Here is a 230,686-nt window from a genome sequence, read left to right on the forward strand (position 1 = left end):
CCCGAAAAATGGCTTGAAAGTGTCATAAACTCAGACAGTTTCACATTTGCAGCCCCTGAGTTTTCGGGTTGACAGTTTTGCCACGTAACCCCGTAACCCCGGGCTGTGGTGCTGCCGCGGTTGGGGTCTGACTAGTCGCTATCTTGAGAGTCAGACACGCTCTTTGGCTATCAACCCTGAACGGCGGCGAAAAGTAGGCCCAGAAGCCAATGACAAAACCCTCCCTCACTTGGATAACTCCAGGTGAGAGAGGGTTTCTACTTGGTCGGGGTAGCGGGATTTGAACCCACGGCCTCTTCGTCCCGAACGAAGCGCGCTACCAAGCTGCGCCATACCCCGAGGCCGCAGACACGAACTGGGAACATACGTCTCAGTGCTGTGCTTGCGAGGACTTACTTTAGCCCGACGCTGAGTCAGAATGCAAAACGCCTGCTTAACGGGCTGTGGGAACAAGCCGCGGTCTCCGCCGCGCCCTTACAAACTACGAACTGCACCCCGACGGACTACGAACTACGAATCCCGCTCCACAACCTCAATCAAGGTCGCGGATGGGCGGCAGAACAAGCGCACCGGAGCGTAAGGGGAAGTGCCAAGGCCATTGGAGACATGCAGCCATGTCTTCTCGGTCCAGCGCGACAACCCCGAGGCCCGCGAGCGGTCGATACCGCAGTTGGTCACAATGGCCTTCCCGCCGGGCAGGCACACCTGGCCACCGTGGGTATGGCCGGAAAGCACCAGGTCGTAGCCGTCTTCCGCAAAAGCATCCAACACGTGGGGCTCTGGCGAGTGCGACAGGCCGATAGCGATGTCGGCATCCGCATTCGGAGCACCGGCGATCTGCGAATAATCCTCCAACTCGTGATGAGGGTCATCCACACCGGACAGCGCCACCTTCACGCCACCCGCCACAAACTCCAGCCGGGCATGGGTGGCATCCTGCCAGCCGTGCTCGATAAACGCAGCACGCATGCCGCGCCACGGCAGTTCGACGCGCGAGGGCTTGCGCTTCTTGCCCGTCAGGTACTTCAGCGGATTGACAGGCCGCGGCGCGAAGTAGTCATTCGTACCGAACACGAAGGCACCCGGACGGTTCAGTAGGGGGCCGAGCGCTGCGAGGACACTGGGAACGGCCTTGTCGCTGCCCAGGTTGTCGCCGGTATTAATCACCAGGTCAGGGTTCAGAGCATCGAGGCTGGCAACCCACTTCTGCTTCAGCTTCTGGTCGGGGAGCATGTGGAAGTCGGAGACATGCAGAATCCGGAAAGGCTCACCCTCGCGCTTTCCCGCCCGGGCGAGCGTGCCGGGTGCCAGCACGGGAACTTGCACACGGTGGAGTTTAAATGCGCGCAATTCGATTTGGTTCGCGTAGATGAACGTCGTCAAGCCAAGCGTGGCGAGAGCTGCGGCAGACCGCAGAATTCGGTTGGGAAAAGCGCGCGATGTCATGACAGAGACACTATCAACTACAGCGGTAGTCTAGGGCATATGAGTGAACTGAAGAACACAATTGTCTCCGATATGACCGCCGCAATGAAGGCCCGCGACAAGGAAACCGTTGCGGCGCTGCGCATGCTGAAGGCCGCTATCCAGACTGAGGAGGTTTCCGGCTCCAAGCACGAGCTCACCGATGAAGAGGTGCTGCGTGTGATTGAGCGGGAGGTCAAGAAGCGTCGCGAGTCCGCTGAGATGTACGCCGAGAACGGCCGCCAGGAACTTGCCAACGCCGAGCTCGCCGAGGCAGAGGTTTTCGCCCGCTACCAGCCGGAACAGCTTGACGACGACGCTGTGAAGAACCTCGTCGCAGAATCTGTGACCGAGGTTGCTGGCGATGACGCGCCGAGCATGAAGATTATGGGCCAGGTTATGAAGGTGGCTAAGGAAAAGGCCGCTGGCCAGGTCGATGGCAAGCGGCTTTCCGAGGCCGTTAAGGCTGCCCTGCAGGGCTAATCACGACCCTTCGGGGTTCTTTCAGTGCCGCGGTGACTTTTAGCAAGTTGCCGCGGCCATTTTTTAAACCGGCAGCTTTTAGAACCGTAGCTTCGAGAACGGCAGCTTCTAGAACGGCAGCAGCGGAATCAGATCCCGCAAGCTCGGCGCCGGCGGAGTGTTTGGCCGAGGGAACTGCGGTAGCGGATCCGGCCGGGGCGTCGTCGACTCCGGTCGCGGCGACGGCGCTGGTGGCGGGGTCGGACGACGGGTGCCATCGGCCACGCGGATTGTGACGGTGCCACCCTTGAGAAGCAGCGGTGGCTGATCCAGTCCGACCACGATTCCGCGCGACTCACCCGTGTGGGACACTGTACGTTCCTCTACCTTGTAGCCAGCCTTCTTAAGGGTCTCCCGAGCCTCGGCCTTCTGCATGCCCACCACATTCGGCATTTGGGTGATAGAGGTGCCCAGGCCGTAGTCCGAATCCAATGGGGGGAGGTTCTTTCCGCCATAGTCCTCGATAACCGGGCCGACTGCGCCGAACCATGTCCGCGCGGGCTCACGACCACCAAAGAGGTTGCCGCTCGGGCACTGCCGCAGCGGTGACGTGCACAGCTCCGTGACAGTCGGGGTGTCATTGTAAGCGTACACCGATCCGGCCAGACCACCGGTGAAGCCCAGGAATGCCGCGGACTGGTTCGACTCGGTGGTACCGGTCTTAGCCGCGACTGGGCCGCCCCAATTCAGCTCTTTCGCGGCATCCTTCGCAGTGCCATCGGTGGCATCATTGCTGAGCGCATTAGCGATTGCGTGCGCGACACCCGGCTCCACTGCCTGCTCGCACGGTGGCACATTCAGCTTGACCTCATTGCCCTTGGAGTCCGTGATGGACTCAATCGGGGAGGGCTCGCACCAACGACCGTTGCTGGCCAAAGTGGCCGCGACATTGGACAGCTCGAGGTTATTCACCGACGTCGGCCCCAGCACGAACGAGCCGAGCTTATGCTCCGAGACATAGTCCGCCACCGAGGACTCGCCATCGAAACTGCCCGGCTCCGTGTATGAGCGCATGCCCAGGCGTACTGCCATGTCCATCACGCCATCAACGCCGACCAGCTCCGAAATCTGAATAAAAGGAGTATTTGGCGATCGCGCGAGCGTCTCACGCAGTGACATCGACGGCGGGAAACTGCCCACGTTCTCCACGCAGTACAGACCCGGCGGGCAGCCCTCTGCGCCACCGGTGCCCAGCCCGGAGGCCTCATAACGACGCGGCACCGGGAAGTGGGTATCAATACCCAGCCCCTTTTCCACCGCCGACGTTGCCGCGAAAATCTTAAAAATCGAGCCCGCGCCATTGCCTACCGGCGTAAATGGCTGCGGCTGCACGGTCTGCATTTGCTCCGCATCGAGGCCGTATACGCGTGACGACGCCATCGCGAGCAACCTCCTGGAGTCATCCCCAGGCTCAAGCAAACTCATAACCTCAGCTGCGCCATCCGCAGTCGGTGACGCCTGCTGACGCAGAGACTCCTGCACGCTGTCCTGTACACGCGGGTCCAGTGTGGTCTTCACATGGAAGCCACCGCGCTTCAGCTTTTCGGCATCAATACCGTGGTTCTCCAGGTAAGAGACCACATAGTCACAGAAGAAACCGCGATCGCCCGCCGCGATGCAACCCTGCGGCAGGCGCTGAGGCTCCGGAAGAATACCGAGATCAGCTGCCTTGGCGTCCTGAGCCTCCTGCGGGCCAATTGCCCCCGTGGATTCCATGGCCGCAAGCACGTCGTTACGCCGTGCATGCGCACCTTCCGGATTTGTATACGGATCGAGCCCGGAGGACTGCTGAACCATGCCCGCGAGCAGAGCGGCCTGCGGGACATTCAGATCGGACGCGGGAATGCCAAAGTATGTCTGAGCTGCAGCTTCCACGCCGAACGCGCCATTGCCGAAGGGGACCAAGTTCAGGTACTTAGTCAGAATCTCGTCTTTCGTCAGCTCATCTTCCAGATCCAACGCGATGCGAATCTCGCGGATCTTGCGACCATAATCCGTGGCAGTAGCAGCGCGGCGCTCCGACTCCGACTCTGCGTCCACCAGCAGCGTGTGGTTCTTAATCAACTGCTGCTCAATTGTGGAGGCGCCTTCCTGCACCGACTGGGACATGAAGTTCTTTACCGCCGCACGAGCAGTACCCTTCCAGTCCACACCAGAGTGCTCATAAAAGCGCCTATCTTCCACGCTGACCAGCGCATCCTTCATAGCTGGCGAGATACGTTCCGACGGCACATTAAACCGCCGCTGATCATAGAGCCACGCAATTGGCTGATCATTACGATCCGTAATAGTGGTGACCCCCGGTGCGTCCTTAGAAATCACCGACCGCGACGCCGACGCGAATTCATCAGCCGTGCGCGCGACGAGGTAGGCCGAGCCGCCCACAAGAGGAAAGAGGGCGCTGGCCACAATCAACGCAGCCAACACAGTGGCAACGGAGAGCTTGAACAGCGTCGAACCTTTATTCACAGCAATCACACTACAAGGTAGGGCGGATTGAGCCGAAGTGAGTTTTCGAAAATCCGCCTAGAGACATGCCCGGCGAGCCCAGAAAAACGCCTGGCGAGCGGGGGAGGAGTGCTACGAGCGCCCTTACAATACCGGGCAACTCATCGTGTGGTGGTTTCTGGAAAAAGATTTTCATAGTGACGTAAATCACCCCCGTGCTTTTGTTGGAAAAAGTTGCCCCACCTGCATCGTTGTATTTAGAGCTGCGCCACGCCCACCCTCCCAGTGTGACCCAATCGACATTATTTGGTTGGTGTGAATAGACTTACAACAAAATTTCAGCACTATTTAGTTGAAACTATTTCGAAATAACGAAAATCGCAGGCACGAGGAGGCTACAATGACCGCCACGATTCCCGATCGCAACCGCACTGCTACTACGCCAGACTACGAGCTCGGTGTAGAGAGCTTCCGCGATCGTCAGGAGTGGGTCCCGCGCGCTAAGTGCCGCGATATTGACCCGGATAAGTTGTTCGTTCGCGGCGCCGCACAGCGCGAAGCCGCAGTTATCTGCCGCCACTGTCCAGTGGTTCTGCAGTGCCGTGCCGACGCTCTGGATAACCGCGTCGAGTTCGGCGTCTGGGGTGGCCTGACCGAGCGTCAGCGCCGCGCAATGCTGCGCGAGCACCCGGAAATTACTTCGTGGGCCGACTTCTACGCTGAGCAGTACGCAGCTCAGCGCAAGGCAAAGCTGGCTAAGTAAAAACCGAACTTAGACCGAAGTAAAACTAAACCCCCAGCGCGCGAGGCTGGGGGACAGATAAAGTAGCTTCCATGACTACTAAATGGGAATACTTCACCGCACCGCTGCTCATTCACAACACCAAGGCCATCCTGGACAACTTTGGTGAGGACGGCTGGGAACTCGTCACTGTTCTCCCCGGCCCGACCGGCGAAAACCACGTCGGTTACTTCAAGCGCCCGAAGGCTGACTAATTACCTCGGTGTCTAGCACCTAACTAACAACGGCGGTTGTGCTTTCGATTGGCAGCTGACTCACGGTTGGCTGCCATCTTTCTTTGGCCGGCTTTATTCGCCCGGCCCCCAGTCGCCGTGGAAAGGCTTAACTTAAATGAGCAACTCTGAATCTCGCACTCCTTCCCAGGCCCTCGAGGGCCTGGGGCTTACCCTGCCTGCAGTTGCCGCGCCAGTTGCGGCCTACGTACCCGCAACGCGCACGGGCAACCTTGTTTTCACCTCCGGTCAGCTCCCATTCGTTAACGGCGAGCTCACCCACGTCGGCCACGTCGGCGCAGAAGTCACTGCTGAGGAGGCCAAGGAGGCCGCCCGCACCTGCGCTCTTAACGCTTTGGCCGCAGTCGATGCTGAGGTTGGCCTAGACAATGTCACCCGCATCGTGAAGGTCGTCGGCTTCGTCAATTCCGCCGCCGGATTCACTGGTCAGCCGGGCGTTATCAATGGAGCCTCGGAACTCTTCGGCGACGTCTTCGGCGAACGCGGCCAGCACGCTCGCTCGGCAGTGGGTGTGAATCAGCTTCCGCTGGACGCTCCCGTGGAAGTTGAAATCATCGTTGAAGTAACCCAGTAGCTGCTGTATTTGTTGCCGTGACCAGTGGGGATGTTGCGTTCTCCGGGGCGTCGTAAAGCGTGCTTACACCCAAATGAGCCGAATTGGAGGGCGTAGCGCGCTCCCCGGATTGCGCAACCACGTAGGATAGAGGACATGGAGCATCCTGCGTATAGCCAACTGCGTCAGATTTCTCAGTCTGTGGGCGTCGTTCTGTGCCCGAACCCCAGCTACTCTTCGCTGGAGGGTACGAACTCCTACGTTATTAAGGCTGAGGGGGATAGCCGCAGCATTGTCATCGATCCGGGTCCGGAGGACGAGGGACACCTGAACGTCCTCCAGCGCTATGCCGGCGACGTTGCGTTGATTCTGCTGACGCACCGTCATGGCGACCATGCTGATGGCGCCGCACGTTTCCGTCAGCTCACCGGCGCGCCGATTCGTGAGCTGGAGTCTCAGTACTGCGCGGGAGGTCAGGATCCGCTTGTCGACGGCGAACGTATCGTCCTCGACGGAGTGACTCCGCAGATTGAGGTCGTGGCAACCCCTGGTCACACCGCTGATTCTGTCTGCTACTTCATCCACACTGGTGATGGCGAGGATGATGTTGAAGGCATCGTTACCGGTGACACAATCGCTGGTCGCCACACCACTATGATTTCGGAGACCGACGGCGACCTGGGTAAGTACATGGAAACCCTGAAAATGCTGGATTCGCGCGGCAAGGGTGTTCGTCTGCTGCCTGGTCATGGTGCTGACCTGCCGGACATTACTGTAATGACGCAGAAGTACATTGAGCGTCGTAAGCTGCGCCTGCAGCAGGTGAAGGATGCCGTTGCCAAGCTGGGTGACGAAGCTACGGTGGACCAGATTGTGGATGAGATTTACACCGATGTCGATCCGGTGCTGCGTCATGCTGCTGAGCAGTCGACGCGTGTGACCCTGCGCTACCTGCGCGATCACGGGGAGTAGTTGCTGGGCTTCGGCTTGGGTTTTGGCTTTGGCTTTGGCCGGTTGCTGGGCTGGTCTGGGCTGGGCTTAATTGAGGCTTGGCTGGAGCTGAGTTTGAGTCGCCGCATGAAAAGAGCGTGTGACCTGCAATTTTGCGGGTTGCGCGCTTTTTGTTTGGGGTAGTGCTGGTTGGGGTGGGCTAGTGCCGGTTGGGTGGGTTGGCCTCGTCGGGGCCAGCTCAATCACTTATCGATGAGGTATCCACTTGTCGATGAGCTATAGCGCGCGCATAAGTGAACAGCGCATCGATAAGTGATTGATGCAAGGAGAAATCGGTGAATGGTGCATCGATAGGTGCCGGGAAAGCATCGATAAGTGGCAGAAAAGCGTCGATAAGTGCGCCAAACTTGGCCGGCATGGCAGGCCGGCATACCAGGTCAGCATGCCAGGCCAGCGGGGGAAGACAACAAAAATCCCGCGAGCCTCATGCGTTTCATGTGCTCCTACGGGAACCGAGGATCCAAAAGCAGAGGCTGCGGGATGTGAGTCGTTTGGGCAGCGCCACGTGCGCCACAAGCTAACGTGCGCAACAAGCTAACGTGCGCGTCGAGCCAAACGCTCCGTATCGGAGATGAGCACGGACTTGCCCTCAAGGCGAATCCAGCCGCGGTGGGCGAACTCTGCCAGAGCCTTGTTCACGGTTTCCCGGGAGGCGCCGACGAGCTGTGCGATTTCCTCCTGAGTCAGGTCGTGGTTCACGCGGAGAGCAGAACCTTCCTGAACACCGAAGCGATTGGCCAGCTGAAGCAGGGACTTAGCAACGCGACCTGGGACGTCGGTGAAAATGAGGTCAGCCAGTGAATTGTTGGTGCGGCGCAGACGGCGGGCCAGCATGCGCAGCAGCTGAGCTGGAACATCCGGGTGTGAACCAACCCATTCCTGCAGCTGATCGGCACTCATGGATGCGGCGGAAACCTCGGTGACGCAGACCGCCGAAGAGGTGCGCGGGCCCGGGTCGAAGATGGAGAGCTCGCCGAACATGTCGGACGGGCCCATGATGGTCAACAGGTTTTCACGACCGTCGGCTGAGCGACGAGCCAGCTTCACCTTGCCATCAATAATGATGTAGAGCCGATCGCCCGGCTCACCCTCATTGAAGATGGTGGTTCCACGCGGGAAGCGAACCGTCTCGAGCTCGCCGAGCAAGGCCTGCACAGCCTCCTGGTCGACTCCCTGAAATACACCGGCCCGGGAGAGAATCTCCTTGACGTCATCCACGGTAAAATTCTCCTGTCTTTGGCCACTAACCACCGTAAATACAGGCCAGCAGCCGCCAAATTAGCACTCGACTACAGATTGCAGTGGCCAAACAGGAAGAGAAACTACCCCGTCCCACTAGTCCCACTACTTTCGGTCTTTCCCGGTAACGCCGCTGCCAGCTTTCAAGGCAGGTTCATCCCTGGGCGAATTTCACGACAAATCGCCTCTACAGATGCATCCCAAAACTACGCCGTCACCAAGATGTGATAAGCACCACTGTAGCAAAAGAGCCACTGCGCCTGTGGGGAATTCTGGTGAAAAGCCGCTGAACTGTGTATTTATAACTAATAATTCGCTAACGGTGTTCCAAGATGTGGTGGGGCATGACTTTTTGGTTTTTGACCGAATATGCCCGAGCTGCTACCGGTCTTATCCGCATCCCGGATGAAACTAAGGATTCGGCCCGCGAAAGGTGCGCACGCGAATTGCAATCCGGGGTAGCCGATACACTACGACCATGGATACGACTGGCAAGGCATCGTCGTTAAGCACGCACCAGATAAACAAACCCCAGCCCACGCACCCGCAGGGATCCCTGACGTCGAAGAGGCGTCGGGCGGTGGGGGCGCATCCGGCGGCGCGGGGGAAGGAGACGCGCCTGGGTATGGTGCGGCGCGCGCGGCGGATTAACCGCACGCTGGCGGTGGCATACCCGAATGCTCACTGTGAGCTGGACTTTCGTAATCCGTATGAGCTCGCGGTGGCGACGATTCTGTCGGCGCAGTGTACGGACGTGCGGGTGAATATGACCACGCCGGCGCTGTTCGCTAGGTACCCCAGCCCTGCCGATTTGGCGGTTGCGAATCAGGAGGAGGTCGAGGAGCTCGTTCGGCCGACGGGTTTCTACAGGAATAAGGCTGCGAACATCATCGGTTTTGCGCAGGGGGTGATGGAGCAGCACGGCGGCGAGGTGCCGGGCACGTTGGAGGAGCTGGTGAAGCTGCCGGGCGTGGGGCGAAAGACGGCAAATGTGGTGCTGGGGAATGCTTTTGGGGTGCCGGGTTTGACGGTCGATACGCATTTTGGGCGTCTGGTGCGGCGCATGGGTCTCACAGAGCAGGAAGATCCGGTGCGCGTGGAGCACGAGATGATGGAGGTGCTACCGCGCGCGGAGTGGACGTGGTTTTCGCACCGGCTGATTTTCCACGGTCGCCGGGTGTGTCATTCGCGTCGGGCGGCGTGCGGGGCGTGCTTCTTGGCGGCAGATTGCCCGTCGTATGGCGTCGCGGGGCCGGCGGAGCCGGAGACTGCGGAGAAGTTGATTAAGTCAGACGACAGGGAATGGCTTCTCTACCTGGCCGGTCTTAATGACGGCTACAGTGGGGAGGAACTTTCCGCGCTTGACGACGGGGATAGCGCGCGCATCACCACAGCGACACAGGACTAGTCGAGGAGCACTTTTCGTGAATGAGCAGGGCGGTCATAGTCACAATGGTGGCCACTATGAGGATCGGCAGGCGGACGTTAACCGTTCGGCATCGCTGATTACGCTGCTCATCGCGGGAATTAGCATTGTGGGTCTGGTGATTTTCGCGATTGTGAATACCACTGGTGGCAATGACGAGGCCGACGGTGGTGGGACCGGATCTGGTGTGAGTGTCGGTGCGGATGGCGCTGGCAGTGATGGTGAAGTGGATGGTGCACCGGCAGCGCCAGCGATGTCAAAGGATGAGATCGCGGCGGTAGCGGGTAGTGGCTCACTGACCGGTGTGCGCTTGCCGCTGTTGGCGGAGTCGGGAGACTCAGCAGGCCAGGACAACGAGGCTGGGCAAGTGGAACTGGTGGACATGGGGCAGGTCGTCGCGGGCAAGCCGACGGTGCTTAATGTCTGGGCGTGGAACTGTGCGCCGTGTCGCCAAGAGCTACCGCTTATCGAGCAATGGGCCAAGGACAACCCAGATGTGCAGGTGGCGACGGTGCATGCGGCTCGCGAGGCGGGGCGTGGCCAAGCCTTCCTGCAGGAAATCGGAGTGAAGCTACCGACCTACTCGGACACGGTCGACGTGGTCGGACCAGCGTTGAATCTACCGCGAGTTGTGCCCATCACCGTGGTGTTTAAGGCAGATGGCACGGTGGCGGCCATTCATCCTGGTGAATTCACCGATGCGCAGCAGATTACTGATCTCGTGCGAGGTGCATTGAAGTGACTCAGGGACAGTCGTGGAATCGTGACGCAAGCTCGGGGCTGTATCTGCCGAAGTGGTTGACCAATAGTTTGCCGCCGCACCTGGTCAGTGCTGATCACGACGCGGCAGGTCACGCCAGCAGCGCCAGCCACGCCACAACAGGCCACTCGGAGCAGCAGGTGGCCGGTCGCTCCGCTTCGTCGTCAAGCGTGAAGCGTGCGTTTGCGAAGTTGCGGCGAGACTCCTCGACGCAGGAGAAACCGTTGCGGAATCCGGCGCGGTCGGCGGTGTTGGTGCTGATCAGCGGTGATGCGGAGGCGCACCAACGGCCGGAGGATGCCAGCGTGGTACTTACGCACAGGGCGACAACCCTGCGTAAGCATGCAGGCCAGATGGCTTTTCCGGGCGGTCGTGTCGATCCCGAGGACGTGGATGAAATCGATACCGCGCTGCGTGAAGCCGAGGAAGAAACCGGCCTGAACCGAGAGACGGTGACACCGGTGCGGGTGCTGGACTCGATTGACATTTCGCGGACTGGCTTCGCGGTGAATCCGGTGTTGGCGTATTGGCATGCACCGCATCCGCTGCGTGTGGTCGACCCTGCAGAGACGGAATCGGTGCTCAATGTGCCAATTAGCCATCTGACGAATCCGGACAACCGCATGATGCTGGGCTATCACGGCTGGACAGGACCGGCATTTAAGGTTGGTGACTTCGTCGTTTGGGGCTTTACCGGCGGCGTGCTGTCCTACTTGCTAGACGTGGCCGGCTGGTCGGAACCGTGGGACGACACCAACGTGCAGAAACTTTTGCCGGTGCTCGCGCGTTCCGCTAATGGTGAAAAACTGTCCGTACTGAAGGGAGGCCGACGATGATGCCTGCAATCGCTGTGTTTGACGTTGCGCTGCTGGCGGTCTTCATTTTCGCGCTTATCGTCGGCTGGCAGCAGGGCGCCGTCTCGTCGATTATGGCCATTTTGGGCGTTGTCCTGGGCTTGGTCATTGGTGTGCCCTTGGCGCCGCTAGCTATGGCGCAGGTCGAGAACCAGTCGGGAAAGGTTCTTCTGGGCCTCGGCACGGTGATTCTGTTGGCGTTGATTGGTCATGCGGTGGGAACAGTGGCAGGGCAGTCGCTGCGGAATACCATTCGCTCGCCGTTGGCTGTCGGCCTGGATTCTAGCCTCGGTGCCATCGTGCAGTCCGTGACGGCGCTGGTAGTGACATGGATGATCGCCGTACCCCTGGCCACCGCCGTGCCTGGGCAGTTTGCCGACTGGGTGCGTGAGTCCAAGGGCATGAACCTCATTGACCAGGTCGCGCCCGACGAATGGAGCGACGGCTTCAGTGGCATCCTCCGTCAGCTTCGCGATGATGGAATGCCCGCCATCGCTCCGCCATTCGGCTACAAGCAGAACGTCCCCGATGAACCCGCCGACCCCAACGTGATTTCGCAGGGTGTCGTCGACAGTATTCGACCGTCCATCGTCCGCGTCTTGGGCGAGGCCCCGCAGTGCGAACGCTTGCTGCAGGGCACGGGCTTTGTCATCGCGCCGGATCTGATTCTGACCAACGCGCACGTGGTTGCCGGTGCCACCACTGTTCGACTGGAAACCGTGGTCGGCATGGCTGACGCGAACGTCGTGCACTACGATCCGCTTGACGACGTCGCCCTGCTCCGAACCACCGACCTACCCCTGGAGCCCATGCAGTGGGCAGATCAGGAAGCTCGTCCGGGCGATGACGCGGTAGTGCTGGGCTTTCCCGAGTCCGGGCCCTTTAAGGCCACACCTGCGCGCGTGACGGAGAACATCATTATTCGAGGCCCGGATATTTATTCGTCGACTCGGCACGAGCGTCAGTCCTATGTTCTGAAGGCAGATGTGCGCCACGGCAACTCGGGCGGCCCATTGATTACGCCGCAGGGGCAAATCCTGGGCTTGGTCTTCGGTGCCGGTGTGAACAATGACCAGACTGGTTACGCGCTGACGCACGCCGAGGTCCAGCCACACATCGATGAGGCGATGAATAACTACGGGGCCATCGGCACGCAGCAGTGCGTGGCGGGGTAAGCGGAAAGTTGTGTGTCTGTGGGCAGGTCAGCCCCAGCCGCAACCGCAGGAGAGTTCCGGCTAGCTTCAGCCGAGCCGGAGTCTAAGACCCCTCCGGCAACCAGTCCAAGTGATCCCTGATTGCCTGCACCACAGCCTGAGGTTTCTCTGCCGGCAGGAAGTGCCCACAATCCGGCACAACGCGCACGTGACTCGAGCTGAGCTCCACTAGCGCACGTGGGGTACGAGTGTCCTGCTCGCCGACGAGCAGCACCGTGTGCTCATCGCTTTTCGACGGGCCCTCCATCGCACTCAACCACTTGCGGAAAGCGGCCGGAGCCGGCCGCGTCCACCAATTCATGTGAGCCAGTGCAGGACGGAGTGCACCACTGGCCAGGCTATCGGTCATGAGTTCCGCGGTCTGTTTCCCCGCGGGGGTCTCGGCGAACCCCTCCCCGGCGGTGGACATGGACTCGCGCACGATGCGCTCAATGAGCCGCTGCTGGCGAGCCTCAGCCGCCTGCGTGCTGAACTTATTGCGACGCAACTGCGGTACCCGTGGCCGCGAGTCCCACCACGAACGGCGCAGCAGAGGAGCCAGGCTACTGCGGAAGTCCTCCGACCACGGGCTCTTCAACTGGTTCAGCCACACTTTCGGATGTGCAGCACCACAACCAATAATTCCGGAGACAAGATTGGGCTGCCGCGAAGCCAACGTCCACGCCACCCAGGTGCCGAACCCCTGACAGACCAGCAGCGCGGTCGAATGCCCCAACGAGCGAATCGATGAGGCGATGTCCTGGGCCGCCTCAAACGGATCGTAGCCTTGCGGTGTTCGGTCGGACTGACCGTAGCCACGCATAGAAATAGCCACAGCGTGCACGGGGAGGGGATCGCCCGAGTCGTCGTTAAGCAGCGGCAAAACCTCGCGCCATTCAAACCAACCGCCAGTCGAGCCGTGAATAAACAACACGAGCGGATCGGAGGGGCGGCCGCACTCGGCGATGTGTAGGCGCTGGCCGCGGACGTGAATGAGACGATGACGCCAGGGGCCGGTAAGAGAATCGCTGAGGGAGGTCATGAGGGGAAAATACCTTATCCGAAGGGCTTGAACCGGGACTGAATAAAACAAAAGGGCGAGACCAACAAAGTCCCGCCCATTTTCTTTCAAGCCTTTAGGTGTACAGGCCGTTCGACTGCGAAGACTTCTTCGCGGACCCCGACGGCACGACCCCCTTCAGCTCCTGCATCGACTCGATGGTTTTCTCTGGCTTGCGGATCGACTTGACCTTCTTCAGACCCAGCAGTGCCGCCACGCCGGCGATGACCAGCATCAGAACGAAAACGATGAGGAATGCAGCCCAGGTTGGCAGCCAAAGATCCAGCAGCCAGCCGAGGAAGAAGAAAAAGAAGAACGAGGAGTACAGCGCGACGACGCCGGCAACCGCGAAGAAGCCACCGCCAACTGCACCCTTCTTAGCCTCGCCAGCAATTTCAGCCTTGGCCAGCTCAATCTCAGAGCGAACCAGAGCGGAAATCTGCGTAGAAGCATTAGACACGAGCTGGCCGATGCTGGCATCGCCCGAAGCGTTGCTATCCACATCGCTCAGCGGGATAGCGGTAACACGCGGTTCGGTGCCGTCGGTAAAGAGACCCTTCGTATCGTCGTTGCTCACGTGTACTTCCTCCTACGCAGATGGTTGGAAAAGATGGTTTGAAACTTTAAAACTGCAGTTACAAACTGCCATACTACCTCTCATTGTGGGGAGAGCGCGCCACAAGGGCGAAAAAGCCAAGAACTCGTTGAAGTTTTTCTCATCTTTGACCATTTCTATATAAGTTTGTCACTTACTTAGCGGTGAAGAATTAGGGTGTGGGATATGAACAATCAGCCTGAGAACGTGCGTGGAGCCGATGGAATTGGTGCCGGTGCTGGCAATGGTGTGGGCAATGGTGTTGGCGCCGGAAAAGGTGGCCTAGCTGGGATGAGCCTGGGTGTGTCCTCCGTGTCGGCGAAGAAGCGTGCAGAGCGTGAGGCAGCGCAGGCGAAGGCATCTGAATCGGGTGCCGATGGTGCTGACGGTGCTTCCGGCGCTGCTATCCCGCAGCTTGACCCCAAGGACCCCCTCGCGCCCCTGTGGCAGCTCGACGGCGTTGCACATGCCGCTGATGTCGCGGCCAAGGCCATCCAGGCCGTCCACAGGCACAAGGCCAACCTGCGCAAGCACAACGTCACCGGCTCCGAGTCGGTCCTTCGTGGCGCTCGGGCATCGGCGTGGCTAGAAGGCGGCGAGCCATCGCTTCCCGACGACGGCAACATCACCGATCCCGTACTCGCAGCAGCCCTTCGGGTTGCCGACACCATTTCCCCGGAGTCAATTGGTGAGACCACTCGCGTGTGGCAGCGCGCTCCGCAGCAGGTGCTGGCCAAGTTTGCGTTGAACGCATCGCCCGCAGGTGAAACTGAAGACGGTTCCGAGGCGCGGATGAAGGCCGGCCGTCCGGTCGGTGACGACAAGCTCTCATCCGCGATGAAGGAGCAGCGTCTGCACGTGCTCGGTGACTTCATCACTGGCCGCAGCCAGATCCATGCTGGCGTGCTCTCGGCGATTGTGCACGGTGAGCTGCTGACTCTGCGTCCCTTCGAGTACCACAACGGCATCATCGCCCGCGCCGCCTCGCGACTGACAACTGTCGCAACCGGCCTGGATCCGCGTGGCTTGGCCGTGCCCGAGGTCTACTGGACTCGCCACCGCCAGGAGTATGTCGAGGCCGCAGAGGGGTTTGCGTCGGGAAGCGCCGATGGCCTGCGTGCGTGGATTCTCCTGCACCTGGAGGGGCTGAAGGCCGGTGCCGTGGAAGCGCGCGGTATCGCCGAAGCGGTGTAGGCGGGCCGGCTGCCGGATGGTGGGTTAGTCGGCCTTTGACTCGTCGTCGTTGTTGCGCAGTGCCAACAGCGTCGCACCCGCGCCAAGCGCCAGTGTGACGCCGGCAAGAATTGCAGCATTGCGTTTCGACGGCGCGCGAAACAGCGGGACGGGATTCCGGAATTGGCGCACAGGCCACTCACGTTCCGTCGCAATCTTGCGCAGAGCGCGATCGGGATTGACCACAACGGGATGGCCGACTGCAGCCAGCATGGGCTCATCAGTGATGGAATCCGAGTACGCAAAGCATTCGGCCAGGTCGAACTGGCGCTTTTCCGCTATTCGACGCATCTGCACGGCCTTGTTTTCGCCGCGGCAGAAGAACTCCGTTTCACCCGTGAAGAGCCCATCGCGGACCTCCAGCTCGGTGGCCACCACGTTGTAGACACCGAGCGCCTGCGCAATGGGCTCAACAATCTGCCGAGCCGATGCCGAGATAATGAACACCTGATGCCCCTGTGCGCGGTGTTCACGAATGAGCTCCAATGCCTCGGCGTAGATGTACGGCGTGATGTTCTGCTCTAGGGTTTCGATGGCGACCTGGCGCAGCTCCCTGGCGCTGTGACCAGCGATAAGAGCGGAAAACTGCTCGCGGGTGGCCTCCATTTGCGCCTCATCGTGCCCCTGCGACATGTACAGGGCATGGCTGAGCGCCATTTGCAGCATGTCCGTCGGCGAAATGATGCCGCGCTCGAGGAATTGCTTGTTGAACGCATATGCCGAGCTCTTGGCAATAATGGTTTTATCCAGGTCAAAGAACGCAGCGACGCGAGAGTCAGCGGTGGCGTGGAGGCCTGCAGCGATTTGGGCATCTTTAGAGCTGCTCCAGTCCGTAGAAGCTTGAGGCTGCGGCGTTGTTGACGCCTTGTTCTCGCCGGTGTTCATAGGCTCCGAGCTTACCCATGGATGTCGGGCTCGGGGAGAGCATTATGAGTGTTTAACTGCTGGGTGGGGGACTGGGGCGATTGGGGCGGTGGCGGTCGTGGGGGCTTGGCGGCGATTGGGGCGCGGCATTTCCTGGGCGCGATTAATCGAGGAAACGTGACATCGAACATATTGGGCATTAAATCCTTTGTAAGGTATTTGCAGATTCCTCGGGATATGTAATACTTGGACGTGGCTGGCCCCTTCTTGTTCTTTTTAGAAACAGACTGCGAGGCCGCCCCGGCTCAATCCCCCCCGAGCCGGTTAAAGACGCCTCGCGCCAATCCCCCCCCCCGGCGCGGGGCGTCGCCCCCTTTTTGGCCCAATGTTGAGGGGTACGTAGTAAAAATTGCGGGCTGCAAATGTGAAACTGTATGAGTTTATGACACTTTCAAGTCATTTTTCGTGCCATTTTTGTCATAAACACAGTCACTAACTCGCATCGACCCAACGCCACCTGACATAAACGCAGTCACTAACTTGCATTGGCCAGGCCGCGCAGTAGTCATGCCGCGCAGTAGCCATAAGGCAAAGGCGACATGGCGTTCTGCAGTTATCCACAGTCTGAAAATTATCCACAGACAGCGAGGTTTTGGCCCCTTGCGAGCATCATTGAATCCGCCTTCTAGTGCACGCTATGGCCATGGCAATCAAGAAACTGTCCATGGCTCAGCGAACCGAGGCTCCAGCAAATCCAGTAGTCAACGCTGTCGATGATGAAGCGCTGCGTGAAGAGGTTGCACTCATAGTCGCTGCTACCGGTCGTGACTGTGTGCAAGAGACCGTGCCACCTGTGGCTGCAGCGCCAGTGGCCGCACAAGCATTGACATCGTCGCCAGCATCACCACCAGTATCAGCCACAGCGTCAGTGCCCGCATCGACCGGAGCGGGAGTTTCATCGGCCCTGTGGCGTCGGGCACCAGCGGTGTTCGTTGATGCGTCGGCAGCCCGAAGATTAGCCGGGCGGCCTCATTGTGAGGGAGCAATCTTTCTGGTCCGCAGTGATACTGAGGCGGAAGATGCGCAGGTAGCGAAGGTTTTAGCTCCTGTTTACAGTGCTAGTTTGCCCGCGGATAACGTCGATATTGTCGAGCTGCTCGGCCGTGGCGACGTACGCCCGGATGCTCCGAATCCCACCAATCACCAAAACGGCTCGAGCCTCCTGAACCACCATCAGAACCCAGCGTCACCTGCAAGCACCGACGTGATTACGGCACCGGGTACAGAGCCCGTATCGAACACGCCGGCGACTACAACCGACTCCACGGCAACGTGCCTGATGTTGGTTCCTGCGGTCGGCGGTGCCGGGGCTTCCATTGTTGCGGCGGCGAGTGCATTGGTTCTTTCCCGTGAAAAGCCCATCTGCTTGGTGGACGCAGATGCGCTGGCGGGAGGTATTGATCTGGTGCTCGGGATGGAAACGGAACCGGGACTGAGGTGGCAAGACTTCTCGGCTGCTGATGGCCGTCTCGACGGGGCGGCACTCTACGAAGCACTGCCATCCTGCCCGCGATCACCCGCGCTGAAAGTGTTGACGTGGACTCGCAGTCGCACGCCCGAGACGGCTTACAACCACGCCTCGGCGGCCACCAAATTCGACAGTGCCGACAGACCCGGCAGAACCGACAGACCCCACGATGTTCGACACATTGCCAGCACCATTAGTTGCCTTATTCATGCCGGAATTACGGTTATCGTGGATTGCCCGAAGCAGGTGGAGTACGTCACCACTCTCGGCGCGCTTGCCGATGACACCGTCATCATCCTGCCCACCTCGGTCCGAGCTATCGCAGCCGGTGGACACCTGGCCAGCGTCTGTGCACAGGCAGGATTCACGCCAAGTCTTGCGGTTCGGCACCAGCAGCACCGCGATATCAGTGTCGAAGAGGTTGAGTACGCGCTCGATCTGCCCATTGCTGGTGAGATTGAGTACTGCAAGAAAGTAGCTCACGAGATAGATGTGGGCGGGCTCGCTGGGGCCGTCGGCAAGCTGACGCGGGGATTGGGAGCGATGTTTGCCCTTGTCGGCGGTGGTGGCGATGGATGATGTCAGGCTGTTGGCGGCGGTGCGGACGGCGCTTGCGGAGCGGCCTGGGGTGGCATCGCATAGCGAGGTCGCCGACATCATTCGCGCAGAGACCTCGGGGGTTGTCTCCGATGTGAAGGTGCTGGAGATTCTGCGCACGATTCGTGAGGAAACAGTGGGCGCGGGTGTGTTGGATGCGCTGTTGCGACGCCCTGGTGTCAGCGATGTGCTGGTCACCGCGCCGGGCGAGGTCTGGGTCGACGCTGGCAACGGACTGGAGCGGGCCGAGATTTCCTTCGCGGACGAGGGCGAGGTGCGCGCGTATGCGGTGCGGCTCGCGTCGCGGTGTGGACGAAGGCTTGACGACGCGCAACCCTGGGCCGACGGCCATATTCCTGGTGGTGTCGGCGGCTGTGGTGTGCGAGTTCATGCGGTGCTTTCCCCACCGTCGGCGACCGGCACTCAGATTAGCCTGCGGGTGCTGCGTCCGGCTCGTCGCGGACTTGCGGAGCTATGCGATGTCGGGCTATTTCCACCGGAAATTCTGCCGGTGTTGCGGGGAATCGTGGCGAGACAGCTGTCGTTTATTGTCGCCGGTGGCACGGGTGCGGGAAAGACCACGCTATTGGCGGCGATGCTCTCAGAAGTTAATCCTGACCAGCGCATTGTGTGTATCGAGGACACTCCGGAGTTGCAACCGCAGCACCCGCATGTGGTGAAGCTGGTGACCAGGGCCGCCAACCTGGAGGGTGCCGGTGCGATTGGGCAGCAGGAGTTGCTGAAGCAGGCGCTGCGCATGCGTCCCGACCGCATTGTCGTCGGTGAGATTCGAGGCGCCGAAGTGGTGGATCTGCTGGCAGCGTTGAATACGGGGCATCGCGGTGGGGCGGGGACAATTCACGCCAACCGGATTGGGGATGTCGTCGCGCGCTTTGAGGCCCTGGGGTTGATCGGTGGCCTTGGTCGCGCCGGGCTACATGCGCAGTTGGTCTCGGCGGTGCAGGTGGTGTTGGTGGTCGAACGCGCTGATGTTCGCCGGCTGGCACAGATCGGGCTGCTACGCGGTAACCCACCGGAGGTGGTGGAGGTCTGGACTGCTCGGGACGGGCCGGGGGCGGGGTGGGAAACGTTGCAGAAGTTGCTGGTCGGCAGGGAACAGTCGGTGGAATAACCGGTGGAATAACCCGGGGGCAAAGTCAGGGGATTAGACGGGGAGATTAACAGCTATGGGGGAGGGATTTAGCATGACCGTACTCATTGGGGGTGTAGCTGCGGCAGTCGCTATCTGGCCGGACAGCTCGGCGGCGGTGCGCTCGCGAGCGCTGGCAGGCCGTGCCCGTGAGGTGTCCCGTGGACTGAAGTGGTTGCAGCGCATGGTTGGACTTGGTGCTGGTTCCACGGGGTCGAGCGCCGCAAGCACTAGCAGTGCGAATAGAGCTGCAGGGCTATCGATTCTCATCGTTGCAGGCCCGGCACTTGTGTTGCTGTGGCTCGCCGGGATTCCAGGTGGCATAGCCGGGCTATTGCTGGGCCGCACCGCAGGAGCCGTAGTGCGCGCTGTGGGGGAGAGGCGCTGTGAACGTCGGGAAGCGGACAGCGCTGCGGTAGCGCTGGAAACCTTGACCGCGCAGTTGCGCGCAGGTGCGGCGGCCTCAAGAGCGCTCAACGCGGCAGCAGCGGAATTGCGCAGGGCAGAGGACATGACTGTGTTGGCCGATCATCTTGCGCACGCGGCGCACCGCGCGAACTTCGCCGACCCGTGGGAGACCAAAGAATCTTCGGAGCAACTGCGTCGGATTGGGCGTATGTGGACGGTGGCGCAGCAACATGGTCTAAGTTTGGCCGGGTTACTGGACTGTGCGCGGGGTGATCTGCAGGCTCGTCAGGCACATCGCTCACAGACATCGGCCGCGCTGGCGGGACCACGTATGACGATTGCCATTTTGGCTTCGCTCCCAGTCTTCGGGCTGATTATGGGGCAAGCGTTCGGAGCGTCCCCCTTCGAGTTCCTCAGTCGCGGTATCGGAGGAATTGTGCTGGTCATCGGTGTCGGGCTGGTGTGCGCGGGCATCGAATGGGCCGTCGCCATCATCGATCGTGCGGAGGCCGGACAATGATTGCCGCCGCACTTCTCATCGCCGCCTACCTCTGCTTGCCGACATTCAATCCCGTCCGCAGCCGACTGCCCGAATTGGTAGCCGAGTCTGATGCTCGTACGCGAGGAAGCGTGCGCCGGCAGGTGACCAGTCGGGTGTCGCAAATTGTCGCACAGGTGCGGGAACGTGTGCGAACTGCCATTGGCGGTGAGCGCATCAGCCCGGTTGTGCTGCTCGATGCCGCAGCAGCCCTCGACATCATTGGCGCTTGTTTGAGCTCCGGTATGCCGTTGTCGCAGGCCATGGCAGCAGCTGCCGATGGTGCAAACCCTGAGCTGGCCGAGCCCCTTCGACAGTGTTCCGCCAGGTTGTCCGTGGGCGCGCACTCAGCTTGGGACAGCCTTGCTGCCACACCCGCGCTCGAGCCTCTGGCGACGGCTGGGCGCCGCGCAAGCGAATCCGGCACCGTTCTGGCGCAGGCATTGGAGGACACCGCTGCCACGTACCGCAGTCAAGCGCACGATGCGGCGCAAGCCGTCGCTGAAAAGGCTGGTGTCCTCATTGCCGGGCCGCTGGCGTTGTGCTTTCTACCCGCGTTTGTGGTGCTGGGATTGGTGCCCACAATCGCCGGGCTTGCCGACGAAATGTTTGCAGGACTGATGCCGTCATGAAGCTCGGACAGTTCTGCGCCCAGCCTCGCGCGCTGGCACGCGCCGGATGCAGTGTTGGTTGCGCTTTCGGTTGCGTTCTCGCTTGTGCACGCGGGCCACCTGCCACGCTGCAATCCACCATGCGTCAACGCGGGTCAACGCGCGTCAATGCACATCACACCTCACAACTGACCTGTCACTCGACATCCACATAGGGGGAAACATTCATGACCACTCAAAACTCCAACCGTCCAACCAATGTTCCAACCAATCTTCCAACCAATCCGCTGACCGCTGCACAGTCCCAGCTGCGCTCGTATTTGCACAAGCGTCTGCACGCTCTGGCAACTGAGGAAAACGGCATGTCAACCGTGGAATATGCTTTGGGAACGATCGCGGCCGCCGCTTTCGGGGCCCTGCTCTACACTGTCGTGACCGGCGGGGATATCACCCAGGCGCTCACCGACATCATCGAAAGGGCGCTCAACACCGATGTCTAGCCGCATCCGCTCTACGCTTCATCGCCTGTGCGTCGGCGACGAAGGCCAAACCACGGTAGAAACCGCTTTCGGTCTCGCGGCGCTGGTCACGGTCATGGTCACGGCTCTGTCCGGGCTGGTCACCATCGCAATGTACCTAGGGCTTACCGACGCAGCCGGAGCCATCGCACGGGCTGAGGCGCGGGGCGATGCGGAGACAGTAGCCGAGCTCCGTGCCGACGCGGATGGCCAGGTCGCAATATCGGAAACCTCCGGTACCGTGCGCGTGACCATTCGGCGCTCAGCGGGGCCATTTTCGCTGGAAGCACGTGCGGTCGCACTGCGGGAAAGAGTGGCATCGTCATGAGAAACGTGACAGCCCGCCTTCTTCGCGAAGAAGAAGGTTCCACCACAGTCGCAGCCGCACTGTTCATCGCCGCTTTCGTCGTTCTGACTTTGGTTGGAGTTACAACCGGGGTGCGGGTGGTGCAGGCTCGGCAGGCAGCGGTAGCAGCGGATCTGGCCGCGGTGGCCGGCGCCGTGGCTGCGCAAGAGAGCGACGACGCCTGCAAAGCTGCGGGGTCAATCGCAAAAGCTAACCACGCACGCCTTGTGGCTTGCGAGATTGATGGGGAGGACGTGCAGGTCAGCGTCCAACGAAAGGAGAGAAAAGCAACGTCCAGAGCAGGGCCGGAAGCGGTGGAGGATGCTGCTACTGGCCGTCGTTAAGCGTGCGAGAGACCCCACTGAGCACCTTGATTGCGCCGGCCTTGTCCAACGGATCGTTGCCATTGCCGCACTTGGGCGACTGGATGCACGATGGGCAGCCGGATTCGCACTCGCAGGCGGCGACGGCATCGCGGGTCGCGCGAACCCACTGAGCGAAGGCCTCGTAGCCGCGGTCGGCAAACCCCGCACCACCAGGGTGCCCGTCGTAAACAAAAACGGTGGGCTGCTGGGTATCGGCGTGCATGACCGTGGAAACACCGCCGATATCCCAGCGGTCGCAGGTGGCAATCAGCGGCAGCATGCCGATAGCCGCGTGCTCGGCTGCGTGGAGAGCCCCCGGCGCGATGTCGGAGCCCACACCCCACGAGCGCAGGGTGGACTCGGGCATTGTGTAAGCCACGGCGCGCGTGACCAAACGCTGCGGAGGGTAGTCAAGTTCAACACTGTCGAGAATCTCGCCGGTATCCAGACGACGAAGATAGGAGGTGACCTGGTGAAAGACCTCGACCTGGCAGGAAGCGACCTGTAAGCCCTGGTAGTGGCGCATATCGTCAACGTCCAGAATGCGGATGGTGGTGTCCATGCGCGAGCTGGTGGAATAGCGCGGCTGCTCGGGGTGGACCAGGGCGACGAGGCTGTCGAAGTCCAGCTGGTCGACAAGATAGGACTCACCGCGGTGCAAGTAGACGGCACCGTCGTGGACCTGCTGCATCGCACGGCCTAGATCGATGGTGCCAAGCAGTCGACCATCGGTCTGGTCGACGATGGCTACTTCCTGGCCATCACCACCGCGGACGTTCACGGCATCGTGCGCAGTGGCAATGCGTGGTCCCTCATCGCGATCGGTCGGGTAGTAGACGGGTTCTTGTCCTTCCCAGGTGCGCTTGCGCAACCAGCCCGCTGACACCATATCTTCGGCTACGGGCAGGGTTCCCCACGCCTGAAGCTGGCTGGTGGTGACGGGTTTCTCCACAGCCGCGCAGTAGAGGTGTGACCACACCACATGCGGGTTACGGGGATCGAAGACGGTCTTCTCCACTGGCCGGCCCAACAGCGCGGAAGGGTTGTGGACTAAGTAAGTGTCCATGGGATCATCGCGAGCCACCAACACCACCAGCGCGCCCTGACCACGACGGCCCGCGCGGCCGGCCTGCTGCCAGAATGAAGCGACCGTGCCTGGGAAACCGGCCTGCACCACCGCGTCGAGGCCACCGACGTCAATGCCCAGCTCCAGTGCATTGGTGGTGGCCACACCTAGCAGGGTGCCGTCATCGAGCATGCGCTCGATGTCGCGGCGTTCTTCGGCCAGGTAGCCGGCGCGGTAAGACTCGATGCGCTCGGCGATATCGCTGCGGCGGCGCTTCTCCAGGCGCTCGCGCACGCCGAGCGCTACCTTCTCGGCACTGCTCCGCGAACGGGTGAAGGTCAGGGTGCGGGCGCCCTCGACAAGCAGGTCGGCCATGATATCTGCGGCCTCTGTTGGGGCGGGGCGGCGCACGGGTGCGCCGTTCTCGCCTTGGAGATCAGGGAGCAGGCCGGGTTCCCACAGGGCGATAGTCCGCTCACCGACTGGGGCGCCGTCTTCGGTGACGGCCTCGACAGGCTCGCCGATGAGGCGACGAGCCTGGTCAGCAGGGTCGTTGGTAGTCGCAGAGGCGAAAATCACGGTCGGCGAGGCACCATATTCCCGGGACAGCCGCAGGAGGCGACGTAGAATTTGGGAGACGTTGGCGCCGAATACGCCTCGATAGGCATGGCATTCGTCGACGACGATATAGCGCAGGTTGCGCAGCATCCGCGTCCACCGAACATGATTGCCGAGGACCGAAACATGCAGCATATCGGGGTTGGTAAACACCCAACGGGTGTGGTCGCGGATGGCGCGCCGGGCGTCTTGCGGGGTGTCGCCGTCGTAAAGCGAAATCAGCGAGCTCAGCGACGCCGGTGCCATCGCACGAGCCGTGTCCAACTGATCGGCGCCCAGCGCCTTGGTCGGGGAGAGGTACAGCGCGGTGGCCGCGGGGGTGGCCGATAGTTCTGTGAGCACGGGCAGCAGGTAACCGAGCGATTTGCCCGACGCCGTGCCCGTCGCGACGACACAGTGCACGCCCTCGCGGGCGAGGTTCGCGGTTGCTGCCTGATGAGTCCACAGGTTCTCAATTCCGCGATCTACCAGCACTTCTTTCAGCCAATCCGGCACCCACTCAGGCCAAGGTGCGGTCACGCCAGCGCGCGCAGGAAGATCCGCAATGTGCGTCACCGTCGCCCGCGGATGTGCACGAATAACCGGCCCCAGCAGCTCCCGTCCAAACGACTCCACCGACACCATCCTTTCCTGCAAACGCGCACTTCACATGCTTGACGACGCTTCCTACCAGCCACTTTTCCGCTGCTCAACACCCCAGTTTCTCCGGATCCCGAGCACGGGGTTTACGGGGGTGGCAAGAAGCTGTTGCTAATCGGCGCTCGCGCCCCAAACGTGGCAGACTTTTTGAGTGTATCGCCCGCCAAAGGGCACCCGGCAAAAGCCCGCTCGAGGCGGAAAGGGTGTTCTGGCCGTGTTTACCCCATCGTGTGTGGCCGGATGTGCGTGGCGAATACTTGTTTTATCGAATCCTGAAGTTGGGAAGTTTTGTAATGGCACAGGGTACTGTGAAGTGGTTCAACTCGGAGAAGGGCTTCGGGTTTATCGCCCCAGCTGACGGTGGCAACGACGTGTTCGTTCACTACTCCGAGATCCAGGGCACTGGTTTCAAGACGCTGGAAGAGAACCAGGCAGTCGAGTTCGAGATTGGTGAGGGCCAGAAGGGTCCGCAGGCTCTGGACGTGAAGCCTCTGTAAGTCAACCGTTTCCGGGTTGAACTGGGCTTTTGTCTGGTTTGGCGCGCGGAATTTTTTGGCTTTTCAAGGCCCATGTTGTGTTCATGGGGTGAGCCTTGATTCTCCCACGCGGAAAGTAATTTCTGCGTGGGATTTTTGCATTTCTGGTGGCAGTGGGTCAATCCGAGTTACTGACTACGTTTATGACAAAAATGGCCCGAAAAATGGCTTGAAAGTGTCATAAACTCATACAGTTTCACATTTGCAGCCCGCGATCACGCGGCCGCTGCGGCGGCTGCGCCCGCTGCGGCCTGTCGTGGCCAGCCACTGACAGCCACGGGGATGATCATGGCCAGCCGCACAGCAGCCGTCGGGTCGGCAACTGCCGGCCACCGGGATCCCCCACAGCAGCCCCTTCAGTCACACCCAAAATCCGCCCGATACTTGAGGAATCCACGCGACAAACTAGATTGTGTGTACGGTATTCCTTATATTCTTCATATTCTTTCCAGATAATCTTCCGGGGAGAACGCGGCCGGGAACTGATTTGCACTGATCGGAACCGGTTGGAACCGATTGCGGGCTTCTCACAGCTGAAGCCCAGCCAGAGTCCGGCCAAGAACCCCAAGATTTAAACGAAAACAAGAATCTAAACAGTCAAAAACATTCAACGTTGCAGGATAGAAAAACTTCTATGGCGAATTCAGACGGCCTCAAGCGCCTTGTAATTGTCGAGTCGGCGACGAAAGCTCGCAAGATTCAGCCGTATCTCGGCGATGATTACATCGTGGAGGCGTCGGTGGGCCACATTCGCGACTTGCCCCGTGGCGCAGCCGATGTTCCGGCTCGTTACAAGAAGGAGCCCTGGGCTCGTCTGGGCGTGAATGTCGACAACGGATTCGCTCCGTTGTATGTCGTCAGCGCTGATAAGAAGAAGAAAGTCGCCGACCTGAAGGCCAAGCTCAAGGAAGTCGACGAACTCTATCTCGCAACGGACCCCGACCGTGAGGGCGAGGCTATTGCCTGGCACTTGCTGGAGGTTCTGAAGCCCAAGGTGCCGGTGCGCCGCATGGTGTTCCATGAGATCACCAAGCAAGCCATCTTGGAGGCCGCCGCCAACACCCGTGAGCTGGACCAGAACCTGGTTGATGCCCAGGAAGGTCGCCGTATCCTCGACCGCCTCTACGGCTACGAGGTCTCCCCGGTGCTGTGGAAGAAGGTCATGCCGCGACTGTCTGCAGGCCGTGTGCAGTCGGTGGCAACGCGCGTCATCGTCGAGCGTGAGCGCGAGCGCATGGCGTTTATCTCCGCTGAGTACTGGGACGTCGCCGCAACTCTGGACACCGGTTCGGCTTCTGCTGATGCCAACCAGCCGAAGGAGTTCGTCGCAACCCTGACCAGCGTTGATGGTCAGCGCGTAGCGCAGGGCCGAGACTTCGATGACCGTGGCCAGCTGAAGAAGTCCGATGGCATCCGGGTCGTCGATAAGCAGCTCGCCGAAACCCTGGCGGCGGACCTCGTGGGCTCTGAGCTCAAGGTCGCGTCGGTGGAGGAGAAGCCGTACACGCGCCGCCCGTACCCGCCGTTCATGACGTCTACGCTGCAGCAGGAGGCGGGCCGCAAGCTGCATTACACCTCTGAGCGCACGATGCGTGTGGCGCAGCGTCTGTACGAAAACGGTCACATTACCTACATGCGTACCGACTCCACGACGCTGTCCAAGGCCGGCATCGACGCCGCGCGTAAGCAGGCGTTGGAGCTTTACGGCTCGGAATACGTCGCCGATGCGCCGCGCCAGTACTCGCGCAAGGTGAAGAACTCGCAGGAAGCGCACGAGGCAATTCGCCCGGCTGGTGAGACGTTCGCAACGCCAGGTCAGCTGGCTGGCTCGCTGGATGCCGAGGAGTTCAAACTCTACGAACTAATCTGGCAGCGCACCGTCGCCTCGCAGATGGCCGACGCACGCGGCACGTCCATGAAGGTCACCATCGCCGGTGCTACCGACACGCACGCCGTCGAGTTCGCCTCCACCGGACGCACGATTCGTTTCCCGGGCTTCCTCAAGGCATACGTCGAGGTCTCCGCGCTTTCCGACGGTCGCAAGGTCGCCGACAACGCCGAGAAGCGTCTGCCACAGTTGACAGAAGGCCAGGGCCTGACGGCCACGGACTTCAGTGCCGACAGTCACTCCACCAACCCGCCTGCGCGCTTCACTGAAGCCAGCTTGGTGAAGAAGATGGAGGACCTGGGAATTGGGCGTCCGTCGACCTACGCGTCGATTATCAAGACCATTCAGGATCGCGGCTACGTCTACTCCCGCGGCAACGCTCTGGTGCCCTCGTGGGTGGCCTTTGCCGTGGTGGGGCTGATGGAGGAAGCGTTCTCCGATCTGGTCAACTACGACTTCACCTCCGAGCTGGAGGATGAGCTCGACGGCATTGCTGCGGGCAATAAGGATCGCACGACCTGGCTGACCGGTTTCTACTTCGGCGATGACAAGGATCACCGCCACAAGGGAGCCGACGCTATTGCGACCCACGGTGGTCTGAAGAGCATCATCGATGTGAACTTGGAATCGATTGATGCTCGGAAGGTCAATTCGCTCCACCTTTTCGACGATGCCGAGGGCAACCCGATCATCGTTCGCGTTGGCCGCTATGGGCCGTACCTGGAGCGTACGCGCCCGGGGGCCGGTGAAAACGGTGCCGACGAGGTGCAGCGCGCCAACATCCCGGAGGCCATGACTCCGGACGAGCTGGATCTGGCCGCTGCCGAGAAGCTGCTGGCGATGCCGCAGGGCGGACGTGAGCTGGGCATTAACCCGGCCAATGGTCGCATGATTGTCGCTCGTGATGGCCGCTACGGCCCCTACGTCACCGAGCTGGTCACAGACGAAGAGCGCGAAGGTGTCGTAGCCAAGGCTGAGGAGATTATCGCAGCTGAGCGCGCCGAAGAGGACGCTCAGCGCGCTGCCGAGGGCAAGCGGAAGAAGAACTGGGAAACCAAGACCGCCGCCAAGCAGAAGGAAAAGCGCACCGCGGAAATCATCGAGGAAACTCTGAAGCCGAAGACGGCCTCGCTGTTTTCCTCCATGGAGCCGTCGACTGTCACGCTGGAAGAGGCTCTGAAGCTGATGAGCCTGCCGCGCGAGGTCGGTGTCGATCCGGTCGATAACGAGGTTATTACCGCTCAGAATGGCCGTTACGGTCCGTACCTGAAGAAGGGCACCGACTCGCGTTCACTGGCCAACGAAGAGCAGATCTTTACCGTGACTTTGGATGAGGCTCGTCGCATCTATGCTGAGCCGAAGCGCCGCGGTCGTGCTGCTGCGAAGCCGCCGCTGAAGCAGCTGGGCGACAACGATGTCTCCGGTCGCCCGATGTCGGTGAAGGATGGACGCTTCGGTCCGTACGTCACCGATGGCGTCACCAATGCTTCGCTGCGCAAGGGGGATACGCCTGAGACTCTGACCGATGCCCGCGCCTGCGAGCTGCTGTCTGAGCGCCGCGCGAAGGAAGCCGCCGATGGTGGCACTAAGAAGGCTGCGAAGAAGTCGACTCGCAAGACCACGAAGAAGGCTGCGAAGAAGACCACCAGGAAGGCAGTCAAGCGCACCACCAAGCGAGTGGTGAAGGCGACCCGCCGGGGCAAGTAGGGCTTAAGGGGCCGCCGCGCCCGCCGCGCTCGGCGTACCCGGCGCACCCGGCGCATCCTGCGGAGCAGGCTTGGGGCCGCCGACCCCGGCCAACTCTGCCCGCATCGTCGGCCCGTACGACAGCCGGCGATGCACCTTCTCAAACGGACCCTGCATGCCGCGACGCTCCATCGCCCACGCGGCCAACAACGTCACCAGCCAGACACCAATAGCGATGAGTGTTTGCACAAATGCACCCATGTCGCGCGGGATGTTCAGAGTAAACGGGTACACCAGCACAAAGAAGATCACCGACTGCATCAGGTAGCCCGTCATCGAACGCTTACCGAGTGCCACAATCGGCACCAGCCAACCAGGTACAGCGGCGCCCTCGTTCAGGCGTCGTTGGAGCGGCTGCAGTGCTAACGCCAGCCCGGCTAGGATGCCAGGACCGGCGAACACTCCGGCAAAGTTATTAATTACCAAGAAGGCCATGTGCTGTCCGGCTGGAAGAACTCCAATCGCTGCCAACCCCATAGGGATGCCGACACCGAAAGCCACGACCACAGCCACCACGAGCCACCGAATAAGCAGGGGGCGGTGCGCGTCAACGTCGTCAAGCACGCCCTTGCGAGCCCACACGAAGCCAATCATCATCACCGGCAGGTAGAGGAACAGCTGCAGCGGCAGGGTAGTGATGCTCATTGTCAGGACCTCGAGATTCGCGCCGAGCATATCCAGGTAACTCGTTTCAATCGCGCCGCCGTTGACGAACTCGCTCATGTCGGAGCCGGAGAGCCCGGTGTCGGGCATCGCAATTGTGAATACCAAAAACAGCAGGCTCACTGCAGCGTTGATCGTCAGCGCAATCCACGCGAGAATCGTCAGCACCTTGTTGCTGAGGCCCATAAGCAGCCCCAGGATGATGCCGCAGATGCCGTAGAGAAACATGATGTCGCCAAAGAACAGAAACAGCATGTGCGCGATGCCGAACAGCCCCAGGAACGCATAACGCTTTACGACGACCACCCGCGCCCGCGAGATTGGAAAGTTCCTCCTGGCCAAACTGCGGACGATGAGTCCCACACCGAAGCCGAGCAGCGTTGCGAACATCGGCAGCCCGCGGTTATGCGCGGTCACTGCGGTAAACAGCACGGTGGCCTTGTCGGCGATGCTGTCGCTTATGACGCCGCCGAAGAATGCTGCGGGCAGTTCGGGATCTGCAACCAGCCAGGCGGTGGCAATGTTCGCGATCGCGATGCCGAGGAGGGCGAATCCGCGCGCAGCATCGGGGACGAGCATGCGGGGTCTGGGGTCGGTGTTAGAACTGGGTCGGTTGTCAGTCATTCCTCCAACGTAAAGGAACTGCGGGTGGGTGCGCAGGTTGGCGGCGGACGGCGATTGTTGCAGGAGCCTTGCGGCATATCGAAAAGCGATATAGTATCGAAAATCGATACATCGAATAACGATGTGTTGGGGTTTGGCTGCAGCTCCAAGCGCCCCGCAGAATAATCTCACTAACCGCGCCAATTACGGTGCAGTAAGGAAGTTAGCTATGGTATCTCCACAGACCAAGAAGCCAAATGACCCGTATGTCAATCAAACTAAGGAGCGCCGGGATGTAATCGTGAGCCTTTTTGCCGGAGTGTTTGCACTGGTTTACATTTTGCTCCAGCTCCGCCATCCGGTTCTTCATCAGCAGTTCCCCAGTGATCTGACCCTGCTTTTGCCCGAAGTGCTGGGAAGTGGCAAAGGGGTTCCTATCGAGGTTATGAGTGGTGGAGTCCTCTCCTTGTTTATTGCTGCGACTGTTGTTCGATGCGCTATCGTCGCCGCGATTGCCGTGCTCTGCGTGTTGTTCTCACTCTCGTACCTGAAGGGCGAGTTTTTTACAGTTAAGACTGCGCGACGAGTTATGGCTATCTCCTGGCTGGTAGCGATGTATCCGGCAAGTAGTTTCCTACAGCATATGGGTGAAAACTGGGTCGCAAGTGGCCTGAATCTGAGCGCGTGGTACCAGCGTGATCATGCCGATTTCAATGAGCACCTGGGAATATGGTTTGTGCTTATGATAGTCATCTCCACTCTCGGAGTTATGTTGTTCCGAGCTGCGCGAATGCAGGAAGATCAGGAAGGACTCATTTAAATGGCGAAGGTTGTGTGCCACTTAGATGAGCTGCTTGAAAGCCGCGGAATGACGTTGGCAGCCCTTTCCGAACAGGTCGGGGTCACTCCGGTCAACCTCTCAGTGCTGAAAAACAACAGGGCGAAGGCCGTGCGATTCACGACGCTCACTATGTTGTGCGAAGCTTTGGACTGCCAGCCAGGAGATTTATTCTCGGTGGAGTAAGTGTGTTCGCCGTCTGAGAAGTCTAGGGGTACTGGGCGCCCAACGAGCCCTAAGCTTCGTCGGCAAGCGTCGGGCGCACCGGGCGCGCAAGCTGCGTCATGTGCGTACGGCCGCGCAGCTCCACGGACTTCAGGGTGGTCCAGCGAGCCTGCTCGTCCTCGTTGGCCAGGCGAATGGTGGAAGCTGTGGCGAGCACGCGGCCCGGGGTGTCCTTGGCCAGCTCGGTCAGACGGGCAGCCTGGTTAACCGCGTCACCAATAACCGTGTATTCAAAACGGTCGCGGGCACCGATGTGGCCGGCAACGACGTGCCCGGCGGAGACGCCAATGCCAGCGCTGAGTTGGAGGTCGAGCAGTTCCTCGCGCAGTTCACGGGCGGCGGTGAGGGCGTGACCAGCCGTGTCGTCGAGGGGCAGGGGAGCGCCGAAGACAGCAAGAGCCGCGTCACCCTGGAACTTGTTGATAATGCCCTTATTGCGGTGCACACAGTCGACAACGTGGTCGAAGAACGCATTGAGTTCGCGGACAACGACCTCTGGCGAGTTCTTCTCCGCGAAGCTGGTTGAACCAATTACATCCACAAACAGCACCGCGACCAGGCGATTCTCGCCGCCCAAAGTTGGCTTTTCTTCCAAAGCCTTGCGGGCGACCTCAGATCCGACGTAACGGCCAAAGAGGTCACGGACCCGCTGACGCTCCTGCAAGCCACGCATCATTTCATTGAAGCCCGCTTGGAGGACACCCATCTCGGAGCCGTCGTAAATAGGCACGCGTGTTTCCACCTGGCCCTGGCGGACCTTGTTAATTGCGCCCGTGAGATCCCGAATCGGGTCAACGATGGACATGCTGGCCAGCATCGTGCCGAAATAGCCGGTAATCAGAGCCAGAATTGCCAGCGCGGTGATGGTGGGCAGCAAATCTGCCGCATCATCTGTGAATAGGCCACGGCGCTGACCAATCAGCACAAGCAGGATTGCCACCACTGGAACACCACTGGTCAACACCCATGTCTGGCGAAGGCGGTGACCAATCGGTGGCTCCAGCGAGGAATCCGGAGCCCGACGCGCCAGCGCCTCCACGGCGACCGGACGCACCATGCGCTCCGCAATCAGATAGGTCAACAGCGCCACCATGGCGCCACCGAGTACCGAGGTGAGCAGCACCATCAGGCCAATCTTGCTGTCATAGGCGAACGCGACTCCACTGAAGACAATCACGCCCAGAGACCAGATGACGGTACCCAAGAGTGCCTGATAGACAGGCACGCGCATGACCAGATATCGTACCCGCCGCGGATCGTGCATATCCGGATGACGCTGCCATTTCAACAACGGCTTGAACAGGATCCAAGTAGTGCCGATTCCCGCAATAATTGCCAGAACCAGGTAACCAGCCAGGGCATAGATGACCCCATTAGCCAACCGCGGCAGGTGAGTTTCTTGGTTCAGTGGCAACAGCATGCCGAGGAACAAGCCGACAATCATGGCTCCGACAAGGTTGCAGACGAAGATAAATGAGGCATAAGCAGGCCACATTGTCCCGCTTAGCCATTTCAGATTTCGCCAGAGCCGTTGCATGATTACTACCTTAGTGGCAACCCCGGATTGCAGGGAGTAGTTACCTCACAAGAGTCTCGTGGGGCGCGCTAGAGTTGTGGCCATGACAGAGCCGATGACAGAGCGCAGCGTGTTTTCTCGTATGCCCGAAACCGGTGGGGTTCGCCAGCGGCTGCAGGCTGCTGTGCGCGCTGCGCATTATCGCTTTGCCAACGGTCAACCGCTGGCAGGCGATGGGGTGGAGGTTTCGCCGGAAGGTGGGGACGCGGGGTCGTCGTTAAGCGATGTGCCACGCGACTCGGACATGACGCACGCCTGGCTGTTCACGGGACCTGCGGGGTCGGGGCGGTCGGTGACGGCGACGGCGTTTGCGGCGGCGCTGCTGTGCACGCGGCATGACAACCCCGGATGTGGCGAGTGCGAGGGCTGCCGGACGGCGCTGGCGGGAACGCATGGCGATATCAAGATTGTGCGCCCGGAGGGCACCATCATTTCCGTGGCGACGGTGAGGGACGAGCTGCGGCCCTGGGCCTACAAGATGCCCACAACGGCGGATTGTCGCGTGCTGATCATCGAAGATGCCGACCGTCTCAACGAATCCGCCTCAAATGCGCTGCTCAAGGTGGTGGAAGAACCGCCGCTGCGCACCGTCATCATCATGTGCGCACCAACGACGAACGCGGAGGATTTCTCCGTTACGCTCCGTTCGCGCTGCCGCCACGTCTATGTGCCGACGCCGCATATCGACGACGTTACAAACCTCCTGCGCGCAGAGCGGCCAGAGCTTACCGACGAGCAAGCGGTCTGGGCCGCGACGGTGTCCAACGGTCACATTGGGCGTGCGCGTGGCTTTGTCTCCGATGAGGGCTCGCGTGCCTGGCGGGGCAAGGCCCTGGATTTCGTAGAGGCCGTGTTCGACCCGGCGAAGTCGTATTTGGCGGCGCGAGAGTTAGCCAACGAAGTGGCTGGCGAGGTGAAGCGGCGGATGGAGCCGCTAGAGGCTGAGGAGCTGGAGAATCTCGAGCGCTCGTTGGGTGTAGGTGCGTCTGGCAAGGGTGCGCAGGCGGCGCTGCGCGGCTCTAAGGGCGTGATCAAGGAGCTGGAGGATAATCAGAAGCGGCGGCGCAGGCGCGCGGAGTCAGATCTGATTGACCTGTCGTTGACCGACATTATGGGGCTTTACCGTGACGCCCTGGTGCTGGCGTTTGGGGCGGAACGTGCTGGGTCTGCTTTTGACGCTTCTGTTTCAGATTCCGGCGCTGATTCCGAGTTTGGGGATGGCTCCGTCTATCTCATTAATCCGGACCGTCGTCGGACAGCCGCAGAGCTAGCCCGACGTCTTCCGCCGGAGGCGATATTGGCCTCCATCGATGCTGTCACCGAGGTGCGCGGCATGCTGGTGACCGCGGTGAAGTTGACGGTCCTGATGGATGAATTGATGGCTAAATTGCAGATCGCAGGGCAGGTTGGTCGCAGGTAAGCCGCGAAAAGCACCTAATTCAGCGGACTGCAGGCCCCATTTTGGTAGCGATGGGGGCAGTGCAGTAGTATTACCGCTTGTACATTTTGTGCAGGGTTATTTCTGCTTGCTTGAAAGCTCGGCGCAATGTGCGTGCCGCCTTAGCTCAGTCGGTAGAGCGTCTCACTCGTAATGAGAAGGTCGCGAGTTCGATTCTCGCAGGCGGCTCGGTTTTAAAACGGGATCCTTGGAAAAGGGTCCCGTTTTTTATTTTTTGGATCGGTCAAACATGAGGAGAGCGAATCCGGCGGCAAGCCGACGTGCGGTGATTCCCCGAAACGAATGGGGGCGGAAATCTCGGAGCCGGGGACTCTCAATCGAGTGTTTGCTACTGTTACTCAGCACATGGCAGGTACGCAGATACTAGGAGAACGCACGATGCGACAGCCCGGACACCAGCGATTAGTAGTGCGACCATCAGCGGGACGACTAGCTGCGGTTTTGGCGGCCGCGGCAATCATGCCTGCCGGTCTTGTGGCCTGCACCATCGACACGGAGGCTTCCAGAGCAGGAAGCGCTCAGCAAGCTGCCTCGGCGGAAACTCAAACGTCCTTGGCAGCTGAAGAAGAGGCCATGCAGATGCCGAACCCCACTCCGCCGAATGAGGAGTTTGCAATGCCTGATTCTGCTAACCCCGACGCAGTCGCTCCGGGCGACGCGCCACAACAGCAAGCTAATCGCGCTACTTCGCGTGCCGACGGCTCCAGCGCTGTAGCCGGCAAGGTCATCTACCTCGACCCTGGGCACGCCGGCACCCCACCACCTGCTGACCTGATGGTCACTGACGGTCGTGGTGGCCAAAAGCCGTGTAATACCTCCGGCACCGCTTCCAACGACGGCTTCCCGGAGCACGAGTTCAATTGGCTGATGGCGCAGGAAATCAAGCAGCTGCTCGAACAGCGCGGTGCTCAGGTGCTACTCAGCCGCGAGGATGACGCAGGTCGTGCAGATTGCATCGATGCCCGTGCAGAGAAGGAAAATGCCTCCAACGCCGATGCCGTGGTGAGTCTCCACGCTGACGGCGCTGGAGAGGGCAACCGCGGATTCCATGTGTCGGCGATTTCTCAGCCACTCGCCAATAATGACGAGCAGGGCTCTACCGCGCTGGCAACCGCCCTGCGCGATGCTTTCGTGTCAGCCGGTTTTGCTCCATCCAACTATCTCGGCAGCGAGGGGCTGAATCCACGCGCGGATCTCACTGGACTCAACCTATCGACGAAGCCAAAGGCACTGGTCGAATACGGCAACATGCGCGATAGCAGCGACATTGCCCTCTTGACTTCCAGCGAAGGCCGTCAGCGCTTGGCAGAGGCCACTGTGGCTGGGTTGGAAGGTTTCTTGGCGCAGTAGCCAACCGGCCAACACGCTAACTAGCCGGGTTTGCCTTAGCTTTCGGTGTCATCGCGTCGTAAGGCTCCATCATGGGGATATCCAGCATGGTGCTGGGGACACCGAAGGCGTCGACAAGCACCTCAGACCAGGGGCCAAGGGAATCAACAAGATCGGCCAAGCCCGCCCGCGCGCCCTTGGTGCGAGTACCGGTGAGCAGTGACTGCTCCAAGAACCAGCCGGCGTTATCGCAGACCACCGACAGGAAGAACACATCGCGAACCTGCTCGAGCACCTCTTGAGAGCGCTCATCTGTGAGTGTGGATTCAGCTTCAAAGAACGCTTCCAAAATCATGCGATCGATATGCGCCCACGCGCAGGAAATCATGTGGTCCTGGACCTTGTCCACCAGCTTCGCGGCCTTTTCCACAGGCAGTTTCCGCGCCGGGCGCAGCCTGCGAGCAAGGGACTTGAGAAGTCGATTCTCGCGCTCGATGAGCAATTGCATCTGGCTGGCGGGGTCAAAGAGCGAGGACTCATCAGCGTCAGTCAGCGCATCCAAGAGGTTCTGAACGACGGCGTCCGCACCGGTGCGACGGCGCAAAATGCCACTGAAATTGTCGAGGCCGAAGCGCACCATTTCCAGGTTGGAAAAACTCTGTACCTCCCGGGCAAAACCACCCAAAAGTTCCTTGGTGACCAGCTGCAACATCACCACGTTGTCGCCCTCAAAGGTAGTGAATACGTCAGAGTCCTCTTTGAGAATGGTCAACAGGTTCTCCGCCATGTAGCCAGCTCCACCGGTGGCCTCACGCATCTCCTGGATGGCATCGGTGGCATGCGCGGTGTTGGCGACCTTCAATGCGGCGGCATGTGCCTCCGCTTCACGTAGATCGCGAGCCTGCTCCGGGGTTAGATTCGCACGGTCCAGCCCTTCCGCTTCGAGGTCGTGAATCCGCTTGATCAGCAGGTTGGTGGCAAATTGCAGACCGTACGAACGCGCAATGCGGGGGAGTAGTCGGATTCGGTGCTGGCGGTGCTCAATGAGTTTCTTTTCCGGCAGCGAATCGTCGGGAGCAAATTGGCGCCGCAAGTGTGCGTACTTGGTGCCGATGGTCAGTGCGGTGCGGGTTGCCGCACCAGCGGCCGCACCGACTGTCACGCGGCCGCGCACGAGGGCACCGAGCATCGTGAAAAACCGTGCATTGGGGCTGCCAATATCGCTGCTGTACTCGCCAGCGGCCGAGACATCTGCGAAACGGTTAAGCAGGTTCTCCCGCGGCACGCGGTAATGGTCGAACATGAGAGTGCCGTTGTCCACGCCCAAGAGGCCACCTTTGGTGCCGTGGTCGCCAATCGCAACCCCGTCGACAGGCGAACCGTCATCATTGCGGATCCGGGCAACAATGCAGTGCACACCATGGGATTCTTCTTGTCCTGGTGTGTAGAGCTGGCAAAAAACCGCAGCCCAGCGCCCATCGCGCGCGGCGTTGCCCAAAAACCATTTCTCAGAGGAAGCTGTCGGCGAATTGAGGATGAATTCTTCCGTCTCGGGGTCGTAATGTGCCGTGGTTTCGAGTGATTGCACGTCCGAGCCGTGGCCGCGTTCGGTCATCGCAAAGCAGCCGAGAGCCCGCAGCTCAATGAGGTCACGCACCAACTCGCTGTGACGCTCAGTCCCCAGATTGCTGACAGCGCCGCCGAAAAGGCCCCACTGCACTCCGGACTTCACCATCAACGACAAGTCGGTGTGGCCGAGCATTTCAATCCCGGAGAGTGTCCCGCCGGTATCTCCTGTGCCTCCCTGGTCAGTGCGGAAAGCACCATAGGGCATGCCGGTCTTAAGCACCTTGGACAACGCCTCGGTGGTGTGCTGCCTGGCCTCCTCCACGGTCAGCCCAGAGGTGGGCCGCAGGGTGGGGTCTTCTAAAAGGGCGCGGACATCAGCGCGCGCCTCGGGGAAATAGCCGTCCAGGACCTTTTGCAGTGCGCGTGCCACTTCCGGTTCCGGACGGGAGGGGAGTGTCTTCGGAGCGTCGGTCGAGCGCCGGCGGGGGATTCGCGTGGAGCTGGAAGAATTCTGTGCCATAACCCAACGTTAATGGGATATCTGGGGCTTGTCAGTCGCTTTCGACTGAGAAACTCATGAGGAAATCGGGGCCACGGGTCGGAAACAAGCTACCGGGATAGAACGAAGGCGGAAACGCAAAAGCCGTCGTCAAGCAAATACCGCGTTGTGCAGTGCTTGACGACGGCTCGCGTAATCAGACCCTCGGTGGGGCAGACCCCCTAGCTGTGGGAACTAGACGCGCGACTTAACTTCGTCGAGGTTAGTTTCCGGGTGCTCGATGAGGTCTCGGTCTTCAAGACCCTTCGGCAGCAGGAACAGGGCAATCAGTGCCGGGATAGCCATGGCCATCAGGTAGATGGAGATGTAGAACGGGTTACCGGTGGCGTCCATGATCATCTGGGCAATCATCGGTGCGAATGCACCACCCAGGACAGCGCCGATGGCGTAAGCGATGGAAGCGCCGGAGTAGCGAACCTCAGCCGGGAACATCTCGGAGTACATGGCCGGCTGCGGGCCGAAGGTCAGTGCCAGCGGCAGAGTGAGGACTGCGACGGTCATGACGTAGAGGAACGGGCCCTTATCCAGGAGGCTCCACATGACGGCTTCCCAAATCATGATTAGGACGTAGCCGATGATGAAGGTCTTTGCGCGGCCGATACGGTCGGACCAAGCGCCGGCCATGAACATGAAGATGGTCCAGCAGATACCGGCGACGAGAGTGCCTGTCCAAGCGACGGTTGCGGGGTAGCCCAGTGTCTTCTGTGCGTAAGCGCCGAAGAATGCGATCACGAGGTAACCGGTGGCCTGCTGAGCAGCGAAGATCAGGGCGCCCTGGATAACCTTGCCCCAGTGGTTGCGGAAGAGCTCCGGCAGCGGAGCGGAGCGCTCAGCAGACTCAGCCTGCATAGCCTGGAAGACCGGGGACTCATCGACGGTGCGACGAATCATGTAACCAATCAGAACCAGGATGAAGGACAGCAAGAATGGCACACGCCAACCCCAGTCCATGTAGGCTTCCTCGCCGATGATAGCCATAACAATCAGCATGGTGCCGGTAGCCAGGGTCAGACCCAGGGGAACACCGGCCTGCGGGAATGCGCCGTAGATACCGCGCTTTTCCTTCGGTGCGTACTCCACGGACATCAGGGCCGCACCGCCCCATTCGCCACCCGCGGAAAGGCCCTGGAAGATACGGAGCAGGACCAGCAGGATAGGTGCAGCGATGCCGATTGACTCATAAGTCGGCAGCAGACCGATACAGAAAGTAGCTGCACCCATGCCGATGAGGGTGAAGACCAGAATCATCTTGCGGCCGTAGCGGTCACCGATATGGCCGGCGACGATAGCGCCAAGCGGGCGGAAGAGGAAGGAAATACCCAGGGTTGCCCAGGCGAGCACCTGAGCGACCTGTGGGTTCGACTTCGCAGCCGGCTCGATGAAGTGCGGAGCGAGCACGATAGCTGCGGCCTGAGCGTAAATCAGGAAGTCATAAAACTCGATGGTCGTACCCACGAGAGTTCCCGTGAGCACCTTGCGGCGCTGCTTGGGATCATTCGCGATGATCGAAGTAGTCATAAATAACAAGACTTTCTTTACATACCCGTCCGCACGGCCATCGAGGACCTTGGCGATCTCAGCGGTCGTGCAGAAATCGCCCCAGGTTTTTCTCAGCCAGCGTTTGGGGAATGGACAGATTGTTTGACGGTGTCGAATTCTTACACAGCCAGACCGGTAGCGACCAGCGTTTGAACTTCAGCGAGCGATGACAAAAAGTGGGCAACGGGGGTAATGGGGGTTGGTGAATGGCGGTAGATTTCCTTTGTTTGTGACCGAATTCATTTTCTAGATGTCTGAAAAAGGTGGAATCGGGGGTATGTAAAGGGTGTGGAATGGATGCTACTTAACGACGGGCCGTTTCCGGCCTGATGTGCGCGAGCTGAGGGCCGTTCGTGTGTGAGACAGTCTTAAATAGGTGAAATCTGCGTTTTATGGCTGTTCGGCTACCCCCACATTGAACTAATTTGTAATTATATAATCAGAAATTGTGTGAATAGTGTGGCGAAAGTGACGCAAGATACGAAAGAAGTAACGGAACAATAACGATGTAGTGTCGAAAAGGTCATTGCCCCCGGATGGGGCGGGGATGCAAGGTCGGCAACATGCCACCCCGAGACGGGGGTGTGAGCCCCAGGTTTCAGGGGCATTTGTGCCGAGACCAACCCGAGGTGACCAAACTGGGCACGCCACCGCATTAGCCACCACTCCACTAGCCGCCACAGCACTAACCGACTCAGTTGCCCCGCCCCGCCTGCTCAACTATCTCGGCACACCTCTTGTGGTTAGCTCCGGTGGCTTAAATCTGCACCATTGTGCGTAAGGCGCTGGGGACCGTCGTAAAGTAAACGACATGTCTTCTCACGCAGGAACTAACGGCAATGAAAATGAGGTACCTCACGGCAGGGCCAAATCCAATAAGGGCACGCCGTTGTGGTTGCTTGCCGCAATTGCAGTTTTCGCCGTCGCGTGGGGTGGCAACGAATTCACGCCGCTGATGGTGATGTACCGCGAAAATGCCGACCTGGCGCCGGTGTTTATTGACCTTCTATTGCTGGTCTACGCCCTCGGTATCGCGCCGGCACTGCTGATTTCCGGCCCAATCTCGGACCGTATCGGCCGTAAGCCGGTGATGCTCGCCGCGCCGGTTCTCTCGATTTTGGGGTCGACTCTTATTGCGTTGGGCGAGACTACCGCCCCGCTTATCCTTACCGGTCGCTTTATCTCTGGCTTGGCAGTCGGCATTGTCATGGCCGTGGGCGGCTCGTGGGTAAAGGAGCTCTCTGATTCGCGCTTTGACCCCAAGGCCAAGTCAACCTCAGGCGCGAAGCGTCAGTCCATGGCGCTGACCTTGGGCTTTGGTCTGGGTGCGGGAATTGCCGGCACGCTAGCGCAGTTCGCACCGCTGCCGGGGCAGTTGGCTTATATCATCCACATCCTGATTTCTATCCCGACAATCTTCGGTCTGGTGGCTGTGCCGGAGACCCGCCAGTCTCCGCACCTGGGCGGCAGCAACGCCCCGCACGAAAGCGTCTGGGAGTCCCTGCGTACCCCTTCGGTAACTAACCGTCGCTTCCTGCTCGTCGCCGCGATGGGAGCGCCGTGGGTCTTCGGTGCAGCCGGTGTTGCCTACGCAATCATTCCGTCGTTGCTGCAGGACCACGTCTCCCAGCCAGTGTTCTACTCCGCGATGGTCACACTGTTCGCGCTACTCTGCGGTTTTGGTATTCAGCAGATTGGTCCCCGCTTTGTGACCGAGCACAACGCCCGCGGTTCGCTAATCGCAATTGGCATTGTGGTTATCGGTATGGGCTTGGCGGCCTGGATGTCCACCAACCCCACCGCAGTGACGGCGTTCATTGCAGCGCTGGTGTTGGGTGCCGGCTACGGTCTGTCCATGTTTACCGGCCTCAACGAGGTACAGCGCATCGCTGGCCCGCGCGATATGGCTGGTCTGACCGGTATCTTCTACTGTCTGACCTACATCGGCTTCGCATTCCCGGCAATTCTGACCAAGCTCTCCGAGTCCATCTCCTGGATGACCTACCCGGTCATGCTCGGTGGCGGTATGGTCATCGCCATCTTGATGGGCTTGGTTATTTTCTTCAATTCCACTGTCAACCTGCCACAGCGCGCTGAGTAATCTCGCATTCCTCGGAAGACTAATCAACCCCGTCAATGTGAGGTTGGCACACGTATAAGCGGTTTTCCTTACTAAGCGCCTATAGTTCTTCCTATGGAGAAGCACAAGAACGAATCACCGGCCACCGCGATGACAGAATCGTCGGCAAGCGCGAAACCGCGCGCGCTGGTGACGGGTGGTGCGGGATTTATCGGTTCGACGCTGGTTGACCGGCTACTGGCTGAAGGGTACGCGGTCACGGCGCTGGACGATCTCTCCCACGGAAAGCTGGAAAACCTCCAGCAGGCATCGCTTAACGACGACTTTGAGTTCATAACCGCCGATGTGCTGGAGGTGGACTGGGACGAGCTGCTCGAGCAAAGCCGCCCGGAGGTTATTTTCCACCTCGCAGCGCAGATTGATGTTCGGATTTCCGTGGCCGACCCGGTGCGAGATGCGACGCTGAACATCATTGGCACAATCAAACTTGCCGATGCGGCCCGAAAGCACGGTGTCCGCAAGGTTGTGTTTACATCTTCGGGCGGTTCCATCTACGGCACGCCGGAGGAGCTTCCGGTGACGGAAAACGTGCCGGTCAATCCGATGAGCCCCTATGCCGCCTCAAAGGCAACGGGCGAACTGTACTTGAATATGTTCCGCAATCTTTACGGGCTCGAATGCTCGCACATCGCGCCGGCGAATGTGTACGGCCCGCGGCAGGATCCGCACGGCGAGGCCGGTGCGGTTGCTATTTTCGCCCAGCGACTGCTGGCGGGAGAGCCAACCAAGGTATTCGGTGACGGAGGAAATACCCGCGACTATGTCTATGTCGACGATGTGGTGGATGCTTTCTACCGCGCATCCGGCGAGGTCGGTGGTGGAATGCGCTTTAATATTGGCACCGGCGTAGAAACCTCGGATCGGCAGCTGCACTCGTTGGTGGCGCAGGCTGCGGATGCCGAGGATAATCCAGAGTTTGCACCGCCGCGCACTGGTGATGTGGCGCGGTCGGCGTTGGATCCCACGCGGGCGCGTGAGGTACTCGGCTGGGAGCCAGCTATGAGTATTCAGGAAGGTGTTGCTCGTACTGTGGAGTACTTCCGGAATCGGGGCTAGCGCAGCTTACGCGGGCGGCTTCGCGCAGTCGTCCGCGTAGGTTAGCCGTGAGTCAGCCAGGTTACTTGCCAGCTTCCTCCGCGCGCTTGGCGTGGATGAGAGCCAGCTCGATATTGTCCTCGAACACGTCGAGAGGCTGTGCGCCCGAGACGAACTGAGTACCAACGAGGAAGCCCGGAGTACCGGAAATGCCCAGCATGGAACCGAACTGGGTGGCATTCTCGACCGCCTCGGTCCACTTGCCGTCCTTAAGCTCCTTTTCAAAGCGCTTCATGTCCGGCACACCGGCCTCACGAGCGACGGCAATCAGTTCCTTTTCAGTGAACTCCGGGTGGCCCTGGCCCTTTTCGCCGGCCTTCTTAAACAGCGCACGGGAGAACTCCCAGAACTTGCCCTGAGCTGCCGCGGCACGGCCGGCCTCAGCGTCCTTGATGGCCTTCTCACCATTGATGGCCATATCGTTCCACTCCAGGCGGACCAGTCCCTCATTGACGTACTTTTCCACGAGGGCAGACTCGGTTTCGTTTGCGAACTTCGCGCAGAACGGGCATTCGAAGTCCGAGTAGATTGAGATTACGACCGGCGCATCCACTGCACCGAGAGCAAAAGGATCATTTTCATTGCGGCGGTGGACATTGTCCATATCCTCCGGGGACTTCAGCTGCGCTCCCGCCTTTGGGCCGTAGATGCTGGCGTCGAAAGAGCCATTCGGGCCAGGTACAGGCGCAATTTCCCCCTTGCCTGGTGCAACGCCCGCCATGTTGACGGTGCTCACGCCGTTGAAGCTAGCCGAACGCGAGCCAGCGAAGAAGCCCGCTGCGCCGACAACGATCAATGCGACGACAGCTAGCGCCCATGCGGCGTTCGGAATCGAGTACCACGACTTGGTTTTTCCATCACTGTCGGCAGACCAGGACTCCAAGTCCTGTTCAGTGGGTACCGGCTGAGAAGCCTGCTGGGGTTCCTGCTGTGTCCCCTGCGGCGCTGCGTCTGCCGAGGGCTGCTGCGAATCGCTGCTGTTGTCAGCGGCGATGTTGTCCTTATTTTCTTCGCTCATGGCTTCTATGGAACCACAGCCTCAGATTCACATGCGCTTAGCGTGCCGATTAGTCGGACGGAGCGTTGTTCTCGGCGTTCGTCGCGCTGTCTTTTTGGCTGCTGTTCTGGCTGCCCGAAATCACAATTTCTTCTTCCGGACGCACAGCGGTCTTCAAGGCCACTGCACGAGCCAGTCGCGCGTAGCGTAGCTCCTGTTCGCGGAAGCGAATGTAGGACGACACCGTGGTAAACACGAACGCCAACACCAGTACGTAGAGCAGCAAATCGGTGCCCCGGGTCACACCAATCCAGTTGGCCACCACGGTCAGATCGTCGGGACGCACGATTGCCCACAGGCACGCGATGACGAAAACGACGAATCCCAGTTTCACGCCCGCCTTGGCGCGCGCTTTACGACGGTTAGCGACGAAGTAAGCCACCAGGCCCACCATCGCCAGCAGCAAAATAATTTGAACGATGGATGCGGTCATGGCAGCCTCTTCGAAATCAGGGAGTCGGCAAGGATATTGACACCGTTGAACAAGGATTGCCCTTTGGACATGGAGTATTCCGTGTAGAGGATATCCACCGGCTGCTCAGCGGTACGCCAACCTCTGCTGTCCATGACCTCGACAAATTCGGAGGCATGGCTCATGCCGTTCATGCGCAGGTTCAGTTGCTCTGCCACCGTGCGGTTGAAGGCGCGTAGGCCGTTGTGGGCGTCGGTAAGCCCGAGCCGGCGCGTGCGTGGTGACAACATGACCACCGTCTTGAGGACAATTCGCTTAATCAGCGGCACCTGGTCATCCTCGGCGCGAGGGCGGCCGAAACGGGTTCCCACAATGATGTCGATTGGTTCGGTGCGCAGTCGCTGCACCATAGCGACGACGTCCTTGACCTGGTGCTGGCCATCGGCGTCGAAGGTGACAAAGTACTTCGATCCAGCCTGCGCGCGAGCGTATTCCACGCCGGTCTGGATAGCGGCACCTTGACCCAAATTGACAGGGTGGTTGACCAGGTGAGCGCCGGCCCTGTGGATCTCCAGGCTGGAGTTATCCGAAGAGCCGTCGTTGACCGCGACAATGTTGGGGAAGGTCTCGCGAGCGTGCTCGAGAACCTCACGAATAACCTGGCCCTCGTTGTAGCACGGCACAATCAGCCAGGTGTCCGAGAAATCCATGTTGTCAGTCATCGCTCCGAAGCCTACCGCACAAACAATCGTCGATATGCGCGTGACATGAGCTGAGTTGGCAAAAGTCGGAAAAGTGTCCGCACCGCCAAGTTAAATACCGCCCGCGGCCGGGAAATCAGTCCCTCAGCTACCAGCGTGCGCTGGAGCTGGCGTTCACCGCGGATGATGCCGCGCGAGGTTCGTCGCTCGAACATGCCGTCGGCGCGGAAGTACACCAGCGGCTCGGGCAGATTCTTAAACTTCGCGCCGGCGGCCATGAGGCGCACCCAGAGGTCATAGTCCTCCATCAGACGGATGTCGCGATATCCGCCGACCTCACGCACCTTCGCCGTGCGCAGCATCGAGGAGGGGTTATTTACAGGCGAATTGATCTTGATATAACGCGCAATCTCGGCGTGCGTCTGCGGCAGAGTCCGCACGCGCACCACATTGTTCGGCGTGCCCTCGAACTCCGCCATTGCACTGCCCAATACATCCAACTCCGGGTCAGCGGTCAGCGCGTCCCACTGCTTTTCAAATCGGTCCGCACGCGCAATATCGTCCGCATCCAGCCGCGCCACCCATGGTGTTTCCACCAGCCGAAGACCCGCCTGCGAAGCCACTCCCGAGCCACCATTTTCCGCACACCGCAGCACTGTCATCTCCGAATGCGCCTGTTCATGCTTGACGACGACCCGGTCGAGTTCCTGCCCAATCGGGCCATCGATGACCACAATGACGTGCGCGGCCGGACGCGTCTGGTTCCACAGCGACTGCAGCGCAGTATCGAGCTGGTCGGGGACGACGCGGTGGTAGACGGTCATGAGAACCGTGAGGTCAGTGATGGTGGACATGTGAGTCTCGAACCTTGGGAGTTGCAGGGGGATATGGACGGTGCTTTTTGGGACGGCATCGGATGCGGGTGGTGTTATTCCACCGCAAAAGCCTCCGATACGGCTGACCTGGCAGCACGTGGGGAAAGTGTGCGCAGCGCAAGCAGGTGAATGGCAACACCTACTGCAGAGCCTACGGCGATAGCCGCGACCGTGCGTACCGACAGGTGCCCAGGGAGGAAAAGAATGGCAACGGCGATCGTGGTCGCAGCCAACCAACCGATCAGATACATATGGTGCTTCTCCACTGCCAAGGTGACCGAGCCGGTAATCATCAACATGGCGGTCAACGTCGCACCGAGCGTCAGCGCCGCGAGCACCGGCCCGGACACGTGATAGCTATCGTCCAGGATGAGAGTCATGATCCACGGGCCGATGAGCCATGCCAGGCCCGCCCCGAAGGTGCCGAAAGCAGCCAGCGCCCCCAACGGCTTGGCCAGCGCTGCCAGCACGCCCTCGGAGCGATGCCGGACAAAGCTCACAATGATGGCGTTTTGGAACTTCTCCAAGGGCATGAGCAGCGGAGCGCGGGTCAGCGTTACGGCGTAGGCGATTCCCGCAATGGTCACTGCTGCGGTGAAGTTGTTGGCATGCGGCGGGGTAAGTGACTCGGCTATCCCGGCGCCAGTGGTGACCGCTTCGCCGGCAATCTTGACGATTGTCGGAAAACCTGTGACCAGCACAGCAGATGCGCCAGATGCGCCCATGGCCGTGACCATGAGAGTGATGAAGCGGCGCACCGGGACGTCGGCACGCGCGAACATGACCGAGCGGGTTGCCGAGGAAAACAGCGCGAGAATAAGCCAACTGACTGTCCCGAACACCGTAATAATCAGCCAGGCCAGCAGACCCCAGCTGAAGTACCAGGCGACGAGTGCCAGTGCTACGCGCACGAGAATGTCGATCATGATTAGGGCGGCGTAGGGGCCCCACAGCTGGCGGCCGCTGAGCAGACCCGAGGTGGTGGCCTGCATCGAGTACAGAGCAAGGCCAGAGGCCATGAGCAGAATTGCAGTGCCGGCATCATCCTGCACGACCAGTGGGGCCCACAGCGGACCCGTCACTGCCATGGTGATGAAAGTAACTGCGGCGACGCCCAGCGAAACTGTGATGGGACGAGCGCCGAGAGTTTGACCCGTTTCGGTAGCTGTCTGCTCCTGTTCCTGCTCCGGCTTCTGCTCTGGGGTCTGTTCACGGGGCCGCTCCCGCTTCCGGTTCCGCGCTTCCGCAGCACCAATCGCGCGCGTGGTCTCCTGCATCAACCCGCCGAGAACACCCGTGAGCGCGAAGAACAGTCCCCAAAACGCCACGAACTGCAGGTTTATAGCATTGGGAAGTGCGCGGGCCGAGATAATCAGCACCGCGAAGCTGCCTATCGCGGCGACAATCGTGGCCAGCGACAACCATTTGAAACCGGACATTGACAGGCCTCTAGCTCTCTAATCCTTGGCCTTCGAGTAGCCGAGCTTTGCAAACTGAGCAGCCAGCTTCTCGACCACGATTGGAGCACCATTATCGCCGATGCCCTGGTCAGCAGGGGAGCGCGTTGGGTCAGTGGGGAAGTCCGGCAAGGAGCTGCGTGACAGCCAGGAGTCAAAGATGACATCCAGGTGCGAGGTGGTGATGCCACGCTCACGGCACACGCGGTTGGCCAGTGCGCGGAAGTCCACTGCATCGACCACACTGTGGCGGTTAGTGGTGGTCCACTTGCGCACCAGGTCGAAGAACACCTCGTCGCCCAGCAGCAGACGCAGAGCGTGCACAGTCAGCGCGCCGCGCTTGTACAGACGGTCGTCGAACATCAGCTTTGGCCCTGGGTTGGCAATCACGATGTCCTGCTCTTCCTCAAGCAGATCCAGGTAGTGCTTGCGGGCGTGCACATCTGCGCTGGCACCACCGCTGACCTCGGACCACACCCACTCGGAGTAGCAGGCAAACCCTTCGTTGAGCCAGATATCGCGCCACTGCGAAATGCCGACACTGTTGCCGAACCACTGGTGCGACAACTCGTGGGCGATCAGTCGATTCCACGTGTCCTTGCCGTCGGCGTGGTTGGCACCGAAGATGGAAAGCCCCTGAGCTTCAATGGGGATCTCCAGATCATCCTCACAAATGACCACCTGGTAGGCGCGGAAGGGGTAAGGGCCAAAGAGCTTGGCGAATTCATCGAGCATGCGCCCCTGATCGCGGAAGTCATGGCGAGCATTGGCCACCAGCTCAGAAGGCACCCACGCCACCACAGTCGAGGTTTCACACGGCAGCTCGACCTTCTTAAACTGACCGACATTGATGGTGGCCAGGTAGGAGGCCATGGGCTCCTCGGTGACAAACCGCCAGCGGCGGCGCGATCCGCCCACGTTCACCGGAGCGTCGGCAAGCCCTGGTGCGACGACCTCGTAGGGAGCGTCGGTGACCATCGTGAACTCGTAGAACGCCTTGACCTCGGGATCGTCATCGCAGGGGTACCACGATGCCGCGCCCACCGGCTGCGATGCCACGAGTGCACCGTTTTCGAGTTCCTCCCAGCCAATTTCGCCCCACTTCGAGCGCACCGGACGTGGCGTGCCCGAGTAAGTCACAATCAGCCGCAGCGTCTCGTCGGGAGCCAACTCGCGGTCAAAGGTGACGCGCAGCTTGCGTCCCGAATGGCGCCAGCGCTTTACATCGATTGAGTGTGCCTGCGAATCGGAAATCGCATCCACCGAATCGACCCCCAGCGCATCCGCAAAGTCGAGCGTGATGTGTGAGGTCCAAGCATTGATTTCGATATGCAGAGTCGCCGTCGCCTTCAGACGATTCGGCCCGACCCGATAATCGAGGTCCAGCTCGTATTTGTTCACCCGGAAACCCAGGTTGAACGCAATACCGGTATAAGGATTAGTGAAATCAGCGCTACTCACGGCTGTTACCTTACTTGAGCTTGTTCCACAGCCACGTAGATATGAGTGCCTCGACGAACGCGACCTGCGAATTATCCGCCGCACCGGCGTGGCCTCCTTCGGTATTTTCGTGATAATCCACCGGCTGTCCCGCTTCCTCCAGCAGCCACGCCAGGCTCCTCGCATGTGCCGGGTGGACACGGTCATCCCTGGTAGACGTCGTAATCAACGCTGGTGGGTAGGCGCGCTGCTCTCGCTTGACGACGCGCTGGACCGGCGAATACTGCGCAATCGCAGCCCGCTCGGTGGGGTCGTCCGGGTTTCCATATTCGGCCATCCAGGAGGCTCCTGCGGACAGCTTGTGGTAGCGCATCATGTCCGCCAGTGGCACCTGGGACACCACCGCTCCCACTAACTCCGGGTAGGAGGTGAGGCAGACTGCGGTCAGCAGCCCGCCGTTGGAACCACCGCGCACGCCCAGCTGTTCGCGCGTGCAGTAGCCACGTGCAACCAAATCGCGCAGTACGGCCTGATGATCCTCATAGACCCTCATCCGCTCAGTCTTGACCACCGAGGAGTGCCAGGTCGGGCCAAATTCGCCACCGCCACGCAGGTTGGCCTCCACGAAGTAGCCGCCCCGATCGAGCCAGGTCAGTCCACGAATCGCCGAGTACTGTGGGACCAGCGAGACCTCGAAACCGCCGTAGGCGTGCACGAGGGTAGGGGCTGGGTTCGGAGTGGGTGTGGCTGTGGTTGTCTCTGCACTAGCGCCTGCGTCGAAGCGGCCGGTGATGCGATACGGAATCCGCGTGCCATCGGCCGAGGTCGCCCAGTGCTGCCGCGTCTCCATCCCCTCACTGTCGAAGAGCGCCGGAGCACGCCGCACTTCCGTGAGCGGGTTGCCGACTTGCCCGTACCAGAGAGTTGCCGGCTGCGTTGCCGAGGTCGACACCAACCAGATTTCATCGTCGCGTTCAGAGGCCGTATCAATCACGCTCACAGTGGCCTGTGCCGGTAACTCGCCGAAAGCCTCCACCGGCTCCCACGAGCCCTCCCGCAACACGACCAACTTCGTCGCCACATCCTCCAACAGCGTCAACACCAGGAAGTTCTTCGTCCACGCCAGCTGCTGGAACGAGGTGTGCGCATCAGGGGTGAAAATCACCTCCACCTCACGCGAGCCCGCCAGCCACTTTTCGAGCTCCACAACGGCCACGCCACCAGCCGGAATGCCATTGAACTCTGTGCGGGGCATCAGCACCAACCACTGCCGATGGACACTCGTGCGACAGTCCTGCGGCACCTCCAGAATCTGCAGGGAAAAGTCCCCATTCTGCTGCGCCGCCAACTTGCCCGGACGCTCCGCTGCCACGAACCGCTGCGAATTATAAAAATCATGCGCACGCTCGACAAACAGCCGCTCAAAACCCTCCGTCGCGTCGAACCAGCCGCCCACGGCCACATCATCACTGTGGCCCGAGAAAACCACATCCGCGCTTGACGACGGCGTGCCGCGCCGCCACCTACGCACCTGCCGCGGGTAGCCCGAATCCGTCAGTGACCCCGGACCAAAGTCACTGCCAACGAGAATTTCGTCACGACCCAACCAACAGACATCGGACTTCGCCTCCGGGAGGTAGAACGACTCATCCTCGACAAAAATGCAGTTGACGAGGTCAAACTCCCGCACCACAGTGGCATCGGCGCCGCCGCGAGAGAGCAGAATCAACGCGCGGTCATACTCCGGATAGCGGCACACCGTGCCCTTCCAGACCCAGTTTTCTCCCTCGGCTTTCGCCAGCGCATCGAGGTCGATGAGAGTTTCCCACTCGGTCGCCTGCGGATCGTCCTGGCCAGCCAGATAGCTCTGCAACGACGTCCGCCGCCACAGGCCCCGCGGATGCTCGGCATCCCGCCAGAAGTTATAGAGGTACTCGCCGCGCCGCACCGGGTATGCGATCCGGGCATCGGTGTTGAGCGCAGCCAGGATGCGTTGTTCCAGGTTGGTGCGGTCGCTGGTGTCGTCGGCAAGCGAATCGACGCCTGCGACGGTGGCCTCCGACTGCGTGCGGGCCCACGCCAGCGCCTGGGAGCCGTCGATATCGTCCAGCCAATCGGGGACAAGGTCAGTGGAGAGGAAGGAGAGATTGTTGCCCAAGTCGGTGTCCGTGTCGGTGCCCATGCCCACCACCGTAGCCGACCGCAGTAGGTAAAACCGGGACTCGCGCGTGAAGTAAAGACAAGTCGTGCGTAGACTTGTGCACGTGGCTGAACATTTTGATCTTGTAGTACTCGGCGGCGGTCCTGGCGGATACGTCGCAGCAATCCGTGCATCCCAGCTGGGCCTGAAGACTGCCGTGGTGGAGAAGCAATACTGGGGCGGTGTCTGCCTCAACGTTGGCTGTATTCCATCCAAGTCTCTGTTGAAGAACGCCGAGGTGGCGCACATTTTCAACCATGAGGCTAAGACCTTCGGTATCTCCGGCGATGTCTCCTTTGACTTCGGTGCCGCACACGCGCGTTCGCGCAAGGTGTCCGCGGGCATCGTCAAGGGCGTTCATTTCCTGATGAAGAAGAACAAGATCACCGAAATCAACGGTTTCGGTGAATTCACTGGCCCGACCTCCATGGCCATCACTGATGGCGATGACGAAGGCAAGGAAATTACCTTCGATAAGGCGATTATTGCGACCGGCTCTGTCGTCCGTTCCCTGCCGGGCGTTGAGGTCGGCGGCAACATCGTTTCCTACGAAGAGCAGATTCTCTCCGACGAGCTGCCGGACTCCATGGTTATCGTCGGCGCTGGCGCCATCGGTATGGAGTTCGCATACGTCTTGGCTAACTACGGCGTGGATGTCACCATCGTCGAGTTCATGGACAACGTTCTACCGAACGAGGACGCAGACGTCTCCAAGGTTATTGCCAAGGAATACAAGAAGCTGGGCGTCAAGCTCATGACCGGACACAAGACCACCTCCATCGTGGACAATGGTGACTCGGTTGAGGTCAAGGTCGAGGCCAAGGATGGCGGCGACGAGCAGACTCTGACCGTCGACCGCGTTATGGTCTCCATCGGCTTCGCACCGCGCACCGAGGGCATCGGCCTGGACAAGGCCGGTGTTGAGCTGGGCGAGCGCGGCGAGATTGTCATCGACGAGTACATGCGCACCAACGTCGACAACATCTACGCCATCGGTGACGTCACCATGAAGCTGCAGCTGGCACATGTCGCTGAGGCACAGGGCGTTATTGCAGCTGAGCACATGGCGGGTCACGAGACCGAGACAATCCCGGACTACAACATGATGCCGCGCGCAACCTTCTGTAACCCACAGGTTGGTTCCTTCGGTAAGACCGAGGCACAGGCCAAGAAGTGGGCAGAGGAGAACGGTCGCGAGATTAAGGTCTCCACCTTCCCGTTCTCTGCCAACGGTAAGGCGCAGGGTCTGGCGGAGCCGGTTGGTTTCGTGAAGCTCATTGCAGATGCCGAATACGGCGAGCTGCTGGGTGGCCACATGGTGGGCGCCAACGTTTCCGAGCTCATGCCGCAGCTGGTTCTGGCGGAGAAGTACGAGCTGACCACTGAGGAAATCGGCCGCGCCGTTCACATTCACCCGACCATGTCCGAGGCCATGAAGGAAGCAGCCGAGGGCGTTATGGGCAAGATGATTAACCTGTAAGAGGTTGTGGCTTTGGCCTAGGGCCAGTTTTCGCTGGTCCCGGCTCAGGTAGATACGAGTTAGTTCTTAAGTTTATGACAGTTTGACCGTGAAAATCGGTGCGAAAGTGTCATAAACTTAAGCACTTTCTTTTTGGGGTCTTCTTCTTTGAGGCATCCTGCGCAAACCAAGCCCCCGCAAACAGGCCGACCCTGCGCCCGTCGTAAAGCGAATTAGTACGGTGAGACGGTGGAGCGGTGCATGTTGATGTCGATATCCCGATGAATCGGCGGGAACGCGCGCTGCGGACATGCCTCGCGGGAGCAGACCCTGCAGCCGGCACCGATCGGAGTGGCGGCGTCGAGGTCCGCGAGATCGAGACCATCGGCGTACACGGTGCGCTCAGCGTGACGGGCCTCGCAGCCCAAACCGATGGCAAAAACCTTACCTGGCTTGCCGAAACGTGCCGCGTGATGCTCCACGGTCCGCGAGATCCACATGTACGGCCGACCATCCGGCATGAGCGCGACCTGCCGCATGACCTTGCCGGGGTAGGAGAAAGTCTCGTAGACGTTCCACAGCGGGCAGGTACCGCCCGAATGCGTGAAGTGGAAGCCCGTGGCGGATTGACGTTTGGACATGTTGCCCGCGCGGTCGACGCGCACGAATGTCCACGGGATACCGCGCAGGCTGGGACGTTGCATCGTGGACAATCGGTGGCAGATGGTCTCGTAGCCCACGCCGTAAGTGCGCGACAACAGCTCGATGTCGTAGCGCTTCGACTCAGCCATCGCATGGAACGACTCATACGGCAGAATCAGCGCCGCCGCGTAATACGTCGCGACTCCGCGCTGCGCCAGCTTCCGCGACTCCTCCGACATGAAATGCCCGGACGCGACAGCCTCGGAAATGGTCTCGCCCTGCTCCAAAAACCCCAGCTCCGTGGCCATGCGGAAGGCCCGCTGCCCCGGCGAGAGGTGCCGCGCGAGGTAGAGCGTCTTCGTCCGCCGATCAAGGCTGTGCTGCACATCGCCTAACGACGATTCCAGCGCAATCCGAATCCCATGGTCGTTGGACAGCCTGTCGGCCAGCACAGAGACCACATCGGTGGTCTCGTCGGTGATGCGCAGCTCGCGAGCCAGCTCCTCGGCGGCGGTGTCGACCGAAGCGATGTAGTTCTGGCGGGCATAGAAGTAGTCGCGGACCTCCTCATGTGGCATGGTCAGCGCCTGTGAGCCGGAGGCGGTGTCGGTGCTGTTGCCGAAGTTGCGCTCCTCGGTGGCCAGAGAGAGTTTGTCTGTGACGTTGCGGTAGCGGCGGTGGATATCCACCATGATGCGGGCGATGTCGGGATGGTCGCGAACCATTTCCGAGATCTCCTGCAGGTCCATGGGGGACTTAGCGATCTCCTTGTCCATCACCACGTCCTGAACCTCAGCGAGGAGGCGAGAATCGTCATCGCGGGAGAAGAAAGTCGCGTCAACGCCGAATGTGTCCGTGATGCGGAGCAGCACGGGCACAGTCAGCGGGCGGACGTCGTGCTCAATCTGGTTGACGTAACTAGCCGAGAGGCCCAACGCCTGCGCGAGCGCAGCCTGGCTGAGGTCGCGCTCGCGGCGTAGCTGGCGGAGGCGGGATCCGACATAGGTTTTCGACATACTGCCCAGCATATCGCGGGCTTTGCTGAACTTGTGTAGAGAACCGTTGCAACCTTTGCTTGCGTGTGTAGGTGCTGAGGTTCTCAGGCACGCTTCACGACGGCCCGGAGTCGACATGTCGATAAACACACAAAAACACCCAGCGAGGGCTGCAAGTGCAACCCTCGCTGGGTGTTGAAGTTAGGTCCTTGACCTAAGTCCTAAGCCGAGTGACTTAGAACTGACCCTCCTCGGTGGAGCCCTTCAGGGCGGTGGTGGAGGAGTTCGGGTCGACGGTGGTGGCGATGCGGTCGAAGTAGCCAGCGCCAACCTCGCGCTGGTGCTTGACAGCGGTGAAGCCGCGCTTCTCGGCAGCCTCGAACTCGCGGTTCTGCAGGTCGACGAATGCGGACATCTGCTCGCGAGCGTAGCCGTAAGCCAGGTCGAACATGCCGTAGTTCAGGGCGTGGAAGCCAGCCAGGGTGATGAACTGGAACTTGAAGCCCATCTTGCCCAGCTCGTTCTGGAACTTGGCGATCTCGTCCTTCTCGAGGTGAGCGGACCAGTTGAAGGACGGGGAGCAGTTGTAAGCCAGGAGCTGGTCCGGGTACTCAGCCTTGACGCCCTCAGCGAACTTCTTAGCCAGCTCGAGGTCCGGAGTACCGGTCTCCATCCAGATCATGTCAGCGTACGGAGCGTAGGACTTTGCACGCTCGATGCACGGCTCCAGGCCGTTCTGGACGTGGTAGAAGCCCTCGGAGGTGCGGTCACCGGTGATGAACTTCTGGTCGCGCTCATCAACATCGGAGGTGATGAGGGTAGCGGCCTCAGCGTCGGTGCGGGCGATGATGACGGTCGGGGTGTTGGAGACGTCAGCAGCCAGGCGAGCAGAGGTCAGGGTGCGGATGTGCTGCTGGGTCGGGATCAGGACCTTGCCGCCCAGGTGGCCACACTTCTTCTCAGAAGCGAGCTGGTCCTCCCAGTGGGTACCAGCGGCACCAGCGTTGATCATAGCCTTCTGCAGCTCGTAGACGTTCAGAGCGCCACCGAAGCCAGCCTCACCGTCAGCGACGATCGGCAGCAGCCAGTTGTCGACGGAGTCGTCGCCCTCGATGCGAGCGATCTCGTCTGCGCGGAGCAGAGCGTTGTTGATGCGACGAACGACGTTCGGCACGGAGTTAGCCGGGTACAGGGACTGGTCCGGGTAGGTGTGGCCGGAGAGGTTAGCGTCACCAGCAACCTGCCAACCGGAGAGGTAGACAGCCTTCAGGCCAGCGCGAGCCTGCTGAACGGCCATGTTACCGGTCAGTGCGCCCAGAGCGTTGATGTAGGAGTCGTCCTTAACGTTGACGCCTTCCCACAGGATCTCAGCGCCGCGGCGAGCGAGAGTGTTCTCCTCGACGACGGAGCCCTGGAGCTCAGCAACCTGCTCAGCGGTGTAGTCGCGGGTGATACCTTCCCAGCGCGGGTTCTCGTCCCAATCCTTCTGGATTTCGGCGGCGGTACGTGCCTTACCAACGTTAGACATAAACGGAGTCACTTCCTTTTGCTTGCTTTTTGAACTCCGGGTGCTGACTTAAGAACAATTCCGACAGAACCGATCTACAGGCTGACCCGATAGTGACCGCGGTGTCACGTGAATGCAGGGGCGCTAGCAAAATGCTGTACCCCTGCACGCAAACACGCGAACAAAAACAATGTCCGCTTCCGCGTGCCATGTCTCACATTTTGGGGCATAGCGCTACGTTCGTCAAGCAGCTTCCGATGTGAATTCAAGTATGTAATACGGATAACACTTGTGAAGAGTGCAAACATTGTGATGTGTAGCTTGGCTTTAACAATTTTCGCCTGTGACCGGCCGGTACATTTGTACTGTTATTTCCCTATGGCTGGCTCGCTAATAATGTTCCCCCCGCTTTGGGGTGATTTATATTTTGGTAATTATCAAAGCTGGCCGTTAACAGTGTTTGGGGTTTAGGGGGTGTTTCGCTACCCCCGAAATTACGGCCGCAAAGGTAGAAACGGGCTTCTAAATACACTGCCGTTACACCGTCAGTACCCCGCCGGAGCATCCCTGGGTAGTGGCCAGGGTCTCGGTTGTCATCTCGCTTTTATGGTCTGGTTTGAAGGCGGAGACTGTAGCGACGTGATTGGTCGCTGGCCGTTGATACGCAGGTCGCAATAGTAAATGTCTGTGAGGCGCGACACTTTCCCATTGTGTGTGGTGTTCTGTGGCTGGAGGAAAGAGTGCCGGGGATGCTGCAGTCAATGCGGGTGGGGGAGGGCTGGTTGTGGCGTCAGGATTGAATGCCCGAATGGTCATTGGGGAGGGGTGGGGTCTGTTCGCAGGGTGCTCGTCGTAAAGCGAATGAAATGGCAAATGTGAGCGGCGCTATACCGGGCTGGCGGTTGGCGGTTATGGAAAAAGACGGTTCATAAGTGCGCCGAATCACATACAGTAGGGGAACAACGCATCCAGTGTGAGCCGCTGACGTGGCCATGGCTGGATGGGCAAATTGCAATCAATAGTTTTGAGGAGAGCAATGGCACAGCGTATTTCGGCAGGTGGAATGCAGGTCGCGAAGGTTCTTTACGACTTCGTTAATGACACCGCACTCCCCGCCGCCGGCATTGAGGACAAGGACGCGTTCTGGAACGGCTTCGGTGACATTGTCGCTAAGTACACTCCGCGCAACCGCGAGCTGCTGGCCAAGCGCGATGAGCTGCAGGAAAAGCTCGACGCTTGGTACAAGGAACACCCGGGCGAGCAGAATCAGGATGAGTACGTCGCATTCCTGAAGGAAATTGGCTACCTCGTTGACAACCCGGGTGACTTCCAGGTCACTACCGCTAACGTCGACACCGAGATCACTTCCACCGCTGGCCCGCAGCTGGTTGTGCCGGTTCTCAACGCCCGTTTCGCCATCAACGCTGCGAACGCACGCTGGGGCTCGCTTTACGACGCGCTGTACGGCACCAACGCTATTCCTGAAGATGGCGGTGCGGAGAAGGACACCCCGGGCTACAACAAGGTCCGCGGTGACCGCGTTATCGCATGGGGTCGTAACTTCCTGGACAAGGCTCTGCCGCTGGTTGACGGTTCCCACGCGGACGTCACCTCTTACGACATCGTCGACGGTCACCTGCAGGCAACCCTGGAAGGTGGCGCTACCTCCGGTCTGCGCGAGCCGGAGACCCTGGTCGGCTACACCGGTGATAAGGACGCGCCGGAGTCCATTTACTTCAAGCACAACGGTCTGCACATCCAGCTGCTGATTGACCCGGAGTCCCCGGTTGGCAAGACCGACAAGGCTGGCGTCAAGGACATCATCCTGGAAGCCGCTGTCACCAACATCATGGACCTCGAGGACTCTGTCGCCGCAGTTGACGCTGCAGACAAGACCCTGGGTTACACCAACTGGCTGGGCCTGAACGTCGGTGACCTCGCAGTCGAGTTCACCCGTGGCGGCAAGAAGCTGTCCCGTACCATCAACGACGACCGCACCTACACCGCTCTTGACGGTTCCGAGGTCACCCTGCACGGTCGTTCCCTGAACCTGGTCCGTAACGTCGGCCACCTGATGCAGAACCCGGCCATCCTCGACCGCGACGGCGAGGAGATTTTCGAGGGCATCATGGATGCCGTCGTCACCGCTGTGTGTGCAATCCCGGGCCTGGACCAGGACAACGCACGTAAGAACTCCCGTACCGGTTCGATCTACATCGTGAAGCCGAAGCAGCACGGCCCGGATGAGGCTGCATTCACCAACGAGCTGTTCGCAGACGTTGAGAAGCTGCTGGGTCTTCCGCACAACACCCTGAAGGTCGGCCTGATGGACGAGGAGCGTCGTACCTCCGTCAACCTGGACGCCGCCATCAAGGCTGTTTCCGAGCGTGTCGTCTTCATTAACACCGGCTTCATGGACCGCACTGGTGATGAGATCCACACCTCCATCCAGGCTGGTCCGATGTTCCGCAAGGCTGTCCAGAAGACCGCTCCATGGATGCTGGCTTACGAGGACAACAACGTCGACTCCGGTCTGGCACACGGCCTGCAGGGCAAGGCTCAGATTGGTAAGGGCATGTGGGCCATGACCGAGCAGATGGCCGAGCTGCTGGAGCAGAAGATCGGTCAGCCGAAGCAGGGTGCTTCCACCGCGTGGGTTCCGTCCCCGACCGGTGGTGTCCTGCACGCTACCCACTACCACGAGGTTGACGTCTTCGGCGTTCAGGACAAGCTGCTTACCGACGGTCGCCGCGACACCTTCGGTGATCTGCTCACCATCCCGGTAGCGGCAGCTAAGGCTGGCGAGCCGGGCGCTGACTGGTCCGATGAGGACAAGGCCAACGAGCTGGATAACAACTGCCAGTCCATCCTGGGCTACGTTATCCGCTGGGTTGAGCAGGGTGTTGGCTGCTCCAAGGTGCCGGACATCAACGATGTTGACCTGATGGAGGACCGCGCTACCCTGCGTATTTCCTCCCAGACTCTGGCTAACTGGCTGCTGCACGGTGTTGTCACCGAGGAGCAGATCATCGATTCGCTGGAGCGCATGGCCGAGGTCGTTGACCGCCAGAACGAGGGCGATGAGGCATACCTGCCGATGGCTCCGGACTTCGACAAGTCCATTGGTTTCCAGGCCGCCAAGGAGCTCATCCTCGATGGTGTGAACCAGCCGTCCGGTTACACCGAGCCGATCCTGCACCGCCGTCGCCTGGAGTTCAAGAAGCGCGAGGGCATCGACCAGGATTAATTCTTGGTCGGGCTGCGGCTGCCGAGCCTGAAATAACAAAATAGATATCCAAACTGCCGGCGCGCATGCGCGCCGGCAGTTTTGTTTTTGGGGGAAGCGCACCATGATTCTCGGATTCGAGATACCCGGGTTCGCAAGCGGGGTAGGGGCAACGTTGCTAGCGTTGATTGGGAAGTTAATTGAGAATATGCAGTCTGCAACGTCCAAGGAGCTGCGACCCCCCCATGACTAATTCCACGACCGACAGTGCTACCAACCTCGCCAAGGCCAAAGAATTCCTCCATAGCGCGGGCGCAATCCTCTTTGACCTCGACGGGGTAATTACCCCTACTGCCGATGTTCACGAGCAGGCGTGGGCGGACATGTTTAGCGACTACTTCGAGCACAAGGGTGTCTCGGCCTACACAGAGGAGGACTACTTCACCTACCTCGATGGCCGCCGCCGCGATGAGGGCATCGCAGCAATCCTGGAATCTCGCGGCATTTCGCTGCCACACGGTAGCGATGAGGACACAGCGAAAGACGAGACGATTGTCGGGCTCGGGAAGCGCAAAAATGATGACTTCTTGGCGCGAGTCGAGAGGGGAATTGAGGCCTACCCGGGGTCGGTTGCGCTGCTCGACGAGTTACAGGGCGCGAGGGACTCGTCGGCAAGCGAAAAACCGCAGTTGGCGGTGGTTAGCTCGTCGAAGAACGCGGTGCCGGTGCTGACGGCCGCTGGGCTGCGTGAGCGGTTCGTGGAGATTGTTGACGGCGTGGTGGCGCATGAGAACAACCTGCCGGGTAAGCCAGCCGCCGATACTTTCGTGTACGCGGCGAAGAATCTGGGGGTGGCGCCGCGCGATGCTGTGGTGGTCGAGGATGCCATCAGTGGTGTGCAAGCGGGTGCAGCCGGCGCATTTGGTCTGGTCATTGGTGTTGACCGCGGTGCTGGTGCGGAAGCGCTGCGCCGAGCGGGCGCCGACGTTGTGGTCAGTGACTTGGCGGCACTCGTCTAGGCTGGCTCGTGACAAATGGCTGAGACAAAACCGGAAGGCATCATGGCCAACGATTCGACCACGGCAGCAGTCGACGAGACTGAGCGTGTGATTCCGCAGGGGCAGGGTCACGACGCGGAGACCGCAGAGGCTGAAAAACAGGAGGAGACGGTGTCCCCAGTTCGTCGTAAGCAGCGTCGTAACTTCCCGGCGGATCGTGCGGATAAGCACCACCACCTTGTAAATGCCGAGGGACTCATGGACCGAGACATCACTCCGGTCGATGAGTGGCGTCTGATTGAGACGAAGCCGAACGGCCTCCCGCTCGGTTTGGGCGAGACGCTGTTTGCGCTGTCGAACGGGTACATCGGCATGCGTGGCAACCCGCCGGAGGGCCGTGACTCCAGTGAGCACGGCACTTATATCAACGGTCTGCATGAGACCTGGCCGATTAGGCACGCCGAGGACGCCTACGGCCTAGCCCGCCAGGGGCAGACGATTGTCAATGCTCCGGACGCTAAGGCAATGCGTCTCTACATTGACGATGAGCCCCTGCGTCTCGGCAATGCTGAGGTCAGCGACTACGAACGTAGCCTGGATTTCCGCGAGGGCGTGCTGCGTCGTCGGTTCATTTGGCGCACCCCGGGTGGCAAGCGCGTTCGCGTCACCTCTGAGCGCATGGTGTCTTTCCAGGAAAAGCATGTCGCCGCGATGAGTCTGGAAGTCGAGCTGCTGGATGCGGATGCTGCGGTGATGATTAACTCGCAGATCCTCAACCGCCAGGACGGCGAGGACGAATACCACGATGCCGCTAAGGCGCAGGGCACCGAACTGGATCCCCGTCGCGCCGAGGCGCTGGAAGACCGCGTTCTCATTCCGGCATTTCAGTCGGAATCGGCGCACGGGCAGCGCTCGACGCTGGGCTACCGCTGCGCGAACTCCGGTATGACCGTGGCTACCTCCATGGACCACACCTTTACTGTCCGCACTCCCGACGGCACGGAGCCGTTCGTAGAGATTTCGCAGTCGACCGAGCCGGATGTGGCCAGCTCCCTGTTCAACCTGGATGCGCCGGTCGGCACTGTCATACGCCTGGAGAAGCTGGTCGCGTACCACTCCTCCCGTAAGGTGCGTGCCGAAGAGCTGGCATTCCGCTGTGAGCGCACCCTGAACCGCGTCGGCCGCATCGGCATGCTGGGGCTGATGGAGAACCAGGAGGAGTGGCTCGAACGCTTCTGGGAGCGCTCTGACGTGGTCATTTACAATCAGCCGGAGATTCAGCAGGCAGTGCGCTGGAACATTTGGCAGATTATCCAGGCCGCCGCCCGCGCCGAATTCCAAGGCGTCCCGGCCAAGGGAATGACCGGCACCGGCTACGGCGGCCACTACTTCTGGGACACGGAAATCTACGTGACCCCATTCCTTACCTATACGTCGCCGCAATTCTCGCGCAATGCCATGCGTTTCCGCTGGGACATGCTCGAAGCCGCGTGGGCGCGTGCCGACGAACTGGCGCACGACGGTGCCCTCTTCCCGTGGCGCACTATCAATGGTCAGGAGTCCTCGGCCTACTTTGAGGCCGGCACGGCGCAGTACCACATCGATGCGGACATCGTGTACGCGATGATGAAGTACGTCTATGCCTCCGGCGATGAGGAGTTCCTGCTCAAGGAGGGCACGGATCTGTTGCTCGGCACGGCCAGGTTTTGGATGTCGTTGGGATTCTTTGATGCCGAGCAGCGAGAGTTCCAAATTCACAGCGTCACCGGTCCAGATGAGTACAACACGGTGGTGAACAACAACCTGTACACCAACGTGATGGCGCAGTATAACCTGCGGGTTGCTGCGGACGTCGTCAAGCAGATGAAGCGTGATCGCCCTGCTGCCTATCGCGAACTGACCAACCGCTTCGACCTCACTGAGCGCGAGGTTGAAGAGTGGGAGCAGGCCGCTGAGGCGATGTACATCCCGTTCGATGAGAAGCTCGGCATTCACCCTCAGGATGACCAGTTCCTGCTGCGTAAGCGCTGGAATCTCGACGATCCCGAAGTTGGCCCGCTGCGCCCGCTGCTGCTGCATTACCACCCGCTGACGATTTACCGTCACCAGGTCATTAAGCAGGCGGACGTCGTCCTCGCACTGTTCCTCATGGGCAATCGCTTTACGACGGAACAAAAGCGCGCAGACTACATGTATTACGATCCGCTCACCACCGGTGATTCCTCGCTGTCCGCCGTTGTGCAGTCCATTGTTGCGGCCGAGTTGGGCTTGCAGGAGCAGGCAATGGACTTCTTCCTACGCGGACTCTATGTGGACCTGGCGAACTTGCATGGCAACGCTGCCGATGGTGTCCACGTCGCATCTGCCGGTGGTGTGTGGCAGTCCCTGGTCTATGGTTTCGGTGGTTTCCGCGATCATGACGGCCGCTACAGTATTGACCCGCGTCTGCCGGAGGACTGGAGTGGTCTGACGTACCGAGTCACTATTCGTGGTTGTCGTATCCGAGTGACGGTGCGCGGCCGCACGGTGGAAGTCGTCCTGGAGGAGGGAGACCACCAGGTTGGGCCGATTATGGTCGCAGGACATGAGGTGATCATTGGTCCGGAGCCGTTGACCGTGGTGATGGCGAACTCGGATCAGAGCGAGGATTAGTCGGACGGCTTCGGCCGTACACGGTGCCAATAGGGGGGGGGATTGCCTGTTGGGGGTGGCTGTTTGGGCCTTTGGGGAATTCGGCAGGGGTAAAAATAAAGAATTTCGCAACATAATTATTGAGTATTAAATCCGTCCACCTGAGAAAAGTGGGCGGTTTTTTATTTTCGTGCTATTTATGTTGCGTTATTAGCTAGTTTGGGCGGGGGAAAAATCGGCAAAAGTCGGGGTAGGGGCGTTTTTATGGTGGGGGAGAGGGTTTATGCAGCGACGACGTCAGAAGTGGCTAAAATGCGATAACCTGAGAAAAGGCGGAGAAAAGACCTAGGTAACCTGTGAAAATCCCCACCCAAAAGGGGGAAAAATGTTTACCAGGCGCTGTGTGACTTTAGAGTGAATATGACACTGGAGGTGCCATGACTGTTAAAAGTTCAAACCGTGACGCAATCGCGCACGGCAAAATTAATGTAGAACCGCTGCGCGAGCAGCCTAAATACCCTTCATGGGCTCTGAAGCTGACCATGGCCGTCACTGGCGTGCTGTTTGGCCTCTTCGTTATTGTCCACATGCTGGGTAACCTGAAGATTTTCGCTGGCGAGGAAGACTTCAACGCATACGCGACCTTCCTGCGCACTGTCGGTGCTCCGGCAGTTCCGAACGAGGGCATTCTGTGGATTTTCCGCATTGTCCTGCTGGTAGCTATTGTCCTGCACATTTTCGGTGGCCTCACCCTGGCTGCACGTGCTAAGCAGTCCCGCGGCAAGTTCCGCCGTCAGGGCATGGTGTCCAGCTGGAACACCTTTACCGCACGTTCGATGGTGATCACCGGCATCGTGCTGCTGGCCTTCATCATCTTCCACCTGCTGGACCTGACCATCGGCGCTGGCGTTGCTCCGTCTTCTTTCGAGCACGGTGAGGCATACCAGAACGTGGTTGCGTCCTTCTCGCGTCCGGGTGTTGTTGTTTGGTACATCATTGCGCAGCTTGCTCTGCTGCTGCACCTGTCCCACGGTCTGTGGACCGCTACTTCCGACCTCGGTATCACCGGTAAGCGCTGGCGCAAGGTTCTGCTGTTCCTGTCCGGCCTGCTGCCGCTGCTGGTTGTTGTCGGCAACATCTTCATCCCAGTCGCCGTCCTGACCGGTCTGGTCTCGTAGGTCGAGGAGGAAATTTACTATGACTAACACTGAAGCAACCGTCGCTGCGGACTTCCGCGCGCCGGAAAGCGCTGTCGACGGGGTCAAGATCGGCAAGGTTCTGTCCGATAACTCCCCGGGTGACAAGGTCTCCATGAAGGACCACTGGCAGTACCAGAAGGATCATGCCAACCTGGTCTCGCCGCTGAACCGTCGTAAGTTCCGCGTCATGGTCGTCGGTACCGGCCTGGCTGGCGGCGCTGCCGCTGCTGCGCTCGGCGAGCTCGGCTACGACGTGCAGGTTTTCACCTACCACGACGCTCCGCGCCGTGCGCACTCCATTGCTGCACAGGGTGGTGTCAACTCCGCTCGCGGTAAGAAGGTCGACAACGACGGCGCTTACCGCCACGTCAAGGACACCGTTAAGGGCGGCGACTACCGCTGCCGCGAGAACGACTGCTGGCGTCTGGCTGTCGAGTCCGTCCGCGTCATCGACCACCTGAATGCAATCGGTGCTCCGTTCGCTCGCGAGTACGGCGGTACCCTGGCAACCCGTTCCTTCGGTGGTGTGCAGGTCTCCCGTACGTACTACACCCGTGGTCAGACGGGTCAGCAGCTGCAGCTGTCGACTACCTCGGCTCTGCAGCGTCAGATCGGTCTCGGCAACGTCGAGATCTTCACCCACAACGAGCTGGTTGACATCATCGTCGCCGACGGCCGTTGCCAGGGTGCCATCATGCGTAACCTCATCAATGGTGAGCTGACCGTTCACACTGCTCACGCAGTTATTCTGGCTACCGGCGGTTACGGCAACGTCTACCACATGTCCACGCTGGCCAAGAACTCCAACGCTTCGGCCATCATGCGTGCATACGATCAGGGTGCTTACTTCGCATCCCCGTCCTTCATCCAGTTCCACCCGACCGGTCTTCCGGTCAACGCGCACTGGCAGTCGAAGACCATTCTGATGTCCGAGTCCCTGCGTAACGACGCACGTATTTGGACCCCGAAGAAGAAGGGCGACGAGCGCCCGGCCAACGACATCCCGGAAGACGAGCGCGACTACTTCCTGGAGCGTCGCTACCCGGCATTCGGTAACCTCGTCCCGCGTGACGTCGCTTCCCGTGCCAACTCTCAGCAGATTAACGCCGGCTACGGTGTTGGCCCGCTGAAGAACTCCGTCTACCTGGATCTGCGTGACGCAATTGAGCGCCTGGGCCAGCCGGTCATCAAGGAACGCTACTCGAACCTGATTCAGATGTACGAAGAGGCAATCGGTGAGGACCCGTACAAGGTTCCAATGCGTATTGCTCCGACCTGCCACTTCACCATGGGCGGCCTGTGGTCTGACTTCAACCAGATGACCTCCATCCCGGGTCTGTTCACCGGTGGCGAGGCATCCTGGACCTACCACGGTGCAAACCGTCTTGGTGCAAACTCCCTGCTGTCCGGTTCGGTCGACGGTTGGTTCACCCTGCCGTTCACCATTCCGAACTACCTCGGCCCGCTGCTCGGTACCGACCGCCTGGCTGAGGATGCTCCGGAGGCCAAGGAAGCACTGGACCGCGCTCAGGCTCGCCTGGACAAGCTGATGAGCATCCAGGGCAAGCACGGCGCTGAGTACTTCCACCGTCAGCTCGGTGAGATTCTCTACCGCGACTGTGGTGTGGCCCGTAACAAGGAAGACCTGGCTCGCGGTATCGAGGAGATCCGCGAACTGCGTAAGGCATTCTGGTCTGACTTGTTCATCCCGGGTGAGCCGAACGAGATGAACCAGCAGCTCGAGTACGCTAACCGCGTTGCTGACTACATCGACCTCGGTGAGCTCATGTGTGTCGACGCCCTCGACCGCGATGAGTCCTGTGGTGCTCACTACCGCGATGACCACATCTCCGAAGATGGCGAGGCAGAGCGCGATGACGCTAACTGGTGCTTCGTTTCCGCATGGGAGCGAGGCAACAATGGTCCTGCATGGGATCAGTCCGGTCACGAATTCATTCGCCACGCCGAGCCGCTCACCTTCGAAGCCGTCCCGCTCATGACAAGGAACTACAAGTAATGAAACTGCACCTTGAAATCTGGCGCCAAGCAGGTCCGAACGTCGAGGGACACTTTGAATCCGTTGACGTTGACGACGCCGTCGCAGAGATGTCGATCCTGGAGCTGCTTGACCACGTCAACTCCAAGTACGTCGAGTCCGGCAAGGAGCCGTTCGCGTTCGCATCTGACTGCCGTGAGGGTATCTGTGGTACCTGTGGTCTGAACGTCAACGGTCGTCCGCACGGCCCGGGCCAGAACACCCCGACCTGTCAGCAGCGTCTGCACCAGTTCAACGATGGTGACACCCTGAAGATCGAGCCGATGCGCTCCGCCGCATACCCGGTCATCAAGGACATGGTCGTTGACCGCTCCGCTCTGGACCGTGTCCTCGAGCAGGGTGGCTACGTCTCCATCAACGCTGGTACCGCTCCGGATGCAGATACTCTGCACCTGAACCACGAGACCGCTGAGTTCGCACTTGACCACGCAGCCTGCATCGGCTGTGGTGCTTGTGTCGCAGCTTGCCCGAACGGTGCTGCACACCTGTTCACCGGCGCAAAGCTGGTTCACCTCTCCCTGGTCCCGCTGGGTAAGGAAGAGCGTGGCAAGCGTGCTCGCAAGATGGTTGACGAGGTCGAAGGCACCTTCGGTCCGTGCTCTCTCTATGGTGAATGTGCTGACGTCTGCCCGGCAGGTATCCCGCTGACTGCGGTTGCCGCCGTTACCAAGGAACGAGCTCGTTCGTTCTTCCGCGGTAAGGACGACTAAACTCTTTCTCGATTAGAGTTTTCCAGAAGGGACATAGATTATGGCGAATGCAGTCAAGCGTTACCAGGGCGAAGAGCACTTCGTCGACGGTTACGTGCCTCAGAGCATGAATGCCGAATACTCCTCGCTTCACAAGAGCATTACCTGGATTGGCATGGGACTCATGCTCGCCTCTCTGGCGGCTTGGGGCACCTTCATTTTCGGTCTCGCAACGACCGTTTTTGCCGACCAGACTACTGCCTCTCACAGCAACGGTTTCCTGGCTAAGGATGCCGCCAACTACACCGACTACACCGGTGGTTGGAACTTCGACGGCAGCGTGTTCATGTGGGCTGGCCTGGTTGTCGCACTGGTTATGGTTATTGCAGGTCTGGCCTGCATCTCCATCGGTCGTCGTGACTACAAGGCTTACCGAAAGGAATTCGGCACTCACCACTAAAGGCTTGCCCCAGTTTAAAGGGGCTCGCCTTTAGGCGGATGCAACGCTAGCCTTTTGAACTAGCACCTCCACAGTTGATGCCACTGTGCACAGTGCGCTGGGGTAGGGAAGTACTGAGAAGTACCTCTCTCACCAACAGCGGACTGCGGCGCGGTGGCATTTTCGCGTTTTCGGCGCCTAATCTATACACATGGATAACAACCCCGCTAAGCTCCCGGCAGCTGTAGATACGGTCTCGGGCCGTCTCGAAGTTCCCGGGCCATCACCAGAGGTTGAGGCGGAAAAACGTGCGCAACTGCGTAAGGCCAAGGCCTTCGCTACGATGCTGCTGGTCATCGCAACCGCTGTGTATTTCACATGCCGCGGTATTGAGTCTTCACACTTATCCGCAGGCGAAGTTGTGCCCGCGTGGGTGGGCTACGTTCGCGCTGCTTCTGAGGCCGGCATGGTCGGTGCCCTCGCCGACTGGTTCGCAGTCGTAGCTCTGTTCCGCCACCCGCTCGGCATTCCTATCCCACACACCGCTATCGTCCGCCGCAAGAAGGATCAGGTCGGTGAGTCTCTGGCGCAGTTCGTCGGAGACAACTTCCTGAACCCCGCTTTGATTGTGGACAAGGTGCGTAAGGCAGAGATTCCTGAGCGTATCGGCGAATGGCTGGTAGCGCCGGGAAACGCCGACAAAGTGTCAGCAGAGGTCGGTAAGTTCACCGGAAATGTGCTGGAGGCGATTAATCCTGACGATGCCGCCGCAGTGCTGAAGTCAGCAGTCATCGACGAAGTTGCGGCCCCGGAGTGGGGACCACCAGCGGGTAAGGTTCTCGAGCAGCTCATCGAAGAGGGGCGCACCGAGCCTATTGTCCAGCAGATGGCTGAGTGGCTGCACCGGAAGTCGCTGGGCTCGCAGAATCTTATCGACCGCCTCGTCGGAGAGCGTGCCCCATCCTGGGCGCCGAGCTTTGTCAACGATCTCATCGGCGACAAGGTCTATCGCGAGCTGGTTGATTGGACCTGGCAGGTGCAGCATGACCCTAAGCACGACGCGCGCTTGGCGCTCCACCGCTTCCTCACGCAGCTCGCCGTTGATTTGCAGAACGACGAGAAGACCATCGCCAAGGTCGAAGAGATTAAGACTGACATTCTTTCGTCCGCCGCCGTCACACAGGCACCGGCGAAGATTTGGGCATCGACATCCGCAAAGCTTGTCGACGCTGCCCGCGACCCGGACTCCCTGCTCCGTCGGAAGGTCTCGGAAACGGCCGCCCGCTACGGCGAGCGGATCCAGTCCGATCCTGAGTTGCGCAAACGAATGGACCGCCGTCTGGAAGCGGCTGTCGTCTTCATCGCTGAGAACTACGCGGGCGAGATTACCTCGATCATTTCCGAGACCGTCGAGCGTTGGGACGCCGATGAGGCTTCCGACAAGATTGAACTGATGGTCGGTCGCGATCTGCAGTTCATTCGCGTTAACGGCACTGTTGTCGGATCACTGGCCGGTTTGGCTATTTACACCCTGTCGACCTTGGTGTTTGGGGCTATTTAGCAGCACAACCCAGCACATCAGACCGTGTGCGTTAGCATGTAAAAAGCAATGCATCCCTGTTAAAGGAGTTGTTCCCCCGGTGCGCCTGTTACCATCTTTGCCCAGTCTTGCGGATTCGCCGCTGATGGCAATTTCCGTCTATGTGGACGTCCTGTTTCAGTTCGCCATTCCGTTTGTCATCGGCATCTTGGCGCTAATCGGTGCGGTGCTTGTCATCACCACCCGCGCGGATGCCTTTGACGCTGCAGACCGCAAGAGCCGCAACGTCTGGGCCGGCATGCTGGTCGGTTCGGCTATCTTCCTGCTCCTGCCGTGGCTGGGCTGGGCAATGCTGGGCATCCCGCTGATTGCCGGACTAGTCATCACGGGTATTTACTGGCTGGATGTTCGCCCACAGATCAAGGACATTTTGTCGAACGCACAGGGCGGTTATTAGTCCCGGGCGGGTGTTAGCCCGCACAACTGAGAAAGTGTCTGGGTTTATGACAGTTTCTGGGTGAAAAACCCGGTGATTTTGTCATAAACCCAGACACTTTCTTTCTGGGGGAGGGGATAGGGATAGGTCTGGCTCCCCGAAAACCTACTGGAACACCACGGTGCGGTTGCCGTAGACCTGCACACGGTCCTCCAGGTGCCAGCGCAAACCGCGGGCGAGGACCTGCTTCTCCGCATCGCGACCCTCACGCTGCATGTCCGCAGCGGTGTACTTGTGGGAGACACGCATGACGTCCTGCTCAATAATCGGGCCGTCGTCGAGGTCCTCAGTGGCGTAGTGGCAGGTGGCACCGATAAGCTTCACACCACGTCGATAAGCCTGCAGGTACGGGCGCGCGCCCATGAACGACGGCAGGAAGCTGTGGTGGATATTGATCGCGCGGCCTTCCCACTTTTCGCACAGATCCGGCGGCAGAATCTGCATGAAACGTGCGAGCACGATGGCATCCGGGTTTTCGGCATCGACAATCTCGGCGACCTCATCGAATGCCTTACGCTTGCCGACGGCATCCTTGGGGAAGGGCACGTGGTGGAAGGGAATGTCATACGCTGCGACCAGTGGCTCCAGATCGCGGTGGTTACCAATTACTGCAGCGATTTCCATCGGATAGTCGGACTGTGCGACGCGGCCGAGCAGATCCTGCAGGCAGTGGCCTTCCTTGGTCACCAGGATGACAGCGCGCTTCGGGACAGCGTTGTCGGTGACCTTCCAGCGGACCTCAGGGCCCCAATCACCGACGAGCTCAGCGAACTTCTCGCGCAGCTCTTCTACCGTCAGGTCGAGAGCGTCGGCGCGGACCGCCTGGCGAGTGAAAAACCATCCGGTCTCCGGGTCGGAGAAGAAGTCCGCCTCGGTAATCCACGCACCTATGTCGGACAGGAAGGTCGACAGGGTGGAAACGATACCGGTACGGTCTGGACAGCCGAGCGAGAAGATGTACTGGCGCTCGGTGGGAGTACCGCTATTTGCGGTGATGAGAGAGCGAGTCATTCTCGGTATCTTACCTGCTAGCTAAAGGTAAGTTCGCTCACGGTCGACAAAGGCAGATTTGCGCCCGTCAGCGTCAACGCCAGGCCCTCCCCGGTGACGTGCGCTTCCTCCACCTGCATACCGTGGCCGATGTCGTAGCTCAACAGCGTACCGCTCGCTTCTCCCAGCCAGCCGGCCAGGCCATCGAGGTTTAAGCCGAGGATTGAGCCGCCCTCCAAGTTGATTTCGATATGACCGCCGTTGGCAATCGGGCGGAACTTGGAGGTCGCAAATCCGGAGGCGAATTCAATGTTGAACAGGCCTTCGTCCGGCAACGGCGTGATTGTGGAAGCGCGTACACCGCTTTCCCGGTTAATTAGCGCCTGCAGCAGTTGAGGTGGGATTGTGACGTCTACTCGCAGCGACTCTGCCGTCGGATCCGCACGATTGCTCAGATCCACGTTTTCCAGGTGCACTTCCGCTGCCGGGTCACCGTTGATCTCCGGTGCGCCACCCAGCGCCTCCGGGTTCTTGACCTCCAGTGTGTTCGGAGTGGACAGATCCATCGAGGGCACTGACTTGGTGGCCAAGGCGAGCAGCATCGGGCGGGTGCCGAAAGAAACCTTGGGGTCTTCAGTGACCGTCGCACCACGCTCTTCGGCGGAGGTGCGGTAGCCGTCGGAAATCTCCTTGCTCACGAACATCCGGACGCCGATTTCGCCGGCGATCGCAATGAGCGCCACCACGATGATGACACCGAGGACGGTGGGCAGGACTTTGACGCTCGACGAGCGTTTAGCAGAACTCATGGTTCCCAGTCTTGCTTAACGACGGCTCCGTCGCTACCACTTATCTTCGCCCGGTATCCGTCCCCTCGGTGTCGCCCCGGAGTGCCCCCCCCCAGTGCGCAACCTACTTAGCGACGTAGTCCGCCAGCACAGCGGTCTCAGCGTTGAGGACGCGTTCCAGGTACGGAGCTGCCTTCTCCTCGAGCTTGCCACCGAGCAGCGGCACGTTGATGGAGAACTCGGAGTTGGTGGTCAGCACTGAACCTTCACCCTGGGCGGTGAGCTTCTGGGACGCACTGAAGGACGCCGGTACGCCCGAAGCTTCTGTGGTCACGGTGGAGGTCGCGCCGTCGTCGTTAAGCGGGCTGATGACGAACGTGCGCGTCATGCCGACCCCGGACTTGACGAACTTCTGTGCCTGCGCCGGAATCTTGTCAGCAGAGACGGTCTGGCGAATCACGACGGTGGTGCCAGCGTCGGTGGTCTCGAACTTTTCCACCTTGCCGTCAGCCGCCGAGAAACGGTTTGCGACCTTCTCCCAGAAACCGGCGTCGGTGAGGGCCTCGTAAACCTTCTCAATCGGCTGGTCGAAGTTGACGGTGTGCGTGTTAGTCGTAGTCATGCGCTTGATGATACGTAATTTGCACTACGCTAGGGGCGTGGAAAATCTCGACCAATCGCCGAACCCAATTCACCTGACCTCCGACATGGAAGAAGCCATCGATGGGCTTGCGGGGCTAGAGGGGGTGGAGCTCAGCACGCATACCGCTTTCGCGGATTTGACGACGCTCCGCCTCGGCGGGGTGCCGCGTGCCGTCGTCCGGTGTAGCACGACGGACGCTGTGGTCGATGTTGTACGCGCGCTTGACGACGCTAACGTGCCCCTCCTCATCGTGGGAGGCGGATCCAACCTGGTGGTAGCCGATGAACTCGAGCCGCTGGTGGCCGTGGTGATCGAGGCCGACAACGTGACCATGAGCACTCGCGGACACGGGCTGGAGTCCGTGTCGGCAATCGTGGAGGCCGAGGCCGGTGCGGTCTGGGACGAGGTCGTGGAGATGAGTGTCGACGCAGGTTTTGGCGGCCTTGAATGCCTGTCGGGTATTCCGGGATCGGCCGGAGCCACTCCGGTGCAGAACGTTGGCGCCTACGGTGCTGAGGTGTCGCAGGTCCTGGACTCGGTGCAGCTTTACGATCGCGCAACCGGCTCGGTCGAGTGGGTGGAACCGGAGTCTCTCGACCTTTCCTACCGCTACTCGAACCTGAAGTTCACCGCACGGGCAGTGGTGCTGGCCGTGCGGTTCGAGCTCAGTGTGGATGGCATGTCCGCGCCACTTCGCTATGGCGAACTGGCGCGGCGCCTGGGCGTCGACGAGGCCGAGGCTGCGGCTGGCGAGATTCGCAGGCCGGCTGCGCTGGTGCGCGAAAAGGTGCTTGAGCTGCGCCGGGGCAAGGGCATGGTGCTCGAAGATGCTGACCGCGATACCTGGTCGGCGGGTTCTTTCTTTACCAACCCGATCATTCCGGAGAACTCGGTGGAGGCCGTGCGTGCAAAGGTTGCCGCGCTGCGTGGGGCCGATGAGGCCGCGAATATGCCCGCATTCCCCGCTGGCCCCGGCCACGAGGGAGCCGTGAAGCTCTCGGCGGCGTGGCTTATCGAGCGCGCCGGGTTCCCGAAGGGCTACCCCGGTGACGGTGCGCCCGCACGACTGTCGACTAAGCACACTCTTGCCCTGACCAACCGCGGGGAGTCCGGCGACGGTACGCCTACGACCGCCGCCGACTTGGTGGCTTTGGCGCGCGATGTGCGCGCTGGCGTGGAAAAGGCCTTCGGCGTGACCCTGGTGCCCGAGCCGGTGTGGGTCGGCGTGAGCATCGATTAGGCCCGCGGCGGGTGGCTGATGGCCAGTGGGGGCGGACTGGAGAGGCTGGCGTGCCTGATGGGGCTGGCGGGCTTGATGGGGGCGCTGGAGTCGCTGGAGCCGCTGAGTAGTCCTCAGCTTGCGCTCCCGGGCCTTCTCTCAGGGTCGGGGATAGAGAAAGTGACTAGGTTTATGACATGTGAATATTATTCACCCTCAGTTTTTTGTCATAAACCTAGTCACTAAGTCTGGGGGGGGGAGCCGGGGTCCGCCTTAAAGGGATAGGAGCCCGCTCTACTCAGGCCCCTATCCCAACTACAAAACCACCGTGAACTAATGGTGCTTGCGGTGGGAAAGCGAATCGACGCTCTGGCCCTTCTGCTCCAGCTGCGTGAGCAGCACGTCGCGGACATCGCGGCGGCGGACCTTGCCCATCTGGTCGCGAGGAAGTTCCTCCAGGTGGAAGAATGCGCGCGGCACCTTGTACCGGGTCAGGTTGTCGTAGCAGTGGTCGCGGTAGGCGTCGGAATCCAGTCGGGCGTAGTCAGCAAGGGTGATGGCGGCCACGACCATCTCGGAGCCGTCACTCTTCGGGAGGCCGACGACCGTGGCATCGGTGATGTCTGGGTGGGAGAGCAGTACTTCCTCGACCTCGGCCGGGTAGACATTGAAGCCACCGGTGATGATGACCTCCTTGATGCGGGCAACCAGCTTGATGAAGCCGTCCGACTCCATGACTCCGACATCGCCGGTGCGGTACCAACGATCGCCAGCGGGAAGCTCAGCAGGCCCATCGGTGAAGGACTTCTCCGTTGCCTCCGGGAGGTTGAGATAACCGGCGAAAACCTGTGGGCCTCGGACGATGACCTCGCCCTCCTCGCCGTCAGCGCGGAGCTTGGTGGGATCTTCGGGGTCAACGATGGCGACCTCGGTGTCAGGGAATGGCAGGCCAACGTAGCCCGGGCGGCGGTTGCCGTCCATCGGGTTGCCGACGATAATCGGTGACGTTTCGGTGAGGCCGTAGCCTTCGACAAGACGCCCGCCAGTGAGTTTCTCCCACTTCTGCACAAGGGAAACCGGCAGGGTAGCAGCACCGCAGAAGGCGAACTTCACGCCGGAGAGGTCGACATTATCGCGCTCGGCGGCTTCGACAATCTTCTCGTAGAGAGTCGGCACACCAGGCACCCATGTCGGGCGATTGTTCTTCATCACCTTCATAATCAGCGGAATCTCCGGTGCCGGCACCAGCACCAGTTCAGCGCCAATCAGCATGGACAAGTTGGTGACAATGGTCAGGCCGTAGGCATGGAACATCGGCAGAACGCCGAGGGAGATTTCCCGCTCCTTGCCAAGGCCCGGCACCCAGGCCTTGCCCTGCAGAATGTTCGCTACCAACCCCTGGTGACTCAACTGTGCGCCCTTTGGCGATCCCGTGGTGCCAGAGGTGTACATCATCACTGCAGTGTCATCGGCAGTGATGGATTCATCGGCCTGGAGGTCGTGGCCGTCTCCGCCGACGGCGTCGTGAAGCAAAGCGTCAAAACCCATGACCTGCGGTGCGGAGGAGTGCAGCTTAGCGCGGGCGGCGCGGAGCTTCGGCAGCGGGATTGACAGGGCGGTGCGCATGACAAACGGCAGGTCCTGCAGCATATTGACCGCGATGATGGTCTCGAGCGGGGTGTTGTTGCGAAGGTCTTCAAGTACGGGGACGATCTTGTCCCAGCAGATGGCAAAGCGGGCGCCGTGGTCGTTGAACGGGTGGCGCAGTTCGTGGGCGGTGTAGAGGGGGTTGTGCTCTACGGCAACAGCGCCGAGGTGCAGAACTGCCCAGTAGGCGATGACGTGCTGCGGGCAGTTCGGCATGAGCAGTGCCACGCGATCGCCTTTGCGTACGCCAAGTGCGCGCAGGCCGGCGGCAACGCTGCGAACCTTGGCATCCAGCTCGGCGTAGGAGGTGGAGCGACCGAAGAAGGTCAATGCCTTGCGGCGCGGGTGGTTGCTCAGAGTGTGGCGGTAGACGTCTAGGAGGGTGTCGAAGTTGTAGTCGATGTGGGGTGGGGTCCACTCCGGATACAGGTTCAGCCAGGCCTTGGAGGCCGCAGCGTTGGGTGTGGAACCGTGAGCTGGGGCGGAGTCATTTGCAGCGTGTGAGCTGGATGTATCGGCCATGGGGTCCTCCTAGGTTTTTGTTTAGCACCTGACTATGTCGTGAGGTGATAATAACCTACGACGTAGTAGGTATCGACCTCTATTGTGCCGTACGTCGCACTGCGATGCCGGAATTCCAATACACGTATTTGAGGTACTCATTTGCGGGGTTGCCCCTGGCATAGGCACTCTGGGCAGTATGAGCGAAACATTTCCGGCGGCAACGGCGGGCGCAGACGCGGCCACCTCTAACACCCCGGCGTGGCCGAACCGCATCGCGATGATCTCCATGCATACCTCTCCGCTGGAGCAACCGGGCATCGGTGACGCTGGTGGCATGAATGTCTACGTGCTGCGCACCTGCGAGGAGCTGGCGCGACGCGGTGTGAAGGTGGATGTTTTCACCCGCGCCACGCGTTCCAGCGATGGACCGGTGATTCAGGTCAGTGAGAACTTCCGCGTCATCAACATTGTGGCTGGTCCCTATGAGGGGTTAGAGAAGTCAGACCTGGCTACGCAGATGCCGGCCTTTGCCGGTGGGGTCATTGAATTCGCCCGCAAACAGGGGATTGAATACGACCTGATCCATTCGCACTACTGGCTCTCTGGCCAGGTGGGGTGGCTGCTGTCGGATTTGCTTGACATTCCGTTTGTGCACACGGCGCACACGCTGGCGGCAGTGAAGAATCTCCATCTGGCGGAGGGAGATACGCCGGAGCCGGAGTCTCGGCGTATCTGTGAGCAGCAGATTGTGGACAATGCGTGCCGGCTCATCGTCAACACAGATGCCGAGGCTAAGCAGCTTGCGGATCTCCACGATGCCGACCCGTGGCGCATCAATGTCGTGCCGCCCGGGGTGGACGTGGAGCTCTTTTCGCCGGGCAGTGATCGTGCCACCGAGCGGTCCCGTCGTGAGCTGGGCATCCCGTTGCACACTAAGGTCATTTTGTTCGTCGGTAGGCTGCAGCGGCTGAAAGGCCCGCAGGTATTGCTGCGGGGTGTCGGTGAGCTCATGCGTCGCCATCCCGCCACTAATGTCCGAGTGATTATCTGCGGTGGACTTTCCGGTTCTGGGCTGCATGCGCCCGACGAATTCACCAATCTCGCCGCGGAAGAGGGGATCGACCACCTGGTCCGTTTCATGCCCCCGCGCCCGCCGCAGGACCTGGCGAAGCTCTACCAGGCCGCAGATATTGTCGCCGTGCCCAGTTACAACGAAACTTTCGGGTTGGTGGCGATGGAGGCTCAGGCCACTGGCACTCCCGTTGTCGCGGCGAATGTCGGCGGGCTCTCCATCGCTGTCGACGATGGGGTCAGCGGTTTGCTTGTCGACGGTCACGAGCCCGCAGCCTGGGCCGATGCCCTCGGTCGCCTGGTGGAGGACGACGAGCTGCGCATTAAGTTGGCCACCCAGGCGCGTGAGCACTCCTTGGAGTTTTCCTGGCAAAAGACCGTGGATCGGTTGGCCGATGTCTATCATCGAACCGAACTCCAAAAGGAAAATTGTCCCGGCTCTATCCGGGATGCGGGCGGCTCCCGGTAAGTTTCGTTAGCTTCAGTATCGCCAGGGCCGTAACCACAAAAACAGGGAGATGATTCACGATGAGCACGGACATCCAAGTACAGCTGAAATCCCTCGGTGAGCAGCTGGAACGCCTCGGTGTCGAGCATGGTATTGCAGACAATGCCGCCGTGGTGGTCCTGCCTGGTAAGAAGAAGCTCAAGACTATCGTCGGCCTCATCCCGGCGCCGGACTCCCTGCGTGTTGAAGCCTTCGTCTGTCGCGCGGTCGAAGAAAACCACGAGGCCGTTTACAAGTGGTTGCTACAGCGCAACCGTCGTCTGTTCGGCATCGGTTACACCATCGATGCCGCCGGCGACATCTACCTGGTCGGTCAACTGCCCGCTGAGCTTTCCGACGATGACCTCGACCGTCTCCTCGGTCAGCTGCTGGAGACGGCCGATGGGGACTTCAACCAGATCCTCGAACGCGGCTTTGCATCGGCAATTAAGCGTGAGTGGGAGTGGCGGGTTGACCGTGGGGAAAACCTGGCCAATCTGGAGCAGTTCCGCCACATGGTTGAGTAGCCGGGGGTAGCAACCCACATAGCGGGGCAACGAACGGCGGGCTTTCCCGTTTTGGGGCACAATTAGGGGTATGAGCAATGGAAAACTGATTCTTGTCCGTCATGGCCAGAGTGAGTGGAACGCATCCAACCAGTTCACGGGCTGGGTCGACGTTGCACTGACCGACAAGGGCCGCGCTGAGGCAGTACGTGCCGGTGAGATGCTCGTAGAGGCAGGCCTGAAGCCGCAGGTTCTCTACACGTCGCTGCTGCGTCGCGCAATTAACACCGCACACATTGCCCTGGATACCGCTGACCTGTTGTGGATTCCGGTTATCCGTGACTGGCGTCTGAACGAGCGCCACTATGGTGCTCTGCAGGGTCTGAACAAGGCAGAGACCAAGGAGAAGTACGGCGAGGACCAGTTCATGTCCTGGCGTCGCTCCTACGACACTCCGCCGCCGGAGCTGTCGGATGACAGCGAGTTCTCGCAGGCTAATGACCCGCGTTACGCCAACCTGGATGAGGTTCCGCGCACGGAGTGCCTCCTGGACGTCGTGAAGCGTTTCATTCCTTACTTTGAAGAGGAAATCCTGCCGCGTCTGAAGGCCGGTGAGACTGTCATGGTGGCAGCTCACGGTAACTCCCTGCGTGCACTGGTCAAGCACCTGGACAACATCTCGGACGAGGACATTGCCGCTCTGAACATCCCGACCGGTATCCCGCTGGTTTACGACTTTGATGCTGAGGGCAAGGTTTTGAACCCGGGTGGCACCTACCTGGATCCGGAAGCTGCAGCTGCAGGTGCTGCTGCTGTTGCTGCTCAGGGCAACAAGTAAAAATGTAGGTGTTTGATAGGCCGATAAGGGGCGCAGCCAAGTGGGGCTGTGCTCCTTGGTCTATTTAGAGCTAGCTAGCGCACTGATTTTCAGCGCGCGCGGATTGTGAAAAGAGCTTAGGGTAAGACCCGTGTCAAAAATCATTATCGCCGCTCTATTAGGTGCTGCGGTTATGGCAGCTGTGCTGATTCTTGGTGGAGTTGTCTCGGGTGCCTATAACGCCGCTCGGCGTCAGAAGAGCGACGAGGAAAGTTCAATAACCACCATGGCGCAGGTCATGCACCTGGCCATTCAGAAGTCTCCGACGGGTGTGGTGGTCGTTGACATCTCACGTGATTTGATTTTGTCGAACTCCATGGCGCACAAGTTAGGGCTGGTCTATGAGCGCCGCCTCAATGACGTGGGCTGGGAAGCTGCGCTCAAGGTCTTTGACTCGCAGGAGGACCAGGAGCTAACGCTGGTGCTGCCGTCGCGCCGGGCGGGGGCGCCGGACACAATTGTCCGCTGTCAGCTAACTCCGTTGTCGCTGGTGGACGACCGTTTTGTGGTGATTTATGCGGCGGATGTCTCCGAACAGGCCCGTATGGAGGCCGCGCGACGTGACTTTGTGGCTAACGTTTCCCACGAGCTCAAGACTCCGGTGGGGGCCATCAGCCTCTTGGTCGAGGCGCTGAATGAAGCTACCGACGACCCGGTTGCCGTGCGTCACTTCAGTGAGAGCCTGACGCAGGAGTCCAAGCGGATGTCGACCATGATTACGGAACTCATCTCGCTGTCGAAGCTGCAGGGGGCAGAGCCGCTGCCGGACATGTCTCCCGTGAAGGTTGAAGAGATTGTCCAAGGAGCTGTGCGTCGTAACCAGATGCTCTCGGAGCAGGCGGGTATTGAAATCACCGTTGACTATGAGCCGGATTTGGTGGTTGAAGGTGAACGCAGCCTGCTGATCACCGCGGTGTCCAACCTGATTTCAAATGCGATCAACTACTCGCCAGAGGCCACGCCTGTATCTGTGACTGCGGTCAAGGAGGATAACGACACCGTCGCTATTCGCGTCACTGACCGCGGGATTGGCATTTCCCAGGCGAACCAGAAGCGCATCTTCGAGCGCTTCTTCCGTGCGGATAAGGCACGCTCGCGGGCGACAGGCGGTACCGGTCTGGGCTTGGCAATTGTTAAGCACGTTGCAGCGAATCACAAGGGAACCGTCAAGCTGTGGAGTCGGCTGGGCACAGGATCGACCTTCACCATTGAGCTCCCGCTGATGGAAAAGAACGGTTCCGCGTCGAATGATGGCGATGTATCTGCACGTTTGCCAATCGGCCACACCCAGCCTGCGGGTAAAATTGCGGCTAAGAAAAACGCGCAGCGCGGTACGGGCAAAACCCGTGGCAAGGATAAGGATTCCCAGAACAAGGATTCCAAGGAAGGAATGAAGTAATCCGTGACTGAGGTACTTATTGTCGAAGACGAGACGGCTTTGGCGGAGCCGCTTGCGTTTCTGCTGCAGCGCGAAGGATTCGAGGTGCGGATGGCCGCTGACGGCCAGGAAGCACTTGCAGAATTCTCCAAGGCAGAACCGGACATTGTGCTGCTGGACCTCATGCTGCCAGGTATGAGTGGCACCGAGGTCTGCAAAAACATCCGCTTAAAGTCCTCTGTCCCAGTGATTATGGTGACCGCCCGTGACACTGAGATTGACAAGGTCGTCGGCCTCGAAATTGGTGCGGATGACTATGTGACCAAGCCGTATTCCTCTCGGGAACTTATTGCCCGTATCCGGGCTGTGCTGCGCCGCGGTCGCCACGACGACTCCGACGATGTCGAGGATATCTACGAGGAGGTCTTGCGCGGCGGCCCGGTCGTGCTGGACGTCGAGCGCCATGTAGTCACCGTTGACGGCGATGATGTCGCAATGCCGCTCAAGGAATTCGACCTGCTGGAGTACTTGCTGCGCAACCGTGGTCGTGTGCTAACCCGTGGCCAGCTCATCGACCGCGTCTGGGGCTCCGACTACGTCGGCGACACCAAGACGCTGGACGTACACATCAAGCGCCTGCGCTCCAAGATCGAGCGCAATCCTTCCTCGCCGGAGTTCCTGGTCACCGTTCGCGGCTTGGGTTACAAGTTCGAGGACTAGCTCAGCAGACTGCTGCCGACAATCTCCGCCGTCGGTCTGAGAAACCCCGACTTAAACCTCGTCCGGCGCCAGCCCCTCGGCCGCTGCGCGTGTGGCCGGGTGAATCGCCAGCAGTGGGTAGCCACTCGGCCCGAAAGCCTTGGCCGCGCCCGCTATTTCTCGGGCACGGCAGTGCTCCGCCAGAATTTCGTAGCACTCTTCGCCGATGAGCTCTATTAGCTCGGACTTGTGCGTGCGCCACACCGGCTCGCCACCGGTATGTGTGGCCGGCGCGCCCGTGCAGAACCATTCAAAGTCCTCGCCGCCATCGCCCCAGGCACGACGATCGTATTCGGTAATGGTCGTGCGCAGAATCTCCTGGCCGTCCGGGCGTTCCTCCCAGTCCTCCAGTCGGCGCAGCGGCACCTGCCAACACACATCCGGCTTGACCTTTACGGGGTCAATGTCGTTGGCCATCGCCCATTGGTGGATGGCACAGCCCGCACCATTGCGCCATCCGTCACGGTTGGCAAAAATGCAGGCATTCTTCACGACCTTCGTTTTCAGAGCAGGCTCAGGCTCTCCGTTTTCGTCGTCAAGCTCGTCCCACACTAACCACGGTTCCAACGGTTCGGAGGGGTCGGTTTCGTAGGTTTCAAGCCACTTCAGAGTTTGTTCGGGGCGGTTCTGCCACCACTGGGGCTCTGCGGAGTCGCCTTCCATTCGCTTTACGACGTCAATAACCCTCTCGCGGTCTTCTTCGTCGGTGATAAAGGCGCCATGGCCACAGCATCCGACATCCGCGTTCGCGGAGTCGATGCCCTGGCAAGCGGAGGTGCCGAAAGCGCATTGATAGGAGCTCATCAACCAGGTTAGGTCGCAGGTGATGATATGTTCTGGGTCCTCCGGGTGGGCGAACTCGAACCACTCGCGGGGAAAGTCATAGGCGACTTCAGCGGGAGACGGTTGCGGTCCACGACCGGGGCGGGGGTGGGGTTGATTCACACCAATACACCGTAGACCGTCTAACCTACTAAGAGTGAGATTAGGTGTATTAGATGTAGGTAGTAATACCGTCCACTTGGTGATGGTGGACGCCCGCCGGGGCGGACATCCGACTCCGATGAGCGATTCCAAGTCGACGATGAAGCTGGTCGAGTACCTGGATAAGGACAACAACCTGTCCAAGAAGGGCATTGACAAGCTGACGGGCTACGTCGCTGAATCCAAGGAATTGGTTGAGCAGATGAAGTGCGAAGAGATGATTAGCTTCGCCACTTCAGCTGTTCGCGATGCCACGAATGCGGACGAGGTTCTCGCCCACGTTGAGAAAGAAACTGGCATTAAGCTGCAGATTCTCTCCGGTGAGGATGAGGCTCGTCTGACCTTTTTGGCAGTACGGCGCTGGTACGGCTGGTCTGCTGGTCGTCTAATCAACCTGGATATCGGTGGCGGTTCTCTTGAGCTGACGTCGGGTACTGATGAAGATCCGGAGGCCGCGTACTCGCTGCTGCTCGGTGCGGGACGGTTGACCCACGAGTGGTTCGAGACCGATCCGCCGGAGCGCAAGAAGATTGACCTGCTGCGCGATTACATTGATGCTGAGCTCGCTGAGCCAGCGCGTCATCTGCGTACGCTTGGTGAGCCGGACTTGGCTGTCGCCACCTCGAAGACTTTCCGCACTCTCGCCCGCCTGACCGGTGCGGCGCCTTCCGCCGCTGGTCCCAGGGTTAAGCGCACTCTGACTGCCGCTGGTTTGCGCCAGTTGATTGCGTTTATTTCCCGCATGACGGCGGCTGACCGTGCTGAACTTGAGGGTGTTAGTGCGAATCGTTCTCACCAAATTGTCGCAGGTGCTCTCGTTGCAGAGGCTAGTATGCGAGCATTGGGATTAGAGAAGGTCGAGATTTGTCCTTGGGCGCTGCGCGAGGGCATCATCTTCCGACGACTGGACAGTGACCTATACGGAAAGGGTTGAGATGAGCGAGGAAAAGCTCACCGTTGCCGAACTGCTGGCGCGGCGGCAGAAGGAGGGAGCCCCCTCTGAACCACCGCGGCGCCGCCGTCGACGCAGCCTTGAAGAAGGCGGTGTGTCCGTTCAGGAGCTCACCGGCTCAATCCCTCGTGTAAAGGCCGACGAACCGCGACGTGGTGCTCACGCTCTTTCCAACGCAGACGACGACCAGACGACTACGAGCGATCTGCTTGCCGACGAAGCTGCGGCCAACGCCGCCGAAGAAGCGCAGGCAACCGAACCGGAGGTAGAAGCTCCGGAGCTCTCGGAGGCTGTCGCTGAGCCAGTGGTAGTTGCTGAAGGGGCGGATTCGTCGGAGCATGAGGTTCAAGCTGAGGCCGAGGCTGAAGCTGCTGCTCAGGAAGAAGAGGAGTCGGAATTAGCTGAGGCTGACGCCGAGGTCGCTGAGGCCGAAGCTGACGACGTTGAAGCTGACGAGGTTGCCGAAGTTGCTGAAGAACCGGCTGCACCGGCAGCTCCGCAGCAGGAGCAAGCCGCGCAGAGCACACCAACTGCGCAGCCAGCAGCCCCTGCGGTGCCATTGGCAATTCCGATGGAACCCCGTCCGGTCATGGTCAACTCCGAACGTTCGGAGATTACCTATACCTTCACCGAGCTGCGTGACATGGCAGACGAGTCGCAGCAGCTTGGGGAGCCGGGGCCAGTCGCTCGTGCAGTACTCACCGGTTCCAACGCTTACGACGACCGTCCGACTGCCTCCATTCCGGTTGTCCAGGACAAGGTCGACGAAGCGTCTGAGGCATCCGTTGAAACGGATGGCGTCGACGGTGAACAATTTGCTGAGGCTGAAGCTGCTCAGGAAACCGCTACCTTCGAGGCTGCCGACGCTGACGCCGATACCGGTGCAGCTTCCAAGGCGGCAGTGGCAGCCGCTGTCGCTCCTGAAGTTGCACAGGCAGAAGACACACAGGCCGATATCGAGCAGGCCGAGGACGCCCCCGCTGAGGCTGCACAGGTCGAGACCACACCGACCCAGGCCGCAGCTGACGAGAAGCAGGCGGAGCCCCGGGACGTCGTTAAGCGTGAAGAATCCAAGAGCTCCAAGGGCAAGGCCGTCGCGCGCGATGGCTACGCCGAGGACAATTCCCTCTCGGTGCCGTTGCTGCTAATCCAGGTCTTCGTGGGTCTGATTGCTGGTGCATTGGTGTTCCTGGGCTTCACCATGGCCTGGTCGTCGCTGCCAAAGATTGTGGTTGTCATCATGGCTCTCGTGGTCGCTGGTGGCTTCGCGGGAATGGCGAACTACCTGCGCCGTGAGAAGGACAAACTGACACCGATTCTCGCAGGACTTGTCGGTTTGGCGCTGACATTTGGCCCCTGGATTCTCTTCCAGTTGTAGTGGGGTCAACAGAATAATCATCACCTGATGCAGGGGTCGGAAGCGTAGTTTTCCGGTCCCTGCATTCGCATGTGTGGGCCAGTTTTGGCACACTTAGCGTCCATGACAAGAATTGCTGTAATTGGTGGCGGAAAGATTGGTAGCGCACTCGTCGGTGGTCTCATCGACGGTGGTGTCTCGCCTTCCTCGATTTATGTGGTGGGGCGCACCAAGGAGAGCCTGGCCGGTCTGAAGGAGACCTACGGCATTGTCGATGCCGACGACCCAGTAGGGGCCGTCGACGGTGCCGACGTGGTGTTCTTGTGCGTAAAACCGTACTTGATTATCGACATGCTCGAGCAGATTGCCGACGTGCTCGATGACTCTGAGGTCGACACCATTGTGGTGTCGATGGCGGCTGGCATCACGCTGGACAAGATGGAAAGCGTCTGTGCTGTCGGTACTCCGGTGATCCGCGTCATGCCGAATACCCCGATGCTGGTGGGCAAGGGGGTCTGTGCAGTCGCGCCGGGCCGCTTTGTCACGGAGAGCCAGACCGACGAGGTTGTCGAACTGTTGAAGAAGGTCGGCAGCGTTGAGGTTGTCGATGAGTCGCTGATGTCTGCAGTCACTGCAGTCTCGGGCTCCGGTCCGGCTTACTTCTTCCAGTTCGTCGAGGCGATGACCGACGCGGGTGTGAACCTGGGGCTCAAGCGTGATCAGGCTAAGCGTCTGGCGTCGGCTACGGCTGCTGGTGCAGCCGAGATGATGATGCAGGAAGGTGCGGACCCGACTGCGCTGCGTGCCGATGTCACTTCGCCGGGCGGTACAACAGCTGCGGCCACCCGAGTTTTCGAGGAAGAGGGCATTCGTCGCGCGGTGCATCGTGCGCTGCAGGCTTGCTATGACAAGGCCAACGAGATGGGTAAATAAGCATTTCGCCGAGTAGAGGCGGGTGTACAAGTAACCCCAATATTTGGGGCATTGGAAATGGTCAGGGGCAGTAGCTAATCCGATACGCAGGGACGATGGGTTAGTCACAACTGTCACACCATTCGCCAATGCCCCTATTTTTTATCAAAAATCGCACCGGCACCTTGCCTACCGGTAGGATATGAAAAGCACGTGCGTGTCACGATTTTCTGCAGGAGGGGAAGCCTGCAGCGCGTCGCGTGCGCTGAAGGGAATATTTACTAATGCAGAATGCAGATAAAGGCACCTTTCTGACCGTTGCAGAAGTTGCTGACATCATGCGCGTATCCAAGATGACCGTCTACCGCCTGGTTCACGCTGGCGAGCTGCCGGCAGTGCGCGTTGGCCGTTCTTTCCGCGTCCATGAGTCCGCAGTCAAGGAATACCTGGACTCCTCCTTCTACAACGCGGGTTAATTTTTTCTGCCTTTAAGCGGGGCTGTTTGACCTGAACGCATATGTCCCCGCTATGATTAATCCGATTAGTACATGGTGCTGTGCTGCGCCCCTGTTTCCTATCGTCTTCAAGTCATGAAGTATCTAGCTGTGAAGGCGGAAGGAAAAAGGGCGTGACATCTCGGCGGTTGTAAGGCCGCATTGAGTACGCCGCCATTGTGCAAGAAAAGAAATTTCCGTCAACGAATAGCGAGGTCGAGCCGATGGGTTCCGTCATTAAGAAGCGTCGCAAGCGCATGTCGAAGAAGAAGCACCGCAAGATGCTTCGCCGTACCCGCGTGCAGCGTCGTAAGCTCGGCAAGTAAGCCAGCATTCCTGCCGTTATCGCAGGAGCGCGCGTGCAGCGTCGCGTACACGTTTTAAAAGCAGAACCCGCCCGGTCTCGTTGAGATAGGGCGGGTTTTGTCGTTGGGGGGGGGCTAATCACGGGCTGCCGATTACGGGCTGCAAATGTGAAACTGTAGGAGTTTATGACACTTTCAGGCCATTTTTCGAGCCATTTTTGTCATAAACGCAGTCACTAACTCTCGAGTGCGCCTAGCAGCGCTTAACTTTCCTTGTTCGCGTCCCACAGTCGCTTGCCGACGAGTCCCGCGCCCCCGACAGCTCCTGCCAGCAGTGCTCCGATCGAGAGCCACCGCATCGTGGCGAAGGTTGCGGAGCGGAAGTGGCGATAGTCGTAGATAGTCCACCCCATCTTCTGGGCGTAATTCCGCAACTTGCGGTCCGGGTTGATGGCCACGGCGGTGCCCACCATGGACAGCATGGGAATGTCGTTGGCGGAATCTGAGTATGCCGTGCAGCGAGACATATCCAACCCGGAAGAGGCCGCCAGAGCTGCCACCGCGTGCTTTTTGCCCGGGCCGTGGAGAATATCGCCTACCAGGCGGCCAGTGAACTTGCCATCTTTGACCTCGGCGACCGTACCAAGGGCGCCGGTCAGTCCGATGTGCTTAGCGATAACCTGGGCCAGCTGCACCGGGGTGGCGGTGACCAGCCAGACCTCTTGGCCAGCCTGGATATGTAGTTCCGCCAGATCGCGGGTGCCCTGGTAAACGCGGTCGCTGATCTTTTCTTCAAAGATTTCTTCGCCGAGTTTGACCATTTCATTCACATCGTGGCCGGCGAAAAACTCCAATGCCTGTTCACGGGCCTTAGCTACGTCGGCAGCGTTTTCCGCGCCTGAGATTCGGAATTTCAGCTGCTTCCAAATCATGCCGGCCAAATCACGCTTCTTGATGAAGCCGCGCTCGACCAAACCCATGGCAAAGAGGAAGATTGATGCGCCTTGGACAAGCGTGTTGTCCACATCGAAGAAAGCGGCTGCGCCCTGATCGCGTTCGACACCTGGAATGGGCTGCGAGAGCACACGTGCACCGCCAGCGGCATCTTCGGCACCAGCTACACTGCGAAATCCCGTAGCCAGTTCTTCGCCGCCGACGTCGTAGACCTCGCCGAGAGCTTCCAGTGCATTGGCAGCCGCTGCAGCACCAGCTTCCTCCTGTGCTTCATCATTGAGCGGAGCGAGAACTACCTGCTCGAGGAAGTTGCGGACGTTACCCTGCGAGGACGCAAGGTCACCCAGCATGTCGATGGGGAAGGGGGAGCGGTTGTCGGCACTGAACTCACTCACGGCACGAAAATCTCTTTCCACGGTGTATGCAACCGACATCCGTTATCGGAAGCTCTTGTTGAATAGTATCCGCTCTTTAGGCAAAGCTGCGCGCTGAGATTCAAGGAGCGGATGGGGCAAGGATAAGAAGAGTCACTTTTGCAGGGGAAGTGTGGGGAGGGGGACGTCGTAAAGCGAAACAGTCGACCTTTAGACTGGCCGTTATGGTGACTGTGACGGTGATGAGTAGGAAGACGTGCGGTTCGTGCGCCCGAGTGATTGCGCAGATTGAGCCGCTAGTTCGGGACCAAAATGCGCAGTTCCAGGTGGAAGATGTCGATACCGATCCGAACTTGGCCATGGAATTTGGCGATCGCGTGCCGGTGATTTTGGTCAATGATGAGGAGATCGCTTGCTGGGAAATCGATGATGATGAACTCCTGGAAGCGATAGCGGAGGCCGAATAAGTTCGGGAGACAACTCTGCCGAACTGCTAGGAGCTGCGGAGACATGGCAGAATGTGGAGTAGCGGCAAAGAAGTAGGGGAGTGCTGCGAACATCGAGGTAGAGACTAAGTAAAGTATGCCTTTGTTGTGACGAGATGGCAGAGTTGTCTAGCGTTAACAGTCATAGCTGTGTGAAAAAGCCCGTAGCGGGGCCTGTGAAGGAGCAATAGAGCGGTGATTGAGCGGTGAGTGTGCTTCTCGTCGGAATGTCGTACCGGTCTGCACCGGTGACCCTTCTTGAAAAGGTCTCCGTCGGTGAAACTGAGCGAGAGGCCATTTTGGCTCGGCTGGTCGCGGATGAAGCGATCAGCGAAGCGATGCTGTTGTCGACCTGTAACCGCGTTGAGTACTACGTGGTGGCCAACGGCTTCCACTCTGGGCTATCGGCCGTGGTCCGTGAAATTGTCGGTCGTACTGGGCTCGAACTCGATGAACTGACACCGCACCTCTATGTGCGGTACGCACAGGCCGCAGCGGAGCATGCCTTCTCGGTGTGTGCTGGTCTTGACTCGATGGTGCTGGGGGAACAGCAGATTATCGGTCAGCTTCGCAATGCTTACCAGGAAGCGGACGAAGCCGGCACCGTCGGTCGCATGCTGCATGACTTGGCGCAGAAGGCGCTGCACACAGGCAAGCGAGTCCACAGCGAAACACTGATCGATAATGCGGGCGCATCGATGGTCTCCGTGGCCATCGACGAGGCGATTGCTGCGCTGCATCCTGGGTTCAACTCTGGTGTTGACGTCGCTGAGGGTACCGATATTCTGGCCGGACGTTCGGCCCTTATCCTCGGCGCCGGTGCGATGAGTTCGCTGGCCGCCAGTTACCTGGGGCGCTGCGGCATTGATCGTCTGATTATTGCCAACCGCACCGTTGACCGGGCGCAGAACCTGGCTAACCACTCGATCGAAGCGGGCATCCCCGCTACTGCTATTGCGTTGCATGATTTCGCTGATGTCCTCGATGATGTGGACATTCTCGTCAGTGCCACCGGAGCCATGACGCCAGTGGTCTCAGCTGCAGATGTTGTCGACCACGGCCCGCTCGCCATCGTCGATTTGTCTATGCCTCGCGACGTCGCGGAGGTTGTCTCCGGGCTTGAGGGGATCGCACTCTTCAACATCGAATTGCTGCAGATGACTCGCACGGAGGTTCCGGGTCGTGATGATGAGGCTGCAGCGCGCGACATTGTGGCCGAAGAGTTGGAGTCCTACCTCACGGCGCAGCGCGCAAGCGAGGTAGCACCGACTGTTCGTGCTCTGCGTGAGCGTGCGGCAGATGTGGCGGCGGCTGAGCTCGCTCGCTTGGAGGCGAAGACACCGGGTCTTACTCAAAAGGAACGTCGCGAGGTCGAATCCACGGTTCGCCGCGTCGTCGATAAGCTCTTGCACGCGCCAACGGTGCAGGTCAAGAAGCTTTCTAGCCAGCAGGGTGGTGGCAACTACGCGCTTGCCCTGCAGAAGCTCTTCGACCTGCCCCTATCCACCCCCTCTGGCCTGTATGCTGACACCGATATCCCCGCAGATCTCATGGTAGAGGGCCGAATTGGGCGGATGCAGGGATTTGAGCAGTATGGTCTTGACAGTAGTGCCATCATTGAAGGCGTTGCTGAAACCACCAAAAATTAACACCCGGAGGGAAACATGCCTGACCCAGCGACTATTCGTATCGGTACCAGGGGCTCGGAACTGGCCACGACACAGGCCGGTCACGTCCGTGATGCACTGATTGAGCTGGGACAGCCTGCAGAGCTGGTGATTGTAAAGACCGCCGGTGACCATAACCGCCACGACCCGGTGGAAAAGATTGGCATCGGTGTCTTCACCCAGGCGCTGCGTCATGCACTCCGCGAGGGGGTGTGCGACATTATCGTGCACTCGTTTAAGGACCTGCCGACCCTGCCGGAAGACGACATGATGGTCGCAGCCGTGCCGGAGCGCGTCGATCCGCGAGAAGCGCTGATTTCCCGCGATGCCACGCCGCTGATGGACCTGCCTGAGGGGGCTCGTGTGGGTACCTCCGCGCCGCGTCGTGTCTCTCAGTTGCGTGCGCTGCGCTCCGACCTGGAACTTGTACCACTGCGTGGAAACATCGAAACCCGCATGGGGCGCGTCTCTGAGGACTTGGACGCTGTCATTCTGGCTCGCGCTGGGCTGGAGCGCACGGGTCGCCTCGGAGAGATTGCGGAATCCCTGGACGTGGACGTCCTCATACCGGCCCCGGCTCAGGGCGCCCTGGCGCTGGAGTGCCGCACTGCTGACCGCGAAATTGTGGATATTCTGCGCAAGATTGACCACCCGGTGTCCCATGCCCGCGCTGTCGCTGAGCGCGCGGTACTCAATGAGCTGGAAGCGGGCTGTACCGCTCCGGTCGCGGCCTACTCAACCGTGAGCGACAGTGGTGAACTCACCCTGCAGGCGGGGGTGTTCGCACTCGACGGTTCGCGTCAGTTGCTCGAGACCGCTACCGCAAACGTGGATAAGGCCGATGAGCTTGGCCGGAAGGTTGCGGCGGCCCTGCTCGAACGGGGTGCTCATGAGGTAATGGGCGATACCCTGCGGGAATCTCAAAAGTAGCCGGTTAGTTAATTTGGCTCAAACCCTTTATGCTAATAGGCCTGTATGCATGCCGTTGGGATAAGGGTTTCCTTCGTGTGCTCGCATGTGAGATTCAGGTGTCCACCTGCCCCTCACATGCGTTGGCGCATGTCCGCTTTCTTCCTTAGAGACTCATCGGCACGAAAAGTGAACAACCAATAGAAAAGAAATCACTCCGCAACGATGAACACCTCCCTCCCCTCAGCAACGGGACGCATCCTGTTCGTCGGCGCTGGTCCTGGAAATCCCGACCTGCTGACGCTTCGCGCCCGTGAGATTCTCGCAGACACCGCTATCGCCTACGTCGACGCCGATGTCATGCCGGGGGTTCGAGAGCTCGTCGCAACCGATGTGCCTGTTCCTCCCGAGCTGCTGAAGGAAGCCGAGGAAGAGTACGAGCGCATGTGCGCCGCAGCCAAGGCCAAGGGATCTCGTCGTAAGCCGCCGCGTCCGGCACCACCGACCGCCGCAGATCTGCGCACGCCTATCGACGATCCCAAGAAGATGGCAGAATTGCTCGTCGAGGAAGCCGCTAAAGGCAATGACGTGGTGCGTTTGGTGGCAGGCAATCCGCTGACCAACGATTCGCTGCTGGCCGAAATCAACGAGGTCTCGCACGCCGATGTTGAGTTCCAGATCGTCCCTGGCATGTCCGTGCCCTCCACCGTCCCGGCATTTGCCGGTATCGCGTTGGGCTCGACGTACACGGAGACCGATCTCGATCGCGCCGATGTGGACTGGGACGAGCTGGCCCAGGCACCGCAGCCGCTGGTACTGCAGGCCGTGCAGGACGACCTGTCCGCCATTGCAACTGAGCTCGGCGAACGCGGCCTGCCGTCGTCGTTGCCGGTGTCGGTGACTGTCAACGGTACGACTCGTCTGCAGCGCACCTACGACGTCACGCTGGGCACCTTGGCGCAGCTCTCGGGTGACCTGACCGGTCCGCTGGTGGTCACGCTTGGCAAGGGTGTGGACAATCGTTCGAAGTACTCATGGTGGGAAAACCGCGCTCTCTACGGATGGAAGGTGCTGGTCCCACGTGCCAAGGCGCAGGCAGGCCCGATGAGTGCCCGTCTCGTTGCGCACGGCGCCATCCCGATTGAGGTCCCGACCATCTCAATCGAGCCACCGCGCAGCCCGGCGCAGATGGAACGCGCCATCAAGGGGCTTGTCGACGGCCGTTACCAGTGGGTTGTCTTCACTTCCGTCAACGCCGTCACCGCAGTGTGGGAGAAGTTCCAGGAATTCGGCTTGGACGCGCGCTCCTTCGCTGGGGTCCGCATCGCAGCCGTCGGCCATCGCACCGCCGCTGCCATCCGCGATCTCGGCATCACTCCGGAGCTGCTTCCGGATGACACTCGTCAAAATGCCGCGGGCATTGTCGACGTGTTCCCGGAGTACATCGAGGATCTCGATCCGGTCAACCGCGTGCTGCTGCCGCGCGCCGATATCGGCACCGATGTGCTTGTCGACGGTCTGATTGACCTGGGCTGGGAAGTTGATGATGTGGTCGCTTACCGTACCGTGCGGGCAGCGCCACCGAGTGCGGATATCCGCGACATGATTAAGTCCGGTGGCTTCGACGCAGTGTGCTTCACCTCGGGGTCGACGGTGAAGAACCTGGTCGGCATCGCGGGTAAGCCGCATGCTCGCACCATCATTGCCTGCATCGGGCCGATGGCCGCAGCCACGGCTCGCGAGTACGGCCTGCGGGTAGATGTCGTGCCGGAGCGCGCAAGCATCCCGGAGCTGGTGGATGCGCTGGCAGAGCATGTTGCGCAACTGCGGGCGGCAGGGCAGCTGCCACCACCGCGCAAGAAGCGTCGTCGTTCGCGTAAAACCAAGGACTGAGCAGGGGCGTACCGGAGCGAGTTCGCGTTTTGATTAAGGTTGTCTTTATGACTACATCTGGAGCTTCTGAATCATCCCGCGAAATCGATCTCGAACAGTTTGGATTTCCTCTCCCGATTCGTCGCCCACGCAGGCTGCGCACCAACCCGGTGATGCGTGCGATGACGGCGGAGACGACACTGACTCCGAAAAATCTCATCCTGCCCATGTTTGTTGCAGATGGGATTGATGAGCCGAAGCCAATCAGCTCCCTGCCCGGGGTAGTGCAGCATACCGAGGACTCCCTGGTAGAAGCTGTGCGCGAGGCTGTTGAGGCAGGTATCTCGGCAGTTGACCTCTTCGGTGTCCCGCTGGATGCGGACAAGGACGGCGAGGGCTCTGAGTCCTGGAATCCGGAGGGCGTACTCAACCGTGCCCTGCGTCGTCTCCGCGACGAGTTCGGGAATGACATTTTGATTATGGCCGACACCTGCCTGGATGAGTTCACTGACCACGGCCACTGTGGTGTGCTGGGCAAGGACCGCTTCGGCAACACGGTCGTTGAGAATGACCGCACGCTGATTAACTACATCAAGATGGCCGTTGCGCAGGCCGACGCCGGTGCCCATATCGTGTCCCCTTCGGGCATGATGGACGGCCAGATTGCCGCAATTCGCGAGGGCTTGGATGCCGCTGGCCATGAGGATGTCTCCATCATGGCGTACTCGGCAAAGTACGCCTCCGCCTTCTACGGTCCATTCCGTGAAGCTGTGGGCAGCTCGCTGCAGGGTGATCGCCGTACCTACCAGCAGGATCCTGCAAACCGTCGTGAGTCCCTGCTTGAAGTGCAGCTCGACGTTGACGAAGGTGCGGACATGGTGATGGTCAAGCCGGCCATGAGCTACCTGGACATTCTGCGCGAGGTCGCGGATATGTCGCCGGTGCCGGTTGCCGCCTACCAGGTCTCTGGTGAGTACGCGATGATTCACGCCGCTGCCGCCAACGGGTGGATTGACCTGGATGCTGCGATGATGGAGGCAGTACTGAGCATTCGCCGTGCCGGTGCGGAGCAGATTTTGACCTACGCAGCGGTGGACTTGGCGAAGAAGCTGCGCGCCCAGTTCTAATTCGCTCGGGTGAACGTGCAGTAGCAAATATCGAGAAGTGGACGGATGACTAAAGAAGAGAAGAAGCCCGCAATTCCCGAGCAGGTCGAGGGAGCTAGGCAGGCGTGGCGGGTTACGGCCGTGTTGCAGCTGCTCGTCGCTGCGGTAGCTACGGTGACCTACTGGCTGCATCCGGAAATGCTGATGAGCCCCTCAACCGCTAAGGAGAATTTCCCGGGTTTCAGCGAGGGCCAGATTGATGCTGCCATGAAGGCGACTATCGTTATCGCGTTCTTTTTCGCAGTGGGGCTTTGCATCGCGTTCTTCGCCATTATCGAGCGAATGCGCAAGGGGAGCGAAGGTGCTCGCACCGTGCTGGTTATCGGCTCGCTTTACCTGGCACTGTCGGCGCTGATGTCCTTCTTCTCTTCTACGGCTTCAGAATCGGGAGTGCCGGCATCCCTCGTTCTTATCAGCGGAATTGTGCGAATCGCCTCGGCCACTGCCGCGGTAGCGGGTCTAGTGCTCGCCGCTTCGAAGGAATCCAAGGACTACTTCGATCATCAGCGCCCGTCGAAACCGTGGACCCCGTCCGCTCCGGAATCGCATCTGCCGAGAGCGTCGAAGCATGGCGCTGATCCAAAGCGGCAACAGCAGCTGGGCCAGTCACAGCCCAAGCAATCCAAGCAGCCTGAGGAGTCCAAGCGATGATGTCCCTGCCGAGTCGGCCCTGGCAGTGGGTGCTCTTCGTCGCGCTCATCGCCCAGATTGTCCTGAGCTTGATACTGGTCACCGGCGACTATTCGCAGGCTCCCGCCGCCGTTGGCCGCGATATCTACATCGTCGCCGGTGTGACGCTGGTCTGCTCGCTTATTGGTAGCGGCTGCTTGCCGACGGCCACTGAGTTCAAACTCTCCCGGAACTGCCTGCTCATCATGGTGATTATCACGGCTCTCGCCATGTTCTTTGCCATTATGGCTGGAGCGCTGACTGTATGGGTTATCGCGCCCAGCCTGGCGATGGCGTGTGGACTACTGTTGCTCTATCGTGAATTAGCGCTCACGCGCGCCAACCAGCCACAGGATTAGACGGAAAGTTTCAAAGGCCATGAGTGACACCGGTGAGTTTGATTTCTCTCTGGACAATCGCGTTGAACAAGCGATTGTGGATGCCAAGGTCGCTGCTCGTAAGGCATTGCCACGAAGCCGTCAGGACATCGACGAAGAAAGTGCCCATCAGCGGCTTGCACACCGCAGAGGCCAGTCCAACACAGCTTTCGCACTCATCCTGGAAAACTTGGAAAACGCCGAGAGCGCTGAGCGTGCTGAGCATGTTTTGGAATCCTTTCCAGATGTGACCGCCTCTGTGGTCTACAAGCCCGGACGCGCGTGGATTACCGCGCCCGATACCATCGATCCGAATCAGTTCATCGAAGCTCTCCGCGAAATTGGGGTCGAGTCGTACCTCACGCGCAGCACGCTTCGGCGTCGTGCAACTCGGCTGGATGTGTCACAACATCGCCGTCCCGCTGTTCCGGCTGCCGCTCAACAGAATGAGGAGGAGCGCATTCGCCGTCGTGAAGCGGCCTTGCGCCGAAGCGGCGGTGGCGCGGAAGTACTGTTCACGGCGCGTGAACTGGTGACCAAGCAACGCTTTTGGGGAAGCCTGTTCCTATCGATTCCGGTGCTGGTGACGTCGTTGAACGTCAACTGGCAGTTCCCGGGTTGGCAGTGGATGTGTCTTGTGCTGACCACGATTGTGGTGTGGTGGGGTGGTTGGCCGTTCCACCGGGCAATGGCGGCGTCCCTGCGTCGGCGGATGTCGGCGCTGGATGGGGCGAGCTCCATTGCCATCCTGCTGGCGTGGCTGTGGTCGCTAGCGCAGCTTATCTTTGGTCCCGCGGGACAGATTGGATATACCACTGCGCCCACTTGGTTTGCTTTCAACTACCGGGAAAGCGCCTCGGCAGAGGTGTTTTTCGACGTTGCGTGCGGCCTGACTGTGCTGTTGCTAACAGGTCGCATGTTTACGCGCTACAACAAGGTGCGTACTGGACAAATCTTGCGCAACCTGCGCATTCCAGCTGAGCGAAACGTGACAGTCGTGCGCAAGAGCGCTAAATCCGCGGAGCCGAAACGGGTGGAGGTGACGGTCGCGGAGCTCAATATCGGTGATGACATCGTGGTTCCACCGCACTCGGTGATTCCGGTTGATGGCTCAGTCATCGGTGGTGCGTCCACGATGGATGCGCAGCTACTCGGTATCGGCGTTGAACCGCAGAAGGTCAAGGTCAATTCCAAGGTTTGGGCCGGTGCAATCAACCTGGATTCGGAGCTCAAGGTGCGCGTGGAACGCACCGGTTTCAAGACCCGGGCGTCATCGATAGCGCGCTGGCTTCGTCAAGCGGTTCGAGAAGAAACGGTGATGCACCAGACCGCAGTGCACTCGGCATCAGAGCTGGTGCCATGGACGCTGTCGTTGGCGGGCGTGGCTTTTTGCGGCTGGTGGCTGGCGACTGGCACGATGAGCGGTGCCCTCGCGGTGGCGCTGGCTATGCTCTCGGGCATCGCGCCGGTGGCATTGGCAATGTCTACGTCGACCGTGCAGCGCATCGGGATTCTGGCCGGTGCTAGTAACGGAATCTTGATTCGTGGCAATGAGACTTTCCGAAAGCTGGCCGCTGCCGATGTGGTGATTTTTAACCGAGTTGGAACGCTGACCGAGGGTGACACCCACGTGCTCGGTGTCGCCGCTGAGCGCAATGAAAATCCGGATCTGGTTCTGCGTGTGGCGGGCGCTCTCATGATGGAGAGCAACCACCCGGCATCAGCGGCAATCGTGCGCGCGTGCCGTGTATCCCGCGACGCCGGTTCCGGCGGTGGCGAGGTGCCGCACTGGATTGAGACTGTACACGTCGCAATTGCGGAAGACGGTGCGTTCGTTGGCCAGGTAGAGATCCCGGTGAAGGACTCGGACGACAAGTTGGAGATGCGCTTTGTTGAGGGGCGTGTTTGGCGTCCGCGTGATCTCACTGCACTCAGCGAGAAAATGGCCGTGGCTGCGCTCAGTGGCGGTACTCCGATGGTGGTGTCGTGGCGTGGCAAGGTCCGTGGTGTCATCACCATTGGTGAGGACATTAAGCCCGATGCGGTCGAGAGCATTGACCAGCTTGAGGATATGGGCGTGGACACCATGATGATCACGCGAGATCCGTATCCAGTAGCCCGTCGTTTTGCTGACCGGCTGAATATCTCACGAGTATTCGCGGGCATCATTGCCTCCCGCAAGGCCATTGCGGTGCGTTCGGTCCACAGTGACGGCGAGACTGTCGTGATGGTTGGCGACAAGGACATCCGGGACTCTCTGCGTGCCGCTGACGTGGGTGTTTTGATGGACAACACCGAAGGCAATCAGAATCTTGATGTTGATTACGCCGATGTCGTGGCACTGCGTAACAACGTGTTGTCGATTCCGGAGGCCATTGAAATCGCACGTGCTGTGGTGCGGATGATGGACTCCAACATCTACTTTGCGTGGTTCTACAACGTTGCGGTCATCCTGCTGGGTATGACCGGTATGATTCACCCGCTGCTGGCATCGCTTTTGATGATTTTCTCCAGCTTGTGGATCGACTGGCGATCCCGTCGAGTGTCCTCTCGCCGCAAGCATCTATTCAGGGTGAAGCTGGGACGTTGGTAGGGCAGGGTAGCCCTTCATCCGAGTGGCCGTCTACGATGGTCACCGTGACTCAAGACATTAATGCTCCTCATGTCCCAGAAAACGTTGAGCTCACCGATCGTTCGGCAGAGTTCTTTACGCAGGCTCAGGCAGTGACGCCGGGTGGCGTGAACTCGCCGGTCCGCGCCTTCGGTTCCGTCGGTGGCACCCCACGTTTCATTGACCACGCCGCGGGCTCTCGTCTCGTGGATGTTGATGGCAACGAATATGTGGACTTGGTCTGCTCGTGGGGTCCAATGATTCTGGGCCACGCGCACCCGGCAGTGGTGGAGGCCGTTCAGAGCGCCGCCACTCGCGGTTTGTCTTTCGGCGCTCCGACGACGGCTGAGACCGACCTGGCTCGTCACATCGTTGAGCGCACGTCGGTAGATGAGGTGCGTCTGGTCAACTCCGGCACTGAGGCCACTATGTCCGCAGTACGCCTGGCTCGCGGTTTCACTGGCCGTTCCAAGATCATCAAGTTCGCCGGCTGCTACCACGGTCACGTGGACGCGCTGCTGGCATCGGCCGGTTCCGGTGTCGCTACTTTTGGTCTGCCGGATTCGCCGGGTGTCACCGGTGCATCGGCTGCCGACACCATTGTTGTTCCTTATAACGACATTGAGGCCGTCAAGGCCGCATTCGCTGAGAACCCGGGCGAGATTGCCTGTGTCATCACTGAGGCGGCAGCGGGCAACATGGGTACCGTCGCACCGCAGGACAACTTCAACGCGAAGTTGAAGGAAGTCTGCCACGCAGACGGCGCACTGCTGATTCTCGATGAGGTCATGACTGGCTTCCGCGCTTCCTACAACGGCTGGTACGGCATTGATGGTGTGGCCGGTGACCTGACCACCTTCGGCAAGGTCGTCTCCGGTGGTCTGCCGGCAGCTGCCTTCGGTGGTCGCCGCGACGTCATGGAGTACTTGGCTCCGAACGGTCCGGTGTACCAGGCAGGCACACTCTCCGGTAACCCGGTCGCTATGGCAGCTGGACTGGCCAACCTGGAAAATGCCACGAAGGATGTCTATGACACCGTCGCAGCCAACGCAGATCGCCTGGCCACGATTCTGTCCGACGCCCTGACCAAGCAGGGCGTGGCCCACCACATTCAGCGTGCGGGCACGATGCTCTCGCCACGCTTCGCTGAGGGCGAGGGCCATAACTTTGAGCAGATGCAGGCAGCGGATACTTTCCGCTACCCGGCTTTCTTCCACGCCCTACTGGCCAATGGTGTCTACCCGCCGGCTTCTTGCTACGAGACCTGGTTCGTCTCCGCTGCGCTGACCGACGCCGACTTCGAAATCATCGAGCGTGCAGCAGCCCGCGCGGCCGAGGCGGCGGCAGCCGCCAAGCCGGAGTAGGTGACACGTGTCGAACAAGACCAATTCGCAGGCCGAGCAGCAGGCAGCACAGCAGGAATCGCAGCCGACACCGCCGGAAAACCAGGCGTCTAAGCGTGCAACAAAGCACGCCAAGACCACGGTCGTACATCTCGTCCGCCACGGCGAGGTTTATAACCCGGATAAGATTCTCTACGGTCGCCTGCCCGGCTGGCACCTGTCTGAGCGCGGTCAGCGTCAGGCAGCGGCCACGGCCGCGTCCTTCGAAGGCCACGACATCCGCTACTTCGCCTGCTCTCCGCTGCAGCGCACGCAGGAAACCTCACGGCCCTTCACCGAGGTAATCGGCATGAAGCCGACCCTGGATGAAGATTTGCTGGAGGCTGGCAACTCCTTTGAGGGTTTGCACATCAAGGGCATTGACTCCGCACTGTGGAATCCGAAGTACTGGCCACGACTGCGTCGTCCGAGCGTGCCCAGCTGGGGCGAGCCCTACGAGGAGATCGCGGACCGTATGTTCCACGCCATCGAGCGAGCCCGCGAGGCCGCCGAGGGAGCGGAAGCGGTGCTGGTGACACACCAGCTGTGCATCATTGCAGCTCAGCGTCGTGCGCGGTACTTGAAGCTCGCCCACAACCCGGCAACTAGGCAGTGCGATCTGGCCAGCGTGACCTCCTTGGTCTTCGTCGGCGACACCATTGTCGACGTGCGCTACAGTGAACCGGCCGGTCACCTGTAAGGTGAATAAATAGTTTTGTTGAAGTTTCACTGACCCCCGGAAGGTGGCACCCCAAGTGGCCAAGGTCTCATCGTCCCGAATTGCAGCAACGCTAGCGGCAGCAACTCTGTCTCTGTCGCTCGCAGCATGTAACCCCGGAGATTCAGTGGGACACGATGCCGTTGCCGTCGGCGGTCAGTTCGAGTTTGTTTCTCCAGGGGGTCAGCAGATCATTGACTACGCACCCGAGGAGCGCAAACCGGTCGGCAAGGTGTTCGGTCCTTCTCTAGAGGACGACGACAAGAAAATCTCCCTCGATGACTTCAAGGACCAGATTGTGGTCCTAAACGCCTGGGGGCAGTGGTGCGCACCGTGCCGATCCGAATCGGATGACCTGCAGTATGTCCAGGAACAGATGGAAGAGCAAGGTATCGGCACCGTTCTCGGCATCAACGTCCGCGACAATGTCCGCCAGGCTCCCATCGACTTTGTGAAGGACAACGGCATCACCTACCCGTCCATCTATGACCCGGCCTTCGTCAACGCCAGCGCACTCGGCGGCATCCCGGCTTCGGTGATTCCGACAACCATCATTCTGGACAAGCAGCACCGCCCGGCCAAGGTCTTCCTCCGCGAGGTCGATCACACCATGCTGATGAAGGCTGTTAATGAAGTGAAGGCGGAGGGCTAGGCCCCAGCATGGGAACTCTTGCCATGGACACGATTTATCTTGCCGATGGCATCGGCCAGCAGTTCGCCGACGCCGCCACCGGCGGTCCCATCCTATTAGGCCTGCTCGCTGCTGCGCTGGCTGGTCTCGTCTCGTTTGCCAGCCCGTGCGTCATTCCGCTCGTGCCCGGTTACGTCTCGTATCTCACCGGTATTTCCGGAGCATCGGGGGCGCAGGGCCAGGGCTTGACGACGGGCACTGCGGACGCAACCGCCGTCGATAAGCGTGACGGCGATGGAGGGCGTGGCAAGCGTTCCGCAACTGCCCGCGTCGGCCTGGCTGCGTTGCTGTTCGTGCTGGGCTTCACTGTCATTTTCGTGCTGGGGTCGGCCTCAATTTTCGGGCTCGTGTCCACGCTGCGTCTGCAGGCGCGCACGCTGACGATTGTCGGTGGCGTGGTGACCATCGTGATGGGACTCGCCTTCATGGGCATGGTGCCGGCGCTGCAGAAGGACACCCGCATGGCGCCGAAGCGCTGGACCACGTGGCTGGGAGCGCCACTGCTTGGCGCGGTGTTCGCGCTGGGGTGGACGCCGTGTCTGGGCCCGACGCTGACTGCAATTATTTCGGTGTCCGCGGGCACGCAGGGTATGACCGCGGCCAGGGGAGTGGCGCTGATTATCGCTTACTGCCTGGGGCTGGGGCTGCCGTTCATTTTGGTGGCGCTGGGGTCGGCACGCGCGATGCGTGGAGTGGACTTCCTGCGTAAGCACTCGCGAACTATTCAGCTCATCGGTGGTGTGGCGCTGGTGCTGGTCGGAATTGCCCTGGTCACGGGACTGTGGGATGTTTTTGTTGCCTGGGTTCAGGCCGCTTTTATTACTGATACGGTAACGCCAATTTAGTGAAAGATTTTTCGATGTCGGTGAATTGGAATAAGGTACGACAGCCCTTCCAGCAGGTCTGGAACTGGTTGACCAGCATGCGCACAGCGCTGATTCTGCTGTTCATCCTCGCTTTCGCAGCGGTTCCGGGCGCCCTGTTGCCACAGCGCTCGCTGAATAAGGACAAGGTCGACCAGTATCTAGCCGCCAACGGCAAGACCGCCGAGATCATGGATAAGCTGCAGCTTTTCGATGTCTTCTCGTCCGTCTGGTTCGTCGCCATCGTGGCATTGCTGCTGATTTCCCTGGTTGGCTGCATTATTCCGCGCACCATCGACCACTACAAGGCCATGAAGACGCCACCGGCCAAGGCGCCGAAACGGTTGGCGCGTCTTCCGCTTCACGACGAAGCCGTGGTCGATGCCTCTGCGGATGAAGTTTCTAAGCGGGTGCGTGAGCGCCTGAACAAGTGGGCGTTGACCGAGACTCCAGCAGATGAAGATCGCGCTGGGGCACGATCCTTTTCCGCGGAGAAGGGATACCTGCGTGAGTTTGGCAACCTGGTGTTCCACCTGGGCATTGCGCTGCTGATTATCATCGTCGGCTTGGGCCGCATGATCTATTACGAGGGTCAGGTCATTTTGCTGACCAACACCGGCACCGAGATTTCTGACGACAACGTCAATAGCGCGGTGGGCGTTCCGTTCTGTAACACCGCTGCTGCGAACTATGACTCGCTGCGTGCTGGCAACACCTTCGACGGTACAACTCTGAACCCGTTCTGTATTCAGGTCGATGACTTCTTCGCCGATTACCTGCCGAACGGTCAGGCCAAGATGTTTACCTCTCATATCCGATTCGCAGAAGAAGAGGATATGCGCAAGCCGGTCGATGAGTGGGAAAAGACCACGCTGCAGGTCAACCATCCGCTGCGCGTCGCCGGTGACCGTGTGTACCTGCAGGGGCACGGCTTTGCCCCGGCCTTTAAGGTGACCTGGCCGAATGGCGAGTCGCGTACGTCGATTGTCCAGTTCCGTCCGGATGATCCGACCTTCTTCCTGTCCTCTGGTGCGCTGCGCTTCGACCCACCAGCAGGCATGTACCCGGACTTGTTCGAGCGCCGCCAGAACCAGATTGCAATCGAGGGACTGTTCGCTCCGACCGCGGAGTTTACTGGTGAAAAGGGTGCTCTGCTGCAGTCCTCTTACCCGGCGATGCAAGACCCGGCCGTGGCTGTCGACATCTACCGCGGCGACGCGGGCTTGGACACCGGTCGTTCGCAGGGGCTGTTTTCCCTCGACCGCGATCTGATGCACTCGGGTCAGCTGGCTAAGGAAGCCCGCGTCAACCTCAAGCAGGGCGAATCCACCGAGCTTGCCGACGGCACCAAGATTGAATTCCTCGGTGCGAAGGAATTCGTCAACTTGCAGGTTTCGCACGATCCCACGCAGTTCTGGGTGCTGGTGGCAACTGTGGCCGCACTGGCGGGCATGGTTCTTTCGTTGGGCATTAAGCGCCGACGTGTTTGGGTGCGCATGTTCCCGCTGGAAGATGGCCGCACTCGCGTTGAGTTCGGTGGCCTTGCCCGCACCGACAAGGCAGGTTGGGGCGAGGAGTTCCAGTACATCGTAGATGACATCCTGGAACGTGACAGTGATGACGAGGATGCTGCTGACAACAATGCTGCGACCGACGAGAGCGCGGACGACAAGGACAAAAGCTAACTGACCACTAAGTCTGGTCCATCATTACTGCAGGGTGAATGCGCGGGGGCGAGAATTGCGCCTCCGCGCATTTTTGCGTCCCCCGTGTCCCCGGTCCCCTTTTGCTTAGTCCTGCTTTAGTACTAGGGTTTGAAGAAGTATTCCGCTAATTCCACACTTTGGAGCCAAGTACATGCTCGTCAATAAGACACTGGCGCAGTTTTCGGACTGGTCGTACTTCACGGCCTTCGCCTTTTATCTTGTGGCCTTTGTTATTTCCATTGCCTACTACAGTCGTCGTATCGCGGCCGCTGAAGCGAAAAGCCAGGTTGCGGAACGCGAGCTGGTAGCCGCCGGTGCGGGTGAGGGAGCTACCACCGCTAGTGTTGCTGACTCGGGGGAGTCGGCGACGAAGTCGTCGGCAAGCGAGCCTAAGAACCAGGTGCTGACGAACCGACTCGGCGTTGTGACGGAAATGCTGATTTACGTCGGGGTGGCCGTGCACTTTGCATCGGTGCTGCTGCGTGGCCTGGCCGTGCAGCGTTTCCCGTGGGGCAACCTCTACGAGTACGTATCAGTTTCAATCCTCTTTGCTATGGCAATTGCAGCTGGCGTACTGCATCGTGAAACCATGCGTGTGTTCTGGCCGTGGCTGTTGGCTCCGATTCTGGCGCTGATGTTTTACGGTGGTAAGAACCTATATGTTGAGGCTGCTCCGGTGGTGCCGGCACTGCAGTCGATTTGGATTCCGGTTCACGTCTCGATTATTTCTATCGGGTGCAGTATCGCACTGATTTCCGGTGTTGCCTCGATTCTCTACATGCTGCGGATGTACAACCGCGAGGGCAAGGAAAAGGGCTTCCTGGGCAAACTGGTCGCGCCGCTGCCGGATGCTCAAAAGCTGGATGCGATTGCTTACCGCACCGCTATTTGGTCCTTCCCACTGTTCGGTCTGGGCATTGTGCTGGGCGCTATCTGGGCCGAGTCCGCATGGGGTCGTTACTGGGGCTGGGACCCGAAGGAGACCACGGCGCTGATTACCTGGATTATCTACGCCCTGTACCTGCACGCTCGCGCGACTTCGGGTTGGCGTAATACCAAGGCCGCGTGGATCAACATCTTCGGTTTTGCCACCATGGTGTTCAACCTCTTCTTCATCAACCAGGTGGTTTCGGGCCTGCACTCCTACGCTGGTCTGAACTAAGTCTTCACACTTGTACAAAGCCGGCATCGCCGGGTGAACTAGAATCGCTTCCATGCGCGTTCTCGTCACCGGTGGTGCCGGCTTTATTGGTTCCAACTTCGTTCTCCGCACTCTGGCTACACGGCCCGATGTGAATGTCACGGTGCTGGACGCTTTCACCTATGCCGCGAACCCTGCGAGCTTGGATGGCGCGGACTGTGAAATCATCCGCGGCGATGTTCGTGACGCGGAGCTGATCGATCGCCTCGTGCCCCGCTTCGACGTGGTCGTCCACTTCGCCGCAGAGAGCCATAACGACAATTCGCTGGTGGATGCCGATCCCTTCGTCACCACTAATGTCATGGGCACCGTGAATCTGGCCAAGGCTTGCGCCACCCACGACGTCCGCCTTCACCACATCTCCACCGACGAGGTCTTCGGCGATCTCGCTCTCGACGATCCAGCACGCTTTACGACGGCCACCGCGTACAAACCCTCCAGCCCCTACTCGGCCTCCAAGGCTTCAGCGGATCACTTTGTCCGGGCGTGGGTGCGCAGCTTCGGGTTGGTTGCGACGATTAGTAACTGCTCGAACAACTACGGGCCGAGGCAGCATCCGGAGAAGCTGATTCCCCGCCAGATCTGTGGTCTGTTGCGCGGTCGTAGCCCTCGCGTGTACGGCACTGGCGAGAATGTTCGGGACTGGATTCACGTCGATGACCACAACGACGCGGTCTGGGCAATCTTGGATTCTGGCGAGGTGGGGGAGACCTACCTGATTGGTGCCGATGGCGAGCGTTCCAACCTCGACGTGGTCGGAGACATCCTGGAGGGCTTCGGTCGTGAGCGGTCCGACTGTGTCCATGTCACTGACCGCCCGGGGCATGACCGTCGTTATGCGATTGACCCCGCATCCATCCGCAGCCTTGGCTGGCAGCCGCGCTACCAAGACTTTTCCGCGGGGCTCGCCGAGACCATCGACTGGTATCGCGCCAACGAGTCCTGGTGGGCGGCGGCCTACGATGCCGCTGAGGCTGGCTACGCGGAGCGCGAGCAGGAGTTGTAGTTCGCTGCTGGGGCATGCCTAGCGAACCCTCAACGCACACTCAGTGCACACTCAACGCGTGCCACAGCCTCAGCCCGGGCGCCCCGTCTACACTTGTTACCCATGAGCCCTAAGAGCACATTCCAGCCCACTTCTATCGACGGCGTTTTCACCTTCGAACCGGTCATCCACGGCGACAGCCGCGGTAGTTTCCACGAGTGGTATCGCCTCGACGCATTCGCCGAGGCCACGGGCTACCCGTTCTTCCCGGAGCAGGCCAACATGAGTGTCTCCGCCGCAGGCGTTGTCCGTGGCCTGCACTTCGCTGACGTCAGCACCGCGCCAGATGGCCACCCCGGCCAGGCGAAGCTGGTTACTTGTCCCGCGGGCCACATCCTCGACATTGCGGTTGACCTGCGTCGCGGCTCCGATACCTTCGGCAAGGTCGAGGTTTTCGAGCTCGACAGCAAGACCCGCCGAGTGGTCTATCTGCCCAACGGCATCGGACATGGCTTCGTCTCGCTTGCCGACGACTCTGTGCTCACTTACCTCACTTCCACCGGTTACAACCCGGAGGCAGAGCGTGCTGTTAGCATCCAGGACCCGACTCTCGGAATTGACCTGGCTGCGCTGCTGGCCAAGGGTGGTCTCACCGACGCGGACATGATTCTCTCCGAGCGCGATCAGAAGGCTCCGACTATCGAGCAGTTCGAGGCCGAGGGCAATAAGCTCCCCAGTGAGTTTGACTGCAAGGATCTTGAGAACATGGCTCGCGACGAGTGGGCAATCGCCAACGAAGCGGCCGGGCAGTAAGGCAGAAAGGCGCGAGCACTATGAAGGGCATCATCCTCGCAGGTGGTACGGGCTCTCGGCTGTTTCCCATCACACTTGGCGTAAGCAAGCAGCTGGTTCCCGTCTATGACAAGCCGATGATCTACTACCCGCTGAGCACGCTGATGCTAGCGGGAATCAGGGACATCCTCGTCATCACCACGCCACATGATGCCCCGCAGTTTGAACGCTTGCTTGGCGACGGCTCGCAGTGGGGCCTCACCCTCACCTTTGCCACCCAAGACGAGCCCCGTGGTCTCGCTGAAGCGTTCATCATCGGTGCGGACCACATCGGCGATGACTCCGTTGCCCTCATCCTCGGCGACAACATCTTTTACGGTGCTGGCTTGGGCACGCAGCTGCGCCGCTTCCATAACGTCGATGGCGGAGCGATCTTCGCCTACTGGGTCGCAGATCCCACAGCCTATGGAGTCGTGGACTTCGACCAAAGCGGCAAAGCCGTGGCGATCCAGGAGAAACCGAAGAAACCACGCAGCCATTTCGCGGTGCCTGGTTTGTACTTCTATGATGCCGAGGTTGTTGAGATAGCTCGCTCGCTGCAACCGTCGTCACGCGGCGAATTGGAAATCACGGATGTTAACCGCGCCTACTTGGAGCGCGGGAAACTGCAGGTAGAGGTGCTGCCGCGCGGCACGGCATGGCTGGACACGGGCACGGTGGACAATCTGATGGCCGCGGGTGATTTCGTGCGCACGATTGAGCAGCGGCAGGGGCTAAAGATTGGCTCGCCGGAAGAGGTGGCGTGGCGCATGGGATTCATTGACGATGCTGCGCTTAGCGCGCGTGCCGACGCCCTCAGCGCCAGTGGCTACGGGGAATATCTACAGCAGTTGTTGCTGCGTGGCAAGGACGTTTAGTCAGTTTCGCCGGGATTATCGGGGTTGTCGTCCTGCTCCCGTTCGCGCCGCTCCTGCAGCTCCTGCTCACGTTTACGGCGATCGAATTCGGCCTTCTTGAGCTTCCAGAGAAACTCCGGATCATCGTCGGGAGCGAGCGGACGGGGTTCCGGTTGCGGAGCGGAAATACGTCGCATGCCGTTGCCGCGACTGCCGGGGCCAAATGCCTTCCACAGCATGACTACGACAAGGATGATGAACAGCAGCAGAATGAGCCGACCCATGTAATAGCTAACCTCCTGGATTTACCGACTAGAATACGCAACGAGTCCCGTAGTGCCCACGAGGGGTATCGCACTGCATGCGGTACGGCGTACAGAGTTCGTTAGGGTACAAAGGAACGTTGGACACGAACAGCCATGGACGCTAGCAACGCCCGGGCACAGCACAGGCGTAACACGTAGAGGTGAGGGTTTAATGACCAATCCAGCAGAGCAGGACAAGTTGGCTTCTGAGGCTCAGATGCCAGCAGCTCCGGTGACCAAGAATGCTGGTCGCGGCAATGCCATGAAGGGGCTGTTCTGGTACGGCCTTGCTCGTCTGCTGCTATTCCTAGTGCTGTTCTTCATTCTGCTCGTGATTATCTACCTCGTTAATGTGCAGATTCCGGCTGCAATTACGGCTGTGTTCGCACTGATTATTGCGATGCCGCTGTCGGTTTTTGTGTTCCCGAAGCTGCGCGTCCAGGCCAATGAGTCTGTTGCAGTGTGGTCGGAGAACCGCCGCGCGCACAAGGAATACATTGCGCAGCAGATTAAGGACCGCGAGGAAAACTAGCGCACCTTCTCCAGGGCCCGCTCGATAGCCCGGTTCACCGCTTCCGGAGCCTCGAGCGGCAACATGTGGCCGGCCCCGTCGACTTCAACCAGTTCGGCGTCCGGCCACTTTTCCATAATTAGGTCTGCTTGCTTGCGCGGAGTGACATCGTCCTTCGTGCCCACCAGTACCGCTCCTGGCAAGCCCTCCAAGTAAGGCCCGGATGCGAACTCGTCGTGATCCTGCAGGTCGTCGAGATATCCCACGAAAGTTTCCAGCGGTGTTTCATTAATCATGGCCGCGTGGAACTCGATGATCTCGTAGTCCGTGCGCCGGGCGAACACCGCCACCGCCAACGACGGCGCCATCAGTGACGCGATTGCCTCGCGGAACTTGCGAATCTCCTTCGGCGAGGACTCAATTGCATTGCGCGCCGCATCCGCCACCGGGGACGCCAGAATCTGCGGCACACCCTGGGCGGCCAGCTTGTCGATAGACGTGGAAATCAACACTACGCCTGCTATCCGACGGCGAATGCTTTCCTCGGCAGCCCGCACCATGTGCAGTGCAATCAAACCGCCTAGCGAATGCCCAACCACGATGAGTTTTCCGGTCGCGGCACGCTCGGCGATCACGGCCAGCGCATCGGCCGCAGCCCCTTCGACCGTGCAGAGTGAAGCCGGAACCGCTCCGGTCAGGCCGTGGCCGCGCAGATCCATAGTCAACAGGCGTGCTTCCGGGTGCGACTTGCGCAGCGCGTTGAACTGCCGGTACCAGGACTCACCAGCCAGGGTGAAGCCGTGGACGAAGACGATGGTCACGGGTTCTTTGGCGGGTTCGCTAGGTTCAACCTCGTACCAGTGCACCGGAATATCGGTGGTGACAGCATCCGGCTTGTCGCTGGCCTTCCGCTCGTCGTCCTTGGCCGCAATCTCGGCCGTGACCGGTGCGGTCTTGATATGCACCACGCCGGTTGACGTGAGATCGGTGAGTCCCGGTTCACGGGTCTGCGAATGCAGCGCACCGTGCTCCAGCGCCAGTCGGCGGCGTCCCGATTTGGTCAAACGCAGAGCAGCGCTGCGGGCGAAAGCTGGAGCCTTGGCTGCTGTGTCGCCAACTCGGGTTGCGGCCTCCTGGACGTCGTCAAGCGCCTTGTGCGTCAGTGTGCGGAAGTCCATCGGTACCCCCTAGCTGAGCGCGAGTGCGAGTGCCGTAATGACGGACCAGGCAAGCATCATCTTGCCGGTAAGCCCCAGTACCGGGATGAGCTCCTTGCCCTTCTTATGCATGCGAATTGGCTCGGAGGCCTTCACCCACAGCGGCACGATGAGCAGACCCACCAGCGCCCATGGGCGCCAGAAAGCGATAAAGCTGCTGGCCAGCGCGGGCATGAGGGAGAGAATCTGCCAGACGATGCGGGTGCGGAAGTCGCCCAGGCGAACTGCCAAGGTGATCTTGCCGGTAGCGGCGTCGGTGGGGATGTCGCGCAAGTTGTTCGCCAGGTTCACGGCAGAAGACACCGAACCAATACCAATTGCGCAGGCCAGGCCGACCCAAGACAGCGAGCCCGTCTGGGTGAATTCCGTGCCGAGCACCGCGACGAGACCGAAAAAGACGAAGACCGAGACCTCGCCAAGTCCGCGATAACCGTAGGGATTTTTACCGCCGGTGTAGAACCACGCAGCCGCGATGCACAGTGCACCGACCAGAATGAGCCACCACGCGCTCATCAGGGACAGCGCCACACCGGCAAGACCGGCGACACCAAAGGAACCGAACGCCGCGTACTTCACAACCTTCGGCTCGACCAGACCAGAACCCGTCAGGCGCAGCGGGCCCGAGCGGTCATCGTCAGTGCCGCGGATGCCATCGGAGTAGTCGTTGGCGAAGTTCACGCCCACAATCAACGCCCACGCGACAACCAGCGCGAGCACCGCACGTCCCCAGATAATCGGCGCGTGCGTCGATGCCGCTCCGACACCGACGATGACCGGCGCAAACGCATTCGCCCAGGTATGGGGGCGCGCGCCTTCCAGCCAATCGCTTAACGACGCCGTTGCAGGACTCTTTGGTGCTTCAGACATGAATTAATAATAGGACGTGACACCAAATGCCTTGAACTAATGCGTGTCTGAATGAGCTAAAAGAGCGCCGCGACTTTCTTCCGGTCGACCTTGCCCGGACCAATCAGTGGCAGAGCCTCCACACGACGCAGGTCCTTGGGAATCATCCAGTGATTGATTCGCCCGGCGTCTTCAGCATCGCCGAGCCCGTCCATAATATCGCCGAGCTCAGCGGTGCCTTCATACGCTGCGACGATAGCGTGGCCGAGCCGTGGGTGTGGCACACCGACCACGCAGGCACCTGTTACTCCGTCGATGGCGAGCAGTTCACGTTCGAGAACTTCCGGGTGCAGTTTCAACCCGCCGGAGTCGATGATGGTGTCCAAGCGGCCCGTGATGACCAGTCGGCCATCGCGGATCTCGCCCGCATCGGAGGTGGCGAACCAACCTGGTTTATGGAAAGCCTCGTGACCGGGCGCGTTGCGGTAACCGTGTGCAATCATCGGCCCGCCCAGCCAAACACGACCATTTTCGATGGCGACCTGTGCGCCCTCGATGGGCTGTCCGTCATAGACGCAGCCGCCGGCTGTCTCGGAGGAACCATAGGTGGTCACGACGTTGATGCCCAGCTCTTCAGCGCGTGCTGCCACCTGCGGGTTCAAAGCTGCGCCGCCGACAAGTACGGCATCGAAGAGGCGCAGAGCAGCCGCGCCAAAGGGTTCTGCCATCGCCTTGGCCAGCTGCATCGGAGCCAGCGAGGTGTAGGCACGGTCGCCTGTGAGGGCCTCGGCGCCGTCGGCGAATGCGGCCACATCAAAACCGTCGGTCACATCCACACACACCGGATCCGTGCCCGCGAGCAGCGAACGAATGAGAACCTGCAGGCCAGCGATATGGTAGGCCGGCATCGCCAGCAGCCACTGCCCTTCACCGCCGAGCCACTGATGTGTAGCGGTAGCAGATGAGACCAAGTTATCCACCGTCAGCTGTGCACCCTTCGGTGTGCCGGTGGAACCGGAGGTGCCGACAACAAGCGCGATGGATTCATCAATTGGCTCACCTGCGCGTTGCGAGTTACGCAAGATTGAGGCGCGCGTGCCGTCGTGAAGCGGAACGGGAAGAAGAGAGACCTCACCGTCCAGCGCGGCGCGGAGGTCGGGCAGGATGGCGGTCGGGTCGTGGGGATTGACGGAAAGCAGGCTGAGCGTACGCACAACCCAAACCATAGCCCGTGTTGTGCCGTAGTTTCTGGTGGCGAGGTCGGAACAATCGTGGCCTCGGGCGCGTTGCGCAGACCAAAGACAGTCATAGATAGAAAGGCGTCGAAGATGGGTTGGATTTTTGGTAGGTCAGCGGAGCTGGTGCCGGAAGATGAGGCACTAAAGGGCGGCTCGCACCCGGTATTGGAAAATCCAAAGCCGCATGCGGTGCTCGGCACGCCGATCACCGGTCCATGGGAGGATGGCCAGGAGGTCGTCTACATCGGTATCGGCTGTTACTGGGGTGCTGAGAAGCTGTTTTGGGAAACACCGGGCGTGCTCAGCACATCGGTCGGGTTCGCCGGTGGCGTGACACCGAATCCCACCTACCGCGAGTCCTGCACTGGGCGGACCAACCACACCGAGATTGTGGAGGTCGTCTACGACCCGGAGCAGATTAGCTTCGACCAGCTGATCGCCAAGGCCTTCGAAGCCCACGATCCCACGCAGGGCTACCGCCAGGGTAATGATGTCGGCACGCAGTACCGTTCCGCGATCTACACGACGACGCCCGAGCAAGCGCGCCGGGCACAGGAGATCGCCGATGCCTACGCGCCGAAGCTTGCCGACGCTGGCCTGGGGGCCATCACCACGGAGATTAAGCCACTCGCGGAGACCCCGGCAGGGGAGTACTACCGGGCTGAGGATGAGCATCAGCAGTACTTGTTTAAGAATCCGAACGGCTACTGCCCAGTGCATTCGACCGGCGTGGCCTGCGGAATTTAAAGGCGAAACTTCGTAGAACGCTTAATTGCGATTAGTAAAACTCACTGAGAAAAGTAAGGTGGTTATATTAATCCGATAGTCGAATAGGAGTGAACCCTTGTGGTGAAGCAAGTACTGCGCGTTGCATTTGCCTTCGTCGGCGTGGTCGTCGGCGCGGGCTTTGCGACGGGTCAGGAAATCATGCAATACTTCGTCGCCTTTGGCATCAATGGTGTCTGGGGTGCCGTTCTCTCAGCGGTAATCATGAGCCTGATGGCGATGATCATTTTGCAGCTGGGAAGCTATTTTCAGGCCAGCGAGCACGGCGAAGTTTTCCGACGCGTATCGCACCCCATCTTCTCGCGAGTACTGGACATTGGCGTGATTATCACGCTCTTCGCCACCGGGTTCGTCATGTTCGCCGGTGCCGGTGCCAACATGGAGCAGCAGTGGGGCATCCCTGTGTGGATCGGTGCCGTAATCATGGTGTTGGTGACCATTGCAGCCGGTTTCCTCGATGTTGACCGAGTGACCACAGTGATCGGTTCCATCACGCCGTTTATCGTCGGCTTTATCCTGCTGGCCAGTGTTTATACGCTGGCGTTCACCGATGCCACCCCGGCCGCGGAGCAGGCAGCTGCCGTTGCGGAAGTCCTGACTACCCTGCCGAACTGGGTTGTCGCCGCAGTGAACTATGTTGGTTTTAACCTGATGGTTGCGGTTTCCATGGCGATTGTTATTGGCGGTAGCCTGTTCAATCCCCGCGCCGCTGGAGCCGGTGGGTTTACCGGTGGTTTGATTTACTCCGCGATGCTGCTGATTACCACCATCACGCTGTTCCACACTGTTGGTACTGTCGCCACCGATGCCGTGCCAATGCTCACCGTCATTAATCGACTGCACCCGTGGCTGGGCCAGGCCATGGCCGTGGTAATCCTTGGCATGATCTTCAACACGGCACTTGGCATGTTCTACGCACTGGGGCGTCGCGTCACCGCAAATCACCCGGAAAAATTCAAGATTGTCTACGTCGCGCTGGTCTTGCTCGGTTTCGCCTTGAGCTTCATGGGCTTCCAGAACCTAATCGGTTGGGTCTACCCAATCCTGGGCTACATCGGTCTGCTGCTCATTACTGTCATGCTTGTTGCCTGGTTGCGCGGCCGCGAGCGCATCAGTGAAGAGACTTCCCGCCGCAAGCGCATCTTCCGCCTGGTCCGCCGTGGCCGGAACAAGGAGGCCCGCGAGGAGATTGAAGACTCCAACCTCAGTGTCGAAGAGGTCCGCGAGGCGATCGAGGAGTAGGTGGGCTGCTCGTAGCGCCGCCGTCAGTCTTGGGATCGGATCGCTTTCAATGATGTCGCCCGAGCCCAAGCCACGAACGCCGCCATCACAATGGCGGACACGAGAACCATCACTGGCCACCGATCGGGGTAATCACGGACTACCCAAGTCCATCCCCATTCCGAGGTCCACCACAACGGTGAGGCGCTGAGGACATCACCGCCAACCATCACCGCCCAACCGCCGAGCGCGACCGAGACAAAGATTGCGGCCGCCACACTTCGACGCGCAATTAAGCCGGTCACGGCCACAATCATCGCGGCCACAAGAGACGCGATTACCGCCTGGTACGGCCAGGGGTTAATGCCCGTCTGGCTATTGGTCTCGCCGCCTGCACCACTGATAACCACCGCAACCACCAGCACCGGCAGGAGAAACGCCATATCCAAGGCAAACAGTCGGAGCGTGATGCTGCGTCGCGCACGCCGATACATCAGTGCTGGCCAGGCATCGGCTTGCGAAGTCCATGTCATGATGGCCACCACGGTTGCGGCCGTCGGCACGCAGACGAAACTCAGCAGCCCCAGCGCATACTCCGGGTTCCACACCACACGCACGACCGCAAGTCCGGCAAGCATCAGCGCTGCGAGACTCCACCAGGTGCGCCAGGGAAGGGTCGCGCTCATGCCATGGCTTAACGACGAAGTGCTGCGTTCCCGGCCCGTCGGCAAGCTGAGAGATTTTCCGTGCGCAAGCAATGCGATGGCAAATAGACCTAGCCCGAGGAGTAAATGCAGCAACGCGGGCGGCAGGATGGCGATGTTCCAGATCTCGCTGTCGGCGGGAGCCGAGATGGAATTAGCCTGCACTCCGTGGATAGGTAACGTTGGGCGGATTGCCCAGGTCCACGGGAGAACTTTCCAGTTTGGGCTCATGGCGTCCAGTGTTCCTGCGATGGCCCAAGCGATGGAAGCGAGCGGAGCGAGGAAGAGAGCTGCGCGTGGCACAAGGCGCCATAGGGCAAGGCCGAATGTCCAGAAGACGAAGAATGACAACGTGCTAAAGAGCGTGAATTGCAATGCGGTGCTCACGCTCCGGGCAAGGAGTGCAGCCATCAATGCGTGACCGAGGGCCGCGGAGGCAATGACAGTGGCTGCGCGGGCAAGGAGCACTCGAGTGCCCGAGATATTGCGCCAGATTAGGCCGCCTTGGCGGAGTTTTTCTTCACGGTTTTGGCCGATGACGGACGTAATAGCAGCCAGGGGAGGAAGCAGGATAAGCGAGTAGATGTGGGCGCTCGCCATGGCGGTGGCGTCAACGCCTCTAGAAAAGACCATGCTGACCAGAGCGATTGCCACCATGATGATGGGAAGAAACATGGTGAGTGACCACTTTGCCCGCAGTAGCTCGGCGCGGAAGTAGCGGCGGGCAGGAACGGTGCGCGTGTTAAGAGTGCGCGTGTGCGGTTGAGTGCTCATCGGGCAACACCTACTGCGGTGAAGAAAGCTTGCTCGAGGGATTGACCAGCAGCCGCAAAGTCAGCCAGCGGGCCTTCGTAGACCAGTCGGCCACCAGCAAGGACGCCAAGGTGGTCAACGCTCTTCTCGACCTCTCCGAGTTGATGGGAGGACACCACGACGGCCTTGCCACTAGCGGCAAGATTTCGCAACAAGGTGCGCAGGCCCACGATAGCTTCGGGGTCGAGGCCGTTGGTGGGCTCGTCGAGAAGCACAATGTCGGGGTCGGTGAGCAGCGCCATCGCCAGGGAAAGACGAACCTTCATGCCCGTTGAGAAAGCGCGGCCACGCTTGTTACCAGCATGAAGCCCGACCAAGTCGAGGACTTCGGCGATACGGCTCTTGTCCGTGCCGGTCAGACGTGCGTGCACTTTGAGATTGTCGGTGGCTGAGAGCTGTGGGTAGAACGCCGGGCCATTGATGGAGGCGCCGATGCGGTCCAGGTCGACAACGGACCACGGGTGTCCCGCGATGCTGATTTCACCGGAGTAGGGAATTAGCCCAAGCACCGTGCTCATCAACGTGGATTTACCTGCGCCGTTGAGTCCCAATAGCCCGTAGACCTCGCCGGCGCGGACGTTCATATCGAGGCCGTTCAGGACAGGTTCGTTCTTGCCGTAGGAGACAGTGATGCCGCGCAGCTGGAGGAGGGGAGCGGCGGCGTCTGCGGAAGGGCCTGAGGTGGGGGTTGGTGCGTTCATGCCTTAAGTAATAGGAGTGTTTGGCACGGTTCGCGCCCTCCCTGAGGATGAGGTGGCGGAAATATCCTCCCTAGGGAGGAGGCGATAGCGAGGATGACGGTACCAGCGAGGAGAAGCTACAGCAGCCCGTTTTTCGCAGCCCAAATGACAAGATCCACGCGACTGCGTGAGCCTGTCTTGGTCAACAGGGATTTCACATGGGTTTTCACTGTCGTCGTGGCGACAACCAACCTGCGAGCAATTTCGTCATTGGAAAGCCCTTGGCAGACGAGGTTCAAAATCTCCTGTTCGCGGGGTGTGAATTGGGTTCCTGTGTGAGTGGGGTCTGAGTCAGCGCCATGTGTCGAGAACGCTCTCGCTGGCTGTCCTGAGTGCGGTGCGCGCGGTGAAACATGCCGCAACACCATCGGCGTCACCTTCGGATCGATGACTCCTTCACCACGGTGGATACGCATGATGGCCGAAAGCAGCTCACGGGGATTGGAGTCTTTGAGCAAAAAGCCTGCGGCCCCAGCTTCTAAAGCGCCGAGCACCAGGTTTTCTTCGCGGAAAGTGGTCAGCACCAGGACTTTCGGAGTGGAAGCGCGAGCCGCACCTCTGGACGGCACGCCTTGCACGATCTGCCGGGTGGCCTCGATACCGTCCATCACGGGCATTCGAATGTCCATGACGACCACATCGGCTCCGGAGGCAAGACGCACAGCCTCGGCGCCGTCGCCCACGGCACCAATGACTTTCATCTGCGGGTGGGCATCAATAAGCTGCGCGAAAGACTGCCGAATCAGAGCCTGATCTTCAGCCACTAATACTCGAATTACATCCATTGCTCGTCTTTCTCGACAGGATTGACAGTCAGCCCTGCTTCGGTCGAACTGCTTACAGCCGAATACTGACGCGGAACATGCCGTCGCTTTCACCATAAGTCATCTCGCCACCGAGCTGCGCCACGCGTTCATTCAGACCAATCAGGCCAGCGCCAGCTCGCTTCTTGGGGCCCAAGGTGTCGCTTTCAGCCCTGTTTGCGGTCACCAAATGAACCCGCGCCGGGCTGTCATCAGCGTCGGCAGGTGGATCGATTACCAGTGCCAGCTGACCATTACCCGATGAGTGCTTGGCCATATTCGCGGCCAACTCCGTCACTGCCCGCACCAGAGTCAGTCGCTTCGCGAGTGGCCAATCCGCCAGGTCCTCGTAAGACTCCGGCAGAGTCACCGAAACATCGCGACCCGACGGACAAACAGCCGCAACTAGACGTGGAATCTCATTCGGGTCAGCGCTAATCTCGCTGCCTTCACGTAGTGCATCGACAAGCGCATGCACATCCCGCAACGATTGTTCTGCGGTCTGGGCAATACCTTCCAGCGTGGTCTTTTCAGCGGCGGATTTCGCTCGGGAGTCATTCATCTCGGCCAGGTACAGCGCGGTTTGGGCCTGAACCTTGATAGAGGTGAGTCCGTGCCCCACGACGTCGTGAAGCTCCCGGGACAACTCCAGTTTGTTGCGCGCCACGACGTTTTCCAACTCCGCGGCATGTTCCTCGGCGTTGATGCGCAGCCACAGGGGCACTGCGTACGCGCTCGCCGTGATAAGCACCGCCGGTAGTCCGAAGACCAACAGTCGTTCCGGGGTAAAGCCGAAGGCAGGAACTGCCGGATTGAGGAAGCTGCCAATCAACCCTAAAAACAGCCCAACGATGCCCCAGGTGCGATTCGGTTCCCACCTGGTCACAGCCCATAGAGATAGTGGGGCAGCAACAATAATGGGGTCTAGCCCGAGGTTCACTGGGGATAGCCACACCAGCAAGGCGAGACCCGCTAGGGCACTGTACGTAACCACAAACGATGCGCGCACTGCTTTACGACGAAACGCTGCGGCTGCGGCAATCATCGCGGACAGAATCACATTGGTGACATATGTGAAGCTCGGGCCATAAGTAAGTAGCGGCGTCATGCTCAACCAGCAGCACAGCAGGAAAGCAGCCGCAATAGCGAGATCGGCAGCTGGGAACGAGCCGACAAAGAAACGCACCCGGCTGTGCCAGTCGAGTGGGGCAGGGGTCTGCGCGGTGGCAGGCTGTGCGTGCATGGAGGAAGCGGTGCGCTGCATGTTTCTAGGCTAGCGGTCGGTGGCTTGCGCGGTTTAGTGTGAGTTTTCCACTTGCCGGAATGTGATATTGATGCGGCCCTCTTTAAGCCCGCACCCTTCCGGCAGCGTGCCCGGACGAGTCTTGGGCACACCATGAAACGCAAGCCGCTTGGGACCACCAAACACAATCACATCTCCGCTGGCGAGAGTCACGTCATCCCAGGGCTTATTGCGGTTCTCCGTGCCTCCAATGCGGAACAGAGCCTCATCGCCGATAGAGAGCGACACAATCGGGGCAGGGGAGTTTTCGTTTCGGTCCTGGTGCATCCCCATGGTGGCCCCGGGTGGGTAGTAGTTGACCAACGCCATGTCGGGCCGAAAAGTGGAGGGCCACTGGTTGAGGGATTCGTCGTAAAGCGCGGCGGCACGAAGTGCTTCGGTGGCGAGCTGTAGCAGATTGTCAGGCACGGGCGGGACGCGAACGCCGCCTGCGTGCGTGACGTAGCGGTAGGGATTGGTGGCCCACATGCGGCCGAGATGCAGCATAAAGACCTGCATCTGACTACTTTTGAGCTGCGGGCGAGTCATGGCCAGCGGCGTTCCGGACAGACTGCGCGCGATGTCGCGGAGTTGCGTGATGATGTCCGACTGCTGGTCCAGCGTAAGCCACCCCGGAAGATGAACAACTCCCGGCGTGATGCGGGCATCGTCGCGCGGGAGTTGATCAAAGAGCATAGGTCTAGTTTGCCTGCTAACCCGCGATGATTGCGTTAACCGGGCGGGACAGGAACTGCGGGCCAATCTTGCCCAGGTAGCGCAGGATGAAGTCCGCTGCTGACACCGAGTAGAAGTGGCGCTGGCGCTCGATGAAGTTCTGCGGGTGCGTTGCCTTCCATACGGCATCAGCGACCTGGTCCGGTGTGATGCGCACGCCAAGACGGCGGGTCGAACCAGCGGAAACGTCCGCCAGCTTGGTCTTCGCCCACAGCGGCATGATTGCGACGACGCGAATCTTGTCCTTGCGCCATTCCAGATCCAGAGCCTGCGTCAGACCCGAGACGTAAAACTTCGACGCGGAGTACGGCGCGATGTGCGGCTGACCGTAGATACCCGAAGCCGAACCCATGTTGACCAGGTGAGATCCCTTGGTGTGCTTCAGGTACGGGTGCGCCGCCTTCGCGCCCAGTGTCAGGCCGGTGCAGTTGATGTCCACCTGCGCGCGAATAATCTCCGGCGACTGGTCGGTGATATCGCCATCGCCGATGATGCCCGCGTTATTGTCCAGCACTGTCAGCTTGCCGCCGGTGTGGGAGGTGAAGTCCGCAAGCGCGTCCTCCCACTGCTTAAAGTCCGTCACGTCCAGCTTGCCGACGATTACCTCCGGGCGCTCAGCTTTGAGCTTCGCCAGGGCGTCCTCGTTGATGTCGTAGACACCTACGGTCCAGCCTGCAGCCAGGAACTTCTCGGCCACCGCGCGGCCAATGCCCTGTGCGCCGCCGGAGATGAAAATGGACGGGGAATCAGAAGTGGCCATGGTGTCTCAATCCTGCCTTTTCTTGCTGTTTTTATAAGTGGATAAATGTTATTTGCCAGCTTAGGTGAGTATTTGTTGTTTAACCGCGGATTAGAGGAAACGCGCCCTGATTACAAACGCGCCCTCTACACTGGCCACCATGAAACCCCTGAACATCCCACCAGGTCCCGGCATCCCAAAGGGCCTCGTCATCCCCGCGGCGGAGCTCACCGAACGCTTCGCGCGCTCCGGAGGGCCGGGCGGTCAGGGCGTTAACACCACGGATTCCAAGGTGCAGCTATCGGTCGATATCGCCGAGCTCAGCGTGCTTTCCGACGTCTACCGCCGCCGCGCTCTCCAGAATCTCAGCCACCGACTCGACGGCACGACACTCACCGTGTCCGTCACCACGCAGCGCTCCCAGGTACGCAACCGCGCGGAAGCCCGGCGTCGCTTGGCGAATCTCATTCGGGAAGCCGTGCAGCCACCGCCTCCGAGGCGCCGGCGGACTCGGCCGAGTCGGGCCTCGATTGCGCGTCGTAAAGCGCAGAAGCAACGCCGCTCCGAGCTCAAAGCCAGCCGACGTCGCCCCAGCGCCTACTAGGGGATATGGGATTTTCGTGCATCCGTTGCAATATAGAGGAATGAACGAAAATCAGGTCCCTACCGAAAAGGCAGCTGAAGCCGTCGCGGAGTTCAACCGCGTGCCCTCGATCCTGTCCATCCAGTCGCATGTGAGCTACGGCCATGTGGGTAACTCCGCTGCCGTTTTCCCGCTGCAGCGCGCAGGTTTTGAAGTGTGGCCGGTCCACACCGTCGATTTCTCCAACCACACCGGCTACGGCCAGTGGCGCGGCCCGATGATTCCGGCCACGGATGTGCGCGAGGTTATCAAGGGTATCGATGAGCTGGGCAAGCTTGACGACGTCGATGCGATTATCTCCGGTTACCAGGGCGGTAGCGATATTGCGGATGTCATCATCGAGGCCGTGGCGATGGCCAAGCAGCGCAACCCGAAGGCCATTTACTCGTGTGACCCGGTGATGGGAAATGCCAAGAGCGGCTGCCACGTCTCGGATGACATTCCGCCGCTGCTGCGCGACAAGGTTGTGCCGGTGGCAGACGTGATTACGCCGAACCAGTTTGAGCTGGGATACCTGACGGGCCGCGAGGTCAACGACCTGGAGTCCACCATTGCGGCAGCCCATGCTGCTCGTGAGATGGGCCCGGAGGCCGTGCTGGTCACCAGCGTGCTGCGTCCGGAGCGCAAGGAGGGCGAGATTGAGATGCTCGCCGTCAACGGCTCGGGCGCATGGCTGGTGGCGACGCCATACTTGCCGCTAAAGCGCAACGGCTCCGGCGATGTCACGGCTGCGCTGTTTGCGGGCAACCTGCTGCGCGGTCGCGGTATTGACGGTGACCTGTCGGTCGCGTTGGGCAACACCGCGGCCAGCATCTTTGAGCTGCTAAAGGTCACGCACGAGTCCGGCTCTGGCGAGCTGGAGCTCGTTCGTGCGCAGGAGGCCTACGTCCACCCGGAGCAGCGTTTTGAGGTTACGAAGGTAGCGTAGCGCTTTATAAGCGAATATAGGGGGGAGTCGATGGCGGCAGCACTTATGTGTTGCCGCCATCGTCGTACCAGGTCTTCGGGATTTTTCTGCCTTTTACCTGGGTTCTAAACATTTGCGCAACAAGAAGAAAAGATTTTGAACCATTGAAATAAAGTTTCCAATGAGTAGATAATGAAAACGGTTACTACTTAGTTGTGCCTATCCTTCAATAAAGGGGAGTAAATGTTTTCTACCCGCACGGGGCGAACCCTGGCTGTCTCGGTCTCTGCACTTGCGATTTGTGGCCTCGGGTTGACCGCCTGTTCGAACCCCGATGATAAGTCCGCCTCCGGTGCCGCCGGGGACTCCGGCGCCAGCGCCGAGCAGACCCTGGTCCTGCTGGATAACAACGAAACCGGCGGATACAACCCGGTTGCTGGTTACAGCAGGTCCGGCGATTCCCCGGTCTACGAGGGCCTTTTCCGGCTCAAGCCGGTGTCGGGTGACACCTCCACGAAGCCCGTCGACTTTGAGCCTCTGCTAGCCTCCGGCCCCGCCGAGCCGAGCAATGGCAACAAAACGTGGACCGTTCCAATCAAGGACGGAATCACCTTCTCCGACGGGACCACCTTCGGGCCGGAGGACGTCGTGGCGACCTACAAGGCCATCCTCGACGAGCGCTCGGCCTCCTCTGAGGCTCCGAACTGGGAAATGCTCGATGAGGTGCACGCCGACGGAGACAAGGTCGTCTTCGAGCTGAATATCCCGTACGCGGAATTCGATCACCAGCTCCTCAACGGCATCGCCCCGTCGGAGGCCTTCAACTTCGATGATTTGAAGCCCGCCGAGGACTCAGATCTCAATACCAAGCCCGTGGGAACTGGCCCGTTCAAGCTCGAATCTTTGCGTGCCGACGAGGCCATCTTCACGGCCCGCGAGGATTATCACGGCGGGGCCCCTGAGCTGAAGAAAGTCATTTACCGAGTCAATCAGGACGAAAACTCCCGTGCTCAGCAGCTGCGCGGCGGCGAGGGCGACGGAACCATTATGGAGCCGGCGTTGGCGCAGGAATTTGAAGGCCAGGAGGGATTCAAGGTCGAGTCGGCGCATTCGGCGGACTGGCGCGGAATCACCCTTCCAGCGGGCAACCCGGTCACCGGTGACCAGGCAATCCGCAATGCGGTCAACCTGGCTGTCAACCGTGAGGCCATGGCGAAAGACGTGATGAAGGGCCACGCGAAGCCGAACTCCACCTTCCTCGCGGACTTCTACGGCGACGCCTACGACCCGACCGCCGAGATCAAGCACGACACCGCGAAGGCCGAGAAGCTTCTCGACGACGCCGGGTGGAAGAAGGGCTCGGACGGCATCCGCGTCAAGGACGGCCAGCGCGCCGCGTTCGATGTCATCTACTTCCCGAACCGCGATCACGCCCGCACAGACCTGACGTTGGCCGCAGCCTCCGACCTGAAGAAGGTCGGCATTGAGGTCAATCCGGTCGCCCGTGATTCCAAGTCTGTCACCCGCGAGGACTACGCCAAGACCCCGGTCATGCTGGGAGGAGGCGGTACCCCGTACTCCGTCGACGGCCAGATCTACTCAATCTTGCACTCCAAGTACGCTGAGCCGGGTGCCGGTGCCAAGTGGGATAACGGCTCCGACTACGTCAACCCGGAGATCGACAAGCTGCTCGACCAGGCGCGCGTCGAAGCGGACCAGGCCAAGCGAGACGAGCTCTACCGTAAGATTCAGAAGCTCTACGCCGAAAAGCCCGCCATGCTGCAGCTGGTCTACGTTGACCATGTCTATGTCGAGCGCGACCGTGGCTACACGCACCCGGATGCCATCCTTGAGCCCCATGCCCACGGCCTGAACTTCGGCCCGTGGTTCAACCTGGGGGCATGGCACAAGTAAATGACAAAAGCCGAGCCACACCCACGTCCTCACCCTCGCTCGCGCCCGCACTCACACCCGCGTCTACACCCCTCTGAGCATCAACCCCGTTTCAAGAGCCGGAAACGGCAGGTCGCAGGAATCGTCGTGAGGCGAGTGCTGGTAGCCGTTCCCATCGTTGTGGCGGTGACGGCAGCAGTGTTCGCGCTGGCGGCGGTGAGCCCCTTCGACCCTTTGGATGCGTATCTCAAAGGTCAGGCGGGCAACCTGACCGAAGCGCAGAGAGTCTCGATTTCTCACCAGTTGGGGCTGGATAGGCCCTGGTGGGAGTCGTGGTTGGTGTGGCTGCAGGGCCTGGCGGTGGGCGACCTTGGCATTTCGAGGTCCTACTCACAGCCGGTGACGCAGGTGCTCGCCGAGCGTCTGCCGTGGACGATGCTGCTCGGCGCCTGCGGACTTGCCGGAGCTATCGCGCTGTCATTCGTTCTGGCACTGTGGGCTGCGGTGCGGCGCGGGGGAGTGCTAGACCGGCTAGTCCTGTCGATCTCGACGGTGATTCAGGCGACCCCGCCCTTCGTCGTTGCACTCGGCGGCCTCGGCCTTTTTGCGTTGGCCTGGAAGCTATTTCCCACCGGAGGCCTGACCTACCCGGGCGAGCCCGTGACTTTCTCCTCTACGGTGGCGCACCTTACGCTGCCAGCTGTCGTTCTTGCGATTACGCAGGTGCCGTGGCTGGTGCTGTCGTTGCGTGAGTCCATCGTCGAGGTCATGGACTCCGGCGCGGTCACCGGAGCGCAGGTCCGCGGCATTCCGCGCCGAACGATCATTTTCTCCCATATCCTGCCGACCGCAGTGCCGCCTTTCCTCGCGCTCATCGGCGCGCGACTGTCTGAGCTGGTCGTCGGATCGACACTGGTGGAGGCGGTCTTCGCGTGGCCTGGGCTCGGAACCGCGCTGGTCAAATCGGCTCAGAGCTTGGACTTTCCGCTGCTGAGCATTCTCACTATCGCGACGACGGCTATCGTCCTGCTCGGAAATCTGCTTGCCGACGTCGCCTTCGTCGTCCTCGACCCACGGGTGGATGCAGATGCTTAAAACGACAAAGAGGCCGGTCGCCCCGGTCGTGGCCGTGGCGTGCCTGGTCCTCATCGCTGCCTACGCCTTTTTAACTCCGCTGTTTCACGACTCCGACCTGGTGCTCACCGACTTCGCCAATTCCGGTGTCGCCCCGGGGCCTGAGCACTTCTTCGGTACCGATTCGAAGGGGCACGACGTTTTCGTTCGAGTTGCTGCGGGAATGCGCATTTCCCTTTTCATTGCACTGGTCACGGCAGTGTGCTCGGCGATCGTCGGTATCGTCCTCGGCGTTACCGCAGGCATGCTCGGCGGGCGCGTCGACCGCGTCATTATGCGCAGCGCCGACGTCACCAACGCGCTGCCGCACCTGCTACTGGGGCTGCTCATCGTCAGCCTTTTCCGAGGCTCGGTCCCCGCAATCATCATCTCCCTGGTACTGACGCACTGGGTGACCATCACCCGAACGGTCCGTGCGTCCGTGCTGCATCTGCGGGGCGCCGAGTTCGTCGAGGCCGCGCTCCTGTCCGGAATGAGCCGCGCACGCGTGCTAGCTCGGCACGTTGTTCCGGCGGCACTGGGGCAGTCCTTGGTCGGCCTTATCTTGCTGATCCCGCACGCAATCTGGCACGAGTCGACGCTGTCTTTCCTTGGGGTGGGCCTGCCGCCGCACAAGCCGTCTCTCGGGACTCTGCTTGCCGACGCCGAGGGCGCCCTGCTTCTCGGCCATTGGTGGATTTTGGTGTTTCCCTCGTTTTTCCTCGTCGCCACAACGTTGTGTATTGCGGCCGTCGGCACGCATTTGAAGGAGCGGGTGACCGGACAGGAGGTGCTGGTGTGAGTGCTCGGGAGGGCGTCGGCAAGCGAGAGAAGCTGCTGGACATTGAGAGACTGACAGTGCGGATTCCCCTGCGCGGTGGTGACGTGGTGCATGCCGCGACGGGCGTGTCCCTGACTGTGGGTAGGGGAGAGGTCGTCGCGGTTGTGGGTGAGTCGGGCTGCGGAAAGTCGATTATTGCCTCGGCGGTGGTTGGCATGCTGCCGCCGCACGCGAGAGTAGAGGGGCAGGTGCGTTTCTATCCGCGCGAAGGGGCAGCTGACAGTGGTGCAGAAGCGGAGAGGAACGCCGAGCCCATCGAAATTCTGGCGCGGCGACGTACCGGCGCGGGCCTTGCTCGCACTGACGAGGAGCTGGCGGGGCGGCAAATCGCGCTAGTACCGCAGTCGGCGGCGACGTTTTTGACACCGGTGCGCACGGTCGGGGCACAGCTAAAAGAAACAATTTCCGTTCTGGGACGCAACCACACGGTGGAGGAGATGCTGCGGCGAGTCAGCCTGGATGCGGAGGTCGCGGCGCTGTATCCCCACGAACTTTCCGGGGGTATGGCGCAGCGCGCAGCAGTGGCATTCGCCCTGGCTGGCGACCCTGCTCTGGTGATTGCTGACGAGCCGACGGCCTCCCTCGACCCCGACCTGACCATGGCCCTGCTGCGCATGCTTCGCCAAATCGCCGACAGTGGTGTGGGAGTCATGCTAATTACGCACGACATTTCCGAGCTGCGCGATAGCGGCATCGCCGACCGAGTTGCAGTGATGTACGCATCGCGCCTTGAGGAGACGGGACCGGCAAAACAGGTGATTGAGGCCCCAGCCAGCGAATACATGCGCGACCTGCTCGCAGCGCTGCCCGAAAACGGCATGCGGCCGATGCCCGGCGTGGTGCCGAGCTTGACGAACCTGGACGAGGACTATTGCTACGCGCGCAGGCTCGAGGAGGCGGGGAAATGAACGAGGAGGCTGTGGTGAGTAAGGCGTTGGTGAGTGAGCAGGCTTCGGTGAGCTGTGACGCGCAGGCGAGTGGCAAAGCGCTGGTCGCCGAGAACGTGTCGAAGTCATTCGGCGCCAAGGACGGCTCTGCGAGAGTCGTTTTATCGGACGTTTCCATCAGGGTTGATCCAGGGCAGATCGTCGGGCTTCGTGGGCCTTCGGGGGCTGGCAAGTCCACGCTCGGCCGTATCCTCGCAGGCCTGGAAGTGCCCGATTTAGGGCAGTGCTTCTGCGACGGGGTGCCGGTCGGCGCTGTGCGCAGTCGCGCCGGGCAGCGGGTTCGTGGCCAGATTGGGATGGTGTTTCAGTCTCCCCGAAGGTCCTGCGACCCGCGGATGACTTTGGGGCGCACCATTCGCTCAGCCGCACGACAGGGGCGGCAAGGGCGACGGGATGGTCAGCGAACCGGGAAAAGTGTGGACATCGACGAGCTCATCCGAAACGTTGGGCTGACTCCGGACCTTCTCGATCGCTTCCCTAGCCAGGTCTCAGACGGGCAGCTCCAGCGTGCCGCAGTCGCTCGCACCCTGGCCGCCGGTCCACGCTACCTCATCTGCGACGAGATGACCGCCATGCTCGACGCCGCCAACTCCGCGGCAATCGTCGAGGTCATCCGGGATTTCGCCGTATCTGGCGGCGGTGTTCTCATGATTAGCCATGAACACAGGCTTCTCGCCGCCGTGTGCGACGGCGTCGTCGCCTTAGAGTAGCGATATTGCTTAGCGCCCAGCTTGGAGTCATTGAACCTTCACTGCCTGTGATCGCCGATAGAATTTAGGAATTAGGGTAGCCATACCTATGACAGGTAGTGTAGGCTCTCCTTTTGTTGGTTGAATGGTTGGCTATCAATCGTTACTTGCTTGAAGGACTTCTATTGATTGATTCAAAAACTCCAAAGCTTCGACTTTTGACCCGATCGGACTTGGAAGATATCGAACTCGAACCTTCGCTGGTTATCCGTGCAGTAGAAGATGGATACTTGGCATTCGCGGAAGGTTCCTCGCAGTGCCCGACAAAAATGATGATTGACTTACCGGTTGAGAGCCGGGACTCGATTGCTTTTTCGATGCTCGGTTTTGATGCCAACCGTGATCTCGTTGGATACAAGACCTCTTATCGCCACGGAAGCGACAACCCAGATAAGTACTACACCACCATTAGTCTCTACGACGATGAAAGCGGCATGCCATACGCGCTAATGGACTGCCAAAAAGTTGGAGCCTCGCGAACTCCCGCTACGACAGCATTGATTGCGCGAGAATGTGCACGCGCTGATGCGAAGACTGTGACTGTTTTTGGCACTGGGATTCAGTCAGTTAACACACTTTCCTACTTGGTCACAGCAGTGCCGAGCCTCGAAAAACTACAGCTGCATGGAACTCATCCGGGAGGATTAGAAAAAAGCCGGAAGTCGCTTAATCACTGGTTTCCCGAGCGGAATATCGAACTAGTTGAACGCGATGATGCTTCTGTTATGAAGGCAGTTCAAAGCAGCGATATCACCGTAGTTGCTTCCGGTCGTGCCTGGCACCCATCGATTCAAACTGAATGGATTCCCGAAGGTGGGCTGCTAATTTCTGTTGCTTCCAAGGGAATTGCGGATGGTGCTGTTGCTGCTGCAGACAGGGTAATTGCTACTAGTGCCGGACAGTTCGAGCTAGTTGGGCAGCGATTGCTCCAGGGCAAAGAAGTGGAATTGGATGCAACACTACCCGATATTCTCGCGCGAAAGGCCCCAGGGCGCACGAATGAAACTGACCGAGTTTTTGCATTCTCGACGGGAATGATTATTACGGATATTCCAGTTGCTCAGGAACTTGCGGTTCGTGCATTTTCTGCTGGGCGAGGTACGGAGGTGTCGCTATGGTCGTAACGCTCGCTGTCGGCACTACGGGAAATGAAAAGTGAACGATAAAACTTTTGCTTCTACACCCTCTGTGCCCAAGACCTCGACCCTGGTCCCGAAACAACGTGACTGGGCGAAAGATTTACTGTCAATTCCAAGTGACGGCGTCTCGGAACTAACTCGTTTAGCCACACTAGCGGCAGGGCCTTTTCATGTTCTAAATACTCAGGTTTTTCGCCAGAATTTGAATGCTTTTGCTGCTGTTTGCGAGCGTCACGGAGTCGACTCGCATATCTACTTCGCTCACAAAGCAAATAAGTCTGCGTGCTGGATCCCCGCAGTCGCCGAAGAGGGGCATCGCGTAGATGTTGCGAGCGGGGAGGAGCTCACCGGCGCTTTAGGCGCTGGTGTGTGTGCTGCCGACTTAGTTGTTACGGGTGCGGAAAAATCGCAATCGCTTTTGACTCTTGCTCTCAGGCAGAGAGTTCTAATTGCAGTAGATTCTCCGAGCGAACTATTCCGAATTAATTCGCTGGCTAAGGATCTTGGAGTCGTTGATGCTCCGGTGTTGATTAGGTTACTGCCTGAAGAACAGCCTGAGACTCGCTTCGGCACCTCCATGGCACAGTGGCTTCGAGAGCTTGAGGCCCTGCGAGAACAATCTAGTAATGGGATTGACTGTAGGGGCGTGACCTTCCATTTGAACGGATACAGTCCCGCTCAGCGTAACCGCCAAGCACATAAAGCTTTGGATTTTATGGAAATTCTTCGAATTAAAGGATGGACGGCAGAGATGCTGGACATAGGTGGAGGATTTTCGGTTCAGTATTGTGAGCCATCCCAGTGGGAAATGTTTCGGGAAAAGGTTATTGATTCACCGGATAAGCGAGACTATTTTCATTCTGGTCGAATTCCAGAAGGGCTTTATCCGTATGGTGGGCAGGGCAATGATGGCCCTGAAATGTTAGATGAAATTCTTTCGGGAGTAGCTAATTCGCCTTCAGTTGAGAGGATTGATAAAACTAGCACTTCGCTTGCGGAACGGCTAAAAAATGGGCGATTTCAGTTGGCCATTGAACCAGGCCGAGCGGCGTTAGATGGTTGTGGATTGAGCGTTTTTCCAATTCAGGGTGTGAAATGGAGAGACAACTACATAATTATTACTGTTGCGGGTTTAAGTATGAGTCTTTCTGAGCAATGGAAAGGCAGTGAATACATGCCTGACATGACGTTATGGGAGAATCCCTGCTCAGATGATGTCGCCAATTACATGGGCAGGCCTAGCGGCGGCAGTAATTGTCTATCGCGCTCGGTTGGTGTCTGTGTTGGCGGAAGTAGCTGTATGGAATATGACATGCTCACCTGGCGAAAGGTCCAAATGAATCGAATTCCGAGAGTTGGGGATTTGGTTATTTATCACAATACGGCTGGTTATCAGATGGATAAAAATGAAAGCGAATTTCATCAAATTCGTCTGCCCATGCGGTTTGTTTGGGAAGGTCAGGGAAGCTTGCCGAAAATAGATAGGCCTTTATATCGGGAATTGGTTTAAATGTCTAATTGGGGTCTGTCATGATTGATTTTCCATATTCTGAAAAAAAATTAAGAAAACCTTGCGCAACGTGTTCGCTTGAGAGTTGTAGTTTAATTGGAAACACGCCAATTCTTGTACTGTGTAATACCGGATCCGGAAGCCGGTTATTACTGAAGATGGATTGCCTAAATCCGACGGGAAGCGTAAAGGTGCGAATGGCGCTGGAGATGATTGTTGCTGCGGAGATCTCCGGCGAGCTCAAGCCGGGCGGAAGAATCATTGAACCCACTAGTGGAAACACTGGTTTAGGTCTGGCATTTGTGGCCTCTCAGCGGGGATACAAGTTTACGGCGATTGTGGATCATCACGCTGCCAAGGACAAGCTGCGTTCCATGCAAGCACTTGGAGCAGAGTTGGTCTTCGTCGGGGATAAAGAATCCTGTGTTCCGTCTACGAGCCTTAGACGTGCGAAGGCCGCAGAAATTGTCGCCGAGACCTCGGATGCATGGTGGCCAGACCAGCACAATAATCCCAACAACCCAGCTGGTTACTGGCAGCTTGCATACGAACTCGATGAGCAAATCCCAGAAAAGGTTGACGTTCTCGTTGCGGCAATCGGAACGGGCGGGACGTTGTGCGGTACAACGGAACATCTGAGGAAGCTTGGGCATACCGCCGAGTCGTTGGCTGTTGAACCCGAAGGCTCCATCATTTTTGGTGGGGTGCCAGGGGCATATAAGCAATCAGGTGCCGGTGCTCCGTCGGGTTTCAAAATCGGCAATAACGTCCGCTACGACCTCATCGACCATGGAGTCAAAGTTAGCGATGTCAAGGCATTCGCCGCGGCCCGAGTGTTGGCTAGGGAACATGGGCTCATGGTTGGAGGCACAGCAGGTGCTGCAATCTACGAAGGTTTGCGTCATCTACACGAGTTTCAGGCAGGAACAACAATGGTCGTCATTGTTTGTGATGCTGGTGAGAAATATCTCGACACAATTTTTGATACTGATTGGCTTCAGAAAAATCATTTGTATTCAGAAGTTATGGAGCGTCAAGTTTCGCGAATGCTCAGAGCCTATGGTGATTCTCGTGCCATTGCTAGTTCCTTCGAGGTGGCCGGGTGATAAATCCAGCTCGTGCAATTGGCCAGCAAACCGTGTCCTACCGTGATGTCTATTCGCTTGCGCTACCCATCGCGGGCGTTCAGCTAGCGGGGGTTGCGCTAACCACGACCGATGTGCTGATGCTGCAGACCCTCGGTGTAGTGGCAATTGCCGGCGGCGGACTCGCAATGCAGTTCTACAACCAGATTCGCACCATGTGTGTCGGTATGGTCACCGCCGGAGGCAACCTAGTAGCCGAGGCCGCGTCGGAGTGGGAAAAGACAGGCGAGGAAGTTGCGGCTGAGCGAATCCGCCAAGCGGTACGCAGTTGCATGGCCGTCGGTACCGCAACTGCAATCATTGGTGGCCTCATCGTGATTTCATTTGGTGCGCTTGCACTCATCTTGCCCATCGACGGCACTGTTGCCGAGCTAGCGTTCTCGATGACGGTCGCGCTTGCACCAGGCCTTATCCCGATGATTTGGCTCAATGTCCTGCGGCAGTTTGCAGTCGGCATGCGTCGGCCGGGCTCTCTGCTGGTGGTTACGCTCATCTCCATCGTTGTCAACGCTGCTCTCAACGCTGGATTCCTCCGGCTAACAAGTGTCAATGAATGGGGAACTGCATGGGGACTGGTGGGCATCGGTCTGTCGACCACCTGCGTCCAGGTTTTTACCCTGCTGTCCTTTGCTGGCTTGCTGCAAAGAGACCGTCAGCTACGGAAATTCTTCGCGGTCATTCCGAGGCCCGGCGACGCAGCATGCATGAGGCGCATTATTCGGCTTGGGATTCCAGTTTCGCTTACCTACGGCTCTGAAGCTGCGATTACTACTATCGCAGGTCTAGCGATGGGCCTGGTTAGCCCAGTCATGCTGGCAGCGCACACCGTTGTTAACCAACTCGCTTATATCGTCTACCAAGTATGTATCGGCTTCTCGCACGGAGGATCTATACTGGTCAGCCGTGCATTAGCGGATGGTGCCGAGGCAGTCAAACAGGTATCACGTCGGGTTTTGCACGCAGTGGGTATTTATCTTGCCGTCGTCGGTTTGCTCTGGTTGCTACTGGGCAAGTACGTCGTTGGACTGTTCCTTACTGATTCCAACGTTAGTGCCAATCCCGATGTACGCCATATAGCGACAATCTTGTTGTGCCTTGCCGTGCTTCAGCAGTTCGCTAAAGGCTCCCAGAACGTGCTGGTGGGGCTCCTTCGTGGGCTGCGCGACACGAAGTCGGGTCTCAGTGCGACCCTTTGGGGCTACTGGGCGGTGGGGGTTCCAGCTCTCCTGATTCTTGGCCTTGGCCTTCGTTGGGAAGGATATGGCGTTTGGGTTGGGCTCATCCTTGGCTTTTCCACGACCGCTGCTCTGCTTTACCGCGCTCTGCAGCGTCACCTGCAACCCACTAGTTCCGTGTGACGGCCGAAGCTTCGTAACACCCATCCAGAAATAGTCTGAACCATCCACGTAAAGATGACGTTTTCCCTCTACCGAAGGGGATCCGAGGAGCTGAATATGCGGTCGACTGACCGCCTGCTCCGGAAAGAAGAAAATGAAGAAAATGAAGGTTAGTTCTCCTCTTACTCCAAGCGTGCTACTGCGTGACTTCCCCGCAAGGGTGCTTTTCGCGGTACTCCTATGCATGTCGCTCGTCCTTCTCGCCGCTTGCTCAGATGGAAATGGAGACGCATCCGCTAGCAGTGAGAAGCGTACCGTCGTCGATGCGCTAGGACGCGAAGTTAAAGTCCCGCAGAATGTCGAGCGAATCCTGATGGGCGGGCAGAAGATGCTTTACACGACGGCGCTTCTGAACCCAGACAATCCAACTGACAAGATCGTTGCCTGGCCAGAGGACCTGAAGGAAAACGACAAAGCCACTTACGACCGCTACGTTGAGAAGTTCCCCAAAATCAAGGACATCCCGACCACAGGCGAGATTTACAACAACACTATGTCGCTGGAACAGGCTCTGGAGTCCCGACCCGATGTCTTCGTAGTAAATGCGGGTGTCTTCGACGCGGCTAAAGATGCTGGAATCGTTGATGGATTAGAAAAGGCAGGCGTGCCGACGGTGACTGTCGACTACTTCATTGACCCAGTGAAAAACACCGAGCCCAGTATTCGAATGATGGGACAACTGCTGGGGCGTGAAAAGCAGGCGGAAGACTTTATCAACTACTACGAGAAGAAGGTCAACAAGGTCGCTGACCGCCTTGCCGAGAAGAAACCAGCACCGACACCGACATTCCTGTGGCGAGCACCCGGTTACTTTGACTGCTGCTCAACCTTCGCCAAGTCCAACCTGGCGCAGATTGTCAATTTTGCCGGTGGACTAAACCTTGGCGACGAAATGATTGATGCGAAGCAAGGGCAGGTATCGCCAGAGGCATTGGCCGGGAAGAATCCTGAAGTCATCATTGCCACAGGCGCAGACTGGGATCAGGGTAAGACTCCGGTCAAGGAAGGAAATTACGTACCGCTGGGTTACTCGGAATCGAAGGAAGAGGCGCAAAAGGCCCTTCACGATGTCGTCGGTAAGCAGCCCGCTGTGCGTGAAGTCGACGCGGTGAAAAGTAAGCGTACTTTCGTCGCATGGCATCATTTTTACGATTCGCCATATAACTTCCTGGCAGTCGAGATGTTTGCAAAGGCCATGCACCCGGACTTGTTCGGCGACATTGACACTGAACGAGAGGTACAGGACCTGCACGATAAGTTCCTGCCAATCGAGGCCTCGGGCACCTTCTGGACTGGGCTGGAGTGATGTCGAACATGCAAGTTTCGCACGGAAACCTGGCAACAACGCAGGGGAGCGGAGACGCCGTTCGCGGGGAGCAGGAAGTCAGCCCTGATAGAGTAATGGTGCAGTCAACTTTTCACTGGTATCAGCGCGCAGCACGGAAGAAGTGGGTGATAATCGCTCTGATTACTGTGGTGTTGGCTTTGACATCGCTTGCTGACTTTCTACTCGGTGGCGGTAGCATGCCTGCCAGCGAAGTTTTGCATACATTGACCCATCCGGTTGGTGCGCGACCCATTGACCACCAGATTGTTTTCGACATTCGGCTTCCGATGACCGTGACTGCAGTGCTCGTCGGAGCGACGCTGGCAGCGGCGGGCTCACAAATGCAGACAATTCTGGGAAATCCCCTGGCCGAGCCGTACACCCTGGGCGTGTCAGCGGCGGCCGGATTCGGTGCTGCCCTGGCTGTGGTCACCGGCTTCGCTTCTGAGGGAATCGGTGCGGTGCTGGGGATGGCCGGGACTGCGTGGGTGTTCGCGATGCTGGCCTGCGCTGCGATTCTGCTCTTTTCCCGATTTCGTGGCCCAGGAGTCGAGGGGATGATTCTCCTCGGTATCGCGATTGTATTCTTTTTCGACGCTCTACTGGCCCTGATGCAATACCTGGCCTCGGAGACGCAGTTGGAACAGGTTGTGTTCTGGACGATGGGTAGTCTCACCCGCTCGAACTGGACGCAGATTGCGTTGCTCGCGGTGATATTCGTGATGGGGCTACTCTTCTTTTACCTCAATGCCTGGTCGCTGACTGCATTCCGGATGGGCGATGACCGCGCAAAAGCCCTTGGCGTAGACGTTGATCGACTGCGTGCGCTGACCCTTATCGTGGTGTCCTTTATGGCGGCAACCGCTGTGTCGATGGCCGGTACGATTGGATTTATCGGTCTCGTCGGCCCACACGTTGCGCGCTTATTGGTAGGCGAAGATCAACGTTATTTTCTTACTGCTTCGACTTTGGTAGGGGCGCTGCTTCTGGTTGCGGCATCGGCAGTGTCGAAGGTGATTCAACCGGGTGTAATTCTTCCCGTAGGCATTATTACCGCAATTGTAGGAGTGCCCGTATTTGTCGCGATTATCGCTGGCCAGAGGAGGAAAATGTGGGTTGGCTAAAGGCAAGTCGCTTTGTCGGGAACGACGCTGTACATGGTCATCACGACAGCCCCAGTAAACCTGACGGTAAACCCCTCGGCGAAACCCCTCCAGAATCGTCCGCTCTTAGCGCGCGAGGAGTGTCTTTTGCTTACGACGGCCATCATGTCCTGCACAATGTCGACGTTGGGCCTCTTCCGATGGGAAGCGTGACTGCGTTGGTCGGTCCCAACGGAGCTGGCAAATCGACACTGCTGAGGTGTTTGGCGGGCCTTGAAAACTGCTCGGGGCAGGTACGTGCTGAAAGATCTCTATATTTGCCACAGGACCCTCCGCCGCTGAGCTCATTGACCGTGTACGAAAGCGTCCTGCTTGCCCGGCAACAGTCGTTTTCTGGGTTTTCCGCACTGCGTGTCGGATCCACAGTGCGGGCAGAAGTGCAGGCCACCATTGAACGACTTGGGTTGGTTGCGTTGTCATCGCGGCTGATGTCTGAGTTGTCTGGGGGACAGCGGCAGTTGGTGAGTTTTGCGCAGGCGGTTGTGCGACGACCTCGGGTATTGCTTCTCGACGAGCCCACCAGCGCACTCGACCTGCGTAACCAATTGATGCTTCTCGGGCAGGTACGCAAGTGTGCGCGGGAATTGCCCTGCGCGGTAGTGATGACACTTCATGACCTGGGGCAAGCGGCGCGCTTTTGCGAACATGTGGTTGTTCTAGCCGATGGTCGGGTCAGCAGTGCAGGGCCTCCGGCAGAGGTCATTAATGAAGCTATGCTGCGAGAGGTTTATCAGGTAGAAGGTGCGGTGCTCCCGACTCGCAATGGCGGGCTGGCGGTCGAAGCGTCGGAGGCACTCTAGCGCAGACCCGTGACTGTAGCGCACGCTCTCGGCTGTTCTACAGCCACGAATGAGCGCTAAAGTGCAGGGCCCGACGAGCGCCCCAGCCGGCGCCCCCCCTAACTGCCCCTAGTAGTAGAACGGGAACTCGTCCCAGTTCGGGTCACGCTTTTCCAGGAACGCTTCCTTGCCCTCGACGGCCTCGTCGGTCATGTACGCCAGGCGAGTAGCCTCGCCCGCGAAGACCTGCTGGCCCATCAGTCCGTCATCGGTCAGGTTGAAAGCGAACTTCAGCATGCGCTGCGCCGTTGGGGACTTACCGTTGATCATGCGGCCCCACTCCACCGCGACATCTTCCAGCTCAGCGTGGTCGGCGACCTCGTTGACAGCGCCCATGCGGTGCATGGTCTCAGCGTCGTAGGAACGGCCGAGGAAGAAAATCTCGCGGGCAAACTTCTGACCAACCTGCTTCGCCAGGTAGGCCGAGCCATAGCCGGCATCGAAAGATCCCACGTCAGCGTCGGTCTGCTTAAAGCGGGCCTCCTGGCGGGATGCCAGCGTCAGGTCACACACCACGTGCAGGGAGTGTCCGCCACCTGCGGCCCAACCATTGACCACGGCAATGACAACCTTCGGCATAGTGCGAATCAGGCGCTGCACCTCCAGGATGTGCAGGCGGCCACCCTCGACCTTGGCACGCGCGGTATCGATGGTGGATGCGTCCGCGGTAGCGTCGTCATGCTCGTGGGACGTTGCGTACTGGTAGCCGGAACGACCGCGAATGCGCTGGTCACCACCCGAACAGAATGCCCAGCCACCGTCCTTGGTGCTCGGGCCGTTACCGGTCAGCAGCACAACGCCGACATCCGGGGTGCGACGCGCGTGGTCGAGCGCGCGGTAGAGCTCATCGACAGTGTGCGGGCGGAACGCGTTACGAACCTCCGGGCGATCAAAAGCAATGCGCACAATGCCGTTTTCGCGGCCCTCGCCGACGTGGCGGTGGTAGGTGATGTCGGTCAAATCCTCAAAACCATCAACCGTCTTCCACTGCTCAGGGCGGAAGGGGTTATCGGTCGAGTACTTCGCGGTATCAGTCATGGCTTCCAGCATAAAGGTCTCTAGCATGAGGGGTATGTCTGTGTCCGCTGCGCCCAACATCCAGCTTCCGCCAATCGACGACATCCTCGGCCGCGCCCACGTCGTGGCTCTGCCCATGGCAGTGAAATTCCGTGGCGTCACCACTCGCGAGGCGCTCCTCATCGACGGCCCCGCCACCTGGGGAGAGTTCGCTCCCTTCCTGGAGTACGAGGCACCCGAAGCTGCCGCGTGGCTGCGCTCGGCCATCGAATGCGCATACGTTGGCCTGCCCACCCCGAAGCGCGAGTTTGTCGAGGTCAACGCCACCATCCCCGCCATCACACCCGAGCAGGTGCCGGAGGTCGTGGGGCGTTACCCCGGGTGCCGCACGTTCAAGGTCAAGGTCGCAGAGAGCGGCCAATCGCTTAACGACGACATCGAGCGCGTAGCCGCCGTCCGCACCGCGGTGGCCGAAGCCTATGGCTATGAACCTGTGGTGCGGGTGGATGCGAACCGTGGCTGGTCGGTGGAGCAGGCCATCCGCGCCGCTCATGAGTTGGGTCCGCTGGAGTACATGGAGCAGCCCGTTGCGACTGTCGCCGAGCTCCGCGCGGTCCGCGACACAGTGGGGGAGTTTTGCCCGATTGCTGCCGATGAGTCGATCCGCAAGGCCGAGGATCCGTATTTGGTTGCGCGCGAGCAGGCTGCTGACGTGGGCGTAATGAAGGTTGCGCCGCTTGGCGGGCCAAGCCGTTTGCTTCGGTTGGCCGAGGAACTGGAGATGAAGGTGACCGTCGCCAGCGCCTTGGACACCGGCGTTGGTATGGCCGCCGGTTTGTTCACGGCGGCGGCCCTGCCTGCTACCGAGCTGCAGCCGGAGCCGAATGCGGCGGGGTTGGCCACGTCCTCGCTGTTTATCGAGGACGTCATCGAGCCCCGGCCACTTATCGATGGCCGACTGCCCGTCACCAACCCCGCTCCCGACCCTTCCCGCCTGGCCGAGCTCGCCGCGCCGGGCCCCCGCCGCGATTGGTGGTTCGACCGCCTCCGCGCGGCGTATGCCCATCTATAACGCCAAGAAAGTGACTAGGTTTATGACACTTTGAGCCCGAAAAACGGCTTCCAAACTGACATAAACCTAGTCAGTAACTCCCGGCAAGTAGCCTATTGAGTGTGAACAATAACCAGGACACCTCTCAAGACCCGGACACCGGCGCGGTCGAAACCACTCACGCCGCCCAGTCCACACAAGCCCCATCCGCAGTGGTAGCGGGCCTCATCGTCGATGAGCTGCTGCGTCTCGGCATGGTCGATGCCGTGGTGTGCCCGGGTTCCCGGTCCGCCCCGCTCGCCCGCGCTCTGGTCCAGGCCGCCGACGCGGCGAAGGTTCGCCTCCACGTACGTATCGATGAACGCTCCGCCGCCTTCCTCGCCCTCGGCCTGGCCTCGCGCACCCGCAAGGTGACCCCGGTAATTACAACGTCCGGCACAGCAGTGGCGAACCTCGTGCCCGCCATGGTGGAAGCCACCGCGTCGGGTATTCCGCTGCTGGCACTGACCGCTGACCGCCCCGCACACTACCGCGGCACCGGTGCGAATCAGACTATCGTCCAGGACCGCCTGTTCGCCGATGCCTCCGTAGTCGAGTTCGATCTCGACGGCACCGCCCCGGTCACGAAGGCCACCGCCGCGCAGATTCGTGCTCGCATCGACCGCGTCGTCGCCGCCATGGCATCCGGCGCCGGCCACCTCAATGTTCGTTTTGTCGAACCGCTTGTGCCTGACGACGACTCCGTCGCCGACATCCCCGAGGGCCGCGCCGACGGCGGCCCCTGGACCACGATTGCGCCTACTACCAGTAACAACGTCGGCGTAGCCGCCATCGCAACCAACTCGGCCACAACCATCCCGGCCACCACGGCCACCACAGCCACAATTGACATCAGCCGCCGCACACTCGTGATCGCGGGCTCGAATGCCCCACATCTGCCAGAGCTGGAGGATCTGCCAACTATCGCGGAGCCGAATGCGTATGCGCCGGCGTACCCGGTTCACCCGCTTGCGGCGGGTACTTTCGCGCAGATTCCGCCGGAGCAGATTGTGTTGGTAGGGCGGCCGACGCTGCACCGAGGTATCTCGAAGCTGCTGGCCAATCCGGACATCGAGCTGACGGTCGTCTCGGATGCGGAAAACCACGGCTATGGGGTGGAGTTCCCGGATGTGACGGCGAACGCAAGGGCCGTCGTAAAGCATGTGCAGACTGTGGGGGAGCAGGACCCGCAGTGGACGAAAATCTGTGAGGCAGCCAGTGAGTTGGCGGTGAAGTCCGTGCGGAAGACGCTCGCCGAGTCGATCGAGGCGGAGGAGCCGCTGACCGGATTCCATGTGGCGGCAGCGCTGACGGACAGCCTGCGCACGGGTGACAATGTGGTGCTGGGTGCGTCGAACCCGGTGCGCGATGCGTCGTACACGGGCCTGCCTTTCCCTGGGGTGAGCACGTATGCGGGACGGGGTGCTGCGGGTATCGACGGCACGGTGGCGACAGCAATCGGTATTGCGCTGGCATCCGACCGCGAGTATGCCGACGAAATCCGACCACCGCGCACGATTGCGCTGATGGGGGACCTGACTTTCCAGCACGACTCCGCAGCGTTGGCGATTGGGCCGCTGGAGCCGAGGCCGGAAAACCTCACCATCGTGGTGGCCAACGATGCCGGTGGCGGTATCTTCGAGACGCTGGAGGCGGGCAGCCCGGCTCTGCGGGGAAGCTTCGAGCGCATCTTCGGCACGCCGCAGGACGTGGACTTTGAGGGCATCTGCCAGGCTTACGGAGTCGAGCACGTGCGTGTCGACCGCCTCCCAGATCTGCTCGCGCAGCTGCACCCGGATACCGATGTCGACGGCATCCGCGTCATCGAGGTGGCGACCACACGTGCGACGCGTCGGCAGTTGCACCACAAGCTGGCATACAATGCGGAGATTGGGGTGCTGGACAAGCACTAGCCGGCCGGCAGCATCCAATCAGAGCTGGAAACAATCAGGGACAGAAAAATAGGAGGTCGCGACCGCCATGCAGTGGAAAACTGCCCTGGCCAATTGGCCGCGCTTCCTTCGTCAGGTACTGCTCTTTGTGATGATTTGCCTGTTGCTGTCGTGTCTGGCCATGGTGGTTGGCTGCTTCATTAATGACCGCAATATCGAGTCGAACATGGGGCAGTCCGTAGCCAATGTGCGCTCGGTCGAGCTCCTTCGCACCACGGTTGATTTCGTCGACGAGAATGGCGATTTTCAGTCGCCACCAACCGGTTTGCTCTATCCCGTTGGTCTGGAAGAGGGGCAGCGCGTCCGCGTCGAATACGACCGCACTGATCCCAATGTCGTCCGCGTCGCCGGGCGCACATGGACGCTGTCACTTCTCCCGGCGACCAGTATCGCTGTGGTTACATTTCTCGTCGTCGCGCCGTTGTGGTGGTCGTCGTTGCGCGCAACCCGTCGTTTACAAAGAGATCCCCAAAAGGTAAACAGAGGGTCACTTTCGCTTTCCGACGAGATGGAAAACTAGCACCATGCGCGTTGCCATCATTGCTGAAAGCTTCTTGCCCAACATCAATGGAGTGACAAACTCCGTGCTGCGGGTGTTGGAACACTTACGCCGTGAAGGACACGAGGCGCTGGTGATTGCGCCGGGTGCTCGGGACTGGCAGGAAGAGGCAGAGTTCTACTGCGACTACCGCATTGAGCGTGTGCCCACTGTGATGGTGCCGTTGATTGATTCGCTACCGATTGGTGTGCCGAACCGTCGGGTAGCGTCGGCGCTGACGCAGTTTAAGCCGGATGTTGTCCACTTGGCTTCGCCATTTGTGCTCGGTGGTGCGGGCGCGCTGACTGCCAAGGCACTGGGCATCCCGGCTGTGGCCATCTATCAGACGGACGTTGCGGGTTTTGCCAAGAACTACAAGTTGGCGGGGCTCTCCACGGCCGCGTGGTTGTGGACGCGCGTGATTCACAACTCCTGCGCCCGAACGCTGGCGCCGTCCTCGCCGACTATTGAGGACCTGCAGGATCACAAGATTCGTGATGTCTACCGCTGGGGCCGCGGTGTTGATGCGGTTCGCTTTACTCCGACAAAGCGTAGTGAAGAGCTCAGGAAGCAGTGGAGCCCGGAGGGCAAGCCGATTGTTGGTTATGTCGGCAGGCTCGCGGCGGAGAAGTCTGTGGAGCGGCTGGCAGCGCTGAACGGCCGCGATGATATCCAGGTGGTCATTGTCGGCAATGGCCCGGAGCTGCAGAAGCTGCAGAAGCAGATGCCGAATGCCGTCTTTACCGGACAGCTCACCGGCGATAAGTTGGCAGCGGCATTCGCCAGTCTGGACGTGTTCGTCCACACCGGTGACTTTGAAACCTTCTGCCAGGCGGTACAGGAAGCCCACGCCTCCGGTGTGCCGGCCATCGCTCCGAACGCAGGCGGCCCGCGCGACCTGATTACCAACGACGTCAACGGCTACCTGCTGGAACCCAAGACTTTCACCCGCGATTTGGCTGAGGCGGTCGACAAGCTGCTGCTCGTTGACGATGAGCTGGCACGTAAGCAGCTGCGCAACCGCTGCCGCGACACCGTGACCGAGCGCACCTGGGAAGCACTGTGTGCAGACCTGGTTCGCCACTACGAGGAGGTTTCTGGGGTTTCCGCGGCCGAGACGTCAAGCAAGGTCGCAGCAGATGCGATTGATGCCTCCCATGCAGGTGCTGCTACGCGTCAGAAGTCGGTCGCGTAATCTGGACATCGTGTCTAGGGCTGATTTAACGAAAAATCCCAGCGAAGTCGCCTCGATGTTCGATGGCGTGGGGAAGAATTACGACATCACTAATACCGTGCTCACCGGTGGCATTGACCACTACTGGCGCGTGCGCACGGCAAAGCGCCTGAACCTGCAGCCTGGCCAGAAAGTCCTCGACCTGGCCGCCGGTACGGCTGTTTCATCAGTGGAGTTGGCAAAGTCTGGCGCATACGTCGTTGCCTGTGATTTCTCCCGAGGCATGCTCAAGGCCGGTGCACACCGCGATGTTCCCAAGGTCTGCGGTGACGGCATGAAGCTGCCATTCCCGGACAACACCTTCGACGCGGTGACCATCAGCTTCGGTCTGCGCAACATCGTGGACTACAAGGCGGGCCTCGCTGAGCTAGCTCGCGTGACCAAGCCCGGAGGCCAGCTAACAGTCTGCGAGTTCTCCACCCCCGTGATGCCGGTGTTCAGCACCTTCTACAAGGAATACCTGATGCGGGCACTGCCGCAGATCGCCAAGGTCGTCTCCTCGAACCCGGAGGCCTACGTGTACTTGGCGGAGTCGATTCGCGCCTGGCCAAACCAGCCGCAGCTTGCCCGCGACATCAATGCCTCTGGCTGGGAGGATGCCGGTTGGCAGAATCTCACCTTCGGTATCGCAGCGCTGCACTCGGCAACCAAGCCCGCACAGTAGCTCGCTAGCCCGCAGCAAAGCCCTGTCGCAGGGCCCGTCGTAAAGCGATTCCTACTGCCAGGGCTGGCGCCCGAACCACTTATCGGAGGCCAGCGCTGTCCTCCCCGAAGCGCGCCAGAGTCGCGCCACTACGTCGCGGTCGTGTTCCGTGACCAGGTTTCCCATCAGGCGTGCGGCAACACCCATGAGCTGGCTTCCCCACGGGGCGCCGATGGTCAACGGGCCGACCGTGGGAAGGAAGCTCGGGTACGTCAGCGTCAGCGCCAACTTGCGAGCCAGCGAGAAGCCGGTGCCGTAGTGCTCGCGAAGGAGGGCGGGCCAGGAGTGCGTCAGCCCATCGCGGCCCGCACCAATCGAGCTAATCAGCTCCACTGCCAGTCGCGCCGACTCCATGCCGTAGTCAATGCCCTCACCGTTGAGCGGGTTGACTAAGCACGCAGCATCACCGAGCAACGCCCAGTTCGGCCCCGCCACATTCGATACAGCACCGCCCATCGGCAGCAGCGCCGACGTCACGTGCTCCGGCTCGCTCATCTGCCACTGATCGCGCACCTGTCCGTGGTACTCACGCAGCAACTTCTTCACATTCGTGCGCGCCGGGCGTGCCGACGTCGCCAGCGCCCCACACCCCACATTCGCCCGGCCCTCGCCCAGCGGGAAAATCCAGCCATAGCCCGGGTGCGTATGCCCTTCGGAGTCGCGCAGTTCCAGGTGCGAGTGAATCCAGTCATCCGCTACGTCTGCGCTGTCGAAGCTGACATACGACCGTGCGGCCACGCCAAAGACGCTGTCTCGATGCCACGCACGCCCCAGCTGCTTGCCGACGGTACTGCGGACCCCATCGGCCACGAGCAACCAGCGGGCCGAGATGGTGTGTGGCTTGCCCTCGTGGTCGGAAAGCTCCACCGCGCGCACGCCGTGCCCCCGCGTGCCGCCAGTGTTCAGCGCTCCGAGAACCACCTTCCGCGCTGCGACTCCATCAAAGACCTGCGCACCGGCATCAGCGGCGGCATTGAGCAAGAAAGTGTCGAGCTCAACTCGCGACATCGCGGATCCGACAGCGGGAAAAGTGCCGGAGGCATCATCTGGCCAAGGTGCGGTGATGGAGCCGCCGAAGCCGTGCAGCTTGAGTCCGCGGTTGCGGTTGCGGCGCAGGAGCTCGTCGTCAAGCCCTAGACGACGTAGCTCAGCGATGGCACGAGGAGTGAGCCCGTCGCCACAAGTTTTGTCGCGCGGGAAGCGCTGGGAGTCGACCACAGTGACCGAAAAACCGGCGCGGGCGGCGTGAATTGCGGCTGCGGAGCCGGTGGGGCCTGCGCCAACAATGAGCACGTCAGTGCTGCTGGGTAGAGCGACGGTGCCGTCGAACGTGGGGGAAACTCGCGAAATCGGGCTTGAGGTCATTGCCCCAGCGTATAACGACGTTGAAACAAATATGGGAACTGGTCTGCTAGCCACTATGCTCGTAAGGTAGTTTATTTAGCAGTTTCTTATCTTTTATCGTCAGTTAGGCAGGTCTCGAATGCGTACTGGAGACTACTCCGGGCTTAGTTCCGGAAGTGCTCAGGGCACTGGTGAGCACACCGCCACTAGTTCTCACTTCGTTGATGAGGCGCTGGAAGCAACAATCACCGAGGGAATGCGCAAGAGCGAGGACCTCCTGATTACCGAGCTGGGGCGCGGCGAGGACTTCCTAGTCGAACGGGTTTCCCACCTAGCTCACGCTGGTGGTAAGCGCTTCCGCCCGATGTTTACCATGCTGGCCGCGCAGTTCGGGGAGAACCCGGAGAGCGATAAGGTCATCACCGCCGCGACGGTGCTGGAGCTGACGCACCTGGCGACGCTCTACCACGACGACGTCATGGATGAAGCGGATAAGCGCCGCGGCGTGCCCTCCGCAAACTCGCGCTGGGACAACACCGTCGCCATTCTGGCCGGTGACTACCTCTTCGCTGCTGCGTCCCGCCTGCTGGCAGAGCTCGGCTCCGAGAGCGTGGCTCACTTCGCTGAGACCTTCGGTGTTCTTGTCACAGGTCAGATGCGAGAGTGCCTCAACGACTTGGACCTGCCGATAGAAGAGCGCATCGAGCGCTACCTGAAGGTCATTGCCGAAAAGACCGGTGTGCTCATCGCATCGGCCGGTTATCTCGGCGCCTATCACGCCGGTGCGTCGGCCGAGATTTCCAACGCACTGCGCCGCTATGGCGAACTAATCGGTATCGTTTTCCAGATTGTCGACGACATTATCGACATCTCCTCCAATACCGATCAGTCCGGCAAGACTCCGGGCACTGACTTGCGCGAGGGCGTCTTCACGCTGCCGGTTCTCTACGCGCTGCAGGAGGACACCCCAGCCGCTGACCGCCTCCGCGAGATTCTTGTCGGCCCAGTTTCCGACGACGCGCTTGTCGACGAGGCCCTCGAGCTCCTGGCTCAGACCAACGGTGTGGCTCGCGCGATGGAGAAGGTCAATGAACTGCTGGATGAGTCCGACCGCGTCATCGCTGACCTTCCTGACTGTGCGGCCAAGGAGTCCCTGCGTCACGTTGCTCGCTACACCGTGGAGCGCGTGGGGTAGTGGATTGAGCTCCATCGGCGAGATGGGCCTAGGGGCGAGCACTGCTCTGAGGTGAGCTCTGCTCTGGGGTGAGTTCTGCTGAGGGGTGAATCCAGGTAGGGAAATATCCTCTCGACCTGCCGATTTGTGTAAATGACAGAGTAGTGGGTAGCATTCCATTCGCACCGTTTAAGAGTGCACGCCAGATTGCCCGAGCGGCCAAAGGGAGCGGATTGTAAATCCGTCGGCATTGCCTTCGTTGGTTCGAATCCATCATCTGGCACAGTGAAATCACCGCGAGAACTTTCTCGCGGTGATTTTTTTGTAGGGGTCGTTGGTGGGGATGCGGGGCAGGGGTTTGGGGTAGGGGCTCGAGTGAGGGGCTCTGGATTAAGCGGGGGCAGGGGCTCGAGTTAGAGGCTCGAGTTAGAGGTCAGCCACTCATCGATGAGCTATTCACTTATGGTTCCGCTGGGGCTCATCGATAAGTGAATAGATTATCCATAAGTGCGCGCCAAATGTCTGCAAACGTGACAAGAAATACCACTGCCTACCTGCTGATTTGTGCTTAGTGGTGATTTCGGGTTAATCTTTGCAAGGCTTCACGGAGAGCACAGAGCGAAACGAAGCGGTCAACAACTGGCCACAGAGTTACGTGCTGGGTTTAACGGATGCTGATGCCCCCTTAGCTCAGTCGGCAGAGCGTTTCCATGGTAAGGAAAAGGTCGACAGTTCGATTCTGTCAGGGGGCTCTGTTCTTTTATACGGACTTATGTCCGGTAGAGAATAGGGGCGATGTAGCTCAGATGGTGAGAGCGCACGACTCATAATCGTGAGGTCGGGGGTTCGATCCCCCCCATCGCTACTACGGACAGTGATGTTCGTCGAACCCCGCCTTGATTATGCAGCAATGCAGTAAGGTGGGACATTGTCAGCTAAGGACTGAAAAGTTCTTTCGCTGGTGGTGAAGGGGCGTGGCTCAATTGGTAGAGCAGCGGTCTCCAAAACCGCAGGTTGCAGGTTCGAGTCCTGTCGCCCCTGCAAGTACCCGTCATCCAGGGCGTATGAAAATGCGTCTGGGTGGCGGGTTTTTCGTTTATGTTCGGTGGCGGTGGGGCAATGCGAGTTACTGACTGCGTTTATGACAAAAACAGCCCGAAAAATGGCTTGAAAGTGTCATAAACCCATACAGTTTCACATTTGCAGCCCCAAGTTCGCATCCCCGAGCGAGCGGCCGAAGCGAGCAGCCCGAGCGAGCAGCCCGTGGCTCTTTGGGGTTGTCAGAATCGAATCTCGAAGCCTGCGGTTCCCACGAAGGGCATTTCTTCGATAGTGTGGATTATCGGCTAGAATTTACGCACTGAACCAGACTTGCTCTGCACAGTGGGGGCTTGGCTCCGGAGAACTTCCCCGGAGTTTGCCCTTGAAGAATTCACGTTTGAGTTTCACTGTGCAGTATCTTTAGGTCTCATATGCACGAAGTAGCGAAGGAGCATCGTGTCTGAGGAAAACCAGACTTTCCAGGCGGCGGCTCGCCCGTCCGGTAAGCGCCAGGCGACGGGCGCGCAGACCACCGTGGCGAAGAAGCCTGCGCGTGAGAAGGAGACCAACGAGCTTTCGACTCGTAACCCTTTGGTTTTCATCAAGCAGGTTGTTGACGAGCTGCGCAAGGTGATTTGGCCGACCGGCCGCCAGATGGTCACCTACAGCATCATCGTGATTCTGTTCCTGATTGCCATGATCGCTCTCGTGTGGGGTGTGGACACGCTGGCCGGTCTGGGTGTCCGATCGGTGTTGGGCAAGTAATCGGTTATACTGTTTCGCAGTGATGCTTTTCATCCCGCCTCCGAGTTCCGGACGGCGGGATTATTCGTTAGCGCAGCTGGTGTCTGGCTGTGCGAAGTGATTGCGGATGGCATATTGGCTCTTAAGACTCTTTAGGCGAAGATGCCAATGTCGCGAACCGTTGATGTAGATACAAGAGGGGTTAGCACGACATGAATGATGGTCAGAATATTTTCTCCGACGCCCAGTCCGCGGATGCTGCCGCAACTGAGCAGGATGCGCAGGGCGCACCGGCTCAGGTAGAAGCTCCGGCCGAGGGTGCAGCCGACGCAGCCGCAGCCGACGCAGCCGCAGCCGACGCAGCCGCAGCTGACACTGCTGCAGCAGAAGCAGCGCCGGCAGAGGAGACTGCCGCTGACGCTGAGGCACAGGCAGCTGCTGACGCAGATGCCGAGTACCGTAAGCGCCTGCGCGAGTTCCAGCGTGAGCTCAAGCGTCGTCCGGGCGACTGGTACATCATCCAGTGCTACTCCGGCTACGAGAACAAGGTGAAGACCAACCTGGAAATGCGCGCCCAGACCATGGGTGTCGATGAGCAGATCCACGAGGTCATCGTTCCGGTTGAGGAAGTCGAAGAGCGCAAGGACGACGGCAAGAAGAAGATCGTTAAGCGCAAGCTGCTGCCGGGCTACGTTCTGGTTCGTATGAGCCTGGATGACCCGTCCTGGTCCGTCGTCCGCGACACCCCGGGTGTTACTTCCTTCGTCGGTAGCGAGGGCCAGCCGTCCAAGGTCAAGATTCGCGAGGTCGCTAAGTTCCTCATGCCGAAGGAGACCATCACCGCGGACGCCGCTGAAGAAGCTGCAAATGCCGACGGTGAGCTGGCTGTCGCAGCGGCGCCGCAGGCGGAGAAGAAGGCCGTCGCCATCGACTATGAGGTCGGCGAGTCCGTCACCATCCTGTCCGGTCCGTTCGCATCTGTGGCTGCGACCATCTCCGAGATCGACCCGGACACCGGCCGCATGAAGGCTCTGGTTTCCATCTTCGGCCGTGAGACCCCGGTCGAGCTGGGCATCGATGAGGTCGAGAAGCTGAACTAGGCCCGACCTCAAGCCAGGCGCAGAGCCAAGCGGAGAGCACCGCCAAGCCAAGCGCCGAGCAAGGCACCAGCTAGCTCGCTCGCGCAACCAGTCCGGTAACGGATTTTGATGCACGCCATACGCTGCGGTAACGTAGCCAGGCGTGCATTTTTGTGCCTTGAGCACAGATGCGCCAAGTAATTCGTATCCCCGGTGGCTGGCACCAACTCAATGACCAGCGCCAGTGGCCATGATGGTCGAGGGCGCAAGGGTCGTCGTAAAGCGTCGGCATCCGGACGGGGTGAGTCGCCTTTTCATCGGGGCGGCGTGCCCCGGTAACTAGGAAGTAGGTTAATCCGATGGCTCCGAAGAAGAAGCTTTCTGCGATTATTAAGCTGCAGATTCAGGCTGGTCAGGCTAACCCGGCTCCGCCGGTTGGTCCGGCACTGGGTGCTCATGGTGTCAACATCATGGAGTTCTGCAAGGCTTACAACGCAGCAACTGAGAACCAGCGTGGCAACGTTGTCCCGGTTGAAATCTCTGTCTACGAAGACCGCTCCTTCACCTTCGTTCTGAAGACCCCGCCGGCAGCTAAGCTGCTGCTGAAGGCCGCTGGCATTCAGAAGGGCTCTGGCGTTCCGCACACCAACAAGGTCGGTTCCGTGACCTGGGAGCAGTGCAAGGAAATCGCCGAGCTGAAGAAGCCGGACCTGAACGCTAACGACATCGAGATGGGTGCACGCATCATCGCCGGTACCGCTCGTTCCATGGGCATCACCGTCGAGGGCGCTAAGTAAACCGTCAGCGTTTAGCTGCTTCTTCATCAAGTGGTAGGGCCAGCTTCGGCCCGCTACACACCACAATCCAACCATTTCACTTAATTGAGATTGGACTTTTCATGAGCAAGAACTCCAAGGCATACCGCGCCGCCGCCGAGAAGATCGATGCCGGCCGCATTTACTCTCCGCTCGAGGCCGCTAACCTGGCCAAGGAGACTTCCTCCAAGAACTACGACGCCACTATCGACGTCGCTATCCGCCTGGGCGTTGACCCGCGCAAGGCTGACCAGCTGGTTCGCGGCACTGTCTCCCTGCCGAACGGCACCGGTAAGACCGTCCGCGTTGTCGTTTTCGCTGCTGGCGAGAACGCCACCAAGGCTGAAGAGGCCGGCGCTGACTTCGTCGGTTCCGAGGAACTGATCGAGAAGATTCAGGGCGGCTGGACCGACTTCGACGCTGCTATTGCTACCCCGGACCAGATGGCCAAGGTTGGTCGCGTGGCTCGCATCCTCGGCCCGCGTGGTCTGATGCCGAACCCGAAGACCGGCACCGTTACCCCGGATGTCGCTAAGGCTGTCACCGAGATCAAGGGCGGTAAGATTTCCTTCCGCGTTGACAAGGCTGCAAACCTGCAGGCTGTTATCGGTAAGGCTTCCTTCGACGCTGAGAAGCTGGCCGAGAACTACGGTGCGCTTATCGACGAGCTGATGCGCCTCAAGCCGTCCGCTGCTAAGGGTAAGTACCTGAAGAAGATCACCGTCTCCGCCACCAACGGCCCGGGCATCCCGGTTGACACCAGCGTGATCAAGGACTACACCGCCTAAATCAGCATCAACCGATAGGCGAGTGTGCTCTTCACGAGTCACTCGAGAGTGACTCTGAGCAAAGCTCTTTAAAACCGCCGCTGCACGCACTTTCCAGAGTGTGTGAGGCGGCGGTTTTGCATTCGCATAAGGGGTATCGATAGCGCGGTGGGGGCTTGGGCGCGGTAGACGTCGTAAAGCGAATTTCTAATCCAAACAACTAATCCAGGCGAAATGGACTCACAGCCAAAGTTTGTTGCTTAAAATCGCGACTATGACGTTAATTTTGGAACCCGAAGAAGGGCTGGAGGCGCTCGGCGAGATTAATCGCCTGGCGCAGCTCGACGACGGTTCCGGAATTATTGAACCGCAGCTCATCTCGTATCTCGACTCGTTGGGCGACGATGCCTATGACATGCCCTGCCTGCGCATCGCGGGACAGACTCTGCTGGGCGAGGTACTGACGGGGCTAGGAGAGGACGAGCGCGTAGCTGAGGTCCTTCGCCGCAATATCCAGGACTCTGTGGTGCTTCCGGGGATGAGTGAGGAGGAAGCTCTACAAGCTCGGGCGGCGCAGGTCGTGGTCGTGCGGCTGTTGCGCATCATCGCGCGGATGGAGGCCGTCGAGCTGCGTAATGTCGTGGCGCAGCAGTGCCTGGCATCGCAGATCCCGCCGGTTGTGCGCGTGGCACTGACACTCACCGTGGATATTCTCGACGCCGCCAGATTGGACGCACATCCCGACGACATGGTGCGCGTGGTGCTCGACTACGCCGACCAAGTGCTCTGGCTTGCCGACGACGACCTGAATGCGTACTTTGCCGAGCTCGAGATGATTGTCCAGCAACGTGAGAAGGACCTGGAGTTCGGCCGCTTCGGAGAGCCAGGTGCGGCGCGGTTTGGATAGGCGATTTGGTTAATTGCCAGGGTCTGGTATAAAGTTTCTTCACGAAGTTTGACCGGCTTCCAATCGGTACCAACATCGAGTTGGGAAGATGGAGGTTGGTACTCAAGTTTCACCGAAGACCGTCGGTCATTCGCTTTGAAAGAAGCGGATTGAAGGTTTCATTGTAGGAATACAGTGAGCGGCCCACGCAGGAGGACTTGGAAGCGCTTGCGCAGTTTGACTTCACCTGTTGTCCTTGCGGTCGGCGGAGTTGAAGTGGAACATGCCACAAGAATTGTGCGCCCCATCCTTGTGCGAGGATTGGGGCGTTTGTTGTATTTGCGCAAAAGAATCCTTCACTTGGCCGAGCGGAAAATTGCAAAGACCAGGAAGGAGGCGAGAGTACACATGGCAGCAAATGCTGAGAAGATTGCAGCTGTTGCAGCGCTGAAGCAGGACGTTGAAGAGTCCAACGCTATCGTGCTGACTGAGTACCGCGGCCTGTCCGTTGCGGAAATCACGGAACTGCGTCGCGCCCTCGGTGCTGATGTTAAGTACTCCGTCGCCAAGAACACCATGATCAAGATCGCTGCCGACGAGGCAGGGATTGAGGGTCTTGATGAGCACCTGAACGGCCCGACTGCAGTCGCCTTCATCAAGGGCGAGGCTGTGGATGCGGCTAAGGCGATTAAGAAGTTCGCCGGTGACAACAAGAACCTCGTGATCAAGGGCGGCTACATGGACGGTGCTGCAATGGATGCAGCACAGTTCGAGGCTCTTGCGGATATGGATAACCGTGAGACCACGCTGGCAAAGCTGGCTGGTGCCTTCAACGGCGTTCTGGCGAACGTCGCTGGCCTGCTCGACGCTCCGACCTCCTCGGTTGCCCGCCTTGCTGCGGCACTCGAGGAAAAGAAGTAATCCCGAGCGGCTCGCGATCTACGCGAACTAAATCACGCGAAAAACTTTTCAATATCACTTTGACGGCTTCGACCCCAGGGATCTCTGAGGGGAGCGGCCGCACCACACTCATAGGAGAATATCCATGGCTAAGTACACCACTGAGGAACTGCTCGAGGCTTTCAAGGAAATGACCCTCGTTGAGCTCACCGAGTTCAAGAAGGCTTTCGAGGAAGAGTTCGACGTCACCGCTGCTGCTCCGGTTGCAGTTGCTGCTGCAGGCGCTGCTGGCGGCGAGGCTGCTGCTGAGGAGAAGGACGAGTTCGACGTCGTCCTCGAGGACGCTGGCGCTAAGAAGATCGGCGTTATTAAGGCTGTCCGCGAGATCGTCTCCGGCCTGGGCCTGAAGGAGGCTAAGGAGATGGTTGAGTCCGCTCCGAAGGCTATCCTGGAGGGTGCTTCCAAGGACGACGCTGAGGCTGCTAAGGCTAAGCTGGAAGAGGCTGGCGCAAAGGTTGCCCTCAAGTAATTCAATTACTTGCCTCGGCCCCGGTAGTGGCCTAAAGCTACCAATTATGACCGCCAATTCTGGGCTTCGTGCCCGGGGTTGGCGGTTCTTTTGTTTCTGGGGCCTTTGCTAACCCGCCTGACCCGGGCAAAACCTCACTAATCTCACCCGTCACAGGGAGTTGAGGCAAAAACCAGCCCACTCATTGTCTTGATTACCCTTATTGGCCTGTAAAGTATCTAACATGCTCTCACGGCCGAGAATTCTGTCTATCCTTCTGTTGGGTCTAGGCACCGCACTGCTTGCTGCTGGCATTTTGCTGCCCAAAGTGCTCAATGTTGATCCCAAAATGCCGCTTGACCTGCCGCCGGTGTCGTATACCCTGCGGGCGGAAGACGGCGTATCCACCAGGATTAACGAAGAGGGCAAGCGGGAAGAAGTGCACTCGCCGCTGCAGCGACAGCTTCACGGCGTGCTCATCGAACCCGCGGATGCGGACAAGGTTTCGCTCCGTGTCGGTGTGACTGAAATGCGTGAGCTTCCCCCTGAGGTTATCGGCACCGACCCGCTGACGGAGCTTATCGAGGCCAATATCTGGACAGTTACCATCGACCGACTCACCGGCGAGGCGCTGGCTCCTGCGACGCTTGTCGACCGCATGGCGGGCGTTCCACGGTCAGTGGCTTTCGAGGGGAACTGGGTGAAGCTCCCGGCCGACACGGAGGAAAAGGAATACCTGATTTTTGATGATCTCCTCCACGATTCCTTACCAGCAAAGTTTGTCGGGGAAGAGGAGCGCGGTGGTAACCGTGTCCTGCATTTCCGTCAGGACATTGAGAAGACGAATCTCGCCCAGAAGTACCGTTCTTATGTCTCTCAGCTAACCCAGGATGACAAGTCCGGCTTCCTCCAGTACCAGGGCACCCGTGATTTGTGGGTTGAGCCCAAGTCTGGCTCGGTCATCGATATGGCCGAGGACATCCACCTTTGGTGGGAGACCCGCGACGGCGAGCCGATCATGGACTACCTGCGCTTCAACGGCAAGATGGACGAAGGCCTTTCCAATCAGCTTCTCTTTGGCGCAATACAGAATTTCCAGCGCCCAGCTCTAGAGCCGTGGTCAATCGGCCTCATTGCGTCCGGTTCAATTCTGGTATTCATCGCAATCGTGGGCATCGTGCGTCCTTCGACCCGTCGTAAAGCAGAGTAACGCTTTACGACGGCCATAGCGCCCAGGCCTCATCGTTATATCGGTAACGGGTGAATGCGACACGCCCGATTTGTCAAGTTGTACTAGACAACTGCCAGTTTTTGATATAGGCTAAATCGTTGCGCTGGAATTAGTGTATCTGTCGCCAGCTCTTTTATAGTTTGCGCTCGGAGCGCGGGGCTATTATGTAGCACCGTTTTTCGTGCATCTAGCTGTTAAAGGAGTTGCTGCGGCGCCGCCGTTAGGGCTCGGGGCTCGCCTTTAAAGGCTGGTCTTGGAGACCAAGTGGCGGGGGAATCACTTTCGTGTGTGACCAAAGGTTAGACGCAAAGTATCCCGGTGCGCAACAGAAATGATTCCTGCAACTTGAATCGCGTATAAACCAAGCGGGCGGAGCGCACCACCGGTTGCCGGTGTGCTCCACCGCGTGAGGTGCTGGAAGGACGCATCTTGGCAGTCTCCCGCCAGACCAAGGCAGTAACCGGTATTCCCGGAGCTTCGAAGAGGTACTCGTTTGCAAAGATTCAGGAGCCGATTGCGGTTCCTGGTCTGCTCGACCTGCAGCGTGAGTCTTTCGCATGGCTCATTGGCACGCCTGAGTGGCGTGCTCGTCGCCAGGAGGAGCTCGGAGAAGACGCTCGGGTTACCAGCGGTCTCGAAGATATTCTAGAAGAGCTCTCTCCGATTGAGGACTACTCCCAGAAGATGTCCCTGACGCTGTCGGACCCATGGTTCGACTCCGTTAAGAACACCGTGGATGAGTCCAAGGATAAGGACATCAACTACTCGGCTCCCCTCTACGTCACCGCGGAGTTCACCAACCGCGAGACCGGTGAGATCAAGAGCCAGACTGTCTTCATCGGTGACTTCCCGATGATGACGGACAAGGGTACGTTCATCGTCAACGGAACTGAGCGTGTCGTTGTTTCTCAGCTGGTGCGCTCTCCGGGCGTCTACTTCGATGAGACCATCGACAAGTCCACCGAGCGCCCGCTGCACTCGGTGAAGATTATTCCGTCGCGCGGTGCGTGGCTGGAGTTCGACGTCGACAAGCGGGACACCGTCGGCGTTCGTATTGACCGTAAGCGTCGCCAGCCGGTCACGGTTCTGTTGAAGGCTTTCGGCTGGACCACCGAGGAGATCAAGGAGCGCTTCGGCTTCTCTGAGATCATGATGGCCACCCTGGAGAAGGACGGTGTTGCAAACACCGACGAGGCTCTGCTGGAGATTTACCGCAAGCAGCGCCCGGGTGAGCCGCCGACGCGCGAGTCCGCGCTGGCTCTGCTGGAGAACAACTTCTTCAAGCCGAAGCGCTACGACCTGGCTAAGGTCGGTCGCTACAAGGTCAACCGCAAGCTGGGTCTGGGCGCTGATGCCTCCGGCGAGATGGTTCTGACCGAGCAGGATATTGCTACCACCATCGAATACCTTGTGCGCCTGCACGACGGCGAGAATGTTATGACCTCGCCGGAAGGTGTTGAGATCCCGGTTGAGACCGACGATATCGACCACTTCGGTAACCGTCGTCTGCGTACCGTAGGCGAGCTGATTCAGAACCAGGTCCGCGTGGGTCTGTCCCGCATGGAACGCGTGGTTCGTGAGCGCATGACCACTCAGGACGTGGAGTCGATCCAGCCGACCACCCTGATTAACGTGCGCCCGGTTTCCGCGGCTATCCGTGAGTTCTTCGGTACTTCCCAGCTGTCCCAGTTCATGGACCAGAACAACTCGCTGTCGGGTCTGACCCACAAGCGTCGTCTGTCTGCACTGGGCCCGGGTGGTCTGACCCGTGACCGTGCTGGCCTTGAGGTTCGAGACGTTCACCCGTCCCACTACGGTCGCATGTGTCCAATTGAGACCCCAGAGGGTCCGAACATTGGTCTGATTGGTTCGCTGTCCTGCTACGCACGCGTGAACCCGTTCGGTTTCATTGAGACTCCGTACCGTCGCGTCCGCGATGGTGTCATCACCGACGAGGTCGACTACCTCACCGCTGATGAGGAAGACCGCTACGTCGTCGCGCAGGCCAACACCCCGGTCGACGAGAACGGCCACTTCGTTCAGGAGACTCTGTCTGTTCGTAAGAAGGGTGGTGACGTCGAGTCCGTCCGCGCCGATGAGGTCGACTACCTCGATGTTTCCCCGCGTCAGATGGTCTCCGTGGCTACCGCCATGATTCCGTTCCTCGAGCACGACGACGCTAACCGTGCCCTGATGGGTGCGAACATGCAGCGCCAGGCTGTGCCGCTGCTGCGTTCGGAGGCTCCGTTCGTCGGTACTGGTATGGAGCAGCGTGCTGCTTACGACGCCGGCGATGTCATTGTCGCTTCGGCCACCGGTGTGGTCGAGACCGTGTCGGCAGACTTCATCACCATCATGGATGATGAGGGCCAGCGCCACACCTACCTGCTGCGCAAGTTCGAACGCACCAACCAGGGCACCTGCTACAACCAGAAGCCACTGGTTGACGAAGGCCAGCGTGTTGAGGCCGGCCAGGTCATCGCTGACGGTCCGGGTACCGACAACGGTGAGATGGCACTTGGTAAGAATCTGCTCGTGGCATTCATGCCGTGGGAAGGCCACAACTACGAGGACGCCATCATCCTGAACCAGCGCATGGTTGAGGAGGACATCCTGACCTCGATTCACATCGAGGAGCACGAGATTGATGCCCGTGACACCAAGCTGGGTCCGGAGGAAATCACCCGTGACATCCCGAACGCGTCCGAGGAGATGCTGAAGGATCTGGATGACCGCGGTATCGTCCGCATCGGTGCTGACGTTCGCGACGGTGACATCCTGGTCGCTAAGACCACGCCGAAGGGCGAGACTGAGCTGACTCCGGAGGAGCGCCTGCTGCGCGCTATCTTCGGCGAGAAGTCCCGCGAGGTCCGTGACACCTCCATGCGTGTCCCGCACGGTGAGTCCGGCAAGGTCATCGGCGTCCGCGTCTTCTCCCGTGAAGACGATGACGACCTGGCACCGGGTGTCAACGAGATGGTCCGCGTCTACGTTGCGCAGAAGCGCAAGATCCAGGACGGCGACAAGATGGCAGGTCGCCACGGTAACAAGGGTGTTATTGGCAAGATCCTGCCGCAGGAGGACATGCCGTTCCTGCCGGACGGCACCCCGGTCGACATCATTCTGAACACCCACGGTGTTCCGCGTCGTATGAACATCGGCCAGGTCCTCGAGGTTCACCTCGGCTGGCTGGCGAAGGCCGGCTGGAGCATTGAGGGCGACCCGGATTGGGCTAAGCGTCTTCCGGCAGACCTGCACGACGTTCCGTCCGACTCCCTGGTCGCAACCCCAGTGTTCGACGGTGCTGAGAACGAGGAGCTCGCTGGTCTGCTCGCGTCGTCCCGCCCGAACCGTGACGGCGAGGTGCTGGTCAACGCTGACGGTAAGGCCACGCTGTTCGACGGCCGCTCTGGCGAGAAGTTCCCGTTCCCGGTTTCGGTGGGCTACATGTACATGCTGAAGCTGCACCACCTGGTCGACGAGAAGATTCACGCTCGTTCCACCGGTCCGTACTCCATGATTACCCAGCAGCCGCTGGGTGGTAAGGCCCAGTTCGGTGGTCAGCGCTTCGGTGAGATGGAGGTGTGGGCAATGCAGGCATACGGCGCTGCCTACACCCTGCAGGAGCTGCTCACCATCAAGTCCGATGACGTGGTTGGCCGCGTCAAGGTCTACGAGGCAATCGTGAAGGGCGACAACATTCCGGATCCGGGTATTCCGGAGTCGTTCAAGGTGCTTCTGAAGGAACTGCAGTCGCTCTGCCTGAACGTTGAGGTCCTTTCGGCCGACGGCGTTCCGGTTGAGTTGGGCTCCTCCGACGATGAGGAACTCGACCACGCGACCGCTTCCCTCGGCATTAACCTGTCCCGCGACGAGCGTTCTGACGCTGACTCCGCATAGTTTCTCGCTTAACGACGAAACATTGCGTGAGTATCAGGGTCGGGAAGCCCTAACTCGCGAATAACCCAACACAGACGACAACGTACAAAAACCTCCGCAGAGAATTTGGTTTCCGCATTACTTCGATGCGGAGGGAAAGGGAAAACAGGTGCTCGACGTCAACAACTTTGACGAGCTCCGGATTGGGCTCGCTACCGCCGACGACATCCGCCGCTGGTCTCGCGGTGAGGTCAAGAAGCCCGAGACGATTAACTACCGTACGCTGAAGCCGGAAAAGGATGGCCTTTTCTGTGAGCGTATCTTCGGCCCGACCCGTGACTGGGAGTGTGCTTGTGGTAAGTACAAGCGCGTTCGCTTCAAGGGCATCATCTGTGAACGCTGTGGCGTTGAGGTGACCAAGTCGAAGGTTCGCCGTGAGCGCATGGGCCACATTGAGCTGGCCGCTCCGGTCACTCACATCTGGTACTTCAAGGGTGTGCCGTCTCGCCTCGGCTACCTGCTCGATTTGGCTCCGAAGGATCTGGAAAAGATCATCTACTTCGCTGCCAACATCATCACTTCTGTGGATGAAGAGGCTCGCCACAACGACCAGGAAACCCTCGAAGCAGACATGCTCGTGGACAAGAAGCTGGTTGAGGACGACCGCGACCAGGAGCTGGCCGAGCGTGCCCAGACCCTGGAAGAGGATCTGGCTGAGCTCGAGGCAGCCGGTGCCAAGGCTGACGCCCGTAAGAAGGTTCAGTCTGCAGCCGAGCGCGAGATGCGCCACATCCGTGAGCGCGCCCAGCGCGAGCTGGATCGTCTCGACGAGATCTGGAACACCTTCATCAAGCTCGAGCCGAAGCAGATGATTATCGACGAGGGTATTTACACCGAGCTCGTCGACCGCTACGAGGATTACTTCACCGGTGGTATGGGGGCTGAGGCTATTCAGACCCTGATCCGTAACTTCGACTTGGCCAAGGAGGCCGAGGAGCTGCGCGAGATTATTCGCGACGGCAAGGGTCAGAAGAAGATGCGCGCCCTCAAGCGCCTGAAGGTTGTCACTGCATTCCTGCAGTCCGGCAACGACCCGGCCGCTATGGTGCTTGACTGCATCCCGGTGATTCCGCCGGAGCTGCGCCCGATGGTGCAGCTCGACGGTGGCCGCTTTGCGACCTCGGACTTGAACGACCTCTACCGTCGTGTCATCAACCGCAACAACCGCCTGAAGCGCATGATTGACCTCGGCGCTCCGGAGATCATTGTCAACAACGAGAAGCGCATGCTTCAGGAATCCGTTGACGCACTGTTCGACAACGGACGTCGTGGCCGCCCGGTCACTGGTCCGGGTAACCGCCCGCTGAAGTCCCTGAGCGACCTGCTCAAGGGTAAGCAGGGGCGTTTCCGTCAGAACCTGCTGGGTAAGCGTGTTGACTACTCTGGCCGTTCGGTTATTATCGTCGGCCCGCAGCTGAAGCTGCACCAGTGTGGTCTGCCGAAGCTGATGGCTCTCGAGCTGTTCAAGCCGTTCGTGATGAAGGAGCTCGTGGCCAAGAGCTACGCGCAGAACATCAAGAGCGCGAAGCGCATGGTTGAGCGTCAGCGCCCAGAGGTGTGGGACGTCCTCGAAGATGTCATTACCGGGCACCCGGTTCTGCTGAACCGTGCACCTACGCTGCACCGCCTGGGTATTCAGGCGTTCGAGCCGGTCCTGGTTGAGGGTAAGGCAATTCAGCTGCACCCACTGGCTTGTGAGGCTTTCAACGCCGACTTCGACGGTGACCAGATGGCAGTCCACCTGCCGCTGTCCGCTGAAGCGCAGGCCGAGGCTCGTGTCCTGATGCTGTCCTCGAACAACATTCTGTCGCCGGCTTCCGGTAAGCCGCTGGCTATGCCGCGTCTGGACATGGTCACTGGCCTGTACTTCCTGACGCTGGAGAAGCCAGAGCTGCCGGGTGGCCACCAGGATGCCACCGAGGACGCACCGGAGCAGGGTATTTACACCAGCCCGGCCGAAGCCATCATGGCTTACGACCGCGGTGCAATTGGCCTGCAGAGCCCGATTAAGGTTCGCATCAGCCACCTGCGTCCGCCGGCTGAGATTGAATCCGAGCAGTTCCCAGACGGTTGGAACAAGGGCGATACTTGGCTGGCTTCGACCACGCTGGGCCGCGTTATGTTCAACGACCTGCTGCCGTGGAACTACCCATACGTCGAAGGCGTTATGGCTAAGAAGCCGCAGGCTGCGATCATCAACGACTTGGCTGCCAAGTACCCGATGATCACGGTCGCTCAGACCGTCGACAAGCTCAAGGATGCTGGTTTCTACTGGGCTACCCGTTCTGGTGTCACCATTGCTATGTCTGACGTGCTGGTTCTCCCGAACAAGCGGGAGATCCTAAACGGCTACGAAGAGAAGGCCGCCACGGTGGAGAAGAAGTTCCGCCGTGGTAAGCTCTCGGCTGCTGAGCGTCACGAGTCGCTGGTTAACCTGTGGAAGGCTGCGACGGCTGAGGTCGGTGAAAAGGTCGAGGCTCTGTACCCGGATGACAATCCGATTCCGATGATCGTGAAGTCGGGTGCTGCCGGTAACATGGGCCAGATTCACTCGCTGGCCGGCATGAAGGGTATGGTTACGAACCCGCGTGGTGAATACATCACCCGTCCGATTAAGACCTCCTTCCGCGAAGGCCTGTCGGTTCTCGAGTACTTCAACAACTCGCACGGTTCCCGTAAGGGTCTGGCCGATACCGCGCTTCGTACCGCTGACTCGGGTTACCTGACCCGTCGTCTGGTCGACGTTGCGCAGGACGTCATCGTTCGCGAAGAGGACTGTGGCACTCACGATGGTGTCATTGTCGAGATTGGCGAGGATGTTCTGGACACAACCGGCAACCCGACCGGCGAGATCCGTCGTGCGAAGTATGTCGAGACCGCCGCGATTGCTCGTGTGCTGGCAGCCGATGTCACCGACGCTGAGGGCAATGTCCTTATCGCGGCTGACACCGACCTGAACGACGACCACATCACCCTGGCTCTCAGCCACGGTGTCAAGGAAGTCAAGGTCCGCTCGGTTCTGACCTGTTCCACCGCAACCGGTGTCTGTGCCAAGTGCTACGGTCGCTCGATGGCAACCGGCAAGCTGGTCGACATCGGAGAGGCTGTCGGTATTGTTGCTGCGCAGTCCATTGGTGAGCCGGGTACCCAGCTGACCATGCGTACGTTCCACCAGGGTGGTGTCGGTGGCGACATTACCGGTGGTCTGCCGCGTGTCCAGGAGCTGTTTGAGGCCCGCGTGCCGAAGAACAAGGCTCCGCTGGTCCGCGAAAACGGTCGCGTGCGCCTGGAGGAGGACGAGCACTTCTACACGCTCACCCTCATCCCGGATGCCAACAGCGAAGACGAGGTTGTTTACGACAAGCTGTCCAAGCGTCAGGGCCTGGCTGAAATCACTGTCGATGGCCGTCGTCGCGCCATCCGCGATGGTGACCACGTGGTCAAGGGTCAGCAGCTGCTCAAGGGCGCTGCCGATCCGCACGAGGTCCTCGAGGTTCTGGGCCGCCGAGGCGTCCAGCGCCACCTCATCGAGGAAGTCCAGTCGGTCTACCGTGATCAGGGTGTGGCCATTCACGACAAGCACATCGAGGTTATCGTCAGCCAGATGCTGCGCCGCGTGATTGTGTCTAAGCCAGGTGACTCCGAACTGCTGCCAGGTGCACTGGTCGAGCGCTCCACGGTCATGGCGAAGAACCGCGAGATTGTCGCCTCCGGTGGCAGCGTCATCGAAGGCCGTCGCGTGCTGATGGGTATTACCAAGGCATCGCTGGCCACCGAGTCCTGGCTGTCCGCCGCCTCCTTCCAGGAGACGACGCGCGTGCTTACCGACGCCGCTATCAACAAGCGCTCGGATAAGCTCATCGGCCTGAAGGAGAACGTGATCATCGGTAAGCTGATCCCGGCTGGTACGGGTATCTCGCGCTACCGCAACATCACGGTTGAGCCGACTGAGGAAGCTGCCCGCCAGGCAGCCGCCCCGTTCGCTTCCTTCGGCGAGGGCTTCTACGGTGCCGAGGACACCTACGGCATCGATCAGGTCGGTTCCGCAGTTCCGCTGGATGACATCGGAACCTTCGAGTAGAAATCAATAGCTTTGCGGCAGCGGCTGGGGGAGCGGGAGAATTCCCTCGGTCACTGTCTGGCAAAGCACCTCGCCTGACAGTTGGGGCTTCGTGCGCTAACTGTTAGGTGGCAACCGGAAAAATCCTCCGGCACAGTTGTGGCTTACTAGCGGATTGCTAGTTCGTCACGGTCGTGCCGGAGGATTTTTCTTTGTCGAGGCAACCCAACTGGAAAACTCGGCTGGAGACTGAAGAAAGGCGATAGGAACAGAGGCAGGGGCAGGGGAGGGAGGGCTAGGGGCCCGTCCCGGCCTCCCTCCTCTACATCTTGAGAGCCTCTGCAATCGGAGTGTTGCCCTCGTTGAAGTTAATCATGCGACCAACGGTAGCCTCGTTGAACACGGTCTGCGCGATGACATTGGCAACGGTCGCACGAGCGACCTCGCCTGCCTTGTCCGCCGTGGTGTCGATGGAATCCTGGCCCTCGTTGAGCGTGAGCGCACTCGGGCCGAGAATGGTCCATTCCAGGTTTGAAGCGCGCAGCGCTTCGTCGGCTGCAGCCTTGGACTCGGCATAGGCAAAGAAGCTGTGATCCTCTGGAACGCCATGGTCGTGGCCCGCACCAAAGTAAGAGACCATCACGTAGCGCTTAACGCCAGCCTGCTCGGCTGCGGCAATCGAAGTAATAGCTGCGTCGCGGTCGATCGCGTACGTCCGTTCTGGTGAACCTCCACCAGCGCCGGCGGACCAAATCACAGCGTCGTGCCCGCTGAGAAGGTCCGCAAACTGTTCGGTCGAGAGACTGGCGATGTCGTAAACGGCTGGTGTGGCGCCGAGAGCCTCGATATCCGGAACCTGGTCGGGGTTGCGTATAACAGACGTGACCTCGTAGCCATCGTCGATAAGTAGGGGAGTAGCGATTTGGGCCACCTTGCCGTGGCCGCCAATGACAATAACCTTTTTAGACATGTCCCCACCTATACGCTGCCAGTACACTGCTGGCAATGAAGAAGGCATTCGCCTGTGGTGAACATGGCGATTAAGTTTCTCCAGCGCTGATGCAGGACAGTACTATGGGCAAACCGAACGGACGGCAGAATTGGCCGCGTTATCGATTCAAACCGGCATAGTAACGTCTGCGTCTTTTGGGGCGAGGCGCGCCGTGCTGAACACCCAAAAATTTGATCACCAAGCCCACAAGCGCTCAAAGTGCTTGAAATTTATAGGCCATTACCAGGGTGTTTGGACTAAACCCGCAGCTCGCGTACTGTTATACAACGATCCCAGAAAAGAATTGGGAACTTGAGACATTACCCAGTAGGCCAGCGAGAGCGGCTGACTGGGTTTCGCACGTTCAAAATCCCTCCATTTCTTGCGTTCAACCGATGGGCTCACCACTGGATGAGTAATAACTTTTCTTGTGATGCATTCACACGGAAGGTGGTTACTCCGCTGCGGTTGGCATCGGTCGTGAGAATGTCCAGCGAGGATTGAAAACAGAAAGAGGCTTCATGCCCACTATTCAGCAGCTGGTCCGCAAGGGCCGCCATGACAAGAAGGCTAAGGTTGCAACCGCAGCTCTGAAGGGTTCCCCTCAGCGCCGCGGCGTTTGCACCCGTGTTTACACCACCACCCCGAAGAAGCCGAACTCGGCTCTTCGTAAGGTCGCTCGTGTTCGTCTGACCTCCGGTGTCGAGGTTTCGGCTTACATTCCGGGTGAGGGCCACAACCTGCAGGAGCACTCCATGGTGCTCGTTCGCGGTGGTCGTGTTAAGGACCTCCCGGGTGTCCGCTACAAGATCGTCCGTGGTTCCCTCGACACCCAGGGTGTCAAGGACCGCAAGCAGGCTCGTTCCCGCTACGGCGCAAAGAAGGAGAAGTAAGCCATGCCACGTAAGGGCCCAGTACAGAAGCGTCCTGTCGTCAACGACCCGGTCTACGGCTCCCCTCTGGTGTCGCAGCTGGTCAACAAGGTTCTGATCGACGGTAAGAAGTCGACTGCAGAGCGCATCGTCTACGGTGCACTTGAGATGTGCGAAGAGAAGACCGGTACTGATCCGGTGCTGACTCTGAAGCGCGCAATCGAGAACGTCAAGCCGGCTCTTGAGGTTCGTTCCCGCCGTGTTGGTGGCGCCACCTACCAGGTCCCGGTCGAGGTTCGTCCGGGCCGTGGCACCACGCTGGCACTGCGCTGGCTGCTGATGTTCTCCCGTCAGCGCCGTGAGAACACCATGACCGAGCGTCTCGCTAACGAGATTCTCGATGCATCCAACGGCCTGGGTGCATCCGTCAAGCGTCGTGAGGACACTCACAAGATGGCGGAAGCAAACCGCGCATTCGCTCACTACCGCTGGTAATCGCTTATCGACGGAGGCCGCGAGTGGTCACCGTCGTAGAGCAGCTGCCGGTATGTCAACGGCGCGCGTCGGTCGCGGTCCACAGATCTTTAAGGGTCACTCAATAGGGGCCAGCCCGGCGCTTACACCCGATGTCTTGCGTAGAATTTACGCAATAGGTGTACGTCACGGCGCGACTTCGCGCCAAGACGGTGGCATTATAGATAAAGCAAACCCGACCGACGGCGGATTTGACGGCCAATTGCAATCCCGTGATTGAGTCTCACCGCCAAACCGATTTGAAACGAGTGGGGAATCAAGTGGCTGAAGGTGCACTTCCCGTTAAGAAGGACCTCCACAAGGTCCGCAACATCGGCATCATGGCGCACATCGATGCTGGTAAGACGACTACGACTGAGCGCATCCTGTACTACACGGGTATTAACCGCAAGGTCGGCGAGACTCACGATGGTGGCGCTACCACCGACTGGATGGAGCAGGAGAAGGAGCGCGGTATTACCATTACCTCCGCTGCTGTGACCTGTTTCTGGAACGACAACCAGATCAACATCATCGATACCCCGGGCCACGTCGACTTCACCGTTGAGGTTGAGCGTTCCCTGCGTGTGCTCGACGGTGCCGTCGCAGTCTTCGACGGTAAGGAAGGTGTCGAGCCGCAGTCTGAGCAGGTTTGGCGTCAGGCTCAGAAGTACGATGTCCCGCGTATTTGCTTCGTCAACAAGATGGACAAGCTGGGCGCTGACTTCTACTACACCGTTGGCACCATCGTTGACCGCCTCGGTGCTAAGCCGTTGGTTATGCAGCTGCCGATTGGCGCTGAGGATGACTTCGACGGCGTTGTTGACCTGCTGGAGATGAAGGCCCTCATGTGGCCGGGCAAGGTTGAGATCGGCACTCCTGCGCAGGTCGAGGAGATTCCGGCGGACATGGTCGACAAGGCTAACGAGTACCGTGAGAAGCTCATTGAGACCGTCGCTGAGTCCGACGAGGAGCTCATGGAGAAGTACTTCGGTGGCGAAGAGCTGACCATGGACGAGATCAAGGGCGCCATCCGCAAGATGGTCCTGAACTCTGAGGTTTACCCGGTCTACTGTGGTACCGCTTACAAGAACAAGGGTGTTGAGCCGCTGCTCGACGCTGTCATTGACTTCCTGCCGAATCCGCTGGACATCGGTGAGGTTCACGGCCACCAGATGGGCGACGAGGACGTCGATATGGTCCGTAAGCCGTCTAAGGATGAGCCGTTCTCCGCTCTCGCATTCAAGATTGCTGCTCACCCGTTCTTCGGCAAGCTGACCTTCGTCCGCGTTTACTCCGGTCGTGTGGAGCCTGGCCAGCAGGTCCTGAACTCCACCAAGGACAAGAAGGAGCGCGTCGGTAAGCTGTTCCAGATGCACGCCAACAAGGAGAACCCTGTTGACGAGGCAGTGGCAGGTAACATCTACGCCTTCATTGGTCTGAAGGACACCACCACCGGTGACACCCTGTGTGCACAGGATGCTCCGATCGTTCTGGAGTCCATGTCCTTCCCGGATCCGGTTATCTCCGTTGCTATTGAGCCAAAGTCCAAGGCTGACCAGGAGAAGCTGGGTACCGCTATTCAGCGTCTGGCTGAAGAGGACCCGACCTTCACCGTTCACCTGGATGAGGAAACCGGCCAGACCGTTATCGGCGGTATGGGCGAGCTCCACCTCGACGTCCTGGTTGACCGCATGAAGCGCGAGTTCAAGGTCGAAGCAAACATCGGTAACCCGCAGGTTGCTTACCGCGAGACCATCCGCAAGCCGGTCGAGAAGTTCGAGTACACCCACAAGAAGCAGACCGGTGGTTCGGGTCAGTTCGCCCGCGTCATCATTGCTCTGGAGCCGTACTCCCCGTCCGCTGAAGAGGTGGAAGAAGGCGAGTCCACAACTTACCTCTTCGCAAACGAGGTCACCGGTGGCCGCGTTCCGAAGGAGTACATCCCGTCTGTCGACGCTGGTATCCAGGATGCAATGCAGTACGGTACCCTCGCCGGCTACCCGCTGGTGAACATCAAGGCAACCCTGCTCGACGGTGCTTACCACGAGGTTGACTCCTCCGAAATGGCCTTCAAGATCGCTGGTCAGCAGGCTCTGAAGGAAGCTGTTCAGAAGGCTAAGCCGGTCCTGCTCGAGCCGATGATGGCCGTTGAGGTCATTACTCCGGAAGAGTACATGGGTGAGGTCATCGGTGACATCAACTCCCGTCGTGGCCAGGTCAACTCCATGGAAGACCGCACCGGCGTCAAGGCTGTCAAGGCTCTGGTTCCGCTGTCCGAGATGTTCGGCTACGTTGGTGACCTGCGCTCCAAGACCCAGGGTCGCGCTAACTACACCATGATCTTCGACTCCTACGCTGAGGTTCCGTCCTCCGTGGCCGAGGAGATCATTGCAGCTCGTACCGGCGCTTAAATCACGCCGGTAGGGTGGGGCACTCAATCAGAGTTGACCCCATCCCTGCACGCACTGCACTGTCACTCTTTTAGAGAACGCAGTGCGAGGGTCTGCAGCTTTAGTAGATTCCCTCTAGCTTTGACTGTGCTGAGACATCGTCAGACTGTTGGCGTGTGTTAGCACAGGCAAGCTCTAGGGGGTAGCTGCTCGCAATTCATATCGTTGGCCGATTTTAGATCGCAGCTCAAATATCTAGCATTTATGCAGGTAAATGACGATGTGAGTTGCTGGCCGTTACCCACCCTTAACTAGGGGGTTGGTCTGGTTTGGAAAACTCCAGTATCCTGCCCTAGTATCGAGTAACTGGCACAGTGAAAGAATAGTGCTCTTTTGCGCGCGCACGTTCCGAAGTCGGAAGCGAACAGCTTCAAGGCTTCTGATGCTTGTGAAGGCGGATTGAGTGACCACAAAATTGTGGCTGCGAGAGTCGTGGCCACCTAGACCTCCAGGAGGACTAAAAGTGGCAAAGGCGAAGTTCGAGCGTACGAAGCCGCACGTCAACATCGGTACCATTGGTCACGTTGACCACGGTAAGACCACCACTACCGCCGCTATCACCAAGGTTCTGGCTGACAAGTTCCCGGACCTGAACGAGTCGTTCGCTTACGATGCCATCGATAAGGCACCGGAAGAGAAGGAACGTGGCATTACCATCAACGTTTCCCACGTTGAGTACCAGACGGAGAAGCGCCACTACGCTCACGTCGATGCCCCGGGCCACGCCGACTACATCAAGAACATGATTACCGGTGCTGCTCAGATGGACGGCGCAATCCTGGTTGTCGCTGCTACTGACGGCCCGATGCCGCAGACCCGCGAGCACGTTCTGCTGGCTCGCCAGGTTGGCGTTCCGTACATCCTCGTTGCACTGAACAAGTGCGACATGGTCGACGACGAAGAGATCATCGAGCTCGTCGAGATGGAGGTCCGCGAGCTGCTGGCTGAGCAGGACTACGACGAGGAAGCTCCGATCGTCCACATCTCCGCTCTGAAGGCTCTTGAGGGCGAAGAGAAGTGGGTCAACTCCATCCTCGAGCTGATGGAAGCTTGCGACGAGAACATCCCGGATCCGGTTCGCGAGACCGACAAGCCGTTCCTGATGCCGATTGAGGACATCTTCACCATTACCGGTCGCGGCACCGTTGCTACCGGTCGTGTTGAGCGCGGCGTTCTGAACGTTAACGACGAGGTCGAGATTCTGGGCATCAAGGAGAAGTCCCAGAAGACCACCGTTACCGGTATCGAGATGTTCCGCAAGCTGCTGGATTCCGCTGAGGCTGGCGACAACTGTGGTCTGCTGCTCCGCGGTACCAAGCGTGAGGACATCGAGCGCGGTCAGATCGTTGCTAAGCCGGGCGCTTACACCCCGCACACCGAGTTCGAGGGTTCCGTCTACATCCTGTCCAAGGATGAGGGCGGCCGTCACACCCCGTTCTTCGACAACTACCGTCCGCAGTTCTACTTCCGCACCACCGACGTCACCGGCGTCGTTTCCCTGCCGGAAGGTGTCGAGATGGTCATGCCGGGCGACAACGTTGACATGTCTGTCAAGCTGATCCAGCCGGTCGCAATGGACGAGGGCCTGCGCTTCGCTATCCGCGAGGGTGGCCGCACCGTCGGCGCTGGCCGCGTTACCAAGATCGTTAAGTAAGTCTTTTCCCCATAGGGGAAATGCTTTAACTTAAGTCTTAGAAGAATCCCGACTCCGCGTAAGCGGAAGTCGGGATTTTTTGTATCTGTACATAGCCGACACTAGACCGGGCGGGGCGGCGCAATAGCCGTCGTCAAGCAGACTGTGCCGTAATGGGTGTGATGTACGTTGCACTTTGGAATCGTGATTTTACATTCGTAGCCCGGACGTGCTTTAATACGGAGGTTGCTTTAACAAAGGCGTTCGCGCCAATTGTTGTATCAGGCCCAGCTGGGAACCAGTACGAAATTGGATTTAGCGCCTATGGTAAGGCGAGCATGACCACGTAGGGAAGTTTCTTCCCAATCGTGCCTCACGGAGAAAACGGGCGACACGCCCGACCGCGGGGGTCGGAGGTGGCATGGCAAATTAACAGCGGCAGTAGGCAAAATGAAGAGCCCCACGAGGGGGACTTGTTTTCCACTGGGATTTGAGTGCAAGGCGTTATTCGTCCGCTCGGGTCATGGCCATAAGTTAATTTGCCATGACGATCGAAGACGAAATCGCTTTGAAGTAATGCACAACCCAGTTTTGATTTCTGGCGCTGGCCATAGTTGCTGACGGCGTCGAGAAACATTGACAGGGTCGACGCCCCTTTAATTGGGGCGCGCCGACCGAGGAGAGGACAAGCGTGGCCGGACAGAAGATCCGCATCAGGCTCAAGGCCTACGACCACGAGGCTATCGACGCTTCTGCGCGAAAGATCGTGGAGACCGTTACCCGTACGGGTGCACGCGTCGTTGGCCCAGTGCCGTTGCCAACCGAAAAGAACGTTTACTGCGTTATCCGTTCGCCGCACAAGTACAAGGACTCGCGCGAGCACTTTGAGATGCGCACCCACAAGCGTCTGATCGACATTCTCGATCCAACGCCGAAGACAGTCGATGCACTTATGCGCATTGACCTTCCGGCAAGTGTCGATGTGAACATTCAGTGATCCTGGACTTTTGGTAGCGGAGACAAGATAAATGAGTGAAAACGAGATCAAGGGCATCCTGGGCACGAAGCTCGGTATGACTCAGATCTTCGACGAGGAGAACCGCGTTGTTCCGGTTACCGTCGTTGAGGCTGGGCCGTGCGTAGTGACTCAGGTGCGCACTAAGGAAACCGACGGCTACGACGCCGTCCAGATTGCATACGGCGAAATTGACCCGCGTAAGGTCAACAAGCCGGAGGCCGGCCACTTCAAGAAGGCCGGTGTGACCCCGCGTCGCCACAGCGTTGAGATTCGCACCCCGGACGCTTCCTCTTACGAGGTCGGCCAGTCCGTTGGTGTCGACATCTTCGGCGAAATTGAGTACGTCGACGTCACTGGTACCTCTAAGGGCCACGGCTTCGCCGGTGGTATGAAGCGCCACGGCTTTGCTGGCCAGGGTGCTGCTCACGGTAACCAGGCTGCTCACCGTCGTGTTGGTGGCATTGGCGCTTGCGCCACGCCAGGACGCGTCTTCAAGGGCAAGCGCATGGCAGGCCGCATGGGTAACGACCGGGTCACGACCCAGAACCTGAAGATCCAGAAGGTTGACGCTGACGCGAACCTGCTGCTCATCAAGGGCGCAGTTCCGGGTGCACGCGGCGGCCTCCTGGTTGTTAAGACTGCCACGAAGGGTGGTGCTCACGCATGACCAACCTCAAGCTAGACGTACACACCGCTGAAGGCGGCGTGAACGGTTCGGTTGAGCTTCCTGCTTCCGTGTTCGACGCGGAGGTGTCCATCGCCCTGATGCACCAGGTTGTTGTCGCACAGCGTGCAGCAGCTCGCCAGGGCACCCACAAGGTCAAGACCCGCGGTGAGGTTCGCGGCGGTGGCCGCAAGCCGTGGCGCCAGAAAGGTACCGGTCGCGCTCGTCAGGGTTCGATCCGTGCTCCGCACTGGACCGGCGGTGGCGTTGTCCACGGCCCGGTTCCGCGCGACTACAGCCAGCGCACCCCGAAGAAGATGATTGCAGCTGCTCTGCGCGGCGCACTCTCTGACCGTGCTCGCCACGACCGCATCCACGTTGTCGAGGAACTGGTCCCAGGCCAGACCCCGTCCACCAAGGCAGCTCGTACTTTCGTCGAGCGTCTGACTGAGCGCCGCAACGTGCTCGTCGTTCTGCCGCGCGAGGACGTCAACTCGTGGAAGTCGGTTCGTAACCTGCCAGGTGTCCACATCCTGTCTGAGGATCAACTGAACACCTACGACGTTCTGAAGGCCGATGACGTCATCTTCGCCGTTCAGGCACTCAATGACTTCATCACTCGCACCGCCGGTAAGGAGGAGAAGTAATGGCTACCATCGCAGATCCCCGCGACATCATTGTTGCACCGGTAGTGTCTGAGAAGTCCTACGGACTCATGGAGCAGGGCGTTTACACGTTCCTGGTCCACACCGACGCTAACAAGACCCAGATCAAGATCGCGGTCCAGGAGATTTTCGGTGCTAAGGTCGCTTCCGTCAACACCCTCAACCGTGAGGGCAAGCGCAAGCGTTCCCGCACCGGCTACGGCAAGCGCAAGAACACCAAGCGCGCCTACGTGACTCTCGCGGCCGGCAGCGATCCCATCGACATCTTCGGCGGTTCGGCAGCTTAGCCGCTAGCCGACGAGGAAGTTAAGGAAGAGCAAAAGTATGGCTATTCGTAAGTACAAGCCGACTACGCCGGGTCGCCGCCAGAGCTCCGTCTCCGAGTTCAGCGAGATTACTCGCTCGACTCCTGAGAAGTCTCTGCTGCGCCCGCTGTCGAAGACTGGTGGCCGTAACGTTCACGGTCACATCACCACTCGCCACAAGGGTGGCGGACACAAGCGCCAGTACCGTGTCATCGACTTCCGTCGTAATGACAAGGACGGCATTCCGGCAAAGGTCGCTCACATCGAGTACGACCCGAACCGTACCGCCAACATCGCACTGCTGCACTACGCAGACGGTGAGAAGCGCTACATCATCGCTCCGAAGAACCTGAAGCAGGGTGCCATCGTTGAGTCCGGCGCTAACGCCGACATCAAGGTTGGTAACAACCTGCCGCTGCGCAACATCCCGACCGGTTCCACTATTCACTGCGTGGAGCTCAAGCCGGGTGCTGGCGCACAGCTGGCACGTTCTGCTGGTGCTTCTATTCAGCTTCTCGGTAAGGAAGGCAAGTACGCAGTTCTGCGTATGCCGTCCTCTGAGATCCGTCGCGTCGACGCACGTTGCCGTGCAACCGTCGGTGAGGTCGGAAACCAGGATCAGATCAATATCCGTTGGGGCAAGGCCGGCCGTATGCGCTGGAAGGGCTGGCGCCCGACTGTCCGCGGTGTTGTCATGAACCCGGTCGACCACCCGCACGGTGGTGGTGAGGGTAAGACCTCCGGTGGTCGCCACCCGGTTTCCCCGTGGGGCCAGAAGGAAGGCCGCACCCGTAAGCCGAACCGTCCGAGCGACCAGCTGATCGTTCGTCGCCGTCGTACCAACAAGAATAAGAAGCGCTAAGGAGGGAACTGAGAATGCCACGCAGCCTTAAGAAGGGCCCGTTCGTCGATGAGCACCTCCTCGCGAAGGTCGATGCACAGAACGAGAAGGGCACCAAGCAGGTCATTAAGACCTGGTCTCGCCGCTCCACGATTCTCCCCGATTTCATCGGCCACACCTTCGCCGTTCACGACGGTCGCAAGCACGTGCCGGTGTTCGTGGATGACTCTATGGTCGGCCACAAGCTGGGCGAATTCGCCCCGACCAAGACCTTCAAGGGTCACGTCAAGGATGACAAGAAGGGACGTCGATAAGCCATGAGCAACGACATTACTTCTGCACGCGCAACTGCGCGCTTCGTCCGCGTTACTCCGATGAAGGCACGTCGCGTCCTGGACACCGTTCGCGGTAAGTCCGTCGACGAGGCACTGAACATCCTGGAGTACGCTCCGCAGGGTGCTGCTGATCCGGTTGCCAAGGTTGTTGCGTCTGCAGCTGCAAACGCTGAGAACAACTTCGGCCTGGACCGTCGTACTCTGGTCATCTCCGAGGCTTACGCCAACGAGGGACCGACCATGAAGCGCTTCCGCCCGCGTGCGCAGGGCCGTGCTTTCCACGTCCGCAAGCGCACCAGCCACATCACCGTGGTCGTCGAGAGCCAGAAGGAAGGTGACCGATAGTGGGACAGAAGATCCATCCACACGGTCTTCGCCTCGGTATTTCCAGCGACTGGAAGTCCCGCTGGTACGCCGACAAGCAGTACGCTGACTACCTGGCCGAGGACATCAAGATCCGCGATCTGCTGTCCACCGGTCTTGAGCGCGCCGGCATCTCCGATGTCGTTATCGAGCGCACCCGTGACCGCGTGCGTGTGGACATCCACACCGCACGCCCGGGCATTGTTATCGGTCGTCGTGGCTCCGAGGCTGACCGCATCCGCGGCCAGCTCGAGAAGCTCACCGGCAAGCAGGTTCAGCTGAACATCCTCGAGGTCAAGAACATTGACGCGGATGCGAAGCTGGTTGCTCAGTCCATCGCTGAGCAGCTCGCCAACCGTGTCGCTTTCCGTCGTGCAATGCGCAAGGCTATCCAGTCTGCAATGCGTCAGCCGCACGTCAAGGGCATCAAGGTTGTCTGCTCCGGTCGTCTCGGCGGTGCCGAGATGGGCCGCACCGAGCGCTACCACGAGGGTCGCGTTCCGCTGCACACCCTGCGTGCGGAGATCGACTACGGCACCCACGAGGCTCACACCACCTTCGGCCGCATTGGCGTCAAGGTGTGGATCTACAAGGGTGACGTGATCGGTGGCCGTCGCGAGTCCGAGATCAACGCCGGCAACGACCGCCAGCGTCGCGGCAACGACCGTCCGCGTCGTGGTGGCAAGCGTCGTCAGCGTGCATCTGAGAAGAAGGAGGGCTAATTCATGCTCATCCCGAAGCGCGTTAAGTTCCGTCGCCAGCACCGCCCGACCCGTTCTGGTATGTCCAAGGGCGGCAACAAGGTGACTTTCGGTGACTACGGTCTCCAGGCTCTCGAGCCGGCCTACATCACCAACCGTCAGATTGAGGCAGCGCGTATTGCTATCAACCGCCACGTCAAGCGTGGTGGTAAGGTCTGGATCCAGATTTTCCCGGACCGTCCGCTGACCCAGAAGCCACTGGGTGTTCGTATGGGTTCCGGTAAGGGCCCGGTCGAGAAGTGGGTTGCAAACGTCAAGCCGGGTCGCATCATGTTCGAGATGTCCTACCCGGACGAGGCAACTGCTGTCGAGGCACTGAAGCGCGCAGGCGCTAAGCTGCCGATTAAGACCCGAATCGTTCGGAAGGAGGATCAGTACTGATGTCGAACGGCATTCCCGCCCACGAGCTTCGCTCGCTGGATAACGATGACCTGGTTGCCAAGCTCAAGGAGTCTAAGGAGGAGCTGTTCAACCTCCGTTTCCAGAGCGCTACCGGTCAGCTGACCAACAACCGCCGTCTCCGCACTGTCCGCAAGGATATTGCTCGCATTTACACCGTTATGCGTGAGCGCGAGCTCGGCCTGTCTGCTGCACCAACCGATGGTGATGCAGCATGAGTGAGGAAAACATGAACACCACCGAGGCTGGCGCACGCAAGGTGCGCACCGGTTACGTCGTGTCCGACAAGATGCAGAAGACCATCGTCGTCGAGCTCGAGGACCGCAAGCAGCACGCCCTGTACGGCAAGATCATGCGCACGAACTCTAAGGTCAAGGCGCACGACGAGAACGAAGAGGCTGGCGTGGGCGACCGCGTCCGCATCGAAGAGTGCCGTCCGCTCTCCAAGGACAAGCACTACCGCCTGCTCGAGATCGTCGAGAAGGCTAAGTAAGACCCGATAGCTGAGCAATCAGCCAGGGCTTTACGACGAGAACCCCGCCGCGGGAAACACGCAAGTGTTTTCTGTGGCGGGGGTTTTGTTTTTGGCAAGCCATGTTTCTTCGTGTTTCTATTCCCCTCAGTGCAAGTTTGCTGGGTTTGTATCTCTGATAGCATTGGCGAGGATTTATGCTGTGTGAGGGGAGAAGTTCGGTGACTACTGACGTGACCAGGATTGATGATCGAGACCTGGAGTCCTCACTTCGCTCACACGACGTGGCGACATTGTCGCGGCTTTTAGCTGATATTGAGCCCAAGGCTGCCGCTCGAAAGATGCGCCGCCTCAGCCATGAGGACCGTGCGCTGTTCTACCGCACGCTACCGAAAGACACCGCGGTTGAGACCTTCGATGAGCTGGACTCCGCTCTGCAGGCGCACCTGATTGATAGCCTCCGCGATCCTGAAGTCACCGCAGTCTTTGCGGAGATGGAACCGGACGACCGAGCTGAGTTGCTCGATGAGTTACCAGCCTCGGTTGCTTCAAAACTGCTCGCCGATCTACCGGATGATGAGCGAGAGCTGACCAACATTGTTCTCGGTTACGCCGATGGTTCCATTGGGCGTCGAATGAGCCCGGAGCTGGTGTCGCTTCACGACGATATGACGGTGGGGGAGGCTCTGGAGACCGTCTACAAGCATCTGGATGATGCCGAATCCATCTACACCCTGCCGGTGTCGAACCGGAATCGCCGCCTGGTGGGCGTGGTCAGCCTTCGTGATTTGATGCGCGCCAGCAGTGATATCCATGTTGCGGCGATTTTGCGGAAGGCAGACTACGCAGAGGCCACCGAGTCTGAAGAGAAGGTGGCTCGCATGTGCGCTGATCGTAAGCGCCTAGCTCTGCCGATTGTCGACAGCGAGCAGCGTGTTATCGGTCTGCTCACGGTGGACGACGCACTCCGGATTCTGGAGGAGGCAGACTCCGAGGACCAAGCTCGTATTTCCGGTTCTGAGCCTCTGCGCTTGCCGTACCTTGCTACGCCAATCTTTGAGATTGTTCGCTCTCGTGTGGTCTGGTTGCTCGTGCTGGCAATCGGTGCGACATTGACTGTGCAAGTCCTGGAAACCTTCGAAGAGACGCTGTCTCAGATGGTGGTTCTTTCGGTGTTCGTGCCGCTGCTGATTGGTACAGGTGGCAATACCGGTAACCAGGCTGCAACTACGATTACGCGTGCGTTGGCGCTGGGGGATGTCCAACCCCGCGATATATTCAAAGTCATTCTCCGAGAGGTGAGGGTCGGCGCGTTCCTCGGTCTATTGCTTGGCACTCTCGGCCTGCTGCTAGCTGGCTTGGTTTACGGTTGGGACATCGGCCTAGTGATTGGCCTTACGCTGCTGGGTATTTGTACTCTCGCGGCAACCGTCGGTGGCATTATGCCGCTGATTGGTAAGAAGTTTGGCATTGACCCAGCAGTCTTCGCTAACCCGTTCATTACGACGCTTGTCGACGCCTCCGGTCTGATCATCTACTTCCTGATTGCTAAGTCGGTACTGGGGATTTAGACCCCACGGTGCGCAGCTGCACCGATACATAAAAAGTGTCCAGCTGCGCCATAATGGTGGCCATGAGCAATGGCACCCACAATCACCGCACTTGGAAAGAAATTATCGCTGCCGATCCGCAGCATTCCCGGCGCTACGCCAACCGGTGGCGGGGGTTCGTTCGCGAGGGCCGCGATATCGATGGTGAGGCGCGGCTGGTGGATGCGATGGCGCCACGCCACGCTCGAATTCTAGATGCCGGTTGTGGTCAAGGACGCGTGGGCGGTTACTTGGCGAAGGCTGGACACCAGGTCGTTGGTGTCGACGTCGACCCCTATCTCATCGATGAGGCAAAGCGCCAGTTCCCGGACGCGACGTGGTTGGTAGGGGACTTGGCGCAATTGCCCCACGTGCTTGACGACGGCCTAGAGAACACACCCCACGGTGACACGGCATCCGCCTTCGATGTCATCATTTGCCCCGGCAATGTCCTGACCTTCGTAGCGCCAGAAGACCGCACGAAGGTACTGCAGGTCTTCGCAGCGGCACTGAATCCGGAGGGCGGTCGTGCCATCATCGGCTTCGGTGCCGGCCGTGGATGGGACTTTGCGGATTTTGAAACCATTGCGCAGGAGGCGGGGCTCACCGTGATTCAGCGTTATTCGACGTGGGATCTTCGTCCGTTTGAGGATGAGTCTCAGTTCCTGGTTGCAGTGCTTGAACGGGGGTAGGGAGCTGTGATCGTCGTAAAGCGGTTGCGATTCCGTGCCGGACTGTCGTTATTCTTTTATGCGAATAACTGCAATTAACGGCACGCAGGGAAAGGCTTCGGCGGTGACGCTATACGAAACGCTGGATACGGCTGGTGACAAAAAACAGGAACTGATGACGCAGGACTACGGACGTTTTGCGGTTCGAGCGGTCCTGGCGGGCATGTATCTGACGTTGGGAACGGCCTTTGCAGCGGTAGCTGGCCAAGTGGCCGAAGGTATTGCTCCGGGCACTGGGGGACTGGTCTTTGCGTGCCTGTTCGGGCTTGGACTGTTCGCCATTGTGGTGCTCGGTGCAGAGCTGGCGACTGGCAGCATGATGTTTGTGTCCTGGTCCGCTGCACGCGGTCGCATGTCGTGGGGAGTGGCCCTTCGGATGGTGGCCGTCGCCACGTTCTACAACTTCATCGGTGCCGCGATTGTGGCGCTGGTGCTAAGCCAGAGCGCCAAACTCGGTGGGATTGATGACACACATCTGATTTCCACCTTGACCGAGGGGAAGCTGGCCAAGCCGTTCTTCGGTGCTTTCGTAGAGGCGATGGGCGCGAACTTCGTGGTCAATATGGCTGTTTTAGGCGCGCTACAAGCCAAGGAAATCATTTCAAAGTTCGCTGTGATTCTGCCGATTATTGCGGTGTTCGTTGGGCTCGGGCTTGAGCACGTGATTGCGAACTTCTCGCTGTTTTCCTTGGCCTTTTTCGCCGATCCGCGTCCTGCCGGCTTCGATGGCCTGCACATTACAGGCAACTGGGTGGCAGTGTGGTTGGGCAACTTCGTAGGCGGTGGCCTGGGAATTGGCGCGCTCTACGCCTGGTTGAACCAGACGAAGACCAGCTATGTTGATTAGCTTTTGAGCTTTGCCGGCGCCTATCCGACGGCCTATCTCAAAGGGCTATCCGACGGCCTGCCCGAAGAGCAGGCCGACGAAGTAGGACACAATCAAACCGAGCGCGCCACCGATGACCAGACGTAGCGCAGCCTTGCCGGAGTGCGTGGAGCTGAGCTTAGCGCTGATGTAGCCGGTCAAGGCCAACGTCACGATGGTGACAACGGTGACCGCAATCGCGCCGGAGGTGGGGCCGGTGAACACCAGGGCCGCAATCATCGGCAGGATGGCGCCGAGTAGGAACGACAGTGCCGAAGAACCAGCAGCCGCCCAGGGGTTGGTAAGTTCCTCGCCGTCAATGCCCAATTCCAGCTTTAGGTGAGCTGCCAGCGGATCATTTTGCGCGATGCCGTGGGCAGCATCTTCGGCGATATGTTTTGGGATGCCGTAGCCAGAGAGAATCCCCACGAGCTCATTATGCTCTTCATCTGGAAAGTCCTTGAGCTCGGCCTTTTCTTTGGCAATCAGCGCTCGCTCAGTATCGCGCTGGGTTGAAACCGAGACGTATTCACCCAGAGCCATCGAGATAGCACCAGCGATAACGGCCGCGGCACCAGCAGTCAGAATGGCTTCGCGAGAGGAACCTGCTGCAATCACGCTGAGCAAGATCAGAGCAGTGGAGACGATACCGTCGTTGGCTCCGAGGACACCAGCGCGAAGCCAGTTGAGCTTCGACGTCTCAGAAGACTTATGCGGTTCATGAGGATGCGCGTACGTGGTCATGGCAGGACCTTTCTCCCATGTCAGCCTCACGCCTACGGGTGGTACGAGGCCTCACCATCGATTTAATGCCGATTCGGGCACATTCTCAACCAGCGAAGTGAAACGAGGGCAGTCCTCTCGTATGTAGTTTTATGCCAGCTTATGTGGGTGTTTGCGGAGGCCGTCGCGCGTCAATGTCAATACCGCGATTAGCGCAATCAGCGCGCAGGTCAACATTGATATAGCCATTGATAAGGGCAGATTGGAACCAAGCCCCACCAACGGGGAAACTGTGGCGGCCGCGAGGAATTGTGTGAAGCCCATGAGACCGGAACCTGAGCCAATTCCGATATCTCGAACCTCCTCAATTCCGAGCGCCGTGGCATTGGCGAAAATTAGCGGCATCATCGGCACCGTAATGAACAGCAACAGCCAGGTAGTGAAGAAGGTAACCCCGACGATGGCATTAATAATCAGGCCTACCGACGTCACGAGCATGACCGTAAGAGCAACTAAAATGCCCTTGCGGGGATGAAGCCGGTTGATCATCTTGCCGTTGAGGATTGACACAAATGTCAACATCGCTGCATTGGATGCGAACACGAGAGAGAACTGAGTAGGGGTGAGCCCCAGCAGCTCCTGGAAGATAAAAGGTGACGCAGCGATATAGGAGAACATCACCGAGAAGCCACCAGCGAAAGCTAACAAGTAGCCGACAAATACGGGCCGCTGTAGCAGCCTGCCGATATTGGGCAGGAGATTGCGCAGAGAGCCTGTGGAGCGTCGCTCTGGCGGCAGAGTTTCCGGAACCATCAGAATCACAATCGCGACCATCGCGACGTTGATGGCTGCGAGAAACCAGAACACGCTGCGCCAGCCGAAGGCGGGGCCCAGAAAGCCACCCACAAGGGGAGCGATTGCCGGGGCGATGGAGGAAATGCCCATCAGCGTGGAGAAAGCTCTCGCTGATGCCTTGCCCGTCAAGAGGTCTGGGACTACAGCACGAGCCAGAACCACTGTGGAGCCACCAGCTAACCCCTGGAACAGGCGCATTGCAATAAGCGTGCCAATATTCGGTGCTATTGCACAGAGGATTGACGAGCCCAAGAACACCAAAGCCGCAATGAGAAGCAACTTTCTACGGCCCAAACTATCGGAGAGCGCGCCAATGACGAGCTGCCCTGCAGCCATGCCAATCATGAAGGTCGTCAGCGTGAGCTGAACCATTGACTCGGTCGTGGAGAACTCCTTGGCTATCTCCACGAAGGAGGCCAGGTATGTATCTGCGCCGAACGGGGCGGCGGCGGATAATAAGGCTAACCCAGCAATAAGCGATAGCGGCAGCGTCTGTGCTGGCTGTGTCTGAGCGCTCTCGGAATGTTGATTTGTCACTGTCTCAGTATAGGGTTGCCGCGGAATAGGGTTGCTGCGGAGGACATAAGCCATGTTGGGGCATGAAACTAAGGGATTTTGTTGTCCCGCACGAACGTGCCATAATACACAGGTTGCGCGAAGTGGCTGCGTGCTGCTCTCAACGGTCTATGGCCGTAGTTAGCACGAGGTCAAAGCGATATGGAAGCTGCCTCTAGCAGGTGCTTTCGTCGTAAAGCGTAAACACAAGACATAAAGACCGCGTGCGTTTAGGACGGAAATCTGACGCACAATGCAACCAGGTCAGGAGAAACGCAGTGATTCAGCAGGAATCCCGTCTGCGCGTTGCCGACAACACTGGTGCACGTGAAATTCTGTGCATCCGCGTTCTCGGTGGCTCGACCCGACGCTTCGCTGGCATTGGCGACACCATTGTCGCAACTGTCAAGGAAGCTACTCCGGGCGGCAACGTCAAGGCAGGCGAAATTGTTAAGGCAGTTATCGTCCGTGCGAAGAAGGAGACCCGTCGTCCGGATGGCTCCTACATCTCGTTCGACGAGAATGCAGCTGTCATCATCAAGGCCGACGGTGAGCCAAAGGGCACCCGTATTTTCGGCCCGGTCGCGCGTGAGCTGCGTGACAAGAAGTTCATGAAGATTGTCTCGCTCGCACCGGAGGTGATTTAAGTGAAGATCCGTAAGGGCGATACCGTGCTGGTTATCTCCGGTCCGGACAAGGGTGCTCAGGGTAAGGTCATCGAGGCCTACCCGAAGCGCGACAAGGTCCTGGTCGAGGGCGTTAACCGTATCAAGAAGCACGTTGCAAACTCCGCTGCGGAGCGCGGCGCTTCCTCGGGTGGCATTGTCACTCAGGAAGCTCCGATTCACGTGTCGAACGTCATGCTGGTCGACGAAGATGGTACCCCGACTCGCGTCGGTTACCGCTTCGATGAGGACGGCAAGAAGGTTCGCATCTCCCGCCGTACCGGGAAGGACATCTAAGCATGAGCGAAAATTACACCCCTCGTCTGAAGGCCCGTTACCGCGATGAGATTCGCGGCAAGATGCAGGAAGAGTTCTCCTACGAGAACGTCATGCAGATTCCGGGCGTCACCAAGGTCGTCGTCAACATGGGCGTCGGCGCTGCTGCTCAGGACAAGAAGCAGATCAACGGTGCTATCAACGACCTGACTCTGATCACCGGTCAGAAGCCGGAGACCCGTCGTGCTCGCAAGTCGATCGCTAACTTCAAGCTCCGTGAAGGCGATGCCATCGGCGCTCGCGTCACCCTGCGTGGCGACCGTATGTGGGAGTTCCTGGATCGTCTGCTGACCGTGGCTCTGCCGCGAATCCGCGACTTCCGCGGTCTGTCTGATCAGCAGTTCGATGGTCACGGTAACTACACCTTCGGCCTGTCTGAGCAGACCATGTTCTACGAGATCGACGTTGACAAGATCGACCGCCCGCGCGGTATGGACATCACCGTCGTGACCACCGCTACCAACAACGAGGAAGGCCGCGCGCTGCTGCGCGAGCTGGGCTTCCCGTTCAAGAAGTAGTTTTGCCTCTTCGGTAGCTTTTGCCTGAAGCCCCGGATGCCGCTTGGCCTCCGGGGCTTTTTGCTGCTCTGTTAACTGCTTATGTTCGTGGGGGAGTGAGGTCGCTGTGCGGGGCCTGCGTAAAAGTTACCAGTGTTGCTGGTGGGAAAGTTGACCCTTTTTGGGGGTTGGAAATTAGTAAAGCCACAAGGTTTCTCAGTTGAAAGTTAGGCGTTTGTGATGATTTCGTTGTAAACTGCCATTCGTCATAGTGACGGCCGCCAAAATGCATTGTGGTCGTTATCAATTTGGGCAAGGCTTAAGTGACTTCAGCTTCTGTGTGATTGAGCCAGTGGTTCTACACAGAGCGGTTCTTAAGTTAAAACGCAAAGGGATTAACTACATGAAGAACTTCTCCGTGGCCGTCCGCTCGGCTGCTATTGCAACTGTTGCGGCTCTGGGTCTGAGCTTGGGTGCAGGTGCTGCCAACGCACAGCCGGCACTGCCGGAAATGCCGAACATTCCGATTCCGGGTATCGGCGACACCGGCCCGAAGGGCGTCAAGCAAATCGTTACCTTCGGTGACTCCTTCACCGCTAATGCCGGTAAGGGCGGCCCGCGTGGCCTGGCGCCGGGACAGAACGCACTGGTCGCTAACTGCGCTACCGACATGGAAAACTGGCCGAAGATTGCAGCTTCGAAGCTGAACAAGTCCCTGGGTGACTGGTCCTGTAACGGTCTTGGCGGCTTCCCGGGTCAGCTCCTCGCATACCTGGAGGCTTCCATCCAGTACGGCGACATCGGAGAGGGCACCGAGAAGGTTGTCCTGATGTACGGCGGCATGGACTGGGTCCAGTGGGTTGACGTGGCAGGCGAGCTTGTCGCAAAGCCGGATCCCCAGGCTCCATCCGCGTTCAAGCAGACGCTGCGTCAGTTCACTGACCGCGTCCACCAGGTTGCCCCGGGCGCTCAGGTCGTCCTGGCGTCGTACCCTGAGTACGCCACTGATGATCAGCTGTGCCTGGTGAACACCTCGGACCAGACCTTCCCGATCCCGGCACCGGGTGCCAGCGAGATCCAGGGTGCATTCCGTGACAGCATTCGCTCCGCATCTCACCACGTAGGTGCCGGCTTCATTGACGTCTACGAGGCAACCCTCGGCCACGGTACCTGCAACCCGAACCCGGATGAGCGCTTCGTCGCCGGTTTCGCAGACCCGGTGATGGGTCCGATGACCAACCATCCGACGGTGGCTGGTGAAAAGGCAATGGGTAACATCATCGCCGACCAGCTCTACTAATTTCCTCTAGCCGGCGCCATGTCGGCTAGGAATTGAGTTCCACTGTTAATTGGTGGGGCTTCACGCCGCGAGCGGACTAACGTCCGTCTGCGGCGTTTTTGCATTTCGGCCTGTATTTGTTAGTATCACCAGGTCTGCCCTCTATAAGAGGTGCGGCAGTAAAAATGTAAGAACTTTGCTGTAGGCCCCTCGCCTCGCATCGTCTCTGGCGTCACCTGGGTGGCGAGCTGACTCGGCTATTGAACCGAGTTGGCGAACAGTAGCCCTTAAATCGCCGGAATCACGATATTGGAAATCGCTCCAACTTAAGCTTTTGCCGTGTGACAGTTGCTGTTTGCGCGGTCATCGGAGTTAGCCACGAGGTGGGAAGGAACCGCAGCGAGAAAGGAAGCGGTCACTAACCATGACCATGACTGACCCAATCGCCGACATGCTGTCGCGCGTGCGCAACGCTAACAACGCGTACCACGACTCTGTCTCGATGCCGTCGTCCAAGCTGAAGGCTAACATCGCCGAAATCCTCAAGTCTGAGGGTTACATTGCGGACTACGCAGTCGAGGATGCCAAGGTCGGCAAGACCCTGACCCTGAACCTGAAGTACGGTCCGTCCCGCGAGCGTTCGATCGCTGGCGTGCGTCGCGTCTCCAAGCCGGGTCTGCGTGTTTACGCAAAGTCCACTAACCTGCCGAAGGTCCTCGGCGGCCTGGGCGTGGCTATCATCTCCACGTCTCAGGGCCTGCTGACTGACCGTCAGGCTTACGAGAAGAAGGTTGGCGGGGAAGTCCTCGCTTACGTCTGGTAAAGGGGGAACTACACAATGTCTCGTATTGGTAAGAACCCTGTCGTTGTCCCGGCAAACGTTACTGCCCAGGTCAACGGCCAGGACGTTTCCGTCAAGGGCCCGAAGGGCGAGCTGTCTGTCTCTATCCCGGCTCCAATTACCGTTGAGCTGAAGGACAATGAGATTGTGGTCAACCGCCCGGATGACCACCGCAAGAGCCGCTCCCTGCACGGCCTGTCCCGTTCGCTGATTAACAATATGGTTGTCGGTGTGACCGAGGGCTACACCATCAAGATGGAAATCTTCGGTGTCGGTTACCGTGTCGCCAAGAAGGGCAAGGACCTCGAGTTCTCCCTGGGCTACTCGCACCCAGTCCTGATCGAAGCACCGGAAGGTATCACCTTCGACGTCGACGGCACCACCAAGCTGTCGATCACAGGTATTGATAAGCAGCAGGTCGGACAGCTCGCAGCTAACATCCGTCGTCTGCGTAAGGATGATCCTTACAAGGGCAAGGGCATTCGTTACGATGGCGAGCAGATCCGTCGCAAGATCGGAAAGACGGGTAAGTAATGAGCAACACCAACGAAAAGCGCCTCCCGGTAGGCAAGGACATCTCGACTCGTCGTCGTGTCGCCCGCGCCCGCCGTCACGCACGCTTGCGCAAGAACGTCCGCGGCACCTCCGAGGCACCGCGCCTCGTCGTGCACCGCTCTTCCCGCCACATCACCGCTCAGGTTATCGACGACTCCATCGGTCGTACCCTGGCAGCTGCTTCCACTCTGGACGCAGATCTCCGTGGCTTCGAGGGCGACAAGAAGGCCAAGAGCGCCAAGGTCGGCGAGTTGATTGCTGCTCGCGCTAAGGATGCTGGCATCGAGAAGGTCGTTTTCGACCGCGGTGGCTACCAGTACCACGGTCGCGTTGCTGCTCTGGCCGAGGCTGCCCGTGAAGGTGGTCTGAAGTTCTAATGCGCACTTACAAGTCCAACGGAAGGAATGCGTGATGTCGGAACGCGATAAGCGCGAAGGCGGACGTAACTCCGCTGACAACAAGAACAACAACCGTCGTGGTGGCCGCGGTAACGACCGTCGCCAGCAGGACGAGCGTTCGCAGTACATCGAGCGCGTAGTAACTATCAACCGAGTTTCCAAGGTCGTCAAGGGTGGTCGTCGCTTCAGCTTCACCGCTCTGGTCATCGTCGGTGACGGCGAGGGCATGGTCGGCGTCGGCTACGGCAAGGCCAAGGAAGTACCGGCAGCTATCCAGAAGGGTGCTGAAGAGGCTCGTAAGAACTTCTTCCGCGTCCCGATGATTGCTGGCACCATCACCCACCCGGTTCAGGGTGAGACCGCTGCTGGCATCGTGCTGCTGCGCCCGGCTGCTCCGGGTACCGGTCTGATTGCCGGCGGCGCTGTCCGCCCGGTTCTCGAGTGCGCCGGCGTTCAGGATGTTCTGTCCAAGTCGCTGGGTACCAACAACTCCATCAACGTTGTTCACGCAACCGTTGATGCTCTCAAGCAGCTGGTTCGCCCTGAAGAGGTCGCCGCACGTCGTGGCAAGTCCCTCGAAGAGGTCACCCCAGCACGTATGCTGCGCGCACGCGCAGGTCAGGGAGCGTGATTTCCATGGCACTGAAGATTACCCAGGTCCGTGGTACCGCTGGTACCAAGCAGAACCAGAAGGATTCGCTGCGCACCCTCGGCCTGAAGCGCATCAACGATTCCGCCGTTCGCCCGGATACTCCGGCTGTGCGCGGTCTCGTGAACGTTGTGCGTCACCTGGTCGAGGTTGAAGAAGTAGCGGGGGAGTAGGTAAACCATGAGCGAACCAATTAAGCTCCACGACTTGGCCCCGGCTCCGGGAGCTAAGAAGAAGAAGACTCGCGTCGGCCGTGGTGAGGCTTCCAAGGGTAAGACCGCTGGTCGCGGCACCAAGGGCACCAAGGCCCGCAAGCAGGTTTCGGCAGCATTCGAGGGTGGCCAGATGCCACTTCACATGCGTCTGCCGAAGTTGAAGGGCTTCAAGAACCCGGCGAAGGTCACCTTCCAGGTGGTCAACGTTTCGGATCTGGAGCGTCTGTTCCCGAACGGTGGCGACATCACCATCGCCGACCTGGTTGCAAAGGGCGCTGTCCGCGCTAACCAGCCGGTGAAGGTCCTCGGCGACGGCGACATTAACGTCTCCGTCAACGTCACCGCAACCAAGTTCTCGGGCTCCGCAAAGTCCAAGATCGAGGCTGCAGGCGGCTCTGTCACTGAGGCCTAAAGCATTTAAGCTTTAACAAAAGAGCTCTTAACCCAAGTGGTTAAGAGCTCTTTTTGTATTAAGAGGGAAGGGGGAGGGCAGCGCGAACCGCTGGTTTACAGCAGGCCGGTGTTGTGCAGAGCCCGCTCCAGTTGGTCGATGTCAGCGTCCGTATGGAGTGCGGTAATGGTCAATCGCAACATTGCCTCACCACGGGGAACCGTCGGATAGCGAATTGCAGGTATGAACACGCCTAGCTCCGCTAACTGTGCTGAGGTGTCCATCGCTACGGTCTCGTCCCCGACGGGCAGCGGGATGATTGCAGATGCGGGGTCTGACTGCGCGCCAACCAGGGAGCGGACGCGCGCAATATTACGTTGCAATCGCTTGACGACGTCCCCAACCTCCAACTGCTTCAACGCTGCGCGGATAGCTGCGACAGAACCAGCGTTCATGGACGTTGAGTACACGAAGCTACGGGCTTGATTGCGTAGTAGTTCGCCAACTGGTGCCGAGCAGAGAACGTATCCTCCTTCGACACCGAGAGCCTTGCTCGCGGTGCCGACCACAATGTCCGGGCGGATGCCCAGGTGCGCTGCAGTGCCACGACCTTGTTCTCCGATAACGCCGACGCCGTGGGCGTCGTCAAGCATCAGCCATGCGTTGCGACGGCGACAGGTGCGCTCGAGTGCCGGGCCGTCGATGACCTCGCCTGACATAGAGAACACGGAGTCGGAGATGACAAGTTTGTGGCGGGCGCTGGATGTTGCGAGGAGACGGTCGAGCGTCTGATAGTCAGCGTGCGGAAAGACCGTGACTTTAGCCCGGGCATTGCGGCATCCGTCAATGATGGAAGCATGGTTGGCGGCGTCGGAGAAGATTTCAACGTCGGCGGTGGCGATGGCTGCGATGGTTGAGTGGTTCGCCTGGTAGCCCGTCGCAAAGAGAACGGCATCGTCGAAACCGAAGAACTGCGCGAGTTCGCTTTCAAGTGCGCTGTGGATGCTAGTGCCGGTGGTCAGGCGAGACCCGCCGGACCCGGTGCCGAAATGCCCAATTGCCTCGGTGGCAGCTGAGACGAGTTCAGGGTGCGTGGACAGGCCGAGGTAGTCCGAAGAAGAAAACAATAGATAGTCGGCTCCGTCAATTCGGCTATGCGGTAGTTGTGCGGTTTCGAAAGTGCGCAGTGTGCGGGCAAGTCCTGCACCGGCCCAGGCCGTGTTTCTTTGGGCGGCGATTGCTGCGAGGTCGCTGCTGAGGCCGGTAGTGTCCGTCGAGAAACTGGCGTCAGCTGGGAGCTCGATATAGACCGGCGTGTTCTCCAGGTAATCGATCAACTCGGGGATATCGGTGCCGGGTTCAACGATGAAAATGCGAGTACCAAGAGTGCTGCCGTGGTCCTTGATATTGGGGATACGGTGGAAGATTCCGTCCAGTGCGAGATAGCCACGCGTGTAAAAGGGATCGTCGGAGAGGCAGATTTCTGCGACGATGCCCGGGGCGCTGTGAACCTTGGATGCGAGGATGAGCGCCTCGTGAAAATGGTCCTTGGCGCAGTCCTTGCTGGGGTGTGAGATGGCATCAAAAGTGGAAACCCGTACACCGCGGGCTGGGTTTGGGTCGAGCCGCTCACCGGAGGAGGCATCGATAAGAGCGGCGCCGCGAAGACCCGTGAGTGAATAGGCCATCTCGACGGCGATATCGGCGGCCTGTATACCTGCAGCATGTAGGCGTTGAGTAATGAGCTTGCGGGCGTCCCCAGGGCTGGAGTTCGACTCTAGAAAGGGCACTAACGCCGGCACGGTGCTGATGGTCGACTCTTCGATCTTGTCCACAGTGATGTGAATTGTGTCGGGACGACCCTTGTCGTGGTGAAGTGCACGGTTAGTCATAGCAGAAGCCAGCTGAGGTAGTTCGGTGGCCGGTGCAAGACGCTCAGCGCCAGAGATATGGCAGCCATCGGCGCTGGAGCGCATGCGAATGCTGTAGGTACTCACAGAGCAAAACTTTAACACTGTTCAAGTTTTGTTTGAGAAGGTTGGGTGGAGCACATGAGAGGGCGGGGGCTCAGAGGGGATGAGCGCTGGAATCGTCGTCAAGCGAAAAGAGGTGATTGACGGGGCGCTGTACTAACGGTGATATAGAGGCGTATTGCGACGATATGGAGAAACGCTGGTAGACTCACTACGTCAAATACTGTCAATTAAAGGTTTGAGGAATACGTCATCCGCGTTGCTTAACTAAAACGGAAGACTGCTGGCGGACAAGCGGGTAAGTCTTTCGGGAAAAGCGTGGGAGAAGCGGATTTCTTGACCTCGGGAGGATGCACGTGGCTTCCGGTCTCATTGCGGCGTTGCGCGATCCCGATTTGCGTAAGAAGATCTTCTTCACTCTGACGATGATCATTCTGTACCGAATCGGCTCGCAGATTCCAAGCCCTGGTATCGACTACCAGTTGGTCAACGCGCAGCTCGAGCAGATTTCGAAAGATCAGTCCAGCGTTTACTCGCTGATCAACCTGTTCTCAGGTGGCGCTCTGCTGCAGATGGCGATTTTCGGCATCGGCATTATGCCGTACATTACGGCCTCGATTATCGTCCAGCTGCTCACGGTGGTGATTCCACACTTCGAGCAGTTGAAGAAGGAAGGGCAGTCGGGTCAGACGAAGATGACCCAGTACACCCGCTACCTCACAGTAGCGTTGGCGTTGCTGCAGTCTGCGGGCATTGTGGCCATGGCAGACCGTGGCGCCCTGCTGGGTGGCTCGCAGTCGCTGCTGGTCAAGGATGCGGGTGTCTTTGACCTCGTGGTGATGGTCGTTGTGATGACCTCCGGTGCCGTGCTGGTCATGTGGATGGGTGAGCTCATCACGGACCGAGGTGTCGGCAACGGTATGTCGCTGCTGATTTTCTCCGGTATCGCCGCTGGTATGCCGGCACAGGGCGCGAACATTCTGCGCTCCACTACCGGTGTCGTGTTCGCCACCGTGATTGTTGCGGTGCTGATTCTCATCATCGGCGTTATTTTCATTGAGCAGGGACAGCGCCGTATTCCGGTGCAGTACGCAAAGCGCATGGTTGGTCGTCGCCAGTACGGCGGATCTTCCACCTACCTGCCGCTGAAGGTGAACCAGGCCGGTGTTATCCCGGTCATCTTCGCGTCCTCGCTGATTTACGTGCCGGTTCTGATTACCCAGATTGTTCAGTCCGGTCAGTCGAATCCGAACATGGACAACTGGTGGCAGCGCAATGTCATTCAGTACCTGCTGGCGCCGTCCAGTTGGCAGTACATTCTGCTGTTCTTCCTGATGATCATCTTCTTCTCCTTCTTCTACACCTCCGTGCAGTACGACCCGCACGAGCAGGCGGAGAACATGAAGAAGTACGGCGGATTCATTCCGGGCTTCCGCCCAGGGCGTCCGACTGCTGAATACCTGTCCTACGTCCTGATTCGCCTGCTGACTGTCGGCTCGCTGTACCTGGCGCTGATTGCTGTTCTGCCAAATGTCGCTCTTGATATGGGGCTTGGCGACGCGAACTCGGGTACAGGCGGTATGTTTGGAGGTACAGCCCTGCTGATTCTGGTCAGTGTTGCGCTGACGACGGTCAAGCAGGTTGAAAGCCAAATGATGCAACGTAACTACGAAGGGTTCTTGAAGTAATGCGACTCGTACTTGTAGGTCCTCCCGGTGCAGGTAAGGGCACTCAGGCAGCTATCCTCTCGGAGAAGCTCGGTGTCCCGCACATCTCCACCGGTGACCTGTTTCGCGCAAACATCGGTGAAGGCACTCCGCTCGGCATTGAGGCGAAGTCCTACATCGACGCCGGCAACCTTGTTCCGGACGACGTGACTGTGCGTATGGTCGAGTCCCGTCTGAACGAGGACGACGCTGCCAAGGGGTTCCTGTTGGATGGCTTCCCGCGCACTGTTGGTCAGGCAGAAGAGCTGAAGCGTCTGCTGTCCAACCTCGGTACTGAGCTGGATGCGGTCGTACAGTTCGACGTTTCTGAGGATGTCGTAGTCGAGCGCATGCTGGCCCGTGGTCGCGCAGACGACACTGAAGAGGTCATCCGCAACCGCATGCATGTGTACACCAATGAGACCGCTCCTTTGCTGGATTACTACTCGGAAAAGATCATCAAGATTGCCGCTGAGGGATCCGTTGAGGAGATTAACGAGCGCACGATGGCTGAGCTGGAGAAGCTGAACTAAGCTCCTGGCGTGCCGGTATTTGGTGCTCTGGCAACTTTGCGTTGGTCGGGCCGATGGGTTTGACCTGTAGTAGATGGTTATTGAAGCCGCCCTTTCGAACCGTTGAGGTTTGGAAGGGTGGTTTTTGTGTTGAGTGGGCTCGGGAAGGGGCCTAGTTGGCTTGAATGGTGTGGAGCTAAAAGGGAAAAGAAATACGAAAAAGAGTATTGACGTACCCGAATGGGTGTGCGATATTTGTATGCAGTAGGGGATAGTTAGGGAAGTAAAAGCGAAAGCGATTTCTAGGGGATTCGAGGGGAGGGGAATGATGCGACCTAATCAACCGCAAGGTCAGGAGCCGTCAAGGGGGCTGAATCAAGCACTGTCGGTGTCGCAGATATTAGACTTGATAACTCAATTCGAAGCTCTGTCTCGGTTAGTTGTGGAGAGCTTCGGTGATTTATCACCAGTTCATATGCGAGACGCCTATGCATTGATTGAGAGGGCTCGGAAGCGCCTAGCCATAGTTGACGCGGAGTACTTGGCGGCGCTTGCGCCGGAGATACCTTCATCGAATCACCGGAAAGTTGCCTGGCTGGCGGAAGAGTCTCATATTTCCCGTGCGGAGGCTCGTCAGCGAATTAGTTGTTTAGGGCGGCTCCGGAAGGAAGCGGAGCCTTTTTCGTCGAAAAGCGATGATGAAAGAATGCCTGCTCTGCGGGACAAGGTATCCGAAGGGGTCGTAGGGGCGGATGCGGTTCAAAAGATTGATAAAGCTGTCAAAGATCTCCCGAAGTCAGAACATGCGCGGGTGGCGCAGGCCTTGGATGAGCATGCCAGTGAGGTTGTGACACAGGTGCGTGTCGACGACTTGGGTGCGCTGTCACATCGACTGCGGGCGATGTTGGGATTGGATGACCCATATACGGATGAGGACAGACAGCGGCTGCGGGGAGTGAAGGTCGGGCCACAACGAGCCGACGGTATGAGTCGGTTGACGGGGCTGATTACGCCGCACTTCGCGGCGATGCTGAAGAGGTTGCAGGCTGACTACGGGCGGCCGGGTGGACTCTTGGAGGAAGGCGCTAAGGATGAGCGCGCTCCAGAGCAGCGGTTTCATGATGCACTTGAGGCTGCGGTCGATGCCGGTTTTGGGATAGGTGCGACCTTAAAGCCGGTGCGGGGCACCACGTCGGTTGTCACTGTCGCCCATATTTCGGATATCGCGAAAATAGCGGGCGTAAAGCTGCAAGGCGCGGATGGTTGGAAGCTGCCGGGGGCGGGGAAAGCAATCAGCGATGGTGGTGTGCGAATGTCAATCGCTGAGGCGATCGAGAAGGTTGTGGCCGGAAATTCATTCTTGCAGGTTTTGGGAGACAAGGGGCAGAGTCTGTTTCTTGGCCGAGCGCAGAGACTAGGGACGATGGCCCAGTACCTTGCGCTGTGCGGCGAGGAGGGCGGATCTTCCGCGCCGGGCAAAGCTACGCCACCGGCTATGTGCGATATGCATCATATTGAGTCCTGGGCGAGGGGCGGGGCAACGGACATTTCAAATCTGACATTTGTTGACCCCGGTACGCATCGAAAGATTGATGACAGTCGGTCGAATGACAAATCCTGGTGGACGTTGCGGCCGGATGAGTGTGAAGGGGAGCCTGTCGAAACGGAACGGGTGGTGTGGATTGAGCCAGGAAAAGACCGAAAGACGAATGATTCATCGGAAGGGGGCAACAGGAATTCGAATCAAGATTCAAACGCTTTTGATAACCCAGGACGTTGGTTGCGGCGAATACTTCGGCAAAAAGGGGCGAAGCGTAACCAAGGCGATAAGGATGACGCTGACCCCAACGGTGCGGGCGGGTGCGGTGCGGACGTGGATGACGAAGGGGGCGGGCGATAGTGAGGCGTAGGGGTAACGCTGGCGGGAGGTGAAGACTCTTCTGGGGGGCGAGTACAGCAGAAGCGCTCCGACCGTAGCGAAATCAGAGCGTTACGGCAGCGGAGCGGTGATGCTGAGTGAGTTCCCTGGATTGAACTGCAGGTTGGGGCTACTGGAAGTCCTGAATGATTTCGTCGATAAGGGGCTGTGCGGCCTCGGCATCAATATTCGCGAAAACAAACTCCTGGTAGATGCGGTTATCCTCGTCGATGACCATAACGAAAGGGGAGCCCTTGTTGACGCCGCTAAATGCGTGCTTGCCGGGTAGCTCGTATGGCACGTAGTTCTCGACGGACTCAGCCTTTTCATTAATCCGGCTGACAGTGGCCGGGTCCTCGGCCGTACTGAGCATCGCAGTGCCGCCGTCGCCAACAGCCATTACGCAGGTGAAGCCATGTACGCTCTCGCTGCCAAAAATGACGGGTTTAGAGTCATCCGACTCGACGCAGCTGCCAACCGCTTCCTTAACAGCATCAGGAGTGAAATTCTGGATTGACTCAGGCAGTGCAGAGGTGCCCATGAAACCCGCGGTGCTTCCAGGGGTCTCCGGCGATTCCGCAGCAGGGGAAGTGGAAGGGACAGTCGGCGCTGGCGCCGGTTCGGGGTTGCTTGAGCATGCGCCAATCAGGAAAAGCGAGCTGGCAGCAATAACAACGCCAGCAATCTGCGTGGACTTCAACAGTGAATGCATGCCAGTTATCGTAAGGCAGCTCATCTTTGGGAGTAAACTGCGCGAAAATTGAAGCAAGTCGATTGCGGATCAACTGTCACCAATGAACTTCCATAAAAGTTCCCATGCAACGTCATGCAGAAATACATGAAGCAGAGTGCTGGCTGGGGTAGCGGTGCCTTCGTAGGCGGTGGGATGCGGCTAGCCGGTGGTTCCCTTCTGAGTCAGAGTAGACTCAACCAACGTGATGAGTTTTCGACGCCGCCGCAAAGTAGTTCCCGCCCGCACTGAGGGAGAGTTGGATGCGATGCAAGCGGCCGGCGAGATCGTCGGTCGTGCATTGCTAGCCTGCCGAGATGCCGCTAAGCCAGGGGTGACCACGGCGGATCTCAATGAGATTGCGCATCAGGTCATTACCGATGCGGGTGCAACGCCATCTTTCCTTGGTTATGAAGGTTTCCCGGCATCTATCTGTGCATCCGTGAATGAAGTTATCGTCCATGGCATTCCGTCCTCGGCCACAGTTCTATCCGAAGGTGACCTGGTCTCGATTGACTGTGGCGCAATTTTGGACGGTTGGCACGGCGATTCGGCACTGACTTTCGGTGTCGGAAAGCTGAGTGAGGATGTCGAAAAACTAAACATCGCGACGTCGGAGGTCCTCGCCGAAGGTATTAAGGCCATGGTGCCGGGTGCTCGCCTCACCGATATTTCATATGCGCTTGAAACGGCCACCCGTGAGGCTGAACTGCGCCACGATATTGAACTCGGCATCGTCGATGGCTACGGCGGGCACGGCATCGGGCGCGAGATGCACATGGATCCCTTCCTCCCCAACGAAGGCAAAGCAGGCAAGGGCCCCCGCATCGTCGAAGGCTCCGTGTTGGCCATCGAACCGATGCTCATTCTCGGCGGCGAGTGGGGTAGTGATGAGCTTGACGACGGCTGGACGGTCGTCAGCGCCGATAGAATGCCGGCCTCCCATTGGGAGCACACAGTTGCCGCCACGGCGGACGGCCCCCGTATTTTGACTCCTCGATATGAATAACCTGTGCGTGAGGAGCCACGCGAAAGGTTAGAATGTTGCCACTTGAGACGCGATGGCCTCTGTCCCCGTGGGGTGAATCCGCCTGCCGTCGCTTGCAGGCGGCCCCAGAGTGGTCGTATTTGGTAAAAAACGCAGGTCGCGTGTAAAGTTGGGCGATGGTGTGGGCGCAGTTTCGCTGCAGTGATGATTATCCCTGCGCGCAACTGCTAAAACACCAGGCAGAGTAGAGATTTCCCAACTGGTGCCGGGATTGTCCCGGGTATCCGCCAGAGAGACGTGGAGGACATGGCTAAAAAGGAAGGCGCAATTGAGGTTGAGGGTCGCGTCGTCGAGCCCTTGCCGAACGCGATGTTCCGAGTGGAGCTGGACAACGGGCACAAGGTGCTCGCCCATATCAGTGGCAAGATGCGCCAGCACTACATCCGTATTCTCCCGGAAGACCGAGTCGTAGTGGAGCTTTCTCCGTACGATCTCGAGCGTGGGCGAATCGTCTACCGCTACAAGTAAATCGACCTGACCACTGTTGGTAGTGGTTATGGGCTTATTTACTAACTAGACAGAAACTCCACCGTCCTAGCTGCTTCTGGTGACGGCCGCGTGATGTTGAGACCTGGTGTCTCAGCAGTTCGGCGCGGCGGTTCTTTATGAAAGCTTTTCCACAGAAGTAAGCGAGAATACCTCCGGCAACGGTGGCTGGAGCCTTTCTATAACACTTGCGCGACTCGGCGTCCGACCGAGTAAGCCGGGTCTGGGAAGGATGGCAGTGGAGTAAACCACCGCATCAACCGGAAGGAAATTGCCGTATGGCACGCCTTGCTGGAGTTGACCTGCCACGCAACAAGCGTATGGAGGTCGCTCTTACCTACATCTATGGCATCGGCCCCGCCCGTGCCAATGAGCTGCTGGAGAAGACCGGCATCTCTCCGGATCTGCGCACCGACGCTCTCACCGATGAGCAGGTTGCTGCGCTGCGTGACGTGATTGAAGCTACCTGGAAGGTCGAGGGTGACCTCCGCCGCCAGGTTCAGGCTGATATCCGCCGCAAGATTGAGATTGGTTCCTACCAGGGTCTGCGCCACCGTCGTGGCCTGCCAGTCCGTGGTCAGCGCACCAAGACCAACGCTCGTACGCGTAAGGGTCCGAAGAAGACGATCGCCGGAAAGAAGAAGTAAAACATGGCAGCTCCGAAGTCCGCACGCGGCCGTCGTACCGGCCGTCGCGTTGTAAAGAAGAACGTGGCTCAGGGCCACGCATACATCAAGTCCACCTTCAACAACACCATCGTGTCCATCACGGACCCGAAGGGCGCTGTTATCTCGTGGGCCTCCTCTGGTCACGTCGGTTTCAAGGGCTCTCGTAAGTCCACTCCGTTCGCTGCTCAGATGGCCGCCGAGAACGCTGCTCGTAAGGCCATGGAGCACGGTATGAAGAAGGTTGACGTTTTCGTTAAGGGTCCGGGTTCGGGCCGCGAAACCGCCATCCGTTCCCTCCAGGCCGCTGGCCTTGAGGTGTCCTCGATCTCGGATGTGACCCCTCAGCCGCACAACGGCTGCCGTCCGCCGAAGCGTCGTCGCGTCTAGGAATAGGGTAAGGAGAGAACAGAAATGGCCCGTTATACCGGTCCCGCAACCCGTAAGTCCCGTCGTCTCCGCGTCGACCTCGTCGGTGGCGACATGAACTTTGAGCGTCGTCCCTACCCTCCGGGGCAGGCTGGCCGCGCTCGTATCAAGGAGTCGGAGTACCTGCTCCAGCTCCAGGAGAAGCAGAAGGCACGTTTCACCTACGGCGTGATGGAGAAGCAGTTCCGTCGCTACTACGCCGAGGCTCACCGTCGTCCGGGCAAGACTGGCGATAACCTCGTCGTCCTGCTGGAGTCGCGTCTCGACAACGTTGTCTACCGCGCTGGTCTGGCTCGTACCCGTCGCCAGGCTCGTCAGCTGGTTTCCCACGGCCACTTCACCGTTAACGGTAAGAAGATTAACGTGCCGTCCTTCCAGGTAAGCCAGTACGACATCATCGACGTGCGCCCGAAGTCGCAGAAGATGATTTGGTTCGAAGAGGCACAGGAGAACCTGGTCGACGCTGTCGTCCCGGCATGGCTTCAGGTTGTTCCTGAGTCCCTGCGCATCCTCGTGCACCAGACCCCGGAACGCGCACAGATCGACATTCCGCTTCAGGAACAGCTGATCGTCGAGTTCTACTCGAAGTAATAACCAACTTCGCTTGCATCCATTCATTCCCTATGGCGTCATATAGCGGTCGCCACCTGGAGGATTTTCGAAAATGCTCATTTCCCAGCGCCCAACGCTGACTGAGGACTACATTGATTCCTCTCGCTCCCGGTTCGTTATCGAGCCGCTGGAGCCGGGTTTCGGTTACACCCTCGGTAACTCCCTTCGTCGTACGTTGCTGTCGTCCATTCCGGGCGCTGCAGTCACCAGCATCCGCATTGACGGTGTGCTGCACGAGTTCACCACTATCCCGGGCGTGAAGGAAGATGTCTCCGACATCATCCTGAACATCAAGGGTCTGGTGCTCTCGAGCGAGTTCGATGAGCCGGCTACCGTTTACCTGCGTCGCGAAGGTGCAGGCGCGGTGACCGCTGCAGACATTGAGTGCCCAGCAGGTGTGGAGATTCATAACCCGGATCACCACATTGCTACTCTCAATGATTCCGGTCGCTTGGATATTGAGATGATCGTTGAGCGTGGTCGTGGCTACGTGCCGGCGACCCCGAACTCCGGTGGCGAAATCGGCCGCATTCCGATGGACCAGATTTACTCGCCAGTTCTGAAGGTCAGCTACAAGGTGGAGGCTACTCGTGTTGAGCAGCGCACCGACTTCGACAAGCTGATCATCGATGTCGAGACCAAGAACTCGATCACCGCCCGCGACGCAATGGCGTCGGCAGGCAAGACTCTGGTTGAGCTGTTCGGTCTGGCACGTGAGCTGAACGAGGCTGCTGAGGGCATCGAGATTGGCCCGAGCCCGCGCGAGGCTGAGGATGTCGCTGCGTACCAGACTCCGATTGAGGATCTGGACTTCTCTATGCGCTCCTACAACTGCCTCAAGCGTGAGGAGATCCACACTGTCGGTGAGCTCGCTGCTCGTACCGAGTCGGATCTGCTGGATATCCGCAACTTCGGTGACAAGTCCATCAATGAGGTCAAGGAGAAGCTCGCTGAGCTTGGCCTCGCTCTGAAGGATTCCCCGAACAACTTCGACCCGGCTGCTGTCGCTGATTTGGACGCTGCCTCGGGCGATGACGCTGACTGGACTGATGGCGCAAGCGCTGGCTACGACGAGTAGTTCACCGACGCGACTTCATTAAAACGAGGAGATACCTATGCCTACCCCTAAGCAGGGTTCCCGTCTCGGCGGCTCCGCTTCGCACCAGAAGAAGATTCTGGCCAACCTCGCGAAGCAGCTCATCGAGCACGGCAAAATTAAGACCACCGACACCAAGGCCAAGCTGCTGCGTCCGTACGTTGAGAAGCTGATCACCAAGGCAAAGCGCGGCACTCTCGCAGATCGCCGCAACGTTGCAAAGCTGCTTAACGACAACTACGCAGTTAAGAAGCTGTTCGACGAGATCGGTCCGCAGTTCGCTGATCGCGACGGCGGCTACACCCGCATCATCAAGCTGGGTAACCGCAAGGGCGACAATGCCCCGATTTCTCTGATCGCTCTGGTTGAGGAAGAGACCGCAACTGCTGAGGCAACTCGCGCAACTCGCGCCGCTGCTTCCAAGCAGGCTGAAGAGGCAAAGGCCGAAGAGGCTGAGGCTACTGAGGCTGAGGCTGCAGAGGAGGAGTAATTCCCCTCGCCGACGGCTTCTGGCCTTCACAGCTTTGAACCCCCGTTGAGCAGTTCATATCTGAACGCTCTCCCGGGGGTTCTTTGTGCTTAACGACGGTGCATAGCGCCCGTCCCCAGTTCTGCCTCCGGTTACACCGACGGATTACGCACCAACATTGAGAGCTATACGGAGACCCTGCGGTGGAAACTGCTGATTCTCTAATCCGGGGTCCCGGCTACAATCTGTTAACCGTGACATCACTTACTCCAACGACTCCGGATGCCCCGTGCGATTCTCCCGATCGTGCCGCTATGGGGAGCACCGACTCCGACCTGGTTCGGTTGCGTTTTGACATTGCTTATGACGGGACAGATTTCCACGGTTGGGCTGCTCAGCGCGATAAGCCCACGGGAGAACCGGTGCGGACTGTGCAGGCGACGTTGGAATCCACTCTGGAGAAGGTGTTGCGCACTCCAGTGCAACTGACTGTGGCCGGTCGTACAGATGCTGGTGTCCATGCCTCCGGGCAGGTGGCTCACGCAGATGTTCCTGTCTCCTGTTTAGACACACGTTCTATCGCAGGGGATCCGGGTAATTTGGTTCGTCGTGTAGCGCGACTATTGCCCGCGGACGTGACGCTTAGGGGCACCTCGTTTGCGCCCCCGGGTTTCGATGCCCGTTTTTCCGCGTTACGTCGGCACTATGTCTACCGTGTCACTAGTTGCGTCAGTGGCCCGCTTCCTACCCGTGCTCGCGATACGGCCCACTGGCGGCGGTCAGTGGACATCAACCGCATGCAGGTGGCGGCTGATGCCCTACTGGGGCTCAATGACTTTGCCGCTTTTTGCCGACACAAGCCGCATGCGACGACCACTAGAGATTTACAGCAGTTCCAGTGGTTCGACGTATCTACGCGGGAAGAACCAGAGCTGTACGAGGCCCATGTGACTGCCGACGCGTTCTGCTGGTCTATGGTGCGCTCACTGGTTGGGGCCTGCCTTAGTGTCGGTGAGGGGCGACGTGCGGTTGGATTCACTGAACAGTTGTTGAGTGAAGGGAAGCGTTCCCCGTTGGTCCCGGTGGCAGAGGCGCGTGGGCTCAGCCTGGTAGGTGTTGATTACCCCGGCGATGCTGATTTGGCGGCCAGGGCGGAGCAGACCCGCGAGCGTCGTGATGCCCGGACAGATGGGGACGAGGCTTAAATGTACAAGCTCTCGGTAATATTCCCTGAAGAAAGTGACCGTAGGAGGAGTGTTCGGTAGTGGTGTGGGCAATTGTTAGCTTGGTTGCGCTGCTCGTAATCCCCGGCGCTGTTGTAGTGAGAGCCAGCGGCGTTCGTACTCCGTGGGCGCTGGCCCTCGGTCCTGCGGTGACGTTTGGTATCGCAGGTACCGCAGGGTGGGCGCTCGGCGCTATCGAAGTGCGCTTCACCTTGGTCAGTGCGTCTATCTGCTGGGCCGTGACACTACTTCTCGCGCTTTGCTGGAGTGGCGGCAGCGCTTTGATTCGGCGGCGGCGCGGTAGTGTCGATCGCTCAGTGTCGGCCGAGACGCAGCCGCCCGCCGCAAGTCGATGGCGCGAGTTGGGCTATGGGCTAATCGCAAGTATCGGAGTCATCATCGCAGCGGCGGTTCTCACGTGGACCGCTATCGGCCGCATCGCTTCAATGTCCGAGGGGATGGCGACCATCCAGCAAGGCTGGGACACACTCTGGCATGCAAGTGTGCTCCGTTCGATTACGGAAGACGGCATGGCCTCGGCCACTAGAATGGGCGAGATTCAGAATGTGGAAACTCAGGCGGTGTCCTACTATCCCGCCGCATGGCATGCGTTCGGTGCGCTTTGGATATTGATTGTCCGTCTACCAATCACCGAGGCGGTCAATTACCTCGGCATTATCATTCCGGCCGTGACCATACCCACGGCGGCTGCGGCGCTGACCTGGCGAATTATTGATCGCCGAAAGCTGTCCACCGCCGTTGCTGCGGGGGTTGCGGCGCTTGTTTCCGCAGCGCTTCCGGTATTGATGCCCGTCGGGGTCTTCGTGGGGGCCTGGCCGTACCAGGTCTCGATTGCGCTAGCGATTACCGTTTTTGCCTTTGTTACGTCGCTCCCACACGCACCTCAGCGCATCTTGAGCGCTGCGCTTTCGATAATCGGTATCGGAGAGCTCCATCCGGCATCGGTGCCTACAGTCGTTATGCTCGGTGCAATTTGGTGGTTGTGCTACCGCCTGCCGCGTCCCGCGCATCCTGAACTGGGTGCGGTTCGCGCCAAGCTTTACGACGTCGCGGTGATTGCAGCCGCCTTTGTGCCAGCAGTGGCAGTACTACTGCCGCAGTGGCTTACGGGAACTTCTCAGACCGAGGATGTGCGCGCGGTTAGCGCTGAAGTAGACGACCTCGATCGTTTCGATGCGTGGTATCGAGGCGCCACAATGCTGACCCGCCACACTGAGGAATTCCGGCCGTTCTGGCCAATCATCATCCTCGGTTTCATCGGGATGGCGTTTTTGGTTTTCGCGGATACTTCGCGCCGACGGGTGTGGGTAGTACCGGCCTGGTTTGTTTCGGTGTTGATGACGACCCACGCGCTCAATCATTTTGGTGGCGTGCCGGGCGATATTCTCGCGCTGTATACGGATCTTCACTATTCGACGCCTCACCGGTTGGTGATGGTCACCGCGTACCTGTATTCCGCGCTTGCGGGTATCGCCGTTGCGTGGGGCTGCGCGTGGGCGGCTCGAATTAGTGAGTCAAAAGTGCCATCGACGGGGCGGGTTCTGGGGTTGAGCTTAGCGACGGTGAGCTCTGCTGTACTTGTGGTCTATGGAGTGGCGTCTAATGCTAGCGCTGCGGATTTCGCCTACAAGAGCCCTAGGGAATGGCAAATCATTTCCAAGGCTGACTTAAAGGCATTTGATTGGTTGGCCGAGCAGCCGGAGGCACATAAGTACCGCACGCTTACGAATCCGCCGGAGGGGTCCAGCTGGATGTACGCTCGCAATGATCTGCCGGTAGTGTTCCCGCACTATGATTGGCCAGTGGCGAATAAGTGGACTGCTACCTCAATGCTGTATTGGCACGCTGATTACCTCGGTTTTCCAGACCTCGATCGGCCGGATGGGGTGAACGATGTCGATCGCTCAGCCCGAAAGCTGAACGTGGGATTCATCTATTTGTCACCCCCGGGTATTTGGGATTCCAAGGAGGATTTAGAGTTTCCTGGTGAAGGGCTCTGGGTAGCTCCAGGGGTAACCCCTGTTTATCGAGATAGGGAAGTAACTATCTTCGCCTTCAATGATGTGATTACGCCAGAACGCATCGACGAGATGCGAGCTAGTTCTCCGGAAGTAATTCCTCCCTCGGCTACTAGGGGATGGAGCGATGGTCGGGTAGGTTAGGACACCATGCGGATGAATAAATTTATGGCAACGATCGCAGCCGGTGTGATGATGACTTTCGCGCTGGCCGGATGTGGAGACGACGAGCCGGCTAAGCCGGAAGTCTCGAATCGCTCCGTCAGTTCTTCCGCAAAGACTAAATCCTCGACTCCGCCGAAACCGACTGAGGAGTCGACGACACCGACAGAATCAGAGACGCCGACGGAAACTCCTGCAATCACCCAGGTCAATGATGCGGATTACACCCCGGCGGACGGCCCAAATACTCGACTCTTTCAGTTGGAGGATGGCACGACACGTTGTTTCCTCAACGATTTGAGCGGTGACGCCTACTTGGCCTGTCAGGTGAATCTTGCCAATCCTCCGATGGTCGATGACGGCACGGGGAACGAGGTTCCCGCCAATGCTGTGTCCTGGAACCCGGGGGGAGTTACTTACGAGGTCCTTACGTTCCCGCCGGCGGGTGAGATGAAGACGCTGCCAGCGAATTCTCAGTTGAGCGCATTCGGTTACAACTGCGCGGCCTATGGCCCGTCTACTCTGGAGTGCTCGGGACCAGCGGGCGCTGCCACTATCGACAATGGCAATGTCACTGGTGCACAGATGCCGAAGGAGGATGTGCCTCCTGCAGCAGGCGGTCAGCCGGGTGGCCAAGAAAATGGCGCTCCGAATGACCCGGCGCAGCAGGGGGAGCCTGACGGCTCCCAGGCGCCGGGCGGTCTGCCAGATTTGGGTGCGTTGATTCCGGGACTAAACCGCTAGTTGCCCGCATAGCTAGTGGCTGCAATTCATCGGTAGTGCGGGCGGTAGATAGCGTCCAGGTGAATTCGCCCATCGCCAGTCGAGGGCACGAAGCTGGCATTTCCGCTGCTGCTGCCGTGGGCGAACCTGTACGACTGACCTCGATGATTCTCGCGATTCCAGTACACAGGTCGGGCTCATACTCTTCGACAACAACCACATCGACGGTGTCGTCTCCAGCTCGAGCGAGAAGTACTGCGCCCAGATCAAGGGCCACAGTATAGAAATGTGGACGGGACGTGCGAATCCCGACTCGATAGCCGAGCGAGAGCATTCCGATGAGCAGCTCACAAATGTCCTGATTGCCGCAGTCGACCTCCAATCGGGGGACGTTCGCGGGACACATTGTGATGGTTTGTCCACTGCTCCCGGCTCCTATGACCTGCGCCGGACCATTAGTGATAGCGATGTCACGTTGTCGGCTTAACCACAGGTGCGGTTTGCGTCCCAACGCCGCCACATGATGAGAGCGTCCAGTGCGGCGCAGCTGCACGATCTCCGCAGAGCTCTCAGTCAGAGCACATTCCGGTGCCGTCAATCGCCGTGCGCGAATACCAAGGGTTCCCAGCCGGTGGATGAGGAAGCGTAGGGCTTGGTCAGCGGAGGCTTCCACCGGAAGAGTTGCCACCAGATGTGTCCAGGGTTCAGGGGCTGTGCCGGAGCGCTCGGCTGCTCGGAAGTAGCGGTGCGCATGCTCTCCGCGGACTTCCGGCGCAATGTGATAAAAGCACAGCGCATCCAGGGTCACTGGGCTGTCGTCGGCAAGCGAGACGATATCCGCAGCGCTTAGCTGGCTTCGCAGGCCTGGTGTGAGACGTAGTCCGATGAGTTGTCCTGGTTCGGTGCGTCGCAGGCGGTCACGAAGGCTGCGGCCGCGCACAGGGACATGCGCGCCTGCAGTGATGGTTATTGCTGTAATGAGTAGCCACAATGACAATGGCATGTGAAAATCCCCCCAATATGTTCCCCACTAAAATTCCCCTGGTCGCACAGTAGCGCGGCCTGGCTTACTCTGCAGGGTAGAGATTATTTGGGGGAATAGTTTTGGGGGGAAACTCATGCCACGTACGCCGACTACGCCTAGCCAGGTCAGCGGTCATCGATTCTTGATTCGTCGGATTGAGCACGCGCTTGTGCGTGCGGATTCGCGAATGCTGCACGATCCTCTGCGCACGCGTACGCGAGCACTGTTTATCGGCTGTGCGCTGGTGGTTTTACTGGCCGCCGGCACTGCGGTGCTGTCGTTGGTGCGGCCGCAGGGCGGTTCGAGCTCCAATGAGCAGCTGATTGTCGTATCGGGGTCGGAGGGCCTGCATGTACGTGTCAATGGTCGATTGCATCCAGTCGCGAATCTCGCATCGGCGCGGTTAATTTTGGGCAATCCTGCTGAGCCGAAGCGGGTGCGCAGTAGCGAGTTGGACAAAGAGGACATCAGTTTTGCTGTCGGGATTGAGGGCGCACCAGCAGTTCCGGCCGCGCCGGCAGGCTCTGGTGCCTCGGGAGCTGCCAAGAGGGGCAGTGCAGGTGCGCCGGAGTTGGCACTGTCTTTATGCGAGCGGACGGTGCAAGACCTCGGGCAACCGTGGATTGTTGCAGAGTCACTTGCGCGTCTTGAGGAAGTACGTGGGGAACCGCAGCAGCTTACCCGGACCCACTCGGACAGTGCCGTTGTTGCCGATGGCCAAAACCTCTGGCTGATTACGCAGGGCTACCGCTCGCGGTTGGATATCAACCACCCGGAGCACGCCGCTGTTTCTCGAGCGCTGGGGTTGGAGCGCTCCGCAGTCCGGCCTGTCACCCCTGCATTGCTCAGAACGATTCCGGAGGTTCCGATTCTGGCCGCGCCAGCAATCCCGAACCGCGGCGCACCCACGCACTTCGCCGCTCCATTCGACACAGTCGGCAATGTGGTCGAGATCGGGCAGCGGCGCGTTATCGTGCTTGACGACGGTGCCGCGATTCTCTCCCCGGTGCTAGGAGAGCTATTAGCTGCGCATAGTCCAGTTCTGCAGGCCAGTGAGGGGCAGCTGGCGGCAGTTCCCGTTGCGAATGCGCCAGTAGTCCCGGGACTACCTGAAAAGCCGTTGACGTTTGCCGATGCTGATGGCTGGCTGTGTACCGGCCGGATAGCAGGACGGCCGCAAGCTCTCGTGCAGTGGTCGCAGCATGCTCCGGAGGGGCGGCACGTGGATTACCCGCATGCCGACGGTTCGGGTGTGGCCGTCGACGGTTTCGTGGATGGTCGCAGCCGTGAGCGCAGCTCGATCGCAGTAAGCGTAAATGGGGCTGTACACGTCATTTCGCCAGAGGGGATGCGCTTTGCTGTGCACGATCGCACGACGTTGGCTGCCCTCGGGTTTAATGCATCAACCAATGCCGATAGCGGTGGCACGCGACCAGTGGACTGGGAAGTGCTGGCCGCGCTGCGTGGAGGCCCTGAGCTGAGTAAGCAGGCGGCGCTAGGGCCGCTGTCTGGGACGCGAGAGCAGCCAGGCACCTAGGCCCAGCGCGCATATCAGGAGCAAACCAGTCGCCCGGAGCGGTGCATTGCGCTCCTGCGAAGAAAGCAGATCCGGCGGAGCCGGTGCGGCAGCGGGGTTGGCTGCGTGCTGCGCAGCGGTGTCTACGGTGGTCCAAATCAGAGCGTCATAAGGTGCAATGATGCCGCGACCAAGGCCGAGCCCGGAACTAATTGGGCTCGCGGAATTAAGGATGATGTCGCGAACCTGTGCTGGGGAAAGCTCTGGGTTTCGTGCCAGCAGTAGGGCAGCTGTGCCCGACACGGTTGGCGTGGCAAAGCTGGTGCCGGCAATCTGTTGATCTCGGGTGTTATCCCCGGACCCGAGCACGTGGCGGTCTATGAGACCGGTGGGGGTGCGCGGATCGGGACCGAGTACGGGGCCGCCGGGAGCGGAGACATTGACCCATTGTCCCGTGATTGCATACTCCGCGGGTTGTGCTTGGCCGGCATCGTCGAACTGTACTGCTGATACTGCGATTACCTCCGGCAGAACTGCGGGCCACGCTACGGATCCGTCCTGACAGCTATCGCCCTTATTGCCTGCCGCTGCGACCACTACTGCGCCTGAGACTTCCGCGCGTGCGACGCTCTCAGCAACATCTGTTGCACCTTGGGGCATTACGCCTGCCGGGGCACACGATGTGAGCGAGATATTGATGACCCGCGCGCCCTCCGCGACGGCCCTGTCGATAGCTTGTGCCAGCGACTCCAAATTGCCTTCGCCATCGGCTGTTTGTCTTATCGACAACACGTGCGCGTCGGGCGCCAGTCCGGCGAAACCATCGGCACCGGGCCGGCCTGCAATAATGCCAGCTACTAGAGTTCCGTGACCGTCGCAGTCTACGAACCCGCTGTTGCCGTCGACAAAATCGCCACCGTCGAGAACCTCGCCTAGGCGCTCATTGGGTGAGACCCCGGTATCGATTACCGCCACCGTAATCCCCGCACCCGTCGTCAGTTGCCATGCTTGGCGAAACCGAAGCGCTTTTTCGATCACCGTCGGTTCATGCAGTGCGCTTTCCGACGACAGCATCGTGGCCACGCAGTCCTGGCTGTTCTGGGCAGCCGCTATTGGTGCGATGCCCGACGGTGCTACTGCGGTGGCCGCCGTCAACGTCGAGATAAGCACTGTGGAAAGTGCGGCCGTGGCGGTGAGACGAGTTTTTATGGCATTCATGAAAAGTGGGTTTTTCACTGGAAGAACCCACTTACGAACTCAGGGAATTCGGCAATGATGGCCGCAATGGGCAAAATAACGGCGATACTGCAGGCCTCGGTTAGCTCAGCTATGCGGCGCGTTGTAGGTGAGATGCGTGACGCGGGAAATGCGGCTAAGGCGGTGGCTGCAAGCATTGGGGCGACAAGGCCAGCGGAGACTGGCCAATTACCCTCGAACCACTGTTGAAAAGCGACGGCCACAATGACGGCAAGACCAGCTAAAGCAGTGCAGGTGGAAGCTACTTTCCGGGCTTGGCCACGGGAGTGAATTGCACAAAAGACTATGACAGCAGCAGCCATGCCCAGAGGCCACCACCTGTTCCCATAGGCTCCGGAGAAAAGTACCACCAGGGTGAAGATGCTGAGACTTCCGGTGCCACTGCAGAGGATGCCATCGAGAATCCACCCCGCTCGCTTAGGTGCGTTGTGGGATATTTCGGGAGTTTCGCTGTCATCGAAGCTCTCGCCGGCGGCAGGGACTTTGGGTACGCGAATACCGGCAGCCTTGATAGCGATGGAAGGTGCCAGCAGTATCAGGATGACTGCACTAGCAGCGGTGAGCGCTCCTGATTGAACCGAGTTGTGGAAAAGTGCGACAGCCGCAGCGTAAATACCGAAGGTAACTGCAGCACTGAGACTCGCCGCGCCCAGGGTAACGGTGATGCGGTTGTCGCCGTCGCCGGTGTTGGAAATGAGAAAAATCAAACCGATGACGGCAAGCGCGACACTAATCGCAGCAGTCGGCGGCCAGTCGGTGAGTATGCGGTGTAGGTCGAGGCCAACGAAGCAGAGTCCCGAAGCGGTGCCCAGAATGAGCACTTGCAGCTCCAGGGACATGACAATCGCCGGTTTTGCGCTACGCAACAGCGCCAGGCGCAGTCCACCGGCTACTGCCAGCAGCGCGATGAAGCTGATTGCCGCGGCCAGTGTGGAATCGGTACTGCTCAAGCTCAGTGAGGCAGCTGCGATTGAAGCCGTGGCCACGAGGGCGGCGGTACAGCCAACAACCAAATCAGCCGTCCCGATACCGTCGGTATAGGTGGTGTCGGTAATAGCATCGGCGGCATCGAAGAGTCGAGGTTTGGGCACGGGACCTGGGTCGTTGATAACAACCAGGCGTTCGCCTGGTGCAATACCGGCATCGTTCAGGGTGTCGTCGGCAAGCAAAATCGTGCCAGTGGCGGTCCGTAGCTGCCACTGTGCCAGCGGGAAGTCCGCAATGTCGATATCGAAAATTTGCAGGATATCCGGTACAAGTGCGGCGATTGCGACGTTGGTCGGTAACGCAAGGTCTGCGTGTGCTCGGTTGGTGTCTTCGGGCATGTGTGCGGCATCAATGCGCACGCGAATGAGTTCCCCCAGCATGTATTTCCCCCATGAATTCTGCATGCTTTAGTCCCTCTAGAGTGGCGTACAACTCGTTAGAGCGCTACTCGGGGTAGTAACTGCGCGTGCCCCCGCTATCAGTTTCGGCCATGCGCTGCGAGAATCCGGAGTGTGTTTTAAGCTATGTGCACACCGATTGGTCGGGGGATTGGCCGTCGAGTGAACACAAGGGGCGACACATAGCGGGGGGATTTTTGTGACTAGTGCACGGGCGGGGATTTCGGCTACCCGAAAAGCGGGGCCACAGCCTATGACGGGCACAATCGCGCCGGATGCGCCACCGGAAGCGCCGGAGCCACAGCCGGTGCCGCTGATGCGTGCACTCATGCCGTTGATCATGGTCGTGGCGGTGGTTGGCATGGTGGTGTTGATGTTTGTCTCTGGGATGGGACGTAACCCGATGTCGTTTATGTTTCCGCTGATGATGGTGTTTTCCACTGTGGGCATGATGGTGTCGGGCGGGGCGGGAAATAAGGACATGGCACCGGCGCGAAAGGACTATCAGAGGCATTTGTCCAGTATTCGCCGGGCGGTGGCGAAAGCAGCGAGGATGCAGCGTGAATCGGCGCAGTTTATCCACCCTCGGCCTGGAACTCTGTGGCAGCTGGGGGCGATGGGGCGGGCGTGCGAACGCCGAAAGGGGGACCCGGATTTCTTGCAGCTGCGCATCGGGGTGGCAACGCAGCAGCCCGCAACGCCTGTGACACCGCCGGCAATTCCGGCGCCCGAGAAACTGGATCCGGTTTCCGCCGTAGCACTGCGGGAAGTTATTCGATCGGCTCGTCAGGTTGAGGGAGTGCCCTTTGCCATAGATGTGTCGGCCTTTGAGATCATCGCCCTCACTGGAGATACCGCGGCGCAGGGGCTGGCTCGAGCGATGGTCGCCCAAGCCGCTGCGTTGCATCATCCGGAGGATTGCCTGATTGCAGTTGTGGGAGATGGGTGGGAATGGCTGAAATGGACACCACACCACGGACACCCCGCAGTTACTGATGCCTGTGGCTCAGCGCGGTTGCGGGCAGCGACGTGTGCGCAGCTGACGGAGCTGCTCACGGCTATCGACACACTGCCAGCTGCAGTGCTGATTGTGCTGGCGGATTCGAGCGGACAGCTCGATGTCACTGAACTGACACCGATTTTTGACGCGGCGGGGTCGGAGACCTCGGTAGTTCTGCTGACCGTCGTGGAAGCGCAGTCAACGTTGTGGGAGGCCGCGGTTAACCATGGCATCGCGCTGGTCGTTTCCACTACTGCTGTGCATGCGGAAACCGCGTCCGGAAGGGAGGAGATTGGTGTACCTGATCAGCTGAGTCCAGCAGAAGCGGAGGTTCTTGGGCGGAGCTTGGCGCGTTTTGAAGTGCCAATAAGCGCAGATGATTCTGTTAAGACCTCGGAAGATCCGGTTATGGAGGAGCTCGGGTTGTATCCGCCTCCGACAACTCTGCGCTACCGACCGCGCTCTGGCAGTGCTCGTCTGCGTATTCCCGTTGGGGCTGATGACGGCGGCGCGCCGGTCTATCTGGATTTTAAGGAGAGCGCCGAGGGCGGCATGGGGCCACACGGTCTGTGCGTTGGTGCCACAGGATCGGGTAAGTCGGAATTCCTCCGAACGACCGTGGTAGGGCTCGCAGCCACGCACAGTCCGGATCAGTTGAACTTTGTGCTGGTGGACTTCAAAGGCGGTGCGACGTTTCTGGGACTGGATCAATTGCCTCATGTCTCGGCGGTGATTACCAACTTGGAGCAGGAGCTTATCCTGGTCAACCGCATGGAAGACGCACTGCGCGGTGAGATGACGCGGCGCCAAGAGCAGCTACGTGCTGCGGGGAATTTCGCCGGTGTCAGTGACTATGAACAGGCCCGGCGCGCTGGACAGATAGATGCGCCACCTATGCCCGCGTTGCTGATTGTGGTGGATGAGTTTTCGGAGCTGCTCTCCGCACGCCCGGAGTTTGCCGAGCTTTTCGTTGCGATTGGTCGGTTGGGGCGCAGTTTGCACATGCATTTGCTGCTGGCCAGTCAGCGTCTGGAGGAAGGCCGCTTACGCGGACTGGAAAGCCATCTTTCCTATCGCATTGGGTTGAAGACCTTTTCCGTCGCGGAGTCCCGCAGCGTGCTGGGCGTTCCGGACGCCTATCATCTGCCGGCCATCCCGGGCATCGGATATATCAAATCTGCTGCCGCCGAGCCGGTGCGGTTTCGGTCGGCGTATGTTTCCGGCCCGGTGGTCCGTCCGCAGCCTATTGACGGTGCGACGGCTGGGGCAGAGCAGGGGCTGCAGGGCCAGGCCGCAGCTGTCGCTGAATTTACCGCTGAAAATTGGACGCGGGAGGCTTTCGGTGCGTCGTCAAGCGATGGTGGAATGGCCGATCCGCCTGTGCAGACATCGGAGCAGACGGTGCTCGGTGCCGTGGTGGCAGCGGTGTCGCACGTATCGACACGTGCGCATCGGGTGTGGCTGCCACCATTGCCGGAGGCCATCGAGCTTCAGCCCGACGAACAGCTGCCGCGACAGCGATTGACCGGTGTGATTGGGCTGGTGGACAAGCCGCTGTTTCAGCGTCAGGACCCACTGCGTATTGACCTGCGCACGACCGGCGGGCACATGGCAATCGTCGGAGCGCCGCGGTCAGGAAAGACCACTGCCGCACGCACAGCGATCCTCGCGCTTGCCGACGGCATCAGCGCCCGTGACCTGCATTTTTATATCGTTGACTGTGGCGCGGGCGGCTTGAGCGACCTGGCCGAGTTGCCGCATGTCGCGTCGGTTGCACACCGCGGAGACGAGGAGCTTATTCGCCGTACGATTGGTTTTTTGCGTCGTGAGGTAAGTCGTCGGGAACAGCTCTTTCGCACTAATGGATGGCTCTCTCCGGAAGCAGCACGGGCGGCAGGACAGCCGGATTCGGTGTTGGTCATTGACGGCTGGGGTGCGTTCAAAACGGAGTTTCCGGCGCTGAGTGACGATGTGCAGGCGCTGGTTGCAGATGGATTGGCGGTGGGAATTCATGTCCTGCTCACGGCCTATCGCTGGACGGACATGAGACCTGCCGTTCGCGACCTGATTGGTACTCGGATTGAGCTGCGGCAGGCGGAGTCGATGGATTCAATGATTGATCGTAAGGCGGCGGAGCTGGTGCCGGAGAGCCCAGGACGTGGGGTCGCGCCGGGCGGCTTTTCGATGTTGGTAGCTCTCACCGGTGCTGCGGACACCAAGCGGATTGTAGAGACGGTGCCACACGGTGAGCAGGCGCCCAAGCTCCAGTTGTTGCCGCGGCGGATTGATATTGCGCGTTTGCCGCGACCAGCGGCCGCGACGAGAGGTGCGATTGCAGTGGGTCTCGAAGAAGCCGGTCTGGGCGCGGTGATATTCCACCCCGAAAAGGATCGCCACCTACTGATATTCGGTTCGGCGGGCAGTGGCAGAACCGCCGCGCTGAGGGGCATCGTTCACCAGCTGCGGTACTCGCAGTCGGACTCGAAATTCGTCGTGATTGACTACCGTCGTGGGCTAATGGAGGCCGTGCCCCAAGAGCGGCTGGCCGGCTATGCAGGCTCGGCTGCGGCGGCGACGCCCATGCTGGCAGAGCTGGCAGAGGTACTGAAGGCTCGTCTCCCGCAACCGGATATCACTCCAGCGCAGTTGAAGGCCCGAAATTGGTGGAGTGGTCCAACCATCAATGTCATCGTGGATGACTATGACCTCGTGGCTGGCTCACGGGGTAACCCCTTGCAGCCGCTGGCAGAAGTCATCGCTCACGCCGCCGACATTGGGCTCAATATCTTTTTCGCCCGTCGAATCAGCGGGGCGTTGCGTTCCCTCCACGACCCGGTCATGGGTGCGGTTAAGGATCAGGGCGCCAGCGTCTTTGTTATGGATGGCACACGCGACGACGGCCCCATCCTCGGCGTAAAGCCCTGCGAGCAGCCGCCGGGCCGTGGCTATTGGGTGGCGCACGGCCAGAGTCCACAGATTGTGCAGTTGGGTTGGTTGGATACCGCTGGTGACCAGGAGGACAGTTGATGATTCGGGTCGAATCTTCTTCCACCACCCAGACCCCGACGCTGCGCCACGGCACCTGGCACCTGTGGGGACTCGCGGCACCTGCAGACACCGCAGAACTGGCGGTGCATGGCCCTAGACCGCTTCTCGAGAGCATGCAAACAGTCATTGTGCCCAGCTATTGGGGTGCTGTGCGACAGTGCCGGCTGGCCTCCGCGCTATTGGCTACCGAACTCAATCCGTACATCCTGACGCTTGCCGACGCCGTTGTGGAACTCGATGAGGCAACTGTGTCTCATAGCGTGTTGGTGGAAGTAGAGGAAACGCGTGTCTGTGTCACTCGTCTGAGCGGGGGCCACATTGCCAGTCGGATGACACATTTGGTCGGAGCGAACGACAGCGCACCATTGGTGGAAACAGTCATTGCGCTGGCTTATCAGCTGACCATGTATCCGGATGCGCCCCAGGGGATACCCGATGATGTGGAAGTTAGTGGTGGGCGCGGTATCACTGAGTATCCGCCCCGCTGGCAGGAGGATATTGAGTTCATCGTCGGCGAAGTTCCACCCGGGCTAGCGAACCCGCGGCGAGCTCTACTAGTCGATCGTCTGCGCGACCGTGGATTTTTAGTCTTCGACTGCCCAGCATCGCGGCTCGGGGAGTGCGTAAATCCGGCCTGGTTGAAAAACATCGGCGACGCTGAAGCCGGTGAAGTGGAGCCGTCGGAGGATTTCGCGGGGCGGCGTCCTGCAGCCAGGGCAGAAGTCAGCTCAGCGTCGAATCAAAGCACAGTTGTGTCAGTAGCTGCCGTTGGTTTGTTGACGGTGGTGGTTCTGATTGTTGGGATTGCTGCATGGCTCATTAGTGGCGGCATAGTTAGGGAGAACGAAGGGAGACAGAAGCAGCGTGAGACATCGCACGCACAGGCTCCTCCTGTAACTACGCCTCCTGTAACGACGCCTCCATCCACATCGAAACCAGGTCCCGATTCTGCTCCCGTAGTCAAACTGACCAATGCGGGCGTGGAAGCTCGGTTTCCCGGCGGGTGGGAGCTTGACTCGGCAAGTCCGTTAGACCGTCTGATTGCGGTGGATGGCGGAGATATGCGCGTCTTGGTGCTCGCTAGCCCGCTTTCGCAGGACATGGCGCTTGAACATCTAGCCGCCGCTTTGAGCAGCTCCGTTGCCGGGGATGAGACAAAGTCCGCGCCGGAACGCAGACAAGTACTGGGCACCGATGTCGTAGTCGTCGAGGAGCGGCTGCCGTCAGGTAATTCGATAGTGCTCTGGCATCACAAAGTGATGGACGGAACTCAAGTCAGTGTGGGGTGCCAGTTCAGAGGAAGGACTATTGCGCCGGTACGACCCGTATGCGACCAGGCAGTAGTAAGCGCTCGGCCGGTGCCGTAATACGCAAGGGGCGTAGAGAAGGTGACCAGGGGATGGGCGGGGGGGGTAGGCAGGGGTAAAGGTTGGAAAACCAAAATGGAACCGAATCGGGGTTTTTCGCGCCAAACAATATGACGGGTTTTTAACGCGGGAAGCTGGCTGGCTCGCGCGGGGAGGTAAAAATGCCGTCGTTAATCAGTCACTCAACACGAATAAGGGGGAAACAGTGGCAAACCTATTTGCAGCCGAATCAGATCAAATGACCACTACCGCGGGGGACGTCGATGGCGTCAACTCGGAAGTACAGGGCGAGCTGGGTCGCATTCGAGGCGTCGTGGACGGTCTGGCGGGGGAATGGAAGGGCCAGGCTAAAGACAGCTTCGATGATCTGATGCTTCGTTGGGATGACGCAGCTATGCGTCTATCCAATGCGCTGACGGATATCGCGGATAACATCCGCGCAAATTCCAGCAGCTTCGATGCGGGCGAGGACGAGGGGGCGTCGTCGTTCAAGCAGGTGGCAGCAGCGGGTGCGTCGTTGCTGAACCTCTAAACGTTTTATCGAATCGCACAACCACAACACTGAATCACACAACACACATCACCTTTTGGGGAAAGGGTTCTTAATGCAACCAATTAGGTACAGTTTTGGCGGCATCGACGGTGCTGCCGATGACATTCGGTCCACTTCTGGCACCATCAACGGGCTGCTCGGAGATTTGAAGAAGCGCATCGCGCCGATGGTCTCTACGTGGGAGGGTGACTCTTCGGATTCTTACCAGGAGGCTCAGCGTGAATGGGACACAGCAGCGGAGGAGCTCAATATGATTCTCACGACTATCGCGGATACGGTCAGCGCAGGTAGCCAGCGAATGGCGGATATTAACCGCCGCGCGGCAGCTAGCTGGGGATAGCTTGGTTCCTGCTTGAGGCACTTTTGATTGAGCTATGTAACCGGGGGAGGGGAGGACATTGCTCAATTGAGATCTTCAGTTAGGTATCTGCCTTTGAAGTATTCTTGCTAGCAGCACTCCAGGGGGGAAAGGCCAGTCTCAGCAGTTTGCGGCTGAGACTGGCTTTGGCATTTTTTGTTCTAGTGCCATCTCAAGGTAGAGTAGTCAAACTGTGTGCGCACACGTGAATGTTGCCTCGGGTCTCCACCGGCCGCCGGGGAATAACAACAGTGTGCACGGTGGCTGGCAAATCTACACGGACCCTAAAAGGAGTCATGTTGTCTACTTTCCATCCGAAGGACGGTGACATCGAGCGCAAGTGGTACGTCATCGACGCTACCGACGTTGTTCTCGGCCGTCTGGCTACTCACGCCGCAGACTTGCTGCGCGGTAAGGGCAAGGCTTACTTCGCCCCTAACGTCGACTGCGGTGACCACGTCATCATCATCAACGCCGATAAGGTGCACGTCTCCTCGAACAAGCGGGAACGTGAGATGCGCTACCGCCACTCGGGCTTCCCGGGCGGCCTGAAGTCGATGACCCTGGGTCGTTCCCTCGAGGTTCACCCGGAGCGTGTTATCGCTGAGGCTATTGAGGGCATGATGCCGCACAACAAGCTTTCGCGTGCGTCCATCAAGAAGCTGCACGTCTTCGCCGGTTCCGAGCACCCGTTCGCCGGTCAGAAGCCTGAAAACTACGAGATCAAGGCGGTGGCACAGTGACCAACCCACAGGACGTCAATGAGAACCAGAACGTAGAGGCCACCGAGGCTTCCTACGATGATGTTCAGGCTGCCGCTGCTGCTGCCACTGAAGAGTTCACCTCTTCCATCGGCGACGCAGTTGCTACCGAGACCGAGGCTGAGGCTGCTCCGGCTGCACCGCTGACCCTGGATCGTCCGATTCAGACTGTCGGTCGTCGTAAGCGCGCTGTCGCCCGCGTCGTTCTGACCGCTGGTTCCGGCAAGATTGTCTGCAACGGCCGCGAGCTCGAGGATTACTTCCCGAACAAGCTGCACCAGCAGGAGATCAAGGATCCGCTGGTCCTGGTCGAGCGCGAGAGCCAGTTCGACATCAAGGCCAACATCAACGGTGGTGGCCCGTCCGGTCAGGCCGGTGCTCTGCGCCTGGCTATTGCTCGTGCCCTGAACGAGTTCAACCCGGAGGAGCGCAGCGTTCTCAAGAAGGCTGGCTTCCTCACCCGCGACGCTCGTGCTGTCGAGCGCAAGAAGGCTGGTCTGCACAAGGCCCGTCGCGCACCGCAGTACTCCAAGCGTTAAGCTTTACTGCTTCGAAAAGCACCTCAGTTTGCGTATTACACGCAAGCCGAGGTGCTTTTTTGGGTTAAAGTCCGCCGTTACCAGGCATGGCTGCATTTTTGAGACAAGCCCCGTACGTTAGACTTTTATCCGTTAAAAACTGCCACGAGAATCGTTTATCGCGGTGCGATTGCAGTGCGATGAAAGTGCGATTGCAGTGCGATGGGAAGAAGGAAACCGTATGGCGGTGAGCACCACAGCCACCAAGACCTCCGACGCGAAGAGCTCCTCTAGCTCGTCGTCGGTGGCGAAGCATCCCTTCCGCATTCGACGCGTACCAGGCATTGATGGGCTGCGCGGTCTGGCTGTTGCCACAGTGGTGATCTACCACTACTTCGATAATGTGCTGCCCGGTGGCTACATCGGTGTGGATATCTTCTTCGTGCTCTCCGGATTTCTTATCACCTCGCTTCTGGTGCGCGAACGCGCGGTCACTGGGCGCATCGATCTAAAGGACTTCTGGCTTCGTCGGCTGCGCCGCATCGCCCCGGCTGCGATGTTCGTGTTGTTTATTTCCATCGCCGTCGCAGGTCTGGTCGGCGGGGATCCCGCTGTTGGCTTGTCGACGCAGTTTCTCGGCACGGTCTTTTTCGTCAATAACTGGACGCAGATTGCGGGCTCTCAGTCCTATTTCGCGGATTCCGGAGTGCAGCTGTTAGCGCACTACTGGTCACTGTCGGTGGAGGAGCAGTTCTACTTGCTCTGGCCATTGATCTTTGTGGCTCTTCTCGCCTTGAAGCTGGCATCTCGCAAGCTGGCAGCAGTGGCGGGCATTGGGGCGGTTGCCTCTTTCGTGTGGATGGTCTCGCTCTATGATCCGAAGGTCGACCCCACGCGGGTCTACTACGGCACCGATACTCACGCCTTTGGACTCCTGTTTGGCGCGGCCCTCGCATTGTGGTTGACGTCGACGTCGTCACGCGCGGAAGCGGACTCCTGGCCACGCACAGAACCCCTGCTGCGGGACTTCTTTGGCAGTTCCGCCCAGGCTTTCGTAGTGGCCTCGCTGCCGCTGATCTTCCTTTCGTTGGTTTTGCTGATGATGTCGGATACCGCGTCGGCGACTTACCGCGGTGGGTTGGTGTTCGCCTCGTTGCTGTCGGCGGCGATTCTCTATCTTGTCGTTCGCGGTGTCTCACCCGTGCGTCAGATTTTTGAGTTCAAGCCACTGTGCTGGCTGGGAAAGATTTCTTTCTCGCTGTACCTGTGGCACTGGCCGGTCATCGTGCTCATCCGCGAACTGTTGGAGCGCAATGAGGCCATGCAGTATGAGAACCTCGCTGCCTTCGCAGGCATCGCGCTATCGCTGCTTTTGGCGAACTGGTCGTACAAGAATGTGGAATCGCCAATTCGCCGGATGGGTTACCGCCGTTGGATGTCGCAGTTTTCGGGCACGCAGTTTGCCGGTTCCTGGAAGCCGCGCGTTGCAGCAGGGCTGGCGCTGGTCGTCGTGGTTGGTGCAGTTGTGGGAATGGCCACGGCGCCGAAGATGACGCGTTTGGAGGCACAGCTACAGGAGGCAGCTGAGCGCCGTGCACAGGCACAAAAGGCGGAGGAAGCCGAGTTGGCCAAGCGCGTTATGCCGCGTGGTGACCAGATCACCGCTATCGGCGACTCTGTGATGCTCGCCTCGGCGTCCGCGTTGGAAGAGAAGCTGCCCGGTATCTATATCGATGCGGCTGTTTCTCGTGGTTATCCGGCTGCGCCAGAGATTATCGCCAGTATGAAGGCGGCGGGTACGCTCGATCCATTCGTCGTGCTGGGTCTTGGTATCAATCAGTCGGCTGCGGCATCGGACGAACACCTGTTGGATGAGATCCTCGATTCGCTGGGTGAAGACCGCATCATTGTCCTCATCAACCCGTACGGTGATCGTGTGTGGATGCCGCAGTCGGAGAGGGAAGTCCTCGACGCGGCAAAGAAGCGCGACAATGTCTATGTGTCTGACTGGTGTCATGGTGTGCGTGATGATTTGTCCAAGCTGCGCGCGGACCTTATCCACCCGACCCCGGATGGCGCCGAGGTCTATGCCAATGCCGTGGTCGATGCTTTCCAGCAGTATGCGAAGAACAAGAAACGCATTCCGGACACCTGCGGAATCTAATAAAAATCTAGTTAGTAGTGTTTCCACGGTAAAGTAAGTGGCTGTGGCCAAACAAAAGTCTTCCTCCAGTCACCGTGGATTAAAGATTTTCCTCGGCATCGTCCTCGGTATCTTCGCACTCTTCGGTGTGTTTTACGCTGTCGATTACGTGCTGAACAAGGACCATGTCCCGCGCGGGTCTACCGTCGCGGGTATTGACATCAGCACGCTGAGCGCGAATCACGCTGAGGCGAAGCTCGAAGAACAGCTCGGTGATCTTTCCACTCATCCAGTGGCGTTTCGTGCCGGCGAACGCACGGCGGAGGTTCTGCCCGAGGAGGCGGGGCTGAGCATCGACTGGGAGAAGACGGTCGCGCAGGCGGGCAAGCAGACGGCGAACCCAGTTACCTGGGTGCGCAGTTTCTTTACTACCCGTGAGCTGGATTTGGTCAGCGATATCGATAGCTCTAAGTTCGAACCGCAGGTCGACCGTCTCGTCGGCGAACTGACTATTGCTCCCGTCGATGGCGAGGTCAAGCTTGTCGACGGCCGCGTGGAAACAACTCCACCGGTCATCGGCCAAGATGTCGACCGCAATGCGGTCAGCGGGGATTTGGCCGCCAAGTGGTTGTCGCCGGAGGGCATCGATGTAGAGACCACCGCGCACGACCCGGCTATCGGTGAGGATCAGGTCCGTGAGGCAGCTGAAGGAGAGGCCGCCGATGCGGTGTCGGGCCCCATTGTTGCCAAGGGCCGCGATGGCAAAGATGGTGTAATTCCGCCGGAGCGCATGGCTGAAATCATCAGCTTTGTGCCGCGCGACGGTGGATTGGCCGCCGATATCAATGTCGACCGCGCACGCGAGATCCTCGAGGAGGGGCTGGCTGCTTCCGAGGTTGATAAGCGCAATGCGTCGATACGCTTTAGCGGTGGTGCGCGTGAAGTGGTCCCCTCAGTTGATGGCGTAGCCGTGAAGTGGGATGAAACTATGAAGGACTTCGCCGAGCGTGTGACTTCGACGGATAAGCGCGAGTTCGATGCGGTCTACGAGGACAAGCCCGCCACCTACACCACCGAACAAGCGGAAAGTGCCACCTTCGATGATGTCATTGGTGAGTTCACCACCGGTGGCTTCAGCTCGGCATCGGGAACAAACATTGCCCTGGTGTCGCAGATGGTCAACGGCGCATTCGTGGCGCCGGGCGATACATTCAGCCTGAACGGCTACACGGGGCCGCGCGGTACTGCGCAGGGTTTTGTCGAGTCGGGCATCATCCTCAACGGCCATGCGGATAAGGCTGTCGGCGGTGGCATTAGCCAGTTCGCCACCACTTTGTACAATGCTTCGTACTTTGCGGGCATGGAGGATGTCGCGCACACCCCGCACAGCTACTACATTTCGCGTTACCCGGCCGGCCGTGAGGCGACGGTGTACGAGGGCGCAATCGACCTAGCGTTTAAGAACAGTTCCGACACTCCGATTCTCATCGAAGCCGTTACTACTGGCTCCGACGTCACTGTGCGCATCAAGGGTGTGAAGAAGGTCAACGTCGAGTCCATCAATGGTGGCCGTTGGGCATACACGCAACCGCAGCGTATGCAGGTCAGTGGCAGCTCTTGCCAGCCGTCGTCGGGTGCGCAGGGCTTTACCACTTCCGACACACGCGTCATTCGGGACCTCTCGGGCGCGGAAATCTCGCGTGAAACTCAGACTACGGTTTATGACCCGCAGCCAATTGTGTCCTGTGGCTAGTCTGGATTCGCCTGCGCGACCGGCTAAAGTAATACAGCATTGACAATGCAATAGTCCGCGATACCAAAACTCATAAAACCCCCAAGGAGTGGTCTAGCAACAATGGCACGTCTTTTCGGAACTGATGGCGTCCGCGGTTTGGCGAATAAGACTCTGACCGCACCGCTGGCAATGCGGCTGGGCGCTGCTGCGGCCACTGTGCTGACTAGCGGCACGAATCCGTCGGGGCGTCGTCCCCTGGCCATTGTTGGCCGCGATCCGCGTGTCTCCGGTGAGATGCTCGCCGCAGCGCTGTCTGCCGGCATGGCTTCCCAGGGCGTCGACGTTTTGCGTGTCGGCGTGCTGCCCACTCCGGCTGTCGCTTTCCTCACCGACGACTACGGTGCCGACATGGGTGTGATGATTTCGGCTTCTCACAACCCCATGCCGGACAACGGCATCAAGTTCTTCGCCGCGGGCGGCACCAAGCTTGACGACGCGGTGGAGAAGGAAATCGAACACGCTCTCCACAACTTGCCGGAGACCGGACCCACGGGCACCGGAGTGGGGCGTGTCATCGAGGAGGCCCCAGACGGGCTCGACCGCTACCTGTTCCAGCTCTCCCGTGCGGTCAGCACCAAGCTCGACGGCATTCGTGTCGTGGTGGATTGTGCAAATGGTGCTGCTTCGCAGGCCGCCCCCATGGCGTACGCGGCCGCCGGTGCCGACGTCGTCGCTATTCATGACAAGCCGAACTCCTACAACATCAACGACAACTGCGGTTCCACCCACATTGAGGTTTTGCGCGCGGCAGTGCTGGAGCACGGCGCGGATCTGGGGCTGGCTCACGATGGCGATGCCGACCGCTGCCTGGCTGTGGACTCGCAGGGCAACATCGTCGATGGTGACCAAATCATGGCCATCCTGGCCGTCGCCATGAAGGAAGAGGGGCTACTGCACCACAACACGCTGGTGGCCACTGTGATGAGTAACCTCGGCCTCAAGCTGGCGATGGAGGAAAACGATATCGCCCTGCGTACCACCAAGGTCGGCGACCGCTATGTGCTGGCTGATTTGAACGCTGGCGGTTACTCGCTCGGCGGTGAGCAGTCGGGACACGTGGTCATTCCGGATCATGCGACCACTGGTGACGGCACCCTCACGGGTCTGTACCTCATGGCGCGGATGGCACGCACCGGTAAGTCTCTGGCTGAGCTGGCCTCCGTAATGAAGGTGCTGCCGCAGACTCTTATCAACGTGCCGGTGTCCAACAAGGCCGCAATTCTGGAGTCTGATGAGGTCAAGGCCGCCATCGATGCAGCCGAGGAGAAGCTGGGTTCCACCGGTCGCGTGCTGTTGCGCCCGTCCGGCACCGAGGAGCTCTTCCGCGTCATGGTGGAGGCCGCCGATGCGGAATCGGCCCGCAAGATTGCCGGGGAGTTAGCTGCGGTTGTGGCCGCAGTCTAGAGTCAGGAGTGTGGAAATGAATGACGCGCCAGAGGACATTAAAGCCCGCTTTGCCCCGGGTGAAGCCGACATCCAGGTAGAGGTGGTCGATCGTGACGGTCGGGTTCTCGGTACCGTCGGCAAGCTTGAAGCACACGTTCCACCGGGAATTTTGCACCGTGCTTTTTCTCTTTTCCTCTTCGATGAGCAGGGACGCATGCTGCTGCAGCGCCGTGCGGAGTCGAAGTATCACTCACCACTGCTACTGACGAATGCGACCTGCTCGCACCCACTGCCGGGGGAGCCGGTGGCCGATGCCGTTGAGCGTCGTGCGAAGGAAGAGCTCGGTGCGGATGTCTCTCAGTTGGAGGAAATCGGCATTGTTATCTACCAGGTCATCGATGATCGTTCGGGATTGGCGGAGCACGAGTACAACCACGTGTTCGCCGGCATCGTCGATCCGAAGTCGGTGGATATCAACCCCGATGAGGTCGATGAAGTGGTGTACGTGACCCCGCAGGAGCTCGCAGAACGTCGTGCGAACGAACCGATGACGGAGTGGTTTAACCACGTCTGGGGTGTCGGGGCGGAGAAGTTCTCCAAGTACGGTTTCGACATTGCGGGTGTGCCGGGTATCCATGGCCCAGCGGAGGCGCAGGCTGCCGCGCAGTCGGTTTCGGAAAAGGATGTGTAGCTTCGTGACCAGCGTAGAAAACGCCAGCGTCGACGACTTCGGCCTCGACAAGTCCGAGGAATTGGAGACCGGGGAGTTCTATGCCCTGGCCAATGAACAGGGTGCCGCATTCGGTGAAGGCCATGCCAAGTCGATTTTGTTGGGTGAGCACTCTGTCGTCTACGGCAAGCCGGCTATTGCGCTGCCGGTGACGTCGCTGCGCACGATGGCGTGGATTGACCGCGTGGAGGATTCTCCCGTCCTGTTTTCCATGGACGGCGAGGTCATCGACATCGACGAGCTGCCGGAGCGCTTTGCCTCCATCGCCGCTGCACTCCGCGCTGGCCTGCGCACCTTCGGTATTCCCGAACGCGACCTGCTGGTTCGTCTCCGCTCCGGTATCCCACCCGCTGCAGGGCTGGGTGGTTCTGCCGCAGTGGCACATGCGCTTATCGACGCAGTGCGTGACCTCGCCGATGGCACTCTGACCGAGCGTCAGCGCTTTGACCTGGTGCAGGAAGCTGAGCGTCTGGCGCACGGTAACCCCTCTGGCCTGGATGCCACGGTTGCCCGTGCGTCGCGTCCGGTTTACTTCAAGCAGGGTGAGTTCCATCCGCTGAAGGTGGCCAAGAAGATGTGGCTGGTGCTGGGGGATACCGGTGTGCGTGGTTCGACGTCGCTGGCCGTTGCCCGTGTGCGTGGTTTCGTCGATTCCCACCGAGTCCACGGCCAAGAGTTGTTGGACCACTTGGGGCAGCTGGCCGATGGCGCGGTGCACAACCTGGCCAAGGGCGATTTTGCCCGTCTGGGACATCGCATGGACTCGGCGCAGGAAGCGCTAGAGGAACTAGGTGTTGGGCATGAGTCCATTACCGATCTCGTCACTGCCGCCCGACTGGCAGGTGCCCACGGGGCAAAGCTCACTGGTGCCGGTTGCGGTGGCTGTGTGATGGCGCTGGCAGAGTCCGCCGATCACGCGGAACTGATTAGCCATGCCATGATGGGAGCCAATGCCGTTGCTACTTGGACTGTGGAGGTAAATCCCTCGTGACCACGACCGCTACCGCCGTCGCTCATCCCAACATCGCCCTGATTAAATACTGGGGCAAGCGCGATGAGGCCGTGCAGCTACCGGCCACAGGTTCGCTGTCCCTTACTCTGGGCATCGCTCCGACGACGACCACGGTGTCGCTTATCGACGATCCCAGCGTCACCGCCGACTCGGGCACTCTGAACGGCCAGGAGATGGTGGGCAAGGACCTCTCCCGTGTCCAGAAGTTTTTGGATTTGGTCCGCGAGCGTGCGGGCAGCACGAGCTTCGCAGAGGTGACCAGCACCAACGAGATTCCGACGGGTGCGGGTCTGGCTTCGTCCGCGTCGGGTTTTGGCGCTCTCGCGCTGGCCGCGGCGAAGGCCTACGGCCTGGACTACACTCCGGAAAAGCTCTCGGCTCTGGCCCGTCGCGGTTCGGGCTCGGCCTGTCGCTCTATTTTCGGCGGCCTCGTTGAGTGGCTGCCCGGCGATGACGATGCTTCCAGCCACGCAGTGGCTCTGCCGGATTCCGGCCTGGATCTCTCCCTGGTCGTGGCGGTTTTGGCCCCGGGGCGCAAGAAGATTGACAGCCGTGCCGCCATGCGTCGCACGGTCGAGACATCACCGTTCTTCCCGGCCTGGGTGGAGCAGGTGCCTCGTGATATCGAGGACATGAAGGCCGCCATTGCCGCTGCGGACTTCACTGCGGTCGGCGAGCTTGCCGAGGCCAATGCCATGCGCATGCACGCCACTATGCTGGGGGCTCTTCCTCCGGTGCGGTACTGGAATCCGGATTCGGTGGCGGCTCTCGATCTCGTCGCTACGCTGCGTGACGAGGGCACCGAGTGCTACGCCACCATGGATGCCGGGCCGAACGTGAAGGTGCTGTGCCGCAGCGGCGATGCCGAGACCATCGCGGATCGTTTCCGCGCAGAGTTCGAGGATATTGACGTGCTGGTTTCCGGCTCCGGCCCTGGCGCATACCTGGTGTAGCTGGGGGAGTAGTTGAGCAACGCTAAAGGCGGACCTATCGAAGGCGAGTCCATCGGTCGTGGCTGCGGCAAGCTGTACCTCACTGGTGAGTATGCGGTGATGGATGTCGAGGGGCTGGCCGTCATCGCAGGTGTCGACCGCTATGTGACAGTTCGGTGCCGCGATGCCGAACCATCGCAGCCGGTCTCTCGCGTGTACTCCAGCTATTACGGCCCGCGGGGGCGTGTCATTGATATCGATGCACCAGATGACATCGCTACCCATACGATTTCCCTGGTCTATCGCATTGCTGCGGGCGAGTTGGAAAACACCCCAGAGCGCCCCATAAATATCGTCATTGAATCAGACCTCGATGACGCCGACAGTGGTGCGAAGTATGGCCTGGGATCCTCCGGGGCTGTCGCTGTGGCTGTAACTCGTGCGCTGGGGACGCACCTGGGTCTGGAGCTGGATTCACTGGACGTGTACAAGATTGCGATGGTGGCCACGCTTCTGGCTGGTGCAGCTGGTTCCGGCGGCGATATCGCGTGCTCCGCGCACGGCGGGGTGGTGCTCTATCGCCGGCCGAATCCGACGGCGCTCGCAGAGCTCGTGGCGGCTGATCCTGTCGCTGCCGTGGCGGCACCGTGGCCGAATCTTCGCATTGACGCCCGCACCGACCTCGGTGGGCTACAACTGTTGGTCGGCTGGACGGGCAGTCCGGTGAAGACGGACTCGCAGTTGAAGAAGGCCGGTGGCGCAGACCGTGATTTTGTGCGCGGGGTCTCGTCGATAAGCGAAAGACTCTGGCAGGCGCTTGCCGACGGCGACCACACCGCGGCGTTTGCCTGCCTGCGTGAGAATCGGACGCTGCTGCAGGACTATGAGCGTGAGCGTGCTGTGTGCATCGAGACGGAGAAACTGAAAGCGCTCGCCGACATCGCCGATGGCGCGGGGTCTGCGGGCAAGAGCAGTGGCTCCGGTGGTGGTGACTGTGGAATCGCGCTGGTGGGAGTCTCAAATGGTGCCGATGCTGAGAGTTCGCCCCGAGAGACTGCCGCGGACATCACCGCGCGCTGGCGGGCTGCTGGCATTCGGCCGTTGCCGCTGAAGCTGGCCGCTCAACTTTGACCACAATTTTTAGACCGTAGAATTTAAGACAGCTGGAATTTACAGAAGCTGGGAACCGAAGCTGCATGCAGCTAGAAAGGGTCGCTTAGGACAATGGCTGAAAAGAGCTCGCACGACCTGGAATATGCACACGTACCACTGAGCTGGATTGGCCCGGTGCGCATTAGTGGCAACGTCATGAATGACGAGGTGAAGATTCCGCTGGCGACTTATGAGACCCCGCTGTGGCCGTCGTGTGGTCGCGGTGCGAAGGTCTCCCGCATGATCGAAGGTGGCATTACCTGCACTTTCGTCGGTGAGAAGATGACCCGATCGGTGATTTTCACTCTCGACTCGGCAGCGGATGCCGTCATTGCGCGCGACAACATCCTGTCTCGTTATGACGAGCTGAAGAAGGTCGTGGAGTCCTCCTCGCGTTTTGCCAAGCTGGTAGATATTCACTTCCAGATCGCATCGCGTCTTCTCTTTGTCCGCTTTGACTTCTTCTCCGGTGATGCCTCGGGCCACAACATGGCCACGCTGGCGTCTGAGCGTTTGATGTCCTACCTGATGGAGCAGATGCCAGAGTTGGGCTATGGCTCCATCTCGGGCAACTACTGCACCGATAAGAAGACCTCCGCAGTCAATGGCATTCTGGGCCGCGGTAAGTACGTAATCGCCGAGGCCGTCATTCCGGAGCCGGTTGTCCGCGAGCGTCTGCGCACAACTGCCAAGCGCCTGGCTGAGCTCAACGAACGCAAGAACCTCGTCGGCTCCATCATGGCCGGTTCGCTGCGCAGCGGTAATGCGCACTACGCCAATATGCTGCTGGGCTTTTACCTCGCTACCGGTCAGGACGCTGCGAATATCGTCGAAGGCTCGCAGGGGCTGACGCAGGTAGAGGCGCTTGACGACGGCTCCGTGCGCTTTAGCTGCACCCTGCCACATTTGATCGTCGGTTCCGTGGGCAACGGCAAGGGCTTGGACTTCGTGGAGAAGAATCTCACGGCGCTGGGCTGCAAGGAGGACCGTGAGCCGGGCGAGAATGCCCGTCGTCTAGCAGCGTGCTGCGCGGCAATCGTCTGGTGTGGTGAGCTTTCCCTGCTCGCGGCACAGACGAACCCGGGTGAGCTGATGGAGGCGCACGTTTCTATCGAGCGTGCGAAGTAGTGCTTTGTGAATAGTCGTTTGCGACAATTCGCAAAACCTAAGACAAATCTCAGGTAAACGCGCTAGATTTCTGTAGTAGGCAATTAACATTTTGTGGGCAAAATATCCCGTGGTCTGATGACTGCTCTGATGGCCGTTCTGATGACATAGGGATGTTTCGTTGCCCGTTATTTCTTAAAAATCTGTAGAGGTAGTGAAGGCACGGTTTTGATGACAACAAGCAATGTGACCCCGGTCGGTATTGATGACATCGCTTTTGCGACGGGTTCGTACTGCATTGACCTCGCCGATATTGCGCCCCGACTCGGAGCGGAACCGGCAAAGTACCACAAGGGCCTGGGGCAGGAACGCTCCAGCGTGGTTGCCTCTGATGAAGATCCGGTGACGATGGCCGCGACCGCGGTGAAGAAGATCGTCGACCGCCACGGTATCGACGGCGTGCGCACCATCATGTTCGCCACTGAGACCGGTATTGACCAGTCGAAGGCCGCTGCTGTCTATGTGCATGAGTTGGTCGGTCTTGACCCGCATGCGCGCTCTGTCGAGCTGAAGCAGGCCTGCTACTCCGGTACCGCGGCGCTGCAGTTCGCGTGCGCTCTGGTGGCCCGCAATCCGGAGGAGAAGGTCATCGTTGTCGCCTCCGACATTGCCCGCTATGACCTGGACTCCGCTGCGGAGCCGACCCAGGGTGCAGGTGCTGTAGCCATGCTGGTGACCGCTAATCCGCGCATCCTGGCTATCGATGCGGCTTCGGGCGTCTTCACCCGCGAAGTTATGGACTTCTGGCGTCCGAACCACCGCAGCCAGGCGTTGGTGGAGGGCAAGCTCTCTATTAGCGCTTACATCGACGCTGTTCAGGGCGCTTACGAGGACTACCGTGCCCGCGGCGGCGTGGACTTCAGCGAGATTGACTACTTCAGCTACCACCAGCCGTTTACCAAGATGGCCTACAAGGCGCACCGGCAGCTTTCGGCCAATAACGGTGTGGAGCTCACCGCGGAGGACGAGGCCCGCCAGCTCGGCCCAACCACTGAGTACAACCGCATCATCGGTAACTCCTACACAGCATCGGCCTACTTCGGCCTGCTCTCGCTGCTGGACACCGAGAAGGACCTGGCTGGTAAGAAGGTCGCTGTTGTCTCCTACGGTTCCGGCTCGGTTGCTGAGTTCCTCACCGGCAATGTGGTCGAGGGCTACGAGTCCCAGCTGCGCGCCGCAGATAATGCGCGTGAACTGGATGAACGCGTGAAGCTCGATGATCCGACCTACTACCGCCACGCTCAGGTGACGCATGAAGATCCGGGGGAGTACTCCAACCTGGGAGACGACGCCCTGATTGGCACCGGCCCATTCAGCTTCACCGGTGTTGAGGGGTGTAAGCGCATCTACCGCGCTCGTTAGCCCGGGGGCACCCGCACTAGTACTTCAACGGAACCGAATCCCCTTTTTTCGCGCCTAACAGTAATAAGAACTGTTTTTCGCAGGGAAGGGGATTTTTCGTGTCCGCAAGTTTTACTGGAGGCCGTGGCGGAGGCTTGCTGCACTTTTCGGAAGATGCAGTGACCTCGGCTGCCCGAGAGATTGAGCAGCGCGGCCGTGACGGCCATGAGCGGTGGGGAAGCGCTCCCGATATTTCCGCAGCAGACTGTGGCCAGGGTTTTGCCGCCCAGGGGCGTCGTCTGCAGCAGGCGGCAGTGCGGCTGCGTGAGCACGGGCAATCGATGTACGCGGGACTTGGCAACCATGCTCCGGCAGTACGGGAACAGTGGCGTGTCTTTGCAAGCTGTGACAGCGACGGGAGTGCCGACCTCGGTGGAATTGAGGTAGTGGACTGATGCCGTGGGTTGCTCGAATTCTTCCGATATTGGTGCGTGTTATTGGCCGTGGAAGCCGTATTGGAGCCAAGCGCGGGGTCGGCGGCATCGGCAAGAATCTGCCCAAAGTCTTGGATAAGGTGCGACGCGCTGACGGCTGGAAAGGCAGCGCCCTATCCAAGTTCTCCAACTCCGTGGGGTTGATAGCCTCCGCGATAACTATTGTTATGGCTTTCGATTGGGGCGGTTTGAAAGGCGATGCTGCCGACGCTGCCAAAGAGCGCTGTGATAAAGCCGCGCAGGACTGTGCGAATCAGGATGAGCAGTCCGCCGATGGCGCGCAGAGTGTCGGCGAGTGTGGCAAGAAAGTCGACGAGGTCCTCGAGGATTGCGAAAAGCAGGCAGAAGATATGGCTGAGCAAACCGACGGCATCCTCTCTCAGTGCGAAGCGCTTGTCGACGATCCGGAGGTCGGCGCCGAAGCCGCACAAGTGGCCCAGCAGGTGTGTAACAGTCTCGTCGACTCCACTGGTCAGCTCTACGATGCGCGTAATAGTTGCATCGAGCAGTGTCTTGAGCAGGCAGCGTGTGACACTGAGGCCGCGGTGGTCGCCACCCCGCCGCAGCCTCCTACTGTTCCAGCCAGTTCGGGTGCTACCTCGGCGGCCTGTGCAGAGGTGGCTGAGTCTGGGAGTGGCGAAGGAGCTACTGTAACCGGTGGCAACGGTGCTACCGCTGGTGGAATTGGGGTCGTTGCCAACGTTGATATTGGGATAGAGGCAGGCGTTGCTGCTGGAATATCCGTTGGAGGTGCCATTGGCGCTGCCGGGGCGGCCAGTATCGCTGGAATTGCGGGAGCTGTCGGGGTTGCAGGCAGTGTCGCGTCCTCACTGCTCAACTTAGACATGTGCACGGAGACGGAAGAGCCAGTGTGCGAACAGGCACCTGCGCCAGCACCAGCACCAGCACCAGCTCCTGCGCCGGAGGACTGTGTGCCGGAACCCGAACCAGAACCCAAGCCCGAACCTGAACCCAAGCCCGAACCTGAACCCGAGCCCGAACCTGAAAATGTTCCTGAACCGCCTCCTCCAGCTGAGAAACTAAAGCACTTGGGAATCGAGCTGCCACAGGAGACGCAAGCAGAACAGCGAGCGGAACCGCAGCCAGAACCACAAGCAGAGCCGCAGCCAGCACCAGCCCAGGATTCGGCAGCATCAGTGCAGGAATCTGCTTCAGCTGTGCCCGAGCCCCCTGAGCAGCCCAACGCCCAGGAGCTTGTGGGCGCGGTCAATTCGCCAACGGCAGGTGAGTGGTAATGGGGAGTAAGCATGCCGCGAAATATGACCGGATTGGGCAGGCCTATTACGACGCTGCTGCAATGACTAGGCAGGAGTTCGATACGGCGGTACAGAGGGCACAGAAAGAATTGCAGGGTTTGGAGGAGCGTCGTAAAGCACGCGAAATTAAGGAGAGGGAGGTGGCGGCGGGCGTCGAAAAGCAACAAAAAACCGCCCGACCGAAGGGAACCGTTACGCGGTTGTTCGGGCGGGCGGGGAAAGGGACGCCGACGGTGAAGTCGATTCGGGGCGTGTCCTGAAGCGTGGCCTAGTGACTACTTGCCGGGAATCAGCGAGTGCTCCGGGTTTTCCGGCAGCTCCTTGATGAGCCACTCCATATCGCGGTTAGTTGTGCCCTTGATAGTGGCGGTCGGGTCTGCGAAATCCGAGTACTTCTTGTCGTCACCGACCGTGGCCAGCAGGAAGCCTGTGAGTGCGGCGCGCGCGACCTCCTGGTACTTCACCTTGGAGGAAGAGAAGCCCGCTAGACGACGGAGAAGAGTTGTTTCCGAGAAGCTGCCCTGGTCAGCCTTGTCTACTTCGCGGTAAACGACATCGCCCTTCCACTGAACAGCCAGGCGAGCCGGGTTGCCGCGATCGAGCCACTGATCCTCGCCAGGAGCCAGGACGAGGCCCGGGGCCGAGACATTAGTTGCAGCGGCGCTGGAGGAAGGCGCGGTAGTTGCGGGGAAGACGCAGCCAACGCCGGAGATGAGGTCGTGACCAGCAGCGGCGAGGACGGCTACACCTGCGCCCATGCCGTGGCCGGCAACGCCAAGCTTCTTCGGGTGGACGACGACTTTGCCCTCACCGAGGCGGACACCAGCGAGAATCTGGAGCGCTGTCTCCAAATCGTTGGCGAGACCACGGTGGTCTGCCACGATGCCATTTTCGGTGTCCGGAGCAGCGACCGCGATGCCCCACGAAGCTAGGTGACGCAGCGTGGCGTGGTACTCCTCAATCGGTGTGCGCCAATCGTGTGCGAAAGCGATACCGGGGATGCCATTGCCCTCGGCAGGCGTGTAGACCTTTCCCGGCAGGCCAGTAAAAGCGAGATCACCGACCATGACGCGGTGCGGTCCACGCTTGGAAAGATTAGATGTCAGAGTCTTCAAGTTGTCAGCCACAGTGAATAGCTTAACTATAAGGTGCATACCTTTGCTGAAAAAGTGCCAGGATGAGCGAGAATGTCTATTTCGTTATGACGATTTTCCGCTTCGCGGGTTATTCTGTAGGGCATGTGTGGAATCGTTGGATATGTGGGCCATCAGCCCGCCCTGGATATTGCTGTCGATGCGCTACGACGCATGGAATACCGTGGCTATGACTCCGCGGGTGTTGCCATTGTCGACGATCAGGGGCATATCACTGTAGAGAAGAAGGCCGGTAAACTCGCCAACCTCGAGGCTGCCCTTGATGCGGATGGGCGCGACAAAATCACTGGAACCACCGGAATTGGGCACACCCGCTGGGCTACCCACGGTCGCCCAATTGATGAGAATGCCCACCCACACCAGTCCTATGACGGCAAGGTGGCTATCGTCCACAACGGCATTATCGAGAACTTTGCTCCGCTACGTCAGGAGCTGGAGGATGCCGGCATTGAGCTGAAGTCCGAAACCGACTCCGAGGTCGCCGCGCACATGCTCGCCCGTGCCCTGGACGGTTCCGACGGCGGATCTACCGCTGGTGATTTCGAGGCCTCTGCGCTGTCCGTGCTCAACCGCCTCGAGGGTGCTTTTACGCTGCTGTTTACTCATGCAGACCACCCGGACCGCATCATCGCTGCTCGTCGCTCCACTCCGCTGATTGTCGGTGTGGGCGAAAACGAAATGTTCCTCGGCTCCGATGTTGCGGCTTTCATCGCGCACACCCGCGAGGCCGTGGAGCTGGGGCAGGACAACGTCGTCATCATCACCGCAGATGACTACCGCATTCTGGATTTCGCCGGCAATGAGCAGCAGGGTCGACCATTCACCATCGACTGGGATCTCGCCGCAGCCGAAAAGGGTGGCTATGACTCCTTCATGATGAAGGAAATCCACGAGCAGGCTGCCGCCGTCCGCGATACGTTGGCCGGTCACCTCGTTGACGGCCGCATCGTTCTCGACGAGTCTCGCCTGAGTGACCAAGATCTGCGTGACATCGAGAAGGTCTTCGTCGTCGCCTGTGGTACCGCATACCACTCCGGTTTGTTGGCCAAGTACGCCATTGAGCACTGGGTTCGTATCCCGGTCGAGATTGAGGTCGCTTCCGAGTTCCGCTACCGCGATCCGGTGCTGGACCGCCAGACGCTGGTGGTCGCTATTTCGCAGTCGGGCGAGACTGCTGACACCCTTGAGGCCGTGCGACACGCAAAGAGCCAGGGCGCCCGCGTGCTGGCTGTCTGCAATACCAACGGTGCACAGATTCCGCGTGAGTCTGACGCCGTGCTCTATACGCACGCCGGCCCGGAGATTGGTGTTGCTGCAACCAAGTCGTTCCTGGCGCAGGTAGCCGCAAACTACCTGGTCGGATTGGCTCTTGCCCAGGCACGCGGCACTAAGTACCCGGATGAGGTCACTCGCGAGTTTGAAGAGCTGGAGACCATCCCGGCACTGATTGACAAGGTCGTCGCTAAGGGCGATGAGTTCATCGACATGGCCAAGGAAATCGGTGCTATTCCGACGATGCTCTTCCTCGGCCGTCACGTTGGCTTCCCAGTCGCACTTGAAGGTGCGCTGAAGCTCAAGGAGCTTGCCTACATTCACGCAGAGGGGTTCCCGGCAGGCGAGCTCAAGCATGGCCCAATTGCACTCATCGAGGATGATCTTCCGGTCGTCGTCGTAGTGCCATCGCCGAAGGGTCGCGCCGTGCTGCACTCCAAGATTGTCTCCAACATCCAGGAGATTCGTGCCCGTGGCGCTAAGACCATCGTGATTGCCGAAGAAGGGGATCAGTCGGTGGTTCCGTTTGCGAACTACCTGATTGATATCCCGGAGACCTCCACGCTGCTCCAGCCGCTGTTGTCTACGATTCCGATGCAGTTCCTGGCAGCTGAGATCGCTCGCCAGTGCGGTAACGAGGACATCGATAAGCCGCGCAACCTGGCTAAGTCAGTCACCGTCGAGTAGTTCGTCCTGCTTTCGTCGGTACTGCTCAATCTCCGCATCGAGTTCTTCATCCGTGAGGGACTCGATGCGTTTTGCTTCTTCCTCGGATAGGTCCCAGACCTCATCGGATACATGGCAAAATGACAACATCCAATCGAGGTTGCGTTTCTGAATCGTCTTCATCTTCCGTGTCACACGCTGATGAAAAGTTTGCTTGCCGACGTTCTTTAGCGGCCCAACCGGAACGCTAGTCGCGGTGTCCCCATTACGGGAAGTCCACACTTCTGTTCCGTCGGGGTATCTGTCGATATCCCAGCCCTCGTGCGTTTTTAGATTGTGGTGTCGGCGGCAGAGACAGTGCAGATTCTCCGTGTCAGTCGGCCCGCCGTGCTTGGGATTGTCGTGGTTGTACGGCTGAATATGGTCCAGGTCGCACTTGGCTGCCGGGACGTCGCAGCCGGGGAAGCGGCAGGTACCGTCACGCCCACGGACGCGAGCCACCTGGCTCTCGGTGGGGCGGTAACCGTCCACCTTGCTATCGGCGGAGATACGGATGTGAGTTGCGCGAGCAATCCATTCTTCGGTGGCTACCTCGCTCAACCAGCCGATGCCATCAATCCATGCTGGCCCACCGCCGACCTCGCGGTAGACATTGATGACAATCTCGGCATTGGTCGATTTTTGTGCCAGCTGTAGTAGCGCTTCCGCCTGCGTGCACTGTTCACCGCGATTGATTGCGGTGTTGCGAATCCCCTGAATCCTGGCCATGAGCTCGGTCGCGCGGTCGTTTTCAAGGATTGCTGTGACCTTTTTGTGCTTGCCATCGCCCGTGTCGGCGAGTGCGACCGCTTCGCCTTCTGGAACCCGTTGGGTGCCGTCGTTGCGGGCGCAGTCGTTGTACTCAGAAACCAAGTCGCCGATTAGACGAGACAGCGTGTAGACACCAACCATTGCTTGTCGAGGTCGCGTCGGAGTGAGCATTTCCAAAAGATGGGGCTCTACCGTGTCGAACTGATCTGGTGACAGCCCGGCAACGCCATTGGCGATGGCGCGGAGATGGGCTAACGAGAAACAGAAGGTGGATTCGATGAGAGCCCGGACTTTTGGTAGGCGTTCGAGCATCAGCGCAATTTCGCACAGCGTAGAACACTTGCCGCGGCTAAGGCCAGTTCGAATGCTTATGCGGGCAAGATGGTGATTGACATCGACCTCGTCACCGGGAGCGCAGATATCGATGAGTTGAAGGTCTGCGGCGTTGATGGCACGGGCCGCGATGCTAATGGGATCGTCGGATTGCTGGTTGGCCCATGAGGGCTTTTGACCTGGTGCTGGAAGTTCTGTGGGCGGCGATGACATTGGTTATCCCCCTGATTACTACGTGTCCGCCGGAGAATTGAAGATTGAGTTCTGTGGTGGAGAGAAGCATGGAGAGGCTCGTTCAACCAGCCCCGCCAACCCCTGTGCACCGGACAAAGAACTTTTGCTTACAAATTTTCCCTACAACCCAAATCGTACACCTGTTTGAAGAAGTGTCAATAGAGTTTTAGAAATATGTTCTAAAAGTCCATGCTGAATTAGATCCGGCCGCGCCGTCCGAGCCTCCGCCGCCCGAGCCTCGTCGGCAGTGCGCCGTACATAGGCAGGACTCGCTGCCGTACATGGCGCAGCGTTTGCTTGTTGGTCGAAGAGTCCTCGGTGCCACCCTCCTCGGCGCCACCCTCCTCGGCGCGATCCAGCTCGTCTAAGAACTCGTGGATGAGTTCTAAGGTATTGGGGGAGTAGAGCAGCGCGAGGTGATCAGACCAGTCGCCACCGCCGGTGGCGTTGTTGACGTTCGTAATGTGGTGACCCTCTTGTTCGGGCAAAAAGGCGCCGGTCCACGGGCGAACCACGGTGTCAAAAGGGGTGCCGATATTCAGGTAGTGCGGACCACGTCGGGTAATGCCACGCGCTGCGCGGTTCAGAGTCGCAATGTAGTCAGAGTCCAGCAGCTGTTGAATGCAGGCACGGCCGACAAGGCGGTCGACGAGCTTGTGCATCGGTAGGCCGCATCGCTCAAGGGCACTGAGCCTTCGGCGCATGCCCCACGCAGTAGTGCCGCGATGGTTTCCCGCAAGCGAGATCACTGCCCGCACGGGGCTGTTGTCGGAGGCGTACTGCTCGGCTGCTTCTTCGTTGAGGCCACGGTTCAGAGCTTCGTCGTAAAGCGAATCGATGCTCGCGTTAGCGTAGCTGCGGCAGTGTAGACCGCCCTGGGAATGGCCGATGAGGTCGAGGCGGGGTAGGGAGAGTTGGGCACGGAAGCGGTCGAGAAGGTCGGTGACTTCGGCGAGCGCATCGCTTAAATCGGTGGTGGCTTTGACGCTACGGAGACGGCTGACCAGCGCGGCGGGGTCGGAGCCGTAATCGAGTGAGAATACGGGGCGATTCCGGGCGAGGAACGGCCCCAACATGGCGAAGGAGTTGAACGAGTTCATCCAGGTGCCGTGAACCAGGACAATTGGTGTGCGACCGTTGTATCTGTCCAGGTCAGGAGTGGCTTTTCCGTCGAGGATTTCGCGAACGTCCTGCACGCCGTGGGGGATCCATTCGGGATGACGCAACGAGCGCAGGTATGCCTGGGGAAAGGCGCGCAGTAGAGGGCCGAAAACTCGTGTGCTCGGGGAGTAGTCATCCATAGGGGCTAATCGTAGGCTGGGTTTATGACGTACTGCTACACAGCTGCCGAAATTCGCGTCGCGGAACAGCCCTATCTGGACGCACAAACGCGTGACGACGAACTCATGCGCCACGCAGCCGCCGCTGTGTCGGAGGTGGCGGAGCGGATGCTCTCAGGGGCATCTCCGGAGCCTGGTCGCGGTCGCGTGCTGCTGTTGGTTGGATCGGGAGGCAATGGTGGCGATGCACTCTATGCTGGCCGAAACTTGTCCTCGGATGGGCATGGCGTGGATGCGGTTTTGCTGGGCTCGAAGCCGCATGAACGGGCGCTGAAAGCTTTTGAACTCGCAGGTGGGCGGGTGCTGCCGTTGGGGTGTGACCGGGAGACGGATTTATCGAAGATTCTGTGGTCGATTAGTGAAGACTACGCACTAATCATCGACGGCATCGTGGGGCTCGGAGGTCACGGCGCGCTGCGTGAAGAGGCCGCGTGGTTGGTGCGCGAAGCGCGGTTGGGCAAAGTTCCCATTCTCGCGGTTGATGTGCCGAGCGGCGTAGAAGCCGATACTGGGCGTACTTTTGACCCGCCTGCCCAGACTATCAATCCAGACCCTGATTTGGAGGAGGGACAGAACCCGTACTTGCCATCCCACGTGGAGGCCACGACAACGGTGACTTTCGGCGGTCTGCGCTACGCGCACTCGCTGTCCGAATCCTGTGGCACCGTCGAATTACATGAAATTTCCCTCGACTCCTTCTCCCTCGAACTTCCAGGACTGGGGCAGACGCTCTATGAAAACGGTACCTACAATGCCGTCCACCACCAGACTCCGACCGTGGAGTTCTACGAAGCCCTAGGCGGGAGCTTTCCGGCACCACTTGGCGCGATGACCCCGCTCGAACCCGGTGCTGCAGACCACAAGTACTCCACTGGAGTTACAGGAATCGCCGCCGGTAGCGAGGCGTATCCCGGTGCAGGTCAGCTGTGCGCCACCGCTGCCGTGCATGCGACCAGTCCTGCGGTCATCTATGTCGGCGACGCGGCCGCACGCAACCGCATCACCGCAGCCTTGCCGACGGTCATTACGCAGCAGGACTCGGTGGATCGCAAAGAGGTACGCGTCGATGCCTGGGTCGTCGGTCCCGGTCGGGGCACTGATGAGAAAGCCGCCGAGGAACTGCGAGACATTCTGGCCACTGACAAACCAGTGGTCATCGACGCTGACGCACTGACACTGCTGTCGAAGCATGAGGACATCCGACAGCTCGTTCGTGAGCGCGGCCAGGAGCGCAACCTGCGCACTGTTCTCACGCCGCACGCCGGTGAATTCGAGCGCCTGACCGGGCACGAGGTCACTAACCCCATCGCAGACGCCCGTGAACTTGCCGAGCAGTTCTCCTGCGAAGTGTTGCTCAAGGGGCGCCGTACCGTGATTGCCAATCCGGCAACGCAGCGCACAGTCGTGGTTGACGCGGGTAGCTCCTGGGCAGCCACGCCGGGCTCTGGCGATGTACTGTCCGGGCTCCTCGGCGCCTGGGTAGCGCGTGGCGAAGCCCTCTATGTACCAGCAATTATTCATGCGCGCGCCGCATTTTTGGCCGCGCAGACAGAGTTCGGACCAGCACCCTGCAGCGCCCAGGACATCGCCGAATCCATCCGAGATGCCACCGCATGGTTCACCAACGAAGGCAGCAGTGGCAAAATACGGCTATGACTTCCTCGGCACCAGCCATCCTGACCCATACCGTTAATCTAGACGCAATCACCCACAATGTGAAGACCGTCAAGGCCATCGCAGGGGTGTCGGAATTCATGGCCGTCGTCAAGGCGGACGGCTACTCGCAGGGTGCGCTGCAGACCGCGCAGGCCGCGCTGGCCGGCGGGGCAACACAACTCGGTGTCGCAACAATCGACGAGGCGCTCTCCCTCCGCGAGGAACTCCGCGCCACGCTTGACGACGGCCACACCATCCCCATCCTCGCCTGGATCTGGGACGCAGCAGCCACCTCGTTGGTGCAGCGCGCTGTGGCTGCAGATATTGACCTCGGTCTGCCGTCGATGGCTCATGCGCTGGCCGTGGCCAATGCCGGGCGGGCGCTGTCGGTGACACCACGTGTGACGGTGATGGTCGATACGGGTTTGGGCCGCTCGGGATTCTCTATGGCCAATGGGGACTTTGAGCATGCGGTCGCTCAGCTGGTTGAGCTGCACAAGACCGGTGCTCTGAATATCACCGGTGCTTTCACGCACTTTGCGTGCGCGGATGAGCCGGGCAACGAGAGCGTCGATAAGCAGGCGCAGAATTTCC

The 230,686-nt window shown here is 59.5% G+C and carries 207 protein-coding genes, 6 tRNA genes and 1 pseudogene (1 of these 214 cut by a window edge); 163 read left to right on the plus strand and 51 right to left on the minus strand.

Features of this window, described 5'->3' with window-relative positions; translation table 11 throughout:
- Positions 1-262: 262 nt before the first annotated feature.
- Both CRD18_RS08620 and CRD18_RS08625 read right to left on the minus strand, forming a co-directional pair.
- Positions 263-339, minus strand: a tRNA-Pro gene (locus tag CRD18_RS08620).
- A gap of 171 nt (positions 340-510) precedes the next feature.
- Positions 511-1,446, minus strand: a complete 936-nt coding sequence (locus tag CRD18_RS08625; protein WP_049189435.1) for a metallophosphoesterase — start codon at positions 1,444-1,446, stop codon at positions 511-513.
- Positions 1,447-1,485: 39 nt separating this feature from the next.
- Between CRD18_RS08625 and CRD18_RS08630 the strand changes: the two genes are divergently transcribed.
- A complete protein-coding gene (locus CRD18_RS08630) occupies positions 1,486-1,947 on the plus strand; it encodes a GatB/YqeY domain-containing protein (protein WP_187406661.1) in 462 nt (153 codons plus the stop codon).
- Between the two features lie 108 nt (positions 1,948-2,055).
- Here CRD18_RS08630 and CRD18_RS08635 read toward each other — a convergent pair whose 3' ends face one another.
- Entirely contained in the window at positions 2,056-4,464 is a 2,409-nt protein-coding gene (locus CRD18_RS08635) for a transglycosylase domain-containing protein (protein WP_187406662.1), read from the minus strand.
- A gap of 370 nt (positions 4,465-4,834) precedes the next feature.
- Between CRD18_RS08635 and CRD18_RS08640 the strand changes: the two genes are divergently transcribed.
- The 4 genes from CRD18_RS08640 to CRD18_RS08655 all read left to right on the plus strand — a co-directional run bounded on the left by CRD18_RS08640 (position 4,835) and on the right by CRD18_RS08655 (position 6,994).
- Positions 4,835-5,197, plus strand: a complete 363-nt coding sequence (locus CRD18_RS08640; RefSeq protein WP_005511664.1) for a WhiB family transcriptional regulator — start codon at positions 4,835-4,837, stop codon at positions 5,195-5,197.
- 71 nt (positions 5,198-5,268) lie between these two features.
- Positions 5,269-5,430, plus strand: a complete 162-nt coding sequence (locus tag CRD18_RS08645; protein ID WP_005511670.1) for a hypothetical protein — start codon at positions 5,269-5,271, stop codon at positions 5,428-5,430.
- A gap of 136 nt (positions 5,431-5,566) precedes the next feature.
- Positions 5,567-6,043, plus strand: a complete 477-nt coding sequence (locus tag CRD18_RS08650; protein WP_187401373.1) for a RidA family protein — start codon at positions 5,567-5,569, stop codon at positions 6,041-6,043.
- 135 nt (positions 6,044-6,178) lie between these two features.
- Positions 6,179-6,994, plus strand: a complete 816-nt coding sequence (locus tag CRD18_RS08655) for an MBL fold metallo-hydrolase (RefSeq protein ID WP_070432015.1) — start codon at positions 6,179-6,181, stop codon at positions 6,992-6,994.
- A 573-nt stretch (positions 6,995-7,567) separates the two neighbouring features.
- Here the strand turns inward: CRD18_RS08655 and glxR are convergent.
- A complete protein-coding gene (gene glxR, locus CRD18_RS08660; protein ID WP_005511668.1) occupies positions 7,568-8,251 on the minus strand; it encodes a CRP-like cAMP-activated global transcriptional regulator GlxR in 684 nt (227 codons plus the stop codon).
- A gap of 499 nt (positions 8,252-8,750) precedes the next feature.
- Between glxR and nth the strand changes: the two genes are divergently transcribed.
- Genes nth through CRD18_RS08680 form a run of 4 tightly spaced genes read left to right on the plus strand, consistent with a single transcriptional unit; the run spans position 8,751 to position 12,487 of the window.
- Positions 8,751-9,680: an endonuclease III gene (nth, locus tag CRD18_RS08665; RefSeq protein WP_370549625.1), complete on the plus strand. Its 930-nt coding sequence runs from the start codon at positions 8,751-8,753 to the stop codon at positions 9,678-9,680.
- Positions 9,681-9,696: 16 nt separating this feature from the next.
- Positions 9,697-10,440 (plus strand): TlpA disulfide reductase family protein, encoded by a 744-nt coding sequence (locus CRD18_RS08670; RefSeq protein ID WP_150963829.1) that lies wholly within the window; start codon positions 9,697-9,699, stop codon positions 10,438-10,440.
- Complete coding sequence (locus tag CRD18_RS08675) at positions 10,437-11,294, plus strand: CoA pyrophosphatase (RefSeq protein ID WP_016421925.1); 858 nt, start codon at positions 10,437-10,439, stop codon at positions 11,292-11,294. The genes CRD18_RS08670 and CRD18_RS08675 overlap by 4 nt, the downstream gene beginning before the upstream one ends.
- Positions 11,291-12,487: a MarP family serine protease gene (locus tag CRD18_RS08680; protein WP_049189453.1), complete on the plus strand. Its 1,197-nt coding sequence runs from the start codon at positions 11,291-11,293 to the stop codon at positions 12,485-12,487. The genes CRD18_RS08675 and CRD18_RS08680 overlap by 4 nt, the downstream gene beginning before the upstream one ends.
- A gap of 82 nt (positions 12,488-12,569) precedes the next feature.
- On the opposite strand, the gene CRD18_RS08685 is transcribed toward CRD18_RS08680, so the two are convergent.
- Complete coding sequence (locus CRD18_RS08685) at positions 12,570-13,547, minus strand: alpha/beta fold hydrolase (RefSeq protein WP_016421927.1); 978 nt, start codon at positions 13,545-13,547, stop codon at positions 12,570-12,572.
- A gap of 94 nt (positions 13,548-13,641) precedes the next feature.
- Positions 13,642-14,142 (minus strand): phage holin family protein, encoded by a 501-nt coding sequence (locus tag CRD18_RS08690; protein WP_070832543.1) that lies wholly within the window; start codon positions 14,140-14,142, stop codon positions 13,642-13,644.
- A 204-nt stretch (positions 14,143-14,346) separates the two neighbouring features.
- On the opposite strand from CRD18_RS08690, the gene CRD18_RS08695 reads away from it, so the two are divergent.
- Positions 14,347-15,354 carry a hypothetical protein gene (locus CRD18_RS08695; protein ID WP_083327217.1) on the plus strand — a complete coding sequence of 336 codons (1,008 nt, stop codon included), beginning with the start codon at positions 14,347-14,349 and terminating at the stop codon, positions 15,352-15,354.
- Positions 15,355-15,378: 24 nt separating this feature from the next.
- On the opposite strand, the gene CRD18_RS08700 is transcribed toward CRD18_RS08695, so the two are convergent.
- Complete coding sequence (locus CRD18_RS08700) at positions 15,379-16,278, minus strand: HAD family phosphatase (RefSeq protein WP_187406663.1); 900 nt, start codon at positions 16,276-16,278, stop codon at positions 15,379-15,381.
- A 682-nt stretch (positions 16,279-16,960) separates the two neighbouring features.
- On the opposite strand from CRD18_RS08700, the gene CRD18_RS08705 reads away from it, so the two are divergent.
- From CRD18_RS08705 to CRD18_RS08735, 7 genes are all read left to right on the plus strand, one after another.
- Positions 16,961-18,364, plus strand: coding sequence for a hypothetical protein (locus CRD18_RS08705; RefSeq protein ID WP_242458699.1), 1,404 nt, complete (start codon positions 16,961-16,963; stop codon positions 18,362-18,364).
- Positions 18,357-19,514, plus strand: coding sequence for a TadA family conjugal transfer-associated ATPase (locus CRD18_RS08710; RefSeq protein ID WP_187406665.1), 1,158 nt, complete (start codon positions 18,357-18,359; stop codon positions 19,512-19,514). The genes CRD18_RS08705 and CRD18_RS08710 overlap by 8 nt, the downstream gene beginning before the upstream one ends.
- A 73-nt stretch (positions 19,515-19,587) precedes the next feature.
- Positions 19,588-20,460, plus strand: coding sequence for a type II secretion system F family protein (locus tag CRD18_RS08715; RefSeq protein ID WP_242458700.1), 873 nt, complete (start codon positions 19,588-19,590; stop codon positions 20,458-20,460).
- Entirely contained in the window at positions 20,457-21,110 is a 654-nt protein-coding gene (locus CRD18_RS08720; protein ID WP_187403865.1) for a type II secretion system F family protein, read from the plus strand. The genes CRD18_RS08715 and CRD18_RS08720 overlap by 4 nt, the downstream gene beginning before the upstream one ends.
- Positions 21,111-21,316: 206 nt before the next feature.
- Positions 21,317-21,589, plus strand: coding sequence for a DUF4244 domain-containing protein (locus CRD18_RS08725; protein ID WP_005511372.1), 273 nt, complete (start codon positions 21,317-21,319; stop codon positions 21,587-21,589).
- Positions 21,582-21,935 (plus strand): TadE family type IV pilus minor pilin, encoded by a 354-nt coding sequence (locus CRD18_RS08730; protein ID WP_050773635.1) that lies wholly within the window; start codon positions 21,582-21,584, stop codon positions 21,933-21,935. Before CRD18_RS08725 ends, CRD18_RS08730 begins: the two co-directional genes overlap by 8 nt.
- Positions 21,932-22,297, plus strand: coding sequence for an Rv3654c family TadE-like protein (locus CRD18_RS08735; RefSeq protein WP_070831389.1), 366 nt, complete (start codon positions 21,932-21,934; stop codon positions 22,295-22,297). Before CRD18_RS08730 ends, CRD18_RS08735 begins: the two co-directional genes overlap by 4 nt.
- Here CRD18_RS08735 and CRD18_RS08740 read toward each other — a convergent pair.
- A complete protein-coding gene (locus tag CRD18_RS08740; protein WP_150961360.1) occupies positions 22,281-24,626 on the minus strand; it encodes a DEAD/DEAH box helicase in 2,346 nt (781 codons plus the stop codon). The two genes, CRD18_RS08735 and CRD18_RS08740, sit on opposite strands and share 17 nt — an antisense overlap.
- Before the next feature lie 308 nt (positions 24,627-24,934).
- Between CRD18_RS08740 and CRD18_RS08745 the strand changes: the two genes are divergently transcribed.
- Both CRD18_RS08745 and topA read left to right on the plus strand, forming a co-directional pair.
- On the plus strand, positions 24,935-25,138 hold the full coding sequence (locus CRD18_RS08745) for a cold-shock protein (protein ID WP_005511370.1): 204 nt from the start codon (positions 24,935-24,937) through the stop codon (positions 25,136-25,138).
- A gap of 673 nt (positions 25,139-25,811) precedes the next feature.
- Positions 25,812-28,772: a type I DNA topoisomerase gene (gene topA, locus CRD18_RS08750; RefSeq protein ID WP_187406666.1), complete on the plus strand. Its 2,961-nt coding sequence runs from the start codon at positions 25,812-25,814 to the stop codon at positions 28,770-28,772.
- A gap of 3 nt (positions 28,773-28,775) precedes the next feature.
- Here topA and CRD18_RS08755 read toward each other — a convergent pair whose 3' ends face one another.
- Entirely contained in the window at positions 28,776-30,098 is a 1,323-nt protein-coding gene (locus tag CRD18_RS08755; protein WP_370449392.1) for a DUF418 domain-containing protein, read from the minus strand.
- A 208-nt stretch (positions 30,099-30,306) separates the two neighbouring features.
- Here CRD18_RS08755 and CRD18_RS08760 point away from each other — a divergent pair, with 208 nt between their 5' ends.
- A complete protein-coding gene (locus CRD18_RS08760; protein ID WP_016421941.1) occupies positions 30,307-30,897 on the plus strand; it encodes a hypothetical protein in 591 nt (196 codons plus the stop codon).
- A complete protein-coding gene (locus CRD18_RS08765; protein WP_005511351.1) occupies positions 30,898-31,101 on the plus strand; it encodes a helix-turn-helix transcriptional regulator in 204 nt (67 codons plus the stop codon).
- Positions 31,102-31,150: 49 nt separating this feature from the next.
- Here CRD18_RS08765 and CRD18_RS08770 read toward each other — a convergent pair whose 3' ends face one another.
- The gene (locus CRD18_RS08770) at positions 31,151-32,677 is read right to left on the minus strand and encodes an adenylate/guanylate cyclase domain-containing protein (protein ID WP_187269918.1); all 1,527 of its coding nucleotides are present in this window, start codon (positions 32,675-32,677) and stop codon (positions 31,151-31,153) included.
- 82 nt (positions 32,678-32,759) lie between these two features.
- On the opposite strand from CRD18_RS08770, the gene CRD18_RS08775 reads away from it, so the two are divergent.
- From CRD18_RS08775 to CRD18_RS08785, 3 genes are all read left to right on the plus strand, one after another.
- Complete coding sequence (locus tag CRD18_RS08775) at positions 32,760-34,136, plus strand: DNA polymerase III subunit delta' (RefSeq protein ID WP_149421197.1); 1,377 nt, start codon at positions 32,760-32,762, stop codon at positions 34,134-34,136.
- 134 nt (positions 34,137-34,270) lie between these two features.
- A tRNA-Thr gene (locus tag CRD18_RS08780) sits at positions 34,271-34,343 on the plus strand.
- A gap of 210 nt (positions 34,344-34,553) precedes the next feature.
- On the plus strand, positions 34,554-35,525 hold the full coding sequence (locus CRD18_RS08785) for an N-acetylmuramoyl-L-alanine amidase (protein ID WP_070604936.1): 972 nt from the start codon (positions 34,554-34,556) through the stop codon (positions 35,523-35,525).
- Positions 35,526-35,541: 16 nt separating this feature from the next.
- Here the strand turns inward: CRD18_RS08785 and CRD18_RS08790 are convergent, their stop codons facing one another.
- Both CRD18_RS08790 and CRD18_RS08795 read right to left on the minus strand, forming a co-directional pair.
- Positions 35,542-37,593, minus strand: a complete 2,052-nt coding sequence (locus tag CRD18_RS08790; RefSeq protein ID WP_016421947.1) for an acyl-CoA dehydrogenase family protein — start codon at positions 37,591-37,593, stop codon at positions 35,542-35,544.
- 213 nt (positions 37,594-37,806) lie between these two features.
- Entirely contained in the window at positions 37,807-39,150 is a 1,344-nt protein-coding gene (locus CRD18_RS08795) for an MFS transporter (protein ID WP_048732297.1), read from the minus strand.
- Between the two features lie 832 nt (positions 39,151-39,982).
- Here CRD18_RS08795 and CRD18_RS08800 point away from each other — a divergent pair.
- Positions 39,983-41,272, plus strand: a complete 1,290-nt coding sequence (locus tag CRD18_RS08800) for an MFS transporter (protein ID WP_187406667.1) — start codon at positions 39,983-39,985, stop codon at positions 41,270-41,272.
- A 129-nt stretch (positions 41,273-41,401) separates the two neighbouring features.
- A complete protein-coding gene (locus CRD18_RS08805; protein WP_187406699.1) occupies positions 41,402-42,367 on the plus strand; it encodes a GDP-mannose 4,6-dehydratase in 966 nt (321 codons plus the stop codon).
- A 61-nt stretch (positions 42,368-42,428) separates the two neighbouring features.
- On the opposite strand, the gene CRD18_RS08810 is transcribed toward CRD18_RS08805, so the two are convergent.
- The 7 genes from CRD18_RS08810 to CRD18_RS08840 all read right to left on the minus strand — a co-directional run bounded on the left by CRD18_RS08810 (position 42,429) and on the right by CRD18_RS08840 (position 50,530).
- Positions 42,429-43,424: a thioredoxin domain-containing protein gene (locus CRD18_RS08810; protein ID WP_049172390.1), complete on the minus strand. Its 996-nt coding sequence runs from the start codon at positions 43,422-43,424 to the stop codon at positions 42,429-42,431.
- Between the two features lie 49 nt (positions 43,425-43,473).
- Complete coding sequence (locus tag CRD18_RS08815) at positions 43,474-43,896, minus strand: DUF2304 domain-containing protein (protein WP_049172389.1); 423 nt, start codon at positions 43,894-43,896, stop codon at positions 43,474-43,476.
- Positions 43,893-44,585 (minus strand): glycosyltransferase family 2 protein, encoded by a 693-nt coding sequence (locus CRD18_RS08820; RefSeq protein WP_038629309.1) that lies wholly within the window; start codon positions 44,583-44,585, stop codon positions 43,893-43,895. Before CRD18_RS08820 ends, CRD18_RS08815 begins: the two co-directional genes overlap by 4 nt.
- Positions 44,586-44,608: 23 nt before the next feature.
- The gene (locus CRD18_RS08825; protein WP_187406668.1) at positions 44,609-45,430 is read right to left on the minus strand and encodes a glycosyltransferase; all 822 of its coding nucleotides are present in this window, start codon (positions 45,428-45,430) and stop codon (positions 44,609-44,611) included.
- 74 nt (positions 45,431-45,504) lie between these two features.
- Entirely contained in the window at positions 45,505-46,890 is a 1,386-nt protein-coding gene (locus CRD18_RS08830) for a hypothetical protein (protein WP_070601331.1), read from the minus strand.
- Positions 46,891-46,908: 18 nt separating this feature from the next.
- Entirely contained in the window at positions 46,909-48,369 is a 1,461-nt protein-coding gene (locus CRD18_RS08835; RefSeq protein WP_187406669.1) for a M1 family metallopeptidase, read from the minus strand.
- Between the two features lie 10 nt (positions 48,370-48,379).
- On the minus strand, positions 48,380-50,530 hold the full coding sequence (locus CRD18_RS08840; RefSeq protein ID WP_187406670.1) for a prolyl oligopeptidase family protein: 2,151 nt from the start codon (positions 50,528-50,530) through the stop codon (positions 48,380-48,382).
- Between the two features lie 82 nt (positions 50,531-50,612).
- Between CRD18_RS08840 and lpdA the strand changes: the two genes are divergently transcribed.
- Positions 50,613-52,028 carry a dihydrolipoyl dehydrogenase gene (gene lpdA, locus CRD18_RS08845; protein WP_038629314.1) on the plus strand — a complete coding sequence of 472 codons (1,416 nt, stop codon included), beginning with the start codon at positions 50,613-50,615 and terminating at the stop codon, positions 52,026-52,028.
- A 212-nt stretch (positions 52,029-52,240) separates the two neighbouring features.
- On the opposite strand, the gene ramB is transcribed toward lpdA, so the two are convergent.
- Together ramB and aceA are read right to left on the minus strand one after the other, a co-directional pair.
- Positions 52,241-53,665 carry an acetate metabolism transcriptional regulator RamB gene (gene ramB, locus CRD18_RS08850; protein ID WP_038629316.1) on the minus strand — a complete coding sequence of 475 codons (1,425 nt, stop codon included), beginning with the start codon at positions 53,663-53,665 and terminating at the stop codon, positions 52,241-52,243.
- A gap of 214 nt (positions 53,666-53,879) precedes the next feature.
- Positions 53,880-55,172 carry an isocitrate lyase gene (aceA, locus tag CRD18_RS08855; protein WP_016421960.1) on the minus strand — a complete coding sequence of 431 codons (1,293 nt, stop codon included), beginning with the start codon at positions 55,170-55,172 and terminating at the stop codon, positions 53,880-53,882.
- A 1,015-nt stretch (positions 55,173-56,187) separates the two neighbouring features.
- On the opposite strand from aceA, the gene CRD18_RS08860 reads away from it, so the two are divergent.
- From CRD18_RS08860 to CRD18_RS08900, 9 genes are all read left to right on the plus strand, one after another.
- Positions 56,188-58,398, plus strand: a complete 2,211-nt coding sequence (locus CRD18_RS08860) for a malate synthase G (RefSeq protein ID WP_048732321.1) — start codon at positions 56,188-56,190, stop codon at positions 58,396-58,398.
- Between the two features lie 224 nt (positions 58,399-58,622).
- On the plus strand, positions 58,623-59,396 hold the full coding sequence (locus CRD18_RS08865; protein ID WP_172620228.1) for an HAD family phosphatase: 774 nt from the start codon (positions 58,623-58,625) through the stop codon (positions 59,394-59,396).
- A gap of 15 nt (positions 59,397-59,411) precedes the next feature.
- Positions 59,412-62,027 (plus strand): glycoside hydrolase family 65 protein, encoded by a 2,616-nt coding sequence (locus CRD18_RS08870; protein ID WP_016421963.1) that lies wholly within the window; start codon positions 59,412-59,414, stop codon positions 62,025-62,027.
- A gap of 416 nt (positions 62,028-62,443) precedes the next feature.
- Complete coding sequence (locus CRD18_RS08875; protein WP_049189509.1) at positions 62,444-63,184, plus strand: succinate dehydrogenase cytochrome b subunit; 741 nt, start codon at positions 62,444-62,446, stop codon at positions 63,182-63,184.
- Between the two features lie 19 nt (positions 63,185-63,203).
- Positions 63,204-65,222 carry a fumarate reductase/succinate dehydrogenase flavoprotein subunit gene (locus CRD18_RS08880; protein WP_016421965.1) on the plus strand — a complete coding sequence of 673 codons (2,019 nt, stop codon included), beginning with the start codon at positions 63,204-63,206 and terminating at the stop codon, positions 65,220-65,222.
- A complete protein-coding gene (locus tag CRD18_RS08885; RefSeq protein ID WP_005511353.1) occupies positions 65,222-65,971 on the plus strand; it encodes a succinate dehydrogenase/fumarate reductase iron-sulfur subunit in 750 nt (249 codons plus the stop codon). Before CRD18_RS08880 ends, CRD18_RS08885 begins: the two co-directional genes overlap by 1 nt.
- 40 nt (positions 65,972-66,011) lie before the next feature.
- The gene (locus tag CRD18_RS08890) at positions 66,012-66,410 is read left to right on the plus strand and encodes a hypothetical protein (protein WP_070429267.1); all 399 of its coding nucleotides are present in this window, start codon (positions 66,012-66,014) and stop codon (positions 66,408-66,410) included.
- 190 nt (positions 66,411-66,600) lie between these two features.
- Positions 66,601-67,950, plus strand: a complete 1,350-nt coding sequence (locus CRD18_RS08895) for a DUF445 domain-containing protein (protein ID WP_070429268.1) — start codon at positions 66,601-66,603, stop codon at positions 67,948-67,950.
- 79 nt (positions 67,951-68,029) lie between these two features.
- Positions 68,030-68,386, plus strand: coding sequence for a DUF2516 family protein (locus tag CRD18_RS08900; RefSeq protein WP_016421969.1), 357 nt, complete (start codon positions 68,030-68,032; stop codon positions 68,384-68,386).
- A gap of 144 nt (positions 68,387-68,530) precedes the next feature.
- Here the strand turns inward: CRD18_RS08900 and purU are convergent, their stop codons facing one another.
- The 3 genes from purU to CRD18_RS08915 form a co-directional block, all read right to left on the minus strand.
- On the minus strand, positions 68,531-69,436 hold the full coding sequence (purU, locus tag CRD18_RS08905; protein ID WP_016421970.1) for a formyltetrahydrofolate deformylase: 906 nt from the start codon (positions 69,434-69,436) through the stop codon (positions 68,531-68,533).
- Between the two features lie 17 nt (positions 69,437-69,453).
- Positions 69,454-70,224 carry an LmeA family phospholipid-binding protein gene (locus tag CRD18_RS08910; RefSeq protein ID WP_016421971.1) on the minus strand — a complete coding sequence of 257 codons (771 nt, stop codon included), beginning with the start codon at positions 70,222-70,224 and terminating at the stop codon, positions 69,454-69,456.
- A gap of 103 nt (positions 70,225-70,327) precedes the next feature.
- Positions 70,328-70,825, minus strand: coding sequence for a DUF2505 domain-containing protein (locus tag CRD18_RS08915; protein ID WP_049189515.1), 498 nt, complete (start codon positions 70,823-70,825; stop codon positions 70,328-70,330).
- 85 nt (positions 70,826-70,910) lie between these two features.
- Here CRD18_RS08915 and CRD18_RS08920 point away from each other — a divergent pair, with 85 nt between their 5' ends.
- Complete coding sequence (locus CRD18_RS08920; protein ID WP_187406700.1) at positions 70,911-72,086, plus strand: UDP-N-acetylmuramate dehydrogenase; 1,176 nt, start codon at positions 70,911-70,913, stop codon at positions 72,084-72,086.
- Between the two features lie 312 nt (positions 72,087-72,398).
- On the opposite strand, the gene CRD18_RS08925 is transcribed toward CRD18_RS08920, so the two are convergent.
- A complete protein-coding gene (locus CRD18_RS08925; RefSeq protein WP_083295712.1) occupies positions 72,399-74,234 on the minus strand; it encodes a long-chain-fatty-acid--CoA ligase in 1,836 nt (611 codons plus the stop codon).
- Between the two features lie 259 nt (positions 74,235-74,493).
- On the opposite strand from CRD18_RS08925, the gene mshA reads away from it, so the two are divergent.
- The 5 genes from mshA (at position 74,494) to CRD18_RS08950 (ending at position 79,255) form a co-directional block, all read left to right on the plus strand.
- Complete coding sequence (gene mshA, locus CRD18_RS08930) at positions 74,494-75,756, plus strand: D-inositol-3-phosphate glycosyltransferase (RefSeq protein WP_172620248.1); 1,263 nt, start codon at positions 74,494-74,496, stop codon at positions 75,754-75,756.
- 59 nt (positions 75,757-75,815) lie between these two features.
- Positions 75,816-76,301 (plus strand): YbjN domain-containing protein, encoded by a 486-nt coding sequence (locus tag CRD18_RS08935; RefSeq protein WP_048732346.1) that lies wholly within the window; start codon positions 75,816-75,818, stop codon positions 76,299-76,301.
- Between the two features lie 70 nt (positions 76,302-76,371).
- Positions 76,372-77,118: a phosphoglyceromutase gene (locus CRD18_RS08940; protein ID WP_016421977.1), complete on the plus strand. Its 747-nt coding sequence runs from the start codon at positions 76,372-76,374 to the stop codon at positions 77,116-77,118.
- Positions 77,119-77,248: 130 nt separating this feature from the next.
- Complete coding sequence (locus tag CRD18_RS08945) at positions 77,249-78,556, plus strand: cell wall metabolism sensor histidine kinase WalK (protein ID WP_070827649.1); 1,308 nt, start codon at positions 77,249-77,251, stop codon at positions 78,554-78,556.
- 3 nt (positions 78,557-78,559) lie between these two features.
- Positions 78,560-79,255, plus strand: a complete 696-nt coding sequence (locus CRD18_RS08950) for a response regulator transcription factor (protein ID WP_016421979.1) — start codon at positions 78,560-78,562, stop codon at positions 79,253-79,255.
- Positions 79,256-79,306: 51 nt separating this feature from the next.
- On the opposite strand, the gene CRD18_RS08955 is transcribed toward CRD18_RS08950, so the two are convergent.
- Positions 79,307-80,239: a hypothetical protein gene (locus tag CRD18_RS08955; protein ID WP_016421980.1), complete on the minus strand. Its 933-nt coding sequence runs from the start codon at positions 80,237-80,239 to the stop codon at positions 79,307-79,309.
- A 34-nt stretch (positions 80,240-80,273) separates the two neighbouring features.
- On the opposite strand from CRD18_RS08955, the gene CRD18_RS08960 reads away from it, so the two are divergent.
- The 5 genes from CRD18_RS08960 (at position 80,274) to CRD18_RS08980 (ending at position 84,319) form a co-directional block, all read left to right on the plus strand.
- Positions 80,274-81,212, plus strand: coding sequence for a Ppx/GppA phosphatase family protein (locus CRD18_RS08960; RefSeq protein WP_161798518.1), 939 nt, complete (start codon positions 80,274-80,276; stop codon positions 81,210-81,212).
- 1 nt (position 81,213) lies between these two features.
- Positions 81,214-82,608, plus strand: coding sequence for a hypothetical protein (locus tag CRD18_RS08965; RefSeq protein ID WP_070827650.1), 1,395 nt, complete (start codon positions 81,214-81,216; stop codon positions 82,606-82,608).
- Between the two features lie 102 nt (positions 82,609-82,710).
- Positions 82,711-83,520 carry a pyrroline-5-carboxylate reductase gene (gene proC / locus CRD18_RS08970; RefSeq protein ID WP_016421983.1) on the plus strand — a complete coding sequence of 270 codons (810 nt, stop codon included), beginning with the start codon at positions 82,711-82,713 and terminating at the stop codon, positions 83,518-83,520.
- A gap of 263 nt (positions 83,521-83,783) precedes the next feature.
- Entirely contained in the window at positions 83,784-83,975 is a 192-nt protein-coding gene (locus CRD18_RS08975) for a helix-turn-helix domain-containing protein (protein WP_005509751.1), read from the plus strand.
- A 242-nt stretch (positions 83,976-84,217) separates the two neighbouring features.
- Positions 84,218-84,319, plus strand: coding sequence for a 30S ribosomal protein bS22 (locus CRD18_RS08980; RefSeq protein ID WP_003855542.1), 102 nt, complete (start codon positions 84,218-84,220; stop codon positions 84,317-84,319).
- Positions 84,320-84,561: 242 nt separating this feature from the next.
- On the opposite strand, the gene CRD18_RS08985 is transcribed toward CRD18_RS08980, so the two are convergent.
- A complete protein-coding gene (locus CRD18_RS08985) occupies positions 84,562-85,686 on the minus strand; it encodes an HAD family phosphatase (protein ID WP_016421984.1) in 1,125 nt (374 codons plus the stop codon).
- A 164-nt stretch (positions 85,687-85,850) separates the two neighbouring features.
- Between CRD18_RS08985 and CRD18_RS08990 the strand changes: the two genes are divergently transcribed.
- The 17 genes from CRD18_RS08990 (at position 85,851) to rfbA (ending at position 104,637) form a co-directional block, all read left to right on the plus strand.
- Positions 85,851-86,093 (plus strand): glutaredoxin family protein, encoded by a 243-nt coding sequence (locus CRD18_RS08990; protein WP_016421985.1) that lies wholly within the window; start codon positions 85,851-85,853, stop codon positions 86,091-86,093.
- Positions 86,094-86,317: 224 nt separating this feature from the next.
- Positions 86,318-87,760 (plus strand): glutamyl-tRNA reductase, encoded by a 1,443-nt coding sequence (locus CRD18_RS08995; protein ID WP_083324574.1) that lies wholly within the window; start codon positions 86,318-86,320, stop codon positions 87,758-87,760.
- Positions 87,761-87,775: 15 nt separating this feature from the next.
- Positions 87,776-88,708 (plus strand): hydroxymethylbilane synthase, encoded by a 933-nt coding sequence (gene hemC / locus CRD18_RS09000; protein WP_016421987.1) that lies wholly within the window; start codon positions 87,776-87,778, stop codon positions 88,706-88,708.
- 204 nt (positions 88,709-88,912) lie between these two features.
- Positions 88,913-90,580, plus strand: coding sequence for a bifunctional uroporphyrinogen-III C-methyltransferase/uroporphyrinogen-III synthase (locus CRD18_RS09005; protein WP_070546360.1), 1,668 nt, complete (start codon positions 88,913-88,915; stop codon positions 90,578-90,580).
- A 47-nt stretch (positions 90,581-90,627) separates the two neighbouring features.
- Positions 90,628-91,686: a porphobilinogen synthase gene (gene hemB / locus CRD18_RS09010; RefSeq protein ID WP_049172406.1), complete on the plus strand. Its 1,059-nt coding sequence runs from the start codon at positions 90,628-90,630 to the stop codon at positions 91,684-91,686.
- Positions 91,687-91,731: 45 nt separating this feature from the next.
- The gene (locus CRD18_RS09015; protein WP_016421990.1) at positions 91,732-92,376 is read left to right on the plus strand and encodes a hypothetical protein; all 645 of its coding nucleotides are present in this window, start codon (positions 91,732-91,734) and stop codon (positions 92,374-92,376) included.
- A complete protein-coding gene (locus CRD18_RS09020; protein WP_016421991.1) occupies positions 92,373-92,753 on the plus strand; it encodes a hypothetical protein in 381 nt (126 codons plus the stop codon). The genes CRD18_RS09015 and CRD18_RS09020 overlap by 4 nt, the downstream gene beginning before the upstream one ends.
- 19 nt (positions 92,754-92,772) lie before the next feature.
- Positions 92,773-95,364, plus strand: a complete 2,592-nt coding sequence (locus CRD18_RS09025) for a cation-translocating P-type ATPase (protein WP_016421992.1) — start codon at positions 92,773-92,775, stop codon at positions 95,362-95,364.
- 35 nt (positions 95,365-95,399) lie between these two features.
- Entirely contained in the window at positions 95,400-96,746 is a 1,347-nt protein-coding gene (gene hemL / locus CRD18_RS09030) for a glutamate-1-semialdehyde 2,1-aminomutase (protein WP_016421993.1), read from the plus strand.
- A 7-nt stretch (positions 96,747-96,753) separates the two neighbouring features.
- Complete coding sequence (locus tag CRD18_RS09035) at positions 96,754-97,464, plus strand: histidine phosphatase family protein (protein WP_016421994.1); 711 nt, start codon at positions 96,754-96,756, stop codon at positions 97,462-97,464.
- A gap of 55 nt (positions 97,465-97,519) precedes the next feature.
- The gene (locus CRD18_RS09040) at positions 97,520-98,134 is read left to right on the plus strand and encodes a TlpA disulfide reductase family protein (RefSeq protein WP_016421995.1); all 615 of its coding nucleotides are present in this window, start codon (positions 97,520-97,522) and stop codon (positions 98,132-98,134) included.
- 23 nt (positions 98,135-98,157) lie between these two features.
- Positions 98,158-99,018, plus strand: a complete 861-nt coding sequence (locus tag CRD18_RS09045) for a cytochrome c biogenesis CcdA family protein (protein WP_042389096.1) — start codon at positions 98,158-98,160, stop codon at positions 99,016-99,018.
- Between the two features lie 14 nt (positions 99,019-99,032).
- Entirely contained in the window at positions 99,033-100,721 is a 1,689-nt protein-coding gene (locus CRD18_RS09050; RefSeq protein ID WP_016421997.1) for a cytochrome c biogenesis protein ResB, read from the plus strand.
- Positions 100,722-100,893: 172 nt separating this feature from the next.
- Positions 100,894-101,904 (plus strand): c-type cytochrome biogenesis protein CcsB, encoded by a 1,011-nt coding sequence (ccsB, locus tag CRD18_RS09055; protein WP_016421998.1) that lies wholly within the window; start codon positions 100,894-100,896, stop codon positions 101,902-101,904.
- Between the two features lie 52 nt (positions 101,905-101,956).
- Positions 101,957-102,949, plus strand: coding sequence for a dTDP-glucose 4,6-dehydratase (gene rfbB, locus CRD18_RS09060; protein ID WP_187406671.1), 993 nt, complete (start codon positions 101,957-101,959; stop codon positions 102,947-102,949).
- A gap of 102 nt (positions 102,950-103,051) precedes the next feature.
- Positions 103,052-103,741, plus strand: a complete 690-nt coding sequence (locus tag CRD18_RS09065) for a dTDP-4-dehydrorhamnose 3,5-epimerase family protein (RefSeq protein ID WP_016422000.1) — start codon at positions 103,052-103,054, stop codon at positions 103,739-103,741.
- A gap of 20 nt (positions 103,742-103,761) precedes the next feature.
- Positions 103,762-104,637, plus strand: a complete 876-nt coding sequence (gene rfbA / locus CRD18_RS09070) for a glucose-1-phosphate thymidylyltransferase RfbA (RefSeq protein ID WP_016422001.1) — start codon at positions 103,762-103,764, stop codon at positions 104,635-104,637.
- On the opposite strand, the gene CRD18_RS09075 is transcribed toward rfbA, so the two are convergent.
- Positions 104,634-104,900 carry a hypothetical protein gene (locus tag CRD18_RS09075; protein ID WP_016422002.1) on the minus strand — a complete coding sequence of 89 codons (267 nt, stop codon included), beginning with the start codon at positions 104,898-104,900 and terminating at the stop codon, positions 104,634-104,636. The two genes, rfbA and CRD18_RS09075, sit on opposite strands and share 4 nt — an antisense overlap.
- 193 nt (positions 104,901-105,093) lie before the next feature.
- Here CRD18_RS09075 and CRD18_RS09080 point away from each other — a divergent pair, with 193 nt between their 5' ends.
- Positions 105,094-105,453 (plus strand): DUF4229 domain-containing protein, encoded by a 360-nt coding sequence (locus CRD18_RS09080; RefSeq protein ID WP_016422003.1) that lies wholly within the window; start codon positions 105,094-105,096, stop codon positions 105,451-105,453.
- On the opposite strand, the gene CRD18_RS09085 is transcribed toward CRD18_RS09080, so the two are convergent.
- The 3 genes from CRD18_RS09085 to menE are packed head-to-tail and all read right to left on the minus strand — an operon-like array spanning position 105,450 to position 108,721.
- Positions 105,450-106,610 (minus strand): alpha/beta fold hydrolase, encoded by a 1,161-nt coding sequence (locus tag CRD18_RS09085; RefSeq protein ID WP_016422004.1) that lies wholly within the window; start codon positions 106,608-106,610, stop codon positions 105,450-105,452. The two genes, CRD18_RS09080 and CRD18_RS09085, sit on opposite strands and share 4 nt — an antisense overlap.
- A 9-nt stretch (positions 106,611-106,619) precedes the next feature.
- Positions 106,620-107,516 carry a 1,4-dihydroxy-2-naphthoate polyprenyltransferase gene (locus CRD18_RS09090; protein WP_016422005.1) on the minus strand — a complete coding sequence of 299 codons (897 nt, stop codon included), beginning with the start codon at positions 107,514-107,516 and terminating at the stop codon, positions 106,620-106,622.
- Between the two features lie 56 nt (positions 107,517-107,572).
- The gene (gene menE / locus CRD18_RS09095; RefSeq protein ID WP_101687720.1) at positions 107,573-108,721 is read right to left on the minus strand and encodes an o-succinylbenzoate--CoA ligase; all 1,149 of its coding nucleotides are present in this window, start codon (positions 108,719-108,721) and stop codon (positions 107,573-107,575) included.
- 102 nt (positions 108,722-108,823) lie between these two features.
- Here menE and msrA point away from each other — a divergent pair, with 102 nt between their 5' ends.
- Complete coding sequence (gene msrA / locus CRD18_RS09100) at positions 108,824-109,480, plus strand: peptide-methionine (S)-S-oxide reductase MsrA (protein ID WP_101687721.1); 657 nt, start codon at positions 108,824-108,826, stop codon at positions 109,478-109,480.
- 99 nt (positions 109,481-109,579) lie between these two features.
- The gene (locus tag CRD18_RS09105) at positions 109,580-110,761 is read left to right on the plus strand and encodes a hypothetical protein (RefSeq protein WP_187406672.1); all 1,182 of its coding nucleotides are present in this window, start codon (positions 109,580-109,582) and stop codon (positions 110,759-110,761) included.
- A gap of 23 nt (positions 110,762-110,784) precedes the next feature.
- Here the strand turns inward: CRD18_RS09105 and CRD18_RS09110 are convergent, their stop codons facing one another.
- From CRD18_RS09110 to CRD18_RS09135, 6 genes are all read right to left on the minus strand, one after another.
- A complete protein-coding gene (locus CRD18_RS09110) occupies positions 110,785-112,218 on the minus strand; it encodes a hypothetical protein (protein WP_048732383.1) in 1,434 nt (477 codons plus the stop codon).
- Positions 112,215-112,958 (minus strand): ABC transporter ATP-binding protein, encoded by a 744-nt coding sequence (locus CRD18_RS09115; RefSeq protein WP_070604626.1) that lies wholly within the window; start codon positions 112,956-112,958, stop codon positions 112,215-112,217. The genes CRD18_RS09110 and CRD18_RS09115 overlap by 4 nt, the downstream gene beginning before the upstream one ends.
- A gap of 116 nt (positions 112,959-113,074) precedes the next feature.
- Positions 113,075-113,782 (minus strand): response regulator transcription factor, encoded by a 708-nt coding sequence (locus tag CRD18_RS09120; protein WP_101687723.1) that lies wholly within the window; start codon positions 113,780-113,782, stop codon positions 113,075-113,077.
- Positions 113,783-113,834: 52 nt separating this feature from the next.
- Positions 113,835-115,064: a sensor histidine kinase gene (locus tag CRD18_RS09125; RefSeq protein WP_187406673.1), complete on the minus strand. Its 1,230-nt coding sequence runs from the start codon at positions 115,062-115,064 to the stop codon at positions 113,835-113,837.
- Positions 115,065-115,097: 33 nt separating this feature from the next.
- Positions 115,098-115,778, minus strand: coding sequence for an alpha-ketoglutarate-dependent dioxygenase AlkB (locus tag CRD18_RS09130; protein ID WP_187406674.1), 681 nt, complete (start codon positions 115,776-115,778; stop codon positions 115,098-115,100).
- Positions 115,779-115,794: 16 nt separating this feature from the next.
- Positions 115,795-116,577 carry an SDR family oxidoreductase gene (locus CRD18_RS09135; RefSeq protein ID WP_187406675.1) on the minus strand — a complete coding sequence of 261 codons (783 nt, stop codon included), beginning with the start codon at positions 116,575-116,577 and terminating at the stop codon, positions 115,795-115,797.
- Positions 116,578-116,716: 139 nt separating this feature from the next.
- Between CRD18_RS09135 and arfB the strand changes: the two genes are divergently transcribed.
- The 14 genes from arfB (at position 116,717) to CRD18_RS09205 (ending at position 132,130) form a co-directional block, all read left to right on the plus strand.
- Entirely contained in the window at positions 116,717-117,160 is a 444-nt protein-coding gene (arfB, locus tag CRD18_RS09140) for an alternative ribosome rescue aminoacyl-tRNA hydrolase ArfB (RefSeq protein ID WP_070858377.1), read from the plus strand.
- Between the two features lie 40 nt (positions 117,161-117,200).
- Positions 117,201-118,127: a pyridoxal kinase PdxY gene (gene pdxY, locus CRD18_RS09145; RefSeq protein WP_242458701.1), complete on the plus strand. Its 927-nt coding sequence runs from the start codon at positions 117,201-117,203 to the stop codon at positions 118,125-118,127.
- Positions 118,128-118,349: 222 nt separating this feature from the next.
- The gene (locus CRD18_RS09150) at positions 118,350-120,020 is read left to right on the plus strand and encodes an ABC transporter substrate-binding protein (RefSeq protein ID WP_016422017.1); all 1,671 of its coding nucleotides are present in this window, start codon (positions 118,350-118,352) and stop codon (positions 120,018-120,020) included.
- 126 nt (positions 120,021-120,146) lie between these two features.
- Positions 120,147-121,094, plus strand: coding sequence for an ABC transporter permease (locus CRD18_RS09155; protein WP_016422018.1), 948 nt, complete (start codon positions 120,147-120,149; stop codon positions 121,092-121,094).
- Positions 121,087-121,914: an ABC transporter permease gene (locus CRD18_RS09160; protein ID WP_016422019.1), complete on the plus strand. Its 828-nt coding sequence runs from the start codon at positions 121,087-121,089 to the stop codon at positions 121,912-121,914. The genes CRD18_RS09155 and CRD18_RS09160 overlap by 8 nt, the downstream gene beginning before the upstream one ends.
- A complete protein-coding gene (locus CRD18_RS09165) occupies positions 121,911-122,861 on the plus strand; it encodes an ABC transporter ATP-binding protein (protein WP_016422020.1) in 951 nt (316 codons plus the stop codon). The genes CRD18_RS09160 and CRD18_RS09165 overlap by 4 nt, the downstream gene beginning before the upstream one ends.
- A complete protein-coding gene (locus CRD18_RS09170) occupies positions 122,858-123,610 on the plus strand; it encodes an ABC transporter ATP-binding protein (RefSeq protein ID WP_016422021.1) in 753 nt (250 codons plus the stop codon). The genes CRD18_RS09165 and CRD18_RS09170 overlap by 4 nt, the downstream gene beginning before the upstream one ends.
- A gap of 113 nt (positions 123,611-123,723) precedes the next feature.
- Complete coding sequence (locus tag CRD18_RS09175; RefSeq protein ID WP_016422022.1) at positions 123,724-124,773, plus strand: hypothetical protein; 1,050 nt, start codon at positions 123,724-123,726, stop codon at positions 124,771-124,773.
- Between the two features lie 31 nt (positions 124,774-124,804).
- The gene (locus tag CRD18_RS09180) at positions 124,805-126,298 is read left to right on the plus strand and encodes a hypothetical protein (protein WP_187406676.1); all 1,494 of its coding nucleotides are present in this window, start codon (positions 124,805-124,807) and stop codon (positions 126,296-126,298) included.
- A 20-nt stretch (positions 126,299-126,318) separates the two neighbouring features.
- A complete protein-coding gene (locus tag CRD18_RS09185; protein WP_242458702.1) occupies positions 126,319-127,404 on the plus strand; it encodes a PLP-dependent cysteine synthase family protein in 1,086 nt (361 codons plus the stop codon).
- Positions 127,401-128,801, plus strand: a complete 1,401-nt coding sequence (locus CRD18_RS09190; RefSeq protein WP_187406677.1) for an MATE family efflux transporter — start codon at positions 127,401-127,403, stop codon at positions 128,799-128,801. The genes CRD18_RS09185 and CRD18_RS09190 overlap by 4 nt, the downstream gene beginning before the upstream one ends.
- A gap of 223 nt (positions 128,802-129,024) precedes the next feature.
- Positions 129,025-130,146: an ABC transporter substrate-binding protein gene (locus CRD18_RS09195; protein WP_224783767.1), complete on the plus strand. Its 1,122-nt coding sequence runs from the start codon at positions 129,025-129,027 to the stop codon at positions 130,144-130,146.
- Between the two features lie 95 nt (positions 130,147-130,241).
- A complete protein-coding gene (locus tag CRD18_RS09200; RefSeq protein WP_042389120.1) occupies positions 130,242-131,291 on the plus strand; it encodes an iron ABC transporter permease in 1,050 nt (349 codons plus the stop codon).
- Between the two features lie 179 nt (positions 131,292-131,470).
- Positions 131,471-132,130, plus strand: coding sequence for an ABC transporter ATP-binding protein (locus CRD18_RS09205; protein ID WP_080969612.1), 660 nt, complete (start codon positions 131,471-131,473; stop codon positions 132,128-132,130).
- Between the two features lie 108 nt (positions 132,131-132,238).
- Here the strand turns inward: CRD18_RS09205 and CRD18_RS09210 are convergent, their stop codons facing one another.
- Positions 132,239-133,219, minus strand: a complete 981-nt coding sequence (locus CRD18_RS09210; protein WP_016422029.1) for a 1,4-dihydroxy-2-naphthoyl-CoA synthase — start codon at positions 133,217-133,219, stop codon at positions 132,239-132,241.
- A 13-nt stretch (positions 133,220-133,232) separates the two neighbouring features.
- Between CRD18_RS09210 and CRD18_RS09215 the strand changes: the two genes are divergently transcribed.
- The 5 genes from CRD18_RS09215 to CRD18_RS09235 all read left to right on the plus strand — a co-directional run bounded on the left by CRD18_RS09215 (position 133,233) and on the right by CRD18_RS09235 (position 138,664).
- Positions 133,233-134,258 carry an o-succinylbenzoate synthase gene (locus tag CRD18_RS09215; protein WP_187406678.1) on the plus strand — a complete coding sequence of 342 codons (1,026 nt, stop codon included), beginning with the start codon at positions 133,233-133,235 and terminating at the stop codon, positions 134,256-134,258.
- A gap of 101 nt (positions 134,259-134,359) precedes the next feature.
- A complete protein-coding gene (gene menD, locus CRD18_RS09220; protein WP_187406679.1) occupies positions 134,360-136,189 on the plus strand; it encodes a 2-succinyl-5-enolpyruvyl-6-hydroxy-3-cyclohexene-1-carboxylic-acid synthase in 1,830 nt (609 codons plus the stop codon).
- Positions 136,190-136,256: 67 nt separating this feature from the next.
- Entirely contained in the window at positions 136,257-136,748 is a 492-nt protein-coding gene (locus CRD18_RS09225; RefSeq protein WP_049172339.1) for a DUF3592 domain-containing protein, read from the plus strand.
- 4 nt (positions 136,749-136,752) lie between these two features.
- The gene (locus CRD18_RS09230; protein ID WP_016422034.1) at positions 136,753-137,961 is read left to right on the plus strand and encodes a glycosyltransferase family 1 protein; all 1,209 of its coding nucleotides are present in this window, start codon (positions 136,753-136,755) and stop codon (positions 137,959-137,961) included.
- Between the two features lie 10 nt (positions 137,962-137,971).
- On the plus strand, positions 137,972-138,664 hold the full coding sequence (locus CRD18_RS09235; RefSeq protein WP_042388380.1) for a demethylmenaquinone methyltransferase: 693 nt from the start codon (positions 137,972-137,974) through the stop codon (positions 138,662-138,664).
- 51 nt (positions 138,665-138,715) lie between these two features.
- Here the strand turns inward: CRD18_RS09235 and CRD18_RS09240 are convergent, their stop codons facing one another.
- Positions 138,716-140,068, minus strand: coding sequence for a geranylgeranyl reductase family protein (locus tag CRD18_RS09240; protein ID WP_168163232.1), 1,353 nt, complete (start codon positions 140,066-140,068; stop codon positions 138,716-138,718).
- A gap of 118 nt (positions 140,069-140,186) precedes the next feature.
- Here CRD18_RS09240 and CRD18_RS09245 point away from each other — a divergent pair, with 118 nt between their 5' ends.
- The 15 genes from CRD18_RS09245 to CRD18_RS09315 all read left to right on the plus strand — a co-directional run bounded on the left by CRD18_RS09245 (position 140,187) and on the right by CRD18_RS09315 (position 157,212).
- Positions 140,187-141,242, plus strand: a complete 1,056-nt coding sequence (locus CRD18_RS09245; RefSeq protein ID WP_016422037.1) for a polyprenyl synthetase family protein — start codon at positions 140,187-140,189, stop codon at positions 141,240-141,242.
- 180 nt (positions 141,243-141,422) lie between these two features.
- A tRNA-Tyr gene (locus CRD18_RS09250) sits at positions 141,423-141,504 on the plus strand.
- A 396-nt stretch (positions 141,505-141,900) separates the two neighbouring features.
- A tRNA-Thr gene (locus CRD18_RS09255) sits at positions 141,901-141,973 on the plus strand.
- A 39-nt stretch (positions 141,974-142,012) separates the two neighbouring features.
- Positions 142,013-142,086: transfer RNA gene (locus CRD18_RS09260), tRNA-Met, on the plus strand.
- Between the two features lie 103 nt (positions 142,087-142,189).
- A tRNA-Trp gene (locus CRD18_RS09265) sits at positions 142,190-142,262 on the plus strand.
- A gap of 456 nt (positions 142,263-142,718) precedes the next feature.
- On the plus strand, positions 142,719-143,027 hold the full coding sequence (gene secE / locus CRD18_RS09270) for a preprotein translocase subunit SecE (protein WP_016422041.1): 309 nt from the start codon (positions 142,719-142,721) through the stop codon (positions 143,025-143,027).
- Positions 143,028-143,218: 191 nt separating this feature from the next.
- Positions 143,219-144,106 carry a transcription termination/antitermination protein NusG gene (nusG, locus tag CRD18_RS09275; protein WP_070606773.1) on the plus strand — a complete coding sequence of 296 codons (888 nt, stop codon included), beginning with the start codon at positions 143,219-143,221 and terminating at the stop codon, positions 144,104-144,106.
- 338 nt (positions 144,107-144,444) lie between these two features.
- Positions 144,445-144,882: a 50S ribosomal protein L11 gene (gene rplK, locus CRD18_RS09280; protein WP_016422043.1), complete on the plus strand. Its 438-nt coding sequence runs from the start codon at positions 144,445-144,447 to the stop codon at positions 144,880-144,882.
- A 101-nt stretch (positions 144,883-144,983) separates the two neighbouring features.
- On the plus strand, positions 144,984-145,688 hold the full coding sequence (gene rplA, locus CRD18_RS09285; protein WP_016422044.1) for a 50S ribosomal protein L1: 705 nt from the start codon (positions 144,984-144,986) through the stop codon (positions 145,686-145,688).
- A 253-nt stretch (positions 145,689-145,941) separates the two neighbouring features.
- Entirely contained in the window at positions 145,942-146,574 is a 633-nt protein-coding gene (locus tag CRD18_RS09290; protein ID WP_069359387.1) for a hypothetical protein, read from the plus strand.
- 387 nt (positions 146,575-146,961) lie between these two features.
- On the plus strand, positions 146,962-147,474 hold the full coding sequence (gene rplJ, locus CRD18_RS09295; protein WP_016422046.1) for a 50S ribosomal protein L10: 513 nt from the start codon (positions 146,962-146,964) through the stop codon (positions 147,472-147,474).
- Between the two features lie 124 nt (positions 147,475-147,598).
- Positions 147,599-147,982, plus strand: coding sequence for a 50S ribosomal protein L7/L12 (gene rplL, locus CRD18_RS09300; RefSeq protein WP_016422047.1), 384 nt, complete (start codon positions 147,599-147,601; stop codon positions 147,980-147,982).
- Positions 147,983-148,205: 223 nt separating this feature from the next.
- Complete coding sequence (locus CRD18_RS09305) at positions 148,206-149,171, plus strand: DUF3068 domain-containing protein (RefSeq protein ID WP_049170045.1); 966 nt, start codon at positions 148,206-148,208, stop codon at positions 149,169-149,171.
- Positions 149,172-149,603: 432 nt separating this feature from the next.
- A complete protein-coding gene (locus CRD18_RS09310) occupies positions 149,604-153,092 on the plus strand; it encodes a DNA-directed RNA polymerase subunit beta (RefSeq protein WP_070429877.1) in 3,489 nt (1,162 codons plus the stop codon).
- Positions 153,093-153,240: 148 nt separating this feature from the next.
- Positions 153,241-157,212 (plus strand): DNA-directed RNA polymerase subunit beta', encoded by a 3,972-nt coding sequence (locus tag CRD18_RS09315; RefSeq protein ID WP_049170042.1) that lies wholly within the window; start codon positions 153,241-153,243, stop codon positions 157,210-157,212.
- A 301-nt stretch (positions 157,213-157,513) separates the two neighbouring features.
- Here the strand turns inward: CRD18_RS09315 and CRD18_RS09320 are convergent, their stop codons facing one another.
- A complete protein-coding gene (locus CRD18_RS09320; protein ID WP_049193219.1) occupies positions 157,514-158,161 on the minus strand; it encodes an SDR family oxidoreductase in 648 nt (215 codons plus the stop codon).
- Positions 158,162-158,703: 542 nt separating this feature from the next.
- On the opposite strand from CRD18_RS09320, the gene rpsL reads away from it, so the two are divergent.
- From rpsL to CRD18_RS09410, 18 genes are all read left to right on the plus strand, one after another.
- Positions 158,704-159,075 (plus strand): 30S ribosomal protein S12, encoded by a 372-nt coding sequence (gene rpsL / locus CRD18_RS09325; protein WP_038627636.1) that lies wholly within the window; start codon positions 158,704-158,706, stop codon positions 159,073-159,075.
- A gap of 3 nt (positions 159,076-159,078) precedes the next feature.
- Positions 159,079-159,549, plus strand: coding sequence for a 30S ribosomal protein S7 (gene rpsG, locus CRD18_RS09330; RefSeq protein ID WP_049193220.1), 471 nt, complete (start codon positions 159,079-159,081; stop codon positions 159,547-159,549).
- A 299-nt stretch (positions 159,550-159,848) separates the two neighbouring features.
- Entirely contained in the window at positions 159,849-161,981 is a 2,133-nt protein-coding gene (gene fusA / locus CRD18_RS09335) for an elongation factor G (RefSeq protein WP_187406680.1), read from the plus strand.
- A gap of 502 nt (positions 161,982-162,483) precedes the next feature.
- On the plus strand, positions 162,484-163,674 hold the full coding sequence (gene tuf, locus CRD18_RS09340; protein ID WP_049170037.1) for an elongation factor Tu: 1,191 nt from the start codon (positions 162,484-162,486) through the stop codon (positions 163,672-163,674).
- A gap of 670 nt (positions 163,675-164,344) precedes the next feature.
- Positions 164,345-164,650, plus strand: coding sequence for a 30S ribosomal protein S10 (rpsJ, locus tag CRD18_RS09345; RefSeq protein ID WP_003938093.1), 306 nt, complete (start codon positions 164,345-164,347; stop codon positions 164,648-164,650).
- Between the two features lie 31 nt (positions 164,651-164,681).
- On the plus strand, positions 164,682-165,338 hold the full coding sequence (gene rplC / locus CRD18_RS09350; protein WP_005509762.1) for a 50S ribosomal protein L3: 657 nt from the start codon (positions 164,682-164,684) through the stop codon (positions 165,336-165,338).
- A complete protein-coding gene (gene rplD, locus CRD18_RS09355; protein WP_016422055.1) occupies positions 165,335-165,982 on the plus strand; it encodes a 50S ribosomal protein L4 in 648 nt (215 codons plus the stop codon). The genes rplC and rplD overlap by 4 nt, the downstream gene beginning before the upstream one ends.
- Positions 165,982-166,287, plus strand: coding sequence for a 50S ribosomal protein L23 (gene rplW / locus CRD18_RS09360; protein WP_005509869.1), 306 nt, complete (start codon positions 165,982-165,984; stop codon positions 166,285-166,287). Before rplD ends, rplW begins: the two co-directional genes overlap by 1 nt.
- A gap of 37 nt (positions 166,288-166,324) precedes the next feature.
- Complete coding sequence (rplB, locus tag CRD18_RS09365; RefSeq protein ID WP_016422056.1) at positions 166,325-167,167, plus strand: 50S ribosomal protein L2; 843 nt, start codon at positions 166,325-166,327, stop codon at positions 167,165-167,167.
- A 14-nt stretch (positions 167,168-167,181) separates the two neighbouring features.
- Entirely contained in the window at positions 167,182-167,460 is a 279-nt protein-coding gene (gene rpsS, locus CRD18_RS09370; RefSeq protein WP_005509882.1) for a 30S ribosomal protein S19, read from the plus strand.
- A 3-nt stretch (positions 167,461-167,463) separates the two neighbouring features.
- The gene (gene rplV, locus CRD18_RS09375) at positions 167,464-167,826 is read left to right on the plus strand and encodes a 50S ribosomal protein L22 (RefSeq protein ID WP_005509775.1); all 363 of its coding nucleotides are present in this window, start codon (positions 167,464-167,466) and stop codon (positions 167,824-167,826) included.
- Positions 167,826-168,566 carry a 30S ribosomal protein S3 gene (gene rpsC, locus CRD18_RS09380; protein ID WP_016422058.1) on the plus strand — a complete coding sequence of 247 codons (741 nt, stop codon included), beginning with the start codon at positions 167,826-167,828 and terminating at the stop codon, positions 168,564-168,566. The genes rplV and rpsC overlap by 1 nt, the downstream gene beginning before the upstream one ends.
- 3 nt (positions 168,567-168,569) lie before the next feature.
- Positions 168,570-168,986, plus strand: a complete 417-nt coding sequence (gene rplP / locus CRD18_RS09385; protein ID WP_016422059.1) for a 50S ribosomal protein L16 — start codon at positions 168,570-168,572, stop codon at positions 168,984-168,986.
- Positions 168,986-169,222, plus strand: coding sequence for a 50S ribosomal protein L29 (gene rpmC / locus CRD18_RS09390; RefSeq protein ID WP_005509851.1), 237 nt, complete (start codon positions 168,986-168,988; stop codon positions 169,220-169,222). The genes rplP and rpmC overlap by 1 nt, the downstream gene beginning before the upstream one ends.
- Entirely contained in the window at positions 169,219-169,497 is a 279-nt protein-coding gene (gene rpsQ / locus CRD18_RS09395; RefSeq protein ID WP_048760623.1) for a 30S ribosomal protein S17, read from the plus strand. Before rpmC ends, rpsQ begins: the two co-directional genes overlap by 4 nt.
- Positions 169,498-169,697: 200 nt before the next feature.
- Positions 169,698-171,047: a magnesium transporter gene (mgtE, locus tag CRD18_RS09400; protein WP_049170011.1), complete on the plus strand. Its 1,350-nt coding sequence runs from the start codon at positions 169,698-169,700 to the stop codon at positions 171,045-171,047.
- Positions 171,048-171,100: 53 nt separating this feature from the next.
- Positions 171,101-171,757, plus strand: a complete 657-nt coding sequence (locus CRD18_RS09405; RefSeq protein WP_070653453.1) for a bifunctional 2-polyprenyl-6-hydroxyphenol methylase/3-demethylubiquinol 3-O-methyltransferase UbiG — start codon at positions 171,101-171,103, stop codon at positions 171,755-171,757.
- A gap of 103 nt (positions 171,758-171,860) precedes the next feature.
- Positions 171,861-172,643: a formate/nitrite transporter family protein gene (locus tag CRD18_RS09410; protein ID WP_070653454.1), complete on the plus strand. Its 783-nt coding sequence runs from the start codon at positions 171,861-171,863 to the stop codon at positions 172,641-172,643.
- A 45-nt stretch (positions 172,644-172,688) separates the two neighbouring features.
- Here CRD18_RS09410 and CRD18_RS09415 read toward each other — a convergent pair whose 3' ends face one another.
- A complete protein-coding gene (locus tag CRD18_RS09415) occupies positions 172,689-173,405 on the minus strand; it encodes a VIT family protein (RefSeq protein WP_070653455.1) in 717 nt (238 codons plus the stop codon).
- A 129-nt stretch (positions 173,406-173,534) separates the two neighbouring features.
- Positions 173,535-174,776, minus strand: coding sequence for a multidrug effflux MFS transporter (locus tag CRD18_RS09420; protein ID WP_242458703.1), 1,242 nt, complete (start codon positions 174,774-174,776; stop codon positions 173,535-173,537).
- A gap of 296 nt (positions 174,777-175,072) precedes the next feature.
- Between CRD18_RS09420 and rplN the strand changes: the two genes are divergently transcribed.
- The 10 genes from rplN to rplO all read left to right on the plus strand — a co-directional run bounded on the left by rplN (position 175,073) and on the right by rplO (position 180,641).
- The gene (gene rplN / locus CRD18_RS09425; RefSeq protein ID WP_016422069.1) at positions 175,073-175,441 is read left to right on the plus strand and encodes a 50S ribosomal protein L14; all 369 of its coding nucleotides are present in this window, start codon (positions 175,073-175,075) and stop codon (positions 175,439-175,441) included.
- Positions 175,442-175,756 carry a 50S ribosomal protein L24 gene (gene rplX, locus CRD18_RS09430; protein WP_005509963.1) on the plus strand — a complete coding sequence of 105 codons (315 nt, stop codon included), beginning with the start codon at positions 175,442-175,444 and terminating at the stop codon, positions 175,754-175,756.
- 2 nt (positions 175,757-175,758) lie between these two features.
- Positions 175,759-176,313 carry a 50S ribosomal protein L5 gene (rplE, locus tag CRD18_RS09435; RefSeq protein WP_005509901.1) on the plus strand — a complete coding sequence of 185 codons (555 nt, stop codon included), beginning with the start codon at positions 175,759-175,761 and terminating at the stop codon, positions 176,311-176,313.
- A 382-nt stretch (positions 176,314-176,695) separates the two neighbouring features.
- Entirely contained in the window at positions 176,696-177,592 is an 897-nt protein-coding gene (locus CRD18_RS09440) for a GDSL-type esterase/lipase family protein (RefSeq protein WP_049170004.1), read from the plus strand.
- A gap of 403 nt (positions 177,593-177,995) precedes the next feature.
- A complete protein-coding gene (gene rpsH / locus CRD18_RS09445) occupies positions 177,996-178,394 on the plus strand; it encodes a 30S ribosomal protein S8 (RefSeq protein WP_005509822.1) in 399 nt (132 codons plus the stop codon).
- Positions 178,395-178,409: 15 nt separating this feature from the next.
- On the plus strand, positions 178,410-178,946 hold the full coding sequence (rplF, locus tag CRD18_RS09450; protein ID WP_005509895.1) for a 50S ribosomal protein L6: 537 nt from the start codon (positions 178,410-178,412) through the stop codon (positions 178,944-178,946).
- A complete protein-coding gene (gene rplR / locus CRD18_RS09455; RefSeq protein ID WP_005510009.1) occupies positions 178,946-179,344 on the plus strand; it encodes a 50S ribosomal protein L18 in 399 nt (132 codons plus the stop codon). Before rplF ends, rplR begins: the two co-directional genes overlap by 1 nt.
- 34 nt (positions 179,345-179,378) lie before the next feature.
- Complete coding sequence (gene rpsE, locus CRD18_RS09460; RefSeq protein ID WP_005510059.1) at positions 179,379-179,996, plus strand: 30S ribosomal protein S5; 618 nt, start codon at positions 179,379-179,381, stop codon at positions 179,994-179,996.
- Positions 179,997-180,001: 5 nt separating this feature from the next.
- Positions 180,002-180,187 (plus strand): 50S ribosomal protein L30, encoded by a 186-nt coding sequence (gene rpmD, locus CRD18_RS09465; RefSeq protein WP_005509843.1) that lies wholly within the window; start codon positions 180,002-180,004, stop codon positions 180,185-180,187.
- Between the two features lie 7 nt (positions 180,188-180,194).
- Positions 180,195-180,641 carry a 50S ribosomal protein L15 gene (gene rplO / locus CRD18_RS09470; RefSeq protein ID WP_005509936.1) on the plus strand — a complete coding sequence of 149 codons (447 nt, stop codon included), beginning with the start codon at positions 180,195-180,197 and terminating at the stop codon, positions 180,639-180,641.
- A 95-nt stretch (positions 180,642-180,736) separates the two neighbouring features.
- On the opposite strand, the gene CRD18_RS11225 is transcribed toward rplO, so the two are convergent.
- A complete protein-coding gene (locus CRD18_RS11225; RefSeq protein ID WP_370551063.1) occupies positions 180,737-181,924 on the minus strand; it encodes an aminotransferase class I/II-fold pyridoxal phosphate-dependent enzyme in 1,188 nt (395 codons plus the stop codon).
- A gap of 9 nt (positions 181,925-181,933) precedes the next feature.
- A pseudogene (locus CRD18_RS11230) lies at positions 181,934-182,596 on the minus strand (6-carboxyhexanoate--CoA ligase); the annotation flags it as partial.
- A 347-nt stretch (positions 182,597-182,943) separates the two neighbouring features.
- Here CRD18_RS11230 and secY point away from each other — a divergent pair.
- The 3 genes from secY (at position 182,944) to CRD18_RS09490 (ending at position 186,711) form a co-directional block, all read left to right on the plus strand.
- Positions 182,944-184,281, plus strand: coding sequence for a preprotein translocase subunit SecY (gene secY, locus CRD18_RS09480; protein ID WP_042388411.1), 1,338 nt, complete (start codon positions 182,944-182,946; stop codon positions 184,279-184,281).
- On the plus strand, positions 184,281-184,832 hold the full coding sequence (locus tag CRD18_RS09485) for an adenylate kinase (protein ID WP_005509947.1): 552 nt from the start codon (positions 184,281-184,283) through the stop codon (positions 184,830-184,832). The genes secY and CRD18_RS09485 overlap by 1 nt, the downstream gene beginning before the upstream one ends.
- A 454-nt stretch (positions 184,833-185,286) precedes the next feature.
- Positions 185,287-186,711, plus strand: coding sequence for an HNH endonuclease signature motif containing protein (locus CRD18_RS09490; RefSeq protein ID WP_242458705.1), 1,425 nt, complete (start codon positions 185,287-185,289; stop codon positions 186,709-186,711).
- Positions 186,712-186,859: 148 nt separating this feature from the next.
- Here CRD18_RS09490 and CRD18_RS09495 read toward each other — a convergent pair whose 3' ends face one another.
- On the minus strand, positions 186,860-187,441 hold the full coding sequence (locus CRD18_RS09495) for a hypothetical protein (protein WP_187406682.1): 582 nt from the start codon (positions 187,439-187,441) through the stop codon (positions 186,860-186,862).
- 226 nt (positions 187,442-187,667) lie between these two features.
- Here CRD18_RS09495 and map point away from each other — a divergent pair, with 226 nt between their 5' ends.
- The 9 genes from map to CRD18_RS09540 all read left to right on the plus strand — a co-directional run bounded on the left by map (position 187,668) and on the right by CRD18_RS09540 (position 195,670).
- Positions 187,668-188,468, plus strand: coding sequence for a type I methionyl aminopeptidase (map, locus tag CRD18_RS09500; protein WP_016422076.1), 801 nt, complete (start codon positions 187,668-187,670; stop codon positions 188,466-188,468).
- 285 nt (positions 188,469-188,753) lie between these two features.
- Positions 188,754-188,975: a translation initiation factor IF-1 gene (infA, locus tag CRD18_RS09505; RefSeq protein ID WP_016422077.1), complete on the plus strand. Its 222-nt coding sequence runs from the start codon at positions 188,754-188,756 to the stop codon at positions 188,973-188,975.
- 296 nt (positions 188,976-189,271) lie between these two features.
- Positions 189,272-189,640 carry a 30S ribosomal protein S13 gene (gene rpsM, locus CRD18_RS09510; protein WP_005509836.1) on the plus strand — a complete coding sequence of 123 codons (369 nt, stop codon included), beginning with the start codon at positions 189,272-189,274 and terminating at the stop codon, positions 189,638-189,640.
- A gap of 3 nt (positions 189,641-189,643) precedes the next feature.
- A complete protein-coding gene (rpsK, locus tag CRD18_RS09515) occupies positions 189,644-190,048 on the plus strand; it encodes a 30S ribosomal protein S11 (protein WP_016422078.1) in 405 nt (134 codons plus the stop codon).
- Positions 190,049-190,072: 24 nt separating this feature from the next.
- Complete coding sequence (rpsD, locus tag CRD18_RS09520) at positions 190,073-190,678, plus strand: 30S ribosomal protein S4 (protein WP_005509964.1); 606 nt, start codon at positions 190,073-190,075, stop codon at positions 190,676-190,678.
- 73 nt (positions 190,679-190,751) lie between these two features.
- Positions 190,752-191,777: a DNA-directed RNA polymerase subunit alpha gene (locus tag CRD18_RS09525; protein ID WP_016422079.1), complete on the plus strand. Its 1,026-nt coding sequence runs from the start codon at positions 190,752-190,754 to the stop codon at positions 191,775-191,777.
- Between the two features lie 37 nt (positions 191,778-191,814).
- Positions 191,815-192,285 carry a 50S ribosomal protein L17 gene (rplQ, locus tag CRD18_RS09530; protein ID WP_016422080.1) on the plus strand — a complete coding sequence of 157 codons (471 nt, stop codon included), beginning with the start codon at positions 191,815-191,817 and terminating at the stop codon, positions 192,283-192,285.
- Positions 192,286-192,578: 293 nt separating this feature from the next.
- A complete protein-coding gene (locus tag CRD18_RS09535; RefSeq protein ID WP_187406703.1) occupies positions 192,579-193,469 on the plus strand; it encodes a tRNA pseudouridine(38-40) synthase TruA in 891 nt (296 codons plus the stop codon).
- A gap of 59 nt (positions 193,470-193,528) precedes the next feature.
- Positions 193,529-195,670 (plus strand): DUF6541 family protein, encoded by a 2,142-nt coding sequence (locus CRD18_RS09540; protein ID WP_187406683.1) that lies wholly within the window; start codon positions 193,529-193,531, stop codon positions 195,668-195,670.
- A gap of 589 nt (positions 195,671-196,259) precedes the next feature.
- On the opposite strand, the gene CRD18_RS09545 is transcribed toward CRD18_RS09540, so the two are convergent.
- A complete protein-coding gene (locus CRD18_RS09545; RefSeq protein ID WP_187406684.1) occupies positions 196,260-197,414 on the minus strand; it encodes a hypothetical protein in 1,155 nt (384 codons plus the stop codon).
- A 115-nt stretch (positions 197,415-197,529) separates the two neighbouring features.
- On the opposite strand from CRD18_RS09545, the gene eccB reads away from it, so the two are divergent.
- Positions 197,530-198,972, plus strand: coding sequence for a type VII secretion protein EccB (eccB, locus tag CRD18_RS09550; RefSeq protein WP_187406685.1), 1,443 nt, complete (start codon positions 197,530-197,532; stop codon positions 198,970-198,972).
- Here the strand turns inward: eccB and mycP are convergent.
- Both mycP and eccD read right to left on the minus strand, forming a co-directional pair.
- Positions 198,931-200,169, minus strand: coding sequence for a type VII secretion-associated serine protease mycosin (gene mycP, locus CRD18_RS09555; protein WP_222867607.1), 1,239 nt, complete (start codon positions 200,167-200,169; stop codon positions 198,931-198,933). The two genes, eccB and mycP, sit on opposite strands and share 42 nt — an antisense overlap.
- 14 nt (positions 200,170-200,183) lie before the next feature.
- Positions 200,184-201,599 carry a type VII secretion integral membrane protein EccD gene (gene eccD / locus CRD18_RS09560; RefSeq protein WP_224784273.1) on the minus strand — a complete coding sequence of 472 codons (1,416 nt, stop codon included), beginning with the start codon at positions 201,597-201,599 and terminating at the stop codon, positions 200,184-200,186.
- Positions 201,600-201,846: 247 nt separating this feature from the next.
- Between eccD and eccCa the strand changes: the two genes are divergently transcribed.
- The 18 genes from eccCa to CRD18_RS09650 all read left to right on the plus strand — a co-directional run bounded on the left by eccCa (position 201,847) and on the right by CRD18_RS09650 (position 222,887).
- A complete protein-coding gene (gene eccCa / locus CRD18_RS09565) occupies positions 201,847-205,620 on the plus strand; it encodes a type VII secretion protein EccCa (RefSeq protein WP_187406686.1) in 3,774 nt (1,257 codons plus the stop codon).
- Complete coding sequence (locus CRD18_RS09570; protein WP_048731494.1) at positions 205,620-207,008, plus strand: type VII secretion-associated protein; 1,389 nt, start codon at positions 205,620-205,622, stop codon at positions 207,006-207,008. The genes eccCa and CRD18_RS09570 overlap by 1 nt, the downstream gene beginning before the upstream one ends.
- A gap of 205 nt (positions 207,009-207,213) precedes the next feature.
- Complete coding sequence (locus CRD18_RS09575) at positions 207,214-207,540, plus strand: WXG100 family type VII secretion target (RefSeq protein ID WP_005510029.1); 327 nt, start codon at positions 207,214-207,216, stop codon at positions 207,538-207,540.
- A 73-nt stretch (positions 207,541-207,613) separates the two neighbouring features.
- Positions 207,614-207,901 (plus strand): WXG100 family type VII secretion target, encoded by a 288-nt coding sequence (locus CRD18_RS09580; protein ID WP_016422090.1) that lies wholly within the window; start codon positions 207,614-207,616, stop codon positions 207,899-207,901.
- Between the two features lie 317 nt (positions 207,902-208,218).
- The gene (gene rplM, locus CRD18_RS09585) at positions 208,219-208,662 is read left to right on the plus strand and encodes a 50S ribosomal protein L13 (protein WP_005509852.1); all 444 of its coding nucleotides are present in this window, start codon (positions 208,219-208,221) and stop codon (positions 208,660-208,662) included.
- Positions 208,659-209,219 carry a 30S ribosomal protein S9 gene (rpsI, locus tag CRD18_RS09590; protein ID WP_016422091.1) on the plus strand — a complete coding sequence of 187 codons (561 nt, stop codon included), beginning with the start codon at positions 208,659-208,661 and terminating at the stop codon, positions 209,217-209,219. Before rplM ends, rpsI begins: the two co-directional genes overlap by 4 nt.
- 220 nt (positions 209,220-209,439) lie before the next feature.
- On the plus strand, positions 209,440-211,362 hold the full coding sequence (locus CRD18_RS09595; RefSeq protein WP_187406687.1) for an acyltransferase family protein: 1,923 nt from the start codon (positions 209,440-209,442) through the stop codon (positions 211,360-211,362).
- A 43-nt stretch (positions 211,363-211,405) separates the two neighbouring features.
- Complete coding sequence (locus CRD18_RS09600; protein WP_049193322.1) at positions 211,406-213,094, plus strand: VanW family protein; 1,689 nt, start codon at positions 211,406-211,408, stop codon at positions 213,092-213,094.
- Positions 213,095-213,196: 102 nt separating this feature from the next.
- Complete coding sequence (glmM, locus tag CRD18_RS09605; RefSeq protein ID WP_187406688.1) at positions 213,197-214,540, plus strand: phosphoglucosamine mutase; 1,344 nt, start codon at positions 213,197-213,199, stop codon at positions 214,538-214,540.
- Between the two features lie 16 nt (positions 214,541-214,556).
- A complete protein-coding gene (gene idi / locus CRD18_RS09610) occupies positions 214,557-215,213 on the plus strand; it encodes an isopentenyl-diphosphate Delta-isomerase (RefSeq protein WP_187406704.1) in 657 nt (218 codons plus the stop codon).
- A 4-nt stretch (positions 215,214-215,217) separates the two neighbouring features.
- Complete coding sequence (mvk, locus tag CRD18_RS09615) at positions 215,218-216,243, plus strand: mevalonate kinase (protein ID WP_101687816.1); 1,026 nt, start codon at positions 215,218-215,220, stop codon at positions 216,241-216,243.
- A complete protein-coding gene (gene mvaD, locus CRD18_RS09620) occupies positions 216,240-217,217 on the plus strand; it encodes a diphosphomevalonate decarboxylase (protein ID WP_049190390.1) in 978 nt (325 codons plus the stop codon). Before mvk ends, mvaD begins: the two co-directional genes overlap by 4 nt.
- A 12-nt stretch (positions 217,218-217,229) precedes the next feature.
- Positions 217,230-218,327: a phosphomevalonate kinase gene (locus CRD18_RS09625; RefSeq protein WP_187406689.1), complete on the plus strand. Its 1,098-nt coding sequence runs from the start codon at positions 217,230-217,232 to the stop codon at positions 218,325-218,327.
- Between the two features lie 93 nt (positions 218,328-218,420).
- The gene (locus tag CRD18_RS09630) at positions 218,421-219,476 is read left to right on the plus strand and encodes a hydroxymethylglutaryl-CoA reductase (NADPH) (RefSeq protein ID WP_016422099.1); all 1,056 of its coding nucleotides are present in this window, start codon (positions 218,421-218,423) and stop codon (positions 219,474-219,476) included.
- A 210-nt stretch (positions 219,477-219,686) separates the two neighbouring features.
- Positions 219,687-220,877, plus strand: a complete 1,191-nt coding sequence (locus CRD18_RS09635) for a hydroxymethylglutaryl-CoA synthase (RefSeq protein WP_070827267.1) — start codon at positions 219,687-219,689, stop codon at positions 220,875-220,877.
- 98 nt (positions 220,878-220,975) lie between these two features.
- Complete coding sequence (locus tag CRD18_RS09640) at positions 220,976-221,311, plus strand: hypothetical protein (protein WP_070827268.1); 336 nt, start codon at positions 220,976-220,978, stop codon at positions 221,309-221,311.
- On the plus strand, positions 221,311-222,606 hold the full coding sequence (locus CRD18_RS09645; protein ID WP_070827269.1) for a hypothetical protein: 1,296 nt from the start codon (positions 221,311-221,313) through the stop codon (positions 222,604-222,606). The genes CRD18_RS09640 and CRD18_RS09645 overlap by 1 nt, the downstream gene beginning before the upstream one ends.
- Positions 222,606-222,887 carry a hypothetical protein gene (locus CRD18_RS09650; RefSeq protein WP_049190377.1) on the plus strand — a complete coding sequence of 94 codons (282 nt, stop codon included), beginning with the start codon at positions 222,606-222,608 and terminating at the stop codon, positions 222,885-222,887. Before CRD18_RS09645 ends, CRD18_RS09650 begins: the two co-directional genes overlap by 1 nt.
- A gap of 15 nt (positions 222,888-222,902) precedes the next feature.
- Here CRD18_RS09650 and CRD18_RS09655 read toward each other — a convergent pair whose 3' ends face one another.
- Positions 222,903-223,754: a dienelactone hydrolase family protein gene (locus CRD18_RS09655; RefSeq protein WP_049169967.1), complete on the minus strand. Its 852-nt coding sequence runs from the start codon at positions 223,752-223,754 to the stop codon at positions 222,903-222,905.
- Positions 223,755-223,865: 111 nt separating this feature from the next.
- On the opposite strand from CRD18_RS09655, the gene glmS reads away from it, so the two are divergent.
- Positions 223,866-225,740: a glutamine--fructose-6-phosphate transaminase (isomerizing) gene (gene glmS, locus CRD18_RS09660; protein ID WP_187406690.1), complete on the plus strand. Its 1,875-nt coding sequence runs from the start codon at positions 223,866-223,868 to the stop codon at positions 225,738-225,740.
- On the opposite strand, the gene CRD18_RS09665 is transcribed toward glmS, so the two are convergent.
- Positions 225,723-227,075: an HNH endonuclease signature motif containing protein gene (locus CRD18_RS09665; protein WP_070862804.1), complete on the minus strand. Its 1,353-nt coding sequence runs from the start codon at positions 227,073-227,075 to the stop codon at positions 225,723-225,725. The genes glmS and CRD18_RS09665 overlap by 18 nt on opposite strands.
- Positions 227,076-227,293: 218 nt before the next feature.
- Positions 227,294-228,397 (minus strand): triacylglycerol lipase, encoded by a 1,104-nt coding sequence (locus CRD18_RS09670; RefSeq protein ID WP_187406691.1) that lies wholly within the window; start codon positions 228,395-228,397, stop codon positions 227,294-227,296.
- A 24-nt stretch (positions 228,398-228,421) separates the two neighbouring features.
- On the opposite strand from CRD18_RS09670, the gene CRD18_RS09675 reads away from it, so the two are divergent.
- Both CRD18_RS09675 and alr read left to right on the plus strand, forming a co-directional pair.
- The gene (locus tag CRD18_RS09675) at positions 228,422-230,092 is read left to right on the plus strand and encodes an NAD(P)H-hydrate dehydratase (RefSeq protein WP_187406692.1); all 1,671 of its coding nucleotides are present in this window, start codon (positions 228,422-228,424) and stop codon (positions 230,090-230,092) included.
- Positions 230,089-230,686, plus strand: partial view of an alanine racemase gene (alr, locus tag CRD18_RS09680; RefSeq protein WP_147765921.1) — the 5' portion only. Its footprint extends 1,016 nt past the window's final position; 598 of the gene's 1,614 nt are visible here — the first part of the coding sequence; the start codon lies at positions 230,089-230,091; its stop codon lies off the right edge, out of view. The genes CRD18_RS09675 and alr overlap by 4 nt, the downstream gene beginning before the upstream one ends.

This window comes from Corynebacterium sp. LK31 (assembly GCF_014335015.1).
In the GTDB taxonomy this organism is placed as follows: domain Bacteria; phylum Actinomycetota; class Actinomycetes; order Mycobacteriales; family Mycobacteriaceae; genus Corynebacterium; species Corynebacterium jeikeium_D.

Excerpts from the sequence above, each read along its gene's own strand:
- CRD18_RS08625 (WP_049189435.1), bottom strand. The coding sequence starts at position 1,446 with ATGACATCGCGCGCTTTTCCCAACCGAATTCTGCGGTCTGCCGCAGCT.
- CRD18_RS08630 (WP_187406661.1), top strand. The coding sequence starts at position 1,486 with ATGAGTGAACTGAAGAACACAATTGTCTCCGATATGACCGCCGCAATG.
- CRD18_RS08640 (WP_005511664.1), top strand. The coding sequence starts at position 4,835 with ATGACCGCCACGATTCCCGATCGCAACCGCACTGCTACTACGCCAGAC.
- CRD18_RS08645 (WP_005511670.1), top strand. The coding sequence starts at position 5,269 with ATGACTACTAAATGGGAATACTTCACCGCACCGCTGCTCATTCACAAC.
- CRD18_RS08650 (WP_187401373.1), top strand. The coding sequence starts at position 5,567 with ATGAGCAACTCTGAATCTCGCACTCCTTCCCAGGCCCTCGAGGGCCTG.
- CRD18_RS08655 (WP_070432015.1), top strand. The coding sequence starts at position 6,179 with ATGGAGCATCCTGCGTATAGCCAACTGCGTCAGATTTCTCAGTCTGTG.
- nth (WP_370549625.1), top strand. The coding sequence starts at position 8,751 with ATGGATACGACTGGCAAGGCATCGTCGTTAAGCACGCACCAGATAAAC.
- CRD18_RS08680 (WP_049189453.1), top strand. The coding sequence starts at position 11,291 with ATGATGCCTGCAATCGCTGTGTTTGACGTTGCGCTGCTGGCGGTCTTC.
- CRD18_RS08685 (WP_016421927.1), bottom strand. The coding sequence starts at position 13,547 with ATGACCTCCCTCAGCGATTCTCTTACCGGCCCCTGGCGTCATCGTCTC.
- CRD18_RS08695 (WP_083327217.1), top strand. The coding sequence starts at position 14,347 with ATGAACAATCAGCCTGAGAACGTGCGTGGAGCCGATGGAATTGGTGCC.
- CRD18_RS08700 (WP_187406663.1), bottom strand. The coding sequence starts at position 16,278 with ATGAACACCGGCGAGAACAAGGCGTCAACAACGCCGCAGCCTCAAGCT.
- CRD18_RS08705 (WP_242458699.1), top strand. The coding sequence starts at position 16,961 with ATGGCAATCAAGAAACTGTCCATGGCTCAGCGAACCGAGGCTCCAGCA.
- CRD18_RS08710 (WP_187406665.1), top strand. The coding sequence starts at position 18,357 with ATGGATGATGTCAGGCTGTTGGCGGCGGTGCGGACGGCGCTTGCGGAG.
- CRD18_RS08715 (WP_242458700.1), top strand. The coding sequence starts at position 19,588 with ATGACCGTACTCATTGGGGGTGTAGCTGCGGCAGTCGCTATCTGGCCG.
- CRD18_RS08720 (WP_187403865.1), top strand. The coding sequence starts at position 20,457 with ATGATTGCCGCCGCACTTCTCATCGCCGCCTACCTCTGCTTGCCGACA.
- CRD18_RS08725 (WP_005511372.1), top strand. The coding sequence starts at position 21,317 with ATGACCACTCAAAACTCCAACCGTCCAACCAATGTTCCAACCAATCTT.
- CRD18_RS08730 (WP_050773635.1), top strand. The coding sequence starts at position 21,582 with ATGTCTAGCCGCATCCGCTCTACGCTTCATCGCCTGTGCGTCGGCGAC.
- CRD18_RS08735 (WP_070831389.1), top strand. The coding sequence starts at position 21,932 with ATGAGAAACGTGACAGCCCGCCTTCTTCGCGAAGAAGAAGGTTCCACC.
- CRD18_RS08740 (WP_150961360.1), bottom strand. The coding sequence starts at position 24,626 with ATGGTGTCGGTGGAGTCGTTTGGACGGGAGCTGCTGGGGCCGGTTATT.
- CRD18_RS08745 (WP_005511370.1), top strand. The coding sequence starts at position 24,935 with ATGGCACAGGGTACTGTGAAGTGGTTCAACTCGGAGAAGGGCTTCGGG.
- topA (WP_187406666.1), top strand. The coding sequence starts at position 25,812 with ATGGCGAATTCAGACGGCCTCAAGCGCCTTGTAATTGTCGAGTCGGCG.
- CRD18_RS08755 (WP_370449392.1), bottom strand. The coding sequence starts at position 30,098 with ATGACTGACAACCGACCCAGTTCTAACACCGACCCCAGACCCCGCATG.
- CRD18_RS08760 (WP_016421941.1), top strand. The coding sequence starts at position 30,307 with ATGGTATCTCCACAGACCAAGAAGCCAAATGACCCGTATGTCAATCAA.
- CRD18_RS08765 (WP_005511351.1), top strand. The coding sequence starts at position 30,898 with ATGGCGAAGGTTGTGTGCCACTTAGATGAGCTGCTTGAAAGCCGCGGA.
- CRD18_RS08770 (WP_187269918.1), bottom strand. The coding sequence starts at position 32,677 with ATGCAACGGCTCTGGCGAAATCTGAAATGGCTAAGCGGGACAATGTGG.
- CRD18_RS08775 (WP_149421197.1), top strand. The coding sequence starts at position 32,760 with ATGACAGAGCCGATGACAGAGCGCAGCGTGTTTTCTCGTATGCCCGAA.
- CRD18_RS08785 (WP_070604936.1), top strand. The coding sequence starts at position 34,554 with ATGCGACAGCCCGGACACCAGCGATTAGTAGTGCGACCATCAGCGGGA.
- CRD18_RS08790 (WP_016421947.1), bottom strand. The coding sequence starts at position 37,593 with ATGGCACAGAATTCTTCCAGCTCCACGCGAATCCCCCGCCGGCGCTCG.
- CRD18_RS08795 (WP_048732297.1), bottom strand. The coding sequence starts at position 39,150 with ATGACTACTTCGATCATCGCGAATGATCCCAAGCAGCGCCGCAAGGTG.
- CRD18_RS08800 (WP_187406667.1), top strand. The coding sequence starts at position 39,983 with ATGTCTTCTCACGCAGGAACTAACGGCAATGAAAATGAGGTACCTCAC.
- CRD18_RS08805 (WP_187406699.1), top strand. The coding sequence starts at position 41,402 with ATGACAGAATCGTCGGCAAGCGCGAAACCGCGCGCGCTGGTGACGGGT.
- CRD18_RS08810 (WP_049172390.1), bottom strand. The coding sequence starts at position 43,424 with ATGAGCGAAGAAAATAAGGACAACATCGCCGCTGACAACAGCAGCGAT.
- CRD18_RS08815 (WP_049172389.1), bottom strand. The coding sequence starts at position 43,896 with ATGACCGCATCCATCGTTCAAATTATTTTGCTGCTGGCGATGGTGGGC.
- CRD18_RS08820 (WP_038629309.1), bottom strand. The coding sequence starts at position 44,585 with ATGGATTTCTCGGACACCTGGCTGATTGTGCCGTGCTACAACGAGGGC.
- CRD18_RS08825 (WP_187406668.1), bottom strand. The coding sequence starts at position 45,430 with ATGTCCACCATCACTGACCTCACGGTTCTCATGACCGTCTACCACCGC.
- CRD18_RS08830 (WP_070601331.1), bottom strand. The coding sequence starts at position 46,890 with ATGTCCGGTTTCAAATGGTTGTCGCTGGCCACGATTGTCGCCGCGATA.
- CRD18_RS08840 (WP_187406670.1), bottom strand. The coding sequence starts at position 50,530 with ATGGGCACCGACACGGACACCGACTTGGGCAACAATCTCTCCTTCCTC.
- ramB (WP_038629316.1), bottom strand. The coding sequence starts at position 53,665 with ATGTCGAAAACCTATGTCGGATCCCGCCTCCGCCAGCTACGCCGCGAG.
- aceA (WP_016421960.1), bottom strand. The coding sequence starts at position 55,172 with ATGTCTAACGTTGGTAAGGCACGTACCGCCGCCGAAATCCAGAAGGAT.
- CRD18_RS08860 (WP_048732321.1), top strand. The coding sequence starts at position 56,188 with ATGGCACAGCGTATTTCGGCAGGTGGAATGCAGGTCGCGAAGGTTCTT.
- CRD18_RS08865 (WP_172620228.1), top strand. The coding sequence starts at position 58,623 with ATGACTAATTCCACGACCGACAGTGCTACCAACCTCGCCAAGGCCAAA.
- CRD18_RS08870 (WP_016421963.1), top strand. The coding sequence starts at position 59,412 with ATGGCTGAGACAAAACCGGAAGGCATCATGGCCAACGATTCGACCACG.
- CRD18_RS08875 (WP_049189509.1), top strand. The coding sequence starts at position 62,444 with ATGACTGTTAAAAGTTCAAACCGTGACGCAATCGCGCACGGCAAAATT.
- CRD18_RS08880 (WP_016421965.1), top strand. The coding sequence starts at position 63,204 with ATGACTAACACTGAAGCAACCGTCGCTGCGGACTTCCGCGCGCCGGAA.
- CRD18_RS08885 (WP_005511353.1), top strand. The coding sequence starts at position 65,222 with ATGAAACTGCACCTTGAAATCTGGCGCCAAGCAGGTCCGAACGTCGAG.
- CRD18_RS08890 (WP_070429267.1), top strand. The coding sequence starts at position 66,012 with ATGGCGAATGCAGTCAAGCGTTACCAGGGCGAAGAGCACTTCGTCGAC.
- CRD18_RS08895 (WP_070429268.1), top strand. The coding sequence starts at position 66,601 with ATGGATAACAACCCCGCTAAGCTCCCGGCAGCTGTAGATACGGTCTCG.
- purU (WP_016421970.1), bottom strand. The coding sequence starts at position 69,436 with ATGACTCGCTCTCTCATCACCGCAAATAGCGGTACTCCCACCGAGCGC.
- CRD18_RS08910 (WP_016421971.1), bottom strand. The coding sequence starts at position 70,224 with ATGAGTTCTGCTAAACGCTCGTCGAGCGTCAAAGTCCTGCCCACCGTC.
- CRD18_RS08915 (WP_049189515.1), bottom strand. The coding sequence starts at position 70,825 with ATGACTACGACTAACACGCACACCGTCAACTTCGACCAGCCGATTGAG.
- CRD18_RS08920 (WP_187406700.1), top strand. The coding sequence starts at position 70,911 with ATGGAAGAAGCCATCGATGGGCTTGCGGGGCTAGAGGGGGTGGAGCTC.
- CRD18_RS08925 (WP_083295712.1), bottom strand. The coding sequence starts at position 74,234 with ATGGCCGATACATCCAGCTCACACGCTGCAAATGACTCCGCCCCAGCT.
- mshA (WP_172620248.1), top strand. The coding sequence starts at position 74,494 with ATGATCTCCATGCATACCTCTCCGCTGGAGCAACCGGGCATCGGTGAC.
- CRD18_RS08935 (WP_048732346.1), top strand. The coding sequence starts at position 75,816 with ATGAGCACGGACATCCAAGTACAGCTGAAATCCCTCGGTGAGCAGCTG.
- CRD18_RS08940 (WP_016421977.1), top strand. The coding sequence starts at position 76,372 with ATGAGCAATGGAAAACTGATTCTTGTCCGTCATGGCCAGAGTGAGTGG.
- CRD18_RS08965 (WP_070827650.1), top strand. The coding sequence starts at position 81,214 with ATGAGCGAGGAAAAGCTCACCGTTGCCGAACTGCTGGCGCGGCGGCAG.
- proC (WP_016421983.1), top strand. The coding sequence starts at position 82,711 with ATGACAAGAATTGCTGTAATTGGTGGCGGAAAGATTGGTAGCGCACTC.
- CRD18_RS08975 (WP_005509751.1), top strand. The coding sequence starts at position 83,784 with ATGCAGAATGCAGATAAAGGCACCTTTCTGACCGTTGCAGAAGTTGCT.
- CRD18_RS08980 (WP_003855542.1), top strand. The coding sequence starts at position 84,218 with ATGGGTTCCGTCATTAAGAAGCGTCGCAAGCGCATGTCGAAGAAGAAG.
- CRD18_RS08985 (WP_016421984.1), bottom strand. The coding sequence starts at position 85,686 with ATGTCGGTTGCATACACCGTGGAAAGAGATTTTCGTGCCGTGAGTGAG.
- CRD18_RS08990 (WP_016421985.1), top strand. The coding sequence starts at position 85,851 with ATGGTGACTGTGACGGTGATGAGTAGGAAGACGTGCGGTTCGTGCGCC.
- hemC (WP_016421987.1), top strand. The coding sequence starts at position 87,776 with ATGCCTGACCCAGCGACTATTCGTATCGGTACCAGGGGCTCGGAACTG.
- CRD18_RS09005 (WP_070546360.1), top strand. The coding sequence starts at position 88,913 with ATGAACACCTCCCTCCCCTCAGCAACGGGACGCATCCTGTTCGTCGGC.
- hemB (WP_049172406.1), top strand. The coding sequence starts at position 90,628 with ATGACTACATCTGGAGCTTCTGAATCATCCCGCGAAATCGATCTCGAA.
- CRD18_RS09015 (WP_016421990.1), top strand. The coding sequence starts at position 91,732 with ATGACTAAAGAAGAGAAGAAGCCCGCAATTCCCGAGCAGGTCGAGGGA.
- CRD18_RS09020 (WP_016421991.1), top strand. The coding sequence starts at position 92,373 with ATGATGTCCCTGCCGAGTCGGCCCTGGCAGTGGGTGCTCTTCGTCGCG.
- CRD18_RS09025 (WP_016421992.1), top strand. The coding sequence starts at position 92,773 with ATGAGTGACACCGGTGAGTTTGATTTCTCTCTGGACAATCGCGTTGAA.
- hemL (WP_016421993.1), top strand. The coding sequence starts at position 95,400 with ATGGTCACCGTGACTCAAGACATTAATGCTCCTCATGTCCCAGAAAAC.
- CRD18_RS09045 (WP_042389096.1), top strand. The coding sequence starts at position 98,158 with ATGGACACGATTTATCTTGCCGATGGCATCGGCCAGCAGTTCGCCGAC.
- CRD18_RS09050 (WP_016421997.1), top strand. The coding sequence starts at position 99,033 with ATGTCGGTGAATTGGAATAAGGTACGACAGCCCTTCCAGCAGGTCTGG.
- ccsB (WP_016421998.1), top strand. The coding sequence starts at position 100,894 with ATGCTCGTCAATAAGACACTGGCGCAGTTTTCGGACTGGTCGTACTTC.
- rfbB (WP_187406671.1), top strand. The coding sequence starts at position 101,957 with ATGCGCGTTCTCGTCACCGGTGGTGCCGGCTTTATTGGTTCCAACTTC.
- CRD18_RS09065 (WP_016422000.1), top strand. The coding sequence starts at position 103,052 with ATGAGCCCTAAGAGCACATTCCAGCCCACTTCTATCGACGGCGTTTTC.
- rfbA (WP_016422001.1), top strand. The coding sequence starts at position 103,762 with ATGAAGGGCATCATCCTCGCAGGTGGTACGGGCTCTCGGCTGTTTCCC.
- CRD18_RS09075 (WP_016422002.1), bottom strand. The coding sequence starts at position 104,900 with ATGGGTCGGCTCATTCTGCTGCTGTTCATCATCCTTGTCGTAGTCATG.
- CRD18_RS09080 (WP_016422003.1), top strand. The coding sequence starts at position 105,094 with ATGACCAATCCAGCAGAGCAGGACAAGTTGGCTTCTGAGGCTCAGATG.
- CRD18_RS09085 (WP_016422004.1), bottom strand. The coding sequence starts at position 106,610 with ATGGACTTCCGCACACTGACGCACAAGGCGCTTGACGACGTCCAGGAG.
- CRD18_RS09090 (WP_016422005.1), bottom strand. The coding sequence starts at position 107,516 with ATGTCTGAAGCACCAAAGAGTCCTGCAACGGCGTCGTTAAGCGATTGG.
- menE (WP_101687720.1), bottom strand. The coding sequence starts at position 108,721 with ATGGTTTGGGTTGTGCGTACGCTCAGCCTGCTTTCCGTCAATCCCCAC.
- msrA (WP_101687721.1), top strand. The coding sequence starts at position 108,824 with ATGGGTTGGATTTTTGGTAGGTCAGCGGAGCTGGTGCCGGAAGATGAG.
- CRD18_RS09110 (WP_048732383.1), bottom strand. The coding sequence starts at position 112,218 with ATGAGCACTCAACCGCACACGCGCACTCTTAACACGCGCACCGTTCCT.
- CRD18_RS09115 (WP_070604626.1), bottom strand. The coding sequence starts at position 112,958 with ATGAACGCACCAACCCCCACCTCAGGCCCTTCCGCAGACGCCGCCGCT.
- CRD18_RS09120 (WP_101687723.1), bottom strand. The coding sequence starts at position 113,782 with ATGGATGTAATTCGAGTATTAGTGGCTGAAGATCAGGCTCTGATTCGG.
- CRD18_RS09125 (WP_187406673.1), bottom strand. The coding sequence starts at position 115,064 with ATGCAGCGCACCGCTTCCTCCATGCACGCACAGCCTGCCACCGCGCAG.
- CRD18_RS09130 (WP_187406674.1), bottom strand. The coding sequence starts at position 115,778 with ATGCTCTTTGATCAACTCCCGCGCGACGATGCCCGCATCACGCCGGGA.
- CRD18_RS09135 (WP_187406675.1), bottom strand. The coding sequence starts at position 116,577 with ATGGCCACTTCTGATTCCCCGTCCATTTTCATCTCCGGCGGCGCACAG.
- arfB (WP_070858377.1), top strand. The coding sequence starts at position 116,717 with ATGAAACCCCTGAACATCCCACCAGGTCCCGGCATCCCAAAGGGCCTC.
- pdxY (WP_242458701.1), top strand. The coding sequence starts at position 117,201 with ATGAACGAAAATCAGGTCCCTACCGAAAAGGCAGCTGAAGCCGTCGCG.
- CRD18_RS09150 (WP_016422017.1), top strand. The coding sequence starts at position 118,350 with ATGTTTTCTACCCGCACGGGGCGAACCCTGGCTGTCTCGGTCTCTGCA.
- CRD18_RS09160 (WP_016422019.1), top strand. The coding sequence starts at position 121,087 with ATGCTTAAAACGACAAAGAGGCCGGTCGCCCCGGTCGTGGCCGTGGCG.
- CRD18_RS09170 (WP_016422021.1), top strand. The coding sequence starts at position 122,858 with ATGAACGAGGAGGCTGTGGTGAGTAAGGCGTTGGTGAGTGAGCAGGCT.
- CRD18_RS09185 (WP_242458702.1), top strand. The coding sequence starts at position 126,319 with ATGATTGATTTTCCATATTCTGAAAAAAAATTAAGAAAACCTTGCGCA.
- CRD18_RS09195 (WP_224783767.1), top strand. The coding sequence starts at position 129,025 with ATGTCGCTCGTCCTTCTCGCCGCTTGCTCAGATGGAAATGGAGACGCA.
- CRD18_RS09200 (WP_042389120.1), top strand. The coding sequence starts at position 130,242 with ATGGTGCAGTCAACTTTTCACTGGTATCAGCGCGCAGCACGGAAGAAG.
- CRD18_RS09205 (WP_080969612.1), top strand. The coding sequence starts at position 131,471 with ATGGGAAGCGTGACTGCGTTGGTCGGTCCCAACGGAGCTGGCAAATCG.
- CRD18_RS09210 (WP_016422029.1), bottom strand. The coding sequence starts at position 133,219 with ATGCTGGAAGCCATGACTGATACCGCGAAGTACTCGACCGATAACCCC.
- CRD18_RS09215 (WP_187406678.1), top strand. The coding sequence starts at position 133,233 with ATGAGGGGTATGTCTGTGTCCGCTGCGCCCAACATCCAGCTTCCGCCA.
- CRD18_RS09225 (WP_049172339.1), top strand. The coding sequence starts at position 136,257 with ATGCAGTGGAAAACTGCCCTGGCCAATTGGCCGCGCTTCCTTCGTCAG.
- CRD18_RS09230 (WP_016422034.1), top strand. The coding sequence starts at position 136,753 with ATGCGCGTTGCCATCATTGCTGAAAGCTTCTTGCCCAACATCAATGGA.
- CRD18_RS09240 (WP_168163232.1), bottom strand. The coding sequence starts at position 140,068 with ATGACCTCAAGCCCGATTTCGCGAGTTTCCCCCACGTTCGACGGCACC.
- CRD18_RS09245 (WP_016422037.1), top strand. The coding sequence starts at position 140,187 with ATGCGTACTGGAGACTACTCCGGGCTTAGTTCCGGAAGTGCTCAGGGC.
- nusG (WP_070606773.1), top strand. The coding sequence starts at position 143,219 with ATGAATGATGGTCAGAATATTTTCTCCGACGCCCAGTCCGCGGATGCT.
- rplK (WP_016422043.1), top strand. The coding sequence starts at position 144,445 with ATGGCTCCGAAGAAGAAGCTTTCTGCGATTATTAAGCTGCAGATTCAG.
- rplA (WP_016422044.1), top strand. The coding sequence starts at position 144,984 with ATGAGCAAGAACTCCAAGGCATACCGCGCCGCCGCCGAGAAGATCGAT.
- CRD18_RS09290 (WP_069359387.1), top strand. The coding sequence starts at position 145,942 with ATGACGTTAATTTTGGAACCCGAAGAAGGGCTGGAGGCGCTCGGCGAG.
- rplJ (WP_016422046.1), top strand. The coding sequence starts at position 146,962 with ATGGCAGCAAATGCTGAGAAGATTGCAGCTGTTGCAGCGCTGAAGCAG.
- rplL (WP_016422047.1), top strand. The coding sequence starts at position 147,599 with ATGGCTAAGTACACCACTGAGGAACTGCTCGAGGCTTTCAAGGAAATG.
- CRD18_RS09305 (WP_049170045.1), top strand. The coding sequence starts at position 148,206 with ATGCTCTCACGGCCGAGAATTCTGTCTATCCTTCTGTTGGGTCTAGGC.
- CRD18_RS09320 (WP_049193219.1), bottom strand. The coding sequence starts at position 158,161 with ATGTCTAAAAAGGTTATTGTCATTGGCGGCCACGGCAAGGTGGCCCAA.
- rpsL (WP_038627636.1), top strand. The coding sequence starts at position 158,704 with ATGCCCACTATTCAGCAGCTGGTCCGCAAGGGCCGCCATGACAAGAAG.
- rpsG (WP_049193220.1), top strand. The coding sequence starts at position 159,079 with ATGCCACGTAAGGGCCCAGTACAGAAGCGTCCTGTCGTCAACGACCCG.
- rplC (WP_005509762.1), top strand. The coding sequence starts at position 164,682 with ATGAGTGAAAACGAGATCAAGGGCATCCTGGGCACGAAGCTCGGTATG.
- rplD (WP_016422055.1), top strand. The coding sequence starts at position 165,335 with ATGACCAACCTCAAGCTAGACGTACACACCGCTGAAGGCGGCGTGAAC.
- rplW (WP_005509869.1), top strand. The coding sequence starts at position 165,982 with ATGGCTACCATCGCAGATCCCCGCGACATCATTGTTGCACCGGTAGTG.
- rplB (WP_016422056.1), top strand. The coding sequence starts at position 166,325 with ATGGCTATTCGTAAGTACAAGCCGACTACGCCGGGTCGCCGCCAGAGC.
- rpsS (WP_005509882.1), top strand. The coding sequence starts at position 167,182 with ATGCCACGCAGCCTTAAGAAGGGCCCGTTCGTCGATGAGCACCTCCTC.
- rplV (WP_005509775.1), top strand. The coding sequence starts at position 167,464 with ATGAGCAACGACATTACTTCTGCACGCGCAACTGCGCGCTTCGTCCGC.
- rplP (WP_016422059.1), top strand. The coding sequence starts at position 168,570 with ATGCTCATCCCGAAGCGCGTTAAGTTCCGTCGCCAGCACCGCCCGACC.
- rpmC (WP_005509851.1), top strand. The coding sequence starts at position 168,986 with ATGTCGAACGGCATTCCCGCCCACGAGCTTCGCTCGCTGGATAACGAT.
- rpsQ (WP_048760623.1), top strand. The coding sequence starts at position 169,219 with ATGAGTGAGGAAAACATGAACACCACCGAGGCTGGCGCACGCAAGGTG.
- CRD18_RS09405 (WP_070653453.1), top strand. The coding sequence starts at position 171,101 with ATGGTGGCCATGAGCAATGGCACCCACAATCACCGCACTTGGAAAGAA.
- CRD18_RS09415 (WP_070653455.1), bottom strand. The coding sequence starts at position 173,405 with ATGACCACGTACGCGCATCCTCATGAACCGCATAAGTCTTCTGAGACG.
- rplE (WP_005509901.1), top strand. The coding sequence starts at position 175,759 with ATGAGCGAAAATTACACCCCTCGTCTGAAGGCCCGTTACCGCGATGAG.
- CRD18_RS09440 (WP_049170004.1), top strand. The coding sequence starts at position 176,696 with ATGAAGAACTTCTCCGTGGCCGTCCGCTCGGCTGCTATTGCAACTGTT.
- rpsH (WP_005509822.1), top strand. The coding sequence starts at position 177,996 with ATGACCATGACTGACCCAATCGCCGACATGCTGTCGCGCGTGCGCAAC.
- rplF (WP_005509895.1), top strand. The coding sequence starts at position 178,410 with ATGTCTCGTATTGGTAAGAACCCTGTCGTTGTCCCGGCAAACGTTACT.
- rplR (WP_005510009.1), top strand. The coding sequence starts at position 178,946 with ATGAGCAACACCAACGAAAAGCGCCTCCCGGTAGGCAAGGACATCTCG.
- rpsE (WP_005510059.1), top strand. The coding sequence starts at position 179,379 with ATGTCGGAACGCGATAAGCGCGAAGGCGGACGTAACTCCGCTGACAAC.
- rpmD (WP_005509843.1), top strand. The coding sequence starts at position 180,002 with ATGGCACTGAAGATTACCCAGGTCCGTGGTACCGCTGGTACCAAGCAG.
- rplO (WP_005509936.1), top strand. The coding sequence starts at position 180,195 with ATGAGCGAACCAATTAAGCTCCACGACTTGGCCCCGGCTCCGGGAGCT.
- secY (WP_042388411.1), top strand. The coding sequence starts at position 182,944 with ATGCACGTGGCTTCCGGTCTCATTGCGGCGTTGCGCGATCCCGATTTG.
- CRD18_RS09485 (WP_005509947.1), top strand. The coding sequence starts at position 184,281 with ATGCGACTCGTACTTGTAGGTCCTCCCGGTGCAGGTAAGGGCACTCAG.
- CRD18_RS09490 (WP_242458705.1), top strand. The coding sequence starts at position 185,287 with ATGCGAGACGCCTATGCATTGATTGAGAGGGCTCGGAAGCGCCTAGCC.
- CRD18_RS09495 (WP_187406682.1), bottom strand. The coding sequence starts at position 187,441 with ATGCATTCACTGTTGAAGTCCACGCAGATTGCTGGCGTTGTTATTGCT.
- map (WP_016422076.1), top strand. The coding sequence starts at position 187,668 with ATGAGTTTTCGACGCCGCCGCAAAGTAGTTCCCGCCCGCACTGAGGGA.
- infA (WP_016422077.1), top strand. The coding sequence starts at position 188,754 with ATGGCTAAAAAGGAAGGCGCAATTGAGGTTGAGGGTCGCGTCGTCGAG.
- rpsM (WP_005509836.1), top strand. The coding sequence starts at position 189,272 with ATGGCACGCCTTGCTGGAGTTGACCTGCCACGCAACAAGCGTATGGAG.
- rpsK (WP_016422078.1), top strand. The coding sequence starts at position 189,644 with ATGGCAGCTCCGAAGTCCGCACGCGGCCGTCGTACCGGCCGTCGCGTT.
- rpsD (WP_005509964.1), top strand. The coding sequence starts at position 190,073 with ATGGCCCGTTATACCGGTCCCGCAACCCGTAAGTCCCGTCGTCTCCGC.
- CRD18_RS09525 (WP_016422079.1), top strand. The coding sequence starts at position 190,752 with ATGCTCATTTCCCAGCGCCCAACGCTGACTGAGGACTACATTGATTCC.
- rplQ (WP_016422080.1), top strand. The coding sequence starts at position 191,815 with ATGCCTACCCCTAAGCAGGGTTCCCGTCTCGGCGGCTCCGCTTCGCAC.
- CRD18_RS09535 (WP_187406703.1), top strand. The coding sequence starts at position 192,579 with ATGGGGAGCACCGACTCCGACCTGGTTCGGTTGCGTTTTGACATTGCT.
- CRD18_RS09545 (WP_187406684.1), bottom strand. The coding sequence starts at position 197,414 with ATGCCATTGTCATTGTGGCTACTCATTACAGCAATAACCATCACTGCA.
- eccB (WP_187406685.1), top strand. The coding sequence starts at position 197,530 with ATGCCACGTACGCCGACTACGCCTAGCCAGGTCAGCGGTCATCGATTC.
- mycP (WP_222867607.1), bottom strand. The coding sequence starts at position 200,169 with ATGAATGCCATAAAAACTCGTCTCACCGCCACGGCCGCACTTTCCACA.
- eccD (WP_224784273.1), bottom strand. The coding sequence starts at position 201,599 with ATGCAGAATTCATGGGGGAAATACATGCTGGGGGAACTCATTCGCGTG.
- eccCa (WP_187406686.1), top strand. The coding sequence starts at position 201,847 with ATGACGGGCACAATCGCGCCGGATGCGCCACCGGAAGCGCCGGAGCCA.
- CRD18_RS09570 (WP_048731494.1), top strand. The coding sequence starts at position 205,620 with ATGATTCGGGTCGAATCTTCTTCCACCACCCAGACCCCGACGCTGCGC.
- CRD18_RS09580 (WP_016422090.1), top strand. The coding sequence starts at position 207,614 with ATGCAACCAATTAGGTACAGTTTTGGCGGCATCGACGGTGCTGCCGAT.
- CRD18_RS09595 (WP_187406687.1), top strand. The coding sequence starts at position 209,440 with ATGGCGGTGAGCACCACAGCCACCAAGACCTCCGACGCGAAGAGCTCC.
- glmM (WP_187406688.1), top strand. The coding sequence starts at position 213,197 with ATGGCACGTCTTTTCGGAACTGATGGCGTCCGCGGTTTGGCGAATAAG.
- idi (WP_187406704.1), top strand. The coding sequence starts at position 214,557 with ATGAATGACGCGCCAGAGGACATTAAAGCCCGCTTTGCCCCGGGTGAA.
- CRD18_RS09630 (WP_016422099.1), top strand. The coding sequence starts at position 218,421 with ATGGCTGAAAAGAGCTCGCACGACCTGGAATATGCACACGTACCACTG.
- CRD18_RS09635 (WP_070827267.1), top strand. The coding sequence starts at position 219,687 with ATGACAACAAGCAATGTGACCCCGGTCGGTATTGATGACATCGCTTTT.
- CRD18_RS09645 (WP_070827269.1), top strand. The coding sequence starts at position 221,311 with ATGCCGTGGGTTGCTCGAATTCTTCCGATATTGGTGCGTGTTATTGGC.
- CRD18_RS09650 (WP_049190377.1), top strand. The coding sequence starts at position 222,606 with ATGGGGAGTAAGCATGCCGCGAAATATGACCGGATTGGGCAGGCCTAT.
- glmS (WP_187406690.1), top strand. The coding sequence starts at position 223,866 with ATGTGTGGAATCGTTGGATATGTGGGCCATCAGCCCGCCCTGGATATT.
- CRD18_RS09665 (WP_070862804.1), bottom strand. The coding sequence starts at position 227,075 with ATGTCATCGCCGCCCACAGAACTTCCAGCACCAGGTCAAAAGCCCTCA.
- CRD18_RS09670 (WP_187406691.1), bottom strand. The coding sequence starts at position 228,397 with ATGGATGACTACTCCCCGAGCACACGAGTTTTCGGCCCTCTACTGCGC.
- CRD18_RS09675 (WP_187406692.1), top strand. The coding sequence starts at position 228,422 with ATGACGTACTGCTACACAGCTGCCGAAATTCGCGTCGCGGAACAGCCC.